The organism is Algoriphagus locisalis (genome assembly GCF_900116615.1).
GTDB classification, from domain to species: Bacteria; Bacteroidota; Bacteroidia; order Cytophagales; family Cyclobacteriaceae; genus Algoriphagus; species Algoriphagus locisalis.
In genome coordinates, this window is sequence record NZ_FPBF01000006.1 from 1 (window position 1) to 230,686 (window position 230,686).

Sequence of the window (230,686 nt, forward strand, 5' to 3'; positions counted from 1 at the left end):
GATACCTTGCGCACAGTATCGGCGGTGCCGTACTTAGTCTCAATGTCTGGCTACACCTTTATCCTGTTTTTTTGATTCAATTTAAAGATATGAGTATCAAGCCATTAGATTTTGACGTCATTGCGAACGACGGAGGAGTGAAGCAATCTCTTATCATTAAACAGATTGCTTCGTCGCTCGTGCCTCACTTCTCGCAATGACGCTTTAAGCGCCACTACTCAATCCCATCCAACTCACTCAATTCCAACCAAGTCAATTCCAATTCTTCCAGTTCTGAATCGATTTCTCCGATGCGGTTGGATTCCTTGATCAGTTCTTCATGATCAGCTATTCCTGCAGCTATTTTCTCCGTGATTTCAGCCTTTTCCTTTTCCAATTTGGCAATGGAAGCATTCACTTCCTTAAACTCATTCTTCTGCTTAAAGGTGGCCTTAACTTTTTCTGGAGCTTTCTCCTCTTGATACTTGCTACTTGCTACTGGAGTCTTTTCCTCTTGACTCTTGGATCTAGGCTCTTGATTCTTTTCTTTAAGTTCTTGGCTCTTTTCAGACTCTCGGAACTCGGAATAATTCCCAGGGAAATCAGAAATCTCGCCTTCTCCTTCGAAAACAAACAAATGCTCTACCAAGCGATCCATGAAATATCTATCGTGAGAAACGATGATCAAACAGCCTGGGAAAGTATCCAAAAACTCCTCCAGCGTATTCAAGGTCATCAAATCCAGATCATTCGTAGGCTCATCGAGAATCAGAAAATTAGGATTCTTGATCAACACCATGAGTAGCTGCAATCTTCTTCGCTCACCACCGCTTAGCTTAGCGATTGGCGTGTGTTGCTGCTTGGGAGGAAAACCAAACTGTGTCAAAAACTGAGAAACTGTGATCTCGGATCCGCCAGCGATAGTCACCACTTCGGCCACTTCTTTCACGATATCTATCAGACGCTTTTCCTCATCAAAACTACTTTCTTCCTGCCTGTAATACCCAAAAGCAGTGGTCTGTCCAATGGAAACTTTTCCAGAGTCTGGAGCTAGTTGCCCAGTGATCATATTTAAGAAAGTGGTCTTGCCAGCACCATTTGGGCCTACAATACCTACTCTATCTTTCTTTTTGAAGGTATAGGAGAAGTCATTGACGACGGTTTTGTCACCGAATGCTTTGTTTATTTTTTCGATCTCAATGATCTTATTACCCAATCGCTGAGTAGTCACAGTCAATTGGATATCTCGCTCCTCACGCTTCTGAGATGCTTTTTCTTTCGTTTCTTCGAAAGCATCCACACGGTATTTTGCTTTGGTGCTTCTGGCTTTTGGCTGGCGACGAATCCAATCCAGTTCCTTTTTATAAAGGCTTTTGGCTTTTTCGAGTTCTATATCCTCGATCTCCATCCGCTCTTCTTTTTTGTCTAAGAAGTAGCCATAGTTTCCTAAGTAGCGATGTACTTTACCCTGATCAAGTTCAAGGATTTCATTGGTTACTTTTTCCAGGAAATATCTATCGTGAGTTACCATGAAAAGGGCCAAATTAGCTTTCGCCAAGTAGTCTTCCAGCCATTCGATGGTTTCCAGATCCAAGTGGTTGGTAGGTTCATCGAGCAGCAGCAGGTCAGGTTTCTCCAAGATTGCTTTTGCCAAAGCAACTCGCTTACGTTGCCCACCGGAAAGTGTCCCAACAGGAAGATCTGTATCGTGAAGACCTAGTTTACCAAGCACTTCTTTCACCTGATATTCAAAATCCCAAGCTTGGAAAGCATCCATTTTCTCAAAAAGCACAGACATTTTATCCGAATTATCAATGCCTCGCTCGGCATCCAACATGGCTTTGTGATAGTCTTCGATTACCTTGAGGACTTCCGAATTACTTTGGTCAAAGATGGTCTGGTAAATACTCATTGTACCCTCAAAAACAGGGTTTTGATGCACATAAGCCACTTTTACCTGCTGGTTGGTACCAACCTGACCTGTATCAGGAATCTCCAAGCCCATGATAATTTTCATCAGCGTGGACTTCCCAGCTCCATTGATACCGACAAGGGCGATTTTTTGACCTTGTGAAATGCCAAAAGAGATATTGGAAAAAAGCTTGCGCTCACCGAACGCTTTACTGAGGTTTTCGACCGAAAGGTAATTCATGCCGCAAAAGTAAGGAAAAGGCGGGGGAGAATTGTTTAATCTCGTGCAAGTTAATAGAGGGCTTTGCTTAATTAAGTTAAAAGTAAGTGTTTACCGCAAATTCAGCTTGCTCAATAAATAGCTTTTTCATGGGAGTAATATTTGTTTGCTCGTAGAAAACCAGAATAGCTTTCTTATAGTCAAGCGGATCTACCGTCCGGAAAGAAAGAGGGCAATAATTTTCTGCGATCAAAATTCCGTTTGAAAGGATTCGGGAAGTTCTCTTATTTCCATCCCCAAAAGGCTGAATGTATGAGATTAGGACTAATGTTAGAAAAGCTTTTTCATAAATCGACTTCTTGGAGTTCACTAGAATACAAGTTTTTTCAAGCGCCTCTTTTATTTCAAATTCATTGTCTAGCGGATTATAGTTTGTCCCTGTGATGCCAACTCTGCGTTTTCGGATATTTCTATTAATGCCCAATTCCTTCACTAACAGGCTATGCAATTCTTCAATCAGCTTTAATGAAAGATTAACGCCATAATCTGGCTGCTCTACCAGAAAATCAATCGCCTCTTTATGATTAAGTAGCATTACCGCTTCATCTTTGGTTTTCCCCGATGCAGTCTTCTTTTCTTTCAGAAGCTGTTCTGTCTCTAAAAGTGAATAGGTATTTCCTTCTATTTGAGACGATTTCCAACTTAGATCAATTGCCAGTCTCTCCATCTCTTTTTGAAACTGATCTGATGTTAATTCCTTTGTTTTGATTTGGAATTTCATTTGAAGATTGGATAGGTGATCCTGCTCTTCAACAGTGAAAAGTGAAGTATTGGTTAAGTTCTCAAAAATATCAAAGTCAAATCTCCCTTTTATTGTTCTGTCATCCTGCTCTACCAAGAAGTATGTATCCAATTCTATTGGAAAAAGAATCTCCAACTTTGGAGTGGATGTATAAGTGGTGGCTTTACCCTTTCTAAGGGATATAATCCAATCTTCCTTGACCAAGTCAGAAATAATTCTCTTAATAGTCGCGTCACTTAGGTCTAATCCTGATTTAGCACCGATTTCAGATCTTGAAACCAGTTTATTGTTCTGAATGAACTCTAAAACGACTAGATGATTCTTGTTCATGACATTTGATTCAGCTCAAAATATACGAAAATACGGCTCAAAACTAGTGTAATATGAGCCGTATTTAGTAGTTTCTTAGAAGTTTTTGAGCCGTATTTTAAATTAATGTAGGAATCATCCAAGCATTTTCGTTTTAAGGAAATACCCACTTGATTCTTGATTCTAAAATCTTGGATCTATAATCTTGGCTCTCCTATCTTGATACTTACATCTAGCTACTTGCTACTCTGAAAAGTCTTACCTTTGCACCATGGAAGAAATTCAGAAAAAAGACATCCGTAAGCTATCCCTAACGCAATTGGAAGAATTCTTTTTGGCGCAGGGAGAAAAGAAATTCCGTGCCAAGCAGGTCTATGAGTGGCTGTGGAATAAGTCTTTGAAGAACTTCGATGAAATGAGCAATATTTCACTGAGTACTAGAGAAATGCTCAAAAAGCATTTTGAGATCAATCATATTCTCGTGGATCTCATGCAGCATTCTTCTGATGGCACGATCAAGAATGCGGTGAAGCTTTATGACAATAAGATCGTAGAATCTGTTTTGATTCCTACGACTAAGCGGATTACGGCCTGTGTCTCTTCTCAGGTGGGCTGTAGCTTGGATTGCAATTTTTGTGCAACTGCTCGTTTGAAACGCATGCGAAATCTGAATCCAGATGAGATTTACGATCAGGTGGTGGCGATCAAAGATGAGGCAGAAACCTACTTTCAGCGTCCGCTCACGAATATTGTTTTTATGGGAATGGGCGAACCTTTGCTGAACTATGCCAATGTGCTGGAAGCCATAGATAAAATCACCTCTCCCGAAGGACTGGGCATGGCTCCAAGAAGAATCACTGTTTCCACAGTCGGAGTTACCAAAATGATCCGCAAGCTGGCCGATGATGAAGTTCGCTTCAATCTGGCAGTTTCCCTTCACTCTGCAATCAATGAAACCCGCTCCCGTTTGATGCCTATCAATGATAGCAATCCCGTTGAGGAATTGGGTGAATCATTGAAGTATTGGTATGAAAAAACCAAGCGTAAAGTCACCTATGAATATGTGATTTGGGAAGGAATCAATGACGATGAGCGACACGCCCGAGCTCTTGCAAAGTTCTGTAAAATCATCCCTTCCAAAGTCAATCTGATCCAATACAATCCTATAGACGAAGGCGAATTCCGTCAGGCAAAACAAGAGTCTGTGGATATGTACGTGAGGATTCTGGAGTCTCAGGGGATCATTGCCAAAGTCAGAAAATCCCGTGGTCAGGATATCGATGCAGCCTGTGGACAATTGGCGAATAAGAATGAAGTGGGAGAGCTTAATACTATTTAACACTTTTTTTCTTGTTAATTAAATAGCTTTTAGTTTTTTTAAGGCTTTCTTTTGACTGCAGCTAACTATCACTTTATGAAAATTCATTTAATACTCCTGACACTGATCTTGAGTGTAACCTTTTTGAGACCAGCTAGCGCTCAAGACGAAATAATCCCCCAAATCCAGACTTTTTTTGACACCTATCAGAAGGAGTTTCCTGTAGAAAAAGCCTATTTACACCTGGACAAGAGCACCTATACCTTAGGAGAAGACCTTTGGTTTAGCGCATACCTTACGGCTGGAAGTGCACAGGTTCCTTCGCCTCTCAGCTCTACCTTATATGTGGATCTTTTTGATGGAGATGGGTTGCTTTTAGAGCAAAAAATCGTGCGATTGGAGAAAGGTAGAGGAAGTGGAGATTTTGTATTGCCTGCATTTGGCAAAGCTGGAATCTATCAGATAAAAGCCTATACGGCTTGGATGCGCAATTTTGGTGAAGAATACTTTTCTACTTCCATAGTGAACGTCATTGACGGTGCAGGAGGATCATTTTTACCCAAAATCACTTTTTCAAAAATTAGTGCTTCACAAGGAAAAGTCACATACAGTTCTAACCTGACAGCAGTAGATAGCAAAGGAAATCCTTTAAGTGGGAAAACTATAGATGTGAAAGCCCTAGCAGAAGGTGAAGAGGTATATTCCCAAGAGGTGACTTTGAACGCTGATGGAGAAGTTAATTTCACGTTCAGCATACCTGAAAAAGCAAATTTATCCCAGTACCTAGAATTCACCTATTTCGAAAGTGAAAATTACGCTGTAACTCAAAAGCTGCGCTTACCCTATAGCCTGACTTTAGCAGACATTCAATTTTTACCTGAGGGAGGTCACGCAGTAGTTGATAAGAAATCAAACTTTGCCTTTCGGGCGCTCTACCCAGATGGCCTTCCGGCAGCAATCAGCGGTAGTATCCTTGGAAGTGAGGTGGCCTTTGAAAGTAATTTTGCAGGTCTGGGCAAATTTGAATTGATCCCCGAGGGAAAGAGTCATCAAGCAAAAATCATAGAAAAAACTACTGGTCAAGAAGTCACAGTAAACCTTCCTGAGATAGATGAATCCGGCTTGGTCATGCAGGTAGTTAATAATCCAGCTGCAGGCTACCTGACAGTATTCGTTCAGGGAGATTATAATCCTAACGCACTCCTACTCGTGTCACAGACTCGCGGTATTATCAACTATATGATAAAGGGTGTTTTATCAAATGGAACCTGGGGGGTAAGAATTCCAAAAGAAAACCTGATCTCCGGCATCAATGAAATCACGGTGCTCAGTGCCGATGGCACTCCCCTGCTTCAGCGGTTGATTTACTTCCAGCAGGACGATCTAATCGATTTTGAATTGTCAAAGTCTGGGAATATCTCCAAGCGAGAAAAAATAAACCTTAGTCTCGTTGCTTCTGTATCAGGAGCTCCTACGAGTGGAAAGTATTCTGTTTCGGTTTTAGATGCAGATCAGGTGGACCCAACTCAGGACACAGGAGGTAATATTCTATCCTCTCTTTTATTGACTTCCGACCTGCGGGGAGGTATTTATCAGGCAGGCAAGTATTTTTCAGATAGTAGTCAACAAAATCAGGAGGACTTGGATTTAGTGATGCTTACGCATGGCTGGCGACGGTTTAGCTGGCAAGATGTGATGAGTTCTACCTTTCCAAAAATCGACTATTTTATAGAACAAGGATTAAATGTGGAAGGCCAGGTCACAGATTCGGGCGACACGAAAAAAGGGCTAGCTGGAGGTAAAATCACGGCATTAGTAGGTGAAGGGATAGAAATGGTCACTTCGGAATTTGGCCCAAATGGAAGGTTCCTTTTCAAAGATTTAAATTACCTAGACTCCGCCTCTTTGACCATCACAGCTGAGGACAACCGTCTGAAAAATTTTGTAGATGTAGAGCTGGATCTACCAGAGCCTGTATTTTCCAACATTCCAGGAAAATACTCAGCAAGCCCACTTTGGTCGGCAGATCTGGCAGCCACCTATGAGGCTAGATTTAGGATGAATCAACTGATCAACGGTCAGGATAAACTGATGGACCTGGAAGGAGTGACAGTAGAATCGACGACTATAAAGGAAGAAGAAGAGCAGGTGAGAAAAGTATATGGTGCAGGAGATGTCACACTTGAACCCGATAAAATTCCCGGTTCAGTAGGATTCAACAATATCTTCGAACTGATTCAGGGCAGAGTATCAGGAGTTCAGGTTTCTTTGGCTGGTCCCAATGTTAGTATCACCATTAGGGGGGTAGGTACACTGGGTGGAGCAAGCACAGAGCCATTGTTCTTATTGGACAATGTGCCTACTCAAGCGTCCACGTTGTTCAATGTCAACCCAAGAGATGTGGAAAGTATTGATGTCTTTAAGGATCCTGCCAGTACTTCTATATTTGGAGTTCAGGGAGGAAATGGAGTCATCGCTATTTATACCAAAACAGGAGCCGCTCGGGAGATAAGTGTAGGCGGTACTTTAGTCAGTCGCGTTGGCGGATATGCTGTTCCACGGGAGTTTTACCTTCCTAAGTATGACACCAAAACTGTGGAAAATGCCATGGCAGATGAAAGAGCCACTGTATATTGGAACCCGCTCGTGACGCTAGATGATAATGGTGAAACAAATCTGGAGTTTTTCAATACAGATTTGGCCAAAAGGCTGGTCATAGTAGTAGAAGGAATGGATGAGTCAGGGAGATTGGGTAGATTAGTCAGAGTTTTGGAGTAAGCACTTGTTTTATCTTCGAATCTCAGCTAATTTCTAACCCATATTTTAACCTGAATTGTAATGAAAAAGGCTTTACTGACTTTTTGCACAGTTTTGATGCTTTCTTTTGTGGCTTTTGGGCAAACTCAAGAGCAAGGAAATGCGCGCTTCCATGGCTATGGCACGTATGGTTTGCGCTATCAAAACTTTGGCGCCGGAGCGGGAATAGAATATTTCTTTGTGGACAAATTCGCCCTCATGCCAAGTTTTACCTTCGTTTTTCCTCCAGTTGGGAAAGAAAGTAACTTCAGTGCTGATTTGCGGTATTATGTGTCTGAGGGGCCTTCGCAGCTTTACTTTATGGCAGGATACAGTCAAACCTGGCAGGATACTCAGCCGAATGGCGCAGGGACACGCAGGAATTCCAAAGGTGCAAATATGGGAGTCGGAGCTTATATCCGGTTGACAGAAGGAATAGGCTTGAGCACCGAGTTCCGCTTCCAAAGCCCGTACCCTAGAGAAGTTGGATTCAGAGTTGGCTTTGCGATTCCATTGTAAGGGATAGTATCAAGACGTAAGATTTTAGACACCAGATTGGAGAGCCAAGATAAAAGAGCAAGTTGCAGCCATCTAACGTCTTAAGTCTAACTACTCACCACTCACTACTTTTTCGAAAACTCAAACAGCTTTCGCTTCTCTTCTTTATTCAGAGCTTCGTAGCCACGATCAGCAATTTTGTCCAAGATTTTATCGATTTCCTCTTGAGTAGCTTCGTCTGAGCTAACTTGTGTAGGTGTGGATTTTGTCGCCTTTTTAAAAGAAGAAAATCCTCCACCGCTGGAGGTTTTGGCTTTGCTGCGATAGGAGACTTTCACCTTGCTTTTTCTTCCGGAAAAAAGGTTTTCAAAGAATATCCCCACTTTCTGTACCGGAACACCCCAATCTATTCCTCTACGAAGCTGCACAATGTATAAGTAGCCAAGAAGTGCCCCACCCATGTGAGCAATATTTCCTCCTGCATTAGGCCCGATTGTTTGTGCAAATGAATAAATTACGTAAAATGCTGCTATGTAAACAATCTTTATTGGGCCAAGAAGAATTAAATGAAATGTCGTATTTGGACTAAGCGTTGCTGCTCCAACTACAATTGCTAAAACGCCAGCACTTGCCCCTAACATCAATGACCCATCTACAGAACTACTGAAATACGGAGAAAGATTATAAATTAATAAATAGAAAATCGCTCCAGATAGTCCACCTAAAATGTACAAATTTGTCAGTTTTCTGCTACCTAAAAATTCGTGGATTAATTGTCCAAACCAAAAGAGAAACAATAAATTCCCTAGAATATGCCAAAAATCGACATGCAAAAACATATAAGTGAATATAGTCCAAGGTTGGGTCGCTAGCCTAGAAATAGAAGCAGGCATCATCATATAATCTAATAGCGATTCATATGATGGTTTCATTCCTCCGATAGTCATAAACACCCGGAAAACCAGCACTACAAAAAACACAAGTATATTGATCGCAATCAGCTTGAAAAGGCTGTTGTCGCTGTGCTTAAACGCATTCCGAAGATTATCCCAAAAGTTACCGTACATAATTAATAAAAGCTGTTTCTGTCTTTTTTCCAGAAGTAAACCAAGACTCCGCCAATCACCAATCCGCTGAGGTGGGCAAAGTGCGCTACGTTGTCAAGCGGATTATTCACCAATACGTTATAAATGGTGTAAAGGCTGTAGAAAAGCACCATATATTTTGCTTTGATCGGAATCGGCGGGAAGAGTAAAAATAGCTGTGTATTGGGGAAAAGCATCGCAAAAGCAATCAAAACCCCGAATAAAGCACCTGAGGCGCCAACCATAGGAATATTTGCCTGAGCCTCTACAATAGCATCCAACGTCTGATTAGCCTGACTGATTTTGTTTGGGTCGTCGGGATTACGGCTGTAGTCATCGATAAAATCAAATACAGATCTTTTGAAAAACCCTCTGTTTTCCAATACAAGTTTGTTGAAGGAATCCGGATCAGGATTGTTTTGGAACATCGTCACTTTTTCCTCCAAATTATTCATCCTATAGGCAGAATATCCTGAGTAAAGAACCCCTGAACCTACACCACAGACCATCCACAAAATCAACAACTTCTTTGGCCCCAAAAACTGCTCTAGCAAGGGTCCGAAAATCAGCAATCCGAACATATTACCGAACAAATGCCAAAAATCCGCATGCATAAACATGTATGTCAGAAACTGAAATGGCTGGAAATATGGACTATGAATATAATATAGCGCAAACCAATCATTTAGCTGAGGAAAGATAAACCGTGACACGATAAGCAGCACCACGTTGATAAGAAGTAGGTTTTTAACTACCGGTGTAATATTTCTAAACATGCTATTTGCCGAAGAAGGAATGAATACTGCTTAAATCTAATTTCACGAAGGTTTTGTTCCCTCCCAAACCATAATTTGGGTTTTGACAGGCAAAAAGCTGCCCAACTAGGGTTTCCATTTCCTGTGAATTCAGTTTTTGTCCTTTTTTCAAAGACGATTTTCGCGCCAAAGAACGCGCAAGATTTTCTCTAGTATCGAGCGAAAGCTCACTTTTGAAATGCTTGTATTGCTCCAGAAGCCCTTCGAAAAGCTCCTTTTCATTTTTGACAGGTAAATCAGCCGGCACACCTTGAATCAGCACGGTGTCTTTTCCAAACTCAGAAACCATAAAGCCCAAACTATGTAATTCAGGCATGATGTCCATCACCAGCGCATAATCAGATGGCCCTAGGTTGATGGTAGGCGGAAAAAGGCATTGCTGCGACGTGCCCTGAGCAAGTTTCAGCTGGCGCAAATAGCGCTCGTACAAAATCCGCTCGTGAGCAGTCTGCTGATCGATAATCAAAAATCCTGATGACATCTGTGCGACTACATAGCTCAGTTCTACTTGGAAAGTCGTACCGGTTGATTCTGTCTCAGTAGGCCTAGGGATAAATTCTGTCGCTTCATCTGGCTTGGCCTTACTTTCAAAAGTTAAAACCTCTGTCTCCTCTGATGGTGTTGATCTATCGATAGCTCTAGTTTCTTGTTGAGATCCTTCAAACAGTCTTTCCCAGCCAGAAGTACTAGCCTGCTTGAATTCTGGCGTATTGAATGACTTATAGCTGTATTCCCGATCCACCTGCACTTTTTTCTCAGGATCCTTGTCCCATTTTTCATTGAAATTCACATCCAAACTGAAGTCTAGAGAAGGAACCACATGATGTGCTCCCAAAGCCTGCTTTACAGCGGATCGAATCACCGCATAGATCGTTCGCTCGTCATCAAATTTGATTTCCGTCTTAGTCGGATGGACGTTGATATCGATATGTGAGGGATCTATTTCCAGAAAAAGCACATAGAAGGGATGTTGATCCGGCTGCAACAAACCTTCGAAAGCGGAGCTAACCGCATGATTCAGGTAACTACTTTTGATAAAGCGGTTGTTCACAAAGAAAAACTGCTCACCACGGGTTTTCTTGGCATTTTCTGGTTTGCCTATGTAGCCTTTCACATTTACATGGGGAGTCAGCTCCTCACAGGGAACGAGTTGACCTTGGTAGTTTTTGCCAAAAAGACCAACAATCCTGTGACTAAGTTTGCCCGGGGTAAGACTGTAAACTTCCAGATCCTGCTGAAAAAGTGAGAAGCCAATCTCATTGTAAGAAAGGGCCACGCGCTGAAATTCATCCACAATGTGGCGCATTTCTACAGGATTTGATTTTAAAAAATTCCTACGTGCTGGTACATTATAAAACAGGTTTTTCATGGACACTGAGGTTCCCACATTGCCTGCAAAGGGCTCCTGCTTTTTCACTTCAGAGCCTTCGATCTGTATGAGAGTTCCGAGTTCTGATTCGGCTTGCCGGGTTTTCAATTCCACCTGAGCTACGGCTGCTATGGAGGCTAAAGCTTCTCCTCGAAAGCCAAAAGTACGGATAGAAAAAAGATCGTTAGAACTCCTAATTTTGGATGTGGCATGACGCTCAAAGCTCATACGGGCATCTGTAGCGGACATTCCTTTGCCGTTGTCAATGACTTGAATGAGCTGTTTTCCGGATTCTTTTACAACCACCTGCACTTGAGTGGCTCCAGCATCTACCGCATTTTCCAGAAGTTCTTTGAGTGCAGACGCCGGTCTTTGAACTACTTCTCCAGCAGCGATTTGATTGGCTATCGCATCGGGAAGGAGTTGGATGATATCACTCATATTTTTTCTTGGGTTTTAGCCTGAAGAAAAAATAGATGGCAGCAACTAGAGCCACAGCATAGGCCATGTATTCAAATATTACAGGCCCCAGATAAACGTAGCCGAAAATAGAACCCAATAGTAAAAGAAAAATGAAAGTCCGTATCATCGCTGTAGAAGCAAACATATTCACTCCGTCTCTTTCTTTTATTCCCTTATGCTGTGCAAAGGAGCCACGGATTCCTGCTCCATACGAACCGATTTCACGTGAAGTCACATCATTCTGATCCAAAAGTCCCTGCGCTTCTAACTCTTTCTTTATTTGAGAGGTTCTTTGCTCGATTTCCTCACGCACCGGATCATAATACCTAGGTTTGATATCAAATCTCATTGGAGCGGCAGTTCGAAATACAGAAGGGAATTTCATACAATTACAATTTATTTTTCTACGGTCATATGCCCGCTTGGTTTATGCCCATCAGACGGAAAACCTTACAAAGCTTATATTCTTCCAAATTTGTGAAGACTTCCAAAAGCTCCATTTCAAGACTAATTAAATATAAATTCATCTCTCACGTTAAGTAAAAGCACCAAGAGGGAATAAGTTCCAGCTCAATCAACCAGACATCAAATTTATGCCCTTTTTAACCCTTATTACGATCCGATGTTGCCTTATCTTTAGTAACTTCAATAATCAAGTGAATTCATCCAGCTTCGGGTGCTGACTTGGAAAACGGTAAGCGAATTAAAAACTCAAATTCGCTTTGAGAATTGATCTTCCGTACAAATTTATTTTAAAAGTTAAGGATTAAAAATTTACCCTGGAATGAGCAGTAAGCTGTGGAGAGTTTTAGCAATTGGTTTTATTGGACTTACTTTTTCCTCTGGAAAACTCGACGAATCCCTTTTAGTAGAGGATCCATTAATTTCACCTGACCCTATTTCTCAACTTAATTGGGTAGATTCTGTATTTAATAGCCTGACCTTTGAAGAGCGTTTGGGACAGCTTTTTATGGTGGCTGCCTATTCAAATAAAGACCAGGCTCACGTAAATGAAATAAGTGAACTCATAAAATCTGAGAATCTAGGCGGACTCATATTTTTTCAAGGAGGCCCAGATAGACAAGCCCGTCTTACAAATTACTACCAGGCACAATCCAAAACACCACTTTTCATTGCCATGGATGCCGAATGGGGCATAAGCATGCGGCTGGATTCTGTGCCTGATTTTCCGAAGGCAATGACTTTGGGAGCGGTTCAGAATGAAGAGTTGATATATGACATGGGTAAGGAAATGGCGCGGCAGTTCAAGGAGTTGGGCATGCACATCAATTTTGCTCCGGTGGTGGACGTGAATTCCAACCCGGATAATCCCGTAATCGGATATCGTGCGTTTGGTGGAGAAAAAGAAGTGGTGGCTCAACACGCTTTAGCTTACATGAAAGGCCTTCAGGAAAATGGCGTGATAGCCAATGCTAAGCATTTCCCAGGGCATGGAGATACGGAGGCGGATAGTCATTATTCTTTGCCGGTAATCAAGAACCCAGAGCATCAGATTTGGGATGTGGACTTATATCCTTATCAGAAGCTATTCAAAGAAAACCTAATGTCCGTGATGGTAGCGCACTTGAACGTACCAAGCCTAGATGATACAGGAAATATGGCCACTAGCTTATCCAAAAAAGTCGTTACAGACCTGCTTCAAAATCGGATGAATTTTCAGGGTTTGATTTTCACCGATGCCCTCAATATGAAAGGTGTGGCGGTAGCAAATACTCCTGGAGAAGTAGATTTGAAAGCATTGTTGGCAGGAAATGATGTATTGCTTTATTCTCAGGATGTACCGAAAGCTAAAATACTAATCAAGGAAGCGGTAGCTGATGGGAAAATTTCGGAAAAAGAAATAGATAGAAGAGTAAAGAAAATATTAAAAGCTAAGTATTGGGCGGGATTAAATAACTACAAACCCATCAAAACCTATGAGTTAGTCGAGCGATTGGATACACCAGAAACCGAAGCCATCATCGAAAAACTTTATGCAGATGCATTTACGGTTGCTACCAATAAAGACAACCTCATTCCATTCAAAAATTTGGATTTACATTCCTTCGCAAGCCTGAGCATTGGGGATAAGGGAGAGGAATTTCAAAAATACCTAAGCAAATACACCAAGTTTGAGCATTTCAGTATTGAAAAGGCTGCTAACGAGACTACGCACAACAATACCATAAAGAAACTAGAAGATTATGATGTAGTAGTTGTTGGTTTGATGGGAATAAGTAATAGTCCGAGACGTAACTTTGGTGTAGCTCCAGCAGATGTACAGCTGATCAAGGATTTATCAAAAAGACAAAAGGTAGTGACCGTTCTTTTCGGAAATGCTTATGCATCCAAGCAATTGCAGGGCCTTGGAAATGTAGTTTTTGCCTATGAAAACAATAAGGTAACTCAGGAATTAGCTCCCCAGATTTTATTCGGTGGCAGAGCTGCCAAGGGAATTTTACCTGTGTCGGTAAACGAGCAATTTTCTCATGGAGTAGGAGGGTATTTAGCACCAAGTAGTCGGCTTTCTTATGGTACGCCGGAAAGTGTAGGCATGGATAGCAATATTTTGGATAAAATCGATGCTGTCGCGGAAAAAGCAATTCGAATCCAAGCTACACCAGGCGCGAACATACTGGTAGTAAAGGATGGAAAAGTGGTCTTTGAGCGATCCTACGGGAAGTTAGAATACAAATCAAGTCCAGCCGTAAATTCTGAAACCTTGTATGATTTGGCATCGATTACCAAAGTTTTGGCGACCACGCAGGCGGTAATGTTTCTCGAAAGCCGAGGAGAACTGGACATGAAAAACTCCTTGGAGGATTACCTGCCAGAACTGAAAGGCACGAATAAAGGCAAAATGATACTAAGCGATGTGATGGCACATGAAGCAGGCTTGGTAGCATTTATCCCCTATTATGCCCGCACAGTAGAAGCTGGGCAATGGAGAGGTGATTATTACAAGCCCGCTGCAGCTCCTGGATTTAATCGTCCCGTTTCCAATGATATGTATGGCATGGATGCCCTGCGTGACAGCATCTGGCATTGGACTATAGACTCTAAGATTACTCCTATCCCCCGTGGAGCAAGCAAGCATAAATATGTGTATTCTGACCTTACGATGTATTTGATGCAGGCCGTAGTAGAAAGGGTCTTAAATCAACCTTTGGAGTCCTTCTTGGATCAAAATTTCTATGCGCCTTTAGGTTTGAACACCATGACATTCAATCCGGCGATGAAGATGTCAATTGATAATATAGCTCCTACGGAAAATGATATTACTTGGAGAAAAAGGCAAGTCAAAGGTTATGTACACGATCAAGGAGCAGCGATGTATGGCGGAGTAGCAGGGCATGCTGGTCTTTTTGGAACTGCAAATGACCTAGCTGTGATGATGCAAATGATGCTGAACGGAGGGAACTATGGTGGAGTGAATCTAATCCGACCAGAGACTGTGAAAAAATTCACGAAAAATCAATCCAGCCAGAGCCGCCGAGGCTGGGGCTGGGATAAGCCAAATACTGAAATTGGAAGCGGAGGTTCGGCAGGAGATCTAGCACCGAAATCGACATTTGGCCACACAGGGTTTACCGGAACCTGCGTTTGGGCTGATCCAGAAAACGACTTAATTTATGTGTTTCTTTCTAATAGGGTTTACCCGGATGCTACGAACACCAAATTGCTAAGAGAAGGAATCAGAACTGATATTCACGATATCATCTATGAGGCAATGGGTAAAAAGAAGTAGCGTAGATTAAAAAGGCAATTTCCCCAAGTCAACATTTCCCCCGGAAAGAATAACTCCGACTTTCTTTCCTCTGAATCTATCCTGATTTGCTAGTAATGCTGCCAGAGGAACTGCGCAGGAAGGCTCGATCACGATTTTCATCCGCTCATAGATCAAGCGCATTGCTGCTATGATTTGAGGATCGGTGGCAAGCAGAATGTCAGAAACGTAGGCTTTGATCAATTCGAAATTCAATACTCCCAAGGAAGTCAATAATCCATCAGCAATGGTATTTGGGCCTGACTGGAGAATGATTTTTCCTGCATGAAAAGACTGAAATGCATCATCTGCACCCGTCGGCTCAGCGGCGATAACTTCTAGATTTGAATTTAGATAATGTGCTGTCAAAGCCGTGCCCCCAAGCAATCCGCCACCGCCCACCGGAGCCATGATGATATCCAAATTGTCTTGATCTTCAATGAGCTCCAAGGCACAGGTTGCCTGCCCTTCGATCACATCCATAAAGTCGTATGGAGGGATAAAGGTGGCGCCGGTTTTTTCAACTACACTTTCCAAAGTTGTTTCTCTTGCCTTGAGGTTTGGCTCGCATTCTATGATTTTTCCACCATAGCCTTTCACTGCTTTCTTTTTGATCTCCGGCGCATTGGAAGGCATGACGATGTAGGCAGGAATACCCGCCACACTTGCCGCTCTGGCCAATGCTGCAGCGTGATTTCCACTGCTATGCGTAGCCACGCCTTTTGCCTTGTCGGCTTCGGAGAGTTTCATGACTGCATTTGCAGCTCCTCGGGCTTTAAAAGCCCCAACTTTCTGGAAGTTTTCGCATTTGAAAAAAATCTCACACCCTGCAATTTCATTGATCGCCGAAGAAGTTAAAATAGGTGTGCGATGAATAAAGGGCTGAATACGTTCGTGAGCAGTTTGAATATCTTCAAGGGTGGGAAAAGCTGTGTTCATGTGCTGAAATTAATGAGAAAAAGAGAAAAGAGATTTAGAGTTTGGAGAAATAGTTAATCCAGATTGAGATGATTATCTATCTTCACAGCATGAATTGGAATGCGCTGGACTTTTTCCCAGTCATGGGAGAAAAGCTGACTTTAGAAAATGCGGTTAAATTGGATTTTAGTCCGTCGAATCCAGATTTGGATAGCTTGGACTTATCAAATACTCCTGCATTTGATGACTATGTAACTCAGCAAATCAAGAACTCATCAAGTATCTACGGAATAGGTGGTTATCTGGAACACCGAGCTATTTATCGTAGAAGTACTGTTTTCGCTACTTCGGAAACTGATTTCCGAAATATCCATCTTGGTGTAGATATATGGACAGATGCCGGAGTAGCAATCTATTCGCCTTTGGAAGGAAAAATCCACAGTTTGCAGAATAATGCAGGCTTCGGAAACTACGGAGCTACCATCATTTTGGAGCATGACATTTTTGGGAAAAAGCTTTATTCGCTTTATGGGCATCTTTTTCTATCGGATCTCGATGGAAAAGAAATTGGACAAAAAATAAATGCAGGGGAAATCATCGCTCATGTAGGCTCTTTTCCAGAAAATGGTGACTGGCCTCCACACCTTCATTTTCAGCTGATGTGGGATTTGATGGGAAACGTGGGTGATTTTCCTGGGGTTTGTTCCAAACGTGATGTTGAGAAATACCAATTGATTTGTCCAGATCCAAATTTGATTATGCGAAGCGAAGTTCTCTAAGAATTCGCCTGAGTAATCAATCGCAATCCTTCCAAAGTCAGATTTCTATCGATATCCTCAAAAACTTCCGCAAGTGGTGTCAAGACCGAAGAAAGTCCACCCGTAGCAATAACCTGAAACTTTTGCTGAGTTTCATTTTCTATTGCATCCAGCATTCCTTTTACCAAACCCGTGTATCCATATAAAATTCCAGCTTGGATGGCATGAATAGTGTCTTGGCCGAGGGCAGATTCCGGCATTTTCAATTCCACCTCCGGGAGTTTGGATGTATTTTGAAAAAGGGAATTTAGGGCAGTTTTTAAGCCTGGAACGATATTTACACCTATAATTTCTCCTTCTGCATCCACCACCGTAAAGGTGAGGGCTGTTCCAAAATCCACTACAATTAACGCTTGTTGGTACTTGGAGTGAGCTGCCATCGCATTACACATCAGATCTGTCCCGATTTCATTGGGACGAAGGGTTTTGATTGGAAGCTTTTGAAAACTAGCAGGTGAAATAAGGTATGGAAGCGTGCCGAAGAAATTCTCGCAGAATTGAAGAATTTGATCATTTACCTCTGGAACTACAGAGCTAAAACCGATCTGCTTAATAGCTGAAGGACTGATCCCATGCTCCAAAAAGTATAAAGGTGCTTTTTTGTGAAGTTGAGCAGCGAATTTGGCAGCATGTGTCTCTATCCGAAAGTGATTTTTCCAGGTAGCATTCACTTCATCATACAACGCAAAAACCACATTTGAATTCCCCGCATCTATCGCTAAAAACATTGTTTCTCGGATTTGATTAAATTAGCCTTTCCCAAAATTAATCGGAAAATTAAACTTTAAACATGTATAGGCTAAGAGAAGGAAAAATCGAGGATTTGCCTCGTGTATTGGAATTGATAAATGAGCTGGCGCTTTACGAAAAAGCTCCCGAACAAGTGACGAATACCGTTGCGATGATGGAAGCCGATGGGTTTGGAGAAAATCCAGTTTTCGGAATGTTTGTTTGCGAAAAGGAAGAATCGGCTGATATCGTAGGCATTGCGATTTACTACTATCGCTATAGTACCTGGAAGGGTAAAAGAATTTATCTGGAAGACTTGGTAGTCACTCAATCTGAGCGTGGAAACGGTGCAGGAAAATTACTTTTTGATCGCATCATGAAAAAAGGACTGGAAGAAAACTGCACAGGAATGATGTGGCAAGTGCTAGATTGGAATGAACCTGCAATCAATTTCTATAGAAAATATGGAGCTACGCTGGAAGCTGGCTGGTTGAATGCCCACTTGCAGGATTATGAAATCAAACAAATTCTTGATTAGAAAATATTGCAAATGCAATAAATAGATATTGCATTTGCAATTTAAGTTTGTAACTTAGTGTGGGTTAATTGAATAGCTATGACACACACTTGGAAAATATCGTTTGGAGAGGCTGGAGCTGAGTCCATTCGTACAGGCAATGATTCCTATTATTTTTTTCAGGAGACTGTTTCGATGGTAAGTGAGCCAGCCGCAGTTTATGATCTTGCGGTTTCTTTTCACGATACTGGTGAGATATTTGACTTTCTGGATTTCACACAGCAAGACGTCTCGGAGATGTTAGAGGTGGATCCTAGTACCTTATCTCGCTGGCGCAAAGAAGACCGAAAGCTCACCAAGATGCTCACCAAGAGCATTTTAGATATGGATCAGGTGATCGCTAAGGGCATTCAGATATTTGGGTCGGAGGAGTTACTCTCCCAATGGCTGCATGCCGAGAATATCTCGTTAGGAGCTCAAAAGCCTTCCGTCCTTATGAAAAACCCTTATGGGATTGCCCGTGTGGATGGGGCGATGGAGGCAATGTCTTGGGGTGCTATTTTGTAGGAGGTGAGATATTTTCGATTAATTGAAAATCTAGCCGGGAGAAACGCATTAGGGTATGGACTTGGTGCAGGTAGGTGGAATGAATACGGCACTCCTTTGATCTACGGGTGCAGTGTTTCCTCTCTGAATTTCCTCGAGCTTCTTAGCATCAAAGGTGCAGTAACGACTCAAAGTAAGTGGAAGTTGGTAATGCTGGAGATTCAACCTCCCATACCCGAATTAGATGCTACACTTTTACCTGCTGATTGGAGAAACAGACCTCATCCTCGCTCAACTCAGGAGTTTGGAACAGCTTGGGCAAAAAGGATGATTTCCCCGCTTCTAAGAATCCCATCCTGCAGAATTCCTCTTAGCAGCTATCCAAGCGAGCATAATGTGTTGATCAATCCTCTGCATGCAGATTTTCACAGCGCTGTAAAAGTAGTTGAAGAATGGGATGTGAGTTTTGAAGTGAATGGTTGAAATTGAAAGATTACAAAATTGAAAGATTGAAAAATATGATTTTCCGCAATGATGCCAGTTACTTTAAATCCTTCGCTAACCTGGTTGGAAGACCGATGACCGAAGACCGAAGTGGCCTCAATTCTAAAGTTTAACAATTCTATATTACTCTAGCCTACCGATTGGCAGAAAAGCGGGTATTCTATTGAAAAATTAAAAACCATTAAAAAGAACAAGGCCGAGAAATTCTCGGCCTTGTCCTTTTTATGTATGCTTCTTAACCCATGTTAAGTTTACCCTTTCAAGCTATAGTTAGGAGCTTCTCTGGTCACAGACACATCATGTGGATGTGATTCTTTTACTCCGGCAGCAGTGATTTTGACGAATTTTCCGTTTTTCTGCAAGTCCTCAATAGTCTGAGTACCACAGTATCCCATTCCCGCTTGTAGTCCACCTACCAATTGGTAAAGAACTTCTGAAACTAAGCCTTTGAAAGGAACTCTACCTACGATTCCTTCTGGAACCAGCTTTTTAATATTGTCTTCAGCATCTTGGAAGTAACGGTCTTTGGAACCCGACTCCATTGCTTCAAGTGAACCCATCCCTCTATAAGACTTAAATTTTCTGCCCTGGAAAATGATCATTTCTCCCGGAGCTTCCTCTGTTCCTGCTAGCAAAGAGCCAATCATAATGGAACTTCCGCCAGCTGCGATAGCTTTTACCAAATCTCCTGAATAACGAATACCCCCATCAGCGATCACTGGTACTCCGCGACCTTTCAATGCTTCCGAGCATTCAAACACAGCAGATAATTGAGGAACACCTACACCAGCAATGATTCGAGTAGTACAGATAGAACCTGGACCAACGCCTACTTTGACTGCATCTGCACCCGCGTCTGCCAATGCAATAGCTGCCTCTGGAGTTGCAATATTTCCTACGATTACTTCCAGTCCAGGGAAAGCATCTTTGATTTTTCTACACGTTTCGATTACTCCTTTAGAGTGGCCATGAGCAGTATCGATAGAAACCACATCAACTCCTGCATTTTTCAATGCCTCTACTCTCTCCACAATATCTGCAGTCACACCCACTGCTGCTCCCACACGTAGTCTTCCAAACTCATCTTTACAAGCATTTGGCTTATCTTTTCTTTTCAGAATATCCTTGTAGGTAATCAAGCCAGTTAGCTTGTACTCGTCATCTACTATGGGAAGTTTCTCGATTTTGTATTCCTGAAGAATCTCTTCAGCCTGCTCTAGTGATACACCAGACTTCGCAGTGATGAGATTGTCAATCGTCATTATTTCCACAATTGGACGATTCTGATCTTTGATAAAACGAAGATCCCGATTGGTAATGATCCCTTTCAAAACCTTATTTTCATCCACGACTGGAATTCCTCCAATATGATATTCACGCATGATCGTCTCCGCATCACGTACCTTGGAGTCGATATGAAGTGTAATTGGATCCAGGATCATACCTGCTTGAGAACGCTTTACTTTGCGTACCTGCGCAGCTTGCTGCTCGATAGACATGTTCTTGTGAACAAATCCAAGTCCACCTTCTAGCGCTATGGCAATAGCCAATTCCGCCTCAGTTACCGTGTCCATAGCAGCGGAAACCAAAGGAATGTTTAACCTGATTTTCTTGGTGAGTTGGGTGGAGGTATTCGTGTCGCGTGGAAGGACTTCTGAATAACCTGGAACAAGAAGCACATCGTCGTAGGTGAGTGCTTCGTAAAGGAACTTGTCGGAGTTTCTATTCATGGCAAATACTGGTGTGGAGGTAACCCTATTTGCCCGTCAAAGTTACACACAAAATTCAATGCCAAACTAATCCCCTCCAAAATAAATTTGGAAAAGCGTTCTATTTCTTGTTAAAACCAAATTTGAGGGCTGAGAGAAAATAACTTGAAATTGAATTTTGTGCTTCTGTTGAGTTCTTTTTTCAAGAAGAGTAAGTCTACTTCTTCTGAAGTCTCGCAATATAGAATCCATCAAATCCACTCTCCTGAGCGAGAACTTTCTGATCTTCGATTAAAGAAAAGTCCTTTCCTGCTTCACTTTCTAAGAATTTGGCGATTTGATCCTGATTTTCAGAGGGTAGAATACTACAGGTAGCATAGACCATTTGTCCACCTGGTTTCACCATGGAAGGATAACTTTGAAGAATCTCCTGCTGCGTTTGACGTACCTTTTCGATGGATTCTTCACTCAGTTTCCACTTGGTATCAGGATTTCTTCGAAGTACGCCAAGTCCCGAGCAAGGAACGTCTAATAGTAATCTATCAGCGGTCTCTTTCATTCTTTTGATTGTCTTAGAGCCTTCGATCACTTTACGCTCTATGATAGAAACTCCATCTCTACGCGCTCTAAGCTTAGTTTGCTGAAGTTTCCATTCTTCCACATCCATGGAAAGAACTTTTCCTTTGTTTTGCATCAACGCCGCGATATGAAGGGATTTTCCACCTGCACCCGCACACGCATCGATTACCCGCATGCCAGGTTCTACAGCTAAGGCCGCGGCTACTAACTGAGAAGATGCATCCTGCACTTCAAACATTCCTTCTTTGAAAGCTGCATTTCTGAAGACATTGGTACGTTCATCGAGAATCAAAGCATCTGGATATCCCTTAATAATATGCGTATGAATATTATCCTCTGCCAGTCTGTTTTTCAGGCGTTCGCGGGTAGTTTTTAGCGTATTTACACGCAACACAACTTGTGCTTCCTGATTCAAGCTGTGGATTTCCGCTTCCCATTTATCTCCCAATTCTTTCTTTCCCAGATCAAAAAGCCAATCAGGAACTGACTCCAACTTGGCCGGATCATCCAATTTCTCGTACTTTTCTTTAAGCTTGTCAGGATTGATTTTTGCAAATTCCTCCCACGGTGGAAGTGTATGACCCTGCATCAACCAATAGGTTCCAAAAAGATCATATGGCTCCTTGCTTGGGCTCAAATAATTAATCAAACGCCACCAGCGTACCATTTCATAGGTAGTCTCAGCAATGAAAGATCGGTCACGCGCACCCCATTTCGGGTTGGATTTCAGTGTCCTTTCGATGACTTTATCTGCGTATTGACCTTCTTCAAAAATGGCTGCAAGTGCGGTATGAACTCCGCGGATGGTATTGTTATGTAGCTTCATGGGAAATAAATTCTGCACAAAGGTAGTTTTTCTTTCTGAGTCTGTCAGAATGAGATTTTTAAATGGCTTGAAAACTGTGTTTTGAGAATGTGATCTTAGATTCTAAAATAGAATTTTTGGTTTTGATACCTTTACATTTTAAATTTTCCAAAACCCATCATCACATGTCCATCTATCAAGAGCTTATTTATTCTTGGGCTGCAAGGCTACCTATCTACGAAAAGCAGGAGGCCGAATCACTCGTAAGCTGGTTGTTGGAACACCATGTTGGATGGAGAAGAACTCAGATTCTAGATGAAGCGAATGAATCGACCTTTCCAGCTAAGCTCTTTGAGGACTTTGCACGGTTGAAAACCGGCGAGCCTATTCAGTATATAATGGGAAAAGGGCCTTTTTATGGAAGAGACTTTTTGGTCAGTCCAGCTACCTTGATTCCAAGAAATGAAACCGAGGAGCTGGTTCATATGATTATTAAAGAAAATCCAAATGCTGGATTAAAGGTATTGGATATTGGCACTGGCACGGGTTGCATTCCTATATCCCTGGCATTGGAGATGAAAGCTCCTGAAGTTTTTGCTGTTGACATCTCTCAAGAAGCATTGAAAATTGCTATTCAAAACGCGGAAGCTCTGGGAGCAAAAGTGACTTTCTCCTCCTGTGATATTCTAACACAGACCCCAGTCGTATCGGAACTGGATATTTTGGTAAGTAACCCTCCCTACATTCCGGAGCGGGAGAAATCTGATATGCATCGCAATGTGCTGGATTTTGAGCCTGGATTGGCTCTGTTTGTGAGCAATGATGATCCGCTGATTTTTTACAGGACTATCGCTGAAAAAGGAAAATATCTACTCAAGCCAGGAGGAAAATTGTATTTTGAAATCAATGAAAAGTACGGTAATGAAGTAGGAAAAATGATGCAAAGCCTTGGGTATTCAGATGTTCAGGTTTTGAAGGATTTAAATGGGAAGGATAGGATTGCAACTGCGAGACGTTAGATTTGAGTTTCAAGACACTAGACTTAAGTAGCAAGTAGTTAGATTGTAGTTATGATAAATAAAATTCAAAATACTGAAAGGCATCAGTACCATTGTGCTTCAATTTTGAAAAAAACTGTGCTCATCCTTTTCATTTTGAGTCTTACAACTTTTGGATGGGCTTGTACCTGCAATACAATTGCTAAAAAAGTTGCTAAAAAAATCACAAAGAATGCTGACTATGTATTATTGGGAACAGCTGTTGAAAATGTTCATCATAGTGATTCTATAGAAGCTGTTTGGGATAGCGAAAAAGTTGGAATAAATGTAAAATTCAAGGTAGAGAAGGTTTACAAGGGTAGCTTACAAACTGAATTCGTTTATATTAATCAGTTTGAAACAGACAATTGCACCCAATCCTTCAGGTTTGGAGAAAAGTATATCATAGTTGGTACGCTAATAGAAAAATTTGAAAATCTTCGCCCTTTTAGTGAAGCGATTTATAAAAAAGACGAAATTTTTGAAACTGTTGTTTCTCCACCCCCGCCACCAATAGGAGGATTATCAATACGTAAAATGAAATGTTACAATATTGAAATGGAACTTGTAGACTATTGGAATAAAATTGCGGAAAATGAAATCGTAGTATATACAAACCAATGTTCCTCATTCCATGCAGAAAGTACTTACGGAAAATACTTTAGCAAATGATCAAGGTAATCCATAATGATGCATTGTATCAAATCTATCTATCTAGGATAGATGAGCTTTTTGATGCTGAGAAAGGTTCTCCGGAAGGAGATGAGTTAGAATTGCTTTTGACTTTGGTTAGGCTATATGAACAAGAAAATTTTTCATTTCCTTCTTTAGATCCAATCGAAGCAATAAAAAATAGGATGTCAGACCTGAATCTAAAGAACAAAGATTTGGAGCCTATAATGGGTGATGCAGGGAATATTTCAAAGATTTTAAATGGAAAAAGAAGTCTGACCGTCGATATGATTCGCGGATTAAGTGAAAAGCTTGGTTTGCCACTTGAAGTTTTAGTTGGTAAATTACCCAAAGAATTAGCATAGCCTTATGAGCCAGAAAAAATGCCCCAATTGCGGAGAATGGTCAACTTGGACAAATAACTACGAGGATCGCTGCGAGCATTGTGGGGAGCTTCTATCTCCTGTAGAACTGGAGCGAAAGGCAAAATTCACGCAGGAAAAAGACCGCCAAGAAAAAGACTGGATGTTTTACATCAATCCGGAGGATTCGGGGATTAAAAAGTTCTTTAAGAAATCCGGCAACCTCTTTTACACCGTGTTCATGGCCATCATGACCTTTATCATGTGGCTTATAGCAGCATTACCGGGGTGATAGATCTATTCAAAAACCCAATTTTCATTTTTGCTTCTATCGCATTCTGGGTAAATCAATACCTGGAGAAATCTCTGGGAATTTTTATTCCTTTCTATCATGCTTATGGAGATGACTTGATGGCTATGCCTGTAGTTTTTGGTCTTTGCCTGCAAGTGATGCGATGGATGCATCCAGCGGGAAGTCAATTGATTGTTAGCAGAAAACAGATCATTATCGGGCTGGCATATTTTTCCGTTGTTTTTGAAATAGCCTTGCCGCTGAACTCACGGACTTATACTGCTGACCCGCTTGATGTGCTTTGCTATGGATTGGGAACCTTAGTTTTTCTAAAGTTTATGAATAAACCTGCTCCCCAATCCAAAAAATCCCAGGTGCTTTAATTGTTGTTATGCCTTCTGGAACTTCCAGCATGGTTGCGTAAGTAATAGGCAAAATCAATTCTCCATTTTCATTTTGAACCTGCACCGGTATGCCTTCCTTACCATGAATATGGATGCTACTTTCTGCAAACCACTTTTTGAATTCACCTGATTTGACAGGATAATATTTCCACTCTCCATCCAAAATGGTGAGATTTAAAAGTTCAAGTTTTTCCTGTAGCTCAAGTGCTTTCAGATGCGAAATACCTACCAAATGAACTGCTTTGTGTTGGGTAGAAACCAGATAATCCAACCCAGCTTGTAAATAATTTTCATCTATTGAAGTGATGAATTTCACTGGAAATTGCTCTTCCAGCAAGTTTTGATTTGCTGCTTGAAATGCTTCTGAAGCTAAAATCACATCAATTTTAATTCCCCAGCTTAACACTTGATCCAGTACATTTTCACTCACAAGTACCGTTGGGACCCATTCCAGCAAAGGGGAAACCTGATCAAATCTAATCTGATCCACTTCCAAAATTAGCACTGCAGGCTCCTGTTTATCTTTGACGAAATGATGTGAGGACATTATAACTTCATTTTTCTATAGAATTCTAGCGCATTTCTATAGGCCAAGCCCTCCAGATCTTCCGGGCTCAATTTATCTTCCAGGCTTTTGAGAAGAGATGGGTATTTGCCGGCGTTCTCCACCAATGGAAAATAAAATGGAAATCGATCCGGATCATTAAAATCCTTGGTATAAAAATAATCTGCTCCGAAGCAGATAGATTTTTCACCACCGATCTGAAAACCATGGAAAAGATGATCAAATAAGCGCTCCGGCACTTCTGGATCCAGAAAAGCTCTAAGGAAATTCACTCCTATAATGCCTCCACGATGTATGATTTCTTTGGCAAATTCATCGGTAATATTCCTTGGATGATTCCAGATTTCCCGGAAGTTTGAGTGACTGGCAATTACTGGAATACCCAGTCGGTTTGTATCAATATGATTTAAAATCCCTTCTGCAAGCAAATCTGAGGTGTGCGAAAGATCAATTGGAATGCTTTTGCCCGCCATGTAATCCAACAGCTTTTTCCCGTCATCTTTCAGCCCTATTCCTTCAGTGTAATTTCCGCCTCCAAAGCGATTTTCTGTATGATGTGTGAGACTGATATAAGCAAGGGATTTCACCTTTTCCAGAATAAAATCAAACTGGCTGTATATCTCATCCCAACTCGCATCTTCATTACCAAAACCTGCTGCATTTTCGACTGAAGCTTTTATCCCAACACAGTTTTGCTTGTCCCAGTTTTGAAGAAAACCTGCGTCTGCATATGTTAAATCACTGTCGTACTTCTCCAACAATTCGGAGAAAATCAGCGCTTGGCGCTTGGCTAAATTCATGCTTTCTGGCTTTACATCAGTGTAAATAGCCAAAATCTGCATCCGCACATTTCCATCCTGCAACCAAGGAACAGCGCAAGCAATTTGATCTTTTGCGTATGGGTTCGCTCCTGGAATTCTTGCCAAATAAGACAACAAATCACAGTGTGTATCGATTATAGGGAAGCTCATCATTTTTTGGGGTTAGGGCAAAGTAAACCAAAAAAGCGTATGTTTTTTAATACTTTTAGGGAGGATTACAGAAGAAGTGATCCTGGAACGGATTTCAATTTTATCAGAAAAATAAGCGATATGGCCTTAGCTCAACCTTTCAACTTCAAAAAATGGATAGACGACAACAGACACCTACTTAAGCCGCCTATTGGTAATCAGCAAGTTTACAAAGGCAATGATGATTTCATCGTGATGGTAGTTGGCGGGCCAAATTCCCGGAAAGACTATCACTCCAATGAAGGCGAGGAGTTTTTCTATCAGATGGAAGGCGATATAGTTTTAAAGGTCATTGAAGACGGAAAGCCAAAAGATATTCATATCCGTGAAGGGGAAATATTCCTGCTTCCAGCAAAAGTGCCACATTCTCCCCGTCGCCCTGCCAATACTGTTGGTTTGGTGATCGAGCGATATAGAAGAGCTGGAGAGGTAGATGGATTTATCTGGCATTGTGAAAATTGTGGAGAAAAGCTTTACGAGGAGTTTTTCGAAGTAACCGACATTGTCAGCCAGCTGCCTCCGGTGCAGGATAGATTCTGGGGCAATCTTGAGAATCACACCTGCAAAAATTGTGGAACAGTGATGGAGAAATGAAAAAATGACCGATGTTGGATGACCGATGCTGCGTAATGGATGCTTTTGTCTTTAAAGTGTAGACAATGAGTCTTACTTAATAACTGAGATTATACGGTTTTCACCAGTTATCAAATTCATCAGCATAATATTTGAATTTCACCATTTAAGCCACATATTATTCTACGACGAGCTCCGAAGGAGCAAAACTATTCATAACCCTGTACGAAGTGCAGGGTCATAGAATCGATCTCATTCCGAGCCCTGAAAGGGCGAAACTAAAAAGTAGCACCCCTACGGGGCTTCTTAACCAAGTTTTTCCTTTTCCCCCGGCTATGCCGAGTGTCATGAATCGTATCAATCCTTCGGATCTTAATCGCCATATCCTATTTGATTACTTTCATGGTTTCGCGAACGTATAAAGAATTTATATACCCAAATATTTCAAAAATGAACTACCAATATTCAGCCGAATTTGCTCGGGAGATGGACGAGAAGGATGCTCTTTCACACTTTCGGGATCGCTTTCTTTTCCCGAAAGTAAATGGAAAAGATGCAATATATCTCTGTGGAAATTCGCTGGGTTTACAGCCCAAATCAGCCAAAGATTACATCGCAAAGGAATTGACTAATTGGGCGGAAATGGGCGTGGATGGGCATTTTCATGGAGAAGATGCCTGGTTTTTTGCAAAGCAAAAATCAAAGCCTGCCCTAGCAGAAATAGTCGGAGCTCATGAACATGAAGTGGTGGCGATGAATAATCTCTCCGTGAATCTTCATCTCCTGATGGTGTCATTTTATCAGCCGACTAAGGAGCGATATAAAATCATTGTTGAAGCGGGTGCATTTCCCTCAGACCAATACATGCTGGAGACTCAGGTGAAGTTTCATGGACTGGACCCTGAAGAAGCGATCATCGAACTAAAGCCCAGAGATGGTGAGCACACACTTCGCACAGAAGATATTTTAGCAGAAATAAGAAAGCAGGGCGATTCGCTGGCGATGGTGAATATGGCAGGATTGCAATATTATACCGGGCAGGTTTTTGACATGAAAGCCATCACGACTGTAGCCCATGAAGTTGGGGCTTATGCCGGATTTGACTTAGCACATGCTGCTGGAAATGCTCCTCTCAGTCTTCATGATTGGGATGTGGATTTTGCGACTTGGTGCAGCTATAAATACCTGAATTCTGGCCCAGGGAATGTGTCTGGGGTATTCATCCATGAGCGATTTGCAGAGCGACCTGACCTGAACAGATTTGCTGGCTGGTGGGGACATGATCAGGATCTGCGTTTTAAGATGGAGAAGGGTTTTATCCCTATGCATGGCGCAGATGGCTGGCAGCTTTCCAATTCGGATATTATTGGTTTAGCCGTTCATCAGGCATCACTGGATATTTTTCAGGAAGCAGGATTTGCAAACTTGAGAAGAAAATCTGAACAGCTGACAGCATATTTAACCTATTTAATCGAAGAAATCAGCGGAAATTCAGGGGTTTTGGAAATTATTACTCCTAAAAATCCTGCGGAAAGAGGCTGTCAGTTATCTTTGCTCATTCATCGCGGAGGCAAGGCTGTATTCGATGAATGGTATAAATACGGAGTAGTAGGCGACTGGCGAAACCCAAATGTGATCCGTCTGGCACCTACACCGCTCTATAACAGCTTCCTAGACGTGTTCCGATTTGCACAGATTTTGGAACAATCTCTGAAGAAATTCGCTTAAAGGAAGCGTGGATAAAATAATCCAAATGGAAAAGAATCAAGTTACCGTGTTAGGAGCCGGATTAATCGGATCCCTTATGGCTATATACCTGAAGCGTCAGGGCTTAGAAGTAGAAGTGTTTGACAAAAGGCCTGACAAGCGCAAATCCACTTTCGAGGAAGGTAAGCGATCGATCAACATGGCACTGAGCCACCGCGGATGGAAGGCGCTTGAAGAAGTTGGGTTGAAAGATAAAGTGATGCCTTTGGCCATTCCTATGTATGGCCGCAAGGTTCACGATGAGCATGGCGGGACTACTTTTATTTCCTACGGAAAAGAGAACCAAGCAATTTATTCCCTTTCTCGAGGAAAATTCAACCAGCTTTTGGTAGAAGAAGGTGAGAAGCTTGGGGCTAACTATAACTTCGAGCACAAATGTCTGGAAGTAAATTTCAGTGAGCAGGAAATTACTTTTCAAACTCCATCCGGAGAGCAAAAGGTTAAGGCGCCTGTACTATTTGGATCAGATGGAGCTTATTCTTCGCTAAGATTAGCAATGCAAAAGCAAATCCGCTTCAACTATAAACAGGAATATATCACTCACGAATACAAGGAATTAACCATCCCGGCAACCGCTGATGGGGAATTTGCCATGGATCCAAATGCCTTGCATATCTGGCCAAGAGGCAAGTTTATGCTGATAGCCCTTCCAAATCCTGATAAGACATTTACCTGCACCTTGTTTTTGCCACACAGCGGATCAAAGGTTTGCTTTGACAAAATCAATGATGAGCATGATGTGGAGATCCTATTCTCCAATTATTTTGACGATGCGTATCAGTTGATGCCAGATCTGATGACGGAGTACTTTGCAAACCCAACTTCGGCGCTGATCAATGTGGAATGCTTCCCATGGGTTCAAGGAACGAGTTTGCTGATGGGAGATGCCAGCCATGCCATGGTCCCGTTTTATGGTCAAGGGATGAATTGCGGCTTTGAAGATTGCTCCATTTTGAATGGTTTGATCGATAAGTACGGGACAAACTCTTGGGATTTGGTCTTCGAAAAATTCCAGAAAAAGCGCAAAGTAGATACGGATGCGATCTGCCAGTTGGCGATGGAGAATTTCGAGGAAATGAGAGATTCTGTTTCCGATCCGAAGTTTGTGCTCCGCAAGAAAATTGAAGCGAAGCTCTACGAATTGTATCCAAATGACTGGATACCCTTGTATTCCATGGTGACTTTCTCAGATATGCGATATTCTGAGGCCTATGCTCAAGGAAAGCTGCAGGAATCAATAATGGATAAAGTCATGGCTGATCCGCTGATTACAGAAAACTGGAATAAACTCGACTACGAGGATATCATTTATAAAATGGAAACAGCTAAAGCGGTCTAACTTTTTTTAACCGCGGACCCAGCTGAGTCCCGATAGCCATCGGGATCGCAGAAAAGGCATAGAGAAAAAACAGGTTCAGGTCGGTAGATTTGGACCTGTTTTTTTGAAACTACAATGAACAAAGTCCACGCAAATAAGCTGATAAATATAATGGAGGGGCAATAATCTAACTCATTTCAAATTGTACAGCTTCTGGAGAATTAGGACAACCAAAGCAAAAAATCTTTACCTACTTGAGCTTTGTAATCAACTCACGCAACTCTTCCATTGAAATCGAACTTTTCTCAGATTTGGAATAAAGGGCTATTAAAAAACCCTCCTCGCGAATAATTTTCACCAATGAAATTACTCTCGCTCCCCCTGACTTTCCTTTTCCTGTAGAACCAATTGAAAGTCGGATTTTATATAGATTATTTCCAAGAGAAGTACCCTGAGTTGGATCTGTTTCAAGAGACTCTATCAGATGCTGCAGGTCGGATTTAATTGAAGGATATTTCTTAAAAAGTCGTTTTGTATCCTTTTGAAAAGTGTTAGTGACTAATACTTTATAGCTCATCTAAAAACGCTTTAGCATTTTTAAGGGTTGAGGTACCTGCTTCGTAATCCTTCACTTCTTGTAAACCTGATGCTATGTTTTTAAGGATCTCTTCTTTATCTGGTTCGTCCATATTTTCCTCAGACTTGATTTGAATAAAATCCAGACTTTTGATAAAGTTCAAAAAAGCAGAAGCCTTATTATCTTTTATTTCTAATGTGATTTTCATAGTTACAAATTGATTTTCAGCTGCACATCTGCTTCAAGAGCTATGGTACGTAAAGGCTTACCAAGTTAAGTTAGAATAATTTCTACTACGAAAATACTCCAGATAAGGGTTCAACTACAGTTCACTGCACCAAAGTCCTAAACTGCCTCAGGAATCGCACATCATTCTCAGTGAATAATCTTAAATCCTTGATCTGATATTTCAGCATGGCTATTCGCTCTATGCCCATACCGAAGGCAAAGCCAGTATATTTTTTAGAATCAATACCACAGTTTTCCAAGACATTAGGATCTACCATTCCGGATCCTCCGATCTCCACCCAGCCACTGCCTTTGCAGACATTACAGCCTTTACCTCCACAGATCAGACAGGTGATGTCGATCTCTGCACTTGGCTCAGTAAATGGGAAATAAGATGGTCTGAACCGGACCTTGGTTTCTTTACCAAACATCTCTTTGGCGAAGTGATATAAGGTATTTTTCAGATCAGCGAAGCCAACATTCTCATCCACATACAATCCTTCCACTTGATGGAAAATACAGTGTGCACGGGCTGAAATGGCTTCATTTCTATAAACTCTTCCTGGAGAAAGCGTACGAATCGGTGGTTTCTGATTTTCCATCACACGCACCTGCACTGATGAAGTGTGCGTTCTCAGTGCGATATCAGGATTTTTCTCGATAAAGAAAGTGTCCTGCATCTCACGGGCTGGGTGATTTTCAGGGAAATTCAAGGCAGTGAAATTATGCCAATCATCTTCAATCTCCGGACCTTCGGAAAGGTTGAAACCAATGCGCTCGAAAATATCAATGATACGCTGCCGGGTAGCAGTCAGAGGGTGAATTCCTCCCAGACTTTGATTGGAAGGAGGTAAAGTCAAATCGATATCAGCTGATTTTGACTTCTTATTCGCTTGATTGACTTTTTCAATCAACTCTTGGAATTTCTCCTCAGCAAGTTGCTTCACACCATTGACCAACTGACCGTAAGCCTTTTTCTCCTCATTTGGGATTTTTGCCATATCAGCAAAAAGTGCTCCTACCACAGATTTTTTGGAGATATACTTCATTCTGTAGGATTCCAGCTCTTCTGGATTGTTTGCGTCAGCGGCTGAAATAGCAGCTTTGATTGATTCGATTTTCTCCTGATACATTGGACTCTATTTATTCGAGGAACAAAGCTACCATTTTTGGGGTCTTTTGGAAAGTTTGTAGAGTGACTTTAGGTTTTGAAAAGCTAGAAGAACAGAAAATAGAGTTATATCTATTGATCAAAGGGACTGAAGTTAAATGAACGGATGAGGTTCTCATGATCTCGTAAATCAAATAACGTAACTCGTAAATTTTTTAAATTATGTAAATCCAGAGACTGATGATCTCCCGTATCTCCTCCCAAATAAGAAACCAAAAAAATCATCAAACTAACAAGATCATGAAAATTCAAAATTTCTTCAAAATGGCTTTTGCAGCCTTTATTTTTCTTTCTGCAAACCTAGCTTTTGCACAAATGGAAAAAACAAAAATGGTGGGTGGAGCAGAAATGTATCCTTCTAAAAATATCGTGGAAAACGCAGTGAATTCCAACGACCACACCACGTTGGTAGCAGCAGTAAAAGCAGCCGGTTTGGTAGAGACTCTTCAGGGAGCTGGACCATTCACCGTATTTGCACCTGATAATATGGCTTTCGAAAAACTACCTAAAGGAACGGTAGAGACACTTTTGAAGCCAGAAAACAAAGGGCAATTGCAAGCGGTTCTTACTTACCACGTAGTAGCGGGTAAAATGGGATCCAAAGAAATCGCTGCTGCGATCAAAAAAGGAGATGGTAAAGCTGTACTCACTACCGTTCAAGGCGGAAAACTGACTGCTTGGATGAAAGGTAAAGACCTATATATCACTGACGAAAACGGCGGTGAATCAAAAGTGACTATTGCAGATGTATGGCAATCCAATGGGGTGATCCATTCTGTAGATACAGTGGTTCTTCCTAAGATGTAATTGTTGCTTGTTACCCAATTGCTAAGCCGGCTCGTGATAGAGTCGGCTTTTTTTGTTTATAAAAGCACTGCTGGAATTTTAAAAACCGCTATCCCGGGATCTTCATCTGTGGTGAGTCCGTAGATTTTGCCAAGGGATTCGTCTACAGCAATTCCCCGAATTGATTTGTCAAGTTCAATTTTTGCTACCATTTCACCTTCATGAGTAAGGACATATACTGTTTCAGAATCTTTGCCTGTTAATTGTATTTCCTGTTGACTTTGGCCGCTATAAAGGGCATAAATAAGATTTTCACCAACTGCAACATCTTTATATCCATATTTTTGATCCATTGGAATTACCAACGTTGTATTTGTCCCAGATCCTGAAATAGTTGCAGGCGGAAGTTCCAATCGAGGTCCATCTATATTAATAAATGATTTGGTTTCATAATTAAAGATCTCTATCCTATCACGATACAAACTGGCTGTTACAAAAACTTTTTTCGAAGAATTGGATTTCAGCTTTCCTTTATTGTAAGTACTTAAAAGAAAATTGTCCATTTCTGGTCGCTCTGGGATTTGCTTCCATTCTCCGTAGCCTGCAATACGTTTTCCATCAAAATCAAACTCGGTCAGTTTATTTGGGCTATCTGCCATCAAGCCTATAAATGTGCCATTATTGGTCAGATATACTGTATAAGCTAAGATCATATTTTCAGGTTGTCGGAATTCTCGAATGGCTAATCTTGATGTGTCGTATAGATTAAATTGAGACATTTTTTTACTCATTACCGCATTAATCCAAAAAGTAGAGTCAGATAGTCCTGGGTCAAAAATATCGGAATCTGAGATTTGACCTGGCCCTTCCCCAATGATTCCTTTGGAGGAATAAAGTGAAAGTGGGTTTTTTCTGATAATATGAATTAAGGGTTTCTCCGAAGAAATCCTATAGCTCTCCTGAATAATTAAAAATTCGCCTTTTTGGTCAATCTTTCTTGGGTTAAGTACTTCAGGGAAATAAACTTTTTCTCCTTTAAGATGAAATATTGGTTTACCGTTACTTTCAAAATCGAAAATAGTAGAAGGTTCTTTGTTGCTACAACCTGAAAAGCTAAGAATGAGGCTAAAAATTAGATATAAATGGGTTCTTTTCATCCGAATAAGTTAAAAAGCAATTGGAAAATAGGATTGAAATGTGGTTTGCTTTTTTTATGAATTAACCAAGATCCGCGTTTAAAATAGAGGCTATCTCTTAACCTGAAATAGCCCACTATAGGAATCAATCTACTGATGCATCCTTAGTGCATGAAGTAGCCGTTCTGGTTTCATCTTCAGGCCAGGGATCTCCCAATCTATCCACACAACCTTCTCCAGAAGGGCAACAAATGTGGTTTCCTGGTAATTCTCCAGCTCCTTGAGCATTAGATTCTGCACTGTTGAACATAAAGGCAATCCCCAAACAGAAAAGCCCTCCGACAAGTAATTTTTTAATCTTTCCCATGATTACGAATATTTAGTGGTTAATAATTAAAGTAAGTTGGTCGAAATCTAAAGTAATCTCTACTTAAATTATAAGAGTCGGGGAGAGGGGGGGGATAAACGGTAAAAATATAGTTTGAGTGATTTTCGAAGAAGAATTCTTTTTTTGAGGCTAATGAAATACTATTCATCCTACCTAAATCCTTTATCAATAGGCATTTTCCTGAATGATACCTATTTGTCCAAAAGGCCATCTGGAATTTTAAAAACCGCTATCCCGGGATCTTCATCTGTGGTGAGTCCGTAGATTTCATTGGTCTGTTCGTTAATGCCTAATTCTATTATTGATCTGTCCAAAATAAACCTCCACATAGGATTCCCTTTCAGATCAAATACCCGGATTTCTTTAGCGGTTAGGCCAGAATCAGTATAGTCTAAATAAGAATAACCTGAATAGAGCGCAAAAATATAGTGTTCTGATACAGCAATTCCGCTATATTTTGAAGGCACATCAGGTTCAATACTAAGCATTCTACCGAATTTACTCTCCTGATACTCAAATTCAGGTAGCTTAAGATCAGGCCCAATGATTGAGAAGAAGTTTTTCGTTTTATAGTTGAATACTTCTAGTAGGTCCCTAAAAATACTGGCTCTGACATATATTCCATTTTGAATATTCCCGTTAAATCGTCCATTGTTTAGAAGACTAACCTGAAGCTTCGTTAAATCTGGTCTTTCTTCAAGTAGTTCAATTTCTCCATAAGAAGCAATTAGGTTGCCCTCAGAGTCAAACTCAAGTATTTTATTTTCATTCTCCCTTGCTACCCCCAAGTAATTTCCATTTGGAATTAAAACTAGTCTCATGGGTCCATAATTTATATCTGTGATTTTCCGATCAGTGCTGGCCAAAAGAGTAGAGTCATTAAATGAAAAAGTTGAGATCTTTCTGTTGTTGTAGTCATATACCCAAAAACTATCTGGGTCTTGCGTAGGTATAACATCGGGAATAAAGGTCTCTAAGGGACCTTTTCCATACCTTCCTTTGGGTTTGTCATAAGTCCAATCACGGGTATTTATGATATGAATTCGAGGTTGTTCATCAGGAACATTGTGATATTCGCTTATCAGTATCTTATCACCTTGAAGGACCATACTTGAAGCATTGATTACTTCTTCGAAAAAGTGCTTTTCAGAACTAAGCTGTATCTCTTCAAAATCATCAATCTCTATTGATATTGTAGATTTATTCTCTGATTCTGATGTACAAGATAGAAGGAAGGAAAGTAAAGAAAGTAGGTATAGGTACCTCATAGTAAATACAAAATAGTTTTTTTACTAATATGTAGTTAATTTACTAAAACTTAGTAGTTAAACAGAATAAAAAACCGACTGAATTTCTCCAGCCGGTTTGAGGATCATTAGATAACGTAAATCCTAAATCAAAATTCGTAATTAAACTCTTACCAAGTTCTTCCACCTCTAGGAGGGCCTCCTCTCCAAGGCATCTGCCCACCGTCATTTTCCGGCTGCTTGAAATTACCGAGGATATAGGTGAATGTCAGTAAGCCATAGCGGGTCAGCACATTGGTGTAAACATCGGACACGGACACATCTGAGATAGTACGGGAGATGCTGTTGTTCTGGTTAAGCAAATCGAAGATGACCACTTTCAGCTCAGCCTTGTTGTTTTTGGCAAATCTGTAGCCTGCTTCCATATTCCACAGCCAAACAGACTGATCAAATCCTTCCGAAAGTCCTCGGTACAGGCTATTGTTGATCGTATTTCCCATGAATAACTTTCCCCCGTTAGGTGAGTAATACAAGCGAAGATTTGATTCTTGGACGTAGTAATTGTTTTCCAAACTTTCCTGCAAGCTTGAGTTTACAATGGTATAGGTACCCGTAGTACTGATCGTGAAATCAAAATCCTTGCTGATGTTAGAAGTAAAAGTTATTCCTTGACCCAAGTTGATATTGTCGTTGATGTTTTTCTCACCGTTGATTAGGCCTGGAGATCTGTTGAATCCAATACGTGTATTCAAATTCATATTGGTTTTGATTCCTTTGATTGGAGTTCCATAGCTCATAAAAACCGTACTATTCATAGCTCCATCCAAATTGACCGGCATAGAGATTTGCCCCCCAGGTCGCAGTAGAATCTCGTTATTAATGAGGGTATCCTGTGACACGATGTAGGTACTGTTTCCAATATTGTTTTTAGTAGCGGAAAGATTCATAAAAATGAAGAAACTTGTGTTTTTCTCCATATTGAACTTGCCGATATTGGCAAAGATGCTGTTCTGAAAGCTCTGGGCCAGATTAGGATTACCTACGCTAAGGTTCAGTGGGTTTTGGTTGTTCACCACATTCTGAAGCTGGCTGACAGAGGGCTCATCAGTGCCGGTTCTATACCTGATACGGAAGTTCATGCCCGTTTCTCTATTTCTGTAACTGACACTTGCACTAGGAAGTAGGTTATTGAAGTCACGGACGAAAACACCTTCTGTAGGGAAAAATGCTTCATTGTCCAGTTTGGCATATTGATAATCCAAGTTTGCGCTCAAATTCCATCCTGCACTATTGTAAGCATAGCCAGTGCGTAGTCTTTGCGTGATGAATTTGTTGTTAAACTCATTACTCAAGGCGGTATCCAATACCGGTATATTTTCAGCATTCAAGACTCGGGTTTTCTGGTCTGAATCAGTTTTATTATTGCCGATTTGATAGCCTAAAGTAGCTATGGACTTTTCGCCCAATGGCTCAGTCAAGGTAGCATTCACTCTATAATTGAAACCCTTAGAGAGCAGATAGGTCTCTTGCAGCGTAGTATCTAATTGATCTCTGCCGTAGTCAATACTTGCCGCAGAAAGCTCCGAGTCTTGATCTCTGTTGCTCCAAGAGGTATTGAGGTCAGTAGAGAATGTTCTTCCTTTTTTATCAAACTTATAGCGGTATGTGATGTTGTTGCCAATATTGTACGAATTGTTTGACGCATTTGTGATCGAACGAAGAGAAGAAAGTGAATCAGTATCGTTTGCCAAAGTCAAGGCATCTCTATCACTGAATGTATTGCTGCTCTGGAAGGAGATATTTGGAGTAATAATCAAGGAGTTTTTCTCATTGAGATCTGCCTCGATTCTCGCATTTGCCCTGTGATTGAAGTTCTCTACAGAATTAATCAGGTTTTCCTGATAGTTCTGAGTAGTCGTCTCATTGATTACAGTCTGGCGATTGGTGATTTGCCTTAAGGTATTCTGGGTATTGTTGAAGAAATAGCTTCCGGAAAAATTAACTTTAGTACCCCACTTATCGCTATAGTTTAGGCCCATCGCATTGGTGGTGATGGTACCGATGTCATTTCCTCCATAGAAGTTATTTCCTCCTCCGCCAAAGCCACCACGACCTCGACCTCCTCCTCCTGAATTGGCATTTACCCCTGCTAGATCATCACTGGAGAAGTTCTGCTGGTTGATGTTGTTAAATAATCCCAAGATTGAAACTCTTCTATCGCCGTTGAAAAGATTCAAACTTCCGCCCGCATTGTATCGCTCGTCCGTACCATATCCAGCATATCCTCTACCAAACTGTCCATTTTTCCGGTCTTCTCTCAGAATGATATTGATTGTCTTAGTATAAGTACCGTCGTCAAAACCAGTCAAGCGGCTTTGATCAGATCTTTGATCCAATACCTCTACTCGATCAATTGCATCTGCAGGAAGATTTCTCAAGGCAATGTTTGGATCAGAACCGAAAAATTCACGACCATCAACCAAGATTTTCTGTACGCTTTCCCCTTGAGCTTGTACCTGGCCGTTTTGGATCGTGACACCTGGCAGCTTACCGATCAGGTCCTCTGCCATTCCGTTTTCTTTGGTCTTAAATGCGCTGGCATTGAAGGAAGTCGTGTCCCCGCGCATTTCACCCAATGGGTTTTGCCCTTCTATCACTACCTCACCTAGGACCTGGGCATCTTCCACAAGGGTCAAAACCCCTAAATCTACCGGTTCTCTTCCTGTATGCACCTTAGATATGGTTTCATATCCAATAAACTTGATCTCGATTTTCACAGAAGGGATTCTAGGCCTTGCGATTTCAAACTGACCCTTTGCATCAGTTACCGTACCCGCCAAAAGTGAATCGGCAACGGTTTTAATCAGGACATTTGCTCCTGCCATCGGAGTTTTAGTGGCACCATCCATGACGGTACCCGTAAATTTTCTTTCCGGACGATCTTCGCCCGTAGGGCGTTGTCCGTAGGCTGAATAGCTCATTAAAAGACTAAAAATCAGAACTATAACCGGGTAGTGTTTTTTCATAATTATGCGAATTTCTAACTCTTTGACCGATAAGCAATATCAAAGGTTTATTCGCCCACTTGATAAAAATAAGAATGGGTTATCAAGCGGATAAATGGTATAAAAACCGTTTAAAAATCAGAAGAACTAAATTTTTCCCATCAAGTCAGCATAAGAGATTCCAAAGTGGCTATTATCATAAATGGCTTCTCCATTTTTTATCAGCAACACTTGCGGGGACTCATGAGGCACACCAAACTCCCTTGCCACCAAATCAGATAAATCACGTCGGGCAATCAAATCCAAGAAATACGGAGTCAACTTCTCGTTGTCTATATCCGTCCATTTGCGAGTTAGGCGATCCAAAGACATACTACTGATCGAGCATCTGGTACTATGCTTGAAAATCAATACGGGTTTTTCTGCGCTTAACGCCTTGATTTCTTGTATTTGACCAGCTTCAGTGAGTTTATTCCAATTCATTTTCTCGATTTTATATTTTTGGGGCAATAGTTGTAGAAGAAAGACTACCCATCGAAAACCAAACTTCATTTATGAAAATACAGTTCCTTAGGCGATTTACAAACTTACCACTGGCTGTAGTTTTTATTTGCCTTATTTCTTTTGGCTGCAAAAGTATAAATCCCGCTGCCAACCCGCCTTCATCACCTCCACCACCTGCTACTGCTGGAGTCAATGTCCCTCTGAAGATTCCTAAAGAAACATTAAATAGGCTGCTAAATGGGCAGATTCCTACCGTATTGCTTCAGGAGAAAGGGTTGGATATGGGAAGTGGAGTTACTGGTGATTTGAAATTACAACGAAAAGGAACGATTACTTGGACGGCTCTGGATAGCCAGCGAATTCAATTAACCGTGCCTATAAATATCTTGGGTGAAGTAGGTTTAAAGCCCAAAGGATTGGGAAGTTTATTTCAATCCAAATTGCCATTAGACGAGGACTTTTCCCCTGTTTTCGTAATTGATCCAGTGATTAATTCCAATTGGGGAATTGGTGCCGAAAGTTTCGAGCTGGTAGATTTGGGTGGAAATTTAGGCGTAGATGTATTGGGAATGCAGGTTGACCTGAGTGGTTTGTTGAGCAAAGAGCTAAGAAAATGGGGAAATGAAAATCTAACTGGCGGTAAAGAAATAGCCAGTTTAAAGACGCTAGTAGATCTTGCCTGGGCTCAGGTCGGAAAGCCTATCTCCATTGATTGGGTAGGTGGAAACACCGCATTTTCCATTCAGCCTGAGCAGATAAAACTCACGGAGTATTTTGACGAGGATCAGAACTATAACCTCTTGCTAGGTATGAATGGCAAGGTAAATTCCCACCCTGCTGATGCTGCTCCTTTAAGTGCTTTTCCATTACCGGGAATTAGCCCAAATGAAAATTCCAATAATGAGCTTGACCTCTTGTTTCCTTTGGCTGTGAGCTATACCCGACTTGACGAACTATTAAAGCAAAATTTGGAAGGGAAGGCATTTCGCGTGGATAAAAAAACAACCCTGATTCCTTCCGATATCAAAACCAGAGCATTTGGAGATTTATTGGGGATCCATATGGATTTTGATGCCGAGCAAACCAACGGAAAAACACTGAGTGGGACGCTGTTTATCGTGGGTAAACCAGAATATGATGCAGCTTCCCAAAGCCTGATTTTTGAAGATGTCAATTTCAAAATGGAAAGTGGAAGCTTTGGAGCACAGACGGGAGTAGGGCTGAAAAAGCGAAAAATTATTCGAAGTATTGAGCGCAAAGCCGTTTTTCCAATTGGAGAAATGCTTACGGAAAGCTTGGGAAATATCACCGACCGTCTTGGTCTAACAACGCCCATTATGGATTTGAAAGTCGCTGATCTTAGTGTTACACCTTCAGGCTTTTACCCTATGGGAAAAGAACTGGTCATACATATGAAAGCTAGCGGCAAAATCGATGTGAATTGGAAATGAAAAAAGCCGTCTCTAGGACGGCTTTGGGGTATTAGTTTTCAAAAATGCCTACTTTATCTTTTTCATCACATTTAGTGCCTCAGATTTGATTCCATCATCCAAGAATGATTTTGAAATTTTATCAATTTTGGTTTTGAATGTTTTTTCCATCTTCATCGCAGTAGCGGATCTCAGCGCAAATTTAACCACGGAAGGGTCATTGTCATCCAGAGATTTGCTCAGGATGGCTTCTGCTGCTTTGGCTCCTCGCTTTTGCGCTCCGAATGCCGCTGCGATTCTGACTGGTGCACTGCCTTTTTCAGCAGCCATCTGCAGGATATCATTTCCTGCCTCATCATCTATGTATCCCACCAGATAAGCGGCTTTGATCGAAAGATTTTCGTCATTGCCCTCCACCAATTCTGCAAGAAAAGGGAGTGCTGCTTTTCCAAATTTTTTGGCTCCTGCGGGATAGTCCAACTCATCTTGTCTGAGAAAAGCAAGGAGTTCTTGCGCATCAAAATCCTGCGCTGCTGATTTACTTGTTGACTTTGCCATTTTCGTTCAGTTTAAAGTGGAGTTGTAAGATTAGAATTACGCATAGTGGAGGATTCACCGGAGGTGAGATTTGGCGGCGGATTAGTGATATTAAATGTCCCGTTGCCGGTCATCAGCCTGTTGTTGTCATTCACATGATGAATGCCCAGCACATGTCCAAATTCATGTCCCAATGTCCATCGGCTAGCTGACCGGACTACCACACAGCCAGGTCTGCCAGATGGATGCGCAGCGCAACCATTGTAGCCCGGCACCGTGCTTCTCACATAATACACCACTACATCATTGGGACCTACAAAATTCCGCTGATTGAAAAGCTGAGTCTGCTCCATAGAAACCGAACCCATAGTACATCCTCCCACATCCACATCTCTTAGAGTAGGAAGGTTTAGATTTTCTGTAGAAGCACAATCCACCCGCACTCCAGCCATGGCATATACTTCCTGCATGGCAGCAAATTGCTCATTGATGGTAAAAGAAACGGGAGTCTCCAATATTTTCACATGTACACGCACCCGCTCTTTCAACTCCCTCACACCGGCAGTCGGCGACCAGTAGAGGCTTCCATGTTGGAAATGAGAAATACGCGCAGCCCCACCGAAAACCACCAGTTCATCAGAAGTAGGATATCCCAAAAAACTTCTTTCCCAGCCTTTGGAAGCCCAATGAGATCGAATCGCACCATGTACTTCATGTGCACCGGTGCTTGGTGTCCAATAGATACTTCCTCCTTGGAAGTGGTTATATCTACCCACTCCATCAGGACATGTACTCTCATTGGTTAGTGGATAGCGAAGAAAACTTCGCTCCCAGCCCAGACTGGAGTACTTGCTTCTAATGGCCCCATGTATTTCCCAAGCTCCAGAAGAAGAACTCCAATAGATGCTTCCGCCTTGGAAATGATTAAATCGACCTATACCATCAGGACAGGCCGTTTCATCTGTGGTGGGATACCCCAGCAAACTTCGCTCCCAGCCCATGGATTGCCATCTCGCTCTGATAAGACCATGAACCTCATGTGCTCCATGGGATGGATGGTAATAAATGGATCCGTTTACATAATGCTGGTACTTACCTACCCCGTCAGGGCAGGTTCTGATGGAAGTGGTGTTGGTACCAAGCCAACCACTAGCACCTCCCAGCGCCCAATATTTTTGGGTGATGGGATGGACTTGAAAAACCTGCAGCTGTTTTAGCAGCTCTACATTTAGCGCTTTCGCTTGAACTAATTGTGGATCATTTGTGAGTTTTGCCATTGAATTAAAAGTTTTAAAGTGAGTATAAAAATATTATTCAAACTTACTTTTAACATACTGTAAATAAGTTAGTTACAGCTATTTTCTTTTGCAAAAAATGCCAAACCAAGCAAATTAATTAGTAGGCAATACTTTAGTAAAAGTAGTTGGCAAGCCAACCTTTTTCCTATTCGCAGCATTAACAAAAAAGCCAAGACCCTAAACCAATTTCTTGATTCTTGGATCTTGGCTCTTAGATCTTGACTCGTGTAGTTTACTTTTTCCCTTCAATAATCTTTGTCACCACATCTGGATCAAGCAGGGTACTTGTATCACCCATGTTATCAAGTGATCCTTCCGCTACTTTGCGCAGAATCCTACGCATAATCTTACCTGAGCGTGTTTTTGGTAGCCCTGGAACCAACTGAATTTTATCCGGCTTAGCAATTGGGCCAATGATTTTGGAAACCATTTCTTTGATCTCATTGATCAAATTATCCTCCGTACGATTAGTCAAATCGGCTATCACATACGCATAGATTCCCTGTCCTTTCACCTCGTGTGGATATCCAACCACCGCTGATTCAATCACCTTCGGGTGCTCATTGATTGCATTTTCTACTTCAGCAGTACCCATCCTGTGACCTGATACATTGATCACATCATCTACTCGACCTAGGATTCTGTAGTATCCGTCATGGTCACGCTTCACGCCATCACCTGTAAAGTACATTCCTTTATAGGTAGAGAAATAAGTTTGCTTGCAACGCTCATGATCTCCGTAAGTGGTTCTGATCATAGAGGGCCAAGGAAATTTAATGCAAAGATTTCCTTCCACAGAATTGCCAGTCAACTCATTTCCTTCAGGATCTACAATACAAAGTTGAACACCTGGAAGTGGAAGCGTAGCATAAGCAGGTTTGGTAGGAGTGATCCCTGCAATCGGCGAAACCATAATTCCACCCGTTTCTGTTTGCCACCAGGTATCTACAATCGGACATTTATTTTTGCCAATATGCGTGTGATACCAATGCCAAGCTTCCTCATTGATCGGTTCTCCTACAGAGCCCAAGACTTTCAGCGAGCTTAAATCATACTTTTGGATCGGCTCTGTGCCATAGGCCTGAAGAGCTCGAATCGCAGTCGGTGCGGTATAGAAAACATTTACCTTGTGTTTCTCTACAACAGCCCAGAATCGACCTGCATCAGGGAAAGTAGGAACTCCTTCAAACATTAGCGTAGTAGCACCTGCCAAAAGTGGCCCGTAAACTATGTAGGAATGGCCTGTGATCCATCCCACATCTGCAGTACACCAATAAACATCACCCTCAGAATACTGGAAAACATTGTCAAAAGAATACTGAGAATAAACCATGTATCCTCCTGTAGTGTGAACAACACCTTTTGGTTTTCCGGTAGATCCCGAAGTGTAAAGAATGAAAAGCATATCCTCGCTGTCCATTTCTTCAGCAACACATTGTTCTGATTCTTCAGCTATGACGTCATGCCACCAGAAGTCGCGACCTTCTTTCATGGTCACTTCCTGCTTGGTACGCTCATAGACAATCACAGTTTCCACTGAGCTTTTCTCCAAAGCTTCATCCACCACAGCTTTCACAGCGATTTTCTTGCTTCCACGGAAGTTCCCATCCGAAGTCAAAATCGCTTTTGCCTCACAATCAATAACTCGATCTGCCAAAGCCGAACTTGAAAAACCTGCAAAAACAACGGAGTGGATTGCTCCTATTCTCGCACAAGCCAGCATGGCAATAGCAGCCTCTGGTACCATCGGCATGTAGATAATTACCTTATCCCCTTTGCCTAATCCCTTGCTTTTAAGCGCATTTGCGAAGCGATTTACTTCGTAGAAGAGCTCTTTGTAAGTAAGGGTCCTACCTGCTTCATTTGGATCATTAGCTTCCCAGATGATTGCGGGACGATCTCCGATAGTAAACAGATGGCGTTCAAATATATTTTCTGTAATGTTAAGTTTTGCGTTTAAAAACCACTTCACATCCGGTTCGTCAAAGTTCCATTTCAATACCTTTGACCAGCGCTTCCTCCAGTGAAATGAATCCGCAATTCTGGCCCAAAACTCTTCTGGCTGGGTTACACTTTTTTGGTATTCGTAGAGGTACCCGCTGAGGGTATGAATTCTGTCACTCATGATAATCTTGGTTTATTGTTTTCAATTTTGGGTAAAATATCCCCTAATTTAATGATCCTGCGCCTTTCCAGCACCACGTGGGATTCTAATTTCCTCCACCATATCCTGAACTTCCTTAGGTGGTGGTGGAGTAAGATGGGAAACCACACCACATACTAAGAAATTAAGAATCATTCCTATAGATCCAATGCCTTCGGGTGAAACTCCAAACCACCAATTTTCCGCAGTATTCAGTTCTGGGCTGATGAATTTGAAGTAAACGATGTAGCCAATGGTAAATACAAGTCCAGTGATCATTCCTGCGATAGCACCTTCTTTATTAATTCTGGTGGAGAAAATTCCCATAATAATGACCGGGAAGAAAGATGCTGCAGCCAAGCCAAAGGCGAAGGCTACCACCTGAGCAACAAACCCGGGAGGGTTTACTCCGAAATATCCTGCAAGCAAAACTGCTCCAGCCGCCGCAAAGCGAGCAATCCTTAATTCCTTTTTATCAGAAATATCCGGTCTGAACGTCTTGAATAAATCTCTTGAAACCGAAGTAGAAATCACCAAAAGCAATCCAGCGGCAGTTGAAAGTGCGGCTGCCATCGCTCCAGCAGCTACTAAGCCCACCACCCAATTTGGGAGCCTGGCAATCTCTGGACTTGCCAGCACCATGATATCGCGATCAATCGTCAGTTCATTTGCAGCTGCATCAGCTACATACTGCACTTTCCCATCGCCATTTTTATCATCTACTTTGATCAAGTCTGTTTTCTGCCAGGTTGAAATCCACTCAGGAAGCTCAGAAATATTTTTTTCAGAAGTAGTCTCAATGGCATTATAGATCCCAAAAGCCGCTATTGCAGGGGCTGTGGTGTATAGAATCGCAATAAATACTAAAGCATAGCCAGCAGACAGTCTTGCGTCTTTGACTCTAGGAACAGTGAAAAAGCGAACAATAACATGGGGCAAGCCAGCTGTTCCCACCATCAATGCCAGGGTGATCATAAACATATCAGTGATGCTCTTTCTTCCCGAAGTATAGGCTGCAAAGCCAAGTTCGGTGAGCACGCCATCCAATTTATCCAGAAGAGGCGTTCCATCAGCAACAGAACCGCCTAGTCCCAGCTGAGGGATTGGATTACCAGTCAATTGCATGGAAATGAAAATCGCAGGTACCATGTAGGCGAAGATCAACACGCAATACTGAGCTACTTGGGTGTAAGTGATTCCTTTCATTCCGCCCAGAACTGCATAGAAAAAGACTATGCACATCCCGATGACTACTCCCCATTCTATCGGCACTTCCAAGTATCTGGAAAATACAATTCCAACTCCCCTCATCTGCCCAGCGACGTAAGTAAAGGAGATAAATAGGGCACAGATTACAGCTACTACTTTGGCCGTTTTGGAATAATACCGATCTCCCACGAAATCAGGAACGGTAAACTTGCCGAATTTCCGAAGGTATGGGGCAAGCAAAAGCGCAAGCAACACATAGCCTCCTGTCCATCCCATTAAATACACAGAGCCATCGTATCCAGCAAAGGAAATGATACCGGCCATAGAGATAAAGGAAGCGGCAGACATCCAGTCCGCTGCAGTAGCCATCCCATTGGCCAAGGGAGAAACTCCTCCACCAGCGACATAGAATTCTTGGGTAGATCCGGCACGCGACCAGATCGCAATGCCGATATATAATGCAAAAGATAATCCTACGAGAATGTAGGTCCAGGTTAAAATTTCCATAGTTTTTTTAGCTTAAAAAGTTATTCTTCGTCCACATCAAATTCCCTATCCAATCGGTTCATTCGAACCACATAGACAAAAATCAGAATCACAAAAGCGAAAATTGACCCCTGCTGAGCAAACCAGAACCCAAGTTTGTATCCGCCAAGTCGGAATTGATTAAGCTCATCTACGAAAAGTATTCCGCAGCCAAATGAAACGACAAACCAAACTGCCAAAAGTAAGAATAGGGTTTGGAGGTTTTTCCTCCAATAGGCTTTCATTTTTTCATTTTTTGCTGACATAGGTTAGGGTTTAGGCTAAGAAAATAAAACTTGCCTTGAAGCTAGCGAATGCATCCATAGGAATGCAAGCTGTTTTCCATGAAATATTTGAAATTTTACCGCATTTCTCTCAGTTCTCCTGAGATTGTTTGGGTATTAGCTTCCTTTTAGTCTAAAAAAAGTGGCGACACAAAGTCCCTATTTCATAAAAAACTCAGAAAGAATCGCCAGCCCAGCGGCTAGGAAGCTTACGAGTAATTTGTTCAACTGAAATTTGTGATGAGGACTACTTTCGAAAAAGATAGTAGTAGAAATATGCAAAAATCCACCAGCCACCAAGCCGTAAAGAATACCGATTCCCTGCTTTTCCAGCAAACCAGCCTCGAATAAAAAGGAACTAGACATCATTCCAAGAGGAGAAGCCAATGCAAAAAGAGTCAACAAAATCAATGTAGTCTTCTTACTCAACGTACTTGATAGCACCGCTGCCAATGCAAAAGCTGCAGGCCCTTTATGCAGAATTATTCCCAGAAGGACAGTTTTACTATTATGCACATGACCAAGTACATGTTCGCCCTGATCCATCAATTCGCCGTGTGAAAGCAAGGTTCCTTCAAGAAATGCATGTATAAATAACCCAAGCATAACAGTAATCATGGCTTTGCTTCCCTGATGCTCATGTGCATGAATGTGCCCATGCTCGATCCCACTGGACCAAAACTCCAAGAGTTGCTGCAGCAGAAAACCAATCAGAATGTATAATCCCATTCGCTTACTGTCAAATCCGCTGTCAAACAGTTCCGGCAAAATATGTAGAATGGTGATTGAAAACAGATAGGAACCAGCAAATACCAGCACCAAACGAAAGTATTTCTCTCTAAAACTAGGCGCAAAAAAAACCAATGATCCAGCGATCATTGCAGTGAGAAAAAGAAGCAAAAATTTGAATTCCATCGGCCTGAGTTACTTTTCTGTTTTCTGGGGAAAAGGAGAAAGTGATAACTCAGGCAAAGGTAATAAAATTCAATAATGTTGCATTTAAAATTAATTTTCCTGTGGGAAGGATAAGAAAGGCTTCAAACTTTCACTGGCAAAAGTTTTGAAACCACCGTTTCCGTCATCATAGATCAAAAATACTTCGATTTCGCTAAGTGCTGAATCCAAGGCAATGGCTCTTTCTTTTCCCATTACCATCATAGCCGTGGCATAGGCATCTGCAGTCATGCAATTATCAGCCAAAACAGTGGCCGATAGTAACGTGTGATTCACAGGATATCCTGTCGCAGGATTGATGGTGTGGGATATTTTCACAGAATCACGTACGTAGTAATTACGATAGTTACCGGATGTAGCCATTCCTCGGTCCTGCAAGGCTATTATACTGATCAGGTCAGAAGCATTAGCCGATTCCTCTGGACGGTTTACACCTACTTTCCAAAGCTCACCTTTTTCATTCACTCCCATTGCAACGAGCTCTCCGCCGATTTCTACCAAGTAATCAGAAATTCCTTTTTGGGTTAGAAATTCAGCTACCACATCAGAGCCATAGCCTTTCGCGATAGCAGAAAAATCAAGGTAAATTCCAGGTACTTTTTTGCGAAGCTGCTTCTGGTCAAAGTCAATTTTTGAAAAGCCTACAGTAGCTAGGAGGTTTTTAATATCCACGCTGTCCTTGAGCTCTGGTCCGCCAGGTCCAAAACCCCAAATGTTCACAAGTGGTCCCACAGTCGGATCAAACGCTCCATTTGTGTTTTCAAAGACAGTTTTGGAAGCTTCAAGGATGGGTAGTAAATAAGGCAAATCGAAATCCAGAGTATCGCCTAAATTGAACTGGCTCAATTCAGAATCCGGGATGTAAGTAGAAAGGCTTTGGTTGAAAACAACCAGAAGCGAATCTATGGAAGGTTGCAAGTCACGGTTTTCTTCATCTAGATAAGTGACATTGTATGTCGTCCCCATCGTTTTACCTGAAAGCGTGATTTTACCAGCAACAGGAACACTCATTTCCGTTAATTCTGCTTCCGTCTTATCACGATTTCTCCAAGAATACACCAAAAGGATAGCAGTGAGCAGTACGATAGAATAAATTATATTTTTTCGGGCGTTTTGGCGCATGTTATAGGGAGATTTGCAGGCAAATTTAAAGCTTATTTTTCAGTTTCGAAGGAAAGGAGCGGTTTCAAAAATGCAGGATAAGGCATTCGTATTTTTCTATATTTGTGTGCGTACGGATAAACTATGAGAGAAGACTATTTAAGTGGTGATGACGAAAGTCTTAGCCCAAAAGACAAGGATTTTGAGAAAGCTTTACGGCCACTGAGCTTTGAGGATTTCACAGGCCAGTTCAAAATCGTGGAGAATCTTCGCGTGTTTGTGCTGGCGGCAAAAAACAGAAATGAGCCATTGGACCATGTACTTCTCCATGGGCCTCCAGGTTTGGGTAAAACTACCTTAAGCCACATTATCGCTAATGAATTGAATGCCGGAATAAAAATCACCTCTGGACCGGTACTTGACAAACCCTCTGATCTGGCAGGTTTACTGACCAATCTGGAAGAGGGTGATGTACTTTTTATAGATGAAATTCATAGGCTAAATCCAATTGTGGAGGAATATCTTTACTCTGCGATGGAGGATTTTCGGATCGATATTATGCTGGATTCAGGGCCAAATGCACGATCTGTCCAGATTTCCCTAAGTCCATTTACACTGATTGGCGCGACTACTCGCTCAGGATTACTTACTTCTCCTCTCCGTGCGAGATTTGGGATCAACTCCCGATTGGAATATTACGATGCAAAATTATTGACAGATATCGTGACCCGATCTGCTGGCATTTTGCAAACACCGATTGATGAAATCGCGGCTTACGAAATCGCTAGAAGAAGCCGAGGAACACCAAGAATAGCGAATATGCTTCTTCGTAGAACCCGTGACTTTGCTCAAGTAAAAGGAAATGGTACCATCACGTTGGAAATCTCCAAAATCGCGCTGGATGCACTAGACGTCGATGTAAATGGACTGGATGAAATGGATAATAGAATCCTACTTACTATCATCGAGAAGTTCAAAGGTGGACCTGTTGGTCTGAGTACCATTGCCACAGCTTGTAGCGAAGAGGCAGAAACTATTGAGGAAGTTTACGAACCTTTTTTGATCCAGGAAGGCTATCTGAAAAGAACCTCCCGTGGTCGTATGGCAACGGAGCTTGCCTACAAACATTTGAAGATAAAGCCTGCTCAGGGAATAGGTGGGTTGTTTGAGGGGATGTAATCGGAAAGAATTTTCCTGAAAAGCATTATATTTGTAACTTATAAGTTACCTTACCTATGAAAGTTAGAGAGGTCATAGCTTTTAAAAACTACTTTGAAGATTTCTTAATCTCTCAGCCTCAAAAGGTACAAGACAAAATTTTCAAAATAATTGAAGCTATTGAGACATTAGAACGTATTCCTCAAAACTACCTCAAACATCTTATCGGAACTAATGGATTGTATGAAGCTAGAATTCAATTAGGGAGCAACATTTGGCGAGTTTTCTGCTTCTTTGACCAGGGAAAATTGGTAATTCTTTTAAATGGGTTTCAGAAAAAAACTCAAAAGACACCTAAACGTGAAATCGAGAAGGCTTTAAAACTAATGTCTGAGTATTACGAGCAAAAATCAATGCATGATGGAAACTAAAAGCTGGAAAAATATTAAAGATGACGTTTACGGGATAAAGGGCACAGACCGACGTGATCAATTGGACAGAGATTTCGAAAGTTTCCAAATTGGCTTACTTCTCCGAAAAGCCCGAGAAGAAAGGAAATTGACTCAATCAGAACTGGCTGAACTCGTAGATAGGAAACGAGAATATATTTCAAGAATTGAAAATAATGGGAGCAATTTAACTCTGAAGACTTTATTTGATATTGTGGAAAAAGGCCTTGGTGGCAAAGTCAAAATTTCTATTGAACTTTAACTAAAAACTCTCACTCACCCTTCAATAATCCTATTCTTAACCGCCTTTTGCACAGCTTCCAATTTGCTATGCACCTGTAGTTTACCGTAGATATTTTCCGTGTGCTTTCGAACTGTTTTCGGAGAAATGAACAAATTCTCACCAATCTGATTGTAATTCAAGCCTTTTGATGTTTGTTCCAAGATCTCGATTTCTCTGGCCGTCAATTTAATTTCTTCCACCGGTTGGGAGAAATCAGGTGGATTACGAAGCAATTTCAAGGCTTTCATGGCAACGGATGGCGTCATCGCAGCGCCACCCTCCAGCGTGTCTATGATTCCCTGGTGAAGGGTTTTAGGATCTACCTCCTTTAGAAAATAGCCATTTGCCCCAGCTTGAATTGCCTTGAAAATGTGTTCATCATCATCAAACACCGTGAGCATAATAATCTTGATCTGAGGATATTTCTGTGATACCTGAGCCACTGCCTCAATCCCGTTCATTTTCGGCATCTCTATGTCCATCAATATCAGATGCACATTAGAATCCTTTTCCAATTTTTCCAGTAGCTCCAGTCCATTTACTGCAGAAAACTTTACTTCAATCTCATCAAAGAAAGAAAGCTTATCCAAAATAGCCTTGAGTAAAAAACTATTGTCTTCGGCTATAGCAATTTTTATAGACATTGATTGTTAATTTTAAAAGCACCTAAAAGATACAAACTTGTGTGCCTTCACCAAGGGCGGAATCTATTTTCAACTCCCTACCGATCCGTTCAGCACGGTTTTTCATATTTCCCAGTCCATTACCAAAACCAGTCTGATCTATACCTTTTCCATTGTCCTCTATACAGACCCGAATATGGTCTCCATTTCTAGAAAAGACAACTTTAATCAGATCCGCATTTGAATGCTTGATTGCATTATTAAGTGCTTCCTGAACTACCCTGTAGTAGTTTACCCCTTCCATGGAATTGAGCAGCAGGTCATTTTCCAGCTCATCTTCTATTTCCAGTTGAAAGTCAATCTGAGGACAGGCTACTTTGGCTTTAGAAATCAAGCCTGCCAGGCGAGACTGTAGATCTCCCAAGCTGATGTTATCCTTGTTCATCGCCCAGATGGTGTCACGAAGCTCATTTACAGTCTCTACCGTGAATGCTGAAATCTGGTCTATTTTCCCTGCCATTTTCTCCTTGCTCAGGTCGAAGAATTTCAGGTTGTCCAAAGAAGAAACTATGAAGGTCAGTTGTGCTCCAATATTATCATGAAGGTCAGAGGAAATCCTGTTTCGCTGTTCATGAAGCTGCTTTTGAGTCTCTTGTTCAGCATAGATTTGCTGCAACTTAGCCTCTTGCTCCAGATGCTTGTTTTTGGTTTTTTGTCTGTAATAAATGAAAAAGGCGACTCCCAAAATAATGAGCAGAAAGACCACCAAAAGCAAAATCTGGTTGTTCCGGTTTTTGACCAAGAGCTCATTTTCCACCAATGCAGCACGGGATTCTGCCAGCTCCCGCTCTTTAGTTTGGACCTGATACTTTGCCTCCAATTCACCTAGCATTTTCACCCGCTCTTCTTTGAAAATAGAGTCCTTCAAGGTGGAGTATTGCTCCAGGTAATCCATGGCGCGGGTGAGGTTCCCTTTAGCCTTATTAAAGCGGTATTGTTCTTCCAGGTAATCCCGCATTTTCTCGGTGGATTGGCTTTCTTCTACATATTTGTAGGCAGAATCCATCATGATTTCCGCATTTGAAAAGTCGCGTTGTTTATAAGCAATAGTTGCCAAGTTGGTGTAATTAGCAGCCAAACTGTATTGATCTTGATCCTTCTTGTTTAGGCTTACCGCAATCTGAATCCACTCCGCCGCTTCTTTGTACTTCTCCTGCTTTAGCAGTGTATTCCCTATATTATTGAAGGTGAACGTAATTCTGGAACTGTCAAGTTTGTCGATATTATCGAAGATCTTATAATGATAAAAAAGGGCTGAATCGGGTTTGTCCCAATCGTCAAAATTGATTGCTATCGCATTCAGCGCAAAGGCTATAAAAGTGGGATTCGCCTGACTGAAGTGGGTGAGTAATTCGTGTGCTTTCTTGCCGTATTCAACACCTTTGGCATAATCTTCCATGTCGTGATAAACCACAGAAATATCCAAAAGTGCGTAGCCCATGTAGTTGCTATCAAGGCCAACAGTAGCATTTTCTAAGCCTTTTAGAGAGTAAAACAGAGCCTGGTCCCAGTTACCGGAATTAGCTTCCAAACGATTCAACCGAATGTAACAAAGGCTGATTAAGTCATTGCTTTCCATTGGATCGAGTAAGTATGCGCTTTTCAAAAAAGTCTCATGTGCCAAAGCATTGTCAAATTCACGGTTGTATTTCTCCGCTACAAAAAAGTAGTAAATACCGCTATCATTTGCAGTAAGTAGATTTTCCTTCTCAAGCTCCAAAATTATATCAACCGAGTCTGGATTGATGTAGGTTCTTCCTAGTCTTTTCCTCAAATCCTGAGAAAAAGAAAGGGTATTTAACAGCGAGAAAATTAGACTTAGGGTGAGAAGCCTTTGCATTTATGGGTCATTTCAGACAGTAAAATACAAAAAAATGCCGTTGGTCTTCAATCGAGCAACGGCATTTAACAAAATAATTTATTCTCTATCCGTAGATTTCTTCAAAAATCTGAGCTAAACGAACACTTGCAGCAATTAATCTTTCTTCTACCAAAGGCATATTTACATACCCATATTCGTAGGAAATCTTCTTGTTTTCAGGAAGATTATAGACTGCCGGTCTTGCAGCTACTGCCTCAGCGAGCCAATCCTGCATAGATCCAGCACGATATCCAGCGATCAAATCCTTGTTTAATCGACGGTAAAGTTCATCACCGATTTCGGTGTAGCTCATCGATTTGCCGTCTATCATTCCACTATCCCATACAGAATGAAGATTGGTAGCTCTTCCAAAATACTCAACCTTCACATCATTGCCGCCTCTATCTTCTCCTGTACCCACGTGCAAAGGCTGATGAATATCTTCCACCATGTGGATTAGCATTTTCAACAGTTCCGCCTCTTTCTCAGGAGCTAAATTTCCTTCCTTCAATTCACCTTTGATACGGTTGATTTCAGCATATACATTACCACCCTTTTCCTGAAGTGAATCATCATATTCACCGTTTTTGCTTGTCATATAATGCCAGGAATTGGCATAGTCAAACGCGTCATCAGACTTGATCTCATCCATCCAAGTCCCGCTTCTGCCAATAGACATGGGGTAAAGAACTTTCTCCACTTTCTTGCGAACAGATTTTTTCAACTGCTTTTCGGCCATGTATCCGATCAAATAATGGCCTAGCTGGCCCCAAGCAAAGCTTTGCGTAGCAACTAGAAAAACAAAAACTGAAGTTGTAAGGATTTTTTTCATTGGATATTGTCTAAGAAAGCGGAAAGTTACGGTAATAAAGCAATGCGAAAGTTATGCTAAGATTATGCTTTCTCAAGCTCAGACACAGCTAGGAAAGCCATCAATCCTGCGCCTATTTCCAGTGCATCTTCGTCGATATCAAAAGTAGGCGTGTGGACACCTGAGGTAATTCCTTTGGACTCATTTCTAGTTCCCAATCTATAGAAACAACCTTCTACTTCCTGTGAATAGAAAGCAAAATCTTCTGCAGCCATCCAAATATCCAAATCAAGTACATTTTCTTCACCGAGATAAGCGATTGCTGCCTGATGAGAACGATAGGTCAATTCAGGATCATTATTCAAAAATGGATATCCTTTTTTGATTTCAAAGTCAACTTCTCCACCCATCCCTTCTACTATGCCATGCGCAATTGATAGCATTTTCTCATGTGCTTTTGCTCGCCATTCCTCGTCGAGTGTACGGAAAGTACCTTGAATCTTCACTTCATTAGGAATAACATTCGTAGCGCCCAAAGCCTCCACTCTACCAAAAGAAAGTACGGAAGGAATCTTTGGACTAGCTGCTCTACTCACCACTTGCTGCAAGGCAACAATCATGTGAGAAGCTATCAATACTGGATCGATCAAAGTCTCAGGCATTGCGGCATGTCCACCTTTACCTTTGACTGTCACATAGATTTCATCTGCACTGGCCATGTAGATTCCAGGTCGGAAACCAACTTTGCCTACTTCGATAAAAGGCATCACATGCTGGCCAATAATTCCATTTGGACGTGGATTCTCAAGTACTTTATCAGCGATCATCAAGGAAGCCCCACCTGGAGCCACTTCTTCTCCGGGTTGAAAAATCAATTTGATTGTACCTTCGAAATCGTCTTTTACTTCGTTGAGGATTTTGGCAGCTCCAAGTAAAGAAGCGGTGTGCGCATCATGTCCACAGGCATGCATGACACCCGGGTTTTGAGATTTGTAGGAAACTTCATTGGCCTCTATGATGGGCAAAGCATCCATATCTGCTCGAAGAGCAACTACCCGCTTACTTGGGTTTTTACCTTCGATCAAAGCTACCCATCCCGTATTTGCTTTAGATTCTATGGTGCTGATACCTATTTTCTGGAGTTTCTCTTTTACAAATTTTGCCGTGTTAAATTCCTGGTAAGAGAGCTCTGGATTGGCATGAAGATGACGACGATTTGCAATTACTTCTTCTTTGTAGGCCTTAGCCAGAGATTTAATTTTGTCCTTCAGCATCTTCTTGATTGAGTTCATTTAGCGTTTTGAATTCTTCCCGCTGGAAACGGTCCTGAATTATCCTCGCTGTGGGGAATTCTGTTTTTACTTCTGCGAAGCTTTTCTGAGCTTCTATCTTATGTGTGAATTTTCCAACTTTCACCAAATATCTCGGTTGCTCATATTGCATTTGCGGAGTCAGGTCAGGAAAGTTCAAAGCTAAATCATCACGGGTTTTGAAGGCTTTATCTCGATCAATTCCAGAATAGACCAAAACAGAATATCCACTAAAGTACGGCTCCGATTTATTCTTACTGATTAGGCTTTCCTGCACTTGGTCCAACTGTTCGTCAATTGCCTCGGCAGATTCTGAAGATTCCAAAGAAGACTTGGCAGTCATCTGTGCACGATAATCTGGATAAACAGGAAGGGATGAATTCAGGTCTTCCTGATAGTTTGCATAGTTAGATGCTGAATCAGATGTTTTGCTTGAAGTCTTACAAGCAGCCAAAATCAAAACCAGTCCTACAATCCAGAATTTCTTCATGTTTTCTTAATTATCGATGATTACGCATTTGCCATCCTGCACATCCTGTTCCACACTTTTATACTTCACGTCAGATTTTGTAGTTCCGTTCGTGTATTGGACAGAAACTTTATCATTTCTTCCATAGACTTTCTCAGATTTTCTCGGAGCCACAACCTGTGGAGCTGTTCTTCCGGCATTGGAAGCCGCGACTGCTGCACGGTTTGCACCAGGGTTTAATGTGCTTCCAGCGTCTTCCTTGGATGCTCTTACTTCAGCTTCTGCTGTTCTTTGAGGCGCAGCAGCATGTACCTGATTAGGATCTTGCTTTGGCAAATCTGCTCTAGTCAAGAAAGTAGTCATGTCTTCATTCAGCTTGCCAATAAATCGTTTGAACATCTCAAATGCCTCAAACTTATAAATCAATAGTGGATCTTTTTGCTCATAAACGGCATTTTGTACCGACTGCTTCAGATCATCCATATCTCGAAGGTGCTCCTTCCAGTTTTGATCAATGATGGCAAGAGATACATTTTTCTCTATTGCTCTCACCAATTCTCTCCCTTCAGAGTTAACCGTTGCTTCAAGATTTGCAACTACACCTATTTGCTTTATTCCATCGGAAATAGGAACCATGATGTCTTTCACAGTAGCTCCTCTTTCCTCCTGAACTCGCTTGAAAATTGGAAGAGCAGTACTCATCATTGTTTCGCTTTTCTTCTGATAAGCCTCAAATGATGCTGTATAAAGCTCTTGAGTAAGTTGTCCTGCGTCCTTGGTCTTTAGGTCATTTTCAGTGACAGTATAATCTATACCTAAGGTAGTGAACACATTCATTCTAAAATCCTCCGGATTTGCAGTCGATTTGCCCATATCCACTAAGCCTTCACAGACATCGTAGAGTACGTTTAGTATATCTAGCTCAAGTCTTTCTCCCTTCAGTGCGTTTCTTCTTCTCTTATAAACCACTTCACGCTGTGAATTCATCACATCATCGTACTCAAGAAGTCTCTTTCTGGTACCAAAGTTATTTTCTTCCACCTTACGTTGCGCACGCTCGATAGATTTAGAAATCATGCTGTGCTGGATCACTTCTCCCTCTTCAAGGCCCATTCTATCCATCAACTTCGCGATACGATCTGAACCGAACAGACGCATCAAGCTATCCTCAAGCGACACAAAGAACTGGGAAGAACCCACATCTCCCTGACGTCCAGATCTACCTCGAAGCTGTCTATCGACACGACGAGACTCGTGACGCTCAGTACCGATAATTGCCAAGCCACCAGCTTTTTTAGCTTCCGGAGATAGCTTAATATCTGTACCACGACCAGCCATGTTGGTTGCAATAGTTACTGTGCCAGCTTGACCTGCAATGGCTACCACGTCTGCTTCTCTAGCGTGTTGCTTTGCATTCAATACTTGGTGAGGAATTTTCTTCAGCGTCAGCATTCTACTAAGTACTTCTGAAATCTCAACTGAAGTGGTACCCACCAAAACTGGTCTTCCTGCTGCTACTAGTTCATTGATTTCGTCTCCAACTGCGTTGAATTTCTCACGGACGGTTTTGTAAACTTTATCCTCACGGTCAGCTCTGATAATCGGCTTGTTAGTTGGAATTACTACCACGTCCAGTTTGTAGATTTCCCAGAATTCCCCAGCTTCCGTTTCGGCTGTACCAGTCATACCAGCAAGCTTGTGATACATTCTGAAATAGTTCTGAAGGGTAATTGTAGCGTAAGTCTGCGTAGCATCTTCCACCTTCACATTTTCCTTCGCCTCAATCGCCTGGTGCAATCCATCTGAATATCGACGACCTTCCATCACACGGCCAGTCTGCTCATCTACAATCTTCACTTTGCCATCCACCAAAATATATTCAGTGTCCTTCTCAAACATACAATATGCTTTGAGCAACTGATTCACCGTGTGAATACGCTGGGCTTTTACGCTGTAATCTTTGATTGCTTCCTCTTTGCGAACAAGCTTTTCAGTGTCCGAAAGGCCCTCTTCTTTCTCCAAATCAGCAATAACGATTCCGATATCCGGAAGAATAAAAAACTCAACGTTTTCATTTTTGGTAGTCATCGTCTCGATCCCACGATCAGTCAAATCGACTACGTTTGTTTTTTCATCTATAGTAAACAAAAGCGGCTCATCTGCCTCTGGCATCTGACGCTTGTTGTCTTGTAGGTAGTAATTTTCAGTTTTTTGAAGAATAACGCGTATCCCTGGCTCCGAAAGATACTTGATCAATGGCTTATACTTAGGCATGCCTCGATACGCACGAAATAACGCTAATCCACCTTCTTTATCGTTGCCATCAGCCAGCATTTTCTTGGCAGAGGTTAAGAAACCCTGAACCAGTTTACGCTGCTCGTCCACAAGGGTAGCCACTCTTGGCTTCATGTCATCAAACTCATGCACATCTCCCTTTGGAACAGGTCCAGAGATTATCAATGGCGTTCTGGCATCATCAATCAACACGGAATCGACCTCATCAATCATAGCAAAGTGGTGCTTGCCCTGAACCAAGTCACCCGCATCACGAGCCATGTTGTCTCTCAAGTAATCGAAGCCAAATTCGTTGTTCGTTCCGTAAACGATATCCGATCTATAGGCTTTCTTACGACCAGCTGAGTTAGGAGTATATTTATCAATACAATCCACTGTCAATCCGTGGAATTCAAAAAGTGGCGCATTCCATTCGGAGTCACGCTTAGCAAGGTAATCATTCACCGTCACGATGTGGACACCTCGACCGGCAAGTGCATTTAGGTAAGCCGGTAGCGTAGAAACCAGTGTTTTACCTTCACCAGTTGCCATCTCGGCAATTTTACCCTTGTGTAGCACCATACCACCGATGAGCTGTACATCGTAGTGAACCATGTCCCAGACGACTTCAGTACCAGCAGCCATCCATCTATTGTGCCAGATGGCCTCATCTCCTTGGATCTCCACATTCTGCTTGGATGCAGATAGCTCACGATCACGGTCAGAAGCTTTCACCACTAGCTTTCCGTTTTCTTTGAAGCGTCTGGCTGTTTCTTTCACTACGGCGAAAGCCTTAGGCAAAACGTTGTTTAGAACAACTTCAAGCGCTTCGTTTCGGTCTTTTTCGATCTGATCTATTTGATTGAAAAGCTGATCTTTTTCGTGAATTGCCTTTACTGGTAGCTCATCGACTTTAGATCTGATGCTAACTATCTTATCGTCGAACTCTTTAAGATGGGCGTTGATCTCAGCCTTAATTTCCTCAGTTTTGGCCCTCAGCTCATCATCTGAGAGGCTCTTAAATCCAGAAAAAACATCATTGATCTGCTTTACGATCGGGAGTAATTCTTTGATATCTCTATCGGACTTGGTTCCAAATACTTTTGCAAGTCCTTTTGCTATAATATCTAACATGCTAGCTTATTGTAAATCTCTATTAGGGCCTCAAAATTAAGCCCTTTTTGTTATAATTGATAATAAAACCAGTTCATCGGAGAAGAACTCCATTGGCTGGCTACACATTTATTGTTCCGGCAAAAACCTGTTGTGCAGGGCCTATTAACCACACTTCGTTGAATGCTCCGTTTTCTGAAGCTCTAAATTTCACAGAAAGTTGACCACCTAGGGTTTTTATTTTGATCGTTGCGACTGACTGATCTTTACCAAAGGCAATCGCAGCAGCTGTAACTCCCGTTCCGCAGGAAAGTGTCTCATCTTCCACACCTCTTTCATAGGTACGGACAAAGATTTCGTCTTCGCTTATTTTCTCTACGAAATTCACATTAGTGCCATTTGGTGCATATGCTTGGTCATAGCGCACTTTTTTCCCTTCTGCAAAAATGGGATAATTCTGAACATCTTCCACAAAGCGAATGTGATGTGGCGAGCCGGTATTGACAAAGGAATCATTCCCTTTTTCTTCTATTCCTGCTACATCACCCATCAGCAGTTGAACCAATCCATCCTTAAGAATTGCCTCATGCGGGCCGTCAATTGCCAGGAAGCTGGTCTTTTCCTCCAAAATTCCCAGAAAAGCTGAGAATGCTACGGCACAGCGAGCGCCATTTCCACACATGCTCTGACTTCCGTCGGCATTGAAATAGATCATTTCAAAGTCATAGTCTGCATGATTTCGGATCAAAATCAACCCGTCAGATCCTACACCAAACTTTCTGTCGCATAGCTTAGAAACCAGTTTCAGATCGGAATCATCAAACTTCTGTGCACGATCATCGATCATGACGAAGTCATTGCCAGTTCCTTGATATTTGTAAAATGATATTTCCATGGAAAATAGTTGTGTTCTATGGGACAAAAACCCATCCAAGCCAAAGTGTAAGCACAAACTTAAACATCTTGTCACAAAAACAGACTTATTGTCTGATTCTCAATTTCAAAATAGACAGAAATTGGTTCGCCTTTCTAGCTCGCTCCAATTCAGCAGGTTAGAAATCATGGAAGAAAAGACCGGAAATCCGGGTCTTTTTTAGTTATTTCAGGCTTTCAATTATTACAAAATTATGCAAGATCCTAAGTCACTTACCTCCGTAGCTTTATTTCACGAAACTTTCAAACACCCAGTTTTGCCATCTCCAACTATCCCTGAGAAAGTAAGATGCGATCTACGTGTTTCGCTTCTGGCGGAAGAGCTGAAAGAATTGGAAGAGGCTATCGCAAATAATGATTTGGTCGAAGTGGCTGATGCGCTTTGTGATTTACAATACGTACTTTCTGGAGCGATCCTGGAGTTTGGATTGGGAGAAAAATTCAAAACTCTTTTCGACGAAGTCCAGCGCTCCAACATGAGCAAAGCCTGCAAAACTGAAGATGAAGCCAAAGCAACTGTGGCACATTACAATGCAAAAGGCACCGAATGTTTCTATGAAAAAGAAGGCGATTTGTACTTGGTCTTTAGAGAAGGCGATAGAAAAACTTTGAAATCCGTAGCTTATTCTCCGGCAGATTTAGCAGGAATCATCAACTCATAAAGAATCCGGGGTAGAGGTCAAAAAACCTTTCCCCTGATAATTTTTCAACTCCAAAATTCGGGCCGGCATATTAAAGTCGGCCTTTTCTAATGCAGTCAATACTGCTAAAATCGCAGAACTTTTCACTACAGCATCTGAGATTGTTCTCTCAAAAGTATTCACCCAGAAAGTCACCTGAATATTCAAGGTACTTTCTGCCAGTTCTACTACCCACACTTCTGGAGCTTTATTCTCTCCTAAAACTCCCGAAACTCGAATAATTGTGGTTTTTATCAAATCAACTGCTTTTTCATAATCCGAACCATAATCCAATCCAACAATAAAGTCATAGCGTAAGTAACCATCTATGGTGTAGTTGATCAATGGATTTTTCAAAATCATCCCATTGGGAATAAACACGTCTTTGCCATCACCTGTTTTGACCTGAGTATCGCGTAGGTTTAGTGCGATAACCTGACCACTCATACCTGAAATATCTACAATATCACCCACCCGAAAAGGCCTTTTGAAAGCCAGAATTATTCCTGCGAGGAAATTTTCTCCGATATCTTTCAGCGCAAAACCAATGATGAATGCTGAAATCCCAGCACCTGCCAACATTCCTGAGATCACAGCAGTCAAGCCTATAATCCGAAAGACCACTAGCAAACCGATCAAAATCACAATTGACCCAAAGATTCCAGCAAGGAAATTCGCCAACAGATCATCGTCCATTCGCTTGATTAGCCTTCTACTTAGAAGTGTTCTTGATTTTCTGGCTAGAAATAGAAATATCAGAAAAGTAGCCAAGGCTATACCCGCTAATATCAGCCAATGCTTAACGGTAGCCCAGTCTGTGGACAAAAATTCTAATTCATTCATAGCTCTCAAAATACGAAAAATGGCTGGTGTAGCTTAAATTATTGGAATTCATTTCTTCCTGAATTAAGAAGTATTGAAATTCTTAAACATGAATATACGGAATGATGCCAGTAGCCATATTTTCCTTGGTTTATTGGCTAGAAGACCGATGACGGATGACCGAAGTAGCCTCAATGCTAATGTTGACCAAATCCTATTATGCTTTTGTCTCTTTACTGGCAGAAAAGCGGATAAACATATTCTTAAATGATTAAAAACACAAAAAGCCCCACATTTCTGTGAGGCTTATGTACCAGGAGCGGGAATCGAACCCGCACGGCCTTACGGCCACAAGATTTTAAGTCTTGCGTGTCTACCTATTCCACCATCCCGGCTTAATCTATATTCGAAATATAGATTTTGTCCTTCCTGCATTCGATTGGTAGTAACCAACCATGAATGCCGTGAAACAAGAAAGCCCTTGAATCAAGGGCTTTTTGAGCGGGAGACGAGATTCGAACTCGCGACCCCGACCTTGGCAAGGTCGTGCTCTACCAGCTGAGCTACTCTCGCGTTTTGGTAACTGGATCGTGTTCCAGTTGAATTGTGGATGCAAAGGTACGAGTCAGAAATAAATTCGCAAGCATTCATCCGTTATTTTTTTTACTCAACTACCATTTACCTCAGCTTATCGTTGATTGTCAGACCAGTATCAAAAGGTAGAATTTGATAAAATTTTCACCATTTCACCGAGATTTCGTGCATTTAGTTTCTTCAGGATATTCTTTCGGTGTGTCCCCACAGTATTAACCGAAATATTTAAATGCATTGCAATATCCTTAGACTCTTTTCCTTCTAGAATTAAGCTTACTATTTGTTTTTCTTTTTTTGTAAGAGAAACAATTCTGCTATTCGGAGAATTTTTGCTGACAAAAACTCTGGTGCCATCATCTTTTTGGTAAGAATAATTCCAATCATAACCCGAAGTTTTAGGCTGTATGTGCAATTGAAGAATGATATGAAGGTCCATAGCAAAATTTCCTGCCGAATCTATCAGGTAAGGTCGGACTTTCCCGAGCATCCAACTGACTTTGTTGGTAGTCCGATGAACCCATCGGGTAGTGTATGAAAATTCAAACGTGTGCTTTTCCTTCAAGGTGAGCTGATGGAATTTCTCAAAAACAATTTTTTGGAAGCGAAAAAGCTCCTTCCTGTCTTCCGGATGAATCATGGCAAAGGAAGTTTCCATGCCTTTGTCATGGAACATGGAGGCCGGGTATCCGGTCAATTCCTCCACTTTCCCCGTAAAAAAAGCCAAACTTAAATTTCTATAATCAAAGCAAGCTATAGTCAGCCCTTCCTGCATCCCAATGCTTTCGCTCATTCGTTCCAGCTCATCCATCTTCCTTTTTTCATCCGGATGGTCTTGAAATTCCTGCTCCTTCCACTCCTGAAAAAACTGAGTGTATTTATTCTGTTTACGTAGTTCTTTCAGTAATATCTTATCCATAAAAAAATCTATTTAGCCTAAAATTAATTTAACTCACGCAAAAGAAAAGTTTATGTTTCAATTTTCTTTTTGATCTCATGCAATTTCAAAAGTGCCTCTATTGGCGAAATAGCATTGATATCAATCCCTTCTATCAAGTCTTTTGCAGCTTGGAATTTAGGATCCAATTCGAACATACTGAGCTGATAGTTGTTCTTTGGAATGGATTTAATATTTTCTTTTTGCTCTGCTACCGCCTTATCTTTTTCCAAATGAGACATGATCTCGGCAGCTCTCAAAACAATTGGATTTGGCATTCCTGCCATTTGAGCCACATGAATACCAAAGCTGTGCTCACTTCCTCCTGCTTTTAGCTTTCTCATGAAAATCACCTTATTTCCAACCTCTTTCACAGAAACATTAAAATTCTTGATTTTTGGGAAATCTGAGGCCAACTGATTCAGTTCATGATAGTGCGTTGCAAAAAGAGTTTTTGCCCGGAAAGTAGGGTGATTATGCAAATACTCGACAATAGACCAAGCGATAGAAATCCCATCGTAAGTGGAAGTTCCCCGCCCAATCTCATCCATCAAGACCAAGCTTCTATCTGACAGATTATTTAGGATACTTGCCGTCTCGGTCATTTCCACCATAAAGGTTGATTCCCCTTTGGAAAGGTTATCAGAAGCACCAACTCTAGTGAAGACCTTATCAATTATACCTATTCTAGCAAAGGATGCAGGCACAAAGCTTCCCATTTGAGCCATCAGCACAGTCAAAGCCGTTTGACGGAGCAGCGCGGACTTACCAGCCATATTGGGTCCAGTAATAATCATAATCTGCTGGGAATCATGATCCAGATAAATATCATTTGGAACATAATCTTCACCGGGAGGCAACTGCTTTTCTATCACCGGATGGCGACCGTCTTTGATTTCCAGCGTTTCTGTGTCCGATATTTTCGGTCTCGCATAGCCGTTGGAAAGAGCAACCTGAGCAAAAGAGAGCAACACATCCAACGTGCCGAGAACTCTGGCATTCTGCTGGATTTGAGTTACAAACTGAGCCGTTTCCTGCACAAGCGCCAGAAAAAATCGTTGCTCAATAGCAATCATTTTATCCTCAGCATTCAAGATTTTGTCCTCGTAGTCTTTCAGTTCAGGAGTAATATATCGCTCCGCATTTACCAAGGTTTGCTTACGGATCCACTCTACAGGAACTTTGTCTTTATGTGAATTACTCACTTCAAGATAGTATCCAAATACTTTATTAAATGCGATTTTGAGTGAAGTAATACCTGTTTTCTGAACTTCACGCTGCTGGATCTGCACCAAGAAATCCTTCCCGGTATTCGCTAAACCACGATATTCATCCAATTCTGTATCTACTCCATCATTGATAATCCCTCCCTGATGGGTCAGCATTGGCGCATCTTCTTTCAGCTCTTTGTTGATTTTTTCTCTAAGAAACTCACAAGGGTGTAACTGATCAGAAAGTCGCTGCAGTGTAGGATTCTTCTGGTTTTTAAGAAGTTCTTTGATCGGCAGTATGCTGACTAAGGCGCGTTTGATTTGATTTATCTCGCGGGGATTTGCACGACCTACTACGACTTTGGAGATCAATCGCTCCAAATCACCAATATGCTTCAATGGATCCACCATTTCGGATATCAGTGATTCATTTTGGTAGAAGAAATCCACCACATTCAATCGCTCGTCAATGGCTGATTTCTCCTTCAATGGAAGAACCATCCACTTTTTCATCATCCTGGATCCCATCGGCGTTACCGTCTGATCCAGGATATTGATCAAAGGAACTCCACCCTCGTGCTGCGGAAAAACTAGCTCTAGGTTTCGGATAGTGAACTTATCCAGCCACACATATTTCTCCTCAGCAATTCTGGAAATGGACGAAATATGCTGAATTTCTTTGTGCTCCGTTTCTTCCAAATAATACAAAATAGCACCCGCAGCGATAATTCCGGATTCGATTTCCTCGATTCCAAAACCTTTCAGATTGGCAGTACCAAAATGCGTTTTGAGCTTTTCGTAGGTGAAGTCATATTGGTAAACCCAATCTTCGCAGTGAAACGTGATAAAATCATTTTTCAACATATCTGCAGCTGGTTTTTTAGCTGCTTTGGAGAAAATGATTTCTGCTGGTGCAAAGCTCTGAATCAGCTTTTCCAAATAGGAAGAAGTCCCTTCTGCACACATAAATTCCCCTGTGGAAAGGTCTAGAAACGCGATTCCATGCTTATCCTTTCCAAAAGAAATAGACGCCAAATAGTTGTTTTTCTTGGTATCAAGGACTTGGTCGTTGAAAGAAAGGCCAGGTGTGACGAGTTCAGTTACCCCACGTTTTACGATGCCTTTGACAGACTTTGGATCTTCCAACTGATCGCAGATTGCCACACGATTTCCCGCACGTACCAATTTTGGCAAATAGGTATCCAAAGAATGATGTGGAAAACCCGCCAGCTCAATATGAGAAGCAGAACCATTAGCCCGCTTAGTGAGCACGATATCCAAGATTTTGCTTGCACGAACTGCATCCTCCCCAAAGGTCTCGTAAAAATCCCCCACCCTGAAAAGCAACAAGGCACCTGGATGCTTGGCTTTTATGGCATTGTACTGCTTCATTAAGGGCGTTTCTTTTCCGTCTTTTGACTTACTCATGGGGGTATGCTTACTTTTATACTAATTTTGGGAGAGATATTCGTGGGAATATGCCCGAAAATAAGCCATTCATAAAGCAGAACAAAAGAGGATGAAAAAATTAAGCATGGAAGAGCTCGAAAGAGTGTCAGTAGAGGAGTTTAAAAAAATGGATAAATCTCCAATCGTGCTGGTGTTGGACAATGTTCGAAGTCTTAATAACGTAGGTTCTGCTTTCCGTACTGGTGATGCTTTTGGAGTGGAGAAAATCTACCTCTGCGGAATTACGGGCACTCCTCCTCATCGGGATATTCAGAAAACAGCCTTGGGAGCAACCGAGTCTGTAGAATGGGAATATTGTCTGAATACCATGATAGCCATGGATAAATTGAAAGCTGAAGACTACCAGATTTGTGCTTTGGAACAAGTGGAGCGATCTGTGTTGCTGAATAAATTCACTCCTGAAAAAGGTGAAAAATATGCCCTCGTGTTTGGAAATGAGGTTTTTGGAGTAGAAGAAGAAGTGCTCAATGCCTGTGATGCAGTGTTGGAAATACCACAATTGGGCACCAAGCACTCCTTGAATATTTCTGTGTCGCTGGGAATAGCGGTTTGGGATCTGATGGTTAAAATGAATCAGTTTTAATTTTTGGCAAATCGGTATCGAATACCAAAGGAACCTCTGAATACCTGATCATCACCAAAGCCAAAAATTGGAGCTCCTTCCATATGAAAACCAAAGTCCTTTTGCTCAAAAGGATAAATATTTAATCCAACTGGAATTACTATTCCATCAATAAAACCTACTCTTAACCCTGCACCTCCATAAAATTCAAATCGGTCGGTTTTTTTAAAAATATAGTTTGCAGCAAGTTCTGCTGTCAGATTCTCCAAATTAGTATCAGTTCCTACGCGGAACTCTGGGATAAATCTCTCTCCAAACTGATAATTCACACCTATAAAAGGCAAATTGCTCTGATGAAAACTAATGGTGGTTTGTGAAAAAGAAGTCATAGAAAATAGACCGAAAAGAGCAATTAAAATAAGTTTTTTCATTTGTTTGAAATTAAGTTATGCAAAAGATTAAAACCCAAGTTCACTTAGCTTAATATGAGTTTTAATCATGTTAGAACTAGCTTTAGCCACGAGCTTACCTGAGTCTTTAGTGATTACGGCATCCCAATGATTTAGGTTTGCACCGGAGCGAACTAATTTTGCAGAAACTTCCAATTTCTCCCCAATCTGGGCTGAGGATAAGAAATCAACATTCAAATTGATGCTTGTCATCAAAAATTCAGACCCCGTAGCAAAGTTCGCCATTCCGATCACATCATCCATCATCAGTGAAGCTACACCACCGTGAAGTATTTTAGCAGGGTTGCACATTGCTGGAGAGACTGTATAAGATACTTTGATAAAGCCTTTTTCAATTTCCAGAAGAGTTCCACCAAGCCAGTTTCCAGCCATAGAAGGCATTTTATCAAGTTTTTTCCCTATCAACTCCTTGAATTGGGCTAACTGCTGGTTCTGGTTTTCCATAGAATTATTCTCGTTCATTTATCAATCTAAAATAGTCCTCCAAAGTCGTTTTTAAGGCTTCTTTTTCTTTCGGTTCAGCCCATATGCTTATCCAAGTCGAATCAGTTTTGATCTCAAAGTTAGCATCTTTGGCTATCCAAGGTTCCAGTTTTCTTACATAGGAGAGAAGCTCCATGTTGTTACCATTTTCTAATAGAAATTCCTGCTGATTTTCACCTAATGTAGCCCGGATTTCAAGTGGCCAGTCCAACCTAACCGGCTCCAGGTAGAGGTAAGCCTCATCTTTTGGGTTATTAAGGATAAGCACCAAATTCAAAGTGGGCTCATTTTCTTCAGCGGCCCTACTGCTATGTCGAAAAAGAATCATACCCGCGTCCGATCGCGACTCTCTATCGTATTTAATAGCTTTGACATTCAAAAAATACAAACGACTGGAAGAGGTCATTCGAAATGTGAGGTCCTCTCCAGAATTATTTGCACGCTTTGTATTGAAGAAAGAAAGCAGCAAAACCAAGCCTATGGAGATCAACCCAAAGATTTTCAGAATCTTGACCAGTTCTGGAGATAAAATTTCGTTGGTTTTTTGCCTTTGCGGCATTGGTATTTCGCTTTTAAACCTATTTTCTAAAATTTCGACTCCTTAAATTGTTTCCTGTATATCCATGATGAATACTGGGTTCAATGCACATACGAACCTGCATTGATATCGATGCTAGCGCCAGTAGCATGATCTGCCAATCCAGAGCAGAGTAAGGTAACCATTGGCGCAATATCCTCAGGTTTGGTTAGCTCTGGCAATGCAATGTCATTGAGTGCGAATTCTTCTCCATATTCAGAGAGGATTTCATCTGCCATATCTGTACGAGTGAAGCCTGGTGCGATCAAAAAGGCTTTAATTCCCTGCTTACCATAATGTCTGGCGATTGATCTTGTCAAACTTACAATAGCGCCTTTTGAGGCCGCATAAGCTATATAATCGGTGGTATCTCCTCTAAAAGCAGCTCGGGAGGAAATATTCACAATTCGACCATTTTGCTGTTTCAATGCATGCTCAACAAACTCCTGGCACAGAATTCCTAGTGCTGTAGTATTCACTTGAAGGGTTTCTTGCCAGATTTTCACCCATTCATTTGTAGGAAGATGATCCTGAGCTGACTTTGCTATCCCTGCATTGTTTACCAATCCAGAAATAGGCCCATACTTTTCAACCAGTTTGGGAATAAAGCCGATAACTTGATTTACGTCTGAAAGATCGCAAGACTCAATAAAAGCTGGATTTGTCAATTCATTTTTGAGCTTTTCAGCTTCCCCAGAATTACTGTTAAAATGAATGATCACTTCAGCTCCGGAGTCTGATAATTGCTTTGCGATAGCTCGTCCAATACCACGGGAAGCCCCAGTTACGAGAATTCGTTGATTTTTTAAGGAAATGTTCATGAATTGAAAATACTGGCTAAAATCAATAATTCCGAAGTAGGAGTTATAGGAAGTTGATAATAATTACAACTTTTCACGAATCATCAAATTCTGAATATGTGCCAAGTGATGCTGGGAATGCCACTGATACATCAAAGTCACTTCAGAGAGTGACACAGAGGCTTGTGACTGTGGGTGGAAATACTTCTTTTCGAAATCTAATGGTTTCATATTTTCAAGAATCACAGCCCACTTATAGTGTATCCCCTTAATCAAGCTGAGAGATGTCTCAGCTGGCAATGAATAATCAGACATTTTTGCCCACGCCGCCTCATCATAAGGCTTAATGGTAGGATTGTCCTCTGTCAAAGCCAATTTAAAGCGTGTCAAAGCATTCATATGAGAATCAGCCACATGATGGACAACTTGCTTTACAGTCCAGCCTCCAGGCCGGTATGGAGTGTTTAACTGAATATCAGATAAGTCTTTCACAGTTTCTTCCAAATACTCCGGAAATGAACGCAAATAGGCTGTTGCCTCTTTAAGATTTTGTTCAGAAATCGTATCTGGCGTTAAAAATTTGCCAATCGGGTACTTCAATAATTCTATATCAATCATATTTTTATCCTCCAGCTGCGATAGTAACCAAATCTACATTTTTTGCTCCGTTCGCCAAAAGCACATTTGCACAGGCGCATAGTGTAGCTCCTGTAGTCATTACATCATCCACCAGAAGAACGGATTTGTTAGCAACTAAAGCATAGGGAGCAATTTGAAATACATCATCCATGTTATCCATCCGCTGCAATCGAGACTTTTGAGTTTGTGTTTCTGTAAACTTCACTCTAGTCAATCCATTTATCAACTTCACAGAGAGCTCCTCAGTAAGCCCAAGTCCAAACTCCTCACTTTGATTGTACCCTCTACGACTTTGTTTCAGCGGGTGCAAAGGAACAGGGATTATTACATCCCATTGATTTGAAAACCCATTTTCACAAAGAATTTTACCATACAAACTGCCTAATTCTCTCGCCAGCTGAGGCTTATTTCTATATTTTAACTGATGTAAAAGCTTCTGACTATTTCCTCCTTTTGTAAACTTCAAATAGGCCATCACCATTCCAACATTGCTCAAACCCATTACTTTATCACACAAATCATTGTCAGCAGCGCGCAAATGGTAACTAGTTACCGGTAATGTGCCCTTGCAAACACTGCAAAGGTTATTTTCATGATCAAAGAGTGAACTTCCACAAAGCAGACAATTGCGTGGAAATACTAAATCCAAAAAATCTTTTACGAAAAATAAACGCATTGTGAAAAAGGCTTGTTCCTATCTGCCAAGGGCAAATAGTGGTATATTTGCTACTTAATTCTTTCCTAAACAGTTAAGTTAATGAATCTCATAGAAGAATTCAACGAATACCGCAGCCAGATGAACGAGAAGATTTTGGCAGAAGACAACAAAGTAATCAAGCGTATATTTAATCTTGATACTAATGCTTACGCAGAAGGGTCAGTAGATATAAAGTCAAAAGAAATGATTGGGCTAGCTTGTTCTATGGTATTGAGATGTGATGACTGTGTCAAATACCACTTGGGAAAGTGCCATGAAGTTGGCATAACAAAAGAACAAATATTTGAAGTATTCTCCATCGCTACTTTGATAGGAGGGACGATTGTAATTCCTCATCTTAGAAGAGCAGCAGAATATTGGGAAACACTTGAAAATCAATAACTTACAATGTTCAAGCGCGATCTAGCATTAGAAAAACGTTGGTCCAAATTATTAGAAGGCCTCAAAGAAACCATAGGAAAAAAACCTGCGGACTTAAATGGCGTACTCTTTCTTATTGGTGTTCAAGAACTTGGACAAGGCAATAGGATATTCAGCAAAGAGCAGAAGCAAGACCTGATGCACATTGCTGTTTGTAAAGTGTTGAGCTATGATGGTTTTTATGAACTTGACTATGTAGATCAAGATGGATGGCCTCATTGGAAATTAATTAAGGAGCTTCCTCATTTTGATTTATTAGATCAGGAGAAGCTTTTAAAGATTCAGGTGTTAGAATATTTTGAAAAAGAGTACGAAATAGTAATTGAATAGATCGTGAAAATAGTATCATATAACGTGAATGGCATTCGTGCCGCAATGAATAAAGGTTTTATAGATTGGTTAAAACTAGTAAACCCAGATGTAATTGGTTTACAGGAAGTTAAGGCTAATTTAGACCAAATAGATGCGAGTATTTTTCACGATTTAGGATATGAAATTTATTGGTATCCAGCTTTCAAAAAGGGATATAGCGGAGTGGCAGTTTTGACCAAAATAAAGCCAAAATCTGTTAAGATGGGAATGGATATTTCTAAGTATGACGAGGAAGGAAGGTTACTTCAAGTTGATTTTGATGACTTCTCATTTCTTACTGCATACTTTCCATCAGGAACAACTGGGGATATCAGACAAACATTCAAATATGAGTTTCTTGACGACATATATGGATACATGCAGGATTTAAGAAAGACAAATCCAAATTTGATTTTAAGTGGAGATTATAATATTTGTCATAAGGCTATAGACATACATAATCCTAAATCTAATAAGAACACCTCCGGCTTCTTACCAGAAGAGAGAGCTTGGATGGATAAATTCACAAAATCAGGGTTTGTAGATAGCTTCAGAAAATTCAATGATCAACCACACAATTACACTTGGTGGAGCTACAGAGCAAACTCGAGAGCAAAGAATCTTGGATGGAGAATTGATTACCACATGGCAACAGAACCAATGGAGGATCGTCTAAAGAGCGCTTCCATATTAGCTGATGCTACCCATTCAGATCATTGTCCAATACTAATCGAAGTAGAATAATAGATATTAATCATTGAATACAATTATGATGAAAAGCATAAAAATTTCTATTCCTTCTCTTATAGAGAATATAAAAATAATTGAAAGTTTCATCGACAACGCGCGAGAAAACTTTGAGATCAATGATGATATCTATGGCAATATTATGATATCTGTAACTGAATGTATCAGCAATGCAATTATTCATGGAAATCAAGGTGATAAAAACAAGCTTGTCCATTTAGAATTAGCATTGGATGAGGAGCAACTTTTATTTACCATTCAAGACGAAGGAGAAGGCTTTGACTATAATGAGTTAAAGGATCCTACAGCTCCAGAAAACATAGAAAAAACAGGTGGAAGAGGTATTTTCCTTATAAAGCATCTTTCTGATGATGTAAAATTTGAGGAAAATGGCACAAAGACAGTTTTATCATTTTATATGAATTAAACTATGGCTATTAATTTCTTTGAAGAAGAAGTGTCATTTTCGCTTAAAGAGAAGAGAAAAAGAAAAACTTGGCTAAAAAATATTGCAGAAGCAGAAAACCATAAAATTTCAGAGCTCAATTATATTTTCTGCTCAGACGAGTATCTACTAAATATCAATGTAGAATATTTAGATCACGATACTTATACAGACATTATCACTTTTGATAATTCGGAAGAAGAAAACATTATTGAAGGAGATATATTCATAAGTATAGATCGTGTAAAAGAAAACTCCAAAACTCTTAAAATTGAAGAAGAAAAAGAACTAAGCAGAGTAATAAGTCATGGTCTTTTCCACTTACTGGGATACAAGGACAAGTCTAAAGAGGAGGCAAATCTGATGAGAAAAAAAGAAGAATTTGCCATTGATTTATTCGAGAAGATTTAAACGTTCCACGTGAAACAGTTTTTCCCGTGGTGGAAAAAACAACAGGCGTTTCACGTGAAACAGTAAACAAATAGAATACAATGTTTCCAATATATGATGTCATAGTAGTAGGGGCAGGGCACGCTGGATGCGAGGCAGCACATGCTGCTGCGCAAATGGGTTCCAAGGTTCTACTATGCACGATGAATATGAATACAATTGCGCAAATGTCGTGTAATCCAGCTATGGGCGGTGTGGCAAAAGGGCAAATTGTACGAGAAATAGACGCATTAGGCGGAATGTCGGGTATTATATCAGACAAATCTATGATTCAGTTTAGAATGCTAAACAGATCAAAAGGACCGGCTATGTGGTCTCCACGATCTCAGAATGATCGTATGAAGTTCGCGGAAGAATGGAGGCTAGCGCTAGAACAAACACCAAATGTGGATTTCTGGCAAGAAATGATCACTGGGCTCATTGTTAAAAACGGAGAACTAAAAGGCGTTAGAACTAGCATAGGATTAGAAATACAAGCAAAAAGTGTCGTGTTAACCAATGGGACATTCCTAAATGGGTTGATTCATATTGGGGAGAAACAGTTTGGTGGTGGAAGAACTGGAGAAGCAGCGGCTAGGGGAATTACTGAACAATTGGTAGAATTAGGCTTCGAATCAGGAAGAATGAAGACAGGAACACCTCCTAGAGTAGATGGCAGAAGTCTAGACTATTCTAAAATGGAAGTTCAACATGGTGACGAAAATCCGGAAAAGTTCAGTTATTCTGATTCTACAACCACTTTAAAAGAACAGAGAACTTGCTGGATTACATATACCAATAAAGATGTTCATTCTAGCTTAGAAGAAGGGTTCGATAGATCTCCAATGTTCAATGGAAGGATTCAAGGTTTAGGCCCTAGGTATTGCCCATCGATAGAAGACAAGATCAATCGATTTGCTGAGAGAGACAGACATCAAATTTTCGTAGAACCAGAAGGATGGAATACTGTAGAAATGTACATCAATGGCTTTTCTACATCACTTCCAGAGGATGTACAATTTAAAGCACTAAGAAAAATCGCTGGATTTGAGAACGCAAAAATGTTCCGACCAGGATATGCAATAGAATACGATTTCTTTCCACCAACTCAATTAAAACTCACCCTTGAGACACAATTGATAGAAAACCTGTATTTTGCTGGACAAATAAATGGCACCACAGGATACGAAGAAGCAGCATCACAAGGATTAGTAGCAGGAATTAATGCAAGTCTAAAGGTAAAAGAGAAAGACCCTTTCTTACTAAGAAGGTCTGATGCATATATCGGTGTACTTATAGATGATTTGATCAATAAGGGTACAGAAGAACCATATAGAATGTTTACGTCTAGAGCTGAGTTCAGACTATTACTGCGACAAGATAACGCCGATCTACGATTGACACAGAAAGGACATGATATAGGATTGGCATCTGATGAGCGTCTAGCCAAAATGAATCAGAAGAAGGAAGAAACTGCCAAACTGATCAATGATCTAAAACAAAAGAAATTCACACCAGAAAGCATCAATTCAGGATTAGCAGCATCTGGTACAGCTGAGATAAGTGAAAAAATTTCCGCTGAGAAACTTTTGAAAAGACCACAAATCGGCCTTCAAAATCTAAAGACTTTCAATCTAGAAATTGAAGCATATCTTTCTAAGTACCGAACTGAAGTGTTGGAACAAGCAGAGATCCAAATCAAATATGATAGCTATATCGAGAAGGAACAACAAATGGTAGATAAGTTAAGCGGAATGGAGAACTTTAAAATCCCTTTGAAATTTGACTACACCGGCATACCTGCACTATCCTCCGAAGGAAAACAAAAACTGAATAAAATAAGACCTGAAACCATGGGGCAAGCATCAAGAATATCCGGTGTGACACCTGCAGACTTATCTATAATTACCGTTTATCTTGGAAGATAGAATGCTAGAAAGACTTACTAAATGTCCACTTTGTAAGAGTGGACATTTTCTTAATTCTGAAGAAATCAAAGATTATGCTGTAAGCCAAGAGTCTTTCATCATTTGTAATTGTAAGAAATGTGGACTGAAGTTTACAAACCCCAGACCCACACCAGAAGCAATCGCCCCTTACTACGATTTCCCAGAATATTTCTCCCACGAGGATAAAGCAAAAAATATAACCCAATTTGTATATCAAAAAGTCAGAAACTACGCTGTTGCTCAAAAATTAAAACATCTAAATAGTCTCAAGCCTTCAAAAGGTAAATATCTAGATTATGGATGTGGAACTGGGGAACTACTGACAAAGGCTAAAGAAAACGGATGGAAGGTAAAAGGCATAGAGCCTAATGAAAAAGCAAGAGAACTTGCTAATTCAAAACTTGAGGGAAGAGTACATGAAACCATAGATGAAATACAGAAAGAAGGATCATTTGATATAATTACGCTATACCATGTACTAGAGCATGTTCATTTACTCAGAAAAACAGTAAAAAAACTCTTAAAACTCTTAAAATCAGATGGTTATATCCTAATTGCAGTGCCAAACCCAGAAAGTCATGATGCAATTAAATACAAGCAGCATTGGGCAGGATGGGACGTTCCTCGACACTTATATCATTTTAACCATAAAGCAATAGAGGCCTTCACAGACCTTTTTGACCTACAGCTCGTTTCAGAAATACCAATGCCTTTCGATAGTTACTATGTTTCTCTTTTATCAGAAGGATATAGAAATCCAAAGCAATCAATCCTAAGTAGATATTGGAAGGCAATTGTCTCAGGCAAAAACTCAAATAAGGCAGCAAGTAAGACTGTAGGAAATTATTCAAGTAACTTATTCGTTTTCAAAAAGAAGTGAAACTAAATAACCTGATCATCCTTTTATTTGTAAGCTTGCTGGCATTTTCCTGTGCAAAACAAAGCACACCAATGGGAGGCCCTCAAGATGAAGATCCTCCTGTAGTATTGGAAATGACTCCCAAAGATCAAAGCCTCAATACGAAGCCAGAAGAGATTACACTAGTTTTTGACGAATACATCAAATTAGATAATGCTAACAAAAACATCCTTATCACTCCAAGAATAAACAAGGATGAGGTAATTTTCACAGCACTCAAAAACACACTTGTAATTGAATTGAACCAAGAATTGGAAGATAGTACTACCTATGTTTTCAACTTCCAAAAATCTATCACAGACCTCTCAGAAGGAAATCCAGCTGAAAACCTGAAACTCGTTTTTTCTACAGGCGAAAGCATAGATAGCCTGAATGTATCAGGGTCTGTAAACACATATTTCCCTGGCAGAAATGACAAATTGGAAGATGCAATAGTTGGCTTATATCCACTCGTTGACACCACTAATGTATTTATTGCACCTCCTTATTACCTAAGTCAAGTTGATAGTTCAGGCAATTTTAATATTTCTAACATCAAGGCAGGCAAATACCTTGCTTATGCCTGGCAAGATGACAACAATAGCCTTAAAGCAGAGTACAAATCTGAAGCATTTGATTTTATCAGGGATACTATCACTATTGACCAAAACATAGACGGAATACAGTTTAATCTATCCAAAGGCGATCAAAACCCAATCAGACTACTCAGATCATCTACCCTCGGGTCGAACTATACAATAGTTTTGAATAAAACACCTATTGAAGTGACCTTAGAAAATGAGGAAATGGGCAAGGAAATATTTTATACATTAGGTGACAAAAGGATAAATCTTTTCTCTAAACAAGTGTTCTCAGACAGCTTGGCATTCAACGTAAGTTTGAAGGACTCAGTAGGCTATCAAATTGACTCGCTCATCTGGACAAAATTTGAAGAATCAGACAGAAACCCGGAGAAATTAACCACTACTGCAAACTCTGGTAAGAGTTTTTACCGAAATCTTCCTATAGAATTGACCTTTAATAAACCTATTAGGGACATCAACTACGATTCATTATACTTATCCTACGATACAGCTTCCATGATTGCGATTTCGCCTGATATGCTGAGATTTAAGGATTCACTGAGAAGGGATATCTTGGAAATAAACCTTTTGGTACCAGATTCCATACCTTTTGAAACATTTTCCTTAAAAGCTGCTGATTCCACTTTCCTGGATATTGAGGGGCAGTATAATGAAGTCGCCTTATCGGCAAATTATAAGAAGCTGAAAACAGAAACACTTGCAGATGCTATATCAGGAAAAATAGAAGGTTCAGAAGGGCCATTTATTATTCAACTGCTAGACAGTAAAGGAGAACTCAAAAGGGAATCTTATTTGGATCAAGGCAATCAGTTTTCATTTACATTAATAGAATCAGGAAACTATCAGATCCGTATCATAGAGGATTCAAATGGAAACCGTCGCTGGGATCCAGCTAATTTCGAAGAAAGAAGATATGCAGAACGAACCTTTGATTTTATCGATCCAGAAACTGGCACTAAGAATATTACTATAAGAGGAGGCTGGAAAGTTGAGGATATCGTGATCACTGCTCAACCAAAAACAGGTTTAAGAACCAACCCAAATTAAAGTGGATAAGTATCAAATCACTTGTGGATAAGAGTGGGTAAGTGAAGGATAACTGAGCAGTTATACACTCAATAGTAAAGCACTTTTCTCTTGAGTCGCATTTTTGGGGAAAAGCCAACACTTATCCACTATAACAAATCATACTATCCACAGTGATTTTCCTAACAGTTAATTACACGACACAATCCACATAAAATAGGTAAAATCTTTACTTCCATCATTTACAAAGACTTGCATGTGGATAATAGGTAGATAAGTAGTGGGAAAGTCAATAGTTACTAGATCATAATCGTGGAGAAGAATAAATCATCCTCTTTTCCACAAATCCACACTCCTAATAACCTTAGTAAAGAATTTTTTTAAAAATCTATTTTACAACTACTATAAAAAGAGAGCGTGGATAACTCTTTGTAATGGCCTCACATTTTGGTAATATTATAACATACCCAAAATGAACTACTATGAAGCCATCAAGACTTTTTGATTTGATTCCTTATCAAATTGCGACCTACGATAAAGAGATTGCACTCTCTAAAAAGGAAAATGGGGAATGGAAACATTTTTCATCCAGAAATCTCAAGGAGATAGTAGATAATCTTAGTCTGGCTTTTTTAAAGGTTGGATTGAAAAAAGGCGAAAAAGTTGCGATAATCTCCGAAAACTGCTCAGAATGGAATTTCATTGATTTTGCGCTGCAGCAAATTGGAGCGATTTCAGTTCCTGTATATCCTACGATTACTTCATCAGATTTTGAATACATCTTTGATCATGCAGAGGTCAAAATGATTTTTGTAGGAGATCAAGTCATTTTCGATAAAGCGAAAGAAGTCTGCGGTGACCGTAAAATCTATAGTTTCGCACAGCTAGATGGTGCTATTTTCTGGGAGGATTTTTTAGCCATTGGAGTCAATGAAAGCATTGCAGATTTGGAGCTTTTAAAAGAGCAGGTTCAACCAGATGACCTGTTTACCATAATATATACATCTGGGACTACAGGCAGGCCAAAAGGCGTTATGCTATCACATACCAATGTACTTTCCAATGTAATCTCTATCGCCGCCATTATGACGCCTCAAAAGGGTTCTTCCAGGGTGTTGAGCTTTCTTCCATTATGTCACATCTATGAGCGTACAGGGTCATTTTGTTTTATGTATCTGGGTTTTTCGATCTATTATGCCGAAAGCATGGAAACGATCGGTGAAAACATGAAGGAAATCAAGCCTCATGCTTTCAATACCGTTCCACGTCTTTTGGAGAAAGTCTATGATAAAATAGTTGCTAAAGGTTATGAGCTCTCAGGAATCAAAAAAAGCCTGTTTTTCTGGGCATTGAATCTGGGATTGGATTATGATCCAGGAAATAAATTGGGTGCTTGGTATGATTTTCAATTGAAAATAGCCAATAAATTAATTTTCAGTAAATGGAGAGAAGCGCTAGGCGGAGAAGTGCTGCAGATCAACTCAGGGGCGTCTGCTTTGCAGCCAAGATTGGCGAGAGTCTTTTGGGCTGCTGGGATCAAAGTCTGCGAAGGGTATGGGCTGACTGAAACTTCGCCGGTTGTCTCAGCTTCGGTATGTACAGCTGAAGAGATGAGAATCGGATGGGTGGGTAAGCTAGTGAAAGATGTACAAGTCAAAATCGCTGAAGATGGCGAAATACTGGTTCATGGGCCAAATGTGATGCTAGGATACTACAAACAACCTGAAATGACGGCAGAGGTACTTCAAAACGGCTGGTTCCACACAGGAGACATTGGGGAGCTCGACGGGGAATTCCTGAAAATCACGGATCGCAAGAAAGAAATGTTCAAAACTTCAGGGGGTAAATACATTGCGCCCCAGCTTATGGAGAATAAATTCAAAGAATCTACCCTGATAGATCAATTGATGGTAGTTGGGGAAAATAAGAATTACCCAAGCGCACTCATAGTTCCAAGCTTTGATGGGTTAAAAGAGTATTGCAAGCATAAAGGAATTCCTTACACAACTGATGCTGATATGATCGAAAAGGCAGAGATCATAGAAAAATATGATCGTGAAGTTGAGCAGCTAAACAAGTATTTCGGGAAATGGGAGCAAATCAAGCGATTTAAGCTGTTGCATGATCCTTGGGGAATAGAATCTGGGGAACTAACACCTACCATGAAGCTCAAGCGAAAAGTGATCATGCAGAAATACGGTAAAGAAATAGAACAGATTTACCAGGAATGAAGAACTTGACCTGATAGCTTTACTATTTTTTAACATTAGTACATCATTTTACTAAATGAGACTTTTTTTCTTATTTATTCTGTTTTACCCTTCTAAATCTAGAATTACCTATTAAAGTATTGCTCAATACGAGTTATTAGGAAAATAATTTGTGATGCATGCATAACTTTTTTCAAATATAGTATGCATGCATACATTATTTTTTGTAGATTAGATTTCCTCAATAATTGAAGAATTCTGTAGAGATGAAGAGAGAAGAAACAGTCGATTATCATATAAAAAGTGCCTGGCATGCGATATCCAGAATGTATAATCAGGAAGCTGCAGAAGAGGGATTTACCACGGCGATAGGATTTGTGCTGATCAACATCAATTCGAAAGATGGAACACCGGCTACTAAAATCGCCCCAAAACTTGGTCTGGAGACAAGAAGTCTAACCAGAATGTTAAAGACAATGGAGGAAAAGGGGTTGATTTTCAAAAAGCCAGACCTAGTAGATAAGCGGTCCGTGAGAATATACCTTACAGAGGAAGGAAAAAGAAAGAAGGAAATCTCCGTGAACACAATTCGGGAATTTAACGAACAAGTGAGAGAAGTCGTAAGTGAAGATGAGCTGCATGCTTTTTTCAACGTATTTGAGAAAATCCAATTGGTGATTGATCAGGTACAGACTACCAAAGGAGTAGATATCAACAAACCAATATTTGAACTTTAAACCAAATAACGACCACAAGGTAGAAACTACCAAAAGCCCAAAAATATGAACAGAACCATTAAGAAAGTTGCCATTTTAGGTTCGGGTGTTATGGGATCCAGAATTGCCTGTCACTTCGCCAACATTGGTGTGCAGGTGCTTTTACTGGACATAGTACCGTTTGAACTTACCGAGCAAGAACAGAAAAAAGGACTGACCAAAGAAGATCCTATCGTCAGAAATAGAATAGTGACTTCTGCTTTGCAGAGTACTTTGAAATCAAATCCATCGGCAATCTATGATAAGGCCTTTGCGTCTAGGATCACTACTGGAAATTTTGATGATGATCTCCCAAAAATTAAAGATTACGATTGGGTAATGGAGGTAATCGTTGAGAGACTGGACATCAAGCAGTCACTTTTTGAGAAAGTAGAAAAGCACAGAAAACCAGGAACACTGATTACCTCCAATACTTCTGGAATTCCCATGCATATGATGTGCGAGGGAAGATCAGAAGATTTTCAGGAGAATTTCGCTGGGACACACTTTTTCAATCCACCAAGATATTTACGCCTTTTAGAAATCATTCCAGGACCAAAATCCAAGCAGGAAAACATTGATTTCCTAATGGAGTATGGAGATAAATACCTCGGTAAAGAAACAGTTCTATGTAAGGATACACCCGCATTTATTGCCAACAGAATAGGCGTTTACGCAATTATTTCTGCCATGCATACCATAGAGAAAATGGGCTTAGGGGTATCTGAAGTGGATAAATTGACTGGGACCATTATTGGTCGGGCAAAATCTGCCACCTTCAGAACCATGGATGTGGTTGGTTTGGATACCACAGTAAACGTGGCAAACAACCTTTACAAAGCCTTACCTAATGATGAGTCTCGCGAGAAATTCAAGCTTCCCAAAATCATGGAAGTGCTCTACGAGAAAAAGTGGTTAGGAGATAAGACTGGGTCTGGATATTTCAACATGATCCGACACGAAGATGGATCGAAAGAATTGAAAGAAATTGACTTCGAAACATTCGAATATAAAGAGCTAGAAAAGCCAAAATTCAAAGCTTTGGAAGCTTCCAAGGAATTTGAGGACCTGAAAAAGCGAATCAAACATTTGGTGAATTTTGATGATAAAGCGGGTGAATTCTACCGTGCAACTTTCTATGATCTCTTCAGATATTGCTCATTCAGAATTCCAGAAATCGCAGACGAACTGTTTAGAATAGATCAGGCTGTTTGTGCTGGATTTGGCTGGGAACTTGGACCTTTCGAAAACTGGGATTTACTCGGTGTGAAGGAAACAGTTGAGAAAATGGAAGCTGCTGGAGAAAAGCCAGCTGCTTGGGTTTATGAAATGCTGGAAGCTGGGAATGAGTCTTTTTACACCGTTGAAAATGGCAAGAAGCACTACTATGATATTCCTAGCAAATCCTACAAGGAAGTACCAGGAATGGATGACTTCATCATTTTGGATACCCTTAAATCTGCGGGAAAAGTCATTTGGAATAACGCTGGAGCTTCGGTGTATGATTTAGGAGATGATGTGATTGGTCTTGAATTCCATACGAAAATGAATTCCATGGGACAGGAAGTGATCGAAGGGATCAATACAGCAATTGGAATGGCTGAGAAGTCGTATCGAGGTCTCGTAGTAGGAAATGAAGGAGCGAATTTCTCCGCAGGAGCAAATCTAGCTATGCTATTTATGTTTGCTGGAGATCAGGATTTCGATGAGATAAATTTGATGATCGCTCAGTTCCAAAACACGATGATGCGTGCCAGATACTCATCAGTTCCAGTGATCTCAGCTCCGCATAATATGGCTTTGGGTGGTGGATGTGAGTTTTCTCTTCATTCCGATCACATCCAGGCACATGCAGAATTGTACATGGGTTTGGTGGAAGTTGGAGTGGGATTAATTCCTGCCGGGGGCGGTACCAAGGAAATGACATTGAGATTTTCCAATGCTGTGAAATCCGGAGATGTAGAATTGAACCGTCTGCAAGATGCCTTTATGAATATCGCTATGGCGAAAGTCTCTACATCTGCTGAAGAGGCTAGAAACTTGGGATACCTTAGAAAAGAGGATGGAATTACACTGAATAGAAAGCGTCAGTTGGCAGAAGCTAAATCTAAGGTTCTTTCCTTGAATGAAGCGGGCTATACTCAACCGATTGAGCAAACTGATATACGTGTACTAGGAAAAGAGTCATTAGCACTATTTGAAGCGGGAATTACTGGAATGAGGTATGGTGCATATATCTCTGAGCATGATGCTCTGATTGCCAAAAAACTAGCCTACGTAATGTCTGGAGGGGATTTGTCCTCGCCAACTGAAGTTTCTGAGCGATACTTATTGGACTTGGAGCGTGAAGCATTCTTGAGCTTGACTGGGGAGAAGAAAACGCTGGAGAGAATACATAGCATATTGTTCAAGGGAAAACCGCTTAGAAATTGATGTCTAAAGTACTAAGTACAATGTACCAAGTAACTCAATACTCAATAAAATCGAAATAACATGGAAGCATATATAGTAAATGGATATAGATCGGCGGTAGGGAAATCCAAAAAAGGAGGATTCAGATTTTACCGTCCAGATGATTTGGCTTCAGATGTAATCAAGCATCTGGTAGCTAATACGCCAGGTCTGGAAGCCAAAATGGTGGATGACCTGATCGTAGGAAATGCTGTTCCGGAGGCGGAACAGGGAATGCAAATGGGAAGAATGATTTCTCTTCTTGCATTAGGCATAGAAAACCCTGGTTTTATCGTCAACCGATATTGCGGATCAGGAATCGAAGCTATTGCATTGGCAGTGGGAAAAGTGAAAGCCGGAATGGCTGATTGTATCATCGCTGGTGGTACAGAGTCAATGTCTATGGTTCCAATGATGGGATATAAAACTGTTCTGAATTACAAAATCGCTACCGAGCACCCTTCCTATTACATCAGTATGGGATTGACTGCTGAGGAATTGGCAAAAGAATATAGTATTACTCGTGAAGAATCAGATGCTTTTTCCGTCAAGTCTCATGAAAAAGCGATAGCAGCAATTGCCGCCGGCAAATTCAAAGATGAGATAGTTCCTGTAGAAGTGGAAGAAACGTATCTGGATGAAAAAGGCAAAAAGAAAACCCGGAAATATGTCGTGGATACAGATGAGGGGCCTCGTCCAGGAACCACGATGGAAGTTCTTTCTGGCTTGAAACCAGCTTTCAAAAATGGAGGCCAAGTGACTGCAGGAAATTCCTCACAGACTTCTGATGGAGCTGCTTTCGTAGTAGTGATGTCCGAGCGAATGGTGAAGGAATTGAATATTGAGCCAATTGCGAGAATGATGTCTTATAGTGCAGCGGGAGTTGAGCCTAGAATTATGGGAATTGGTCCAAAAGAAGCTGTTCCGAAAGCATTGAAGCAAGCGGGATTGAGCTTGAATGATATCGATTTGATCGAGCTGAACGAAGCATTTGCGGCTCAGGGGTTATCAGTAATCAAAGCACTCGATCTCAATCCAGATATCGTGAACGTAAATGGTGGTGCCGTTGCACTTGGTCACCCACTTGGCTGCACCGGTGCGAAATTATCCATTCAGATTTTCAACGAACTCAGACGCCAGAACAAGAAATATGGCCTTGTCACTGCATGTGTAGGTGGTGGCCAGGGTGTTGCTGGGGTTTACGAATTGCTTAAATAGGAATTCCGACATACTTCATCATTCAAAATTCAGTATTCGATATTCTGAATTCTTGAAATTTTCAATATCGAATGATGAACGTCGAATTAAGAATAATGAAGATAAAATAGAGATAAAGAATATAACGATGACCACCCAAACAAAATCAACCCAAGGAGGAGAATTCCTCATCAAGGAAACAGATGCGCAAGACATCTTTATCCCAGCAGAATTTACTGAAGAACAACGAATGATGGCTCAGGCCTGTCAGGATTTTATCGATACAGAGATCACGCCTCATGTGCAGGAGATCGATAGCATGAAAGATCCAGATCTTGTTCCTACCATTTTCAAAAAAGCCGGAGATCTTGGGCTTTTGGGGATTACTGTCCCTGAAGAATATGGGGGAATGGGAATGAGTTTCAATACTTCCATGCTGATTGCAGATATCATTGGCGCTGCAGGCTCATTTTCTACCACCTATGGTGCTCACACTGGAATCGGTACGCTGCCGATTTTGTATTACGGTACAGAAGATCAGAAGAAAAAATACCTTCCAAAACTAGCTACTGGAGAATGGGCGGCTTGTTATTGCCTTACTGAGCCAGATGCAGGTTCGGATGCCAATAGTGGTAAAACTAAAGCGACACTTTCTGAAGATGGTAAAACCTACCTTCTTAACGGCCAGAAAATGTGGATCTCAAATGCCGGTTTCGCAGAATTGTTCATCGTTTTCGCAAAAATCGAAGACGATAAAAACTTGACTTGTTTTATCGTAGAGAAGTCTTTTGGTGGAATCACGATGAATGAGGAGGAGAAAAAGTTAGGAATCAAAGGATCATCTACCCGACAGGTTTTCTTTAACGATTGCCCGGTTCCGGTTGAGAATATGCTTTCTGATCGTCAGAATGGATTCAAAATCGCTGTGAATATCCTTAACATCGGTAGAGTAAAACTCGGTGCCGGTGTCCTTGGTGGAGTTCGCACAGTGACTACAAACGCAGTAAAATATTCTACAGAACGAAAGCAATTTGGAGTAAGCATCAACTCCTTTGGGGCCATCAAGTCTAAACTTGCTGAAATGGCCACGAAGTCCTATGTATCAGAAGCACTTTGCTATAGAGCTGGTCAGGATATTGAAAATAAAATCAATGCATTGGAAGCTGATGGAATGGATCCTTCTGAAGCAAAATTGAAAGGTGTCGAGGCTTTTGCAATTGAGTGCGCTATCGCAAAAGTGCAATGTTCTGAAGTTCTGGATTACGTAGTCGATCAAGGCGTTCAGATCTATGGAGGTATGGGCTATTCAGCAGATGCACCAATGGAAAGAGCGTATCGTGATGCTAGAATATCCAGAATCTATGAAGGTACTAACGAAATCAACCGTATGCTGATGGTAGGAATGCTTTTGAAGCGTGCGATGAAAGGTGAAATCAATATTTTCGATCCTGCGATGGCCGTATCCAAAGAACTTACTTCTGTTCCTTCCTTTGAGACCATAGATACTTCTGAGCTTTTTGCGGCAGAAAAAGATGTGCTGAAAAAACTGAAGAAAGTATTCCTAATGGTTGGCGGAAAAGCTGCAATGACGCTTCAGGACAAAATCGAAGATGAGCAGGAAATCATGATGAATCTTGCTGATGTGATGATCGAAATCTATGCAAGTGAGTCTGCGATTCTTCGTACGGAAAAGCTTGTGTCTATGAAGGGAGAGGCTGCCTGCAAGCATCAAATTGCGATGGCTCAGATTTACCTTTCTGAAGCTGTAGACAAAATAAATACTGCTGCGAAAGAAGCTATTGGTAGTTTCACCAAAGGTGATGAGCAGAAAGTAATGCTTATGGGCTTGAAAAGATTTACCAAATCAGAGCTTTATAATACGAAGGAATTGAGAAGACAAATCGCTGATTATATGATTGATCAGGGGAAGTATCCGTTTTAAGATTGTGATAACTTGAATACCAAAGCCTCCGAAATGAAAGAGTTCGGAGGCTTTTTTTGTCTTAACCGCAGAGTTCACAAAGGGGAACACGGAGGTCGCAATTTATGTATTTGCTTCCTTTTAGATTTATGCGTAGGGGCTAATTTGTTTAACTTGTAAGCTTTTAGTGAATCAAATTTTTAACCCTGACGAAATAAAATATGCAATCTATAGACCCTTTTAAAATTATCGGAATTGCCACAAGAACATCAAATACCTCAGCAAAAGCCGCGGAAGATTTGGGAGCGCTTTGGGGTAAATTTTTTGAAGAGCAGATCGGAGGAAAAATCTCAGGAAAAGTAAGTGAGGACATCTTCGCAATCTACACGGACTATGAGTCTGACTACACTGGAGAATATACTTGTCTGATTGGATACCAAGTGGGTAGTTTAGAAAATGCAGCCGAAGGCCTAGTTGCCAGAGAATTTGATGGCGGCAAACATATCAAGTTTGTAGCTGCTGGAAAAATGCCCGAAGCGGTAGTTGAAACCTGGCAGAAAATCTGGGCAAAGGATTCAGAATTGGAGAGAAAATATACAGCTGATTTTGAAGTTTACGGAGCAAAATCGCAGCAAGGAGATAATTCTGAGGTTGATATTTTTATTGCAGTCAAGTAAGGATTCTTGGCAGTTTGATCGGTAAAAAATAGTTGTTATCTCAGATTGAGAGTTGCAGAATTCCCACTACCTTAACGGCAATCAGTTACATCATTTCTCAAATGAACTATGGCTAAGCAACCTGAAGGTAAACCTAAGAACGACAAGACTGCGGCTACCAAAACGTTAAAAGAAAAGCGTGCTGCAAAAGCCGCTAAAAAGGAAAGTAAAAAAAGAGATTAATCAACAAGCAGGAGCCAAAAACTCCTGTTTTTTTTATGGCCTTTGAAAAGGCAATAAATTTTTCTTGGCAGCATATTTCGTCTATATTTGAAACTAATGCACGGGGTGCCTTCCTATTGGTGAGGCTGAGATAATACCCGAATTACCTGATTTGGATCATGCCAACGTAGGGATGCTTAAGCTAGAAAACGCCTTTGTTTTCTCTTGGTTGTCTGACCGCAGGAAATGCAGTTAACATTTTTGCAACCTAAAATTCCCTATGGAACTAGAGAAAACTAATTTCGAATTACTTCCTGATGCACAGAAAAACTGGCAGAATCGTCCTGAATGGTTTTTCAATCGAGCACACACAGACACCTACGAGCTTTGGTACGAAGGGCGATACAAACGCGCCGAAGTCTGGCAAAAGAAAGTCATGGAGCAGTTGGTATCCAAAGACAAGCGTGTAAAAACGCTTTTGGAATTTGGCTGTGGGACTACCCGTTTTACGCGCTGGTGGAAAGAAATTGGGATAAAAGCCACGGGAGGGGATATTTCTCCACTGATGCTCTCCCAAGCTATTCATTTGTTTGACGGTGATTTGGTCATGGCTGATTCCCATCACATGCCTTTCAAGGATCATACCTTCGACTCACTGGCATTCATTACTACGTTTGAATACTACAAAGATCCGGTGAAAGTAATCCGTGAATCTGCCCGTGTTGCCAAGTACGGGATAGCGATGGGAATGATGAATCGGAATTCTCCGAAAGTTCTTAGACGTAGAGTTCAGCAGGTTTTTGGTAAAAATCCCTTCTATGTTACTGCCACTTTCTATACTCCAAAGATGCTGATTGCAATCATAGAGGAAGCACTTCAAGGTCGGGATTATACGATAGAATGGTCTTGTACAGGCTTGCCAAAGTGGTTTCCCGTTCAGCAGTGGAGTGTTCCGTATGGGGACTTTTTCGGCTTATATGTCAAACTCAATGATGTAGAATGATGTCAGATCAACTAGGGAAAATCAATTTTCAAGGGTATCAGGATTTGCTTGCCGGAAGGTTTGGAGCTTCGCGAAAGGAAGTGAAGCAAGGAGCAGCCTTTGGTGTGGATGTAGCCATTACGACCCTACCTGGAGGTCTGGCCATGGCGACTACGAGTGACCCATTATCATTGATTCCTTCGCTAGGTTTGCAGGAATCTGCCTGGCTGAGTGTGCACCTGATGGCAAATGATATGGCAACGACTGGTTTTGCTCCTCAATATGGACAGTTCGTCTTGAATTTGCCTGATACACTTTCGAAGGATGATTTCAGTACCTATTGGAGTTTTATCGATCAGTATTGCAAGGAAATCGGTGTCGCAATCACAGGTGGGCATACTGGTTTTGTACAAGGGCAAAATTCGACCTTTGCTGGAGGCGGTACTTTAATCACTGTTGCAAAAGAATCAGAAGTGCTTTGCTCCACTGGTGCGCAGGAAGGAGATGTGATTTTGGTGACAAAATCCTGTGCATTGACAGCTACAGCTATATTGGGGATGAGTTTCCCGGAAACTATCAAGCAAAAGCTAGGGGTAGAAATTTACCTTTCAGCTTGCGAACAATTTTACCAAACGTCCTCCCTTCAAGATGCACTTTGCGCCTCGGGAACGGATGAAAAATTCAGAGAAGTACACGCTATGCATGATGTGACGGAAGGTGGAGTTTTGGGCGCTATCTATGAAATGTTGGTTGCTTCAGATAAGGGAGGAATAATTGAGTATGACCAGATTCCTGTCGGCGATACTGCGTGTTCCATAGCAGGATTGTTTGGCCTAGAACCGAGGTATTGTGTAGGTGCAGGATCGATGGCTATTGCCTGTGACCCTACTCATTCAGATAAAGTTATTCAAAGACTTGCTCACAAAAATATTCTTTGCACCGCTGTGGGGAGAGTTTCCGAAAAGCATTCTGGTATTATGATTAGTAAAGCTGAAAGTACCTCTCCCCTAGTTTATCAAGAAACCGACCCCTATTGGGCCGCATATTTTAACGCGATTAAATCGGGATGGAAATGAGTCAATTTACTAGAATTAATCCTGGGGTTTATCTAGTGGTCGATCCTTCTATCAATGAAAACCAGTTGATGGAATCACTAGAAAAAGCGATAGCTGCTAAGCCCTGTGCGGTACAGATTTGGGATAATTTCAAATCACCGGATCAGGTAGCAGCACGTATTTGTAAAATAAAAGCAATCTGTAGAGGTACCAGAATACCTATTTTGATGAATAATCATCCTGAATGGGTGGAGCTGTTTGATTTGGATGGTGTGCATTTCGATGTCTTGCCTTCCGATCATTTATTATCACTTCCTAAGCTAAGACAGCAAGGAAAACTTATTGGAGTGACGATCAATAATGACTTTGATCAGATCCAACAGGCTCTTTTCGCCAAAGTGGATTACCTCTCTTTTTGCTCCATGTTTCCATCATCCACCGCAAATAGCTGTGATTTGGTGGAGTTTGAGACAGTCCAAAAAACAAGAGAAATCACCTCCATACCCATTTTCCTGGCAGGAGGAATTTCCCCAGAAAAAGTACCAAAGCTAAGCGACTTGGATTTTGACGGCATAGCTGTGGTATCAGGGGTCATGAGTGCTGCAGATCCCGGGAAAGCCATTTCTAACTACCAAAAATTACTTACCGATTTAAAAAAATGAAAATTGAAACTATAGAAAAGCTTTGCTGTCCATTTGATAAGCAAGACTTAACGCTGAAAATAATATTAAAAGATGCACATGAAAACATCTTGGAAGGATGGCTTAATTGTCCTAGTTGTGAGAGAATTTATCCCATCATCAAGGGTATTCCAATCATGAATCCTGATGAATATAGAGAAGCGCACTTAGAGCAGCCAGTATTGGATAGATGGCAAAATCATTTGGAGGGAGGAAAAATTGAAAATTTCCGATTACGATTGATTGAGGATTAAAATTTCATATAGTAAGATTGGGCGAAGTCAAAGCATTTATTTGGCTGTTCGACTTCGCTCCAACTATCAAATCTTAATCCTTTTTCACCGTTGTAGTATCAGTTTTAGCAGGAGGCGTGCTTTTCGGAAAGAATCCTTTCAACAACTTCTTCGCTTCATCAACAGCTTTGTCTTTGGCTACATCGACTTGTTTCTCAAGTTCCTTTTTGGCACTATCCTGAGCAACTTCCGATTTTGCTTTTAGTGCAATTTTCAAGCTGTCCTGTGCAGCATTGAACTGTTCTGTGGCCTGATTCTGGAGATTTTGAGCTTCACCACTCACTCTGGCTTTAAGCGCATTTGCCAGCAATGTTTCTATACTGTTCCCACCAGCAAGAGAGATTTTTGGGGAATTGTACGTTCCTGAAAGGTTCAGTGCCAATGGAATGGTGGTATTCTCATCAGTAGCTGTTCCAGTGATAGTAGAGAGAAGCGCATTCGCCTGAGACCCGAATTTCCCAGCAGGAATCTGCATGTTTACCAAGTAATTTATCGAGCCATCAAAACCAGCTGTTCCCTGAACGTTTGCCTGGTAATCCCAAAGTTTCACATCAAAAGGCTTCACATCCATTACCCCATTTTCGATAGTAATTGGAATGGAAATATTCTTGAGTTGTAGTGTATTGACATCTTTTAGCTTGGTGAGACTGGTTATTCCTTCTAGGATTTTACTGTCTTTTAGCGCTGTTTCAGCCACTTTAAGCAAGCCTTTTCCATCAAGACTGGACAATAATGGCATCATGTCTTGTCCCAGTTTACCTGAGAAATTAAGATCGGAATTGAATCTACCCGTCAAGTTTTGAGCAATCGGAGCGAAAGCTTTTATGGTATTAAATGATTTAAATGCTTCAGCTATGCTGAGCTCTGAAATATTCAGGCTAAAATTGAAAGCCGGGGCAGTGAGATCTCTAGGGTCATACTTGCCGGCCAAGGCAATTGTGCCCCCCATTGTCTTCATAGATGCATCAGAAAAGCTCAACACACCAGCTTTCAAAGCCATATTTCCTTTCACATCCTTGAGATTCAGATTATCGTAGAGCACTTCACTTGCCACCACAGACATATTGAAATCTATGTTTTTTGGAAGCTCAATGACTGAAAGTTCTGCACTCGTAGTATCCGCAGAGGCCTCTTCACTCATCCATTCATTGACATTGAATCGGCTACTGTTCATAGCAAGCTGACCATTCAATGTTCCATTTTCTCCCAAGAAGTAATTCATGTAATTGGAGAGATAACCTGTTGCCTGAAGTGGGCTTTCACCGATCTTCGAATCGAATTCTGTCAAATTAATACGCTCTGGAGTGAATACAGCTGTTGCTTTAGCGATCTCAATACCCTGTGGCACATCAGCAGAAGAATACTTGAAATTGCTGATATCCATCGTGCCGCGAGTTTCCAGCTGATTGTATTTTTCAGCTTCCACTGCTGCATAAGAGCCCTTCGTATTAATATCTGCCTGAATTCTGCCTTCCATAGACATATCATCCATTGGGAAAATAGCCAAAATCTTCTTTAAATCTACCCCGCCCTTGATTTCGCCATCCCAAATCAGTTTGTCGAAATCCCGGATTTTCATATTTCCATTGATGGCTTCACCTTCCAGCTCAAATCCAAAGCGGCTCAAATCAACGAGAAAATCTGTCATGCTTCCACTTGGGTTTTGGATTAAGGCATTCACATTTAATTTCTCTAGTGGAGCTGGATAATCTGCACTTTTCACATAGCCATTAGCCAAAAGTAACTTAGCATCAATCGCAGGAATAATGCCCGCCGCTGAGTCGTATCTACCCTTTGCAGTAGCAACTACATCAAGATTTCCCTTCATCGCAAGTCCTTCAATCGGAAAAATAGAAGTAAGTTCTTCTAAATCCAGTTTGCCTTTCAGCGCAGCATCTATGGTATAACTTACCAAATCTGATAAATACAATTTGCCGGAAATCGGATTGCTGCCAAAGTCTAAGTTGAAGGTGGGAATGGAAACGGAAGTATTATCGATGTTGTCCGTTTCATTCTTGACTTGGAGGTCAAGATTCACGTTTTTCACCGGCCTCGGCAAATCTGGGTATTGGAACATGCCGTCGGCAACTTTCAAGGAAATATCAAAGGATGGGAACTTCTCCTCATTGTAAATTCCTTTGATTTTTCCATTGAAATCCATGGTACCGGAGGTTTTCAAACTGGAAAAACTCTCAGAATAAATCCCTGGGATCAGGGATAATACACTCTTGAACTCATTGTCAATGCCATCAATAGAAAGGTCCATTTCAATATCATCTCCAGGCATTGCGATGAATCCACTCAGACCAAAAAGGAAATCATTCAACTGAAAATCGCCCTCTCCTAGGGTGAATTTCATGTTCTCCATATCTATATTCAGCAGAGTTTCCCCCTTAAAAGTTTTGTTAGTGAGATAGCTGATATCTTCATAGGTAAGATCCGCAATAAGTGCTTCCATAGTAATCGGCAGATCATAAACGTTTTCTGTGAAATCGCCTGATCCTTCGGCATTGATTCCTCCCAAAGCTATAAAATAATCCAGTTGTCTATCGTCATAGACCAGATTGAGATTACTGATCTGAATCTGGTCCACTCCGATTTTGAAATTGCTTTCTGTGGTTTCCACTGCGACTTCTTCTGAAGGAAAAGTGATGTCATAATTAGCTGTACCATCTTCCAGCACTTTGATATACAGATTCCCTCCATTCAAATGCACTCCAGTGAGCGTTGGATAATCATCGAAAAGGACAGATTTAAGATTGAAATCAATCGCAAGCTCACGAAGTGAAACTAGGGTATCATTTTCAAAGGGAGCATTTCCTACGATATCAAAATCCTGGATACGGGCAGAAACATTCGAAAACCGTCTGAAAAGACTCAAGCTTACATTGTCGATGTCATAAATAACTTTGGCATTCACAGATTGGGCAATTTCTTGATCAATTCGGGCAGCGATTTTGTCCTTGAATAGAAATGGAACAGCTACTGCAGCTGCGATCAAAAATATAACTACACCTAAAATGATGATCAGGGTCTTTTTCATATATGGTTTTATTTAGCGTATGGGTGATTTCGCTAATTCATTGAAGATTTCTAGCAGGCTTTATATACGCATATATTAGCCTTTGGAGCTTATTATTCACAAGATTTAAGCCGTGTATTTTTATTACTCAAATACTTTGAGGTATGTATTTTGGTCTATCTTAAAAGGACACTTACTTTTAAATAAGTTTTCAAAAACAAGAAGTTATGGAAAACAACCTTCAAGTCCCTGAAAATTACCAAACGGTAATGCCCTATTTGATTCTTCAAGATGCAGGTTCCTTCATCACATTTGCTGAACGAGTCTTTGAGGCGAAAATAGCTCTGAAAGAAATGCGTGATGAATCTAAGATCATGCATGCAGAGATCAAAATTGGTGACAGCACTGTGATGATAGCAGAATCTACCGCTGATTATGAGCCTCAGACTGCTGGATTGTTCGTTTATGTTAAAGATGCCGACGCAGCGTTTGAACAGGCATTAGAATTAGGAAGCGAAATGATTTTGGAGGTTTCGGACAAACCTTATGGACGCAGCGGTGGAATCAAGGATCCGTTTGGGAATACATGGTGGATTACTTCTGTAATTTAAGAACCAGGAAAAGAGATACCCTTTACTCTTCGGTAGAGATTCAATGCATATTTATCTGTCATTCCAGAAATAAAATCAACTAAGGATCGAAGCAATGGATATGGATTGACTTCTGCGCCCCAGCCTTTGAGCGGGAAATCCTCTGGCAATAGCCTTAAGATACTCTTATCCTGACCAGAGAACTTTTCCGGGTCATAAAACTGATGGTAAAGTGCTTTTGAAAATACTTCCAGCAACCCTTCCAAAACTTGGAATCCGGCAGCCTCTTTCTCCAAAACAACCTGAGAGCGATATATTTTTTGAATCGATACCTCAGTGATTTTCTGAAGTGATTTAGCCGAAGGAATGATATCAGTTAACGCTTTGTCAAAATTACCCTTGCACATTCCTTCCTCATATTTGGCGAATACTTCTACACATTCGCTGATTAGCTCCCCAATCGCCAAAGCGCGTAGAGCGCCTAAGTTTTGCGCTTCGGTCCTTGGCTCTTTTAGTTTTTTTGGATCAAACTTATCCTTCAATATTGGAGCAAGTAGTTTTACAGTTTCATCAAAACTCACCAGACCAAGTGTGCACCCATCTTCCAGATCGATAATGCTATAGCAAATGTCGTCAGCAGCTTCTACCAAAAAAGCTAATGGGTGCCGATACCAGCATTCAGGGCTGGATTTCTCCATTCCGAGCACTGCTCCCATTTGTTCGAAATCACTTAGCTGATTGATAAAAAATCCATATTTCTTCTGACTTCTCCGGGCAATATCCCGCTGAGCAATCATACTTGGACGCGGATATTTGGTGAAAGCTGCCAAAGTTGCATAAGTCAATTTCAATCCAAATTGCTTGGAAACAAGCATTCGGAAACCCTGAGCATTTCCTTCGAAATTATGCAAATCCGCCAATTGCTCTGTGCGAACGTGTGATTCCCAGCATTTTCCGGCAGGATGGAATTTGAAGAAATCAGAAATAGCTTCTTCTCCCGCATGCCCAAAAGGTGGGTTTCCAATATCATGTGTCAATGCTGCGGCAGCCACAATTGCCCCGATTTCAAATGGAGTTATCCCCGTTTTATTCAATTGAGGATACTTTTCCAGGAGCATTTCACCAGCAGCTTTGCCCAGCGACCTACCTACGCTAGACACTTCTAAACTGTGCGTCAGCCTAGTATGTACGAATGCTTGCTCGGGAAGAGGAAAAACCTGGGTTTTGTCTTGAAGATTTCGGAAGGGAGACGAAAAAATTATTCGATCGTAATCAACTTCAAACTCGCTTCGAACCACTTGTGTGGGTATGAATCCCGGTTTGTCCCCAAATCTGCCTCGGGACAAAAGGCGCTCCCATTTCATCATGCCCAAAAATAAGAAGCTATTCACATAATAAGAGAGTATTTATGATTTTTGGCAACATTAAAGGTGCCTTTTTCGAATCCTATGTAGATTTACCTGATTTCTGAATTTGAAAAGATTTGGCCTAAATTTACGATGTGAAAAAACTGCACTTTTATCTTATTTTGTTTGTCTCTATACTAATCTTCACCTCCTGTGAAGACCCTGATTCCAGTCCTAAATCTCTTGTAAATCTGATTTTGGTGGATAGTCCGGCCAAATGGGATTCAGTGTTCGTTGAGATCAATGGAGTTGACTTAGAGGTTTTGGTAGATGGGAGAGAGACTCAGAGTCAGACTTTTTTTCTGGAGTACAAGTCAGGCAACAAGCGTGTGAAAATTAGTGACTTGGTTGCTGGAAATGCCTTGCTTTTAGGCAGAGATGAACTCCCTCTGGGTCAAATAATTGGCGTCTCAATCCTTCTCGGTGACGACCACTCGATGTTTTTTAACGAAAGAGAATACGTACTGGAGCTTTCCGAAGGATCTGACAACACCATTCCGCTCGCAACTTCTTTGGATCTGGAGCAAGGAATCTCCTACGATCTTATTTTGGATATGGATTTGGAAAAATCCATCATAGAGGCATCAGAATCCCCTCTTACCTATGAGCTAGATCCTTTTTTCAGCATACAAAGGGGTGCTGGCACAGTGGAAGTCAGAGGTTCAGTTGATCCTGCGAGTTTGTTTCCGGCTATTTACCTGAGCGATGGCTCTGACTCAATTTCTACCCATACTGATGCTTCTGGCAATTATATTTTTCGAGTTCAGCCTGGAAACTACAGGTTATACTTTGATGCCAAAGACGAACTCTATCTAAATCAAAGTTTGGAGATAGAAGTTTTAGCGGACAGAGATACTGTGCTGAGCGATGTACTATTCGTGAGAAGACCCTAATGGATTCACACACGCTATACATGCAAAGAGCTTTGGAACTGGCTGAGTTTGGCCGGGGAAAGGTCAGCCCAAACCCAATGGTGGGTTGTGTGATCGTGCATCAGGATAAGATTATTGGGGAAGGCTACCACCAGCAGTATGGAAAGGCTCATGCGGAAGTCAATGCAGTCTATGCTGTGCGAAATCAGGAATTGTTGAGTGAATCTACGGTTTACGTAACTTTAGAGCCTTGCGCGCACTTCGGGAAAACACCTCCTTGCGCCAAGCTGCTGGTAGAGAAAAAGGTGAAAAGAGTAATCATCGCGGCTTTCGATTCGAATCCCTTAGTCGGTGGAAAAGGTATTCAGATTTTAAAAGACGCTGGAATTGAAGTCGAAACTGGTCTTTTGGAAAAAAAAGCTAGAATTCAGAACAAGCGATTTTTCACCCAAATCGAAATGAAACGCCCTTACGTTATTTTGAAATGGGCACAAACCGCAGATGGATTTGTGGCAAGAGAAGATTTCTCTTCGAAATGGATCACGAATGCTTCCAGCCGTCAACTCGTGCATAAGTGGAGGGCTGAAGAAGATGCTATCATGGTTGGGAAAAACACAGCCAAATACGATGATCCTGCCTTGAATGTGAGAGATTGGGTTGGGAAAAACCCACTTAGATTGGTAATAGACAGTAAGCTGGAGCTTTCAAATTCACTGAAATTATTTGATGAAGCTGTACCGACGATTTGCTTCAATACCCTAAAATCAGAAGTTCGGGGTACTTTAGAATATGTCAAATTGAATTCTGGTTTTCAGATAAAAGACATTCTTGAGCAGCTATACCAGCGGAATATCCAATCTGTACTTGTAGAGGGTGGCAGTTATTTATTGAATAAGTTCTTGGCATCCGAACTTTGGGACGAAGCCCGCGTGTTTACAAGCCGTAACAAATTTGGTAGCGGAATAGCAGCACCTTTTCCTCCTACCCCAGTATCCGAGAGTATCGAAATCTTGGAAGATACCTTAAGAATTTATCATCATGTCTGAAAGTTTATATATACCTGAATCGGCCACTAAAGTCGAAAAGTACGAAGCGATTTTGCCACAAATCGAAGCATTGATCACTGGTGAGCCAGATCTTTATGCGAACCTTGCAAATATTTCTGCAGCACTAAAAGAAGCCTTTGACTTCTTTTGGGTTGGGTTTTACCTAGTCAAGGAAAATCAGTTAGTATTGGGACCATTTCAAGGCCCGATTGCCTGTACAAGAATTTCTCTTGGTAAAGGTGTTTGTGGTACAGCCTGGCAAGAAGGCAAAACTATTCTCGTACCCGATGTAGATACTTTTCCAGGCCATATCGCCTGTAGCTCGGCTTCTAAGTCTGAAATAGTTGTTCCGGTTTTCAAAGGAGGACTAGTCGCGATGGTTTTAGATGTGGATTCCGATCAGTTGGATGATTTTGATGAAGTGGATCAGGAATATCTAGAGAAGTTGATGGGAGTGCTGGGGAGCCAGTTATGATAAACCTTCTTTACTTTTGTTTTAAGAGTTGTAAAAAATAACCTTCAAGTAGATCCTTATGGAAGCTTTCATGTACATATTGATTTGTGGAAATGGATCGTATTATACTGGAAGTACCAAAAACCTTGATTTAAGAATGCAAGAGCATCAGCTTGGCCAAGGTTCTAATTTTACTAGAAAACACCTTCCTGTCAAGCTAGTTTACTTTGAAGAGTTCGATAGAATTGATGAAGCATTTGAAAGAGAAAAGCAGATTCAAAAATGGTCTCGTGCAAAAAAAGAAGCTTTAATAAATCGAGACTTTCAAAAATTGAAGGAATTAAGTAAAGGTAGTTCGATTGGTTCGACAAGCTCACCAACCGAATGACTACTGATAATGTAGAGGGAGGGGGAAAAGCGTGGCGCAGCCACGCTTTTCCCCCTCCCTCTTCTCTCAATCAACTTGACGGTGGCCGAGCGAAGTCGAGGCCCACGGCAAATTTTTAAACTCTTTTTTAAGAAACTGAATACAAAATTTGAGGTAAATTTTCCGCGCAGTGGCAATAGGCTTTCTATATGAAGAGCGAAATTAAGCCTACTTATCTGCTAACAACCCTCACACAAAACTCTCTTACGATTTTCAAACTTTCTTCTTTTCGCTCTATCATACCCACGTGCCCGGTATTTTCAAGTTCGAAATAGTCTGTTACTGCTTCTTTGTGCTTGCGACTCGCATCTATTTTCACAGCTCCGTCTAGCATGCCGGCGATCATCAACTTTGAGCCAGAGAAGTTTTTTAATACTTCGAATCGATCTTTTCGATCCCGCATCGCTTTGGTATAAGTGATTAACCCATCCAAGGTGCAACGCTTTGCTTGTTCTATTGCCAAGTTTATTTCTGAGTCAAGCTCTTCTCTTCTTTCCTCAGGGAAAAGTGGCGGAACAAATGAAGTGACAAACTTATCCACACCGTGTTTTTTCAAAAAGATTACGGTACGATCTCGCATCTCCTTTTTTTCTTCGTCATCTGCAAATGCAGTGGAATGGAAAAGCCCTACAGCCTGGAGCTTATCGCCCATTAATTCCAATAAAGCCAGCGTCACATAACCACCCAGAGAATGACCTATGACGATTGGATCGTGAATCGAGTTTTCCTCCATCCACTCTTCCAGCTGCACTGCGACTTCCTCTAAGCTATTTTGGGATAGTGACAAAGGGGAATTTCCGCAACCTGGAAGGTCAGGACATATTACTCTGAATTGATTGGATAAAGCATCTGCAAAGTCTGCCCACATTTCTCCGATTTCGCAGAAACCATGAATCAGGACAATAGGTTGCCCTTCGCCTTTTTCAAAAAAACTAATTGAAGACATGTTAAGAAAGAGTTTTGGAAACCTCTGTGAGGCTTCTGACTGCGGCAGCTATTCCCTCGGGATCGAATCCGCATTCTTTATGCAATTCATGTTGCTCGCCGTGCTCAATGATATCATCTGGAATGCCTAGACGCTTCACTTGTGCTTGATATCCATGATCCATCATCCACTCAATCACAGCAGATCCAAAACCGCCCATCAAGCAGCCATCTTCTACTGTGATGACTTTTTTGAATTTGCCAAAAATCTCATGAAGTAACTCTCCATCAAGGGGCTTCACAAATCGCATGTCGTATTGAGCAGGGTTTAATCCTTCTTTTTCAAGCTTTTTGCATGCTTCTGCAGCATAATTACCGATGTGCCCGATAGTCAAAATGGCGATCTCTTCCCCTTCTTTGACAATTCTTCCTTGCCCTACAGGGATTTCCTCAAATGGAGTTTTCCACTCCGGCATCACACCTTTGCCTCTTGGATATCTGATAGAATAGGGTCCATTGTGAAGTGTTGCAGAATACATCATATTCCGAAGCTCTTCCTCATTCATAGGCGCTGAAACCACCAAATTTGGAATGCAGCGGAAATATGCAATATCATAAGCGCCATGGTGAGTAGGTCCGTCAGCACCGGCAAAGCCAGCTCTGTCCAAACAAAGAACCACTGGAAGATTTTGCAAACACACATCGTGGACCACTTGGTCATATGCACGTTGCATAAAAGTTGAGTAGATATTACAGAAAGGAACGAGTCCCTGGGTCGCCAATCCTGCCGAGAAAGTTACTGCATGTTGCTCAGCAATTCCCACGTCAAATGCGCGATTTGGCATTGCTTTCATCATGATATTCATGGAAGAACCAGATGGCATTGCAGGAGTAACACCCATGATTCTATCATCTTGCTCAGCCAATTCCACCAATGTATGTCCAAAAACATCCTGATATTTAGGTGCCTGTGGAGTACTTGGAGTCGTTTTATAAATCTCTCCAGTTACTTTATCAAATGCCCCTGGCGCATGCCAAGTCGTTTGATTGCCTTTTTCTGCAGGTCCATATCCCTTGCCTTTCATCGTTACACAATGAAGGATTTTTGGTCCGGGAATATCTTTAAGATCCTTCAGCACTTCTGCCAAATGATTGACGTCATGCCCATCTACCGGACCGAAGTAGCGAAGATTCAATGATTCGAAAAGGTTGCTTTGGTTCAATAAGGCAGATTTGATTCCACCTTCTACTTTTGATATTACGTCTTGTGCACTAGTTCCAAACTTGCTCAGTTTGCCTAAGATCTTCCATACTTCATCCTTTGCTTTGTTGTAAGTTTTGGAAGTCGTAATGTCAGTCAGATAATCCTTAAGCGCACCGACATTGGGGTCGATGGCCATGCAGTTATCATTCAGAACAATAATCAAATTGGTATCGCTAACTCCAGCATGATTCATAGCTTCGAAAGCCATTCCACCTGTCATAGAACCATCACCGATTACGGCCACGTGCTGTTTTTTTGTTAGCCCTTTGTATTGGGAAGCTACCGCCATGCCCAAGGCTGCGGAGATTGAAGTACTTGAGTGGCCTACGCCAAATGTATCGTATTCGCTTTCTTTTCTTTTTGGAAAACCTGAAAGACCACCATATAGGCGGTTTGTATGAAAACGTTCTCTTCTTTCTGTAAGGATTTTGTGCCCATATGCCTGATGACCTACATCCCAAACAAGTTGATCTTCAGGAGTATTCAGTACATAATGAAGGGCTACGGTAAGCTCGACTACGCCAAGACTAGCGCTGAAATGACCACCATAGACAGATACATTATCAATAATAAATTGTCTAAGTTCATCACATATTTGAACCAGTTTATCTTTCGGAAACTTTTTAAGGTCTTCGGGACTATTTATTTGAGCTAATAATTCTCCTGGTTCAATCAGCATTTTTCAGCGGTAATGTGTTCAAATTAGAATAACAACAATTGTGCTTTATTGTTTTTCCATTCAATAAATATTGACATGAGGCAATTGCCTCTTTCTCCTGCCGTTTCCAATTAATTTAGCTTAATTGAATATCTTTGACAACAAGGAAGCAAAATTAACCAATAATTTAGATATCCTTTGAGTTTCGAAATCAAATTACCACTCTTCGAAGGTCCTTTTGACCTAATGCTCTTCTTCATCGAGCGTGATGAACTGGATATCTATGACATTCCTATTTTCAAGATTACCAATGACTTCTTGGATTATGTGCACCAAATGGAGCAAATGGAAATGGAAGTTGCCAGTGATTTTATCCTCTTTGCGGCTACTTTGATGAAGATCAAGTCCCGAATGCTGCTGCCACGGCCGGAAATAAATGAGGATGGAGAAGAAGTTGACCCAAGGGAGGAATTGATCCGTAATCTTCTGGAATACAAAAAGTACAAATCGGTCATTGAAGAACTTTCCACTATGGAAGGTGAGGAAATGTCTAAACAAAAACGGGGAAATATTGCCGCAGAGCTTAAGACACTCAGCAAAGTAGATGATGTAGATGCAGAAATGCAGGATATGGATTTGTATAAAATGCTGAAAGTATTTCAACGGGTCATGGCCAAAATGGCATCCCGGGTAGATGAAACAAAACACACCGTGATTCAGTACCCTTATACTATTGCCCAGCAAAAGGAATTTGTCTTGGAGAAAATCAGTTTTAAGAAAAAAGTACCATTTGATGAGTTCATCAGCTACAAACCCGATAAGATTTTTGTGATTTACACCTTCCTTGCGATTTTAGAATTACTTCAACTTTCCCTAGTTACCATCATCATAGGAGATGGTTTCAATAATTTTTGGGTGGAAAGGACTGAGCCAATGGCTGTTTCTTAATTTATGAAGCTAGATAACAAAAAGATCTTTCAAACACTCAATCCTAATAAAATTTGGGTGCCGGTTATCATTGGTTTAGCCATTGTTTTCGGCATGTTTTATTTTGACCCCTCAGTAAATAAAGATTCTTTAAGTGGGATTTTTGATGCATCCATCCCGTGGATTGTTGTAGCGGTTTTGGTCATTTTGTTTCGGGATGCAGGGTACGTGTATAGAATCCGTGAAATCACCGACAGGCATTTGACCTGGAAACGCGCCATCTATGTGATCATTCTCTGGGAATTTGCCTCAGCAGTGACGCCTTCGGTTGTTGGGGGGACAGCCGTAGCGATTTTCATATTGAACAAAGAAGGAATCAAACTGGGAAGAGCAATCGCCTTTGTCATGGTTACGGCAATCCTGGACAATCTTTTCTTCGTGATTGGCGCTCCTATTATTCTCTTTTTTGCAAAAGGGAATATTTTCCCTTCGAGTAAAGTGCTGGAAATGCAACTTGAGAATAGTATGGAGGCCATTTTTTGGATTTCTTACTCTCTTTATGCCTTATACAGTTTGGTGATGGCAGCGGCTTTATTCTACCGACCAAGAGTTTTCAAGTGGGTTTTGATAAAGATTTTCTCTATCAAATGGCTGCGAAAATGGAAGCACGATGCTCAAGAATATGGTGATCAGATCATAGTTGCGTCCAAGGAACTCTCTGGAAAAAAATGGAATTACTGGGTGCCAATAGTCGTAGCGACGATATTCATTTGGAGCTCAAGATATCTGATGCTGAATGCACTTATTTCCGCCTTTGTACCACTGGCTGCTTTTGAACATGTGATTATTTTTGCACGGCAAGTGATCATGTGGATCGTCATGATGATCTCTCCGACCCCTGGGAGCAGTGGGACAGCTGAGTTTTTCTTTGGCCAGTTCTTTACCGAATTTCTGAATAGTTACACTTTCGTCACCAGCATTTTGTGGCGGCTTTTGTCCTACTATCCGTATTTGATTTTAGGAGCAATTTTTCTTCCTAGATGGATAAAGCAGGTGTTTTTCAAGAAAAAGAAGAATAAAATAAATCCGGGGCAAGATGTTTCAGGAAGTTAGTCAAGACCAAATCCAAGCTGTCACAGGAGGAATGTTGCTCAACAGAAATGAGGAGCTGTTGATCTCTCAAACTGCTATTGATTCCAGACAGATTCTTCATCCTGAAAAGACACTTTTTGTAGCACTTAGAGGGGCAAAAGCTGATGGGGCTGATTTTATTCCACAGTTAATTGATTTGGGAGTAAAGACATTTTTGGTTCATCAAGATTTTGAGGAGAAAGCCTTTCCTGATCTTTGCTTTATTAAGGTATCTGACACCAGAAGAGCCTTACAATTATTGGCCAAATTCCAGCGATCTCTTTTTACAAACCCTGTGGTAAGCATCACTGGAAGCAATGGAAAAACGATTGTAAAGGAATGGCTGGGGCAGATTTTGGGACAAAAGTATGCCGTCGCCAAAAGCCCGAAGAGTTACAATTCACAGGTTGGAGTACCACTTTCGATTTTTGGAATAGAGTCATATCACCAAGTCGCTATTTTGGAAGCAGGAATTTCCAAGGCGGGAGAGATGGCAGCATTGGAAGAAATGATCAAACCAGATTTGGGGATTTTCACTAATCTTGGATCAGCACACCAGGAAGGATTTGAGAGCTTGGAATCTAAGATTCAGGAGAAGCTTTCACTTTTTTCTGATTCAAATTTCCTCATTTACTGCTCCGATCAAAAGCAGGTTTCTGAGCAAATTGAAGCTGTTTTTCCTACTAAAAAACGTATCGCCTGGTCAGATCGTGCAGGAGCAGATTTTACCAGATCAGTGAAAGTCAAAGCAAAAGGAGCTCGGTTGATCTTGATGAAATCAGACCTGAGTACACACACATTTCAAGTCCCATTTTCTGATTTGGCTTCCTTAGAAAACATTACCCATGTGATTATCGCAGCGATGACTTTGGGACAAACGTCGGAATCTATTCAAGAGGGAATTTCTCACCTGAAATCGGTGGATATGCGACTAACGCTGAAGCCTGGAATCAATGATTCTCTTCTGATAGATGATACCTACAATAATGATTTGGCAGGGTTAAAGGTCGCCCTGGACTTTATGCAGCAGCAGCGTCCAAAGCGGCGTAAAATCCTGGTATTGTCTGATTTGCTGCAGCAAGGTTCTCCGGAGAAAATTTATCTGGAAGTAACCGACCTGATCAGGAAATATCAGTTTGATCAGATCTATGGCGTAGGCAAGGAGATTTTCTATTTGGATAGAGAATTTCCCGAATCATTCACTGGCTTCAAATCCACAGAAGAGCTTTTGGCCAAGCTTGACCCAGATAGCTTTGCAAATGACATGATATTGATCACCGGAGCTAGAGTATTTGGCTTTGAGGAGGTGGTAAACAGACTTCAGCAGAGAATTCACGGTACCACGCTTGAGATCAATCTGAATGCCCTTACCCATAATTATAATTTCTACAAAAAGCTCATTTCTCCCAAAACCAAAGTAATGGTGATGGTAAAGGCTTTTGCCTATGGTGGAGGCGCTGTGGAGATCGCCAATCAAATCCAAACCATGGGTGCGGATTACTTGGGAGTTGCTTTTTCAGATGAAGGAGTTGCTTTGCGAAAGCAAGGAATCAAGCTTCCGATTATGGTTTTGAATGCAATGCAGGAATCCTTTGGGTTGTGCAGTGAGTTTGATTTGGAGCCGGTTGTTTTCAGTCCGGATTTTTTCGAGAGTCTTGCTTCCTGGTGTACTATTCATCAAAAAACGATTCGAATTCATCTTGATATGGACACTGGTATGCATCGATTGGGGTTTGAGAATAAACATTTGGGAGAATTGAAAAGGTTGATTAAGACAAATCCTCAGTTGCAAATTGCTTCCATTTATACGCATTTGGTCGGAGCCGATGAGGAGATTCATCAGGAATTCTCTTTCTCACAACTGAGGACTTTCGAAGAAATGAAAAACGAGATTTTGGAAGTCCTTCCTTACAAACCGCTTATCCACGCGCTCAATTCTGCGGGTATCGTGGCTTTTCCTGACTTTCAATTCGATATGGTAAGGTTGGGAATTGGCTTGTACGGGGTAGAGGTGACAGGTAAACATAGCTTGGCTTTGAGGGCAATAAGCACGTTGAAAACCACCATTTCCCAAATCAAGGAACTTGATCCTGGCGAGACGATTGGCTATTCCAGGAAAGGGGTTTTGAACTCTGGAGGAAAAATAGCTACCCTAGCCATAGGTTATGCGGACGGCTACGATCGAAGGTTTAGCAATGGGAAAGGCTATGTATTGATTAATGGGCATAAAGCTCCAATCATTGGAAATGTATGCATGGATATGTGCATGGTGGACGTTTCAGGGATGGATGTAAAGGCAGGAGATGAAGCGATTATTTATGGGGAGCAAATCTCTTTAAAAGAACTGGCGGATCAGATTGGAACCATCCCTTATGAGTTGCTGACTAATATCAGCACTCGTGTGAAACGGGTTTATTACCTAGACTAGTGTTGGAAAAGGCGTATAAATTTTTCTAAATTCCCTTATGCAAATCACCAAAAAACGCCTAGCTCATATAGTATTTGAATCAGACGATTGGGCATCGAAGACCTTTGACATCGTACTCCTGTTTATGATTTTCGGGAGTATTTTCGTTGCAATCCTTGATTCCGTTGGAAGTCTTAGAGCTCAGTATGGCGAGGTTTTTCTTATTTTGGAATGGGTTTTTACCGGGCTTTTTACAATAGAATACCTACTTCGAATATGGCTTTCCCGACGTCCCAAGAATTATATATTCAGTTTTTTTGGGATGGTGGATTTGCTTGCTATCCTCCCTACTTACCTTAGTTTTTTTGTGATGAATTCGCAGCTACTCTCTGTGGTCAGAGCACTGAGGCTTCTCAGGGTGATCAGAATATTGAAGCTAGGCAGGTATGTGGCAGAGGCTGAGTACCTCACTAAGTCGCTTAAGGCAAGCTCGCACAAGATTATGATTTTCGTGGGTTTTGTGCTTACCATCGTGTTGATCACAGGTACATTGATGTTTATCGTAGAAGGGCCGGATAGTGGCTTTACCAGCATCCCGGTAGGGATGTATTGGGCTATAGTGACGCTTACTACGGTTGGATTTGGAGACATTACGCCGATTACCCCAGTAGGCCAGCTTCTTTCTTCACTGATCATGCTAATGGGTTATGCCATCATTGCGGTGCCGACAGGCATTGTTTCTTCGGAGATGGCTTCGCAAAAGCGGAGACTAGAGAAAAGTAACCAAATTGTTTGTCCAGCATGTAAGCATACCGGATTGGAAAAAGCAGATGAGTATTGTCGGTTTTGCGGGGAAAAGCTCGGCTAATCTCCGAGCTTTAGGAATTCCTGTATGTTTTTGATTTTGCCGAAAAGCAGTAAAATATCATCAGATTCAAATGTATAATCCGGGGTGACCACACCGATCACATTTTTATGCGGAGTATTTATTCCCAACAGGTTTTTCTTCTGCTCGATTTTTATAATTGTTAGAATATTCAGATAAAACTCCTTTCTAATGTCAGCATCTGCTACGGATAAGTCCACGTATCTGGCAGGTACTTTCACCTCTACGATATTGTATTCGTCAGAGATCTCAAGTGAGTCCAGCACCCCTTTCATTTCCAATCGCTTAGACAGTCGATCTGCCGTTTCTTCTTCTGGATGGATGATTTCATCTACTCCAATTGCCTGAATTACCGTCTCATGTAAGTCGTTAATTGCGCGGGCGATGATACGCTTTGATTTAAGCTGCTTAAAAATGGCAGTGCTCATAATAGATGCTCCGATATCCTCGCCAATGGCGATAATAACTACATCTGTTTCTTTCAGCGGCAGATTCTTTACAGCCGCCTGGTCAGTAGCGTCCATGACTATAGAATGGGTGATGCTATCCTTAATCATTTCTATTCTGCTTTCGCTAGAATCCACACCAATCACCTCGTGACCTAGATTTGTCAGACGTTTTGCGAGATAGCCGCCAAAATTGCCGATGCCTACGATTATATATTTCATATGATTATAATTGATTTTTAAAGGCCATATGGAATCTCGCAGCGTTTATAACCATGCTAGTGTGTGTCGTTATCGACATGCTCGATTTCATATTAAACTAGATTTTTTATCAATTGGTATTTTACAATCAAACAACTATCCCGGATTGACCTAGGTGATGTAAACTGTTTCCTCAGGGTATTTGTATCGTTGCTCTCCTATTCTACGGACTATTGCGATTAGAATGGTTAATGTACCTACTCTACCGATTAGCATGATTGCCATCAGCACTAATTTGCTTCCTAAACTCAATTGTGATGTGATTCCCAATGTAAGTCCGACTGTGGAAAAGGCACTAAACACCTCAAAAGCGACATCAATCAGGGGAAGCTCTGGGTCAAAAATCATCAGGAGAAACACGCCTAAACCCATGACCAGGACTGAAAGGGAAATCACTGCAAATGCTTTTTTCAGAGTCTCATTGGATACCTGTCGCCTAAATACTTCTACTCGGGTTTTTCCTGAAGCTATGCTAAATGTGTTAAGCATCGCCACTGCGAAGGTGCTGGTTTTTAGTCCTCCTCCTGTAGATCCGGGCGATGCTCCTATCCACATCAGAAAAAGATAAACCAAAGCGGTAGGAACAGCTAATTCCCGCATATCGACGGTGTTGAAACCTGCTGTTCTTGGTGTCACTGCTCCAAAAATTGTGGTAACGAATTTACCATAGGGGCTAAGTCCTTTCAAGGTATGATCCTGCTCTGAGATTGCATAGACGACCATTCCTATGACCAAGAGAATGCCGGTCGTATAGACGACCAGTCTCGTGTTGACACTGGAAACTCGTGGTGTATGACGGTATTTTTCTATCCCGAGCATGTTTTTCATAAAACCTACTATCAGATGTTTGACATAGGAATAGTAGTTCAACACCACGGGGAATCCGATTCCTCCCAAAATTATAGCTAAGGAAATGGCCAAATGCATATTATAAGCTTCTCGGAAACCGGTCTCATATAATCCATTGCTTAGTGTAGAGAAACCGGCGTTACAAAAAGCTGAAATAGCATGGAAAAGCGAAAAGAACAGCTGATCTCCCCGGCCTGAAAACTGTGCTGAATCAGTAAAATGATAAATGAGGAAAGCACAAATGCCTTCCACCAAAACTGTAAAAGAGATGATCTTAAATAAGGTAGTATAAATCTCGTTTACATTGTTCTCATTGATGTAATCCCGGATGAAAAGTCTGTTTTCTATAGAGTAACTCCCCTTGAAAAAGAAACCAAAGAAACTGGTGAAAACCATGATGCCAAGCCCACCAATTTGGAACAAAATCATAATCACTACCTGGCCAAAGTAGGTAAAGTCCTTTGCCGTGTCCAAAACAATCAAGCCCGTCACGCAGACTGCTGAGGTAGAGGTAAACAAGGCGTCTATGAAAGAAATATCTCGCGTAGTTGCTTCAGGAAGGCTGAGCAGACCGGCTCCAACGAGAATGAGTAAGATAAACGATAAAATAAAAACAAGAGAGGGACTAAGTTTCAGCTCATTCACTGTCAGGCTGAATTTGCTCAGCTCTATGAAAAAGAGAATAATGACTAAAGCGTTGATTATATGGTAATGCGCAGAGAAATCAAGAATTAGTGCTGTGGTCTCATTTCCAAAGATATTCCAGCGAACTAGTGCTGTAAGCGTAAGAAGTATGGATAGCAGGATTTCAAGAATGACTCGTGCTAGGTAAATGGATTTTTCTACAAGCAATACCTTCACCAAGTAACCAATGCCGATCAGCATCAAACAAAAGTTGAAAAAGAAGGAAGTTGCCACTTGATCCTTTGGATCTATTGAATATCCCAAATGGAATAGTATTATCCCAAAAGCGAAGAAGCTGCTAAGCTGAACTACTTTTTCCTGAACCTTTACCACCTTTTTTAAAAAGATGATATTCCGATCTGGATTGGAAAAGATTTTCAGTTTGCGAATCATGATTTGGAAAGAGGCTTGAAAGAAAACTCAATCATTCTTTTGAAGACGTTCTTCGTGAAAAGTTAAAAATCCATTCAGCAGGATACAAATGGAATTTGCCATCTAAGTTTTGTGAGGAATAGATACTCGATTTGCCACTGAAAAGGTAGGCGATCAAGCAGGCAATTCCCAAAAATATCCCCGATTCGTATCCAAATAACTCCATTCCCATCACGGTACATGCCATGGGAGTATTAGTAGCTCCGGAGAAGACCCCGACAAAACCCATTCCCGCCATTAATGCTAATGGAAGCGGAACCCAAGTTGCCAGCGCATTGCCCAATGTTGCCCCTGTGAAGAACAATGGTGTCACTTCTCCACCCTTAAATCCTGCTCCAAGCGTGAAACTGGTTAACCCGGTCTTTGCTAGCCAGTCATACCAAGGAAGCGGAGTCTCAAAAGCTTCCACTATCCTAGGAACGCCTAGCCCGATGTAGGTCGTACTGTCCGAAATATATACAAATGCAGCAATCAACAGTCCGCCTATGACCGGACGAAGGGGCGGATAGGAGATGTATTTAGAAAATTGATGAGAAAAAAAGTGGGTGCTTTGGGCAAATAACCTCCCTGAAAACCCGAAAGCAATTCCTGCAGGAATAATCCAGAGTAAGTTTACCAAAGTATGTGGAGGCACTAAATCTATAAAATAATGGGTATGGCCTACGGCAAAGAGTGATCCACAAACCCAATTTGCTACAAATGCAGTCCAGAAGGCTGGAAAGATCGATTTCCAACGGATTTGCCTGTGAAGCATCCACTCCAAAGCAAAGATTGCCCCGGCCAATGGTGTTCCGAATACAGAAGCAAATCCTCCGGCCACACCGGCGATTAGAATGATTCTACGATCTTCATCATTGAGGTGAAAATACTTGGTGAGCTGATCAGCAAGCGAGCCTCCCATTTGCACTGCAGTACCTTCCCGGCCTGCAGACCCACCGAATAAATGTGTCAAAACAGTCCCTAGAAGCACCAAAGGAGTCATCCTGAGTGGAATAGGCTTTTCTGTTTTGTAGAGTTCATCCAGCAAAAGATTGTTTCCTTTCACAGAATTTTCCCCGAACCTGTAATAACTCCAACCTATGACAAAGCCGGCTATAGGCAGCAGTGCAATGATCCAAAGGTGAGATTCACGGTAATCCGTAGCCCAGTTTAAAGCAATTAAAAAAACAGCAGATGCAGACCCGGAAAGCAAGCCTACCAACAGGCCCAAAACGATCCAGAGTAATATATACCGAAAAATAGAAGTGCTGTTCAAACTAGTTTTTTCAAATAGTTGGTCCAAATTAGGAATAGAAATTGAATTTAATGAGGCTAGTATAAGCTTAAATCATTTAGAGCTACCTAACTTATTGGTAAGTTTCGGGTTATCTAAATACAAAACACACAATTATGCAAAATATTCTTATTTCCGGAGGTTCTGGTCTTATTGGCCACAAAATCACCCAGCTGCTGGAACTGAAAGGGTATTCAGTTGCATGGCTTAGTAGATCAAAACAAAAACAAAAATCTTTTCTCTGGGATGTAGAAATGCAAACCATAGATCCAGAAGCGATGGACTGGGCAGATGCAGTTATCCATTTAGCTGGGGCAGGAGTGGCAGAGCAGCGATGGACTGAAGAACGCAAAAAGGTCATCTTGGATTCTCGTGTTCACAGCACTCGATTACTTTATGATGCCATTGAGAAAGCAACTGAAAAGCCCAGTGCTTTTATTTCCGCATCAGCCGTCGGCTATTATGGATTTAATACAGGAACGTCCTTAATGGATGAGACAAATCAAGCCGGTTCTGACTTTTTAGCTCAGGTAGTAGTAGCCTGGGAAAATGAAGTGAAGAAAATGGAAGAATTGCATCTGCGTACGGTCATGCTGAGAATAGGAATTGTGCTGGATGCGAAAGGAGGAGCTCTAGGCGAAATGATGAAGCCTCCTATTGCTGCGCCCTTGGGAAACGGAGATCAGTGGATGAGTTGGATTGCGATTGAAGACTTGTCAAGAATGTTTGTTTTTGCATTAGAAAAGACCACACTTCAGGGAATATTCAATGCAGTAGGGCCGAATCCAGCGACCAATCAGCAATTGACTCAGGCAGCAGCAAAGGCAAAAGGGAAGCCTTATGTAGGAATAGGCGTTCCAGGATTTGTGCTAAAGATAGTCCTTGGCGAAATGGCTGCAATGGTTCTTGGTGGTAATCGGGTTTCATCCCAAAAAATCCAGAAAGCAGGATTTGATTTTGAATGTCCAGCGTTGGTGCCTGCGCTAAAGCATATTTACAACCAGAGTTAATCTTATTTTATCTTTAACTCAGCGGTTTCTCTGTCTTCCCTTTTAGCAATTCCAGTATTTGCTCTTTAATAACGATATGTAGCCCTAGACTATCTTTTGAAACCCCATCTACTAGTTTGTATGTGTACATAGCTTCGTCATTTACCACCCTCACGTCAAAGCATTTGAAGAAAATATTTTTTTGTTTTTCTAATTCTTGTGCAATCTCCATGATGTGGGAAGATATGATATACACACTTCCGGGCTGTTGAGCGATAGCAGAAATAATCATAGAAGAAGCGGCAGAAGCATCTTTTACATTGGTGCCACGAAACAGCTCATCAAATATCACCACCAGATTTTTATCATTTTTGATCTCGCTCGCTACCTCCTTCACTCTTTTTACTTCACTGTAAAAGTGACTTAGTCCATGATTAATATTATCAGAAAGATTAATCGTGGTGAAAAGCCCATCGAAAATACTCGTTTTCATTTTCGTCGCAGGGACAGGAAATCCAAGATGAGCAAGATAAACGCCGAGTCCGAAAGCTTTGAGAAAGGTTGATTTGCCGGACATGTTTGCCCCGGTGAGAAAACACATATTTGCAGTCGCTGAAATGGAAAAGTCATTGCCTACAGCTTTTTCCAGCTTTGGATGAAATAACCCTTCAATGTCTATTAGAGAATCCTGAGTGTACTCGTATTCAGGGAAAGAGAGATTTAGCTTTCTACTAGTCTGAGCTACAGCATTGTAAGCATCAAATTCATAAAAGCGTTCGAGCAACCAGAGGAGTGGTTCCTTTCCCTTTTTTCTCAAAATAGAGTCAAACTCTGAAAAGTGGAGATAAAGCGGCTTTTGGCCATAGTTATCCATAAAGTCCCGCAAATTGCTACTGTTTAATTGCTCTTGAATCTGATAAGCAAGATCTGATAGGTACCAAGTATCGCTTAGATCTTGAATTTTATTCGCTAGTTGTAGCGCAGATTTCAAAAAGTCAAAAACATGCTGAATCCCAGTTTCTTGGATGTAATAGTTGTTTGAGGTGCGGTACTTGTTTTTGAGATAGATAGACAAAGAACTGTAATAGGAAGAAGGAGATACTGCTATGCCAGACTCCAGGTAAACAGCGATAAAATCAAGTTGCTTTCTGTCAAGATTTAATAGGAATTCATTTGACTGAAAGAATTTAATTGATTCCTGTCTGTTTTGAAGAATGGTTTTACTCTTCGTAGGACTTCCAAACAACTTTTCTAAGTATGCTTTGCCCCCTTTAGATGCTGGCTTTTCAAATAACGCCAGAAGGCTTTCCTCATCGTAATTGATGGATAGACCCAAATCTTTAGAGGTTTGTTTATCGATAATAAAGTGCTCATCTACAGTCTCTTCCTGCGTTTCGGATTTTTCAGGAGGCAGGTAATTATATTCGACAAGCTGCTTTCTATCTTGGATAGGCTTTAGTGCACCTCCAGTCAGCAGGAACGTTTTGTCGCTCACATCCATCAGATTCACATAGTCGTGATCCGTGATGATGATGCCTTTTTCTTGCTTATGTAAATCAATGAGGCCCTTTATGTCAGCTCTATAAAGTGGTTCTACTTGGGAAAAGGGCTCGTCCAGTAAGGCAAAGGCTGTTGGAAGATTAAGTATTAGAAGTACTTGAAGGTATCGTTTCTCACCACCAGAAAGTGCAGATATTTTTTTATTGAGAAGGGGCGCTATTCGAGCATTAGTAGCTACTGAATTTCTTTTGCTTTCGTCAGAAATATAGATTCGAATAACAGAGGAAACAGTTAAGCCATTTGGCAAGAAATTTCCTTGGGGTAGATAGGCTATTTTATCTCCATCCGAAAATGCTTTTTCCAGAAATTCACCATTTATCCTAATGCTTTTATTTTCCGCATCTAAGGACCCAAATATTATTTGAAGCAGCGTTGATTTGCCTGTTCCATTTCTCCCTAAGATACCGATAACCTCCCCTATTGAGCATTTGAGGTAGATATCTTTGAGCAAGTGTTTCTGTCCAAAGGATTTGATCAGACTATCTACTTCTAAGATTTGATGAGCCATAAGCGATTAAAAAATGAGAAAATAGATGAGGGCGATTGCTGCATTCACTCCGAAGGTAAAGCCGACCAGTTTTATCTTGTCAAAGCCTAAATTGTAATAGAAGAAATACTGCTGAGCATACCTTACTTCATAGAGATAAAGTGCGAGTAGGTATCCAACCGTCAATAATGTTAGGAAAAAGTAAACCCCAAAATTACCACCTTGAGAATAAGCTAATGATGCGACTGCAACAGAAAAGGGAATGTTGAAACTGCTGATTTGTCTATAGTACAATAATAGACTGCTCATGAGATGCTACTTTTGGTGTATAAATGACCAAAATCTCTACTTTTCATAGAGAAGAATATTTAATTCCTTAACCTTGGAAAGGTGCTTATCAGCAGTCATTAAAGGAATATTTAGGTAAAACGCAGTTGCTGCGATTATTGCATCAGGAAGCTTGATTCTATATGATTTTCTTAATTTTACCACGTGCTTTTTGATGGAGGAATTAAGGTCAATAATTGTAGTATCATCCAATAAATTTTCCACGATTTTTAATCCTTCAGGCGTTAAGCCATCATATCCCAGTAATTCAAGTTCAGTTATAAATGAAACAAAAACGGTTTTTTTACTCAAAAAATCTGCAACTATCGGGTCTCCTGAAAGTAAATAGAGAATAATGTTGGTGTCGAGAAGTAGATTATTTCCATTCATCTCTCAAAGCCTTTTGGATGACTTGAGGGTCTTCTTTTAAATTTAGCGCTCCGCAATATTTTTGAGCATCAAAGTTTTTTTTGATTTTTACTCTGGATAGTGCTTTTTCTACCATTCTTTTATCAGACCCCTTTTTGATTACCGTAATCATAATTTATGCTTTTCTTGATTGAACGAATAAGATGTCAATTTGATTTCAAATCCTTTTCCCCCTACCGATCAAAAACCAAAGGATGGTGCCAATCAATGGAAGTAATACTACGATGATTACCCAGATCAATTTATCGTTGTCATTGGCAAAATTGCTGGTGACCACGTCGTAAATCGTGAACGCATAAATAGCGAAACCTATAATCCCAAGTCCAAACATATCAAGAGCTGTAAGTCGTTTTGGTACTTTTTCCCATCGCTAAGTAAACGATTGGGCCAATACCCTGCGCAAATAGGAGAATCACAATCCAGATGATTTTCATATTGGGATCTTTGAATTCTGAGCGGAGAATATCCACCAGGCAGTAAATCCAAAATATGGTATAAAGAATACCAAAGAGGAGAAAAAATATGAGTGAGGCACCGCCAATGTTTTGAATGAAAGAAAGAGTCATTTTTGTTAGAAATTGTTTTGTTTAGAAAATGAAGGATTAAATCTACGCCGATCTTTTCTCAGGCTCCTGGCCATGGCGAGATACAAAAATGTGCCGAAACCTGGCGCGAGTAAAATAACTAAAACCCACATGAACTTGCTATGGGCTGCCCTAAATTCAGCTCCTGTAGCATCAAATAGCGCATAAGCCCAAAATCCTAAATAAACCACAGATAGTAGGAACGAAAATTGCCAGATGAGTTGTCCGTCTCCAGGTGCTATTAAATCCATGTGTATTCTTCAATTATTTTAACCATTGAACCAAAATAGCTTTTTTTATGGACTCGAAATAAGAATTTAGCTAAAAGTTAACCCCCAATCTCTATGAAAAAAAATCTGCTCTCGCTGATTTTATCCTTTTTTGCGCTAGCTAGTTATGCTCAAGTTGATCTAAGCTACTACCTGCCCACCGGATATACCTATGATGAATCCATCCCAACTCCGAAGGAGGTTTTGGGATATGAAGTGGGAGAATGGCATGTAAGCCATGATCAATTGGTCATGTATATGAAGGCTGTGGCGGAAGCTTCTGACCGGGTGACTTTCGAGGAAACAGGCAGAACCTATGAGAAAAGACCGCAGGTACTTTTGACAATTACGTCGCCTTCTAACCTTGGTAAAATCGATCAAATCAAAACAGATCGCAAAAAACTTAGAGATGCTGGAGCGTCAGCAGATATAGAGAAGATGCCTGTGGTGATGTTTATGGGCTATTCTGTTCATGGAAATGAACCTAGCGGTGCCAATGCAGCTCTTTTGGCAGCCTATCATTTTGCGGCAGCAAAGGAAATAGCAGGTGATCTTGAAAATATGGTTTTGCTGCTTGATCCGGCTATCAATCCAGATGGATTGAATCGGTTTGCTTCCTGGGTAAATACCCACAAGTCGTATAATATGAATGGTGATCCAAACAATGTGGAATTCAGCGAAGCTTGGCCGCGAGGAAGAACGAACCATTATTGGTTTGATCTGAACAGAGATTGGCTTCCGGTACAGCATCCAGAATCGAGGAATAGGGTTCGTGTTTTCCAAGATTGGCTTCCAAACATTCATTTGGATTTTCACGAGATGGGAACGAACAGCACGTTCTTTTTCCAGCCAGGCGTACCGGCACGAATGCACCCTCTGACTCCTGAGAAGAATTTTGAATTGACGGAAAAAATAGGAAAGTACCATGCGAAAGCCTTGGATCAAATAGGTTCTCTGTATTTCAATCAGGAGAATTACGATGATTACTATTATGGAAAAGGCTCCACCTATCCGGACGTACAAGGTTCTATTGGAATCCTGTTTGAACAAGCCAGCTCAAGAGGTCACCTTCAGGAAAGTGTGAATGGAATGCTCAGCTTTCCTTTTACCATCAGAAATCAATTCACTGCAAACCTGTCATCGTTTCAGGCTGCCAAAGAAATGCGTGAGGAGTTGAATCAATTCATGAAGGATTTCTATCAGGACATTCAAAAAGAGGTAGATGCTGATTCGAATAAGGCATACATTTTTGGAAGCTCGGGAGACGATGCTCGAAGCTATCATTTGGCAGATTTGATCCTACAGCATGATATAAAAGTATTTAGCCTGAATGACGATATTACTGTAAATGGAAAGGATTTCGATAAAGAAAACTCCTACATCGTACCGGCAGATCAGCCGCAATACAGACTGATCAAAGCGATGTTTGAAACCCGCAATACGTTCAAAGACAGCTTGTTCTATGATATTTCTGCCTGGACTTATCCTATGGCTTTCAACTTGGATTACATGGCGTTGAATAGTCAGATTTTGAACTTGGCATCTGTCAATGAAATCACCAAAAACTCTATTGCTTTAACGCCAGGTAACGTAATAGGTGAAGTGGGTGCATACCAGTATGCTATGGAATGGACGGATTACTACGCTCCAAAAGCAGCTTACAAATTGATGGATGCTGATTTCCAGGTGAGAGTAGCCACCGGAGAATTTTCCACTGCAGATGGCAAAAAATTCGGACGAGGTACCTTATTGATTGGTAAAGGAGAAAGCGGATTGGACGATCAGGCTTTTTTTAATAAACTGGCTGAAATAGCTCAGAAATCCACAGTAGATATCTATGGATTGACTACTGGCTATACTGAAGGTATGAATTTAGGTTCGCCAAATATGGCGGTTCTTGACAAACCAGAAATTGCACTATTGGTAGAAGGAGGAGTGGATAGTTACGAAGCTGGGGAAATCTGGCATTTGCTAGATCAGCGCTACGAAATGCCGATTACACTCTTGTCAATGGATAATATCGGGGGAAGCACGCTTGATAGATACAATGTAATTCTAATGCCTGACGGTAGATATAGTAGTCTAGGCAAATCCGGTGCAGCTACGCTAAAAGCCTGGGTTTCCGGTGGAGGGACTTTACTGGCTAAAGGAGGAGCCATCCAGTTTCTGGCACAGAATGAAGTGGGGAATTTTAAGTTTAGAGAGGCGGCTGAACCTGAGGCAGATTTGCAAAAAAGCTATGCAGACTATGAAAACGAAAGAGGTGCAAAAGTGACCGGAGGAGCGATTTTCAATGCTACCTTAGATCTCACGCATCCCATTGGGTATGGTTACCTAGACGCTGATATTCACACGTTCAGAAATGATAACTTGTTTCTGGAACCTTCCGAAAATCCCTACGCTAACCCACTGATTTACACAGATCAGCCATTAGCGTCTGGTTACCTTCATCCTTCCAATCTTCCAGGAATTCAAAATGGATCTGTGATTCAGGTTTCTGGAGTAGGACGGGGAAGAATCGTCGCCTTTGCAGATAATATGAATTTCAGAGCATTCTGGTTCGGAACAAACAAGCTTTATATGAACGCCATCTTCTTTGGTCAGGTCATACAAAGCGGAACAACACGATAACAGGTTAAAACTAAAGTCCCGGTTTGTTAATCGGGATTTTTTTGTTCTCTAACATTCAGTACTATTTTGCGTAAGCAAGCCAGACCTATTCCACTAAAAGCATATGAATCACACTACCAAATTATTTATTGCACTTGCATTTTTCGCGATTGGAAACATCGCTTTGGCTCAGGAAATGAGTTTTGAAGAGTACAATCCGCCCTCTACCTTGAAAGTTCCGGAGCATCCAGTTCAGCGGGCAAAATTCCCATTTGTAGATATTCACAGTCATCAGGGAGGGATTAATGAGGAGAAAATCGATCAGCTTATTTCTGAAATGGATGAAATCAATATGGGCGTATTGGTTAATCTGAGTGGAAGAGGGTTCGGAAGAGGAAATAGCAATACCCAGCAGGAGTATATTCAATCCATGATCAAAGAATTTAATACCCACGCGCCTGGCAGATTTATGGTTTTTACCAATTTGAATTTTGCTGGTTTTGGGGATGAAAATTGGACTAGACTTGCTGTGAAAGAACTGGAAGAAGATGTAGCTGCCGGAGCGAGTGGCCTGAAAATCTATAAAAGTCTTGGCTTAAATGTCAATGATGTCAATGGAAATCGCGTACCAGTAAACCATCCTGATCTGGATGCTGTCTGGGCGAAAGCCGGTGAACTGGGAATTCCTGTAATCATCCACTCTGCTGATCCCGCGCAGTTTTGGCAAGAAATGGACGCGAATAACGAGCGTTGGTTAGAACTTAAGACTCACCCAAATCGCCAGCGGGGAGCAGATAATCCTGCTCCTTTTGAGCAGATCATTGCTGAGCAGCACGATGTTTTTGCGAAGCATCCTGAAACGACTTTTATCAATGCCCACATGGGTTGGATGGCTAATGATCTGGACGCAGCAAGCGCGCATTTGGAGAAATACCCGAACGTGAATTTCGGAATTGGTGCTGTGATCGCTGAGTTTGGAAGACAACCCAGACGTGCAAAGGAGTTTTTTGAAAAGTATCAGGACCGAGTGCTATTTGGTAAGGATGCTTATAATAAAGAGGAATATTATACCTATTTCAGAGTGCTGGAAACGGAAGATGAATATTTTCCTTACTACAAAAAGTACCATGCTTTTTGGGCGATGTATGGGCTTGGACTTTCTGATGAAGTGTTGAAAAAGCTGTATTACAAAAATGCGCTGAGAATTGTGCCTGGGATGGATAAGAGTGTTTTTCCAGATTGATGTATTTACCTTTTTAACCACTGAGCGCGCGAAGTTTGACGCAAAGGTCTCAAAGATTTTACTACATAGTTCATTATAAGGTCCTTTCTATCCATCTATAAAAAAAACTTTACACCCCTTCTCTCATAGGTAAAGAAAATGAAGAAATCTTTACATCTGGGGTTTCTTAAGTAAAGAAACTATAGCTTTTCTTTACATATACCAAGATCGAGTTTATTGTGAGAGACTTTGGGGGTTTCCAGAATCACTGCTGCCAATTACCTCAATAAATTCGCTGAGGATGGTGTACTACGTAAAGGGAAATCAGGCACGGAAAATTTTTATGTAAATGAGAGGCTTTTTGCACTGCTGACCGTAAGACCTTAGCTAGAGAGCTAATCATTCATCATCAACCGAAAAGTCTATGAAGCATTTTCACTACAAAAATAAAAATGATGGAACCAAAGGTCCCCGAATTCTTGGTCAGATATTCCTTGCTTCTGGGCTAATTGTAATCCTTCTATCCTTTATAAATGATTTGGAAACAGAACCTACTAAAATTGCACTAGTTGCTGGAGGTGCGCTAGTGATTGGAGCAATTTTGAGTTCGCTTAATTCAGGAACTCTTTTTGATTTTCAAAACAGAAGATTCAAGGTATATCAGAAGATCCTCTGGTTTGAATCTGGCGAATGGGAAGAGCTACCGGAGATTGACCAAGTGGATTTGGTACATCACAGTTTTCGCACTTCTTATATCCCAAATGGGATTACGCCTACCTTAAATGGTCAGGTCACTATTTATAAAGTAGTCATGGTAGCCAACGAAACCAAGTTCTTAGCGCTGGATTTCTCACGGGAAAAGGATGCGGTGAAAGCCTTGGAGAAGATAAAAACAGGGATGAGTATAGGATAAAAATGAAGGCTGAAGAAACTATTCTGTATAGTGGCTAAATGCGGATATCAAAGTTACTGTTATGGTTTGCCCATTAACTGAATAGATGAGCCGATGTTCTAAATTTAATCTTCTTGACCATAGACCAGAATAGTTGTTCTTTAAAAGTTCGGGTTTTCCAGTTCCAGTATATGGATGTTCTTCCAGCTCGTTTAGTAAAACTTCCAGTTTTGCTAATAACTTCTTGTTTCCAGACTTCTTGATTTTCTCAATGTCTTTAAGCGCTTTTTGTGTAAAATAGATTTCAAAGGTCATGAATGGAGTAACTTTTTCCGCTCTTTTCGATCCAGTTTTACAACCCTTCCCTCTTTTACATCAATCATTCCAGCCTCAATTTCAGCTAGATTTTTTGGTTTCTCAAAATACGGGTCTTTGCTTGGTGAAGGATTCAACACGCTTTCGGCTACATCCTTTTCATGGAAATCAACCTTGAATGCCTTTGCAAGATTTTTGAATGCCCCTAGAATTTCTTCATTATCTGTTTGTATCTCAATTGCTTTCATAGCTTAAATATACGGATTATCGGTAGTATTGATTTCCTGATGAGAACGCTAGTTACGCTTGATTTTATACGAAAAGGAGGGTGAAGATTTGAAATAAGGGTCTCAATAATTGTTTTAAAGGATAATTAATTGTCCTAGGACATCGCAATTTCTAGAATAAAAAGCACTGATTTCCTCGAAACAAGTTCGGAAAATCAGTGCTTACTGAAAGTATAAACTCTTTAAAACTTCAAATTCAATCCCAACATAAAATTCGTACCTGCCATTGGGTAATAGTAATTCTCCGTCACCAATTCCTTCTGGCTTTCTCCCGGCACAAAATAGCTGAAGGTATATCCATTCGGCTCATATAGCTCATTGAAGATGTTATTCACCATCAAGTTCAGCTCTAAGCTTTTGAAGAATCTAGGCTGCACCTGATAGCTCACTCGGAAATCGTTCGTGAAGAAAGAATCCAGAGATCTGCTATCATTTGCAGAATTGTCCAAGTATTGCTTTCCAACGTACTTGGACATCCAGTTCAAAGAAAGATTATCGATGGGTTTATATTCAACGATTGCAGATGCAATGGTATTCGGAGAAAAAGCAATGTCCGTGTTTTCATAAGTAAATGCCTCTTGTTGGAATTCCTCCGTGCTGTAATCGTCCACATACTCGGTAAACTCTTTGATTTTGTTCTGGCTGAGCGTCAGATTTCCGCCCACAGTGAACGCCTTCGAAACCTGATAATTCCCGGATAGCTCAATTCCTGCGCGGTAAGAATTGGCGACATTTTCGCGGATATAGGCTCCCACATCGTTGATTTGGCCAGTTAATATCAACTGATCTTTGTATCCCATGTAGTAGAAATTTGCATTGTAGTTAAACCTTCCTTTTTGAGCCCTTACTCCTGCTTCGATATTATTCAGACGCTCGGGTCTTGGGATTTCGGTGATCGGGTTGTCTGTAAAATCGGATCTTTTAGGCTCTCTATTGGCCACTGCGACGCTGGCATACCATACCTGTCCATTGCTTTGCTCGTAACTCAGACCAAATTTCGGGTTGAAGAAGGTATAGGTTTCATTCCCATCCACGATTCTTTGGTCGTCATTGACTCCAAAGAAAGTGTAATTAATCCCCCGCACCTGCAAATCACCGAAGAGATTCAAGCCGGGGCTGATTTCGTGGGTAGCTTTCAGGTAAATGTTGCGGTCATCTTTTACGGCATTGTTATCGTAATACCGATCTCGGATGTTTGTCTCTCCTGCAATTCTCGCCCAGATGATTTCACCGAAGTGGTCGCCATCGTATCGATTGACTCCACCACCAAGGATCACATCCCACTTTCCGTCATCTGAGATGTAATTGACCGAAGCAATTCCTCCAAAGAAGTCATTGTCCAGCCATCTTCTGCGAATAATGTCTGTACTGGAGAATGTTTCTCCACCGATTGCTACATCAGGAAGCCCATAACTTGCAAAATCATCGTCTTCCCTGTACTGCTCGTAATATCCGCGTCCATAAGTATAGTGAAGTGCGGCATTGGTTTTCCAGTTGCTTCCGATTTTGCCCGTATAAATCAACTGATAATGATCCTGTTGGTAATTGTCAGTTTCATTGTCATAGGTGTAATAGTTGAAGGTTCTGTCATCTTCCAGTTTAGATTCTGGAAGTCCATACCAGGCTTGGTAGGTTTGCTCCTGACCGGAAAAGATATTCAGTTTTACCACATGATTTTCACCATAGTATCCTCCCGACACAAAGAAGGATTTCAAATCAGAAAAAGCCCGATCCACATAGCCATCTGAGGTAATTTTGGAAAGTCTTGCATCCACCGCAAAGCGGTTGTTGAGCAAGCCGGTTCCGGCTTTGATGGTATGTTTCCAAGAGTTAAATGAGCCCGCAGAATTGGATACCTCGGCATAGGGCTCATCTTTTCGGGTATCCGTTTGGATATTCAGACTGGCGCCAAAGGTAGCTGCACCGTTGGTGGAGGTTCCCACTCCTCGCTGTATCTGAATATTATCCACCGAAGAGGCAAAATCCGGCATATTGACGTAGAAAACGCCGTGAGACTCCGCATCATTCATCGGAATTCCATTCACAGTGACGTTAATTCGGCTTTGGTCTGATCCCCGAATACTCATGCTGGTATAGCCGATTCCAGCCCCGGCATCTGAATTCGTCACCACGGATGGAGTGAAATTTAGCAGAATTGGGATATCCTGTCCTAGGTTTCTTTCAGCAAGTTCTGCCTTATCAATGGTTTGAAAGGTAGTTGGAGTAGTCGCTGATGCTCTGGTCGCAGAGACAATAAACTCTTCAGAAAGGAGATCAGTTGGATTTAGCTGCAGTCGTAATTCGCCCGCTAAAGGCACAATGAGGCTCTTTTGAAGTGTTTCAAATCCTACATAGGATACCCGAAGTTGGATCTCTCCATCTTTTAATTTGGTGATGGTAAAATTTCCATTTTCATCTGAGACGGCTCCACGGCCCTGTTTTTCTGTCCAGACAGATGCTCCAATTAATGGTTCGCCGGTATTGGCGTCCAGGACTTTTCCGCTGATGCTGTTTTGAGCCCAGGCAGAAATTGCAAACAGGCATAATGCCAAGTTTAACAGTACTTTTTTCATGTGTATTGTTCCCTTTCGGGAGATTGAGTGAAACATGAGAAAGCTCTAGGGAAGCTTACCGTATTTGTTTACCCTGTAGCAATAACAAAATCGAAAATCCAGAAGGGTACCGCTTCTTAGGTTTGATTTTATTGGTTACTACGCTTGTTCATTTCCCTTCGCCGGCATTACCCGGATCAGGTCGTATGGGTATGATCTCAGCCCGTTTTGTTAAGGCACCCCCTATGATCTAGAAGCAAAGGTAATGGGGAAAAATTGCTACGCAAACCTGCTGATTAGAAAATTAATTTGTAAAAACTCGAAGAGTCTGATTCTTTCAGGGCTTTCAAAACTGATCTTTTATTCATCTCTCAAATCTTTTTCCTAAATTTCAAGTCTAACCCTATTAACCTATGAAAATCTATAAACTGCCTTCGGGCACACTTTTGAATCATGAGAATCAAGCATTTTTGGGACCTGAATTAGACTGGGATGCCTTGCTTGCTCAAGAAAACCTAAAAGATCACATTTTATCTGAATCCAAATCCTGGAAGAAAATATCCTCTGAAGAGGCGGATTCTTTACTGGAAAAGGGGATTTTGGCCCCTATGGGAAATCAGGAAATCTGGGCTGCAGGCGTAACGTATTTCCGTAGCCGTACTGCGAGAATGGAAGAATCCCAAGATGCAGGTGGAGCAGATTTTTATGATAAAGTTTACAATGCGGATCGACCAGAGCTATTTTTCAAAGCTACTGCTAGCAGAGTTTCAGCTCCGGGATCTGCCGTCAATATTCGTAAAGATTCTACTTGGGATGTGCCGGAACCAGAATTGACTTTGGTGGTTTCCCCGTCAGGAAAAATTCAGGGATATACCTGCGGAAATGATATGAGTAGCAGGAGTATTGAGGGAGAAAACCCGCTCTATTTACCTCAGGCGAAAGTTTATGCAGGATGCGCAGCGATTGGTCCATGTCTTTTAATAACAGATAAAGCTATTGAGGAGACTGCAACTATCCGGTTGGAGATTTTTAGAGATGATGTACTGGCTTTTGTAGGAGAAACGCCATTGACGCAGCTGAAGCGTAAGCCGAAAGAATTGGCAGGCTGGCTTTTCCGTGGGAATACCTTTCCGATTGGTTGCTTCCTAATGACGGGAACAGGGATCGTACCAGATGATTTCACTTTGGAAGTTGGAGACAAAGTTAGAATTGGCATTGATGAGGTTGGAGTGCTTGAAAACTTTATTGAAAAGATCTGATTTGTAGCGATTTGTGAATTCGCTTCGTCTTTGATTTTATACCAACTGTAAATAAATCATTTCCTTATGAGACGATATATATTCATCTTAGTGATCACAGTTATTGCTTTCGCATGCCAAGGAAGTCAAGATCCTACCGATGAATTTCCTCAAACTTGGAAGATAGCGGGGTGGCAAATTATGGGGGATGCAGGAGACTCTGGTTTTCAGTCTGTAACTGATTCCAGTTACACCTATTTATTCAAAAAGGATGGTAGCTTTCTCAAAACTGTAGGCAATGAGTCAACGATAGGGTCTTTTGAAAAGGAAGAATTGATTTATGAAGTAGGAGGTAAAAAGACTAATTATAAATTGTTTTTTCCTGAAAATAAATTGGTAAACAGCTGTTCAACCAATCTTGAGTACATGACCATTAATGAAAATGGAATGTTGGTTGGCGGTAGCGCGCCTTGTGATGGCCCTGCAATTTATCTTACCCTTGTGGAATGATCAACTAACTCTCCTCTATGGCCTACGATGAGTATTTAGCTGAGCGATTGGCAACTAGTTTTAAGAGACGAGGTGTTGCATTTACTTCCAAAAAAATGATGGGAGGAATGCTCTTCATGGTGGATGACAAAATGTGCATTGGTTTGAATCAGGATAAGCATTCCAAAGAAGATAGGCTGATGGTGAGGGTTGGGGAATCTGCCGAAGAACAATGTATGCTGCGCCAAGGTTGCCGAGCGATGGAGTTTACAGGTAAGCCGATGAAAGGATTTGTGTATGTGGATCCAGATGGCTTTGATATGGATGAAGACTGGGAATTTTGGGTGGAAAAAGCATTGGAATATAATCCTCTAGCGAAAAGAAGTAAAAAAAGGCCTTAATCTACAGCAGTTATAAAAGTCCCTTAAATTCTAATTTTAATCTAAACCGTTCTATTTCCTATGAAAAGGTATTTGCTAGCCCTCTTGATTTCATGTGTTCTTTTCTCATGTGAGGATTCAGAGAATCCTAATATTTTAGAAATGCCTCAAGAATGGTCTTTAATAGGGTATAAAAGTTCTTGGGTTGCAGACCCGCCTTTAATCCCAATTACTGATTCTATTTACAATTATAGATTGGAGAAAAATGGGTCATTTATCAAAAACCTAGGAATTTACCGATTGACTGGGACTTATGAAATTGACGAAAGTACTGATGATCGGACTTATATATCTCTGATTTATGATGAAGCATCCATAACGCTCAATGAAGAATCTGGACGAAACTTAATTCACTATTGTGGTCAGAATTATGAGCCTTTTGTAGTTGTGGATTCCAAAACTATCTCGGGTAGTTGGGGTGCCTGTGATGGACCAAATTTTATTTTTCAAAGAAAGTAGAGGTAAATCTGTTTATCTGAATTATATCTTTACGAAATGACTCAGTTTTTCCAGCACAAACTTCGTTTACCAGCCTATCCATCAGGCTATCATTTGATCACTGATAAAATAGAAGATGCGATTCCTGAAATCGCCCAGATTAAAACGGGTTTTTTGCAGGTTTTTATCCAACATACTTCGGCCGCATTGACTATCAATGAAAATGCTGATCCTACAGTAAGAAAGGACTTCCAAACGTTCGTAAATGAATTAATTCCAGAGTCTTATCCACGATTTATCCACACTTACGAAGGCCCGGATGATATGCCTGCGCACATTAAAGCCAGTTTTTTCGACACAAGTTTACAAATCCCCATTTCTGGTGGAAAACTCAACATGGGAATTTGGCAGGGAATTTATCTGTGCGAATTCCGAAGAAACGGTGGGAATAGAAGTCTGATTCTCACGGCTTTTGGAGAGGGAAGATAAGGTTAACTTTTGCCAAAGGTATTTTCCATCTTTCGGAGCATTCTGCCTTTTCCGTAGCCCTTCCAAATCTCCTCAATGGTACCATCAGGTGCAACTAGCATGTATGTTGGCCACACGTCTATCTGATACAGTTTTGTTACATAGCCTGTTTCATCCCAAAGGTCCGTCCAAACGATTATCTCTTTATATTTCTTGGAGGAGTTTAGCCAGGTATTTTTTGATCGGTCATTCCAAATACTGATGACTTGCAAATCTTCACCGAATCGCTCGTGAATCTCTTTTATTTCGGGAAGTGCTTCTATGCAGGGTTTACATCCAGAAAAAGAAAACTCCAAGAGTCTATATTTTCCATCGTAATCAGAAAGCGATACTTCCTCTTCCTCTCGACTCTCAAGTCTGAAATCAAGGCTCATAGTGCCTGTACTAAGTTTCCCAGTTTCTGGCAATTCTGCTGCTGCCAAAAGACGCTTAAATGAATTCAATTCCTTTAATTCCTCTGGCATATTTTCGGCAGCAGCGATTATTTCTTCTTGATCAAAAAGTTTGGCGTTATAAATTAACGAGTTGACGCCAACTTCTTTGTCGAGGTTTTCAAGGATCAATTTTTTTCTATCCGTACCTTCTGCGGCCTGAATCTGCTTAGATATTGTCGTGTACTCGTGCTCACGATCTATCTCAAATGTGGACAAATCTTCGATCGATCCTGAAATTGTATACTCGCCCTCACCTACCCAAAAAGACTTATTGTCGAGAAGTTTGCCGCTACCTTTAAAATGAAAAAACTCGAGCAGTAGCGGTTTTCGATACTCAGCTTTCAATTCTCCTTCTATCCCTTCAGAATTTTGATATCCTTTTTCATTAAAATTTATAGCTACAAAATCTTGCCCTTTTAACTTCCCACCAATTTTGAATTTAAGCACTGTTTCTTGAGCCGGAAGGTCTTGGGCCCATAAAGTAACCAGAGCCGTCAGAAAGTAAATTTTATACATGACTTAATTTTATGTTTCTCACGAAATATATTAAAAATAAGATTACTCTTTTTGTCGCCTCTACCTTTACATGATCGCCAGTCATCAAATTACGTCGAAAACCATCTTTGGTGTCCCTTGCCTAGCACTTTTACTTTCGTGTATTTCTCTGGAAGCTCAATGGCAATACCTGCTTTCATTTGAGTGACTTCAATGATGCGCAGAGAATATTACTAAAGAAAATATAGTTTTTATTTTCTAATAACCAGTATTAAAGTGAGGATTTCATTAGCCTTTTTGCCAGTGCAATCTAAAAAGCCACACGTACTCCTTTACATACCTATTGAGATCGACTTCTTAAAAAGAGGGCAAAAATCTGGTTCTCACACCATTTTCAAAAATAGACTCGCTTAGAATACAACCAGATTCGTGATAAATAAGCACGGTTCCATGAATAACCCCGTCTTTGAAAGGTGTTCTTTTGGAGATCCAGCCTTCAGGGTGCGGTGGCTTGAAATCTTCCAAATTACAATCCATAGGTAGTCCCAACCCATCGCAAACCTCAAACTTGTTTGCATAGGTGATCCAATCCCCTTGCTTTTTACCATTTTCAAACCACCCAGATTCTGTTTTTTGATTGCGATTAAAAAATTCCCACTTTCCTTCTGGCTTCCCACCTATGATTCGCCCTTTGGCGATAAGTTGATGAAATTGATTCCACCATGAACGCTCGAATTTTCCATTCTGAAACTCGTGGATCATACGTTTTTCACGAGATGATGCCTTATTCCATTTAGATGACTCGTCCCACACACTTGACCCTATACACACCGAGGTGATGAACATATCTATCGAAGGATTGTATTTATTCAGAACCAGGTACTCAGTGTTTCTCATGAAAACAGGATCACAGGTGTTTCCATACCCAATTATTATATCCACAGTGTCATTTTCATACACTCCTTTCAACACCTCCACTATTTTGAAGGTCGATACATATTGATAGCCCAACTCTGGAAATTTTATGGTTTGCTGATCAATAACTACCCCTCTGAAAAGGAGATCAGCATCTACCACTTGCTTGATTGTCAAATCTTCTGAACTGCTACAAATACACTCTGTATTACCTGAATAGGCATAGTTGCTCCACAAAAAAGACAGAATTGCCCAGCATAAATTTTTCATAAACTTGCCTCAATCTTCACATGATCGCCAGTCATCAAAATCCTTCGGAAACCATCTTTTGTATCTGTATTGACTTCCTTGCCGAGCACTTTAACTTGGGTGTACTTTTCTGGAAGCTCAATGGACAGACCGGCTTTCTTTTGAGTTTGGGTAATTTCTACAGTCATCTGATTCTCGTCAGTGGTGATTTCAATAGTTAACATATTGTCATCCACCCAAAGATTCTCGATGGAAGCCTCATTCCATTCTTTGGGTAAATTAGGCCGAATAAAAGTTACACGATTTTCAATATCAGCCTCAATTCCCAAGAGTTCCAAAAGAAGTGATTGAACGCTCTGATTGTCTATTTTGATCAGGTCATTTTGGCTTTGGAATATTTCCTGGTCAAGCTTACCTACATCATAATTTTTGAACTCACTTACCATGTGATATTCCCAACCAGCTCCAATTTCTTTTCCATGGACGCTGTCTTTTCCCACCTCGAACAATCCAAATTTATACTTACTCCATTCGTAGGCTACTAGGATTTCTTGTTCAGGAATGGTGATTTTCGAAGTGGACCGAAGAGAATCGATCAGCGCAAAGCTTTTATCCCAATCCGAATAAATGGAGGAGCGAAGATCTGCTAAAGTCTCAATTGCCGTGAATTCTCCCTGATCCGAACCAGCGATGAAAACCGGTATTACTTTTTCTTCATTTGAGGATAATTCCAGTGAAATCTCGAATCCTGAGCTCGCACCAAGTTCTGGAACTTCAGATGCACAAGCAGTATTACTAGGACTTAGAATAAACTCAGTGCTTGTTCCCCAGACAGCATACCAGTCATTAGCCTCATCTTTAGCAGTGAAAATACCCGTTAACTGATCAAAGCTAATTTGATCTTGGGAATTAGTGCCAAAAGTGCTGTCCATCAAGATACTTGACTTTAAATCCGTACTTGGCTGAAACTGGAACAGGATACTTTTTGCCGAGTTATCCACATTTTTTAGGGAATATAGCAGCGTAATTCCTTCTTTATCTTTGCTTATAAATTGAAGCTGGCTTACTTCTAGACCTTGATTTTCGAGTTGAAAATGCTGCTTGCCAGCGAAAGGGTATTTAGTAAAAGAATCTGGATTGTCTAGGCAGATAGTTTCAGTTTCCGTTTTGATAGCTGCAATAAAGCCAGTGAAAAGATGTATTGTTTCCAGCGTAAGTTCCTGCTGCTTTCCGCTGAGTAAAATATTCTCATTTCCCAGAGAAAAGCTAGAAGCATCATTGACTGAGAGGGAAGGCAGTTTCTCCAGACTATCAAAAAGCAAAGCTTCCTCCGATTTTGGGCTTAGGCAGGAGGCAGTAAATAGGGCAAGAGCCGAAAGTGCTAATCGAGGAAATTTCATGTCAAATAAGTTAACTATAAAATGAAAATGTGGCTACATTTTATGAGGTTTCTATGAATTTTTCAAATCGCTGGGTTCTAGCTCGATGACTTCTCTGAAGTAGGATAGGGTAAAAATTACCGATGACGTTTAGTGTTTGAAGAAAAATGGCAGTCCAATATTCTTTTAACATCAGACTCCAAATGAACAGGACGCTTACGATGATGAAGGGGATTAAATGCCCAAATTCTGAGCGCTTCGATTCTGTGATAAATGCTTTGATTCCACTTTTGGTACCATTGAAATAGGAAGTTTGCATGGCTTTTTTTCTCCAAAAAGTGAACAGTAGGAATCGTTGGAATATCGGTACCCCAATATTTTTTGAGAAAGAAAGCAATTCCTTTGGCTGACTGATTCGGTAATACTTTTCTGGTAAAAGCCGGTAAGTAGGCCAGGCAAAACCAGCCAAAGCAAAGGCACCTAGGATAAAAAGATTGGCTAAAAATGCTAGAATGAACTGTATGCTCAGCGATTGGGAAGGCAACGTTGACCAGGTGAGCATCAGCTCATAAAAACGAAACATCAAAAAGGCACTTGCTAGCGTTAGAAGTATCTTTTTCCCCATTTCCGATTTGATATACAGCCCATCTACTAAGTTTTAATTGATTTGCTCTTTTAAGTCAAGTACCTAAGATCGATGTTTTTTAGCTTTCAATCTATACACCCATAGGTAGGTAAAAAAGCTCACAAACACCTGAAGAATGAAAAAATATAGCCAAGTAGAAGGCTCTCTCAGTGGTTCAAAATTGATTGTGTTGTTATAGTAAAGTTTGGAAATAAGAAGGGCAATGACTGTTGAAGGCAATACTACTGCAAGCCAAAAATTGAAAAATGATCGGTAGATAAATGGGGTAGTTTTAATGGCAGATGAAGGACCTATTTTTCCGTTTTTTTTCATTTCAACCTTAGTTAACTGATCAGACTCCATCCTTAAATCGCTGGGCTTTTGGCTTATAGTCTCTAAAATACATCCAAATCCCAAAAATCACCTGGAAGATCAACATTTTGACATAGGTAGAAGGCAGCTTGAAGAACTCCCAGCTGATGGATCCATTGAAAAGTTGGGTGAGGATAATCGTGAGAATACTTGTTGGCAAGATATAGACTAACCAAAAATTGAACAACGAACGGTATATAAAGGGGGCTTTCTTCATGTTTTAAAGATTGGTTTGGCTTTTATCGGGCTAGGTCGTGGATTATTTCATTTAGGTACATCAGATCTCCCAATTCGTGAAAAGCAGAAATCACGATTCTATTTACACTGGGACTTTCGGCTGTAGGATATGGAAAAGAAGAAGTAATAATTCCTGCCTTCTCAAACTCCTTGGCCCAACTTTCATCCTTATACAAGAAAGCCGGGAAATGCTTGCTTCCGTGAATTTGCGAAATCTTTGCTGTCTCCTGCGCAAAAATTCCACAGGCATCTGACAGCCATTTTTTCTTTTCCATGTACAAATAGTCCATATCCAAGAAGGTCTTCAGGTGCGCTGGTGACCCTGGCGATGCTCCACCAAAAAGTGGAGTTGCTTTGATTTTATCGATTTGTGATTCACTTCCTAAAATTATCCCGGCAGGCATTCCTAGCCCTTTGCCCAGAGATCCAGAAACCAATAAGTTGATGGCAGGATTTCTAAGTTGCTCGTAAGTACCGTAGATACTATTTCCGAATGTGCCAAATGCATGACTATCATCTATCAAAAGGCTCACTTCATGCTTTTTTGCCAGCTCTTTTACCCAATCGTAGTTATGGATTTCGCAGGCAAAAGGATCTACCGCATTGCCTATAATCAGAATTCTTCTCGATGAAAGCGCTTCAGATTGCTCTAAGCAATGATTTTTCCATTGTGTAAAATTTAATTGATTAGAATGAAAATAATCATCCGGAACTACAGCTGAATGTGCATCCGGAGCAATCCAGATATCATCGGCATCTTTGGATGCTGATTTCCATGCAGCAATTCCAGCCAAATATCCAGAACTGAGGACTGCAGCAGCTCCTGCGCCTGCTTCCATCGCAAAAGACTCTTCAAACTCATCAAATATAGATAAGCGGATATTATTCACTCTGCTTTGGCCGTGATTGGCACCATACAGGAATAGATTATCTGCTAAAATATCTAGGAAATCAGGGTCTTGGGCTATTCCCAGGTACGAAGTGCCAGAAAAGTAAAAGTATTCTTTTCCTTCTATTTCGATCATCCGATCGATCCCAGAATCTAGGTAGTGATTTTTCAAAGCAATCTTATTTAGCGAAAATCTGACTTTCGTCCTGAAATGATTTGAATTCCAAGGCATTTCCGCAGGGATCCAGAAAGAACATAGTCGCCTGCTCTCCTACTTCACCTTTGAAACGGATATAAGGTTCAATCACAAACTCGATACCTTCTGCTTTTAGTTTATCCGCCAATTCATGCCATTCGTCCCAAGGCAATATTGCCCCGAAATGCCTTACTGGAACGTACTTTCCATCCACCGTATTGGTATGCGCCTGAGCCAGTTCCTCGGGCTTGATATGAGCGGATAGCTGGTGACCAAAGAAGTTGAAATCTATCCACTTATCCGTGCTCCTACCGATCTCACAGCCAAGAAGATCTCCGTAGAATGCTCGGGTTTCTGCAATATCCCGGATCGGGAAAGCAAGATGAAAGGGTTTAAATTGGCTCATAATGCGTACTTTCGTTGAGGGTTTTCCGGCTTCAATTTAGTTGTTTAATCTCTAATTAATATGAAGAAAAGTAAATCGGTATCATTGGTTTTGAGCAGCGGTGGAGCGCGGGGATTAGCGCACGTGGGTGTGATAGAGGAGCTGGAAAAGCGTGGCTACGAAATAGCTGAAATCGCCGGCTGCTCCGCCGGAGCGCTTGTCGGCGGGATGTATGCTGCCGGTAAAATGCCAGAGTTTAAAGATTGGATTTGCCATTTGGATAGGCTTGATGTGTTTTCCTTGATGGATTTTACCTTTTCCAGTCGAGGCTTTATCAAAGGTGAAAAAGTCTATAATGCGTTGAAGAAAGTAATCAAAGACTGCCAAATAGAAGATCTCAATATTCCCTTTTCTTGCAATGCGGTAGATTATGTCTCTGGCAAAGAGGTGATTTTTCGAGCCGGTAGCTTGTATGCGGCCATTCGTGCTTCTGGAAGTATTCCTACCGTTTTTCAACCGGCTAGGATCAATCGTCATGAATTGATAGACGGAGGGGTGTTGAATCCTGTTCCACTTTCACTTTTGCAGCAGGCAGATCACAATAGGATAGTGGTGGTAGGCCTGAATGCCGGAGACTCCGAATTGGTCATCCACCCAAAAAAAGATGCTACTGGAAAGAGCTTCATTTCCTTGCCTGCTTGGGTGTCTGATTACCGCTTAAAAATGCGTCAGTATTTTCCAGAGCAGGTAAAAGAAGAAAAACCTGCCTCTCTCAGTTCCATTAGCTTGATGACCCGATCATTTGACTTGCTACAGGATAGATTTTCTGCCTTGCTGATTGAAAAACATGAAGTAGATGTTTCGATTCAAATAGCCAGAAATCAAGCGGGGACGTTGGAGTTTCATCGGGCGGAGGAATTGATAGAAGTCGGTAGGAAAAAAGCAGTTCAGGCCTTAGACAAATGGGAAAATGAACATCTCTGAGCTAAATAGACTTCTAGGCAATATTGATATTTACCTGCTGGATCAGATTCTGAAAGGTAGGTTTTCCACAGATATGAAAATCCTGGACGCAGGCTGTGGGGAAGGAAGAAATGCTGTCTATTTCATCAAACAGGGCTATCAGCTTTTTGGAATTGATCAAAACGATACCGCAGTTCAGTACTGTAGATTCATAGCAAAAAGCCTTGACAAAGAATATGATACGCATAGATTTCAGGTTGCCGGATTGGAAGAAATACCCTTTCATCAGGCTGCTTTCGATGCAGTTATTTGCTCTGCAGTGCTACATTTTGCACAGAATGAAGCTAATTTCTGGCAAATGATGGATGAAATGCTCAGGGTGTTGAAGCCAGGAGGGATTTTGTGGTTTAGAATGACGACTGCTTTTGGTGGGATGATGGAAAAAAGCCAAGAACTTGGAGGAGGAAAATACTTACTTCCCGATGGATCAGAGCGATTTTTATTTACTCAAATTCAGCTGGATCACTTGAAGGATTTAGGATTAGATTTTCTGGAAAGCCCCAAGACGGTTTTGGTGCTAGGCCAGCGAGAAATGGGGGTTTTTGTGATGAGGAAACGGACACACTGATAACTGACACCATGGATTTACAATACGGACTAGAATTGATCGGCACCTTTGTTTTTGCGATTTCCGGCGCTTTGGCGATCAGAGAGCGGGAGCATGACATGTTTGGTGCTGGATTTACCGGATTTATTACTGCGATCGGTGGAGGTACGCTTCGGGATATTTTACTGGATAGCTATCCGTTGGTGTGGATAGGAGATGTAAGGTTTCTTTATGCTATTCTAGTCGGTATTTTAGCAGCGTTTATTTTTCCAAGATTCTTGAGCAAGCTTCGAAAGACCTTCTTCCTTTTTGATACACTTGGAATAGCTTTTTTCACGGTGCTCGGTGTAGAAAAAGCGTTGAGTCTCGGCATGAGACCGGAGATCGCCGCTATTATGGGGATGTTTTCTGCCGTGATGGGCGGAGTGATTAGGGATACCTTGACCAATGAAATTCCGATTCTTTTTCGAAAGGAAGTATATGCTTCTGCCTGTCTGGCGGGAGCTATTGTTTATTTGATTCTGAATTATTTTGAAGTGCCTAGAGATATCAACTTATTGATTTCCATCTCGGTGATCATCGCGATCCGGATGCTTTCTGTCAAGTATAAATTGAGTTTACCTAGATTGGACTAGCAGGGTTCGGAGTAAATGATTATAGCGTTATATTGAGCGTATGTTTTGCCGAACACTGTCTTTTTTATCAAATTAACTTGTATGCGTCTCACACAAAATCACGTGGATTGGAAGTCCATCTTGGATCCTTTTTCTATTCTCTATATACTTGCTGGCGTACTTTGCGCTGCTGCGGCACTAGAAATGTTCCTGCTTCCTAATCAATTTTTAGATGGAGGAGTTACAGGGATGGCTATTATAGTCAACCTGCATTATGGGATAAACATCAATGTTTTGCTAGTTACATTCAACATACCCTTTCTTTGGCTAGGTTGGAAGAAAATCGGGAAGACCTTTGCTGTACAGTCCACTTTTTCGATTTCACTCTTGGTGCTAGTCCTGGAGTTTATTTCATTTACTCCTGTCACTAGTGATTTGGTGCTTAGCGCCGTCTTTGGCGGTATTCTGATGGGTGTGGGTATAGGTTTGATTTTAAGAGGAGGAGGTTTGATCGATGGTTTTGAGGTGATTACAGAGTTTGTTCATAAGAATTCTGCCTTGTCTGCCAGTGAGATTACGATATTTTTCAATTCTATTATTTTCCTTTTTGCCGCATTGTTTTTTGGTATTGAGCCGGCGATGTATTCCATTATCACCTATTTCACGGCGATCAAGATGACCGATTATATTGTAGAAGGATTGGAAGAATATACTGCCTTGACCATAATATCCAAAAATGACAAGGACGTAAAAAATCTGATTGTGAATCAATTTGGGAAGGCTATTTCAGTGTATAAGGGAGAGCGAGGTTATTTGCCCGAGACTTTTCATATCAAGCATCCCTGTGACATCATCATGACGGTAGTGACCCGGCTAGAGGTTCACCGCATCAAATTGGCTGTGCAGGAAATTGACCCTACGGCTTTTTTCTATCTCCAGACGATCAAGGAAGTGAAAGGTGGGCAGATCAAGCATGTAGGGAAAAAGCACGGGTAATCTTACAGACCTTGGTAGTTTAGTTTTTTCAGGTTTATTTGAAAAGAAAACCAGCTGCTCACCAAAATTTTGGAATAAGTGCTGGAACTTCTTCGCGATAGTTTTTATAGTCTTCCCCGAATTTTTCCACAAGGTTTTTTTCCTCAAAGTATATCCCAAATGGGAGATATACGAGCAAACAAACGAGGTGAATAAGAGCGCTGATCGTCCCTGCAAATAGGAAATAACCCATGAAAATCAACACCAAGCCGGAGTAAAGCGGATGTCGGACTTTGGCATAAAGCCCGGTCGTAACTAACTGTTCTTCTTCATTTACTGCTGATGAAAATCCAAGAAACCGCTTCAAGGAATAGTTCCTACTGGACTTGGTAGCTATGATGGTCCCAAACCCGGCAAGCATATACCCCAAATAATCGGTGAGACCGCTTTTAAGAAATAGGCTAGTTTTTGGAACTAACAGTGCCAGAATGATAATTCCTAGAAATAGTAGCGTAGAAAGTGTGGTATAGATTAAACGATACCATTTAAACCCACCTCCCCATTTTACCTCCAGAATTCTTTTTAACTTGGATGATGCCAGCAGCGTGTGAAGCGTGTAGAAAATGATCCAGCTCAGCGCTAGGAGTACATATTTCATTGAGGAATATTAAATTTTGGAGCAACTATAATCATATGAAATCGAGCATGACCCAAAGTGACAGACAGAGGTATGATTATAATGCTTGCGAAGATTCCATCCCGTATCCTTCGTCACGGGACAGGTCGTGACCATTAAAAATCAAATTATAAACACATGAAAATCGGAATAATCCGCGAAGGAAAAAACCCTCCAGACAAACGAGTTCCATTTACGCCAGAGCAGCTGAAAGGTATTCAGGAAGATTATAAGGGTAAGCTTACCATTCAAGTTCAATCTAGTCCCTTTCGAGGCTTTTCGGATCAGGAATTTCTAGATGCAGGAATTGAGGTAGTGGATGATATTTCTGACTGCGATGTAATTTTTGGAGTGAAGGAAATTCCGGTGGATAGTTTGATTGAAGGCAAAATCTATCTGTTCTTTTCACATACGATCAAAAAACAGGAAAACAATAGAAAACTTCTCCAAGTTGTTTTGGACAAAAAAATCCGGCTTATTGACTATGAAGTTTTGAAAAATGAGGAGGGAAACCGTGTAGTGGCTTTCGGGAGATGGGCTGGAATAGTCGGGGCTTATAATGCTTTCTGGACTTATGGTAAGAAGACGGATTTGTTTGACATGAAGCGAGCAAATGAGTGCTCAGGTCTCTATGAACTTCACGATGAGCTAGCAAAGGTGCAGCTGCCTCCTGTGAAAATTATCCTGACAGGATCGGGCCGCGTGGGAAATGGGGCAAAGGAAATCCTAAATTCATTAAAAATTCGGGAGGTTTCTGTGCACGACTTCTTACATCTTTATTTTGATGAGCCGGTTTATGTACAATTGACCTCCGCAGATTACAATCGAAGAAAATCCGATGGAGGCTTTAACAAGCAAGAGTTTTATTCATTTCCTGAGCGGTATGAAAGCCATTTCCAGAAGTTTGCTGAAGCTGGAGAGATGCTTATTTCGGGAGCCTATTGGAATCCAGATGCACCACGATTGTTTGAGTTGAAGGATATAGCCGAGGAGGATTTTCAGCTTTCGGTGATTGCGGATGTGAGTTGTGACGTAGGTGGCGCTATTCCCACTACGATTACTTCCTCCACGATCAACGATCCAGTGTATGATGTAGATCGGCAAACGGGTGAAAAAATTCCTGCTTTTGGAAGCCAGACAAGTATATCGGTGATGGCAATTGATAATTTGCCCTGCGAACTTCCTCGGGAATCCAGTCAGGAATTTGGAATCCAGTTGTCAGAATGGGTGATTCCAGCACTTTTGGAAGAAAATTCAGGCATACTTGAACGTGCTACCATCGCTAGGGATGGAGACTTGACCATCGAGTTTATTTACCTCACAGACTTTGTAAATCACGATGAATAACCTGAATCGCTTTTTGGAATCCACTCTTTTGAAACCCACTATGACTGCCACAGAGGTAGATTTATTGGTCAGAGAAGCAATTGAAGAGCGGTTTGTCGGTGTATGCGTCCCTCCTTTTTGGCTTAAGAAAGTAAGAAGAGATTTGGGCGAAGCGGATGTGCAGTTGGTGACGGTAATAGGCTTTCCCTTTGGATTTACAGACACGGCTACCAAAGTATCTGAAACTCGGGAAGCAATCCGGCAAGGTGCGGATGAGCTGGATTTGGTTTGGTCGCAGACGGCATACCATTCTGGTATGAACTGGCCAAAAATTGAAATTGCTCAGATTGCAAAGATTTGTCATGAGGAAGAAAGAATCCTCAAGGTCATCATCGAGACAGCCAATTTGGATGAAAGCCAAATCATTGAAGCTTGTTTGATTTGTCAGGACGCTGGGGCTGATTTTGTGAAAACTTCTACAGGCTATGGCTCTGCTGGCGCAAAAGTGGAACATATCAAACTCATGCGGGAAAATCTATCCTCTAATGTGGGCATCAAAGCTAGTGGAGGGATCAAAACGGTTGATTTTGCGCTGGAATTAATTAAAGCTGGAGCAGATAGAATTGGTACGAGCTCCGCAAAAGGTCTAATAGATGCCTGGAGAAATACCTAATCGTTGCTGAAGTAGATCAGGAGAAAAGGAATGATGAAAAATGTCAACAGAATATAAGCAAAACCTAAGAATTTACTTTTCACGGATTTACTGCCCATATACAAAGCCAATTGAATAGGAATATTTCTCACCACCGGAAATGGAAGAAAAATCAAGGCACCGATCAGGTTAAAGAGAAAATGTACGATGGCTAATGCTATGGCCGCTTCCGTTTTGTAGATAGCTGCGATGGCGGCAGTGATCGTTGTTCCTATATTCGCTCCAATGATGAATGGGAAGGACTTTTTTACTGACACTTTCTTATTGGCTACGAGAGGAACCACCAGTGAAGTAGTCACCGTACTAGACTGCACAGCTGCGGTGAAGAACGTTCCGTATAAAAAGGCCATGAATGGATTCTTGAAAATCAGTTTATTGATATCCTGAAAACTGTTGAGCACGAAGGCTTTATAAACGGATGTGGACAGAACTTTAATGGCTGCAAAAACCAGAAAAATCGAAAGGATCATTGTCAAGAATGGGATATCAATAGTGCTCGTGATCCATTCAGTGATTGGCCTGGTAAATACTTTATTATAAACTATAGGTCCGGTGTATGATTCATCCGTCACAAACAAATGAGCTATTTGGATGGAAATCTTAGATAAAAATCCCAGATAAATCTCAAGTGGCAATAAGATTACAACAGTGAAAATGTTGAAAATATCATGAAGCATACCTGCCGATAGTGCCCGCTTGTACTGTTTTCTGTTCATGATATAAGAAAGAGAAACCAGCGTGGAGGTTAGGGTGGTTCCTATATTGGCACCCATGACCATAGGCACAGCCTGCTCCAAGGATAAGTTTCCTGAAGCAACTACAGCTACTACACTGGCCGTGACAGTCGAGCTGCTCTGGATAAGGGCCGTCATAAGGAGCCCAATAAAAAGACTGACAAAAGGATTTCTGGTAGCGAGAAGTATGTTTTCGGCCACCTCATTGTTCAAATGACTCATCGCCACCGTGAGCAAATCAATGGCAAAGATGAATAGCATAAGTGCCAAAAGCATCATCAGATAGCTTTTAGTCTTATTAACTTTGTCTTTTTCCTGCTCTATACCTTCCATTTATCAGGGTCAGAATTTACACGGTAATTTTAATTTTATCCTAGGACTAGCTGCAAACGCATGGGAAGGCGATTTTTCCAAGTTTCCAAATTTTTGATAAAATATTGGGCAAAAGTTGAAATTTTTTTGCGAAAAACAAGGCAAAACTATCTTTTAGAAGAGGAAATGTAGTTACTTAACAATTTGATAACATGGATAGAAGGATATCTTCTTTAATTTTGCGCGACTGACCAAAAGCCAAATCATGGCCAAGAAAAAAATAGACCAAAACATTAATCAGGATAAGCTTTCAAAAGGAGCTTACTCTTTGTTCGATTTTACCAAAAAGGAGAAATCCTTCTTGATCGTCATTTGTGTATTAATTTCAACTGCTGCAATAATCACCCCTTATACTTATGCGGCTATGTGGTTTGGATTTGCATTAGCTGCTTATTCTGCCATCGCGAATGATAGTATTCAGACCATCGGTACGTTTATAGCTTCCAACCATCATAAAAAATGGTACTGGCTTTGGCTATTTATGGGGCTCATATTTGTAGGTACAGTTACCTATAGCTGGTTTACTTACAATGGTGATGTGAGTTATCAGCGATTGAGTGTGCCGGGACTGGATCAGGCACCTACAAGCTTTGTGTTTCTGCAACTTGCAGCGCCGATTGTTTTGCTTATTATGACCAGGCTGAGAATGCCAGTTTCCACCACTTTCCTTTTGCTGAATGTCTTTACCTATAAAGCGGGCACTATTGTAAGTGTGATGTTTAAGAGTTTTGTAGGCTATCTTTTAGCTTTTTCTATTGCTATCGCTGTATGGTTTGTGCTAGAACGATTTGTCAAAAACTACCTCAAAGGAAAGCCTGCGCCTTATTGGATCTACTTGCAGTGGATTACCTCAGGTACACTTTGGGCAGTGTGGATTATGCAGGATGCGGCAAATATTGCGGTGTTCCTGCCAAGGCAATTGGATGTAGTAGAATTCGCTGTTTATACAGGGTTTGTGTTCATTGGCTTGGGATTCCTTTTCTACATGAAGGGAGACAAAATCCAGGGGATTGTCAATGAGAAAACCAACGTGACTGACGTCCGAGCTGCGACGATAGTGGATTTTGTGTATGCGATCATTTTGTTTTACTTCAAGCTGCACAGTAATGTTCCAATGAGTACCACTTGGGTCTTCATTGGTTTGCTAGGCGGACGAGAACTTGCAATCGCCCTTGGAAAACATGCCAAAGCGGAGAAGAGAAATGCCTGGTTATTCAGAGCATTTAGGCTCGCTAGAAAGGACGTTTCCAAAGCATTTATAGGATTGGTGGTCTCTCTTATTCTTGCTTTCATCATCAATGATGGTGTAAGAAATGAGATCCTTGACTTTTTCTAAACTGATTTGGAAATAGAACTTTACAGCCACGAATACTTCATGAATGAAGCCCTGAAGCAAGCAAAAATTGCTTTTGAAGAAGGGGAAATTCCTGTAGGGGCTGTGATTGTATCTAAAAACCGCGTAATCGCAAAAGCCTACAATCAGACTGAAAAACTTAATGATGTGACAGCGCATGCAGAAATGCTCGCCATCACCTCAGCTGCCAATTACATGGGGGCAAAGTATCTGAATGAGTGTAGGCTTTATGTCACCCTAGAGCCCTGTGTCATGTGTGGAGGAGCCTTGTTTTGGTCACAGGTGGGTGAAATCCACTATGGCGCATCCGATCCGAAGCGTGGGTATCTGCAAAGCAATCCGAGTATTTTGCACCCCAAAACAAAAGTTTTCTCTGGCAGCCTAGCCTTAGAATCAGAACAGCTATTGTTAGAATTTTTCAAAAAACTGAGAAAATAAAAGGAATTTGAGTTCATAAGAACCTTTTTCAATCTGTCGTGGTTGCTAAGGCAGATTATTTGTAAGATTTTTAATCAATCTTTTAACCTAAAAATATAAACAAAATGGCTTTCGAACTTCCAGCTTTACCTTATGCCACTACGGCTTTGGAACCACACATTGATGCTAAAACTATGGAGATACACCATGGTAAGCACCACAATGGATACGTAACTAATCTTAACAACGCGATTGCAGGAACTGAGCTTGAAAGTAAGTCTCTAGAGGAATTACTTCAGGTAGCAGGATCTAACACAGCAGTAAGAAATAACGGTGGTGGACATTACAACCACAGCCTTTTCTGGAAAATCATGTCTCCAACTGGTGGCGGAGCTCCAACTGGCGATTTGGCCAATGCAATCAATGCTAAGTTTAGCAATTTTGATTCTTTCAAAGAAGTATTCAACAAAGCAGCTGCGACAAGATTCGGTTCAGGATGGGCTTGGTTGATCCTAACTGCAGCAGGTACACTTGAGGTAGTTTCTACGGCTAACCAAGACAATCCACTAATGGATGTGGCTGAAATCAAAGGAACTCCAATCATCGGACTTGATGTGTGGGAGCATGCCTACTACCTAAATTATCAAAACCTACGTCCTAGCTACATTGCAGCTTTCTGGAATGTGATCAACTGGGATCAGGCAAATGCGAACTACGCAGAAGCTTTGAAAAAATAAGCTTATAATGCTAAAAACTGGATCCTCGGGCAGACTGTCCGAGGATTTTTTTATGTCCAAAGGTGAAATAATACTGTACGGTTTCGATACAGTTCGTTTTTGTAATTTTTAAACTATGTGCCTTTAAAGGAAATTTAGGCTCATTTAAACCCTTGGCATTTATTTTTCAATAGGTGGCGAATAAAGACACAAAAAGTACTATTGAAATGAAGACTACCAACTTGCTTTTTTTAACACTTTTCACCTACCTACTAGGGATAAGTAACCTTGCCGCTGCGGATAAAGACGTGAGCGTGATTACCGGTACGGTCACTGATCAAAACGAACAGGCAGTTCCTTATGCTAACGTGGCTTTAATAGATGCAACTAGTGGCAATCTAGTTGATGGTGCTGTATCCGATGAGAATGGACAATTTCTAATTGAATCTACCAAGACCGTCAAAGTGAAATTGGTAGTTTCCTCTATAGGATTTACTGCTTTCGAATCAGAAGTTTTTCAACTAGAGCCAGGGCTTAAGAAAGACTTTGGACAGGTAACAGTCCAAGATGAAATGACAGGCTTGGATGAGGTTACCGTAAGGTCTTCCCGTCCTGAAATTATCATCGAGCCAGACAAAACTACCATCAATGTGGAAGGAACAGTGATGGCTGAAGGATCAAATGCCTTGGACGTAATCGGAAGGTCTCCGGGAATCTATGTGGATCAGGATGGAATCATCAATCTCAATGGCCGAACCGGCGCTACTGTCATGATCAATGACCGATTGACCTACATGAGTGCGACTGATCTTGCAAACTTCCTTCGCTCCATGCCGGCGGACAATATTAAAAGTATAGAGGTAATCAATAACCCATCAGCTCGATTTGATGCGGAGGGCTCTGCTGGAGTGATCAATATTAAGCTGAAAAAGAATACGGTTGATGGGATGTTTGGGAATATTCAAGCGGGTGCGTTGTACAATGGGCAATGGCTACCTAATACGGGTGTAGCTCTGAATGTGAAAAAAGGAAAGTGGAGTACCAATGCCAATCTGAATTACAATCACTATGGTAATTTCAATGATTTGGAAATCAACCGAAATTTCAGCTTACCAGAAGGGATTTCTAATTTTAGTCAGGATTCTAGGATTACTACGAGAAACAAAAACCTTTTCTTCAATGGTGCTGCCAATTATGAGATAAACGAAAACCAGAATATTTCACTGAATGTACAGGCCTCAGATTCTCATGACAGTGATGACAACAGTTCATTGACAGATATAATCACTCCTGGCGTTTCAGATATCAGTTATTTGGATTCTCAGAATGATTCCAAAGGAACAGGAAATCGGATTTTTGCCAACCTTCACTACGACGCAAAACTGGATACTTTGGGTACGAAGATCAGCTCCGATATTGACTTTACCAGAATGAATTCTGACAGCGAATCTTTGTTGACAAATAGGCAATGGACTGGTGACGATATTGCTCAGGCTATGAATAGTAAGATTCTGACTCTGAACGATATGTACTATAATATCTTCACCGCCAAAGTGGATTTTGTAAAGCCAGTGGGAAAAGGGAATACGATTGAGACAGGTGTGAAAGGAAGCTGGGTGAAATCCGACAATAACCTGAACTTGAGCAAATCTGAGGAAGAAGGACCATTTGAGCCAGATCCTAGCAGCAACAGTTTTATCTATAATGAAAATGTACTTGCTGCATACCTTTCTTATAAAGGAAAATTCTCTGAAAAACTTGGCTACCAAGTAGGTTTGAGAGGGGAGCATTCGGATATCACCGGAAACTCCGTGACGCTAAATCAGGTGAACAACCAGAAGTATTTCAATCTTTTCCCAAGTGCATTCTTACAACATAAGATCAGTGATAACTACCAGATCGTCTATAATGTCAACCGTAGAATTACACGTCCGAATTACCGATTGCTGAATCCATTTGTGTACTACATCGATCCGCTAACCACTGAAACAGGTAACCCGAATCTGAAGCCTCAATATTCTAATAATTTCGAAATGAATCACGTGGTGAAAGGCGCTTACCAATTCACCTTGGGCTATAGTGAAACTGAAGATGCCTTTATGCAGGTATTTGTGCAGAATGAAGAAGATCGTACCACTACTACCTACACAGATAATTTTGACAAAACAAGGAATGCGAATTTCAGAGCGATCATCCCGGTGGATATCAAGGAATGGTGGGCAACCTCGAATATGGTGCAGGTGAATTACAACCAGTATAAATCCCAGATTGGTGATGATTACCTGAACAACTCCAACACCTCTTTTATGATACGCTCTCAGCATAACCTGACTTTGCCTTTAGGCTTCAAAGTGGAGGTGATGGGAATTTACCTAGGTCCACAGATTTGGGGACAAGGTGAAATCGCAGGATTTGGCTGGGTGGATGCAGGTGTGACCAAGTCGATTATGAAAGACAAGATCACACTTTCTGTAAATGGTACCGACCTTTTCCGTACGCAGGTGATCAAAGCAGACATTGATTTTGCAGCAATCGATACCAATTTCAGACAGTATCGTAGCAATCAGGGGGTAAGGTTTACCCTGAAATACAACTTCTCCAAAGGAGAAAGCTTCCGCGTGAAAAGCAGCTCTGGAAGTGCTGAGGAGAGAAATAGATTAGATTAAGGTTTATATTTCAGAAAAGAGCCGGTTCGTCTGAACCGGCTTTTTTTAGGTTTTCTGAATTAGAAACTTGTCGTCTATCGCTTTGGAAAAGTAATAGAAGCTAAGTTGTTTTTACAGTTTGCAAACTCCCATCAGGTTCATTCTATCTCCACCTTGTAGAGCGTATAAAAATCCTCTTCGACCTCAGCATTCGCTTTCCCCAAAAACCAAAGTGTTCCATCGCGAGCAACGAACAAATCGCTTAGTTTGCCCGGTATTTCGGCATCACTCAGCAATTTTCCTTCAAAATCAAGAATCTGATAGCGTATTTTATATTTTTCTTTCATGCGGGAATAAAATTCTTCCCATTCTGATTGAGACATGTTTTCGTGAGAGCGGATAGCATCTTCTTCGCTGTACCCTGTTTCATACATGATTACGAGCTTGTCTCCTACTTTTACCAATTTATGTATGATTCCATATGATGGGTCATAGCTTATTGCTCTCGGGTCTGCTTTTTTCGGATCCTCCCCTTGATTCAATCTATAGTTTGTCAGCTGAAGAGGGATTCTTTTTAGTTTGGTGTAAGGAGGTTCAATCTCGTAAATGTTCAAAAATGGATCTATCCCAGAGATGACGTACAGCTGATCATTTACCACATCAAATGATGTAGAAAGCGTTGTCGGTTCATGGGACATATTGTTTTGGAAAATACTGGCAGAATCTAGAGATAGGAACTGCTCAAATGCTCCAGTCTTAGGGTCTGCCCAGACCAGCTGTAGATAAGTGTCGTAAAATTCCGGCTGGGTCTTGTTAAATTCTCCGCGGGCAATTGATCCACTAAGAAGAATTTTATCATTGACAAATTGAATCTCACGCTTAGCATCTGCTCTGCCGCTGAAGGATTTCACTTCATCTTTTGGGATTTTATGGCTTGTAAGTAGGTTGCCATCTAGATCATATTCGTAGATACCAAACATGGAAACTATCTGGATATTTTGCGAAGCGTTGAATCTACCTGCCGCCATTGGGAAAAAGCCAAATCCATCTGGCGCATCTCTGTCTTTACTGAATTCACCCAGGATTTTCCCCTCAAAATCTGTACTGACAAACTTCATGTTTTGAGGATCAAAAAACAGAATCATTTTGAATTCCGGATTGACATCCATCAGGTTGAGTTTGCCGATATAATTTACTCGAATAGAGTCAGCGATCTCCAACGTCAGAGTTGTCTTCTCTCCACTAGAGGATGAAGAAGTCGGAGATTCGCAGGCAAAAAAAGAAAAAACGAGAAGGATGAGAAGAGTGTGCGTTAGTTTCATTGAGTTGGGAATTAATCTCAACTAATATATTTGCTCATTATCTAAATACCTATCGTATTGCCGATTTTGTAAAGCCTTTTAATTGAAATAGAGATTTTCAACCTCTAATAAGGCACAATAACTTATTGGAAATGATACAAGAAGATCAACACTCCGGTGAATGCAGGCTTCTTTTGGTCTTTGATTTCGAGTTTTACTTCTACCTCGGCTTTTACAGTGCCCCTTAGATTGGCAACATTTTTTAAGGTGGCAGCCAGGCGAACCTCACTATTTACCAACACAGGATTAGCAAATCGCAACGATTCTATTCCGTAGTTGATCATCATTTTCAGATTTCTCACATCTACAATTTGTTCCCAAAGATGCGGAACAATACTTAGCGTGAGGTATCCATGCGCGATTGTATTTCCAAATGCTCCTTCGGTCTTAGCTCGCTCAGGATCGGTGTGAATCCACTGATGGTCATGAGTAGCTTTTGCAAAAATATTAATCTGTTCTTGTGTGATTTGGAAATACTCAGATGTGCCTAGACTTTGACCATTGTACTTCTCAAATTCTTCAAAACTACCTATGATTACTGGCGGCATTCGTTGTTTGGTTTTTTTGGAAAAAGCCAAATTAGGGAAGTTTTGGCGGAAATTACAAGTATGTTCTTAAGCCTAGAAGTGAATTTTGGAGTTTCTGATTGGTATAGATTACCCTAAAATTATATTTTAATAGGACTTTAGTTTTGCCGCTAAAAAAGTATATTTTGCACAAATTTAATTTCGTTTTAAGTATGTTACTGTTTGGTTTAGTTTCTTATTTGTTCTTTGGTTTTCAGGCTCCGGTTGATACAGTTCCTGTTAAAGAGGTCCCTATTATTTATTCCTTGCTTTCCGAAGATCAGCGAATTGAAATTTCTGATTCTTATGAGGTTAGACATATAATAGAACGGAGATTTACCATCTTTTCCCCTGAAGGTTTGGGACATGCTTTTACTTCAGTTTTCTATGATAAGCTAAATGAAATTGAAAATGTAGAGATAGAAATTACGGATCCTGCAAGTGGAAAAACCATAGAGAAGGTAAAGACAAAAGATATGACTGATGCTGCCATTTATTCTACCAGTAGCATCTTTGATGACAATCGGCACAAATATTTTGAAGTAAAAAGCAGCAAATTTCCAGTACAGGTCACAGTTAAAATTGAGACCAAATCTTCCTCTAATTTCCAGCTAAGCGATTGGGTTCCGGTTCATCGATATAACCAAAAAGTATTGAAGTCTTCGCTTACCGTTGTTTACCCGGAACATATTGGCTTGCGGTATAAAGCCGTGAATTTGCTTGGTGAACGAACGGAAAAGACAGTGGACAATAAGGTGGAAATGACTTGGGTGGAAAAAGATCTTCCGGTCCAAAAGCCTGATCTGAAAAAGGAAGATGATCACAAGTTATTATTAGCTCCCATTGGGTTTGCTATGGGAGAATATGTCGGGAAAATGGAAGATTGGTCTGGGCTTGCTGCTTGGCAGTATAAGCTCAATGAGGAGCGCAAAGCACTTCCTGCTGACTTTGAGGCTAAGCTGAAGAATATGGTGGCAAATGCTTCAGGTGAGTATGAAAAGATTCAGATTCTCTATGAATATCTTCAGAAAAACTACCGATATGTGAGTATCCAGTTAGGAATTGGCGGATGGCAGACCATGCCAGCTGAAGATGTGGTGAAATACGCTTACGGAGATTGTAAAGGATTGACAAATCTAATGCAGGCAATGTTGAAGGCTGTTGGGATTTCTTCAAATTATACTTTGGTCCAAGCTGGAAATAATGCGGAAGATATTGAGGTTGATCTTCCATCCAATCAATTTAACCATGTGATCCTACAGGTTTCGATGAAAGATGGTCAGAGTCCAGTTTGGTTGGAATGTACTTCGAATTCGCTCCCAGCAGGTTTCCTTGGTGACTTCACTAAAAATAGGCATGTATTGGTAATCGATGGACAGGGAGGTTATTTGACTAAAACTCCTTCCTATAATTCACTCAATTGGAATAGTATTCACAGTAAAAATGAAGTGAAAATAGACAACAACGGAGATGCTTTGATCGCCACTGAGCTTAAAGTTGATGGCAATTTTGCTGAGACCATGCTTATGGTAAAGCAAAACCTCGACACTAGGCAGCAGCGCGATTATTTCAATAGAAATTCGCCCGTCTCAGGCTTGATTATCCAGCACTATGAGCTGAACGTTGATTCTAGAGATTCTCTTCTGTTGGCAGAAGTTAGCTATGATGGCTTTATTCAAAAGTTTGTCCAGAATACAGCTAAGAGAATGATCTTGAAATCATTTCTTGGAAAAGTGACCGATGAGATGCTTGTCAATAACTCTCTGAGTCAGGTGGATGAATATGAAATTGAGCTTCCAGAAGCAATGGAAGCTGAAAATCTGCCAGAAGCTTTATCCCTAGAGGAAGAAGGGGTAAAGGTAACTCTGCTTGCTTCTTTAGAAGGAAAAAACCTAACTGTGAAAAGGGAAATGAATCTTTCTATCAGTGAAGAAATGAGCGATGAATCTAAAACAGATCTAATTAAGCGAATAAATGCCCTAGGCCCAACTAACTTCTACTTTATTAAAAATACAGGTGCCCTCAGAAATGAATAGAACTTTGCTAATCTTGATTATGATCCTTATTTCAAGGATCACCTTTTCTCAAACGCCTAAACTGGGAGAGTTTAGTGACAGTGAGATTTCTATGACCGAGGTAGCATATGAGCCTGATGCATCAGCGGTAATATTGGTATCTCACGGGAATTCTAAATTTTTACCTGGATTACTGGAAACCACCCATTTTGTCCGTTTAAAAGTGCTTTCTGAAGCTGGAAAAGAAAATGCAGATATCCGGATCAGGTATTACGTAGGAGACCAAAGGATGGAAAACATATCCGGAGTGAAAGCCCAAACTACAAATTTCGAAAACGGGAAAGCCGAGACCGTTAAAGTGTCTAAGGATGGTATTTTTGAAGTGGACCTTGACGATGGATACAAGGAGATGAGAATATCCTTTCCAAACGTACAAATAGGTTCTATCATCGAATATCAATATAAGAAAGTAGATAAAAATCTGACATTTATTGATGGTTGGACATTCCAAAATAAGCTGCCTACCCTCTTCAGTCGGTATGGAATAAAAATGGATCCTAACCTAGAATACAGGACTATGGGGCAAGGTCAAAATTTCTCTACAAGTGTAGAAAAAACAAGCGAATATGATAATTACACCTGGACGTTGAGGGATTTGCGCTCTCTCAAAGAGGAACCATTTATGAAGAATTACCGGGACTATATTGACCGAATAGAATTTCAATTGGCACAATATAGAACTTCTGGTGATAATGGTGTAGAGTGGAAGAACGTGCTTAATTCCTGGGAGGTGTTGGGCGATGAGGTTATTTCCTACTATACCGATAAGGGATTTTACAAAAATAATCCTATTGCAAAAGAATTCCTTGACGTTGACCTAAAGGGGGCAACACAGCTAGAAACTGCTCAGAAAGCATACTATTACCTTAGGAATAACTTTAGAGTAGAAGGAGAAGACTGGATTTATCCTGAGCAAAATCTCAATCAATTACTAAAATCCAAGGTAGGCACTCCGGTTGAAGCTATGCTGGCACTGATGGGCGTACTCAAGTCAGAAGGAATACCGTGTGAACCGGTTTTAATTGGCAGTAAAGGATATGGTCGGAGCGATTTGGTACCGTTTCCATTCCTAAATCAGTTTGATGAAATTTTGCTATTGGCTGTGCTGGATGGCAAGCCTCAATTTCTTGATTTATCGCAGACAGATGCGCCATTTGGATACGTAGATTTGAATAAGCATGTTAGTGGAGGACTGTATCTGCAAAAAAAACAGAGTAAGATTGTTCCCATAGAGATTCAGCATAATTCCAATTCTATCTATTTTAGTCAGGTTACTATCAATGAAGAGGGGCAGCTAATCATGTCCAATTCTCACCGAAATTATCGATACAGAGGCTTAAGTTTGGCAAAAGAAATAGCTGGAATAGAAAAAAGAAGTGAATCATTAGCTAAGCTATTCGATGAGGAAGATGGTGTTGTTTTTGAGAATTTTCAAGTGAATAATTTGCTGGAAGAAAGGGACATTCTGACAATGAATTTCGAGACAAAGTTTGCTGATTCCGGTGATCAAGATATGATTTTGTTTAGTCCACTTAAATTTTCATCCTTCTCAGAAAATCCTCTTACACAAGAATATAGAATGTTTCCTGTGGATTTTGGTTATGCATTCTCCGAGACTTATAATACCGTAGTGACTGTTCCTGATGGATATGAAATTGACGATTATCCCTTGGAGGCTGGCTATACTATTAATGGGGAATATGTTGTTTTTGTATATTCTTCATCGATGATTAGCAATAGCCTTAATATCAGTGCTAAGTTCGTGGTGAAGACTCCACTAATTCCTGCTACTGAATATGAAAACCTGAAGTATTTCATGGAAAGTGTGGCTTCGAAACTTTCTGAGCCGGTGATCCTGAAAAAGAAGTTGGCTCCCTAGTCCAACGAATAGGAAGTATTTGTTCATTTATTGATAATTTCGAAGACAAATACCCAAGTTTATGACGGCATACTTACACGGATTTATACCTGAAGAGCAGCAGCGGCTGATGGATCAGGCTGGGGTGCTTGGGTCACTTATTTATCCCCGCATTGATTTCTCTGGATGCAAAAAGCTTCTTGAAGTAGGGTCTGGCGTAGGTGCGCAAACCGAGGTGTTACTGCGGTTGTTTCCTGATCTGGAGATCACCTGTGTAGATTATTCTCAAAGTCAGATTGAACGAGCTAAGCAGAATTTGGCCTTTGCAGGAGATCGGGTGAGTTTTGCCTGCCAGGATGCAACCAAGCTGGACCTGGATGAAAAGTTTGATTCAGTGTTTATTTGTTGGGCTTTGGAGCATATTCCGGATGCGTACAAAGTTTTGCAAACCATAAAACCTTACTTACTTCCTAAGGCGAAACTTTGGTTTACCGAGGTGTTCAATTCGAGTTTTTACTTTAATCCTCCCCTGCCAGCATTGACCAAGTTTTATGCTGCATACAATGAATTCCAGCGATCTCTTGGTGGGAATCCGGACATTGGAGCTAATCTAGGAAATTTGCTTTTTCAAGCTGGCTACGAGGAGATTGAGTTGTTTCATGAAGGATTTCATCTGGATCAGCGACAGCCAGAAGATCTTCTCAAGATCACTCGCTATTGGCAAGAGTTGATGAAAAGTGCTGCTTCTGGGATGATTGAAGCTGATTTGATTACCAAAGCTGATACTTCAGCGATGGAGAATGACTTGGATCGTATAGCAAAGGATGAAAATGCAGTTTTTTTCTATCATTTTGTACAGGTAAGTGCTAGCGTTTAAACCGATATTATGAACATTATAAAGTGGCTATGGCGATTGGTTTGGAAAACTGCCATGTGGTTTTTGATTATATCCGTTGGTTTGACTGTGCTTTATCGCTTTGTTCCCGTGCCGATTACGCCTTTGATGGTTATCCGAGTGTTTGAGCAGGCGTTTGATTCTGAAAAGGAAGTTCGACTACGAAAAGACTGGGTATCCTTCAGCCAAATATCCAAAAATGCACCTCAGGCGGTTTTTGCTTCAGAGGATCAGAAATTCCTAGATCATAATGGGTTTGATATGGATGCGATGAAAAAGGCCTGGGAAAACAATAAGAAAGGGAAAAGGATAAAGGGAGCGAGTACTATTACGCAGCAAACCGTAAAGAACGTGTTTTTGTGGCCATCCAGAAGTTATTTAAGGAAAGGGCTTGAGGCATATTTCACAGTTTTGGTTGAGTTGATTTGGCCGAAAGAGCGCATCATGGAGGTTTACTTGAATGTGATAGAAATGGGAGAAGGTATCTACGGAATTGAAGCGGCTTCTCAGGAGTTTTTTCAAAAGCCTGCGGCAAAACTTTCTCGAAATCAAGCGGCGCTAATTGCAGCAGTATTGCCAAACCCGCGCAGGTGGTCACCCGCCAGACCCACTTCATATATTCTGGGTAGGCAAGCTTGGATTCTGCGCCAGATGAATAATCTTACTCCAATTGGTATGGGAATATAAGTTTTGGATTTACATGATTAAAATTGGACTTTTTTTAAGGAAACTTGAGTAATGGCCAGATTGAACTACTCTTGGAGCGGTTTATTTTTCATTTATTGAGGCCATATTTTCCCAGACAAAATTTTCTTTTAATAAGAGCCATCTGAAGGCATTTTTATGAGAAAGAATAGCGTTTCTTCTTTGTTAAATTTCGTGCTTAAAATCCGTCTAATTGAGCTCTATTTGCGGTTTAAAAAATGCAAGTCTTTTTTATCCACATTTTCGATAATTTATCCACACTTATCAACAGGAGCTGTCTAAATCACTGTAATACAGGGAATTAAACGCTGTTTTCTAAAGGTGTTTTTGTGGATAAAGAAGGCTAAGTTGAAAAAAACAGTAAAAATCAGTGGGCAAATAAGTGGATAATTTAAGCTTCCAAATTTTATTCTTTTTTCTGTTAATCTTGCTTTTGTTTGATCAGACGTTTTCGGTAGGCATTGAAGATTCTTGATTTGGAAACAAAGCCCAGATATTTGCCATCTTCGATTACAGGCAGATTCCAAGCCCCCGATAACTCGAATTTTTCCATGGCTTTTTGCATATTCTCAGTAGCCAATAGGATTTCTGGAGGACTGTGCATAAGTTCCTTGATCATCAAGTTCTCCTGCTTTTCACGATCAAACATAATGTCTCTAATATCATCCAAGGTGACTATTCCTCGGAGGGCTTTGTGCTCGTCCACCACGGGGAAAATATTACGCTTGGATATTTTCACCAGGCTGATAAGGTCCTTCAATTTAGCTTCAGGATGTATCGGCAACAAGTCCCGCTCGATTACATGAGTGATTGTGATGAGTTCCAAGAGTTCCTGGTCTTTTGACTCGGGTAGATATCTTCCTTTTTCCTTCAGCTGCATCATGTAGATACTGTCTTTCTGATAGGCGGTCTTAGTCACATAGGATATTGCTGATACGAACATCAAAGGCACGAACAGTTCATATCCACCTGTGATTTCTGCAATTAAGAAAATTGCGGAAAGAGGAGCGTGCTGTGCTCCAGCCATTACACCACACATAGCCACTAAAGTAAAGTGCGCAAGTGGCAACGGAATCGTAAAATCAAATAGATTGCTTGAGTAAGCGAATAGGAAACCTAAGATTCCTCCTACATAAAGTGATGGTGCAAATATGCCCCCGCTTCCTCCCGCACCAAGAGTCACAGCTGAAGCAATTGGCTTCACTAAGATGATAAAGGCTAAGAAAATGATAATTATGTAAGGATTCTCAATTATTGAGAAAAAAGGGCTTTTTTCTAGTAATTGGCTAGAATTACCATCGATCAACGTATTAAGTGTGTCATAGCCTTCGCCATAGATAGGAGGCAGGAAAAATACCATGATTCCCAAAATCGCTCCCCCATAGAGTATCCTTAAAGCTTGGCTATCAAAACTTGCCATGAGAGATTCGGTTTTTCTTACGGCTTGACTGAAATAAAGAGAAACCAAGCCACAGGAAATTCCCAACAGTAAATAATAAGGCATATGAGAGGCCTCAAAGTTTTCCGTCAATTTGAAATTGAAAACAGAGTCTTTGCCTATCAACACCATGGAAGTCAAAGAACCTGTTACCGATGCTATCAGCAGGGGGATAAAGCTAGCAGTGCTGATTTCCATCATAATTACTTCTATGGCGAAAATCACCCCGCCTATCGGTGCTCCGAATATAGCAGATACCGCAGCAGCAGCGCCACAACCGATTAACAAGGTCCTTTTTTTTGCATTCAGATGAACGAGGGAACCTACGTTAGACCCAATCGCTGATCCAGTAACCAGCATAGGAGCTTCCAATCCTACAGAGCCTCCAAATCCAACTGTGATCGCTGAAGTAAAGACACGGCTGTAAGTCTTCACTCTTGCTATGATACTCTGCTTCTTTGAAATCGTGAAAAGTATATCTGGGATTCCATGCCCCCCTCCATCTTTGAAAATATATTTTCCTAGAAGATATGCTGCTGATATACCAATCAGAGGATAAATGATATACAGAAAATTGGCGTATTCCTTATAAAATCCTTCTGTCAGAAAATGCTGAATGGAATGTACACCTTGTTTTAGAATTACAGCGGCTAGTCCAGAGAGTATCCCTATTATCCCGCTTAGAATTAGGATAAAGGTTTGGTTGCTCATGTGTCGGAGCCTCCATATCAAAAGCCTGGTAATGAAATCTGTTTTAGCCAAAATCTCGCGGTAGTAGCGTGCTTAAAAGTCTAAGGTAAGTAAGATGTAAACCAATGAAAAGAAGAAGTTTTACTCTTTGGGCAATTCCTTGTCCAATGCAATCGTACATTTCAAGATAAGGTTGACCGCATTGATATAAAACTGCTCATCAATATTTTCAAAAGAATCACTGGGCTTATGGTAGTCCTGATGATCTTCTACCCCAAAATAAATGTGCGGAACTTGCGCATCAAAAAAAGCTCCTTGATCGGATGACTTGGTCCAGTTATCTCTGCCAGTGTTTGGTTCATCGTGCCCAAACATAAGTGTTGGATTGCTTCCGCTTGATGCGCCTTCCAGGATCGTTTTGAAGGTTGGGTAGTAGTATGTTCCCGAAGCATAAAGTTCTCCTTTCTCATTTCTGGAAATCATATCCATATTGATGTTCAGCACTATTTGCTCTAGTTCAAAAGGGAAATCTTTGACTAAGGCTTTTGCACCCTGTAACCCCATCTCTTCTCCATCCAATGCAGCAAAAATTATGGAGTGTTGCGGTCTGTTTTTCTTAAAATACCTAGCCAGCTCTATCAGTGCAGCAGTCCCGGAGGCATTGTCATCTGCTCCGTTGTAAATGCTGTCTCCGGATGCATCGGGTCTGCCTACGCCCACATGATCGTAGTGAGCGGTGATCACGATCAGTTTTCTGGATTCGCTTCCGGCTATGAATCCCACTACATTCGTAGCGTCTTCATAGGTTTTGTTGTCTCTTCTGCTTTCAAAACTGAATTTCTGTTGGTAATCAGGATATTGGGTCTTCAGTCCAATACTTTTGAATTGATCAAGAATAAATGCACGGGCTTTGGCATTTTCCTCACTTCCGGTTTTTCGGCCTTTGAGCGCATCAGATGACAAATACTTGATGTTTTCAATGAGGCTTTTCGTTGCTATACTTTGCCCATTTGCCTGAAAAATTAGTAGAAATAAGAAACAACTTATTGCGTTTTTGATTGTGAGTTGCATCAAGGAAAGTATTTTGCGTTATGTATATTGGTAAAATTAATAAGCTTAGTGGATCACACCTCTGAATTCATGAAATATTATATCTTTCTTATTTTTATTCTTTTAGTAAATCTCCAATTAGTTTCGGCTCAAGGTAGTTTACCTCAATCATTTTTTGATGGGAAATCCGTGGTTTTTGTCTCTACAGATCCTGGAGCCAGACCTGTGATGACCTGGCAGGAAGTGGCGGATAGTGTGCATAATTCCTTGGTCAAGGCTGGCGGTGACCCTATTGCCTATTTCGAACTGGAAAAGGTAGCGCTTTCAGATGCTGTGCAGGCAGATTATGCAAAGAGTTTTCAGCAGCGTTTAGTGAAAAATGTAATTCTCGTCACCAGACAGAAAAATCAAATGAGTATTCATGTCGGACCTTTTTCCGGAGATGGGAATATTATTCCTACAAAAGAATTATTTGGTGTCTCGGCGGCTGATATTGGCGCAGCCACTAGTCAATTTGGCTTAATCGGAGAAAACCAACCTTCCCAAAATATCCTTGTCTTAGAAGTTCCTGAATTTCTGAGTATTATAAGTTCTGAAACAGCTTCTAGTGAGAAATTTTTGCCTTCAAATCCTCTAAATCTGGATGTGTTTAAATTGGGAATTACTATCGAGGGATCTTCTGCCGAAACAGGCTTGCTCAGCTATTTCAGATACGATATGTATGGAAAGTCACAAGCTACGATTTTGGCGGAGCAGGCGGCACAGAAAACAGGTATAGAGCAGGTGCTCAAGCAAGAATACCCTTATCAAGTAGAATGGTTGACTGAAGCGAAATCCGAACAGGAATTAATTCGAGATAGAGTACAATTTCTTTTAGTGAAAGTAGAGGGAAGAGAAGCAGATATGATGAAAAGTATGGGACTCGAACCTAAAACTGATGAATCTGCATCCAGGATAGTGGTAAAATATTACATCAAGCTACTCGTCCGGGATGAACTTTACATTGGTCCCGAATGGGACGCTGATCCTGACTGGAGAGTGGCGCTGACTAACTTCCTTCGAAATCTAAAAAAATAGACCTCTCGAGTGAGAGGCCTATAGCTACTTAATGGAAAGGGTGATTTAAGCAACTTTTACTACGAGTGATTTATTTTAGCAGTTGGAATATTCCGCCACTATTGGATAAATCAAAGGTTTAAATTTCAATAATTCAATAATAGTCAAATTTTTTACGATTAAAATATACTTAGGAAAAAAAATCCTAAAAATCATTGTCTCTAATACAACTCTTTATTCAAGAAAGGAATCAAAGCCAGTATAATTGCCTGATTATAATAGGTTTGCCTGGAAATAACACCATGGGTAAGAATTCCGACAGAACCTCCGCTGTGTTTTGAATTTTCTTGACTAAAAAACTTGTCATCGGCTTCACCAAGCTCCATTCCAGAGTGAATTAGCTTGGCGATGGCATCAGGAAGGTAGAATGTCCCAGTTTTTGCTTTGCCATGCACTCCATCCTTATCCTCAATGAAAATCCATGCAAAGGCATACATTCCGCGCTCATCTTCTCCGATTCCTCCTTCTATGCCGACCCAATAGTCCGCTTCAGGAAAAATAGATTTCGCATTTATCACCCGATTTCTTGCGCCAAGGTAGGTTTCTTCATCACCTTTTGGTTGATCAGAAACTTGCGATGCAGCACTGATACCATTTACTACAAAACCTTTGGTAAAAGCTTCAGTAAAAGCAGTTTCTGTACAGGCTATTTTAACAGGATTCTTACTTCCGACTATTATTAGTGGCCTGTCTGTGGGCCGGAAATTTTCTCTTTTTGGGAAATTCATAGAAATAAAAAAACCTAGGCAGATGCCTAGGCCATGTTTGTGAAAATTTGGTTTACGTCATCATCATCTTCCATTTTTTCGATCATCTTATTGATGATTTCCTCCTGCTCCTCATCGAGCTCAGTAAGGGTGGAAGGAAAGCGTTGGAAATCTGCGCTGATCACTTCTATATTCCGTTCTTCTAATGCTTTTTGCATGGTGCCAAAGTCTTCAAATTCCGTGTAAACGAAGATCTCTCCTTCATTTTCATCGATATCCACCAATCCAAAATCTATTAATTCGAACTCTAGTTCTTCCAGATCAAATTCTGCTTTTGCAAAGCGAAATACAGCTTTCCTATCGAACATAAAGACTACAGAACCAGAGGTGCCTAAGGATCCGCCAGCTTTGGAGAAATAGCTTCTTACATTCGCGACGGTCCGGTTGATGTTATCTGTGGAGGTTTCTACCACGACTGCAATTCCGAAAGGACCGTAGCCTTCGTACACTACTTCCTCGTAATCTTTCTCATCCTTGTTTGAAGCCCTTTTGATCGCTGCTTCTATTCTGTCTTTGGGCATTTGCGCGCCCTTGGCATTTTGGATGATGGTGCGAAGCCGGGGATTGGATGCGGGATCGGGACCTCCTGACTTCACCGCCATTACGATTTCCTTTCCTAGCCGCGTAAATACTTTGGACATTTTGTCCCAACGCTTGAATTTTCTTTCTTTTCTGAATTCAAATGCTCTTCCCATGGTTGTAAACTATTAGGGTGGTAAAATTAGCAATTCTTTTCGTTTGGGCTGAAAAATGAAGAGTTCCAGACAAAGTTTTGGTAATTTCCCCAAAGAAATCTACCCAAAATAGCTACTAAACCGTAAGCTTTTAAAACACTTTTACCATGTCGGATTTTCTCTCACGTCCCATCCCCAATATTCCAGATTCTGATTTTCCCAAAGTAGTCATCGTAGGTGCCGGCTTTGCAGGTCTTAAACTTGCCATGAAATTGAGGAAGAAACGGTTTCAGGTTATTTTGCTGGATAAACATAACTATCATCAATTTCAGCCGCTATTCTACCAGGTAGCCACCGCGGGTTTGGAGCCGAGTGCTATTTCATTTCCACTTCGTAAGATCTTTCACGGCTCAAAGAATGTCACGTTTCGAATGGCTCAAGTAGATTATTTTGACCCGAAGATCAAGCGACTCTATACCGACGCAGGCTATATAGATTATAGCTATCTAGTGCTGGCGATGGGTGCTGACACCAATTACTTTGGAAATATAAACATAGAAGAGACATCTTCTCCGATGAAAACTGTCTCTGAAGCACTTTATATTCGAAATAAAATAATTTCCAACTACGAGCGGGCCATCAATATCGAGAAGTCGGATGACCGCAAATCGCTTATGAATGTGGTGATCGTGGGCGGTGGTCCTACTGGTGTGGAACTGGCCGGAGCTATGGCTGACCTACGAAACAATGTGTTTCCAAAGGATTACCCTGAGCTCAATTTTCACAACATGAATGTAGTGCTCATAGAGGCAGGGCCTGAACTCCTTGGCTCCATGTCCAAAACCTCGAAAGAACACGCCTTAAAGTACCTGCAGGGGTTAGGGGTAGAGGTCATGCTGAACACCATGGTCAAAGATTATAATGGAAATCAAGTTTTCTTAAAAGATAAGGAATCGATCCAAACCCAGACCTTGCTTTGGGCGGCGGGTATCAAACCGAATAGAATAGGTGGATTAGAAGAGGATAACTATGCGCCAAATGGCAGGATATTCGTTGACGACTTCTCGGAAATCAAGGGTTGTCCAAGTGTTTTTGCACTGGGCGATATTAGTTTGATGACCCAAGAAGGTTACCCAAAAGGTCATCCGCAAGTAGCACAAGTCGCAATACAGCAGGCTCTCAATCTTTCTCACAATCTTCACCAAATAGAAGAAGGCAAGGAGAAGAAGGGTTTTAAATACAAGGACTTAGGATCCATGGCGACTGTGGGCAGAAAACTTGCTGTGGTTGATTTGCCATTCATTAAGTTTCAGGGAATACTGGCTTGGATTACTTGGTTGTTCGTTCACCTGATGGCAATTCTAGGAGTAAAAAACAAAGTGTTCATATTCCTTGATTGGTCGTGGAATTACCTAAGCTTTGATCCAAGTCTCAGACTGCTGATCAGGCCAAAGGCTGTAAGACCAAGCGAACAGAAGGCCTTAACCGAAGAGCGATAGTATTTTAGATTTGTTAACAAAAACTCTTTTGCGGGAGATTAAACGAAAGCAAGTAGGCTAGGTCTAATTCATGTAACTAAACAACAGCAACCATGAACAAATTGATTTTAGCTACAGGCATGATGGTCATGATCAGCCTGAGCACACTGGCACAAAAAAGAGGCGGAGAAAGACCAAGTGCAGAAGAAAGAGCTAAACGAACTACAGAACGGATGGCTGAAACCCTTTCATTGACAGAGGAGCAGAAAAAGCAGGTTTTGGATATCAATCTGGAATATGCCAAAAAGAATGAAGCAGAAATGGCAGAGAGAAAAGCCGAAATGGAAGCGCGAAGGGCAGAAATGGAAGCTAGAAGAGCTGAACTGAAAGAGCAAGATGCTAAGATTCAGGCGGTACTGACTGAAGAACAAAGGTCAAAATGGACTGAGATCAAAGCGGATAGAATGAATGATCGGAGACGAGGCCGACCAAATGCCCAAATCGAAGGAGATCCGAGAAGAGGTCGAAGAGGAGGAAATTGAATCTCTAAGCTTGTTAAAGAATGAAAGCCATCCTGAATGATTCTGGATGGCTTTCTGTTTTATTAGTGATAGGTTTCTTTTACTCTATTACTTCCTCTTCTACTTGAAAGAAAGACTCGTCTTTCTGCGGAAGATTTGATTCCCCCATTAGGTACTCATCTACTTTCACTGCGGCTTCTCTACCTTCAGAAATTGCCCAAACAACCAAAGATTGGCCTCTGCGCATATCTCCGGCAAGGAACACTTTGGAATTGGTGCTCTGATAATTTTTCGACTTAGGAAGGGTGTTCTCCATTGATTCAGCACCAAAAGCCTCAAGCAATCCATTCTGGGCAGGACCCGTGTAGCCAATTGCTAGAAATGCCAAATCACATGGAACAGTACGTTCAGTGCCAGCGATTTCTTCAAAGACCATACGTCCATCCTTGTGAACCCATTCCAAATCAACGAGTTTCAAGCCAGTCACCTGACCTTCCTCATTCACAATAAACTCTTTGGTGAGAATAGAGAAAACACGCTCAGCACCTTCTTCATGCGAACTAGAAGTACGCAAGGTCATTGGCCATTCTGGCCATGGGTTCAGTGTGTTTCTCTGCTGTGGAGGTTTAGGTAGGAGTTCAAGTTGAGTAATTGAAGCGGCTCCATGTCTATTTGAGGTACCAATGCAATCACTTCCTGTGTCTCCACCACCGATTACAATGACATGTTTTCCTTTGGCAGAAATTGGATTTTCTTTGATTTCACCTGAAACAACCTTGTTTTGCTGACCTAAGAATTCCATGGCAAAATGAACTCCCTTAGCCTCAGAACCTTTAATATTCAGTCCTCTCGGTTGCCCTGCTCCGGTGGAAAGTACTACGGCATCAAAATTTTTAAGGATATTTTCTGCCTTGATATTAAAACCAATTTCGGTTTCACAAGAGAAGATCACTCCTTCTTGTTTCATGAATTCGATGCGGCGGTCGATCACCCATTTTTCAAGCTTAAAATCTGGGATACCAAATCGAAGTAATCCTCCTGGCTTGGAGTCTTTTTCGAACACCGTCACCTCGTGACCAGCTTGGTTCAGCTGATCGGCCGCTGCAAGACCTGCCGGTCCAGAGCCAACTACCGCTACGGATTTGCCAGTTCTTTTCTTCGGAGGATTTGCTTTGATCAAGCCCAGTTCATAGGCTTTCTCAGCGATATTTTTTTCAATCAATTCGATCGCAACAGGGTCTTTATTAATACCTAAAACACAGCTTGCCTCGCATGGTGCTGGACAGATTCTTCCCGTGAATTCCGGGAAATTGTTTGTGCTTCGCAATATTTTAATCGCCTGCTCCCATTCGTTGTTGTAAACCGCATCGTTGAAATCCGGTATCACATTCCCAAGCGGGCAGCCACTATGGCAAAACGGCACACCGCAATCCATGCATCGTGCAGCCTGATTATTTAACTTCTCGCCACCAAATGGCTCATATATTTCCTTATAGTCACCTATTCTAGCTTTCGCGTCACGGGTAACCGGAGTTTCTCTTTTGAATTGAATAAATCCTTCTTTCGCTCCCATTTTACGCCAATGATTTTGATTGTTCTAATGCTCTTTTCTCTAATACTGCCTTGTAATCTCTAGGAATCACCTTGATGAATTTCTCTTTGTGACTATCCCAATCTTCAAGGAATTTAGTTGCTAGACCAGATTTGGTCAGCTTCACATGTCTTTTGAGGAAAGTCTTGATCGTGTTGAAATCCTCATTTTCCAGGTTGTCAATATCCACTAATTCTGGATTGATTTCTGTAATATATTCTTTCAGAATGTAGGCAATACCACCGCTCATTCCGGCAGCAAAGTTTCTTCCGATTTCACCAAGATTTACTACCAATCCTCCGGTCATATATTCACATCCGTGATCTCCGATTCCTTCCACTACAGTCTGAACTCCAGAATTTCGTACACAGAATCGTTCTCCACCTTTTCCGTTGATATATGCTTCACCAGAAGTAGCGCCATAAAATGCTACGTTACCGATGATGATGTTTTCTTCCGGAACGAACTTAGCGTTTCTGCTAGGGTAGATTATTAGTTTTCCTCCTGATAGACCTTTTCCAAAGTAATCATTTGCTTCCCCCTCTAGTTCAAAGTTTACTCCTTTGGTAAGGAATCCGCCGAAGGTTTGGCCTGCTGAACCAGTGAATTTGAAGTTAATGGTGTCTTCAGGGAGTCCTGGACTGCCGTATATTTTAGAGATCTCATTGGAAAGCATTGCTCCCACTGATCTGTCCGTATTTTTAATCTGAAAACTTCCAGAAGAGGCCATTGCTTGCTCTAACGAAGGAAGAGCAGCTTTAATCAATTGACGATCCAATACTCTCTTAAGCTCGAAATCCTGATCAATTTGCTTATGGATCCCAACGTGATCAGGAACTTCCACTTTGTGGAAAATAGGACTCAAGTCCACTTTATCCCATTTCCAGTGATTCAAGTGACCAGTTGATTGAAGGACGTTGCTTTGTCCTACCATCTCATCAATAGTTCGGAATCCAAGCGATGCCATGATTTCTCTCAAATCCTGGACAAGGAACTGGAAGTAATTTACCACATGATCAGGATCACCGGTAAATAATTTTCTCAGTTCAGGGTTTTGAGTTGCAATACCCACTGGACAGGTGTTCAGATGACATTTTCTCATCATGATACATCCTTCTACTACCAAGGCTGCAGTGGAAATTCCCCACTCTTCAGCGCCTAATAGCGTTGCAATCGCGAGATCACGACCGGTTCTAAGCTGTCCATCGGTTTGAAGAGTTACCCGGCTACGAAGGTTATTTTTCACCAAGGTCTGATGCGCCTCAGATAGTCCAAGCTCCCATGGCAATCCTGCGTGACGGATAGAGCTCAATGGAGATGCTCCGGTACCACCATCTGCTCCTGAGATAAGGATAACATCCGACATGGCTTTTGCCACCCCAGCTGCTACGGTTCCTACTCCAGCCTGTGATACAAGCTTGGTATTGATTCTAGCTTTTCTATTCGCATTTTTCAAATCGTAGATCAGCTGAGCCAAATCCTCGATTGAATAAATATCGTGATGAGGTGGAGGAGAAATCAAGCCTACTCCAGGAGTAGAATGCCTTACTCTTCCTATCCAATCATCAACTTTATGACCCGGAAGCTGTCCACCTTCACCAGGCTTGGCTCCTTGCGCCATTTTGATTTGAAGTTCTGCAGCGTTTGTCAGATAGTTACTCGTGACACCGAATCTACCTGAAGCTACTTGCTTGATCGCTGAGCGTTCCCAATCCCCATTTTCTTTTTTCTCAAAACGAATCTCATCTTCTCCTCCTTCTCCAGAGTTGCTTTTTGCGCCCATTCTGTTCATGGCTATTGCCAAAGTAGAGTGCGCTTCGTGAGAGATCGAACCAAATGACATCGCACCTGTTGCAAACCTTCGCATGATGGAAGATGCAGGCTCTACTTCGTCAATAGGAACTGTTATTCGCTTTTTGAATTCAAATAAGCCTCTCAAAGTCAAAGCATCCTTGCTTTGCTCGTTGATTTTAGCGGCAAATTTCTTATAAAGGCTATAATCGTTTAATCGAGTTGACTTCTGTAGTAGGTGGATAGTTTCAGGGTTGAACAGGTGTTTTTCACCTCTTCTTTTCCATTGATACACGCCACCTTGTTCTAGAATCGGGCTTTCTGTCTCGTAAGCCGCTCTATGGCGAATCAGCACTTCCTCAGCTAATTCGTCAAAGGAAATACCAGAGATTCTGGAGATCGTACCTTTGAAGCATCTATCGATTACTTCAGGACCTAAACCAATTGCTTCGAAAATCTGAGCACTTTGGTAAGACTGAAGCGTACTGATACCCATTTTAGAAAGGACCTTAAGTAGGCCTTTTCCGATTGCAGCTTGATAATTTGAGAATAGTTTCTTTTGGCTTTTGGCGTTTGGTAATTCACCTTTTTCAAACATTTCCAGTAACGACTCCAATGCCATGTATGGGTTGATCGCAGAAGCTCCATATCCAATTGCTGTTGCAAAGTGGTGAGTCTCCCGGATGTCACCAGATTCCAGTACCAAGCCAGCACTTGTTCTGATTTTCTTTTTCACCAAGTGATGATGAACTGCCCCTATGGCAAGTAAAGAAGGGATCGGTGCGTATTCCTCATTGCTGTTGCGGTCAGAAATAATGATTACATTTTTCCCTTCGCTGATAGCCTTCTCAGCATCGTCACAAATTTTGTCCAGTGCTTCCAAAAGTCGTCCAGGCTTATGATCTGCTACAAAAAGACTCGTAAGTGTGGCACATCTATAACCCTGACCTTCCATGTTTTTGACTTTCTCCAAGTCCTCGTTAAGGAGAACTGGTTGAGAAATATGGATCTGGCGTGTATGTTTTGGACTTTCTTCCAAAATATTCTGTCCCACACCCAGGCGGGTGAAAAGAGACATGACCAATCGCTCACGGATCGGGTCAATCGGCGGATTACTTACTTGAGCAAATAGCTGTTTGAAGTAATTGGCAATATGTTGACTTTCTTTGGATAGAACAGCTAGCGGGGTATCGGCTCCCATAGAACCAATAGCTTCATAGGCAGTATCTCCCATAGGACTTAATACTACTTTCAGTTCTTCAGAAGTATAGCCAAAGATTGTTTGCTGCTTCTTAATATTCTCAATAGAATAAGGGTGTTCCAGTTTTTTTGGATCATCTTCCAAGCGAAGTTTGATTCGCTGATCGGCTACCCACTGCTCATAAGGTTGCTTACGGCAAATTTCACCTTTCACTTCCTCGTCAAAGACCACCCGGCCTTTTTCCAAATCTGCCCAAATCATTCTTCCTGGACTAATACGGCCTTTTTCTAATATTGTAGCTTCACGAATAGGCAATGCGCCAGCTTCGGAAGATAGGATAAGCCGTTGATCTTTTGTGATGAAATACCTAAGTGGACGAAGTCCGTTTCTATCCAATGTCGCTCCTACAGATTTTCCATCTGTAAATAGCAAAGCTGCAGGTCCATCCCATGGCTCAACTAGTGAAGCGTGGAATTTATAGAATGATTTTCTATCACGATCCATCACCTCATTATCCTGCCAAGCTTCCGGCACGAGCATCATCATCGCATGTGGAAGAGATCTACCGCTCAAAGTCAGTAGTTCTACCATCGCGTCAAGATTCGCCGAATCCGACTTTTGCTTATCAGTAATAGGCATCAACCTGGAAAGCTCCTCATCGGTGAAATACTTCGATTTCATGAGGTTTTCCTTTGACTTCATCTTATTTAGATTCCCCTTGATGGTATTGATTTCACCATTGTGAGAAAGAAAACGGAATGGTTGTGCTAGTCTCCAGTTTGGAAACGTATTTGTAGAAAATCGGGAGTGGACTATTGCAAATGCAGAGCCAATACGCGGATTCTGCAAATCCTTATAGAAAGCCAATACCTGGTCAGTTCTTAGCTGACCTTTATAGATAAGTGTTTGGCTACTTAAGCTGGCGAAATAGAATGATTGATTTACTCCAGGAATCTTGGTGTTGATTTCCGAAGTAGAATAGTTTCTTAATACATATAGCTTACGCTCTAGCTCAATACCAGTGAGTCCTTTCTTATGCTTTACAAAGAGTTGCTCAATATTTGGCATCACTTCCAGCGCCCCAGAGCCTGGAACTGTCTCATCTACTGGAACAGACCGATAACCGATCAACTCAAAGTCCAACTCTTCAATCAGCTGATTGAGAAGTTCTTTTGATTTGTGGAATAGCTGTTTATTCTTTGGAAAGAAAGTCATTCCCACACCGTAATATCCAGCTTCTGGAAGTTCTATCTCTGTACGCGCAGTGATATCCTTTAGGAACTGATGTGGTACCTGTATTAATATGCCCGCTCCATCGCCAGATTTAGGATCTGCTCCACGTCCGCCACGGTGCTCCATATTGCTCAGCATATATAAGGCATCGCTAATCGTCTCATGTGAGGGAACTGCGCTCAGATCGACAACCGCACCTATACCGCAGGAGTCATGCTCAAACTCCGATCGATACAAACCTTCTTGCATTTTTATAGAATTTATTAGGTTCAAAATTTCCAAAAATTACAGAAAAAAATTGTCCTATTAAAATTACGGCAACAAAACGGCTGCTTTAGTGCCTTATTTTTTATGGAATTTGACTTTTTTAAAATTTTGGCAATTAACTTTTTGGTGTGAAAAACTGACAAGGGCAGAAAAAATTATAGCAGTATTTGAAGAAATAGGGTAGATTTCTATTCAAATCCGAAAAAAAATGTGAGAATTCTAGAATTCGGGGATGTTGATAAAATCTATTAAAAAAATTAAAATTATTTTCCGCGAAATTTTCTATTGACTCTTCATAACAGAGATCAAAAGATAAAGGAAAGAATATTGTTCTGTAAAATCTATGAAACTAAGAATATTATAAAGCCTTGTTTTTCAGTCAGTATGAGGGCCAAGCGAATCTTTGTCTAAAGAATTGATGTGGACTTTCACCTTTTTGATTTTCTTGGAATCTACTGCCAAGATTGTAAACTCGAAATCCTCAAACTTTATCTTCGTCCCATTCTTTGGCAACTTGGAATTGAGTTCCAAAAGTAAGCCTCCAAGGGATTCACTTTCGCCTTTTACTTCTTCAAAAATCTGCCCGTCTAATTCCAGCTTTTTGCAGAAATCATTTAATGAAACTTTACCTTCAAAAATGAAAGTGGCAGGGTCTATCTCCTGAAAGAAGATATCGTCGTGATCGTCAAATTCATCGTTGATTTCCCCGATGATTTCTTCGATCAAATCCTCTAATGTGACCAGTCCCGAAGTTCCACCATACTCATCCACCACGATGGCCATGTGTACCCGCTTTAATTGAAAATCCTTCAATAAGGTATCTACTTTCTTGTTTTCCGGCACAAAGAAGCTTTTGCGAATCAATTCATTCCAAGCAAAATCCTCGTCTCTTTCTATGTACGGAAGCAGGTCTTTGATGTAGAGTATCCCTTGAATATTATCGATCGTTTCTTCATAAACCGGGATTCTGGAATAGCCGCTTTTGTTAATTTTATCCATCAACTCATGGAAGTCAATCTCCATATCGACCGCTGTTATGTCCATGCGGCTCTGCATCACCTGCTTTACGGTAAGTGTACCAAAATTTACGATGCCCCTCAAGATCTCCCGCTCTTCATTAGGTGCATCTTCAGTGGTCAGGTCTAAGGCTTGATTAAGCTCATTTACAGAAAGGGAATAGCCTTTTTTCTCTATTCGCTTTTCGAGCAAGTTGCTAAAAGCCATCAAAAACCTAGAGAAAGGTCTGAGGATCGTAGAGAAAAAGCTAATGCTCGGGGCCATGATGAGACTGAACTCCACCTTGGCTTTATTGGCATATACTTTAGGCACTATTTCACCGAAAAAAACAATTGCGAAGGTGACACCAATGGTCTGTACCAGAATTATGATTATGCCAGTTGCGTTTTGCCCAAAAATCGACCAAGCCACAAACGTAGTCAATGTCACAATACCAATATTGATCAGGTTGTTGAGAATCAAGATGGTGCTGAGCAGGTTTTTTGGCGTTTCTACCAGGTTGAGTACCTTTTTGCCTCTGGGAGTATTTTCCTCTTCAATATTCCCTAAGTCTTCATTGGACAGGGAAAAAAAAGCTACCTCTGAACCAGAAACTAAGGCAGAGCCGATTAATAAGAGTATAAAAAGCAATCCATTTAGAATCAGATAACTTACCGATGGTAAACTAATCTGAGCGAGTAAATGGTAACTCGGGTAGGGATCGTCCATGTATTAAACCGCAAAGGTTAATGCAAAATTAAAAAATTCCCCTGAAAATAGCTTCCAGGGGAATAGATTATTAAAATGGCAGATCATCATCTTCTGTATCTGAAACCATTTCCTGTGCTTTTGGTGCCGCAGAAGGCGCTGCTGATGCAGGTTTTTGCTGTGTTGATTGCTGAGGTGCTCCCTGAGCTCCAGCACTTGATGCACCATCTGGTTTACTACCTAGCATAGTGAAACTTAGTACTCTAATCCTTGTTCTGTAGCGATTTTGACCTTGATCATCCTGCCAGCTATCTGTTTTAATTTTTCCTTCTACATAAATCTGGCTTCCTTTTTTAAGGTATTGCTCAGCGATTTTAGCCTGTGCACCCCACATTTCAAGGTCATGCCATTCGGTTTGCTCTACGCGCTCGCCGTTTCTATTTTTATAAGCTTCAGTCGTTGCAAGCCGAAGATTTGCAACTGTGTTGTCGCCTTCCAAATACTTTACTTCTGGGTCGGCCCCGAGATTGCCTACTAGAATTACTTTATTTACTCCTGCCATAATAAGTTTAATTTAAGATTGAAAAAGTCTAACAGCTTGAAGGTACTCAAATCCCTTGATCGTTCAAAAAGTTTACGATCAACTTTGGTTTGGCTAGGTATTCGATTTTATCCTCCGCTACCAGCATAAACCCTTCGTTTTCGCACCAGGCTTCAAGTTCAACCAAATTTTCTTTTTCTATCTCCACTTCTGAGAAAACAGCATTTAGTCGTTGGTGGGACAATATGTGTCGGTATTTTTTGGGAAAAGGATGGATTTGTTCTTTGGAAGATGATGGAATTTCGATTGTGCGCTTTTTAATATCATTAGTTGACTCTTCCTGCGGGAAATCAAAAAGCCCTTCCCAGATGTCACCTGAAGTCCTTTTTTTCCACACCCATTTCTCCCCACACTTAATTACATAATAGTGGAAATGACGTTCTTTAATCTTCACTTTATTGATCTTCAGGGGTAGATCCGCCACCATATTATATAGGAGTGCAAAACAGGAGGATTTAAGAGGGCAGGTTTCACATCCTGGACTTTTGGGAGTGCATAGTCTAGCGCCAAAATCCATCATAGCTTGGTTGAATTCTCCGGGTTGATCTTTTGGGATAACCTGGTTTGCAAGTGCTTCAAACTCCTTCTTGGCTTTTGAACTTGCGATGTCTGTCTCTATTCCGAAGTAGCGAGAGAGTACACGGAATACATTTCCATCCACCACGGCTTTCACTTCTCCATATGCAAAGCTGGCAATTGCAGCTGCAGTGTAGCTACCGACACCTTTCAGCTTCAGGAGTTCGTCATAGGTTTTTGGAAAAACACCGTCCATATCAAACCAGATACTTTTTGCGCAAGCATGGAGATTTCTCGCCCTGCTGTAATATCCTAATCCCTGCCAGAGTCTCAGCACTTCTTCTTCCGGTGCCAAAGCCAGATCTTTTACAGTGGGATAAGTCTCCACAAATGCGTAATAATACGGTAACCCCTGAGCGACCCGTGTCTGCTGAAGAATGATCTCAGAGAGCCAAATTTTGTATGGATCATGCGTACCTCTCCATGGTAATTCTCTTGGATTTTCTTGATACCAAGTTAGTATTTGATGCGAAAAAGCCTGATATTCAGTGGTTTTGTGGGGCATAGTCAATTAGTGTCTAACATACAAATCAAGCTAATTTTTATGAATTTGTTTTTTAATTGCAATGGTTCTCGTACATTTGCAGTCCCAAAAACACTTGGTTAATAGGTTGTTAAGCTTATTTCGTAATTTCTAAATTAATATTACAGTGACTAAAGCAGAAGTAATCACTAAGATTTCGGACAAAACAGGAATCCAAAAGGATGATGTGACACAAGCCATTGAGGCGTTCTTCAAAGTAGTGAAGGATTCAATGTCCGAAGGAGACAACATCTACGTGAGAGGATTTGGTAGCTTCATCAATAAGAAGAGAGCTAAAAAAATCGCACGAAACATCTCCAAAAACACAGCAATCGTAATCGACGAGCATTACATTCCGGCTTTCAAGCCGTCTAAAGTATTCGTAGAGAAGATTAAGAACAGCAAAAAAATCAAGGAACTAGCACCCCAAGACTAAATCTAGGGAGCTTTTGACATGAAAAGATCTCAGATCATACTTATCGCAATAGGAGTCATCACAGTCGGAGGACTGTATGCACTTCCTAGCGTGGTAGTGGACAACGAAAGCAAGGCAGATGGAGTTTCACAAGAAAATTCATCCACTTCTACCACATCCACTGATCCCGTAGCGATGCATGAAACTGAGCTAAGTCCTGACCAGAAACTTCAGATAAATACGCTGAAACTTCAGATCGCAGAGAATTCTTCGAAAGAAGGCGTAAAATCTTCCACGGAAGAGATTGCTGCGATTTACCAGGAACTTGGGAAGTACGATAGTGCAGGATATTATCTTAGTTTGGCGGCTGATCAGCAGTCGGACCTGGAACTAGCCGAAAAAGCAGGAAATGCCTTTTATGAGGCGTTCAGCTTTGCGCTGGATCCAGAGAAAGTAACCTACACTGCCGAACAGACCCGAAAGTATTTAAACCAGGTGCTGGATAATGATCCCACCCGCTTGGATTTGAAAACCAAGGTAGCGATGACTTATGTGTCCTCGTCCAACCCAATGCAAGGAATCACGATGCTCAGAGAAATCCTCGAGCAGGATCCGCAAAATGAGGACGGGCTGTTCAACATGGGCGTGCTATCTATGCAATCAGGCCAGTATAAGCGTGCCATTGAAAGATTCGAAGAATTAGTCCAATATCACCCGGACAACCTTCAGGGGCAGTTTTATCTGGCAGTGAGCTATTTCGAAGCCAAGCAAAACAACAAAGCGAAAGCCCAGTTTGAGAAAGTAAAAACGATGACTCAGGATGAAATGATCCTAGGTAGCATCGAAACCTATCTCGACAAGCTATAAATTATTTGTATCACTACTAAATCCAAAGACTATGCCTTGCGGAAAGAAAAGAAAAAGACATAAGATCGCTACGCACAAGCGTAAGAAGAGACTAAGAAAAAACAGACATAAGAAGAAGTAATACACTTCTTCTTATTGACATTTGAGTAAAACGTTCATTTACATAGTATAATAAGACGAGATTTTGAGTACGGAATTGTTAATCGATTCTGCTCAAAACGGAAGTCGAATTGCCCTCCTTCAAGACAAGAGCCTGGTTGAGTTGCATTCCGAAGGGATGGACAACTCTTTTAAAGTTGGGGATATTTATCTCGGTACGGTCCGCAAAATCGTCAATGGGCTCAATGCAGCCTTCATCGACGTAGGTTATGAGAAAGACGCCTTTCTTCATTACCAGGACCTCGGGGCAAATTTCAACAGCCTGACGAAGTTCACCAAAATGGTGCGCAACAACAACTACGGCAATTACAATTTGAAGGGTTTTGAGAACGAACCTGAAATAGACAAGATTGGGAAAATATCCAATCCGCTGTCCAAAAATCAACAGATTTTAGTTCAGGTCGTCAAAGAACCCATCTCTACGAAGGGGCCTCGACTATCCTGTGAGCTCTCTCTACCAGGTCGCTACCTCGTGCTAGTACCTTTTTCAGATTCGGTAAACGTCTCTAAGAAGATCCGAAGCAATGAGGAAAGAAGACGTCTCCTGAGACTCATCAATTCTATCAAGCCAGCCAATTTCGGAGTAATCATCCGTACAGTGGCAGAAGGTCAGTCCGTTAGTGACTTAGATAAGGACCTTCGAAATCTTCTCACTAGCTGGGAAGAAGGCATGGGCAAATTGCTGAAAGCCAAGAGTCGCGACAAGATTATTGGAGAGATGAGCATGGCTTCCTCACTAGTGAGAGACCTGCTCAACGAATCATTCGACGCAATCACCGTAGAAGAAGAATCTACTTACGATCAGATCAGATCCTACATCAGGAATATAGCTCCTGAAAAAGAAAAAATTGTAAAGCTTTACAATGGTAAAGCCAAGCTATTTGAAAATTTTGGAATAGAAAAGCAGATCAAAAGCCTGTTTGGACAGACGGTCAGCCTTCCGCAAGGAGGGTATGTGATCATCGAGCATACAGAAGCCCTGCACGTCATCGACGTGAACAGTGGTAACAAGTCCAACCAGGAAAGTGACCAGGAATCGACGGCATTGAAAACCAATCTGGTCGCTGCTAAAGAAATTGGCAGACAGCTCCGCCTCCGGGATATGGGAGGAATAATCGTGGTCGATTTTATCGACATGAAGAAGGCCGAGAATAAAAAGGCCATCTACGAAGCGATGAAGGACGAGCTTAAGTTTGACAGGTCTAAGCATACTGTTTTGCCGCTGAGCAAATTTGGGCTCATGCAGATCACCAGACAGCGAGTAAGGCCTGAGGTCAATATTGTGACCAAAGAGACTTGCCCGGCTTGCAATGGCACCGGCAAAATACAAGCGTCTATCTTGATAGCTGATAAGCTGGAAAAAGACGTGGATCATATTGCTACTATCCAGAATGTGAGTAAAATACAAATTGGGCTGCATCCCTACCTGCACGCATACTTTACGACTGGCATTATTAGCCGAAGAGTGAAGTGGTTTTTCAAGTATAATAAGTGGATAAAACTGATCAAAGATTCTTCCCTACCCGTGACGGAATACAGATTCTTAGATGAATCTGGAGAGGAAATCGAACTACAAGTAAAAAGCGAGACTGAATAGTCTCGCTTTTTTTATGAGAATTTTTGAAAGGGTTTTAACCGCGGAGGCCGCAAAGGTTTCGCAGAGGACGCAATTCCTAGATTTGGTTCAAGTCTGTTGACTTGGACCTACACAAATGCAGTCTTCAGACTGCCGTTTAACGTTGTAGCGTTATTCTAAAGAATTGATCTTTGAGAAATCTAGAATTATATATGCTGTCTCGTCATCAGTTGTTTCAGAATAAAGACTCAAAGCATATCCTCTAGGAGTATTGAACCCATACTGCCCCATTTCTTCTCGGTCAAATTCTAGTTCCGCCTCGCGATTCAACACCTCATCAAAAACCAGCAAACGATTCCTCTCCTGTTCCATATTTTCCTGTGTAGGACCTTTTACTCTTACCCATCGTAGTATCTTTTTTGCATGTGTATCATGATCAAGGCCATTGTACTTGCTACTGGAATGGTCAGGTTGAAAGACAATATATTCTCCGCTAGGAACTGTAGTTCCTCTTTTAAACTCTAGTGATTCAGTTGTTCCTGCCCATTTCCAGGTTTGCTTACCATTTTTCACCACAGCGATGGAGTCAGATATAGCAAATCCAATCAGATGTTCACCGCTAGTAGGAAGATAAACATGGCTGAACAGGCCCAATTGGTCATCATTAAGATATTCGGTAATGGCTTTTGGATAGGAGAAATTGAAATGTGAAAAAGCATCGGATTCTGTGTTGAAAACCATCCCCCATTTATCGTAGCCTTCAAGCCCTTCCACAAAAACATAGGGTATATCCACAAATGAGAGCTCAGCACCAGATTTTCGAACTCTGTTAAATCCTGCCGACGAATAGTTAGCATACATCCTCTCTTCGCTGACTTTTGGGAAATCCCATCTACTAATTACATTTCCTTCAAAATCACACTGAATCAATTCTTTTTGTTGAGATAGGATATACAAACTATTCTTGTCTATATATGAGCCTGTTAAAAAAGAGCCTATTCCATCCGGGCCCTCGATTTCATAGTTTTGCTTTTTCAATTGCTTTCCTTCCGGGTAGCTGAAAACTAATAAATTATGGTTTAAGAAAGTGACTAGAACTTCACCAGAATCAGTTTTGTAATAACTGAAGTTATCACTCAAATTTTTGGTAAGCGTATCCTTTTCCAAATACAGGGTATCTACAATCAATTCCTTTAAATCGAGTATTTCAACCTCTTTTTCAGATTTTGGTGAACAGGAAATCCCCAATGAATTTATAATTATATAACTAAGAAAAGTCAACTTTCTCATGGACAGGTAAATTAGATTTTTTAAATTAAAGAATTCGGAGCAAAAAATTACCGTTTTATAAACTCAAACTGTGCCCAGTGGTCTAGCTTGATGAGCTCAGCCTGATTGTCGATAAAGCCATATTCCAGTAGGAGTTTTTCTATACGAATGCTATGCAGACCTTCCTCCAAGTTTGAAATATCTATGTTCGTTTGATAAATTTTTTGCTTGGTGTTACTTAATCTGTGTTTGGACCAAGAATCTACTTTTACCAGTTTTTCATCAATATAGATTCTATGGAGATCTGCTGTCTCTTGAAGAGGCTTCCATTGCAGAGAATCAAGGTGTTGGGCAAAATCTGTATTGAGTTCACTGATAATCTTGCCATCCCCTTCATATCTTGCAATTCCTAATCGCAGATATTCGTCGTTTATTTCCTCAGAAGGAATGAATGCCCTAGGAAATCTATTGTTTGCCTCGTGGTTATTTTCAAAGTGCAGGGATTTTGCCGGCCATTCTATCTCTTTCTCAATTAGGTTACGGTCATTTCTAAACATAGTAAAATCCTCTATGTCTGAGAAAATGCTGGGTAGGGAAAGGACGAATATTGAGATTCCATAGAATACTGCAGTCCATTTTCCCAGGTTACTTTGGTAAATAGCAGAGACGGAACTCAGCAAACTCTCGGAATACCAAGTTTTGAATTTTGTCCTCTTTTTGCCTAAAATCAATATCCCTATAAATACCAGGCTGATCACAAATACCAAGGAAATGATGAACAGGTTGAGATTCAGCCAAGAATAAAGACCGATCAGTATCCCCAAATAAACAGTGAGGCCTAAAAACACCAAAACCAAAGACACGGGATACGCAAAGGTCATGCTGCAGATTTTTTCCAATTTCAAAACCATTTCAGCGGGATTTTGATATCGATAATCTTGAGCCATTTTGAAAAGGTTCTTATTGATGACTCCTTGGGGGTAGGCATAGCTCAAACCCAATAAACCAGCCCATACAAAGCGCAGACATAAATGGACTACAAAGAATATTTTGAAAACGGAGACAACGGTAGTTAGATACAATAGCACTAAAGTGCTAGGTAAGTATCCCATGCCAACTTCCTGAATAAGGTAAATTGAGAATTCATAAATCTTTGCCGGGAATACGAACAAAAATGCTAACGTAATACCGGAAATTATCACTTCCGGCTCCCAACTGTTACGCTGCAGATTTTCGAGCCAGGTCAGCTCTTCTTGTTTTCTATTATAATCTGTGCCGTTATTCATCACCCAAAAAATACATCAGAAAATCGATTTATCTAAATTTACTGGTCTAACCAAGATTTGAAATCAGTTACTTTTTCCCGGCTTACCAAAATATCTTTATCACCACAATTTTTCAAAGTCACCTTCAACCGACTATTCGAGTAGGAGAAAACTTCATCTATTGCATCCAGACTACTTAGGTATTTTCTGTTCAATCGGAAGAAACTTGCCGGATTGACTAGGGATTCGGTCTGTTCCAAAGTACCCTCAAGTACAAATTTTTTTCCTTCGAATGTCTGGAGAAAAGTAATGCGTTCCTCGCTTGAGAAATATGAAATTTCACTGACCGATATACTCTGAATTTTCTCCCCATATCGAACCAAAAATCTCGATTTGTATGCTGATTTAGTCGGGTTCAGCAGGCTTTTCAATACATCCAATTCAATAGTAGATCGAATCTGACTGTTTTTAAACTTATCCACAGCTCTGGCTAGATCTACTGGATCGATTGGTTTCAAAAGGTAATCTACAGCATTCACCTGAAAAGCTTTAATCGCATATTGATCAAATGCTGTGGTGAAAATTATTGGTGTGGATAACCTGATTTTTTCAAAAATTTCAAAACTTAGTCCATCCGCCAGCTGAATGTCACAGAAGATTAAATCTGGCGCTGAATTTTGTTGAAACCAAGTAATAGAAGTGGAAATGCTGTCAAGATTTCCTATTAGTTCAGCCTCAGGAAAATGCTTCTTAATCTGCATTTTAAGCAAATTAGCAGCTGGTTTTTCATCTTCAATAATTAAAATCCTCATGTGGAAAACTCTAGAATAGGTAGCTTAACTAAAAACTCATCTTCTGTTTGAATGACTTCAATGTTTTTGTCAGAAAGTAGTTGATATCTCATTTTTATATTGTTCAAACCTACTCCTGTCGAAGGCTCCGATTGACTGGATTTGGGTTGATAGGTATTGCTCACCCACAAATCATTTTCCTTCCGGTAGATGTGGATAAATAAGGGTTCACTTTGGCTTACTATGTTGTGTTTGATCGCATTTTCTAGGAGGAGCTGCAGGGAAAGTGGGGGTATTTCCCCATTTTGATTGCCGATTTCCAAAGAATACACCAAGCTATCCTCAAATCTAATTTTTTGTAACTCTAGGTAATTTTCTGCAAAGCTCACTTCCATTTTCAATGAAATTAATTCCTCCTTTTGGGCCTCTAACACGTAGCGATAAATACGGGATAACTTCTGAATGAATTCTGCTGATTTATCGGCATTTTCAAAGACAAGACTGGAAAGAACATTCAGGGAATTGAAAAGAAAGTGAGGATTTAACTGATCCTTCAATGACTGGTACTGACTAGCTAATTTTTCATTGCGCAGAATCTCTGCCTCTATAGCAGACTTTCTCCATTCCAAGAGCCAAGATCGAGTGGTAAACAGAGCCATAAAACCCAGCGCAATCCACATGGGCATAAGTGCGTATTCAAAAAGAGTGGTAAAAGGAATGTTATCCAGTGTGAAGTTTCCTTGCAACCAAGAGTAGAGAAAGACCAGGCTATAAGAAACCAGAAATGCATAGCTCATGTAGGTCACACTAGTCAAAAGGAGTCTTTTAGCTGGATGATGAATCCATGAGATTCGTTGGTCATAGAAATTCTCCACAGCATTGCCGCCGTAGCTCATGGCGATCGTGATGGATAATGAAAATAGAAAATCTGGAATCATACTTTTGATTCCCTGCCAACTCAAAAAGCATTTTGGGCAGAAATACAGCATCAGGACAGTTACAATTCCTAAGTTGATGATAAGAAAGCTTGGAATAGTACTCCAGATTCCTCCTTTCTTTCCGCAAGGCCCTATGGGTTTGGCTTTTGACATAATGGGAAATTAATTAAAAAGAGTCAATTCCTCCCTCCCTAAATGAGTGAAAGGAATTAACTTCTTTTTCTTTGGTTTAATTGCATTTTGAGGCTACTTCATCCGCTTGAGATTTACCCCAAGTAGGGAGGATGTAGTCCTTTGTCACCTTTTCCGTTTCTTTTTTAAATAAGTCCAAACCCATTCTAGCCATTCCGCAAGCTTTCTCTGGCCCCGTTCCGAAAAACTGCGCCATTCCAAGCTCCATCTGTGCCATAAGCGTCACTGCTCTTGGGTTTTCTCGATCCAGGTTGATTGCTTTTCCGAATAGCTGCATCGCTTGTGGGCTCATTGACTGACCTCTGCTGCCTGGGTCGAGAGAAATTTTTCCCATCAATATGTAACCGTGGAGCGCAGTGATTTCAGAATTTTCTGGTGCGATTTTTTCTGCCTTTTTTACCAGTTCTAAAGCCTCATCCAGTGTTTTGTCTTTTTCTATATCGAATCGAAAAACTGCTTCTGTTTTCAATAAAGCTGCATAATAGTAGGGTAACCACTCTGTCTCTGTGGCCTCCGCAATTCTCAGAAAACCGTTTGTTACAGCTTGAGATTCTTCAAAGGTTGCGATTGTGTTTTTTGCTTCCAGTTGTTTTTGCATGGCGGCGATGAAGGCTGGATCAGATGCTTGCGCAAAGGCGATCCAAAGCAGGACAAAGGCCAATGTTAAAATTGATTTTTTCATGATTTCTGATGGTTATAGGTTGTTTAAATTATTTGCTGTCTTGTCTTTAGAGAGGGTCAGGAAGATTCCCAAAAACAGGAATCTCGGTGCCACTTGGCCTTGGGGAATGGATGCGAAAACCCCTTCTGTATTGGTTTTAGGACTGAATGTATAGCCAAATACATTGTCTCTTCCCAGCACATTGGTACAAGCCAAGTGAATAATCAGATTTGGCTTTGGTAGATAGCTCCAGGAAAGGCTGAGATTCTGGAAACTTTTGGTTTTGGCATTCATTTCAGTGTTATCCAAGTTCGGGTCTGTGTAACTGTAGCCGTCGTTGTAGCTGAAGGAAGCACCGATTTGTGAATTCAAGGGGACTATAAAGTGCTTGACTACTACGGAGAGATTATGCTTTGGAGCAAAACTCGGCTGGACTTCGGTTTTGTATTGGTTGAAAGATCTCTTGCTATCTACAAAGCTGTATGTGATCCAGTAATCTGTGTTTTTGAAGGTCTCACGGTCACGAAAGAAGAAATCAATTCCTTTAGCGTAGCCTGATCCATCATTCTTTAATCCTTCCGGACTGTCTGGTAATCCTTCAAAAGTGACTAGCTGGTCGTATGACTTGTAGAATGTCTCTGCTCTGAAGGTAAATCCCTCCTTTGAAAAGAGGTAGTTTAAAATGAGATGATTAGACTCTGAGTTTTCTAGATCGGTATTCAAAACGCGGAAGTTTTCCACAGGCAATTGATGAAAGCTACCCGCAGCAAATGATAACTGACCTTTATCGCTGAGTTGATAGGCTACAGAGAATCTAGGATCTAGCCATTTTTCTTCCGAAACTGTGCTAGTGCCAGCTCGTAGTCCACCGCGAAATACAAGATCCTTATTCAGATAGTAATCCCATTCCGTAAACAAATACGTCTCATGATCGTCAAAATCCCTTTCCCAGCCTTCTTTCACCAGTTTTTCAGCGTAGGGATGGATAAAGTGTTCTGCGCCGAATTTCGCTGACAAGCGATCTGAAAAGTCCTTAGTCGCAGTGCCTTTGAAATGAGCCAGTTCACTTTTTCGCTCGATGATTAGGCTATCATAGGCAAGATTGTCGAAGTTTTTAGAATAGGATATTCCTGCAAAAACTATCCAGTCATTCTTCAAAGCCGTTCTCCAATTTGCCTGAGCATAGGTATAGTCATTTTTAAGATCTACCAGAACCTTGTTTTCAGTACCTGGAAGTGGCTGCCAAAGACTCATTCCACCCGACTCAGTTCTTGCCATTACCTTTAGCAGTCCATTTTCACCAACTTTTTTTTGCGCAGCAAGCTCCATATCCCATCCGTGTGGAGCGGAATCAAAATCAATCTCTTGTTTGATAAGACCTTGGTAAGGGCCGAGGTTAAAATAGTTGGCGGAAGCGGTGATGCTTTGTTTTTCATTGGCAAGCGTATGCGAATAACCTCCTCCAATACTCATCACGCTTAAATCTCCTTGGCTTCTGACGGATAGATCTTTTGTGTTCAAGGCTAAAGCAGAGGAAAGTGCCTGACCATATTCCGCCGAATAGCCTCCAGTGCTGAAGAATGTGCCTTTGAACAAATTGGGATTAAAGCGAGTACGGGTTGGAACATTCCCTGTTGTAGTGCCATAGGCATTTCCGACGCGCATTCCATCAATGTATATTCCTACCTCGCTGGCATCTCCACCGCGAACGAAAAGACGCCCGTCGTTTCCTACGGTGCTAGTGCCTGGAAGCGTCTGAAAAGCTCCCATTATATCACCCATTGCACTTGGGGTGGTTACGATATCGAGTGGTTTGAGTATGACAGATTTGCTTGCGTCAGAAGCTTCCATGGCTCCGGCAGAAATAGTCACAGCATTCATATCAGTGATTTCTTCGATCAGGCGAATTGGCTGTATTTTCAGAGCATTTTGATCCAGAGAAATAGTGAGCTCTTGAGTTTTGAAGCCCAAAAACTTAAAAATTAAAACCTGTTCACCTGTTAGAGAGGTTTCAAATTGGTAAGTACCATCCTGCTCACTAGTCGCTCCATCAAAACTCCCTTTGAGCTGGACATTGGCTCCGGGAAGTGGCAATCCCTTTTCGTCCAGTACCTTTCCCTGGATTCTTGCTTGCGCAAAAGCTTGGGTTTGTATAAGAGTAAAAGTGATAAAAAGTAGCAGTCGTAGATTCATTTCGATTAAGATTTGAATCAAAAGTGCATGAGTTGCCGCACTGAAAAAATTATAGCTTACTGAAGTGTAGAATTTAGGGACTGAAGTGTAAAAAAGTAAAACTGGATATATCCTGTCAACCAGAATAATGTCATTATAGCTTTGAACAAAAACTCAAAAAGCCTGGAATTACCAGGCTTTTATGAGTATTCTCTATTGATTTACAACTGCTAGAAAGACAGATTTACCATTCCCTTCCCACTGGGATTACTTTCCAATTCTGATCGAAATAGGGTGTTTGCTTATAGAACCAAGAATAAATTGCTCTGGGAGATTTAGCAAAATCTGGATTCGCAGTCTTTTCGGCTTCAAATCGTTTTTTCAAATTTGCGTCTTCTGAAAGCATTTTTGCAATCAAAGGCTCCATGATGTAGGTTTCCATATATTCTGTTTGGGAAAAAATCGAATTGAAATATCCCCATTGGAAAAAGCTATCTACTGATTCAGGCTCTAGTAAAATCACAGCAAGCTCACCAAGCGGCTGATCGGTAGGAACTCGTACGGATCCAGGATTGAAAGTCTGCGTTCTGTACATTTTATCCAGCTCAAATCTCTGAACCCGCATTAATCCTTCATAGGGCTGGTTTCCCATAGAAAAGCTGGTAACTGTGGATAATTCGACTTTCACCTCTCTAGCTTCCTTAATAGTTTCAAATTGAATTCCATGTTGTTTTAACTTATTGATAACCTCTGTCCACTCCACGGGTATCCAATAAGCTTTTGGGACAGAAACCGAAAGCTCCGGTACATCCATGAAAATGCTTGGGACTGACTGGTTCACTGGTTTTCCTTCCCACTTCACATACTCTGCTCCTGTTATTTCGGATTTTATTTTCGAAGAAGCAATACCTAGAAACTCCATCGAATCAGCCGGGGTTTCCCGGAATTTGAATTTGACTGGAATAGACTCTTTTGGTTGATTTGAATCGGCAGCCACTGCTTGTTGCAGCGCTTCAAAATGACTTCCCAGAGATTTTATCGCTTGCTCTAAAAACACATAAGTGCCTAAGACCCGTTGTTCGAAAGGCTTTAGCGAGTGATTTTCAATTAAAATAGAGGCCATGTGCCGGATATCTCCATAAGTATGGGAGAAACGCGGACTAAAAGAAAAGGCTACATTTCCTTCAGTGAAATCGTTCCCATTTGCAGCAAATAAAAGCGGGCCTGGGATGTGTCCATTTTCTTTAAGTGCCTGATCAACTTCAGGTTGAAAGTCCGTGGACAACCAGGAAGAAATCTCAGGTGAATAACCCCCAGTTGCTACGTAGCCGTATGTAATGTCATATTGATAGTCTGCACCGTCAGTGACATGGATGTCTATGTATAAATCAGGATCATAACTGTTGATAACTTCTATGACTGCTTGAATTCCTGCAGTCTCCAATTTTGTATAGTCTCTGTTGAGATTTAGGTTTAGCGCATTTGTTCTCCAGCCCATTTCCTTTGGACCTCGCTGATTTACTCTTCCATATTCGCTTCTTCTTTCGTGACCATCAACATTGAGAATTGGGATAAAAAGTAGGTTTGCGTTATCTAATAAGCGTATTTTATTCCCTTGGCTTATATCTCTGAGTAGCATCATCCCAGCATCTTTGCCATCTATCTCACCGGCATGAATGCCAGCCTGGAAAAAAATCAAGGGTTTTTTAGATGTGGATAACTTGGCCGAATTGAAGTCTTTATCTTTTGAAGCAATTACAAGTTTAATTGGTCTTCCTTGTTCACTAATACCTGCTGTTACTATTTCAAGAAACTCAGAACTTGCCACCAAATTCTCAATCCAGTCCATTGTTTCTACATATGTCGGGGATTCCAATCCATCAGAAAGCTCAAATGGCGTAATCCATTTATTGGACTTCTCTACCAGTAATTCTTTACTTTTTCCATCCCAAGGAAGAAGAGGAGGCATGATGTCCTGAGCAAAGGTCTCAGTGGCGGAGCTTAGGAGAAGAGTAAAAAGGAATAAGGATAAAACGGATTTCATAGCTTGTGGATTGATTGCCCTAAATATCGCAAGTCCTTTCTGAGTTAAAAGGGATTTTTTGTTAAACTGTGAATTGATCATTCCAAGACAAATTATATCCATACTATGCCTTTGCTGCTGGTGGAAATCGGCTAAATCTTTTCTGAAAATCTAAACAATTTCGATCGTGAGAGATTTAATCAACATGGGGAAAATAAAAACTGTTAAGTAATGCCGTTGATGAGTTGGGATATCAGCAATCCAGCTTTTGGACTTAGGACCAAAAAATTGGAGGAGCTGGAAGCACTTTTGCACATGTCCGAATTAAATAACTGGGAGGTTGATCTTAAAGAGGAGTTGTCGGTGACATACGAAGCACTCGTGCTGACTGACAGTGATCAGACGATTCTTTGGGTAAATCATGGCTTCCAGGCTATGACTGGCTACACGCCGCAATTTGCCTTGGGTAAAAAACCTAGATTCCTCCAGGGCATTAAAACATGCAAGAAAGCAAAATCAAGGATTGGGAGAAACTTGGCTTTGGGAAAGCGGATTTCCGAAACGCTTACAAATTACCGAAAGAATGGGGAGGAATACATCTGCCAAATTTCCATCATTCCCCTGATCAATTCAACTCAGGACATTTCTCACTTCTTGGCTTTGGAGACAGAAATACGATGAGCTATTGGTGATTTAAGCTATTTTCCCACTTGCAATAATTTCTGTATTGTAGGTTCTTGGGAAGAATCCTCCAGCATGATCATCAGATTATCACCTTCCATCAGTTCTGTGTGACCATTTGGAGTGATAAACTTATTGTCCCGCTTCACTACCACTACTAGCGAACTTGGAGGAAAACCAATTTCCAGAATCTTCTTTCCATTAGCCACGCTGTCTTTTTCTAGGCGAATTTCCATTACGGCATTTCTGAAATCATCGGATAACTCCAGATCTAAAAGCGTTTTTCTCTTCAGTTCAGCTGGAAGTGCCAGTCCCAACAGTTTGGCTGCCAAAGGAAGTGTAGGCGCTTGAATGGCTACAGAAGTCAATACGATGAAGAAAACAATGTGAAATAGGGTCCAAGACATCTCTATTCCAGCAATTAAAGGAAGCGTGGCAAATACAATTGGAACCGCTCCCCGCAATCCAACCCAAGAGATAAATGTTTTCTCTTTGAGGCTGAATTTGAAAAAGGAAAGTGCTAAAAAAACGCCCAATGGTCTGGCGATGAAGATCAAAAACATTGCAGCACCTAATGCGATTCCGACAACCGGGAAAAGTTGTTTTGGAAATACTAATAGACCAAGGGTGATAAACATCACAACTTGCATCAGCCAGGCCACTCCATCAAAAAACTTCATCAGGCTTTTCTTATGTGCCATATTTGCATTGCCCACGGTAATCGCAGCGATGTAAACTGCCAGAAATCCGTTGCCTTTACAGAGATCCACGACGGTGTAGGTGATCAGCACCATGGCCAGCAGCATCACAGGATAAAGCCCTTCAAAGTCCAGTTTGACTTTATTGATAAGTAATACAATCGCTCTCCCAAAAAGCCATCCGAGCAATCCACCAACAGCCATTTGGATAAGAAATAGCGGGATAATTTCCCATACAGAATTCGTATCCAAGGTGATAAAACCGAGAATAGAAATAGTTAGGAAATAGGCCATAGGATCATTACTTCCACTCTCCAACTCAAGAAGTGGTCTCAGATTACCTTTTAACCCTAGGCTTTTTGCCCGCAACACAGAAAAAACCGCCGCCGCATCCGTGGAGGATACTATCGCTCCCAGAAGCATACTTTCTAGAAGTGTCAAATCTGTAATCCAATAAACAAACCCGCCTAAAGACATACTTGTCAATAATACTCCAATGGTGGAAAGGGACACACCGGCCCATAAAACTGGTTTGATGCTGGGCCACTTAGTATCCATACCACCCGAAAAAAGAATATATGTCAATGCGATAATACCAAGTAGCTGAGTGATTGCAGGATTGTCAAATTTGATCCCACCGATGCCATCCGAACCCGCCAGCATACCGACACCCAAGAAGATCAATAGTAGAGGAATGCCTGTTTTACCCGAAGTTCGGCTGGCCAAAACTCCGGCTAGAAGCAAAAGGGAGCTGACTAAAATAATATTTTGAGCAGTGAAGATCATGAAAAAGAAACTGGTGAATAGTATGTAAAGCTAGGCACGGAATGCCGATTCTAAAAGTTATGTCAATTCAATTAATAAAGCTGAGAATTATTAATTCAAGTGAATTTAAATGTAAAAAAACCGGCCACTATGCAGCTACCTGCCTTGACACAATAATAGGTTTTACCAGGATTTTTTGTAAAGAGTGTTTGAGATGGATCTATTAATATTAATAGAGGAATCCGAATATCCAAAGGGGGATACTATTTCCAGCAGGAAATTCAAGGTCATCCTTCACTATCCATGTATTTTCTGTCTTGATCTGTTTGCGGGATTTATTTTTGCCTCCTATTTCAAACTGATATTTATCATCTACTAAGAAATCAACGGAAGTGGAGAGATTTATTCGATGATTTACTTTTACTAAGCTATTGAAAAATGTCTCTCTAACAGTACCCTTTTCCGGGGTTTTTTCGCTGATTGCAAAGAGAAAATTAGTGTTATTCAAGAGGATTTTTTCAGGTTTTTGAAGCATTGATATACTGATTCCCGCAGGATATTGTAAGTCGATCAAACGTGCCTCTGATAAATAGAGTAAGTAATTGCTCAAAGAGTTTCTATGAATTTGTGTCTTTTCAGATAGCGCGGTAATGTTAGGTTTAAAGGGAACTTGCTGCGCAATAATATAGAGTAGTTGAAGGATTTTTTTCCCATTTCTTATGTCAAAACCTTTAATTTCCGCCATATCGTATTCAACAATAGTTCTAACTAGTTGTCGAAGTTTTTTATAATACATTTCTTCATTTGTACCTGAAAAAGGAAAGTATCCATTTCGGATGTAGTCTTTCAGGTATTGAAGAGGTTTGAAATCTTCGGGGAATAGCTCCTGCAGGCTTACCCGATCAGAGGTCAATTGGTCTAATACGACTGTCGGGAATTGCATGCCATGTTGAAAAGCTAGATATTCTCTGTAAGACAACCCGTGTAGTTCATTGATCACTGCTCTTCTACTCAAATCTCCCTCTACCCTGGTAATATCGATAATTGATGAACCAGTAAAAATGAGTTGCAGGTTAGGATATCGATCGTATAGATTCTTAATTTCTCTTGACCAATTTCCATATTTATGTACTTCATCTACTACTAAAATATTCCCTCCTGATTGATAGAAATCTTTAGCTGCATCCACTAGATTGTTTGAAAGGAAGTACAATTCATCGAGTGAAAAATAGGCGACTTTTTTTCCTAGACTTTGATTCTCCTTCAAATATTGAAGCACCAGAGTAGTTTTTCCTGTGCCTCTAGCTCCTTTGATGCCGATTAATCGCTCATTCCAATCAATTTGGTCAAACAGGTATCGTTTGAAAGTAGTATCAGTACTTCTAATCAATTGGTCTGATATTTCAAGTAATTCGTCCATATTGCACAATCATTTGTGCAAAAATAATCAAAAATGCACATATGATTGTGCAAAAATAGGCGGTAGGCCAGTGTTTTTTCTTAGAAATTATGATTTCGATTCCAACAAAATCTGCACAATAGAATTAGCTAAACAGCTTAATTGAATTGAAAAATATGTTTATCCGCATGAATACATGTACTAGAATTAAGTTTGTTTCTAGCGTGAAAAATCCCCCTAGCCCCCTTTAAGAAAGTGGGAATTGCCAAATTTGAACCTCTAAGATTAATTCAAAGCACCTACGTGCAAGTAAACGGATACTACTATTGAAAAATAAAAACCGGCCACTCCCCAGCAGCCGGTTTTGAGACATTTTTCTTGATACTTACGTCTTAATACTTACGTCTCTCTTATTGTCCTACCATAAAGATCGCATTGCTCAACACGAGTTTTCCAGATTCCCAGAAACCTCTGAATATCGGATCATCCACAAAGTAAACGATCTCGCCTCTACCGGCATTTTCTACACCAATCGCTAGTGATTCTCCCATTGATGATTTGATTTTGAAACCTATATAACCCGTACGGTAAGCGTCATTATTTTCGATTATCCCTGCATTTGCACCATTATTCAGAAATGCGAATTTGCTTGAATTATTTTTTAGCGTGTAGTATTTTCCTCCTGTGCCATAGCCCAAAGGGTGTGTTTCATCCATGGTCACTTGATAAATTGCGCCGGCTGCTCCTCCAGAAATCGCCACTCGCTCTCCTTCTTGGTAAGGTGCAAGTCGCTCTGCTTTAGCTAAGGAATCCAATTTCTCTTTGGCAGCTTTTTTCTCATCCTCACTATCGAAAGACTTCAGATCAAAGCCCTCTTTGTCTGCGAATAAACTCAAAGCTCCGTCGATGGCAATCAATTTGCCTCCAGCGCGAACCCACTCCATCAGGTTTTCCTCAGCAGATTTACTCAACCCACCACCGCGCATGGATGGCATGATAAGCACAGTGTAATTACTAAGGTCATAGCGACCCATGTTATCTAGTTCCAGATTTACTAGAGGATAGTTCAGGTCTTTTTCGAAGAAGTGCCAGATAGCACCGTAATTCAGGGAATTTGTTCCTTCACCACCTACTAGCGCTACTTTTGGTGCTTGAATCACCCGGATATTAGGCGAGCCAAAGTCCTTTCCTTTGTCCACATAGCCGCTCATGGTCGTAGCCAATGTCACTCCGAATTTATTCGCGATCTCAACTACCTTTTGATCAAAATTCGGTACATACTCATTCCCCCCTTTGGTGATCATCAAAGAACCTGCAGGAAAGCTTTTTCCTTCTACCTCAAAAGGGAATTCATTGTATTTCACTCGAATATCTGCCTTGAGTAAAGCGGACAGGAATGCAGCATCTCGTGTACCTTCCCACGCGGCGATATAGGCCACAGGAGTTTTTCCGGTCACATTTGCTGAGAAAGAAGGCTTTTCATATGCACTAGCTGCATTCACTCGCGTCTCTAATGCATAAGCTTCCAAGCCGTAAGCGTAAGGCATAGACCAGCTTGTAATGTCGTAAGTGATACTGTCATGAAGGGCAGGATTTGGCTCAAACAAAAGTTGGGTCAAAACGGCTTTAGGCTGATAAGCATTGATGATTATATCTTCTTCTGTGGTGGAGAAAGATTCGCTTTTCCCCGTACCGTATGAAAATCCTTTCAAGCCGGATTTGGCTCCCGCTTTTCCATATTTAATTCCATTTTTATCCAATAGCTCCAGCAATTTGGCTACCTGAGCAGGATTGCTTTCTCCCTTGATTACAAAGCTTTTGTACTGCCCTCTTGGAGAGGAAGAGTTTTCATCGAAGAATTTTTCGAATTCGGAAAGTAATTTTTCTGCGTTGTTGCTGGTCACTTCTGCTGCCGACATCGCTGCGGTGTAATGCCCTTCGATTCTATAGCTCAAAGTCACCGTGTCTCCTACTGCGTCAAAGCCACCAATTCCAGCTTGACCGCCACCACCTTGCTCGATAGTCATGCCGATAGCTCCGTTGAACATAGGGTAGGAATCACCATATGATGGATAAAGCAGATCAAAGCGCTCTTTGGTGAAGTAAAACCTTCCAGCTTCATCGAAGTACTTGGCTGTATTTCTACCAAAAGTATCCTGAAACTCATGCTGCCAAGCGGTCAACTGCTCATGAAGTGGCTCTGCTGCTGGTGCCATGTAAAAAGGATTGTTGATGCCTTGCTCGTGAAAGTCCAAGTGCAGCTGAGGCATCCACTCGTTGTAAAGCTTCATTCTAGCCTGAGATTCCACTTGTACTTGCCATGCCCAGTCTCTGTTCAAATCAAATAAATAGTGATTTGCACGTCCGCCTGGCCAAGGTTCATTGTGCTCCACAGATTGCAAGTCTGGCTGAAGCGTAGTATTCATTTTCTGATTATACCAGTTGGCATAGCGGTCTCTAGCGTCAGGATTGATGCAAGGATCGATGATGACTACCTGGTTTTTGAGCCACTCTTGAGAGGTAGCATTTTCAGGATTTGCCAAAGTATAAAACGACGAAATCGCTGCTTCCATGCCTACAGACTCATTTCCATGCACATTGAAAGACATCCAGTTGATCGGCACAGCAGTAGAAGGATCGCCATCAAGCATTCCAGTTCTCTTTAGGTTATCTGTGCGGATTTGCTCCAGATTGGCCATGTTTTCAGCGCTAGTCAGAATGGCCACAATCAAGGGCCGTTTCTCGTTGGTTTCTCCGTATTGGACTAGTTTGACATTCGGATTATTAGCTGCCATATGCTCGAAGTAATCCACCATGCGGTGATGTGGAGTGAAGCGATCACCGGGTTTGTAACCCAAAAACTGCTCTGGAGTCTGGATTTGAGCCCAGGAGCATATGGTGATCGAAAAAACGAATAATGATAAGAGTAAGAGTTTTTTCATAAGGTGGTGGTGTAAAATAGTAGGCTGAATTTAAAAGGAATTGTGATTTTCCTTGACACCGATTAAAAAAAAGCGTGGGTAGACTTTAGGATATTCTCTTTTACTATCCAGACTATCCCTAAGTTCTTATGTGACAAAAGTCGCTGCGATAGAGAATATTCCTACTGAACTTGCACTCATAAAATTTGTCACAATAAACTAATAATAGATATGGGTTTTTTCTCAGCAATATTCGGAACTACAGACAATACCAAATTATCGGAAGCAATTCAGGAAGGTGCATTTCTGGTAGATGTGAGATCAGCAGGTGAATTTGCGTCTGGAAGCGTGAAGGGCGCTGTCAATATCCCTTTGGATAGCGTAGCTAGCCAGTTAGGTAAATTTAAGGGAAAGAAAAACATTGTGGTATTCTGCCGATCAGGAAATAGAAGCAGTCAAGCAAAAAGTATTTTGGAGCAAAATGGGGTTCAAAATGTCATCAATGGAGGTACTTATCAGAATGTCAGTCAATGTGTTTAAAGAGGATTTTGGCGGAGAAATTCACTCAATCTATATGTGGGATTGGTGTATGGATAAAATGGATTAGTTGAAAAGTTGCTATCACCCTATAGTAGCAAATGCCTGGTAAATTTTACCGGGCATTTTTTATTTCAACATACTTACCTGTGTTAGTTTACCATGAAATCCGTAAATCCTACTTTCGATTTTCATGGTAAAATATTTTGAAATCTAGCTTAAATTAGTCACATTTACCATGAAACACGTAAATCAAACTTTCGATTTTCATGGTAAAAGACAGGCAGATTTTCTCGCTGATTCAGGAATACCTTTCCATTTTCCCTGCTGTAGGTCTATTGGGACCACGGCAAGTAGGGAAAACTACGCTTGTCAAAAACCTGAAACTAGTTAAAGAAAGTATTTACATAGATCTGGAAAAAGCCTCTGATCGGGCTAAATTGGTGGATGCGGAGCTTTTTCTGAAAGCACACGTGGACAAGACAGTGATTCTTGATGAGATTCAATTGATGCCGGAATTGTTTGCCCAACTGCGAAGTCTGATCGATGAGCAGCGCGAGCCGGGCCGGTTTATTTTATTAGGTTCGGCTTCTCCCGATTTGATTCGTAAAAGTGCAGATTCTCTCGCTGGAAGGATTGGTTATCTAGAATTGACACCGTTTTTCTGGGGAGAGATCGATGAAAGTGAACTGGAGAAGCTCTGGATTCGAGGAGGTTTTCCTTTGTCTTTTTTGGCGAAAACAGATCGGGAAAGCCAGATTTGGAGGCAGAATTTTATCAAAACCTATTTGGAAAGAGATTTGGCGCAGATAGGACTGAGTACAGATCCTAGACTGGTGGAGCGATTTTGGATCATGCTGGCATATGCGCAGGGTGGAATCTGGAATGGAGAAAGTTTTGCCCGAGCCCTGGGCATCACGCGCCCAACGGTGAATCGATACCTGGAATTTCTGGAAGGCTCCTTTATGGTTCGTGCGCTGCAGCCTTTCCACCGGAACATTAAAAAGCGTTTGGTCAAATCTCCCAAGGTTTTTATCCGGGATACCGGTTTGCTGCATTCGCTGACTGGGGTGGATTCGATGGAAGCATTACGGAATTTAGTGCAGATCGGAGCTTCCTGGGAAGGATTTGTGATCGAGCAGATTACGGCAACTTTTGGGGAAGAATACGAGTACTATTTCTACCGAACGCATCAGGGTGCGGAGTGCGACCTGCTTTTGGTGAAAAATGGCGCGGTGAAAACTGCGATAGAAATCAAAAACACACTTTCACCGAAACTTACCAAAGGTCTTCAGATCTCCATGGAAGATACCGGAGCGGAAGAAGGTATTGTGATCTGTAGAATAGAAGGAGAATATCCGCTTTCTGAGAAGGTTAGAGCAATGGGGTTGGGGGATTTTTTGTCGGAATGATTTAAGGGAATTGAATCGCAAAATCCCAACAGCTAAGTGAACAATTTTATTTTTTCGTAGCTTTAGGGAGGTACATTAAAATGTGCAGATATGGAAATCACGATAAAAATAGATAAGCGAAGTAAGCAGGCAAAAGTTTTCTATGAATACCTTAAAACACTTCCTTTTGTAGAGATAGAAGAATCTCGTTTCAATCCAGATACTGAAAAGGCGATAAAAGAGGCTAAGAAGGGCAAGAAAACCAAAACTTCTCTTGAGGATTTCAGAAAAGAGCTATACTCGTAATGTATGAGCTAGAACAGACGGGAAAGTTTAAAAAGGACGTTAAACTCGCCAAAAAGCGTGGTTTGGATATGAGGCTTCTCGATGAAGTAGTTACCCATTTGGTTGAAAGCGGTACACTTCCACCAAAAAACAGCCCCCACAAATTAACGGGAAATTATAAAGGATTTTGGGAATGCCATATCCAGCCCGACTGGCTGTTAGTTTGGAAACAGGACGACAGCATTTTACTCATTACTTTAATACGAACAGGGACGCATAGCGACTTATTTTAAGCTTGGCTTTGTGGTTCTAAACTCACCAAAGGACTACAGATTTCCATGGAAGATACCGGAGTGGAGGAAGGGCAGGTGGTCTGTAGAATTGAAGGAGAATATCCGCTTTAGCTGTAGGCAGTGGGCTTGGGGGAGTTATTAAATAACTAAATTTAGATTTAAATGTCCGAAAATCAACCAAAAGGAATAAGTGACGAAGAAAAGTGGTTAGATTTTTTTTCGTCATCAATTTCTAATCTCGCCGATTTCGGAGAGGAACTATATAGGGTATTTTTTAAACTAGAAGAATTCAAACTAAGCAATATTCTTCCAGCAGTGAATTATTTTAAAAATTTTGTTGAAATCGTTGACTCAATCTCTTTAAACATTAAGAATGGAATAACCACTGCGCCGACAAGAGTCTTAATTCGTTCTGCGGCAGAGTATTATTTCTCTTTGATGTATTTGTTTTCAGAAAGAGACTATCTTGAAATTAGATCTTTGTCGATTTCATATTGCTCAATTATTGAAGAAATGAAGGGTTTCAAACCATTTTTTCCCGAAAACTTAAAAGAAACAGAAAGAAAATTAAAATTAGAGTTTGGCCAAAATCCAGGTTTTAATTTTAAGAAAATAGATTATAGTGAAAAGAAGCGTTACTTTGAAAACCTGCTAGGGCATAAAGATTTTATTGAATTAAGGGAAGAATATCTGAGAACTAGTAATAGTAGTCATTTCAAAAATAAAAGGTTCATACCTTGGTATTCACTATGGAATGGGCCAAGAAATGTTAGGGATTTAGCTGAAAATACAGGAGAGTTAAATATATATAAGTCTATTTATGATGAGTTTAGTCATTATACTCATGGCTCGAAATCATTTCAAAAAGACTTCATTCATTTAGGTGAAGATGGATCACTGCATATGTATGCTAAAAGGACTCCTTACAATTTAAAATTTGTTTCTTCTCCCAGCTTTATTTTGTGTGGAAAGTTTTACAATAGATTTATTGAATCTTTTTGCGGAGGAGATGAGAAATTATCAGAAAGGCTTCAGCAAATATTAATAGATTTTAAAGAGGGAGAACCTACGGTTGAGCCAATCAATATTGAAAAAAATTTGGTGCTGAGGTTTCCCTTAAAATAGAAATCCAATCAAAGTCTATGACTATTTTCAGTGAATATTTACCAAAAATCCCTTTCTCTTAAAGTGAGGACCGCGTATAGGAAACTTCCGTTTTATTATAAATCTCCACCCCCGCTCTATCAATATGCTCCAATAAGTCAGGTTCTTTGATGGTGTGATAGTTCAGCACATCAAATTTATAAGGCATATTGGTTTCCTCGTTTAGGAAATAACTGATTTGGCTAACCGTGTCGAAATCAATTCCTTCACCTTTCATGGCAATATCCACATCACTGCCATTTTTATAATTCCCCTTGGCCCTACTGCCAAAAATGTAGGCCTTTTCCACTTGAGCATGATTACTCAGCACGCTTAAAATCGCTTCCAAATCAGAATCCAAGAGTCCGAACTTATTCTTCATCTAGCTTTTGTTTGAAACTAAGCTGCAAAGCTTTCAAAATGGGAAAGTATTTATGGTCTATTAACTGCTCCATATCAGAAGCTTTTTGCTCGTCGTATGTATGAGCCGTCAGATTTCTGTCTTGCAACAAATCCATCCAATCGTGGCCGTTTTCTAGAATATTCATTTCAAATGCTTTCTTCAGCGCACTTCTTGGGGATTTAATATCCACAAATCCTTGCTCTTCCAAGTAATCTTTTACCATGTTCCAGGCCAGCTCAAAACTCATTTCATGTGATTTGATTGTTTTGCAGCGGCCACATGGAATCTCGCAACCCAGTCAGCCACCAAAATAATTATTGTTTCAAATTTGCTCGATTTCAAAAAATTGTATGATCCCTGCTTTCTGAACGATATCAGGATTGGGGATTTGCAGGGCATTTTCCAAATGATTCATCGCTTTGCTGAAATTAGAAAAGCGTTGCTTCCAGCGGATATCATCGTTTGTCATGGTAGAAGTCATGTGAGTTAGAGGCTAAAATAAGGCTTTATTCTTGGATATAATTACCTTCTTATTTGCCAGTATTACGACCCAAGCAACTGTGAATTTCGGAATGTCCAAGTTTTGGCACCGCATTTCTGCTGGCTGGTAAGTAAGTTCCGATTTCTAATTTCAGACCATTAATTCTCAGGTGAGTTTTGCCTACCTAAATATCAACCTACCGCTTCTCTGCCTGAAAGCTATCGACAATAGCTTTAAAGATGGGTTCTACTTTCTCGAACTGAGCTGCTGGGACAGAGCCGGTGATTTTGAAGGTTTGGTTTAGCTTTTGGTACATGTAGAAAATGCCCGTTTTATCAGCATTTGGACCATACGAGAATTTAACCCACCTAGCTGGGGTTTCATCGATCTTCGTGGTTCCATTTTCCTGCACTTTAAAATTTGAAAATTCTTCAGGTAAAATATACTGAATTTCAAAAAGGTAATCCTGCTCAAAAGACTGCTTTGAACCAATTGATTCAAAATTTCCTGTCCCTTGCGCTCCCTCCAGGTATGTCAGAACTATATTGGCATTTGCTATATTTTTAGCTGTAATCTTATAATCATACCCGTCGTCCTCTACCATCCAGCCTTCTGGCAAAATATAGCTGAACTTAATTTCGGGGTCTGTGACCACAACTCTTTTTTGGGCAGAGGAAAGTAGTGGGAATACTGAGAGAGCGAATAGGAGTAGTATGCGATAGATCATGAATTATTAGGATATATAAAACATATGAACTAATATATCCATTAAGCGGCGCGTTATAAAATGCTTGGCGTTGATTTAAGGATAATTAAGAAATTAGAAGTAATACCCAGAAGCACTTTGATCCATCAAAAACTACACAAAAGCCTCTCGAAGATACTTCGCCGTATAATTTTCCTCTTCCTTCATCATATCCTCCGGAGTGCCTTCAAAAGTCAAATAACCGCCTTTATTTCCGCCTTCAGGTCCCAGATCAATTACCCAATCAGCCGATTTGATCACTTCAGTATTGTGCTCGATAATGATGACCGAGTGCCCTTGGTCAATCAGTGCATTGATGGAATGGAGGAGTTTTTTGATATCATGGAAGTGAAGGCCAGTGGTCGGTTCATCGAAGATAAATAGGATATGATCACTGGATTTAGATCCTCCTTTTCCTAGGAAAGACGCCAGCTTTACCCGTTGAGCCTCACCTCCTGAAAGGGTATTGGAGCTTTGTCCCATGCCGATATAGCCAAGCCCAACTTCCTGCAAAGGCTGAAGTTTATTGATGATCTGGGTTTTTCCTTTGAAGAACTCCAACGCTTCGTCGATAGTCATTCCCAGTACGTCGGAGATATCTTTCTCCTTGTACTTTACATCCAGTATTTCATTCTTGAATCGCTTGCCTTTGCAGGATTCGCAAGTCAAATGAATATCTGCCATAAACTGCATTTCTACAGTTGTGATTCCTTCACCTGCGCAGTTTTCACAGCGACCTCCATCTACATTGAAGGAGAAAAATGCTGGTTTGTAGCCTCGCTGCTTGGAAACAGGTTGTTCTGAAAAGAGCATTCTGATCGCATCGTAAGCTTTTACGTAGGTTACTGGATTCGAGCGGGAAGACTTTCCAATAGGATTTTGATCCACAAACTCTACTTGTGAAATGGATTTGTAATCTCCTTCTATCTTGTCATATTTTCCGCTTTCATCTATGACGGTTCCCAGCATTTTGCCTAAGGCAGGATAGAGCACTTTCTTGATCAAGGTTGATTTTCCAGAACCGGAAACCCCTGTCACGCAGGTAAGTGTATTGAGAGGAAATTTGACCGAAATATTTTTCAGGTTGTTTTCCCGAGCTCCTTTTACGCTAATGGAATCCTTCCACTTACGGTTTCCGTCTTTTTTGAAGATTTGCTCCTCACCACGAAGATACTTCGCTGTGTGAGTTTGGGCAGAAGTCATCAACTCCTCGATGGTACCTTGGAATAGTAATTCTCCGCCATTAACACCCGCATCTGGCCCAATGTCTATAATCTGATCGGCTGCTTTCATCACTTTTTCCTCATGCTCCACCACAATTACGGTATTGCCCATATCTCGGAGTGATTTCAACACGCCCACTAATCGATCTGTATCTCGAGGGTGAAGCCCGATGCTTGGCTCATCCAAAATGTACATAGATCCCACCAGCGCAGATCCCAGGGAAGTAGCCAGTTTGATTCGCTGAAATTCCCCGCCAGAGAGCGTAGAAGTCAAGCGATTCAAGGTCAAATAACCCAAGCCAACCTGATCCATGTATTCCAACCGGCTTTGGATTTCCTTCAGCAAGCGGTTTGCAATTTTTGCTTGGTGTGGAGGAAGTTCAAGCGTATTGAAAAAAGGTAATGCCTCATCAATAGGCATCAGAACTATATCCTGAATGGATTTTCCTTCAATCTTTACATAAGAAGCATCCTTTCGCAAGCGCGTTCCCTTACAATCTGGGCAAGTAGTACGACCACGGAAACGGGATAGCATCACACGGTATTGAATCTTGTGCGTTTTGGTTTCCAGGTCTTTAAAGAATGCATCTAGTCCTTTGAAGTATTTGTTTCCAGTCCACAGCAAGGCTTTTTCCTTTTCATTCAGGTCCTCATATGCCCGGTGAATAGGGAAATCAAACTCAATTCCCTTTTTCAAAAGTGGCTCAACCCAAGCTCTGGATGACTCTCCCCGCCAAGGAGCAATTGCACCTTCGTAAACCGAAAGATCTTTTTCAGGAATGACCAAGTCAGGATCGATCCCCAACACATTTCCAAAACCTTCACAAGTTCGGCAAGCCCCAAAAGGGTTATTAAATGAGAAAAAGTTGACTGAAGGAATTTCGAATTGCATTCCATCGAGCTCGAAGCGATCCGAAAAGCTTTTAGTTTCTTTACCTGGAACAGTGATTTTACAATCTCCATGACCTTCGAAAAGCGCTGTTTGTACAGAATCGGCAATTCGGAATTGATTGTCCTCATCTTCTTTTTGAACCGATACTCGGTCGATCAGGATCTCATACTTCCCTTTTTGAATCTTTTTTTCCTGAAGCAAATCTTCCACAAAATAGGCTTCATCATCTATCAAAATTCGTGTATAACCTTTTTGCAAAAGCAATTCCAGCTCTTGGTTGATCTTACGTCCTCGTTCAATTTGAAGCGGACAGGAAATCATGACTTTGGATCCCTCTTCAAATGACTGAATGTAATCTACGATGTCAGTGACCGTGTGATGCTTTACCTCTTTGCCAGAAATTGGCGAGATAGTCTTCCCAATTCTTGAGAAAAGAAGTTTCAGATAATCATAGATCTCTGTCGTAGTTCCTACTGTCGATCTAGGGTTTTTGGTGTTGACTTTTTGCTGTATGGCGATGGCCGGAGCTACACCCTTGATGTATTCCACATCAGGTTTTTCCATTCTGCCGAGGAATTGACGGGCATAGGAGCTCAGGCTTTCCACGTACATGCGTTGGCCTTCGGCAAAAAGTGTATCGAAAGCCAAGGAAGACTTACCAGAGCCCGAAAGCCCTGTTACTACCACAAATTTATTTCTTGGAATCGCGACGCTCAGGCTTTTCAGGTTATTCACCCGGGCGTTTTTGATGATGATGAATTCTTTGGGATCGAGTGCGTCGATGTCTGTTTTAGCGGATAAAGTGCTCAAAGTCATAGCTGGCAAAGTTACGAAAGGAACAGAGGAACTCCTTACAAAGTTTTGTTTGTAAGGCAAATTGTCAATTCACTTGTTCCAAATACTGAGGAGATCCTCCAAGTTAACGGTAAGAACTATCCCTTGAAGTCATTTAAGAACAGATTGCTTCGGGGTGATCAACTTCGTGTGACAGGATCGACTTCTCGGGAATACCCCTCGCAATGACGACAAATCTTACAATTAAAATCCTTTTCTTCGCATCATGGATTTCCAATTTTTACTTGATGGATTCAGGGAAGGTTTAGCTGCAATGACTTGGCTGGAGGCTTTTGCGGTGTTTTTTGGAATTGCATCGGTCTTTTATTCCATGCGGGAAAACATTTGGGTGTATCCTACTGGGATTATCTCTACGCTGATTTATGTGTGGATTTGCTTTCAATACAAGCTTTATGCGGATATGGGCATCAATGCCTATTATTTTAGCATGTCAATATTCGGCTGGTATGTTTGGACACATCCGAAGGAGGGAAAAGAACAATTACCAGTTACATGGCTTAAGGCAAGTGGTTGGGCTATTTCATTAGGAATATTTGCGGTGTCTTATATTATCCTCGTATATGTGTTGGTCAATTTCACCGATAGCGATGTGCCTTATTGGGATTCCTTCACAACCGCTTCGGCGTTTGTAGGGATGTGGTTGATGGCAAAAAAGAAAGTGGAAAACTGGATATTCTGGATTCTGACTGACTTCGTGGCAGTTCCTCTTTATTTCTACAAGGGCTTAATCCTGACATCATTTCAATACCTTTTCTTCACAGTTTTAGCAATTATGGGTTTAATTGCCTGGATCAAATCTGCAAAAGAGAAATAAGCTTGAATTGGCTGATCGCAACTGAAAAAAAGAATTGTGCTTAGTTTTACTTCTGAAATTATTGTGAAAAAATCCCCCTAGTCCCCTTTGAAAAAAGGGGAAATTGCCGAATTTGAACTTCAACCTTTCCCTTATATAACTTAATATCCAACTAGCACACTCCGCGAAAAACTTTGTGACCTCCGCGGTTAAAAACCAATTCTTAAAAAATGCCTAATCCAAAACGAATCTTAATTCTTGGCCCAGAATCTACCGGAAAAAGTACGCTGGCAGAAGATCTTGCCAATCACTTTGGGGAACCATGGGTGCCGGAATATGCACGGGAATACTTGGAAGATCTTGGGAGGGAATACAGGTACGAGGATATGCTGGCAATTGGAAAAGGGCAGGTTGCACTGGAAGATGAGATAGCTAAAAAAGCTGAAAAGTATCTTTTTTGTGATACAGATCTGCGAGTTATCCACATTTGGTCAGAGCATAGATTTGGGAAAACTCACCCTTGGGTTTTGGATCAAATTGCTGAAAGAAAGTACGATTTGATTTTGTTGACTGATACAGATTTGCCTTGGACTCCTGATCCACAACGTGAATATCCAGAGCTTGAGATGCGAAATTATTTTTTGGACTTGTATAAAAAATTAGCAGGCGAAAGTGGTTTTCCACATTATATAATCTCTGGTTCGCGGGAAAAAAGACTCGAAGATTCAATATCTCACATTAAAAACACTATTTTTGGGCAAAAGACCTAGAAATGAAAAATTTACTTTTGCTTGTTATTTGCGGTATTTGCATCGCATGTGATACTAAGGAGCCTGAGGTTCAAAGCCCCAATGTTATATTAATTTTGGCAGATGATCTAGGCTATGGCGAGGTGGGATATCAAGGTCAAAAGAAAATCAAAACTCCAAATATTGACGCCTTGTCGGAGACAGGAATGATTTTCACCCATCATTACTCAGGCGCTCCAGTCTGTGCTCCGGCGAGATCCGTTTTACTTACTGGATTGCATATGGGACATTCCTATATCCGTGGAAATGATGCTATGAAGGAGCGCGGAGATGTTTGGGATTATGCAAAAGCATCTGTAGATCCGAACTTAGAAGGGCAGCGGAATTTGCCTGCAGATACGGAGACCATGAGCAAAATGCTGCAAAAAGCTGGTTACAAAACAGGCATTGTAGGTAAGTGGGGATTAGGCGGACCTTTGACGGAGGGAATTCCAAACAATTTGGGCTTTGATTATTTCTACGGATACAATTGCCAGCGTCAAGCTCACAACCTTTACCCAACTCACCTTTGGGAGAACAAAGAAAAGGTACTATTGAATAATGAATTAGTCGTGCCAGCAACCAAATTGGACCCAGGAGCAGATCCTAATGATCCAGCGAGCTACGCCAAATACGAGCAAAATGATTATGCCCCGGATTTGATGCATGATAAGGCTATGAATTTCATCCAAGAAAATAAGGATGAGCCTTTTTTCCTTTATTATGCTTCTCCACTTCCTCACGTTCCATTGCAGATTCCTGGTCCTGACAGAGAGGGATATATCGCTGAACTGGGTGCTGAGGAGCCATACAGAGGGAACAATGGCTATTTTCCTAATCAATATCCAAATGCGACCTATGCGGCGATGATCACCAAACTAGATCAGCAAATCGGCGAGATCCGAGCCAAGGTTAAGGAACTTGGTTTGGAGGAAAATACCATGATTATCGTGACTAGTGACAATGGACCGACTTATGTGGGTGGAGTAGATTACGATTACTTCGAAAGCTCAGCGCCATTTACCAATGGATATGGAAGAACAAAAGGGTTTGTGTATGAAGGTGGTATTCGAGTACCCATGTTAGTGAGTTGGCCGGGAAAGATTGAAAAGAGTACCTCGGATCACATTTCTGTTTTTTATGATATTTTCCCGACACTTGCTGAATTGGTAGGAATACCTATCCCAGAAGAATTGGATGGTAAAAGCTTCTTGCCGGAGTTGATGGGCAAAGAGCAAGAAAAGCATGAGTATCTCTACTGGGAGTTTCCTGAAACAGGAGGTCAACAGGCCGTGCGAATGGGGAATTGGAAAGCCGTAAGACAGAATATCGTGAAGGAAAACAACCTGGAAATTGAGCTATATGACCTTTCAAAGGACATTCTGGAGCAGAACAACATCGCTTCCGAGAATCCTGATTTGATTAAGAAATTTGAGGAAATCATGGCCAAGGAACATGAAACTCCAGAAGTAGAGACGTTTAGAATGGCAGCTTTAGGCGATTAATTGTATTGCAAACAATTTAATTTTTTACCATTTACCCAATGAGAGCGTAGCCGCTTCTACTAGGCGCATCATATCTGGATGCGCATTGTTGTTTAGGATAATAATCGTTTTGTTCTCTTCTAAATACCGAACGATGATGGTGCTATAGCCCGGATTTGATCCTGTATGCATCACCATTTTTCCGAAAGGACTTTGTGGTTTTATTTCCCAACCAAAGCCATAATAGCTGCGAGTTCCGTCATTCAGTTTGAAGGCGGTGTAAGCTTCCTCCATGGTTTCCTTAGAAACAAGCTTATCAGTGTAGAGTGCCTGATCCCATTTGTAAAGATCTTCCGCATTACTGGAAACTCTTCCAGGGCCTTTGCGATTGCCTAGCCAAATGGTGTAATCTGAAGAATGGAAAGTATTTGCATTGACATAGTTACCGTTTTCATCCTTGAGATGTCCTGCAGCAAAATCTTTAACGGATGCTTTTTCCTCCAAAGAACGGATAGCTGTGTTTTTCATTCCCAGAGGCCGAAATATCCATTCCCGCATGAGATCTACGAAATCTTCTCCAGTTACTTTTTCTACAACACTAGCCAATAATACATAACCCGTATTACTGTATTCATATTTATCACCTGGATCGAAAGATTTGACTGGAGCATATTCTCGAAGATATTCTAGAATGTCTGGATTCCCGGCTACCTTATTTTTGTCCCAATGCTCATCCATGATGGCTTGGTAGTCGGGTAGGCCGCTTGTATGTGTGAGGAGGTTTCTGATGCTGATTCCAGGGTATGGAGTTTCTATATACTTGGAAAGCTGATCATCGAAACCCAAAAGCCCTTTTTCCTTGCACATCATAATCATCATAGCTGTGAATTGCTTTGATAGGGATGCCAATTCGAAAATATCGTATTCGTGGAGGAGTGCACGATTTTCGTAGGTGCGCATGCCCATCGCTTCTTCGAAAAGTATTTTGTCATCTTCTGCTACGAGGATCACTCCCGAAAAGTCTTCTCTCTCAGCTCTTTCAATTGCTTCTTTCAAGATTTTCTGCTGTGCAAAAAGGGGAATCTGAATGAAACCAAAAAGCAAAAGAAGCGAAAGGTATTTGTTCATGACAAGGGGGATTTATCAGGAATTTACAAAAGGTTTTCTAAATCTATTGATCCCTTCATTGTAAGCAGCCGTTTTCTCTTAATTAGTTTGATATGTTCTTCTAGTGTTTCTCTCACTAGCTGTGATTTTGAGGTAGCTCCTGTGAGCACCATTAATTCATTTAATAATTCTGCTGGCAACTCTAATGTTATTTTCATCTGATGATAATTTGATTTTTAAAGGTCAGATAGCCTGTCCCGAACTCGATTCGGGAGAATCTCGCTCAAGTAATAACCATCCCACTGTGTGAAGATGCTCGATTTCATGGTTTTAATGTACTGATATATAGTTTATTAATATTAAAAAAGCCACGGAAAATGTCCGTGGCTCTAATGAATATTGCAAGAGGTTTTTAATGATTACTCAACTCCACCCTTTCTTGTTGGAGAACGTACAGCAGGCCATTCAGCCGGCTCACCGCCTCTTCCAAGTGGTACTCGTACCTCTCTAGAGACCATATCATCTTCTTCACTAGCCATATAGACCATGATTGCTGCCATGATTACGTTGTTTTGCACATCATCAAATACGATTTTGTCATAGGTATCTAGGTTGGTATGCCAGGTATAATTGCCATATGACCAGCTAAGGGAACTCAAAGAAAACGCCGGAACGCCAGCCGCCACGAAGGAAGCATAGTCAGATCCACCGCCTCCAGGATTGCCCGGGAAAGTAGTTTCCACTTCTCTGGTGATCTCGCGAGGTACTTTTGACATCCATCTACCCAAATACTCATAGCTATGAATAAAACCTTGACCTGATACATTTGCCACTCTTCCAGTACCATTATCCTGATTGAAAAGTGCCTGGATTTTAGGCATCATTTCCGGATGATCTTCTACAAATGCTCTTGAACCGTTCAAACCTTGTTCTTCAGAACCCCAATGACCTACCAAGATTGTTCTTTTAGGATTAGGATATACTTCTTTCAAAACCCGCATTACTTCCATCATCATGATGGTACCTGTTCCGTTGTCTGTAGCACCAGTTCCGCCATCCCATGAATCAAAGTGTGCTGAAAGCATCACGTATTCGTCAGGTTTCTCGGTTCCTTTGATTTCTGCGATCGTATTGAAAGTAGGCACCATTCCGTTTTCCTTGGACTGAGCATTCAAGTGGATCATTGGCTTTTCTCCGTTTTCTGCCAATCTGAAAAGCAGTCCGTAATCTTCCAATGAAAGATCTACAGTAGGTACTTTCTTGGTATAGGCTGAGAAGATTTTATTTGCTCCGAAACCTTGAGACCAATAAGAAGTGATGATACCAAGCGCACCTGCATCTTCAAGCGCTGTAGGCAATTCTCGTCTTCCTTTCCCTGTTTTTTGAAGCCTTTCGTTCCAGGCTCTGTTGGATTCGGTACGGTCTTCTTTCATTTTTTCAAAAGACTCTTCAGTAGCGAATTCCTCCCAGTTGTAATCAGGACGACCAGTTAACTGAGGTGCAGAAATCATCACATATTTCCCTTTTACTGAAGGAAGCCAGGCCTGGAATGCTGCCTCGTCTGCCAACTCTGGAATCACAACAACTTCACCTTTGGCTCCACCTTCCGGCGAAGAAGGGCTCCAAGCCAATTGCTGTCCTGATAGGGACTTTGTCCAAGGAGCCACCATATCGATGTGAGAAATTCCACGTTCCCATCCTCTCCATTCACCCCATTGCTCATTGCGAGCTTCGATGCCCCAGCCTTTGTATTTCTCTACAGCCCAATCATGCGCCTTTTGCATTTGAGGAGAACCTACCAATCTTGGCCCAATTCCATCCATCAGTTCATGGCCGATTTGCTTTAGCTGTGAATTTTCAGTTTCCTCTTTAATGATCTTTTCGATCACCTCATCTTGAGCTTGGACGTTGCTACCTAGAAGTAGCATCAGACCCACCCCTAATAAGTATCTCTTTTTCATATTTGGATTGTTTTTTGGTTAAAATTATGCTTTGCTATGTTCAAATCCGCGCCGTTGGTGGATTTTTGACCGAATCTATTGACTTCTTGCTTTTTTGAAAAACCAATAGCTCTAAGTGAAACAAAGGAGTTCTATTTGACGCTTGTAAAGTAATCATGGAAAAATAGCAACTGATACTGAACTGCATCTCTCCAATAATCCCAGGTATGTCCTCCTGGTCCAGTAATGAAGGTATGAGGAATATTATTGTAAGCCAGTTTTTCGTGGAGTCTCACATTCACTTCGTAGAAGAAATCTTCTGTACCACAGCTAATGATTAGCTTCAACTTATTTGTAATCAGACGATTGCTTTGGTACATCACAGAATATTCTTCCCATCTCTCAGGATTTTCTGCTTTGGTGCCAAGGTATTTTTTCATCTCCCAGTTTTCTGGAAACGGCCCAATATCAACGCCTCCGCTTAAGCTTCCCGCTGCGCCAAAGGTGTCTTGATGCCGAAAAGCCAGGTACAAAGCACCATGCCCGCCCATGCTCAAGCCAGTGATAGCTCGTCCTTCACGACTTTTTACGGTGCTATATTTTTGGTCTATAAATTCTACCAATTCTTTTCCGACATAAGTCTCGTATTTGGAGCTTTCCACTTCTGGGCTGTCCCAATACCAGCTGCCAAAGTTTCCGTCGGGATTTACGATGATCATGTCATATTGATCTGCATAGGACTCTAATTGAGGGGCTTTCGTGATCCAGTCGGAGTAGTTTCCTGAATACCCGTGAAGTAAATAGACGACTGGGTAATCTTTGGATTTATTATAATCCTTTGGGGTGATCACTACGGCTTTAATTTCTTTTTGCATAGATGCGCTATACGTAGCGACTGTGTCCACGCTTGCCAGCGTAGTAAAGGTAATTAGCCAGAAATAAGTGAAAGCTAGAATGGAATAGTATTTACTGTTCATTATGGGGTTTATTTGAAAGGTATCGATAGTAAAAATGGCAAGGAATACTTGGAATTCCTGTTTTATAAGGCAGAAAATAATTGAGGTTAGGTAGCGAACAAGTGGAGGTGAGTTTAATAATGCTGGTGTAAAATTTTGTCAACTTTTCCCGAAAAACATATTCATGGAGGAGATTTGAATTTTTTTAGAGCCTTTTAACCCATCTTCTAAAAATTATACCAGAGGCATTGGGATTTCTTTGAGATGAATTAGATTGAGTGCGTTCTACTAAAATCTAGAAGCCATGCCAAAATTCTATCTTCCGCTTTTTTTCCTCATTTGCAATTTTTCTATTGCTCAATCCAGCAGAGGTTATTTTATGCATCCCGACCTAAATGGCGATCAACTCGTGTTTGTTGCTGAGGGTGATATTTGGAGAGTTCCGGTGGCTGGAGGAAATGCCATCCGATTGACTTCACATCCGGGAGATGAGTCTGATCCGAAGATTTCGCCGGATGGCCAATGGGTAGCATACGCTGCCAGCTACGAAGGCCCTACAGAAGTCTATGTGATGCCAATCGCCGGAGGACTACCCAAGCGATTGACATACGAGCCTGCTTCCTCGATTCCTACGGCATGGAAATCAGCTACAGAAATTGCCTATGTCACCAATCAATATTCTACACTACCAAAACTCAATACGGTAACTGTCGATGTAGAAAGCGGCGAGAAGCAACTTCTTCCTTTAGAAATGGCAGCAGAGGGAAGCTTCTCTGAAGATGGCTCAACTTACTTTTTTGTCAGACCGACTTTTCATAACAATGTCACCAAGCGCTACGAAGGGGGCACAGCTCGCCAGGTTTGGCAGTACACTGATGGGGCTGCTGAAGCAGTAAAATTGACAAAGGACTACAACGGTGAAGACCATCATCCTGTGCCGCATCAGGGAAAAGTATATTTTCTCTCCTCCCGAGATGGGATTGTGAATGTCTGGAGCATGGATGAGAATGGGGGGGCACTTGCTCAGCTATCCAAAGAGCCAAGCTTCGATGTTCGAGAATTTTCTGTTTCTGGAAATCAACTGGTTTACCGCGTAGGAGCAGACCTTAAATTAATGGAATTAGGAAGTGGTACGGCAAAGACTCTTGCGATTAAGCTCATTTCAGATTTCGATCAACTGCGGGAAAAATGGGTGGATAATCCTATGTCCTATCTCAGTGCGATGGCGGTTTCCAATGATGGGGAACGAGTGGTAATGACAACTAGAGGTCGGGTTTTTTCTGTTCCGGTAAAAGAAGGGCGGACTATACGTTTGAGCAGAAAAGATGGAGTTCGCTATCGAGATGCGATTTTTTCTCCAGATGGAAAATCGATTTTAACCTTCTCAGACGAGAGTTCAGAATTTGAAATTCATGAATACAATAGCCTTGGAATGGATCAGGGGAAACAAGTTTCGAAGAATGGGACTACCCTGAAATTTGATATGCTTCCTTCCCCAGATGGTTCTAAAATAGCCTTCAGGGATTTGAATCAGACGATTTGGGTGCTGGACAAAGCCTCTGGATCTCAGATCAAAGTGACAGATTCGGATGAAGATATTTCTTCGAGTATGGCTTGGTCTCCTGATGGAAAATGGCTAGCCTACGCCCAAGCTGCGAGCAATACTTTTTCGCAAATCCATGCCTTTAACATTGATAGCAAGAAGCGCATTGCGATGACTTCAGATCGAGCCAATAGCCTGAGCCCGCAGTGGAGTGCGGATGGAAATTGGTTCTATTTTCTCTCAGATAGAAATTTCCAGTCTGCGATAGGAAGCCCTTGGGGTACTCGTCAGCCGGAGCCTTTCTGGGAAAAGCAGATGAAAATCTATCAAATCGGTTTAAAAGATGGGCTTGTATCTCCTTTCTTTTTCAACAATGAATTACAAAAGGAGGCAGAGAAAGCACCTGAAAAAGTGACGGTAACTATTGAAGAAGATGGAATTCAGGAAAGGCTGCGGGAAGTGCCTGTGCCCGCAGGAAACTATAGCAATTTGATCGTCACTGATAAAGCGCTTTACTTCCATGAAATAGGCCCTGGAATGGGCGTATTTTATGGAGGAGGTGCAGGTGGTTCTGAAAAGGCTCCACTGATGATGGTCCCAATTTCCAACAAGCCAGAGCCAAAAGCATTTATCGATAACGTCAGGAATTATACAGTTTCGCTAAATAAGAAATACATACTTGTTCAAAGTGGCAGCACATATTCTGTAGTAGTATTAGGCACATCTCCAGTCTCTGACTTATCCAAAACCAAATTGGATATCAGCGGAGTAAAATACTCCATAGATCCTGCAGAAGACTGGAAGCAAATCTTTACAGATGCCTGGAGAATGGAGCGAGACTATTTCTATGATACAGGGATGCATGGTATCGATTGGGATGCGATGCATGAGAAATATCTTCCTTTGGTGGACCGGGTGACCACACGTGCGGAGCTTTCTGATGTGATTGGGGAAATGGTGGGCGAACTTTCCGTGTTGCACACTTCAGTTCGTGGAGGTGATCTGAGAGATGGGGAAGACAATATCAGTTTTGGACTACTCGGTGCAAAACTTAGTCGAAATGATAAGTTGAAGGGGTATTCTATTGATCACATCTATTTGTCGGATCCGGACTATCCTGATGAAATGTCTCCACTTTCACACCCGGATTTGAGTATTTCTGAAGGAGATATCATTACTCATATTGATGGAGTGGCCGTAATGGAAGTACCTGATATTTACTATTTATTGAGAGACAAAGCGGGCAAGCAGGTTCGGGTTTCATTGCTTTCTACCGACGGTAAAGCCAAATCAGATCAGATCCTTAAGCCCATGTCGGCTCAGGCAGAATCCAATCTTCGCTATAACGAATGGGAATACACCCGAAGATTAGAGACAGAGGCTAAATCTGATGGAGCCTTAGGTTATGTTCACCTTCGTGCGATGACTTCTGGTGATATTGGACAGTGGTATAGGGACTTTTATCCTCAATTTAAAAAAGATGGCTTGGTCATCGATATGCGCCAAAATAGGGGTGGAAATATCGATTCCTTTATTCTGGAGAAATTGATGCGGGAGGTTTTCTTTTACTGGAAAAGTAGAACCGGCGAACCGTATTGGAATATGCCCTATGCTTTTCGTGGTCATCTAGTTTTACTCGTGGATGAATTTACTGCTTCTGATGGAGAGGCTTTTGCTGAAGGCTTCAGAAGACTAGGAATGGGCAAAGCCATCGGTGCCCGAACTTGGGGTGGAGAAGTTTGGCTTTCTGGTTCAAATACCTTGACAGATAATGGCATCGCCAGAGCACCAATGAATGGAGTGTATGGCGAAGAAGGCGAATGGCTCATCGAAGGAGTCGGCTTTATCCCGGATATCGAAGTGATCAATATGCCTAAGGCGACTTTCGAAGGTAAAGATGCGCAATTGGAAGCAGCGATCGAGCATTTGAAAGAATTGATCAAGGCGGATCCAAGACCTATTCCTCAGGCTCCTGCCTATCCTGATAAGAGTTTTAAAAATGGCAAGAATTAAATAGTTATGGATATTACGCAAAAGACAAAATGAAAAGCCTTCGTTTTCTACATATTGTTTTGCTTACTATTTGTTTTTGCTTTCAGGTAAAGGCGCAACGTTCACCCAATATCATTCTAATTATGGCTGATGACTTGGGTTTCGAAACCTTGGGAGTTAATGGATCCGATGATTATAGTACGCCCAATCTGGACAAGTTGGCCGAGGAAGGAATGAATTTTACCCAGACCTATGCCATGCCACTCTGTACTCCCTCAAGGGTGCAAATCATGACCGGAAAGTACAATTTCAGGAATTATATAGGCTTCGGTTTACTTGATCCGAATGAACAGACATTTGCGGATTACTTGAAGGAAGCTGGATACAAAACCTTTGTTGCAGGCAAATGGCAGCTTTATGGAAATGAAAAGCAGCATGAGCTGGCAGGAGGAAAAATAGGTTCGCTACCTGAAGAAGCTGGGTTCGATGAATACTTTTTGTGGCAAATCAAGGAGCTAGGAAGCAGGTATAAAGATCCACTGATTAGCTCCAATACAGGTACCCAAACCCATGAAGGTAAGTATGGGCCGGATCTGTTTACCGAGCAGGTCAATCTCTTCATGGAGAAAAGTAAAAACGAGCCGTTTTTCATCTATTACCCGATGGCAATCACTCATGATCCTTTTGTGCCAACACCTGCAAATTCAGAGTTTGATGATTTTGACTCTAAATCCAAGATCAATGATCCGATTTACTTCGGAGAAATGGTCAACTACATGGATAAGCTGGTTGGGTTAATTGTAGCTAAAACTGAAGAACTAGGCATCCGTGAGAATACCTTGATTCTCTTCGTCGGTGATAATGGCACAGATAGAAAAGTGACTAGCTATCAAGGCGGGATTTCAATCAAAGGGGATAAGGGAAATACAACCACCGCAGGTACGCATGTCCCTTTCATTGCAAACTGGAAAGGAAAAATTCAGCCAGGAAGTACAAATAGTAATCTGATTGACTTCACGGATTTTCTTCCGACTCTCTTGGAGACAGTTAATTTTCAAAAAGATAAGTCAGTCCAATCTGATGGATTGAGCTTTTATCCACAGCTCTTGGGAGATAATTCTATTACACGCGAATGGATATATTGTTACTATGCTCCGAACTGGGGCAATTTTGAAAATAGTACTTACGTTCAGGACACAGATTGGAAGCTCTATGGAGATGGTAGGATATACTCGCTTTTAGAAGATCCTTTGGAGCAAACTCCACTGAAGAAAGAAGAACTTACTAACCTAACGAAAGCTAAAATTTCCATGTTCGAGTCAGTACTAGCGGAATACGAGGTAATGGAGAAATAGCTTTAATATAGATCAATGGCGGAAGTTCTATTGGACGTTTTTCTAAAACCCTCTTCGAAGTCAAGTTAAAAACTCAAAAATTCAATTGAGCCTGTAGCCTCAACAAACTTCCTGCTTGACGGTTATCCTGCACCTGAAAATCTTCGTATCGGCGATTAGAGAAAGTGTACATCGCTACTAACTCAAAAGACTTCATCGGTTGCCACTCCAATCCCAGTTCCAATTCTTTTACGGTGTAGCTTCTTGCGTCCATTTCATGCTTTTTCCCTCCATCGTAATACTGCAGGCGGGTAAATGGAATGAAATTTCCGGCGATATAGGAGAAGGTCACATAGCCACCATTGAGATTTTGAACTTCTATTTTCTGGGTTTCTTTGTTAAACTCAGGTCCTTTGCCTACCACGTATTCTGCCTGGATTCCGAATGGTCTTGGATAGAGTACAAATGAAGCCGCTACACGCTCATCCAGGTATTCCTTGCTTTCATTGGCATTGATCTCAGGACTTGTTTCCTGCAATACATACGTGCCGCGATATGCCTGAATTCCCGGCTCAATCACTTGATTTCCAACTTTTATAGGTAGAGAGAAGCGGGTGACAACATGGAATTTTCCGTTTCTATCCTTATGATTAGCTGTCTGACCATTGTAAACCCCCAAAGCGAAAACCCCAAAATCACCAGAGTGCTTCATCCCGTCTTTTTTCAGCTCAGTCATCATGTTCCGTTGTTGCTTATTTGCCCAGTAAAAGAACACCCCCACATCACGCTCGTCTTTTAACCCACTATTCAGCGCGTCGTCCCGATCCAAGGGAAGGCGCTGACTGCTGGATTGCATATTCTCATAGCCAAAAGGTACTTTACTCTGTCCTATTCTCAGGCGAAATTCATTTTTAAGATCTAATCCAAGATCGAAATAAGCATCTTTCAATCTTCCCACATGATCTGATTCACCGACGGACTTTGCAAAATCCGGTTGAAAATAGAAAAATACCCGAGGATGGATCTGACCATATATTTTGAAGCGGAGTCTTCTAAGGGAAAGTGAGTTTTCCTCTCCGCCCCAAGCCTCATCACACTGCTCACATTCCAGTGCTGGATTGGTTTGAAACAAGCCATTGTAGCGAACCTGCATGTATCCGCCCAGATGGATTTTGTCAAACCAACCCGGAGAAGTCTTTTCATCGTTTTTTTCCTCCTGAGCTTGCGCAAAGGAAAAGCTAAGAAGAAGCAGGAATGTGGCAAGTGTGAGTTTCTTAAGCATCGTAATAGTTTTTGAAGAACTGGCCAATCGATTTTGTCAGGGAGAAAAGATGAAGTGGAATACAGCTTAGTCATTGATTTTATGGAGTACTTCTCCTGTGGCGGAGAAAATGACTTTCCACTCTTCTGTGAAATTCTCAAGCTCTACTTTGTAGGTGACTTGCGAACCTTCTGTTATTTTCTTTGCACCGTCGATTCTTAGGTCTTTGAAATCAGAATTGATTTTGGAAGTCACTTGGTTTGGCAGATCCCCTTTGGAGATTTCTTCCTCATGCTTAAGCATATTGCCAGCGGCGTCATACCAGATTTCATGATCTGTACCCCAGCCAATTTCAAAATCCACATTGTAGTTGTCACCATCCAATTCCCATTCTATGTCTGATGCTTTTGGGAATTCCTTTCTGAAATTGTTTGCCACTACAGAAGGCACTTCACTTGGATGTATATCCTGGGCAAAAGTGGCTGCGGAAATAAGTGTTAGAGCTGATGCCATTAGTGTGATTTGCTTTTTCATTTTTGTATAGTTTTTAAGTTATACCTCAAAGAAAAAGGGGGAATCTGGAAACAATTGGGAATCTGAAGGCGATGGAAAAAATAGCTGCCGGAAATCCTAAAAAGAGTTTAAAGTGCAATCGCCTAAACGTGGTTTTAGCCTTTTATCCAGAATATGCTCAGTAGATGCGGAATCTCATTGTTTCCAGACAACGAAAATTTTAAATTAGGTTACTCGTTAACTTGCTTTTAGGAATTAATTTTCCAGCATTTACCCAATCTCAGCTGATGAAGAAATTACTCGTTGTCACTATTCTATTCTTGTCTTTTTATTCCTTGGGATATACTCAAACCAAGGATAAAAAGCCCAATATTATCCTGATTTTCATTGATGATATGGGATGGGCTGATTTATCCTCTTTTGGAAATACGGATGCCCAAACGCCGAATATTGATAAGATCGCCAGTGAGGGAATTTCCTTCGAGCAGTTTTATGTCAACTCCCCAATTTGCTCTCCGTCCCGGGTAGCAATCGCCACAGGCACTTATCCACAGCGCTGGAATATTACCTCATACCTGGACAATAGAAAGCAAAATGAGGCAAGAGGGATAGCAAATTGGCTGGATCCTTCAGCTCCTATGCTGGCGAGGAATCTACAGCAAGCTGGCTATGCTACTGGTCATTTTGGGAAGTGGCATATGGGTGGGCAGCGGGACGTCGCTGATGCTCCTCCGATCACAGACTATGGCTTTGATGAGTCCTTGACGAATTTCGAAGGGATGGGTCCCAAACTTCTGCCTATGACCAAAGATGAGACGGGAAAAGTAGGGAAGATCTGGCAAGATGCAGAGAATTTGGGTGAAGGCTATACTTGGATGCAGCGATCTGAGATCACGACGGGATTTGTGGATGGAGCACTGGATTTTATTGCCAAAGCGAGAGAAGAAGACAAACCATTCTATGTAAATATCTGGCCAGATGATGTTCACAGTCCTTATTGGCCACCATTTGAAGAATATGGATTGGCAAAAGAAGAGGGTAAAAGAGCACTGTATCTGGCGGTTTTGGAAGCAATGGATCAGCAAATGGGAAAGTTGTTCAAATACATCCAATCCAATGAAAAACTCAGAGAAAATACCCTGATTCTATTTTGCTCTGACAATGGCCCGGAATTAGGGGCTGGACGGGCAAGGGACTTGAAAGGCTACAAAACACATCTTTATGAGGGAGGAATTCGATCTTCTTTGATCGTATGGGGACCAGGTTTTATAGATAAAAGTGCAACAGGGAGCAGAAACAAGGAGTCAGTATTTTCTGCCATTGATTTTACGCCTTCGCTTTTAACATTTACAGAAAGCCCGAAAACCAACTTGACAGATGGGGAAAATGTCATTGAAACTATTCTGGGAAGGTCTGATGATTCCCGAAAAGCACCTATTTTCTTTAGCCGCCCTCCTGACCGAAAGAACTATTATGGAATCGAAAATCTACCTGACCTTGCTGTGAGGGATGGAAAGTGGAAATTGCTTTGCGACTACGACGGAAGTCGTCCGGAACTCTATAACATACCCGAAGATCCAGGAGAAACAAAAAATCTAGCTGACGCAAATCCCGAAATTACCAGAAGACTAGTCAAAGAAGTCACTTCTTGGTTTGCATCTATGCCTAAGCTTTAATGGAATTCTCTCACGACGATGCTGTGATCTAGGCTTTGAGGTTTATTTCAAAATCTCGTATGTTTCAAATGATTTACCACTGATTTAAAAATCCTTCTTTCTTCACTAAATTTTGGATTGAAACAGGAATAGCATTAACTGTCGCTATGATATGACTTCATTTAGACACATTCCAACTTTACGACCTAATAACCTTCAACCCATATTCACCTTAAAGCAATGCGCTCCATCAAAACTATACTTCACCTCAAATCCATACAATTTACAGATCGCGTGGACAATCGCCAGACCTAGCCCAGTGCTGGAATTGCTGCTGGTTTCTTTTTGAAAACGGTCAAAAATCTTCGAGGAGTCTAACGCTTCATGCTTTCCTGTATTTCTGATTCGAAGGGAGTTTTCTTGGATTTCCACTTGCACTTTTCCTCCCTCCACATTGTGGAAAATCGCATTCCGAAGGAGATTACTCACAAGTATTGAGGCCAGACTCTCATCCATCTGGTAGCTAAGTATAGCAAACTTATCCACAGTAATTTCCACGTTTCTAAATCCTGCAAAATCCTCCAAATCTTCGACAGATTGGTTTACCAATTTTGCAAAATCTACCTCAGCAGCTTCGTTAAACTGCCTGTTTTCTATTTTGGAAAGTAAAAGCAAGGACTTGTTCAGACGGGTCAAGCGCTGAATTGTCTGCAAAATCTGCCCGACATTTTCTGCATTTTCAGCTCCAAGACTTTCCTTTTCCAGCATCAATTCCAATTTGGTGGAAATAATCGCCAAGGGAGTCTGTAACTCATGGGAAGCATTTTCGGTAAATTTCTTTTGGTTGTAAAACGTTTCTCTTGCCCGGATAATCAGCGCATTCACCGCGATTTCCAATTCCCTGAATTCCTTGGTTTCTCCTGTTACCTGAGGCAGGGGCGTTTCCTTGTCTATCCGATAAGATTTCAACTCATTCAGCAAGGAATAAAAAGGTTTCCAAAGGCGCTTGAGCACTACATTGTTGATAAGTACTATGCTTACCACTAGAATCACATACAGCCAGATAATGGAATAAAACAGATCTTCGATCAGATCGTCTTCTTCTACAGTCGAGTTGAAAACAGTAAGCTGATAGTACTTCTCGCCATGCTTAAAAGCCGAGGTAAGCATGCGCACCGGCTCCAAATCATCTTCATTTTGCATGTAAAGCAAGGTATCCGTAAAATAATCACGCATACCTAGTGCTTCTTTTTCCGGGATCTGGTGAATTGTAAAATTGCCCTCTTCAAAATCCTTTTTTTCAAAAATCTGCTCATCATCTGCAGTTCGATTTATGATTAAAAGTTTGTAATTATCCAGGCCGTCATCTATGCTATCGTGGATCTCATCCAGCATGTTGAAATAAAAAATCGCAGACCAGATCGACACAATCAAAAAGATCGAAATTGAGAGATATTTGAGTGACTGGTTGAGTAGTTTCACAGCTCTACAAGTTTATAGCCCACCCCATAGATGGATTGGATTTCAATTTTTGCGTCAGAAGACTGTAACTTTTTACGTAGGTTTTTGATCTGGTAATAGATAAAATCAAAATTGTCTGCCTGATCGATATGGTCGCCCCAGACATGTTCAGCAAGGGCATTTTTGGTGATTAATCGATTCTTGTTGACCAAAAAATAGTTTAGGATGTCAAACTCTTTTCGGTTCAGCGGAAATAGCAATCCGTCCACAGAAAAAGTTCTTTCACTTAAGTCAAGATTGGTGTTTGCTGTGGCAATTTGATTCGAACCACTTAGATTTTTTCTTCGAAAAACTGCCTTGATTCGGGCGTTTAATTCAGCGATGTGAAAAGGCTTTGTCAAGTAATCATCTGCCCCCAAACCTAATCCTGTCAACTTATCGTCCAAGGAATCCTTTGCTGAAATAATGATCACATTACCGGAAATGTTGCTTTTCTTCAGCTCTTCAAGAATTTCCAAACCACTTCCACCTGGAAGCATAATGTCCAGTAGAATGCAGTCGTATTCATAGAGAGAGACTTTCTCCATGGCAGAATCAAAATCTGCTGCATGCTCCACCAGAAACAACTCTTTTTCCAGAGATGCTTTGATAGTAGCTGCCAATTCTGGCTCGTCTTCGATCAGCAAAATTTTCATGGATCCAAAAATACAGTTCAAATCTGGAAAGAATTGGGAATTTTGATATTTACTACTTATCCAAGTTTGAAAATTCAGCAGAGTTTGGACAACTTAGCACAGACAGTGTTTTTTCCTGCTTAAGCTATATAACACCTAATGAAATCAATCCCTCCATTTCCGGCGCTCCTCTTTTTATTGTCAGCTATAATAGTTATTTCCTGTCAGGAAAAAACAGAAAATGTACCTACACTCCAAGAGCAATTGCAGTCTAAACTAGACTCCATTCAAGGAGATGTTGCGGTAGCATTTTTCAATTTGTCTGATCCTTCAGACAGTTTGCTAATCAATGCAGACGAGGAATTTCATGCCGCGAGCACGATGAAAGTACCGGTGATGATAGAGCTTTATAAGCAACAAGAAGCAGGGAATCTTGATCTCAATGATTCTATTTTGCTGAAAAATGAATTCAAAAGTATCGTTGATGGCAGCCCGTATAGTATGGATATTGGTGTTGATAGCGATGATGTTATCTATAGCAAAATAGGCACTACCGTCGCGCTGAAAGACTTGATGTTTCCCATGATCACTGTGAGTAGCAATCTTGCCACTAACGTTCTGATCGAATTGGTAGGGGCAAAAAATGTGACTGCTACTATGAGGGATTTGGGAGCTTCCAAAATCGAAGTATTACGTGGCGTAGAAGATCAAAAAGCCTACGATCTTGGATTAAGTAATTCCACGACCGCGAAAGATCTGATGATCATCATGGCAGCCATTGCCCAGAATAAAGCTGGTACCAAGAAAGATTGTGATGAAATGATTCAAATCATGAAAGACCAGCAATTCAACGAAATCATACCTTTTTATCTACCTGAAGATGTTGCCGTAGCCCACAAAACGGGATCTATAACGGGTGTTCACCATGATGCTGGGATAGTATATCTGCCTGATGGGAGATCCTATGTGTTGGTTTTGCTTTCGAAAAATTTAGAAGATTTTGATAAAGGAACTGAGCAGTTGGCTGGGATTTCTAAGACTGTATATGAATATGTGGTTGGGAAGTGATTTCAAGCCGAAAACCAATCTTGGACTTTATTTGAGTTATTTGGTTACACATATTTTCCCTATTTTTAGTCTGTGGAAAAACTAGCTACACATATTGTAATCGACCAGAACATCCGTTTTGGCAAACCCTGTATTAGAGGGACAAGAATTGCAATTGTCGATATCCTCCAATGGCTGGCTTCTGGTATGAGTAATGCCGAAATACTTGAAGATTACCCGCTCCTGAAGGAAGATCATATTTTGGCTGCGCTTGCATTTGCTGCCAACAGAGAATCTTTTATCAAAATCGTCGCAGCATAGCATGGATTTGCTATTGGATGCAAATTTATCGTGGCGTTTGACGAAAAAACTTGAGGTCCATTTTGGAAAATGTTATCATGTGGATAGTATAAGACTAGCTGTACCAGCCAGAGATATTGACATTTGGAATTACGCGCTAAAAAGGGATTTGATTATCATTACAAATGATGATGATTTCCTAAATCTCGCTACTGTAAAGGGGTTTCCTCCCAAGGTGGTTTTGTTAAAAACTGGAAACCAAAGCAATTCCTATTTAGAGCAATTGCTAATCAAGCATAAAGAAGAAATTGTGAAATTGTCCGAGTCAATGGAATATGGTTTTTTAGAGATTGTTTAATCTATTTATTTACTCGTATTGATTTTTAGAGAAAGCCAATAGTCATCTAGGTAATTGGATGTATTTTAAAATTGTTTCCTTATTGGGAAATTGCTAATTTTGATTTCATTAGTTATGAAGCCGAATTTTGAAATAGAATTGTTGCCAGAAGCAGTTGAGTTTTTAGAAAATCTTGACCAAAAATCAAGAGATAAAATCTTATATAATCTCAAAAAAGCCCAATATGTAAATGACAATGAACTCTTCAAAAAACTCAATGACTTCATCTGGGAGTTTAGGACCAAGTATAATGGGAAAGCGTTTAGGTTGTTTTCATTTTGGGACAAAGCAGAAGGGAAGGACATTTTGATTGTTGCAACCCACGGAATTTTGAAGAAAACACAGAAAACCCCTAATAAAGAGATTAAGAAAGCTGAAGAAATTAGGAAAAGCTATCTAGCTTTTCGTGACTTAAAAGTCAGGGACAAATCAAAAAAGTAAATAATTATGGAAGATAAATTCAAAACAGTTTCGCTTGACTCGATGCTTGACAAGCATATAGGGAAGACAGGTACTGAGGACCGTGATATCTTTGAGAATGAGTTGAGAATAGATCTTTTGGGTCAAGCAATCAAGCAGGCACGACAAGAGCGTAATTTGACCCAGCAGCAATTAGGCGATCTGGTAGGTGTGCAAAAAGCCCAAATCTCTAAAATTGAAAACAGCGTTAAAAATGCGAGATTCGAAACTATCCTTAAAGTGTTTGATGCTTTGGGTGCTAAAGTGAATTTTAATGTGGAAATGAGCCATTAGACCATATAAAACTGTAAAACTAAAAAAGCCATCCCGGTCTCCCGAGATGGCTTTCTGCTTTTACTTCGTACCAAACTTATAGATACAGGTCTGTTCGTATTTTTCGCCAGGCTCCAAAATAGTGGAGGGGAAATTAGGCTGATTCGGAGAATCTGGATAATGCTGGGTTTCCAAGCAGAATGCAGATCTCAGCTCATAGACTTTTCCACCTTTTCCTGAAACTGATCCATCTAGGAAATTTCCGCTGTAGAACTGAATGGCTGGTTCAGTAGTCCAAACTTCCATTTCTATTCCTGTCTGAGGTGAAGAAATCACTGCTGCCTCAGTCAATTCATTTCCGGATTTGTCCAGCACCCAGTTGTGGTCATATCCACCACCGAATTTCAACTGCTGATTTTCCTGATCGATACGGTCACCGATTTTGGTTGCAGTAGTAAAGTCAAAAGGAGTTCCATCCACATTGGCGATCTCGCCTGTTGGTATTAGCACCTCATTTACAGGAGTGAACTTGCTCGCATTCAGCTTTAGTGTATGATCCAGCACATCACCATTTCCAGCACCATTCAAATTAAAGAACGAGTGGTGTGTCAAGTTTACCGGAGTGGCTTTGTCTGTTTCCGCTTCATACGTGACCTTGAATTCATTGTCACCTGTAAGTGTATAGACCATTTTCACTTTCAGTTCTCCAGGGAATCCTTCTTCTCCATCTGGAGAAGTATAGCTGAAAATCAGTCCGTTTTCTCCGGATTTCTCTACATCCCAAATTACAAAGTCCATTCCACCTGGCCCACCATGAAGTGTCTGTCCATTGTTATTCTGAGGCAAAGTATATTCCTCTCCATTCAGCGTGAATTTCCCATCAGCAATTCGATTGCCATAACGGCCGATCGCTGCGCCAAAGTATTTCTCACCACTTGTAGTGTACTCGTCCAAGGTCTCAAACCCAAGTACTACATCTACCAGGTTTCCATCTTTATCCGGAACCCAAAGGTTGGTAACTCGTGCACCGAAATTGGTGACTTTCATTTTCATGCCATTGGCATTTTTGATCTCGTATGTTTCCACTTTTTTGTTTTGAAAGGTTGTACCAAAAACCTGCTCTTGGGCTGGTTCTTCGGCTTTAGTTTCTTCTTTTGGTTTGCTTTCGCAGCTGTAAAGTACTATTCCCAATGCTGCTGCGCCAAGGATTTTATTGAAATGATAATTCATGGGCTTACTTTTTATATAAAGGTGAATGTATGCTTTTCATCTTTGACACATCGAATTTGATGATTTTTCTATCGTAAGTCATCAGTCCATTGGTTTCCACTTCCACATCGCTGGTCTGTGTGTAAACAGCCGCTGAAAGTCCCGCTTCCACCAATTCGCCTAAACGTATCATCAATCCAGCATAGCGATTATAAAGCTCTTCCTGATTTTTGAAACTCTGATAACCCCAGTTGTCTTTTTGTTGCCAAACGTGCCCATCTACAGGAAGACCCAACCCGCCAAATTCTCCAAGTACCAAGATATTATCTTTTCCATAAATTTTTGGATCAGGCATTTTTGCATCTGGATAGTTATGCAAATCGATGATGTCACCGGCGATTTTGGTTTCTTCCATTTCAAAGTTTCCACCACTTGCACTATTTACCAATCTTGTAGGATCGTGTTTCTTGGTCCAATCGGTTATTTCCTTGGTTTTAAACTGACCCCAAGCTTCATTGAAAGGCACCCAAACAACGATAGAAGGAAAATTATAGAAATCATCCATGATTTCTTTCCATTCTTCGCGGAAAATTGCTTCTGATTCAGGAGTTCTGTCGCGATCTGACTGCTCACCCAACACAGCAAGTTTCATTTCCCAGCCATTTCCCATGTCTCCACTAGGCATATCCTGCCATACCAGCATACCCATTTTATCACAGGCATGATACCACGTTGCAGGCTCTACTTTCACGTGCTTTCTGATCATGTTGAAACCCATATCCTGAGTCTTTTGTATGTCAAAAACCATGGCTTCATGGCTTGGAGCCGTGTACAAACCGTCAGGGAACCAGCCTTGATCAAGCGGCCCATACTGGAACAAGAACTCGCCATTCAGCATCATGCGCTGAATTCCATTTTCATCTGGAGCCATGCTGATTTCTCTCAATGCCGCATAACTTCCGACTGCATCCAGCACCTTTTTTCCATCCAGTAATTCTACTTGTAGATCATAAAGAACTGGATTTCCCGGAGCCCAAAGCTCAGCATCTTTTATAGTCAACTTTGCAGTTTCTGCAGGAGCTACTGTTTTCTCTGCTAGCATAACGCCATCTTTCCAAGCAGACACTTTTACCTGCTGTCCAGCGGATGCACCTGCAATTTCTGGTGTCACCAGTATCTGCTTGCTTTGAATATCTGATGCATTTCTCAATCCGGAAATATATGCTGCTGGTACAGTTTCTAACCAAACCGTTTGCCAGATTCCGGTTACCGGAGTGTACCAAATGCCGTGAGGGTTTTTGATCTGCTTGCCTCTTGGCTGAGGCCCGTCATCACTTGGATCCCATACCCGAACTTGCAGGTTTTGGGTTTTTCCTGATTTCAGATGTTGGGTGATGTCGAATTGAAAAGGATCATATCCGCCTTTGTGTTTACCTACGCTTTGACCATTTACAAAAACTTCAGTTTCCCAGTCAGATGCTCCGAAATGCAATAAAACTTTGTCTTTGCTCGATTTCTTTGGAGTGGAAAAAGTAGTATTGTACCAAAGCTCATTGTCTTTTCCCACTGTTTTTCCTACACCCGAAAGCGCGGATTCTACTGCGAAGGGAACTAGTATTTCTCCATCAAAGCTTGTTGGAACAGCCTGCCCTTTTGGTTTGATCGCATAGTCCCAAAGTCCGTTTAGATTCACCCAGTTTTCCCGGGTCATCTGAGGACGGGGATATTCCTGGTGAACATTTTCAGGAGTGACCTGAGTAGCCCACTCAGTCATGATTTTCCCTTCCACAGGTTTATAGGAGGAGGATTGGGCTGTCGCAAAGTGCTGCGCAAAAAGGAGACATGCGCCAATAAAGAGGGTTTTCTTCATAGGTTTAAGAGGTTTTTGTTTCAATACAAGAGCTTAAAATATATTAGACATGTTTTTTTATCTCAAAATTTAGTTTTGTAATTTCTCCCATCAGGAGCAGTTGTTTCCTAAATGGAAATAACTGAATTCTCGTGAAGTTCACCTTCTTTCAGAACTTGTAAAAATTCCTTACAAGTTGCCGATCCTACTTCTAATAAATCCTCACTTCCTTAAAATGAGCATAGGAATCTGTAGCTCCTTTAGCTACCAAACCCAACCGGAAACCCATTCCCCAAGGCACTAAATGCTTTACATCTTGAGTATCTCCAACTTGAATTGTTTCACCGTCCACAATCGCTGAGGTAGTCATATTATAACCATCTTTCATGCTCAAAATCAACTTTACTTGCTTATTGGATGGAATTGTAACAGTGGCAATTTCTCTGGTTTTTTGGTTGATAGTCTCCCAAAGTATTAGCTGATCTCCTTTTACAGAAATACCCATTCCAGCAGGAGGAGCACCAAAACCGTTATTTGCTCCACCGATTACCGCCAATCCTGCAGCAGCTTTTCCATCGGGAATTACTGTCGCTTCGTATTGATAATCCAGTGATTTAGTACCCTGGACTAAAAGTGTCCCTAAGGTTTCATTTTCTTCAGAAGCCTGAAGTTTCAGTCCTTTTTTACCTGTTTCGTACTGAATATCCTGCGTCACACGCCATTGCCAAATTGGATCTAATCGTTTTTTAAAATTATCCGAGAATTCTAACGATGCTTTGCTTCGTTCGTAGCCAGCATTATTGGCTAAAATTGGCCAGTTATCAGCCGTCCATTCTATTTTTTCCAATACTCCCTGACGGCCTACATACACAGATCCTTCCTTATTATAGGCATGGTAAAGCATCCACAGGTCACCATCTTTCTCCACCACAGTTCCATGACCGGCACATTTCCAGTTGTCATTGTCTTTCAACACAGGGTTCATCTCGTATTTTTCCCAAGGACCTAACAATGACTTGCTTCGAGCCACTCCAGTGACATAATCACAGGAAATCTCGCAACATCCACGTGCAGAATACGTCGCATAGAAATAGCCGTTTTTCTGAAAAATTGCTACTCCTTCTACGAGTCCACCTTCCCAAGCCTGATCATTTCGGAAAAGCTCATGTTTCTCGCCGATCAATTCGGTTCGCTCTTCATTTACTTCCTGCGCCCAAATAGGGGTTTTTTGACCTTTGCTATTCCCATCTTCTTTCCACAAGACGTAGATTTTACCGTTTTCATCCCTAGCTTCAAAGGCATCTATGGAACCATATTCCTGAGCCACCAGAGGTCCGTGATCGGTAAACATACCGGATGGTGAATCTGCGCTGGCTACCGCCACACTCAGTCGATTGCTCTCCTTATCTCTTGCGGTGTAGTAGGCGTAGATTTTTCCTTGCTCTTCATCGTAAGAAAGCTCTGGTGCCCAAAAGTTGTTCTTGGCCCAGTCAGGAGCTCCATCTGGAAACACATAGTTCACCAGTTCCCAGTTCACGAGATCATCGGATTTGAAAATGGGAAAAAGTGGTGCCCACTCATTGGAAGTGGCCGAAGCATAATAATATTTTCCGATTTTGATTACTGTGGGATCTGGACGGTCTCCTGCCAAAACAGGATTGTCAAATGCTCGGTTTTGGGAAAAAGTTGTCTGCGATACTCCCAAAATCAGGAAAAAAGCAGTCGCTGTTAAAAGAAGTTTACTCATTACTTTTTGGGCTGTTTTCTAAGTGAGGAAATGTGGGGATCCGTAATCTGGCGGCTCCCATGGGAATCAAAGTCACTTCTACCTCTGGCTGATCTGAAGTTTTTGGAAGGTCTTTCAACTCTCCTACCAAGCCATGCTCATCCAATTGCCATTCTGGAATCTGACGCGTTTTTGCTATGATCTTTACCGGTAGTACTTCTTTAAATGAAAAAAGGAGATCTGACTACCTTCAGGTTTCACCGCGCCGACAGGCAACTTAAGCAATGCACTGGGAGCCAAAGGCGCCCGGTTGCTGATGTAAAATTGATTGGTGTTTTCTGTAGGAATCCGGTCAAGGAGTTTGACCGGATTATTGGATTCATTTTTTGGATTACAAGAAATCAGTTCTGCACAGAGAAGTAGTGCAAGGGTTGATTTAAAGTGGTTTCTTGACATTTTTAGCAGGTTTTGGGACAATGAAAGTTCCCGAAAGTGCGACACCTTGCTTCAAACTAGGTTTGATCTTAGTAGTGTTTCTAGTGTAGGTCTTTTTCATAATAGGTTTGGGTTTTGTTATTGATTTTTACTTTGTGTTTAACTTCTAAAGTTAAGAAAGCAAGGTTAGAATGAAAAGATTAAATGTATTCTATATTGCTGACTTCCAAAATCATTCTACCCAAACTGGTTGTGTAAAAGCCCCGTTTGCCGCCACATCCCAAACTTCCAGTCTAATCCATTTTTTATTTATTAAATCTATAGTGAAATCGAAATCTTGAACTCCAAATGACTCTGTACTGCTTAGATCAAATCTTTCCCGTGATACATTCTCTCCATCACCTGATATAATTTCTATGTAGTTCAAAGGAAAAGTCCAGTCAACAGACACTTTTACTTTAGCTTTTCCACTACCCTCCATCTGTAAAGTCTCGCCACTTTCTTTGCCATTTACTGAGAAAGAAGGCAAAAGAATTTCTCCCGTTCCGGAGAAAAATTTACCCGTTTGCATGGCATACAATACAGGTTGCCAGCCTTCTTCAAATTTTGGGAGCTTGTCCATCTGCAGGTAATTGATGTTCATCGGGCCATAGATTTCATAGTCAGGCTCCAGTTTGAATAAATCAGCTTCAGCGATCACATATTTCCTTTCTCCCCAATTGGCCATATCATCCATCAAACCCAGCACTCTTCTTCCCATATTTGGAATAGACAAATCAGCAGGAATTACTTTCCAGGCTGCACCATTGAAGCGGTCAGATTTGAAAAATGCTTCTTCTTTATATTTATCCGGAAACCCTGTTGATCCTTTTGTGCGTGCATGGGCAATCCAAGCAAGGCCTTTTTCCTCTTCAAGTAGCTGAAGCATTTCCTCCTTATTTCCCACTCTGTACACTTTGCCATACTCCTCGGTTTGTTCTACGAAAGGCTGTCCGTCTTCACGTGACATAATCCAATAGACAGGCTTTGGAAACATATTCATCCAATGTCCCCCATAATGTACATTCGGTTCCTCACCAGGAATCATCAGAAAATCCCCCGTGGATAAGCGGGCACTTTCCTCAAACATCAACTTCAATTCCGGTAGGCGTCTTGGTCCCAGATCCCTTGGATTTCCAGCCAAATGGTATTCTCCCAAATGCATGATATTTACGCCCATGCTGCGCAAAGCCTTTACATGTCCGGGAATCTCCGGAACCGGCTTATGCGTCAGAATATCGTCCATGTGCTCAGTATGGAAATGGCTCGCCATCGTGCGATAACCATCCAGTGGTTTATATTGATCAGCATGTGTGTATGCTTTTACATCTTCTAATATCTGCCCGTCTTTAGTATCAGATAGCAGTACAAAGAAATTCAAGCGCTGCTCAGTTTTAGGCGGGGCATTGAACCAAGGCACGTGTCGATTGTCTCCCATCAGATCCTGCCGTATTCCTATCCCATAGCCGTCCACCATTTCCCGATAATCCGCACCATGCCATACATATTTAAGATTGTAAGCATTGTCCAAGGGATAAAAATACTGGTGTGGGGGAGGAAATACTGCCAAACTTCCTTCCTGTCCTTCACCGATAATTGTTCTGTATTTCACAGCTAGGTTCTCAGCCGGAGAATCTGCTTCGGTGTCTAAGGATGACTGAAAATACCCATCTGTATCCGACCAAAAAATCTCATTCCATGCTTTTGATTCACTTACCAAACCCGCATCGTAGATGATTGCTTTGGCATCTTCCTCCGTCCTCATCACCGCAGCCATGTTCAGTAGTGGGCTTCCATGGTAAAGTGTGACTTCAAGCCAGCCTTCGAAATTTCCGGCTTTCATGGAATTTACTCGGATGATGGTTCGCTTTCCATGGCTCTTGACTGTAATCGTTTCTTTTTCCAAACTCACTTTAAAAGCTTTGTATGGATTGTATGCCGTTCGGTCAAAAAAGATATTCCAGCCACTTTCCTTACTTAGATCCCGCTGCCCGACTGTGAGCAAAAACAGGGGATTTACATTTTGTGCAATTTCTTTTAATCCCTCAGCATCCTCTAGCTGTATAGCGCTTAAAAGGGGAGTTCCTTCATGCATATCAAGTTGCAACCTCCCTTTTTCATGAGAGCCAGCTGGCCATGAAACAATGACCATTCCGTTCTGTTCCTCTACAGATGCTCCGTTCTCAGATGAAAAACCAGTCAGATTCACTTTACTTTGAGCAAATACAAAAATTGTATTAATAAACAGAAGTGATAGAAGTAGGGGAAATTGATAGGTCTTCATAGTGGGAAAATTTTCAAAAAACAGGGGATTCCTGTGTATTGGTACTAGGCTCGCGGCCTGCTACACTTGGCCAGCCATTTGCCCATGTTATTTTATCCAGAAGCAGAACTCGGCGGTTAGTACCGTTATTCAGTTTTGGCTTTTGCTTAGCCATGCCATGGTAGAGAAGCCAGTCTTGACCTTCTTTATCGGTTATGATTTCAGCATTGTGTCCGGGTCCAGCATAGCCGTTGTTGCTGGCATTCGCCCCAACTACCAAAGAGCCGGAGTTTTCATCCAGCAAATTTTTTCCATTTTGATCCAAATATGGACCTGCTAGATTTTCTGATCGTCCCACCAGCACTCTATACGTGCTATTTGCTCCTTCACAGCAAGTTCCCGCTGATCCGAAGAGGTAATAGTATCCGTCTTTTTCGAAGACATAGGCCGCCTCCAGATGGTTACCCGCAACTTGGATTTTTTGTCCTTGAGGCTTTTTGCCATCGGCAGTTAGTTCCGTAAGAAACAATCCGTGGAAACTTCCCCACATCAGGTATTTCTTCCCATTTTCCTCGATATAAAATGGATCAATAGAGTTCGCCACGCCAATTTCCTTGGAATCAAATACTTTTCCCTGATCCACAAATGGCCCTTCTGGCTGATCAGCTATAGCCAATCCTACTCCGGGATTAGGGTCTCCCCAAGTGGAAAAGGAATAATACATGTAAAATTGATCTCCTACTTGCGTGACATCAGGAGCCCAGATTCCTCCTCTTTCTTTCCAGTCAGGCTTTTTGTTCATGGAGTTGCCTACTAGTTCCCAGTTTACCAGATCTTTTGATTTGATCACAGGAACCAAATGATAGCCTCCCTCTTCACCCCAATTATCCTCGGTGCCATAGGCGTAAAATTCACTGCCGACTTTTACCACTGTTGGATCTGCCAAGACAGGTTCGAAAACAGGGTTGGTGTACGTTATGGTGTCACTGGTTTGGACTGGATCAGGAATAGCTTGCTCAGATGACTCGGTACAAGAGCCAAAAGTGAGCAGAAGACAAATCGGTAAATACATGTGTTTCTTTTTTTTAAACATAATTAAAAAAAGCCGGGTCGCCCAGTACCCATCTCACTGGCTGGACTTCCCGGCTTATCCATAAGAGGCTTATAGATTTACTTTAACTATTTCTGAGAAGATCATATCTTCTACGCCTTCTATTCTTACCCCCACTCTGGCATATGCATAATCCTGCGTAGGAACCCGCTCAGGTACATCTGTCTGAAGTGAGATGCCATTCATAGATTCCAGATCACCACCACCTCTGTTGGTAGTGGCAATGCTGGTTCGTACATCCACAAATGAGGTCTTGCTCACGTAAAGGGAAACTTCCTGAATATTTCTCGCCCCTTCTCCGGTGATGATCTGATCCAAATCAAAACTTGCAGAGACCTGATCCGATCCTCCGTCAATACTCACATTTCGGATCATATAGTAAGGCATTACTTCTATATCCATTGTTTGGCTTCCGGTAAGATTGACAGGAATAGTATCATTACCGGTTTGATCGTTTGTGATCTTCTGAAAAGGTCCTTGGTTATTCGGAATGATCATTTTGTAGTCTCCTTTGAAAAGCAAGGAGGAATAAGATCCATCCTGATCTACCGCCACTCCGATATTACCCAGACGCTGCCATCCGGATTCCCAAAGCTCGATGTACACGTCATTATAGCTGACACCGATCGGTTCTCCTTGGTAAACTATCCTACCTTCCAGTTGGAAACTAGGCTCATCGTAATTGTCATAGCTGCAGGATGCTAGGGAAGCTGCTATTCCCATCATTCCCAGTATATTTTTGAAATTTGATTTCATTAGTTCTTGAGTTTAGAGGGATACTTATTGATTTGGATTTCGGACAATCTTCGGGTTGTTGTTTCGCACATTGTCACCAATAAATGAATAATAGTTACCCAATCGGAAACGGTGCGCATTAAATACCGGTGCTGGTAAAAACTCCTCAAACATCCACTTGCCGTTGTTCGGAGAACCTGGCTCGTAATATTTGAAAGGCTTCAGTCCAAATACCCGCGTGCTTACTGCCAGTGCATTCCCCGGATTATTGGTCAAGTCTGTAGTCACTCCATTCCAGATGCGGTGTGCCAATCTCCAGCGCTTTTTGTCCCAAAGGATATGGTTTTCAAAAGCCAACTCTACTTTGCGCTCATGTACGATTCTATCAAAATCAATTTCACCTGGAGTCAGATCGGTAGGGAACCCTGCTCTTCTTCTGACTTGGTTCATGTATTCTGCTGCTTTTGTCAAATCGCCTAGCTCAAATGCCGCTTCAGCAGCATTCAAAAGAATCTCAGCATAACGGAATCTTACCAGCCATACCGATGAACCAGTTCCTCTTTGACCTGATCCTACTGAAGTATCCACGTATTTTCTAAGGTAAAAACCATTCTGTGCTGACCATTCCAACTGATCAATCGGACCGTCGAATCCTACCACTTGTACCGTTGAATTGCTTCCAGGGAGCTGTGCCTGTCCACCCAGTTGTCCCGAGGTGATCACAGAACCATCAGCCAGTTTATACCCTGCCCAAATATCTACTTCCTGTCCTCTGAATGTAGATCCAGGTACAATCACTGTCCCCAATAATCGTGGGTCCCTTCCTTTGAAAATATCCATGGGATCATCGTAGTAAATCGGATCTCCATTCTCATCCTTGGTAGGCAATTCTGCAAAGGTATTGTCGAGCAATTCATAGGATTGAACCAAGTTGAGAGAAGGATTCATTTTGCCTCCAGAGGTATTTTCCTCTCTCAGGGAGCGGGGGATATTCTCAATAGTGAACCCATGAGTTCTTCCCTGAACCAAGAAGTCCTTGGCGAGAATCACCTCATTGTTTGAGCTCTTATTCAGGAAAATATTAGTGTAGTTCTCTGACTTATTCGGATCCTGGTCATACAGTTCATAGGTGCCCAAGCCCATCACTTCTTCTGATGCATTCAATGCGGTGGTGTAATATGCATCTGCCATACTTGCAGGAATCCCTACTTCTCCACCTGGCAATGAAACCTCAGGAGTCAGTTGGCCATAATTGGCAATAGATCCTGCATAAAGAGCCGCTCTGGAAACCAAAGCAAGTGCTGCTCCTTTGGTAGCTCTGGATTTGGTGCCGCCATCTGGAAGATCATTTTTGATGGATTCCATCTCTTCGATTACAAAGTCATAGATTTCATGCTCTTTTGCCCGAGGATACTGCAAGTAGGTAGGATCGCCACTATAGTCATATTCGAGTGACTCCAGAATCAACGGCACACCACCCATTCGCTTCACGTGCTCAAAGTAAACCATGGCTCTGATGAATTTAGCTTCCGCCAAAAACCTTGATTTTGCCTCATCGGAAAGTTCAGTTGCGGCCTCACATTTTTCGATGAAAAGGTTTAGGTCACGGATGTATCCATAATCCCACATACCCCAGTCACCATAGCCATATTCCTGGTTTTGATGTCTCCAGTAGTCTCCTGCATTGCTTGCAAAGGTCTCATCGAAATTGGCATATTCCCACCAGTTCTCCAGACCTTGATAGTCAGGAAGTCGGTTATACAAATCAGCCAAGACTGAAAACACCAGGTCTTCATTTTCCCATACTTGATCTTCTCCTAGAATATCCGTGGGCTCTCTATCCAAAAACTGCTCATTGTCACATCCGGCAACTGCCAGTAAAATGAACAGGCATATATATCTTAAATTTTTCATTGTTCGTTCTTTCGGGTTTTTTAGAATGATACGTTGAATCCTACATTCACCACTTTGTTCTGTGGATACTGCAAGCCATTTTCATCTGCTACTTCTGGATCTATTCCGAACTGGTGCACATTATCCAAAGCAAACAGGTTATAGCTGCTTACAAATACACGGGCTCTGGACATATTCCATCTGTTCAGTACTTTCTCAGGAAGCGTATAGCCTACTTCAAGTGTTCTCATTCTTAGGTATTTCACGTTAGTCAGCCACCACGTAGAGTTTCTGTTGTAGTTACTATGTCCACCGGTGTTGAATCGAAGGGGAGGATTCTTGCCTGGAATCCATTCGCTGTTGATATCCAGGATATCCTCTCTGTGGTATCGGTCATCATACATGGAAGCCAATAGGTTTCCACCATTTTGGTAAGGCCATCTCATCTCCCAGTTTTGGTTGTAAGAGTACATTCCACCACCGGAGAAGTCGGCAGTCAGGTCAAAACCTTTGTATTGCAAGTTGAAATTGAATCCAAAGTTTACACTAGGCTGCCCACCGGACTGATAGCCGATCGGACGCTCATCATAGCCATCGATTTTGCCATCATTATTGACATCCTTATAGATTAGGTCCCCAGGTAGTAAGGTTTTGTTTCCTTGCCCATCGACGTTCACAGGATGGCTATTAATTGCTTCGAAGGATTCAAATTGTCCTAAAATCTCATAGCCCCAGAAGATGCCATTATATCTATCTTCACGGGAATTTCTGTACTGATCCCAAGATGAGCTGAAGGTAGGGTTATAAGACTGAAGGAATTTACTACGGGCATAAGAGGCATTGGCACCGATACGGAACACCAAATCCCCTGCTTTTCCATTCCAATTCACTGCGATCTCCGCTCCAGAGTTAGAATCTGAATTCAAGTTTTCATCAGTCAGTCCGTAGCCTAGTTCCAATGGTAGAAACAAATCATTTCTGGTTCCGCGAAGACCGGTTCTTTTTCTATGGAAATAATCTACCGCGCCGGTGATTTTGCCAGAGCCAAAAGAGAAGTCTAGTCCTATATCTGCGATAGTAGCCACATACCAGGAAAGGTTATCTATAGGCTGGCCGGTGTTGGCAGAACCTTGGATGTTTTCTCCATCTACAATTACAGTAGATGCTCCATATCTGTATCCCGTCAGGTAATCAAAAGGCCCAATGCCTATATTATCATCTCCTAACTGTCCATATGAAGCTCTGATTTTCAATTCATCCAAATCTAGATTGGAGGAGAAATCGCTCATAAATCCCTCTTCAGAGATTCTCCAGCCTGCAGATACAGATGGGAAAAAACCCCAACGATTATCAGGGGAAAATTTCCAGGATGCATCCGCTCTACCAGCTACCTCCAGGAGGTATTTGCCTGCATAATCGTAATTGAGACGTCCTACATAGCCGATTCTGGCTTCTTCCTGACGTTCGTCATTATACGTATCGGTATCAGCAAACTCGATTATATCCAAGTAATTATTGGTAGGTACCGAGTGAAGGAAGTTGTAAAGCCTGGTTCGCTCGATTCTCTCGTTCAATGCAAAAGCCGCGAAATTGTGCTTCTCACCAAAGGTCTTGTTGTATGTCAAAGACAATTGCCATACATTTTCCATAATCTTGGTCTGACCACGGTCACGATACGGATTGTCATTTCCTCCTGAGCGGAAGTATTCGTCCGTTTCTGGATTATATCCAAACACATCGTAAGTATATTCAAATGTGTTAAACATTTGATCTGCCAAATAATACGAATACAATCCTTTAGCTACCAAATCAGGAACGATCTCATACTCAGCGGTGAAGTTGGTCTGCAGTACCTGCCATTTGTTTTCATAGAACCCTGTACGATCGTAGTTGAGTAGCGCCCAGTTGGTTTCAATGTTGTTGATATTGGCAGGATAGTCAGGGTTGTCATTGGCGTAAGGACGCTCTGTTGGCCTGTTTCTAAAAAGTGCAAATCTTGGCTGCCAGTAGTCATCACCGCCCGGTACACCAGGATTGTTTCTGTTTTCTATCCTGCCGTTGATCTGCATGCCCACTCGGAGCTTGTCAGTAATATCTGTGTTGATATTGGACTGTATGTTTGTTCTGTTGAATTCAAATTCGTCAGAAAAAACCGCCTTCTGATCGAATCTTGTGACCGATAAGTAATAATTAGTACGTTCAGATCCACCGGATACAGATGCGTTGAAATTACTTTGGGGGGCATTTCCTTGAATGATAAAATCTTTCCAGTCGAATGACTTGTAGCCATATTCGGTTCCCTGATTCCATTTTTCCAATTCTTCCGCAGTGATGTTGGTACTTCCAAACTGATTGATGTCGGCATCTGCTTGGCCTAGCATCCATTCATAAGCATTTACTCCATCTGGGAATCTGGACCAGTTTTGCCAGCCGTAGTATCCATTAATATTAATGGTTGGCGTTTCTCCGCGCTTGCCTTGTTTGGTCTTCACCACGACTACACCATTTGCAGCACGTGAGCCGTAAACTGCCGCAGAGGCATCCTTTAATATGGTGATACTTTCTATATCTCCGGGAGCCAGGTTGTTAAACTGTCCTTCATCTTTCTGGATTCCGTCAATTACAAACAGTGGAGTTCCCATATTTCTGATCTGAAGCCAAGCTCCAGCTCCGGGACGTCCATCCGGTTGACGGAAGGAAAGTCCAGCCATTTTGCCTGCCAGAGCACCTGAGACAGTTGCTGATGGCACCTTGTCTATATCGCGGCTGGTTACATTCGCGATTGCACCGGTGATGGTTTCTTTTTGCTGCTCTCCGTAGCCCACTACGATTACCTCATCCAGGCTACCAAGATCACTTGCCATCTGGATTTCCAGTTCAGTCTGAGTTCCTACGAGAATTTCCTGGGTTTTAAATCCAATAAATGAGGCTCTTAAGGTAGCATTGGCACTGGCGAGCGTAAGTGCAAATTTCCCGTCCAGATCTGTGACAGTACCGTTAGTAGTACCTTTTTCAAGGATACTGACCCCAGGTAGCGGTTCTCCGGAGGACTCTTCCAGGATGGTTCCCCGGACAGTCGTGCCTTGCTGCGCCACTAGCGGTATTACCGCCAGAATGGTCATTAGGAGCAGAAGACTGAATTTCATGAGAAGAAGTCTTTTCATATGATAAACTTGTTTTCAATGACCTTTTGGAATCTTGCATACTTGATACTTCATCGTCATGCTTGATTTCATGAATAGTCATTTTGGGTTAAAAATTATTTAAATAAATGGGTCTTCGTTTTGGCAATATGCTCCCCTGAAGCCTTGAAAAAGGCACTATTAAGCAAATTGAATAGGGGGGAATTATTGCTTTAGTCTTTAGGACTAGGAAGTAAGCCAGGTTAGCTGACTAGGTGGGAGTTGGTGTTTTTAGCATAGGGTTTATTGAGGGTTTTATGTAAAGAAATTAGTCAAGGGATAGAGCTTTTTATATAAATCAATAGGCTCATTTTCCGATACTATAAAAGTAACTTACCTCTAAGCAGGCCTCTATCACTAATGCTTCAAAAAATAGAAGATTTACCGCTTGTGCTATGTATAAATCTTGCAGATAATCTAAATTAAGGAATATAATTTTGTTTAACTCACTTAAATTGTTTGTATTCAGTTAATAGTGTTATTATTTCGGAATTATATAGTTTAATCTTCGGAATTTGTTTTAGTAAACAGAAAACCTTCCGAAATCGATTGCGAGCCGAAAAATATAGTAAGTCCATTTTGTTACTTTTCAGTCAGCAAATGATAAAAAATCTCCAATTATTGCGTCGAGAATGTAATTATTGAATTCAAAATGAGCTAGCTAGCTGGATTTTGATAATTTCAGCATCATAACCCAAAATCCCTATGACCTGGCCAAAAAGTATAATTGCAGGTTTGTTAAGCCTCCTTATTCACCTTTCTTTTTTATGTTCTTCACTAGCTCAGGATAAGCGCTACTATTTTCAGAATTACGATATAAATTCAGGCCTTTCGCATAACTCTGTTTTTTCGATTTTTCAGGATCAACTGGGGTTTATGTGGTTTGGTACCAAGTATGGCCTCAACCGATTTGACGGGCAGCGCTGGAAAGTGTACAATTCTGATTCTAAGGGCAAAAAAGAAGATAAACTAGGGAGTGATTACGTGCATGTGATTATTGAGGATAGTGATGGAATACTATGGCTCGGCACAGATGAGGGGATTTATCTCTTTGACAAATCATTGGACAA

212 protein-coding genes, 2 tRNA genes and 2 riboswitches (1 of these 216 cut by a window edge) are annotated in these 230,686 nt (G+C 41.2%); of the genes, 99 read left to right on the forward strand and 115 right to left on the reverse strand.

Annotated features, from left to right (window positions below):
• A partial coding sequence (locus BM386_RS23820; protein WP_211482919.1) for a hypothetical protein occupies positions 1-200 on the forward strand: 200 nt, incomplete at its 5' end.
• A 14-nt stretch (positions 201-214) separates the two neighbouring features.
• On the opposite strand, the gene BM386_RS16010 is transcribed toward BM386_RS23820, so the two are convergent.
• Together BM386_RS16010 and BM386_RS16015 are read right to left on the reverse strand one after the other, a co-directional pair.
• The gene (locus BM386_RS16010) at positions 215-2,131 is read right to left on the reverse strand and encodes an ABC-F family ATP-binding cassette domain-containing protein (protein ID WP_091696160.1); all 1,917 of its coding nucleotides are present in this window, start codon (positions 2,129-2,131) and stop codon (positions 215-217) included.
• A gap of 76 nt (positions 2,132-2,207) precedes the next feature.
• Positions 2,208-3,242 carry a Fic family protein gene (locus tag BM386_RS16015; RefSeq protein WP_091696161.1) on the reverse strand — a complete coding sequence of 345 codons (1,035 nt, stop codon included), beginning with the start codon at positions 3,240-3,242 and terminating at the stop codon, positions 2,208-2,210.
• Positions 3,243-3,492: 250 nt separating this feature from the next.
• On the opposite strand from BM386_RS16015, the gene rlmN reads away from it, so the two are divergent.
• The 3 genes from rlmN to BM386_RS16030 all read left to right on the forward strand — a co-directional run bounded on the left by rlmN (position 3,493) and on the right by BM386_RS16030 (position 7,854).
• Positions 3,493-4,560 carry a dual-specificity RNA methyltransferase RlmN gene (gene rlmN / locus BM386_RS16020; RefSeq protein ID WP_091696163.1) on the forward strand — a complete coding sequence of 356 codons (1,068 nt, stop codon included), beginning with the start codon at positions 3,493-3,495 and terminating at the stop codon, positions 4,558-4,560.
• A gap of 75 nt (positions 4,561-4,635) precedes the next feature.
• The gene (locus BM386_RS16025; RefSeq protein ID WP_091696165.1) at positions 4,636-7,317 is read left to right on the forward strand and encodes a TonB-dependent receptor plug domain-containing protein; all 2,682 of its coding nucleotides are present in this window, start codon (positions 4,636-4,638) and stop codon (positions 7,315-7,317) included.
• A gap of 60 nt (positions 7,318-7,377) precedes the next feature.
• A complete protein-coding gene (locus BM386_RS16030; RefSeq protein WP_091696166.1) occupies positions 7,378-7,854 on the forward strand; it encodes a porin family protein in 477 nt (158 codons plus the stop codon).
• 104 nt (positions 7,855-7,958) lie between these two features.
• Here the strand turns inward: BM386_RS16030 and BM386_RS16035 are convergent, their stop codons facing one another.
• Genes BM386_RS16035 through BM386_RS16050 form a run of 4 tightly spaced genes read right to left on the reverse strand, consistent with a single transcriptional unit; the run spans position 7,959 to position 11,949 of the window.
• Complete coding sequence (locus tag BM386_RS16035; protein WP_091696168.1) at positions 7,959-8,900, reverse strand: rhomboid family protein; 942 nt, start codon at positions 8,898-8,900, stop codon at positions 7,959-7,961.
• Positions 8,901-8,902: 2 nt separating this feature from the next.
• Positions 8,903-9,694, reverse strand: a complete 792-nt coding sequence (locus BM386_RS16040) for a rhomboid family intramembrane serine protease (protein ID WP_091696169.1) — start codon at positions 9,692-9,694, stop codon at positions 8,903-8,905.
• A 1-nt stretch (position 9,695) separates the two neighbouring features.
• Positions 9,696-11,543 carry a DNA mismatch repair endonuclease MutL gene (gene mutL, locus BM386_RS16045; RefSeq protein WP_091696171.1) on the reverse strand — a complete coding sequence of 616 codons (1,848 nt, stop codon included), beginning with the start codon at positions 11,541-11,543 and terminating at the stop codon, positions 9,696-9,698.
• Positions 11,536-11,949 (reverse strand): hypothetical protein, encoded by a 414-nt coding sequence (locus tag BM386_RS16050; protein ID WP_091696173.1) that lies wholly within the window; start codon positions 11,947-11,949, stop codon positions 11,536-11,538. Before BM386_RS16050 ends, mutL begins: the two co-directional genes overlap by 8 nt.
• Positions 11,950-12,348: 399 nt before the next feature.
• Here BM386_RS16050 and BM386_RS16055 point away from each other — a divergent pair, with 399 nt between their 5' ends.
• Positions 12,349-15,312: a serine hydrolase domain-containing protein gene (locus tag BM386_RS16055; protein WP_091696175.1), complete on the forward strand. Its 2,964-nt coding sequence runs from the start codon at positions 12,349-12,351 to the stop codon at positions 15,310-15,312.
• Between the two features lie 6 nt (positions 15,313-15,318).
• Here the strand turns inward: BM386_RS16055 and BM386_RS16060 are convergent, their stop codons facing one another.
• On the reverse strand, positions 15,319-16,269 hold the full coding sequence (locus BM386_RS16060; protein WP_091696176.1) for a pyridoxal-phosphate dependent enzyme: 951 nt from the start codon (positions 16,267-16,269) through the stop codon (positions 15,319-15,321).
• 68 nt (positions 16,270-16,337) lie between these two features.
• Between BM386_RS16060 and BM386_RS16065 the strand changes: the two genes are divergently transcribed.
• On the forward strand, positions 16,338-17,027 hold the full coding sequence (locus BM386_RS16065; RefSeq protein ID WP_244545548.1) for a peptidoglycan DD-metalloendopeptidase family protein: 690 nt from the start codon (positions 16,338-16,340) through the stop codon (positions 17,025-17,027).
• Here BM386_RS16065 and BM386_RS16070 read toward each other — a convergent pair.
• Positions 17,024-17,794 (reverse strand): type III pantothenate kinase, encoded by a 771-nt coding sequence (locus tag BM386_RS16070; protein ID WP_091696178.1) that lies wholly within the window; start codon positions 17,792-17,794, stop codon positions 17,024-17,026. The two genes, BM386_RS16065 and BM386_RS16070, sit on opposite strands and share 4 nt — an antisense overlap.
• Before the next feature lie 62 nt (positions 17,795-17,856).
• Between BM386_RS16070 and BM386_RS16075 the strand changes: the two genes are divergently transcribed.
• The 3 genes from BM386_RS16075 (at position 17,857) to BM386_RS16085 (ending at position 19,341) form a co-directional block, all read left to right on the forward strand.
• The gene (locus BM386_RS16075; RefSeq protein ID WP_091696179.1) at positions 17,857-18,333 is read left to right on the forward strand and encodes a GNAT family N-acetyltransferase; all 477 of its coding nucleotides are present in this window, start codon (positions 17,857-17,859) and stop codon (positions 18,331-18,333) included.
• 78 nt (positions 18,334-18,411) lie between these two features.
• Positions 18,412-18,879 carry an antitoxin Xre/MbcA/ParS toxin-binding domain-containing protein gene (locus BM386_RS16080; RefSeq protein ID WP_091696181.1) on the forward strand — a complete coding sequence of 156 codons (468 nt, stop codon included), beginning with the start codon at positions 18,412-18,414 and terminating at the stop codon, positions 18,877-18,879.
• Between the two features lie 3 nt (positions 18,880-18,882).
• Positions 18,883-19,341: an RES family NAD+ phosphorylase gene (locus BM386_RS16085; RefSeq protein WP_091696183.1), complete on the forward strand. Its 459-nt coding sequence runs from the start codon at positions 18,883-18,885 to the stop codon at positions 19,339-19,341.
• A gap of 272 nt (positions 19,342-19,613) precedes the next feature.
• Here BM386_RS16085 and guaB read toward each other — a convergent pair whose 3' ends face one another.
• Together guaB and BM386_RS16095 are read right to left on the reverse strand one after the other, a co-directional pair.
• Entirely contained in the window at positions 19,614-21,092 is a 1,479-nt protein-coding gene (gene guaB, locus BM386_RS16090) for an IMP dehydrogenase (RefSeq protein ID WP_091696185.1), read from the reverse strand.
• A gap of 196 nt (positions 21,093-21,288) precedes the next feature.
• Positions 21,289-22,476, reverse strand: coding sequence for a methyltransferase domain-containing protein (locus BM386_RS16095; RefSeq protein WP_091696187.1), 1,188 nt, complete (start codon positions 22,474-22,476; stop codon positions 21,289-21,291).
• Between the two features lie 164 nt (positions 22,477-22,640).
• Here BM386_RS16095 and prmC point away from each other — a divergent pair, with 164 nt between their 5' ends.
• Genes prmC through BM386_RS16120 form a run of 5 tightly spaced genes read left to right on the forward strand, consistent with a single transcriptional unit; the run spans position 22,641 to position 25,201 of the window.
• Positions 22,641-23,474, forward strand: a complete 834-nt coding sequence (gene prmC / locus BM386_RS16100) for a peptide chain release factor N(5)-glutamine methyltransferase (RefSeq protein WP_091696188.1) — start codon at positions 22,641-22,643, stop codon at positions 23,472-23,474.
• A gap of 51 nt (positions 23,475-23,525) precedes the next feature.
• Positions 23,526-24,164 (forward strand): hypothetical protein, encoded by a 639-nt coding sequence (locus tag BM386_RS16105; RefSeq protein ID WP_091696190.1) that lies wholly within the window; start codon positions 23,526-23,528, stop codon positions 24,162-24,164.
• Positions 24,165-24,187: 23 nt separating this feature from the next.
• Positions 24,188-24,529 (forward strand): helix-turn-helix domain-containing protein, encoded by a 342-nt coding sequence (locus BM386_RS16110; RefSeq protein ID WP_244545549.1) that lies wholly within the window; start codon positions 24,188-24,190, stop codon positions 24,527-24,529.
• Positions 24,530-24,533: 4 nt separating this feature from the next.
• A complete protein-coding gene (locus BM386_RS16115) occupies positions 24,534-24,818 on the forward strand; it encodes a class I tRNA ligase family protein (protein WP_091696194.1) in 285 nt (94 codons plus the stop codon).
• Positions 24,791-25,201 (forward strand): magnesium citrate secondary transporter, encoded by a 411-nt coding sequence (locus BM386_RS16120; RefSeq protein WP_244545550.1) that lies wholly within the window; start codon positions 24,791-24,793, stop codon positions 25,199-25,201. Before BM386_RS16115 ends, BM386_RS16120 begins: the two co-directional genes overlap by 28 nt.
• On the opposite strand, the gene BM386_RS16125 is transcribed toward BM386_RS16120, so the two are convergent.
• Together BM386_RS16125 and BM386_RS16130 are read right to left on the reverse strand one after the other, a co-directional pair.
• Positions 25,155-25,769 carry a thiamine pyrophosphokinase gene (locus tag BM386_RS16125; RefSeq protein WP_091696198.1) on the reverse strand — a complete coding sequence of 205 codons (615 nt, stop codon included), beginning with the start codon at positions 25,767-25,769 and terminating at the stop codon, positions 25,155-25,157. The genes BM386_RS16120 and BM386_RS16125 overlap by 47 nt on opposite strands.
• Positions 25,769-26,758 carry a dipeptidase gene (locus BM386_RS16130; protein WP_091696737.1) on the reverse strand — a complete coding sequence of 330 codons (990 nt, stop codon included), beginning with the start codon at positions 26,756-26,758 and terminating at the stop codon, positions 25,769-25,771. The genes BM386_RS16125 and BM386_RS16130 overlap by 1 nt, the downstream gene beginning before the upstream one ends.
• 120 nt (positions 26,759-26,878) lie before the next feature.
• On the opposite strand from BM386_RS16130, the gene BM386_RS16135 reads away from it, so the two are divergent.
• The 3 genes from BM386_RS16135 to BM386_RS16145 all read left to right on the forward strand — a co-directional run bounded on the left by BM386_RS16135 (position 26,879) and on the right by BM386_RS16145 (position 30,476).
• Positions 26,879-27,391: a 3-hydroxyanthranilate 3,4-dioxygenase gene (locus tag BM386_RS16135; RefSeq protein ID WP_091696738.1), complete on the forward strand. Its 513-nt coding sequence runs from the start codon at positions 26,879-26,881 to the stop codon at positions 27,389-27,391.
• A 429-nt stretch (positions 27,392-27,820) separates the two neighbouring features.
• Positions 27,821-29,098, forward strand: a complete 1,278-nt coding sequence (gene kynU, locus BM386_RS16140; protein ID WP_211482920.1) for a kynureninase — start codon at positions 27,821-27,823, stop codon at positions 29,096-29,098.
• 25 nt (positions 29,099-29,123) lie between these two features.
• Positions 29,124-30,476: an FAD-dependent oxidoreductase gene (locus BM386_RS16145; protein ID WP_091696741.1), complete on the forward strand. Its 1,353-nt coding sequence runs from the start codon at positions 29,124-29,126 to the stop codon at positions 30,474-30,476.
• 229 nt (positions 30,477-30,705) lie between these two features.
• On the opposite strand, the gene BM386_RS16150 is transcribed toward BM386_RS16145, so the two are convergent.
• The 3 genes from BM386_RS16150 to pheS all read right to left on the reverse strand — a co-directional run bounded on the left by BM386_RS16150 (position 30,706) and on the right by pheS (position 32,393).
• Positions 30,706-31,032, reverse strand: a complete 327-nt coding sequence (locus tag BM386_RS16150) for a type II toxin-antitoxin system RelE family toxin (protein ID WP_091696201.1) — start codon at positions 31,030-31,032, stop codon at positions 30,706-30,708.
• Positions 31,022-31,240 carry a hypothetical protein gene (locus tag BM386_RS16155; RefSeq protein WP_091696203.1) on the reverse strand — a complete coding sequence of 73 codons (219 nt, stop codon included), beginning with the start codon at positions 31,238-31,240 and terminating at the stop codon, positions 31,022-31,024. The genes BM386_RS16150 and BM386_RS16155 overlap by 11 nt, the downstream gene beginning before the upstream one ends.
• 121 nt (positions 31,241-31,361) lie before the next feature.
• Positions 31,362-32,393, reverse strand: coding sequence for a phenylalanine--tRNA ligase subunit alpha (gene pheS, locus BM386_RS16160; protein WP_091696205.1), 1,032 nt, complete (start codon positions 32,391-32,393; stop codon positions 31,362-31,364).
• 278 nt (positions 32,394-32,671) lie between these two features.
• On the opposite strand from pheS, the gene BM386_RS16165 reads away from it, so the two are divergent.
• Positions 32,672-33,238 (forward strand): fasciclin domain-containing protein, encoded by a 567-nt coding sequence (locus tag BM386_RS16165; protein ID WP_091696742.1) that lies wholly within the window; start codon positions 32,672-32,674, stop codon positions 33,236-33,238.
• A 56-nt stretch (positions 33,239-33,294) separates the two neighbouring features.
• On the opposite strand, the gene BM386_RS16170 is transcribed toward BM386_RS16165, so the two are convergent.
• The 5 genes from BM386_RS16170 to ytxJ all read right to left on the reverse strand — a co-directional run bounded on the left by BM386_RS16170 (position 33,295) and on the right by ytxJ (position 39,476).
• Positions 33,295-34,374, reverse strand: a complete 1,080-nt coding sequence (locus BM386_RS16170) for a BF3164 family lipoprotein (RefSeq protein WP_091696207.1) — start codon at positions 34,372-34,374, stop codon at positions 33,295-33,297.
• Between the two features lie 124 nt (positions 34,375-34,498).
• Positions 34,499-34,720 carry a hypothetical protein gene (locus BM386_RS16175; RefSeq protein WP_091696209.1) on the reverse strand — a complete coding sequence of 74 codons (222 nt, stop codon included), beginning with the start codon at positions 34,718-34,720 and terminating at the stop codon, positions 34,499-34,501.
• A 212-nt stretch (positions 34,721-34,932) separates the two neighbouring features.
• Positions 34,933-36,009, reverse strand: a complete 1,077-nt coding sequence (locus BM386_RS16180) for a BF3164 family lipoprotein (protein ID WP_091696210.1) — start codon at positions 36,007-36,009, stop codon at positions 34,933-34,935.
• Positions 36,010-36,158: 149 nt separating this feature from the next.
• Entirely contained in the window at positions 36,159-39,014 is a 2,856-nt protein-coding gene (locus BM386_RS16185; RefSeq protein WP_091696212.1) for a TonB-dependent receptor, read from the reverse strand.
• A 126-nt stretch (positions 39,015-39,140) separates the two neighbouring features.
• Positions 39,141-39,476 carry a bacillithiol system redox-active protein YtxJ gene (gene ytxJ / locus BM386_RS16190; protein ID WP_091696743.1) on the reverse strand — a complete coding sequence of 112 codons (336 nt, stop codon included), beginning with the start codon at positions 39,474-39,476 and terminating at the stop codon, positions 39,141-39,143.
• A gap of 71 nt (positions 39,477-39,547) precedes the next feature.
• Between ytxJ and BM386_RS16195 the strand changes: the two genes are divergently transcribed.
• A complete protein-coding gene (locus tag BM386_RS16195) occupies positions 39,548-40,948 on the forward strand; it encodes a DUF4403 family protein (RefSeq protein ID WP_091696214.1) in 1,401 nt (466 codons plus the stop codon).
• A gap of 48 nt (positions 40,949-40,996) precedes the next feature.
• Here the strand turns inward: BM386_RS16195 and BM386_RS16200 are convergent, their stop codons facing one another.
• The 7 genes from BM386_RS16200 to BM386_RS16230 all read right to left on the reverse strand — a co-directional run bounded on the left by BM386_RS16200 (position 40,997) and on the right by BM386_RS16230 (position 48,999).
• Entirely contained in the window at positions 40,997-41,485 is a 489-nt protein-coding gene (locus tag BM386_RS16200; protein WP_091696215.1) for a HEAT repeat domain-containing protein, read from the reverse strand.
• 11 nt (positions 41,486-41,496) lie between these two features.
• Positions 41,497-42,741 (reverse strand): LGFP repeat-containing protein, encoded by a 1,245-nt coding sequence (locus BM386_RS16205; protein ID WP_091696217.1) that lies wholly within the window; start codon positions 42,739-42,741, stop codon positions 41,497-41,499.
• 253 nt (positions 42,742-42,994) lie between these two features.
• The gene (gene acs, locus BM386_RS16210; RefSeq protein WP_091696218.1) at positions 42,995-44,887 is read right to left on the reverse strand and encodes an acetate--CoA ligase; all 1,893 of its coding nucleotides are present in this window, start codon (positions 44,885-44,887) and stop codon (positions 42,995-42,997) included.
• Positions 44,888-44,935: 48 nt separating this feature from the next.
• Positions 44,936-46,621, reverse strand: coding sequence for a sodium:solute symporter family protein (locus BM386_RS16215; protein WP_091696220.1), 1,686 nt, complete (start codon positions 46,619-46,621; stop codon positions 44,936-44,938).
• 20 nt (positions 46,622-46,641) lie between these two features.
• Positions 46,642-46,905, reverse strand: coding sequence for a DUF4212 domain-containing protein (locus tag BM386_RS16220; RefSeq protein WP_091696222.1), 264 nt, complete (start codon positions 46,903-46,905; stop codon positions 46,642-46,644).
• A gap of 177 nt (positions 46,906-47,082) precedes the next feature.
• Positions 47,083-47,838, reverse strand: coding sequence for a ZIP family metal transporter (locus tag BM386_RS16225; protein ID WP_091696224.1), 756 nt, complete (start codon positions 47,836-47,838; stop codon positions 47,083-47,085).
• A gap of 90 nt (positions 47,839-47,928) precedes the next feature.
• Complete coding sequence (locus BM386_RS16230) at positions 47,929-48,999, reverse strand: FAD:protein FMN transferase (RefSeq protein WP_091696225.1); 1,071 nt, start codon at positions 48,997-48,999, stop codon at positions 47,929-47,931.
• A gap of 123 nt (positions 49,000-49,122) precedes the next feature.
• On the opposite strand from BM386_RS16230, the gene ruvB reads away from it, so the two are divergent.
• The 3 genes from ruvB to BM386_RS16245 are packed head-to-tail and all read left to right on the forward strand — an operon-like array spanning position 49,123 to position 50,847.
• Positions 49,123-50,157, forward strand: a complete 1,035-nt coding sequence (ruvB, locus tag BM386_RS16235) for a Holliday junction branch migration DNA helicase RuvB (protein ID WP_091696227.1) — start codon at positions 49,123-49,125, stop codon at positions 50,155-50,157.
• A gap of 56 nt (positions 50,158-50,213) precedes the next feature.
• Positions 50,214-50,567: a type II toxin-antitoxin system RelE/ParE family toxin gene (locus BM386_RS16240; protein ID WP_091696229.1), complete on the forward strand. Its 354-nt coding sequence runs from the start codon at positions 50,214-50,216 to the stop codon at positions 50,565-50,567.
• Positions 50,557-50,847: a helix-turn-helix domain-containing protein gene (locus BM386_RS16245; RefSeq protein ID WP_091696231.1), complete on the forward strand. Its 291-nt coding sequence runs from the start codon at positions 50,557-50,559 to the stop codon at positions 50,845-50,847. The genes BM386_RS16240 and BM386_RS16245 overlap by 11 nt, the downstream gene beginning before the upstream one ends.
• A gap of 14 nt (positions 50,848-50,861) precedes the next feature.
• Here BM386_RS16245 and BM386_RS16250 read toward each other — a convergent pair whose 3' ends face one another.
• The 7 genes from BM386_RS16250 to dapF form a co-directional block, all read right to left on the reverse strand.
• Positions 50,862-51,512: a response regulator transcription factor gene (locus BM386_RS16250; protein ID WP_091696232.1), complete on the reverse strand. Its 651-nt coding sequence runs from the start codon at positions 51,510-51,512 to the stop codon at positions 50,862-50,864.
• Positions 51,513-51,534: 22 nt separating this feature from the next.
• Positions 51,535-53,391 carry a tetratricopeptide repeat-containing sensor histidine kinase gene (locus BM386_RS16255; protein WP_091696234.1) on the reverse strand — a complete coding sequence of 619 codons (1,857 nt, stop codon included), beginning with the start codon at positions 53,389-53,391 and terminating at the stop codon, positions 51,535-51,537.
• Positions 53,392-53,476: 85 nt separating this feature from the next.
• Positions 53,477-54,244, reverse strand: coding sequence for a S1/P1 nuclease (locus tag BM386_RS16260; protein WP_091696235.1), 768 nt, complete (start codon positions 54,242-54,244; stop codon positions 53,477-53,479).
• Positions 54,245-54,306: 62 nt separating this feature from the next.
• On the reverse strand, positions 54,307-55,497 hold the full coding sequence (locus tag BM386_RS16265; protein ID WP_091696237.1) for a M20 metallopeptidase family protein: 1,191 nt from the start codon (positions 55,495-55,497) through the stop codon (positions 54,307-54,309).
• Positions 55,478-56,023 (reverse strand): hypothetical protein, encoded by a 546-nt coding sequence (locus BM386_RS16270; protein ID WP_091696239.1) that lies wholly within the window; start codon positions 56,021-56,023, stop codon positions 55,478-55,480. Before BM386_RS16270 ends, BM386_RS16265 begins: the two co-directional genes overlap by 20 nt.
• A gap of 6 nt (positions 56,024-56,029) precedes the next feature.
• The gene (secA, locus tag BM386_RS16275; RefSeq protein ID WP_091696240.1) at positions 56,030-59,410 is read right to left on the reverse strand and encodes a preprotein translocase subunit SecA; all 3,381 of its coding nucleotides are present in this window, start codon (positions 59,408-59,410) and stop codon (positions 56,030-56,032) included.
• A gap of 100 nt (positions 59,411-59,510) precedes the next feature.
• Complete coding sequence (dapF, locus tag BM386_RS16280) at positions 59,511-60,284, reverse strand: diaminopimelate epimerase (protein WP_091696242.1); 774 nt, start codon at positions 60,282-60,284, stop codon at positions 59,511-59,513.
• Positions 60,285-60,516: 232 nt separating this feature from the next.
• On the opposite strand from dapF, the gene BM386_RS16290 reads away from it, so the two are divergent.
• Positions 60,517-60,984 (forward strand): pyrophosphohydrolase domain-containing protein, encoded by a 468-nt coding sequence (locus BM386_RS16290; RefSeq protein ID WP_091696245.1) that lies wholly within the window; start codon positions 60,517-60,519, stop codon positions 60,982-60,984.
• On the opposite strand, the gene BM386_RS16295 is transcribed toward BM386_RS16290, so the two are convergent.
• The 5 genes from BM386_RS16295 to mutS form a co-directional block, all read right to left on the reverse strand.
• Positions 60,979-61,845 carry a mechanosensitive ion channel family protein gene (locus BM386_RS16295; protein WP_091696247.1) on the reverse strand — a complete coding sequence of 289 codons (867 nt, stop codon included), beginning with the start codon at positions 61,843-61,845 and terminating at the stop codon, positions 60,979-60,981. The genes BM386_RS16290 and BM386_RS16295 overlap by 6 nt on opposite strands.
• A 290-nt stretch (positions 61,846-62,135) precedes the next feature.
• Positions 62,136-62,219: transfer RNA gene (locus BM386_RS16300), tRNA-Leu, on the reverse strand.
• A gap of 105 nt (positions 62,220-62,324) precedes the next feature.
• Positions 62,325-62,397, reverse strand: a tRNA-Gly gene (locus tag BM386_RS16305).
• A 139-nt stretch (positions 62,398-62,536) separates the two neighbouring features.
• Entirely contained in the window at positions 62,537-63,334 is a 798-nt protein-coding gene (locus BM386_RS16310) for a LuxR C-terminal-related transcriptional regulator (RefSeq protein ID WP_091696249.1), read from the reverse strand.
• A gap of 50 nt (positions 63,335-63,384) precedes the next feature.
• Positions 63,385-65,991: a DNA mismatch repair protein MutS gene (gene mutS / locus BM386_RS16315; protein WP_091696251.1), complete on the reverse strand. Its 2,607-nt coding sequence runs from the start codon at positions 65,989-65,991 to the stop codon at positions 63,385-63,387.
• Positions 65,992-66,082: 91 nt separating this feature from the next.
• Between mutS and BM386_RS16320 the strand changes: the two genes are divergently transcribed.
• Positions 66,083-66,616 (forward strand): RNA methyltransferase, encoded by a 534-nt coding sequence (locus BM386_RS16320; RefSeq protein WP_091696252.1) that lies wholly within the window; start codon positions 66,083-66,085, stop codon positions 66,614-66,616.
• Here BM386_RS16320 and BM386_RS16325 read toward each other — a convergent pair.
• The 6 genes from BM386_RS16325 to BM386_RS16350 all read right to left on the reverse strand — a co-directional run bounded on the left by BM386_RS16325 (position 66,613) and on the right by BM386_RS16350 (position 70,240).
• Positions 66,613-67,026, reverse strand: a complete 414-nt coding sequence (locus BM386_RS16325) for a hypothetical protein (protein WP_091696254.1) — start codon at positions 67,024-67,026, stop codon at positions 66,613-66,615. The genes BM386_RS16320 and BM386_RS16325 overlap by 4 nt on opposite strands.
• A 27-nt stretch (positions 67,027-67,053) precedes the next feature.
• The gene (locus tag BM386_RS16330) at positions 67,054-67,527 is read right to left on the reverse strand and encodes a PaaI family thioesterase (protein WP_091696255.1); all 474 of its coding nucleotides are present in this window, start codon (positions 67,525-67,527) and stop codon (positions 67,054-67,056) included.
• The gene (locus tag BM386_RS16335) at positions 67,514-68,107 is read right to left on the reverse strand and encodes a hypothetical protein (RefSeq protein ID WP_091696257.1); all 594 of its coding nucleotides are present in this window, start codon (positions 68,105-68,107) and stop codon (positions 67,514-67,516) included. The genes BM386_RS16330 and BM386_RS16335 overlap by 14 nt, the downstream gene beginning before the upstream one ends.
• Positions 68,108-68,187: 80 nt before the next feature.
• Positions 68,188-68,946: an SDR family NAD(P)-dependent oxidoreductase gene (locus tag BM386_RS16340; RefSeq protein WP_091696258.1), complete on the reverse strand. Its 759-nt coding sequence runs from the start codon at positions 68,944-68,946 to the stop codon at positions 68,188-68,190.
• A 63-nt stretch (positions 68,947-69,009) separates the two neighbouring features.
• The gene (locus BM386_RS16345) at positions 69,010-69,543 is read right to left on the reverse strand and encodes a YfiT family bacillithiol transferase (protein WP_091696260.1); all 534 of its coding nucleotides are present in this window, start codon (positions 69,541-69,543) and stop codon (positions 69,010-69,012) included.
• Between the two features lie 4 nt (positions 69,544-69,547).
• A complete protein-coding gene (locus tag BM386_RS16350; RefSeq protein ID WP_091696262.1) occupies positions 69,548-70,240 on the reverse strand; it encodes a ComF family protein in 693 nt (230 codons plus the stop codon).
• Positions 70,241-70,321: 81 nt separating this feature from the next.
• Here BM386_RS16350 and BM386_RS16355 point away from each other — a divergent pair, with 81 nt between their 5' ends.
• The 18 genes from BM386_RS16355 to BM386_RS16440 all read left to right on the forward strand — a co-directional run bounded on the left by BM386_RS16355 (position 70,322) and on the right by BM386_RS16440 (position 89,535).
• Positions 70,322-70,663 carry a carboxymuconolactone decarboxylase family protein gene (locus tag BM386_RS16355; protein WP_091696263.1) on the forward strand — a complete coding sequence of 114 codons (342 nt, stop codon included), beginning with the start codon at positions 70,322-70,324 and terminating at the stop codon, positions 70,661-70,663.
• A gap of 6 nt (positions 70,664-70,669) precedes the next feature.
• The gene (locus BM386_RS16360) at positions 70,670-71,032 is read left to right on the forward strand and encodes a hypothetical protein (protein WP_091696264.1); all 363 of its coding nucleotides are present in this window, start codon (positions 70,670-70,672) and stop codon (positions 71,030-71,032) included.
• A 3-nt stretch (positions 71,033-71,035) separates the two neighbouring features.
• Complete coding sequence (locus BM386_RS16365; protein ID WP_091696266.1) at positions 71,036-71,797, forward strand: exodeoxyribonuclease III; 762 nt, start codon at positions 71,036-71,038, stop codon at positions 71,795-71,797.
• 28 nt (positions 71,798-71,825) lie between these two features.
• Entirely contained in the window at positions 71,826-72,227 is a 402-nt protein-coding gene (locus BM386_RS16370) for an ATP-binding protein (protein ID WP_091696268.1), read from the forward strand.
• 3 nt (positions 72,228-72,230) lie between these two features.
• Positions 72,231-72,656 carry an rRNA maturation RNase YbeY gene (gene ybeY, locus BM386_RS16375; protein WP_091696269.1) on the forward strand — a complete coding sequence of 142 codons (426 nt, stop codon included), beginning with the start codon at positions 72,231-72,233 and terminating at the stop codon, positions 72,654-72,656.
• 80 nt (positions 72,657-72,736) lie between these two features.
• Entirely contained in the window at positions 72,737-74,602 is a 1,866-nt protein-coding gene (mnmG, locus tag BM386_RS16380; protein ID WP_091696271.1) for a tRNA uridine-5-carboxymethylaminomethyl(34) synthesis enzyme MnmG, read from the forward strand.
• Positions 74,592-75,503, forward strand: coding sequence for a class I SAM-dependent methyltransferase (locus BM386_RS16385; protein WP_244545551.1), 912 nt, complete (start codon positions 74,592-74,594; stop codon positions 75,501-75,503). The genes mnmG and BM386_RS16385 overlap by 11 nt, the downstream gene beginning before the upstream one ends.
• The gene (locus tag BM386_RS16390) at positions 75,500-77,173 is read left to right on the forward strand and encodes an Ig-like domain-containing domain (protein WP_091696274.1); all 1,674 of its coding nucleotides are present in this window, start codon (positions 75,500-75,502) and stop codon (positions 77,171-77,173) included. The genes BM386_RS16385 and BM386_RS16390 overlap by 4 nt, the downstream gene beginning before the upstream one ends.
• 461 nt (positions 77,174-77,634) lie before the next feature.
• Positions 77,635-79,383 carry an AMP-dependent synthetase/ligase gene (locus BM386_RS16395; protein WP_091696275.1) on the forward strand — a complete coding sequence of 583 codons (1,749 nt, stop codon included), beginning with the start codon at positions 77,635-77,637 and terminating at the stop codon, positions 79,381-79,383.
• Positions 79,384-79,628: 245 nt separating this feature from the next.
• On the forward strand, positions 79,629-80,099 hold the full coding sequence (locus BM386_RS16400; RefSeq protein ID WP_091696277.1) for a MarR family winged helix-turn-helix transcriptional regulator: 471 nt from the start codon (positions 79,629-79,631) through the stop codon (positions 80,097-80,099).
• A gap of 45 nt (positions 80,100-80,144) precedes the next feature.
• Positions 80,145-82,550 (forward strand): 3-hydroxyacyl-CoA dehydrogenase/enoyl-CoA hydratase family protein, encoded by a 2,406-nt coding sequence (locus BM386_RS16405; RefSeq protein ID WP_091696278.1) that lies wholly within the window; start codon positions 80,145-80,147, stop codon positions 82,548-82,550.
• Between the two features lie 60 nt (positions 82,551-82,610).
• Positions 82,611-83,786, forward strand: a complete 1,176-nt coding sequence (locus BM386_RS16410; RefSeq protein ID WP_091696280.1) for a thiolase family protein — start codon at positions 82,611-82,613, stop codon at positions 83,784-83,786.
• Positions 83,787-83,913: 127 nt separating this feature from the next.
• Positions 83,914-85,707 carry an acyl-CoA dehydrogenase family protein gene (locus tag BM386_RS16415; RefSeq protein WP_091696282.1) on the forward strand — a complete coding sequence of 598 codons (1,794 nt, stop codon included), beginning with the start codon at positions 83,914-83,916 and terminating at the stop codon, positions 85,705-85,707.
• 200 nt (positions 85,708-85,907) lie between these two features.
• On the forward strand, positions 85,908-86,363 hold the full coding sequence (locus tag BM386_RS16420) for a GyrI-like domain-containing protein (RefSeq protein WP_091696284.1): 456 nt from the start codon (positions 85,908-85,910) through the stop codon (positions 86,361-86,363).
• A 313-nt stretch (positions 86,364-86,676) separates the two neighbouring features.
• A riboswitch (TPP riboswitch) is annotated at positions 86,677-86,775 on the forward strand.
• Between the two features lie 69 nt (positions 86,776-86,844).
• Complete coding sequence (locus tag BM386_RS16425) at positions 86,845-87,567, forward strand: class I SAM-dependent methyltransferase (RefSeq protein ID WP_091696285.1); 723 nt, start codon at positions 86,845-86,847, stop codon at positions 87,565-87,567.
• Positions 87,567-88,622 carry an AIR synthase-related protein gene (locus BM386_RS16430; protein WP_091696287.1) on the forward strand — a complete coding sequence of 352 codons (1,056 nt, stop codon included), beginning with the start codon at positions 87,567-87,569 and terminating at the stop codon, positions 88,620-88,622. Before BM386_RS16425 ends, BM386_RS16430 begins: the two co-directional genes overlap by 1 nt.
• Complete coding sequence (locus tag BM386_RS16435) at positions 88,619-89,263, forward strand: thiamine phosphate synthase (protein ID WP_091696745.1); 645 nt, start codon at positions 88,619-88,621, stop codon at positions 89,261-89,263. The genes BM386_RS16430 and BM386_RS16435 overlap by 4 nt, the downstream gene beginning before the upstream one ends.
• Positions 89,260-89,535: a Trm112 family protein gene (locus tag BM386_RS16440; protein WP_091696289.1), complete on the forward strand. Its 276-nt coding sequence runs from the start codon at positions 89,260-89,262 to the stop codon at positions 89,533-89,535. Before BM386_RS16435 ends, BM386_RS16440 begins: the two co-directional genes overlap by 4 nt.
• A 73-nt stretch (positions 89,536-89,608) precedes the next feature.
• On the opposite strand, the gene BM386_RS16445 is transcribed toward BM386_RS16440, so the two are convergent.
• On the reverse strand, positions 89,609-92,617 hold the full coding sequence (locus BM386_RS16445) for an AsmA-like C-terminal region-containing protein (protein WP_091696290.1): 3,009 nt from the start codon (positions 92,615-92,617) through the stop codon (positions 89,609-89,611).
• 206 nt (positions 92,618-92,823) lie between these two features.
• Here BM386_RS16445 and BM386_RS16450 point away from each other — a divergent pair, with 206 nt between their 5' ends.
• Positions 92,824-93,207, forward strand: coding sequence for a VOC family protein (locus tag BM386_RS16450; RefSeq protein ID WP_091696292.1), 384 nt, complete (start codon positions 92,824-92,826; stop codon positions 93,205-93,207).
• Here BM386_RS16450 and dgt read toward each other — a convergent pair.
• Positions 93,204-94,550, reverse strand: a complete 1,347-nt coding sequence (gene dgt / locus BM386_RS16455; protein ID WP_091696746.1) for a dGTP triphosphohydrolase — start codon at positions 94,548-94,550, stop codon at positions 93,204-93,206. The genes BM386_RS16450 and dgt overlap by 4 nt on opposite strands.
• Before the next feature lie 137 nt (positions 94,551-94,687).
• On the opposite strand from dgt, the gene BM386_RS16460 reads away from it, so the two are divergent.
• The 4 genes from BM386_RS16460 to BM386_RS16475 are packed head-to-tail and all read left to right on the forward strand — an operon-like array spanning position 94,688 to position 97,352.
• Complete coding sequence (locus BM386_RS16460; RefSeq protein ID WP_170857111.1) at positions 94,688-95,485, forward strand: DUF4382 domain-containing protein; 798 nt, start codon at positions 94,688-94,690, stop codon at positions 95,483-95,485.
• The gene (gene ribD, locus BM386_RS16465) at positions 95,485-96,510 is read left to right on the forward strand and encodes a bifunctional diaminohydroxyphosphoribosylaminopyrimidine deaminase/5-amino-6-(5-phosphoribosylamino)uracil reductase RibD (protein WP_091696295.1); all 1,026 of its coding nucleotides are present in this window, start codon (positions 95,485-95,487) and stop codon (positions 96,508-96,510) included. Before BM386_RS16460 ends, ribD begins: the two co-directional genes overlap by 1 nt.
• Complete coding sequence (locus BM386_RS16470; protein WP_091696296.1) at positions 96,503-96,985, forward strand: GAF domain-containing protein; 483 nt, start codon at positions 96,503-96,505, stop codon at positions 96,983-96,985. Before ribD ends, BM386_RS16470 begins: the two co-directional genes overlap by 8 nt.
• A 58-nt stretch (positions 96,986-97,043) precedes the next feature.
• Entirely contained in the window at positions 97,044-97,352 is a 309-nt protein-coding gene (locus tag BM386_RS16475) for a GIY-YIG nuclease family protein (protein WP_091696298.1), read from the forward strand.
• A 211-nt stretch (positions 97,353-97,563) separates the two neighbouring features.
• On the opposite strand, the gene BM386_RS16480 is transcribed toward BM386_RS16475, so the two are convergent.
• Entirely contained in the window at positions 97,564-98,337 is a 774-nt protein-coding gene (locus tag BM386_RS16480) for an alpha/beta fold hydrolase (RefSeq protein ID WP_091696299.1), read from the reverse strand.
• 1 nt (position 98,338) lies between these two features.
• On the reverse strand, positions 98,339-100,258 hold the full coding sequence (gene dxs / locus BM386_RS16485) for a 1-deoxy-D-xylulose-5-phosphate synthase (RefSeq protein ID WP_091696301.1): 1,920 nt from the start codon (positions 100,256-100,258) through the stop codon (positions 98,339-98,341).
• Positions 100,259-100,435: 177 nt separating this feature from the next.
• Between dxs and BM386_RS16490 the strand changes: the two genes are divergently transcribed.
• From BM386_RS16490 to BM386_RS16505, 4 genes are read left to right on the forward strand one after another with little or no spacing between them, the layout of a single operon-like run.
• Positions 100,436-101,185 carry a segregation and condensation protein A gene (locus tag BM386_RS16490; protein WP_091696303.1) on the forward strand — a complete coding sequence of 250 codons (750 nt, stop codon included), beginning with the start codon at positions 100,436-100,438 and terminating at the stop codon, positions 101,183-101,185.
• 3 nt (positions 101,186-101,188) lie between these two features.
• Positions 101,189-102,277 carry a lysylphosphatidylglycerol synthase transmembrane domain-containing protein gene (locus BM386_RS16495; protein WP_091696304.1) on the forward strand — a complete coding sequence of 363 codons (1,089 nt, stop codon included), beginning with the start codon at positions 101,189-101,191 and terminating at the stop codon, positions 102,275-102,277.
• Positions 102,261-104,723: a bifunctional UDP-N-acetylmuramoyl-tripeptide:D-alanyl-D-alanine ligase/alanine racemase gene (locus BM386_RS16500; RefSeq protein ID WP_091696306.1), complete on the forward strand. Its 2,463-nt coding sequence runs from the start codon at positions 102,261-102,263 to the stop codon at positions 104,721-104,723. Before BM386_RS16495 ends, BM386_RS16500 begins: the two co-directional genes overlap by 17 nt.
• 37 nt (positions 104,724-104,760) lie before the next feature.
• On the forward strand, positions 104,761-105,570 hold the full coding sequence (locus tag BM386_RS16505) for an ion transporter (RefSeq protein WP_091696307.1): 810 nt from the start codon (positions 104,761-104,763) through the stop codon (positions 105,568-105,570).
• Here BM386_RS16505 and BM386_RS16510 read toward each other — a convergent pair.
• From BM386_RS16510 to BM386_RS16520, 3 genes are all read right to left on the reverse strand, one after another.
• Positions 105,567-106,256 (reverse strand): potassium channel family protein, encoded by a 690-nt coding sequence (locus BM386_RS16510; RefSeq protein WP_091696309.1) that lies wholly within the window; start codon positions 106,254-106,256, stop codon positions 105,567-105,569. The two genes, BM386_RS16505 and BM386_RS16510, sit on opposite strands and share 4 nt — an antisense overlap.
• A 150-nt stretch (positions 106,257-106,406) precedes the next feature.
• A complete protein-coding gene (locus tag BM386_RS16515) occupies positions 106,407-108,221 on the reverse strand; it encodes a TrkH family potassium uptake protein (RefSeq protein ID WP_091696311.1) in 1,815 nt (604 codons plus the stop codon).
• Between the two features lie 31 nt (positions 108,222-108,252).
• Positions 108,253-109,542: a voltage-gated chloride channel family protein gene (locus tag BM386_RS16520; RefSeq protein WP_425285312.1), complete on the reverse strand. Its 1,290-nt coding sequence runs from the start codon at positions 109,540-109,542 to the stop codon at positions 108,253-108,255.
• Positions 109,543-109,649: 107 nt separating this feature from the next.
• Here BM386_RS16520 and BM386_RS16525 point away from each other — a divergent pair, with 107 nt between their 5' ends.
• On the forward strand, positions 109,650-110,543 hold the full coding sequence (locus BM386_RS16525) for a TIGR01777 family oxidoreductase (protein ID WP_091696314.1): 894 nt from the start codon (positions 109,650-109,652) through the stop codon (positions 110,541-110,543).
• A gap of 13 nt (positions 110,544-110,556) precedes the next feature.
• Here BM386_RS16525 and BM386_RS16530 read toward each other — a convergent pair whose 3' ends face one another.
• The 7 genes from BM386_RS16530 to BM386_RS16555 are packed head-to-tail and all read right to left on the reverse strand — an operon-like array spanning position 110,557 to position 114,160.
• On the reverse strand, positions 110,557-112,590 hold the full coding sequence (locus BM386_RS16530; protein WP_091696316.1) for a MutS-related protein: 2,034 nt from the start codon (positions 112,588-112,590) through the stop codon (positions 110,557-110,559).
• 6 nt (positions 112,591-112,596) lie between these two features.
• Positions 112,597-112,878: a hypothetical protein gene (locus BM386_RS16535; RefSeq protein ID WP_091696317.1), complete on the reverse strand. Its 282-nt coding sequence runs from the start codon at positions 112,876-112,878 to the stop codon at positions 112,597-112,599.
• A gap of 36 nt (positions 112,879-112,914) precedes the next feature.
• Positions 112,915-113,286, reverse strand: coding sequence for a type II toxin-antitoxin system VapC family toxin (locus BM386_RS16540; protein ID WP_091696319.1), 372 nt, complete (start codon positions 113,284-113,286; stop codon positions 112,915-112,917).
• Positions 113,273-113,437 (reverse strand): hypothetical protein, encoded by a 165-nt coding sequence (locus BM386_RS23700; RefSeq protein WP_170857112.1) that lies wholly within the window; start codon positions 113,435-113,437, stop codon positions 113,273-113,275. The genes BM386_RS16540 and BM386_RS23700 overlap by 14 nt, the downstream gene beginning before the upstream one ends.
• A 45-nt stretch (positions 113,438-113,482) precedes the next feature.
• Positions 113,483-113,656, reverse strand: coding sequence for a PLDc N-terminal domain-containing protein (locus BM386_RS16545; protein WP_091696321.1), 174 nt, complete (start codon positions 113,654-113,656; stop codon positions 113,483-113,485).
• Between the two features lies 1 nt (position 113,657).
• Positions 113,658-113,891: a PLDc N-terminal domain-containing protein gene (locus BM386_RS16550; RefSeq protein WP_091696322.1), complete on the reverse strand. Its 234-nt coding sequence runs from the start codon at positions 113,889-113,891 to the stop codon at positions 113,658-113,660.
• Between the two features lie 5 nt (positions 113,892-113,896).
• Entirely contained in the window at positions 113,897-114,160 is a 264-nt protein-coding gene (locus tag BM386_RS16555) for a PLDc N-terminal domain-containing protein (protein WP_091696324.1), read from the reverse strand.
• A gap of 93 nt (positions 114,161-114,253) precedes the next feature.
• On the opposite strand from BM386_RS16555, the gene BM386_RS16560 reads away from it, so the two are divergent.
• From BM386_RS16560 to BM386_RS16570, 4 genes are all read left to right on the forward strand, one after another.
• A complete protein-coding gene (locus BM386_RS16560; RefSeq protein WP_091696326.1) occupies positions 114,254-116,809 on the forward strand; it encodes a M14 family zinc carboxypeptidase in 2,556 nt (851 codons plus the stop codon).
• A gap of 103 nt (positions 116,810-116,912) precedes the next feature.
• On the forward strand, positions 116,913-118,031 hold the full coding sequence (locus BM386_RS16565) for an amidohydrolase family protein (protein WP_091696328.1): 1,119 nt from the start codon (positions 116,913-116,915) through the stop codon (positions 118,029-118,031).
• Positions 118,032-118,259: 228 nt separating this feature from the next.
• Positions 118,260-118,397 carry a hypothetical protein gene (locus BM386_RS24150; RefSeq protein WP_425285313.1) on the forward strand — a complete coding sequence of 46 codons (138 nt, stop codon included), beginning with the start codon at positions 118,260-118,262 and terminating at the stop codon, positions 118,395-118,397.
• Positions 118,398-118,434: 37 nt separating this feature from the next.
• The gene (locus BM386_RS16570; protein ID WP_091696330.1) at positions 118,435-118,923 is read left to right on the forward strand and encodes a hypothetical protein; all 489 of its coding nucleotides are present in this window, start codon (positions 118,435-118,437) and stop codon (positions 118,921-118,923) included.
• A gap of 18 nt (positions 118,924-118,941) precedes the next feature.
• Here BM386_RS16570 and BM386_RS16575 read toward each other — a convergent pair whose 3' ends face one another.
• From BM386_RS16575 to BM386_RS16585, 3 genes are all read right to left on the reverse strand, one after another.
• A complete protein-coding gene (locus BM386_RS16575; RefSeq protein ID WP_091696331.1) occupies positions 118,942-119,217 on the reverse strand; it encodes a Txe/YoeB family addiction module toxin in 276 nt (91 codons plus the stop codon).
• Positions 119,214-119,465 (reverse strand): hypothetical protein, encoded by a 252-nt coding sequence (locus tag BM386_RS16580; RefSeq protein ID WP_091696333.1) that lies wholly within the window; start codon positions 119,463-119,465, stop codon positions 119,214-119,216. The genes BM386_RS16575 and BM386_RS16580 overlap by 4 nt, the downstream gene beginning before the upstream one ends.
• Positions 119,466-119,686: 221 nt before the next feature.
• The gene (locus tag BM386_RS16585; RefSeq protein ID WP_091696335.1) at positions 119,687-122,077 is read right to left on the reverse strand and encodes a TonB-dependent receptor; all 2,391 of its coding nucleotides are present in this window, start codon (positions 122,075-122,077) and stop codon (positions 119,687-119,689) included.
• A 136-nt stretch (positions 122,078-122,213) separates the two neighbouring features.
• A riboswitch (TPP riboswitch) is annotated at positions 122,214-122,310 on the reverse strand.
• A gap of 159 nt (positions 122,311-122,469) precedes the next feature.
• Between BM386_RS16585 and BM386_RS16590 the strand changes: the two genes are divergently transcribed.
• From BM386_RS16590 to BM386_RS16610, 5 genes are all read left to right on the forward strand, one after another.
• Complete coding sequence (locus tag BM386_RS16590; protein WP_091696337.1) at positions 122,470-123,315, forward strand: fumarylacetoacetate hydrolase family protein; 846 nt, start codon at positions 122,470-122,472, stop codon at positions 123,313-123,315.
• Between the two features lie 66 nt (positions 123,316-123,381).
• Entirely contained in the window at positions 123,382-123,804 is a 423-nt protein-coding gene (locus BM386_RS16595) for a hypothetical protein (protein ID WP_091696339.1), read from the forward strand.
• A 17-nt stretch (positions 123,805-123,821) separates the two neighbouring features.
• Positions 123,822-124,184 carry a TfoX/Sxy family protein gene (locus BM386_RS16600; protein WP_091696341.1) on the forward strand — a complete coding sequence of 121 codons (363 nt, stop codon included), beginning with the start codon at positions 123,822-123,824 and terminating at the stop codon, positions 124,182-124,184.
• Positions 124,185-124,244: 60 nt separating this feature from the next.
• Positions 124,245-124,682 carry a hypothetical protein gene (locus tag BM386_RS16605; RefSeq protein ID WP_091696343.1) on the forward strand — a complete coding sequence of 146 codons (438 nt, stop codon included), beginning with the start codon at positions 124,245-124,247 and terminating at the stop codon, positions 124,680-124,682.
• 36 nt (positions 124,683-124,718) lie between these two features.
• Positions 124,719-125,150: a secondary thiamine-phosphate synthase enzyme YjbQ gene (locus BM386_RS16610; protein WP_091696345.1), complete on the forward strand. Its 432-nt coding sequence runs from the start codon at positions 124,719-124,721 to the stop codon at positions 125,148-125,150.
• A 2-nt stretch (positions 125,151-125,152) separates the two neighbouring features.
• Here BM386_RS16610 and BM386_RS16615 read toward each other — a convergent pair whose 3' ends face one another.
• The 8 genes from BM386_RS16615 to BM386_RS16650 all read right to left on the reverse strand — a co-directional run bounded on the left by BM386_RS16615 (position 125,153) and on the right by BM386_RS16650 (position 131,386).
• Entirely contained in the window at positions 125,153-126,139 is a 987-nt protein-coding gene (locus tag BM386_RS16615; protein WP_091696347.1) for a TlpA family protein disulfide reductase, read from the reverse strand.
• A gap of 336 nt (positions 126,140-126,475) precedes the next feature.
• Positions 126,476-127,303 carry a toxin-antitoxin system YwqK family antitoxin gene (locus tag BM386_RS16620; RefSeq protein WP_091696349.1) on the reverse strand — a complete coding sequence of 276 codons (828 nt, stop codon included), beginning with the start codon at positions 127,301-127,303 and terminating at the stop codon, positions 126,476-126,478.
• A complete protein-coding gene (locus tag BM386_RS16625) occupies positions 127,300-128,682 on the reverse strand; it encodes a hypothetical protein (protein WP_091696351.1) in 1,383 nt (460 codons plus the stop codon). The genes BM386_RS16620 and BM386_RS16625 overlap by 4 nt, the downstream gene beginning before the upstream one ends.
• A gap of 40 nt (positions 128,683-128,722) precedes the next feature.
• Positions 128,723-129,286 carry a glycosyl-4,4'-diaponeurosporenoate acyltransferase CrtO family protein gene (locus BM386_RS16630; RefSeq protein WP_091696353.1) on the reverse strand — a complete coding sequence of 188 codons (564 nt, stop codon included), beginning with the start codon at positions 129,284-129,286 and terminating at the stop codon, positions 128,723-128,725.
• 63 nt (positions 129,287-129,349) lie between these two features.
• The gene (locus tag BM386_RS16635) at positions 129,350-129,619 is read right to left on the reverse strand and encodes a hypothetical protein (protein WP_139235934.1); all 270 of its coding nucleotides are present in this window, start codon (positions 129,617-129,619) and stop codon (positions 129,350-129,352) included.
• A 19-nt stretch (positions 129,620-129,638) separates the two neighbouring features.
• A complete protein-coding gene (locus BM386_RS16640) occupies positions 129,639-129,875 on the reverse strand; it encodes a hypothetical protein (protein WP_091696356.1) in 237 nt (78 codons plus the stop codon).
• 22 nt (positions 129,876-129,897) lie between these two features.
• On the reverse strand, positions 129,898-130,956 hold the full coding sequence (locus tag BM386_RS16645; RefSeq protein ID WP_170857113.1) for an aminotransferase class I/II-fold pyridoxal phosphate-dependent enzyme: 1,059 nt from the start codon (positions 130,954-130,956) through the stop codon (positions 129,898-129,900).
• Between the two features lie 7 nt (positions 130,957-130,963).
• Positions 130,964-131,386 carry a VOC family protein gene (locus BM386_RS16650; RefSeq protein WP_091696359.1) on the reverse strand — a complete coding sequence of 141 codons (423 nt, stop codon included), beginning with the start codon at positions 131,384-131,386 and terminating at the stop codon, positions 130,964-130,966.
• Positions 131,387-131,446: 60 nt separating this feature from the next.
• On the opposite strand from BM386_RS16650, the gene BM386_RS16655 reads away from it, so the two are divergent.
• The 4 genes from BM386_RS16655 (at position 131,447) to BM386_RS16670 (ending at position 134,545) form a co-directional block, all read left to right on the forward strand.
• Positions 131,447-132,349 carry a patatin-like phospholipase family protein gene (locus BM386_RS16655; RefSeq protein ID WP_091696361.1) on the forward strand — a complete coding sequence of 301 codons (903 nt, stop codon included), beginning with the start codon at positions 131,447-131,449 and terminating at the stop codon, positions 132,347-132,349.
• Positions 132,336-132,956 (forward strand): class I SAM-dependent methyltransferase, encoded by a 621-nt coding sequence (locus BM386_RS16660; protein ID WP_091696362.1) that lies wholly within the window; start codon positions 132,336-132,338, stop codon positions 132,954-132,956. The genes BM386_RS16655 and BM386_RS16660 overlap by 14 nt, the downstream gene beginning before the upstream one ends.
• A gap of 11 nt (positions 132,957-132,967) precedes the next feature.
• Positions 132,968-133,570, forward strand: coding sequence for a trimeric intracellular cation channel family protein (locus BM386_RS16665; protein ID WP_091696364.1), 603 nt, complete (start codon positions 132,968-132,970; stop codon positions 133,568-133,570).
• An 81-nt stretch (positions 133,571-133,651) separates the two neighbouring features.
• Positions 133,652-134,545: a YitT family protein gene (locus BM386_RS16670; protein WP_091696366.1), complete on the forward strand. Its 894-nt coding sequence runs from the start codon at positions 133,652-133,654 to the stop codon at positions 134,543-134,545.
• Between the two features lie 58 nt (positions 134,546-134,603).
• Here BM386_RS16670 and BM386_RS16675 read toward each other — a convergent pair whose 3' ends face one another.
• On the reverse strand, positions 134,604-135,182 hold the full coding sequence (locus BM386_RS16675; RefSeq protein ID WP_091696368.1) for a methyltransferase family protein: 579 nt from the start codon (positions 135,180-135,182) through the stop codon (positions 134,604-134,606).
• Positions 135,183-135,338: 156 nt separating this feature from the next.
• On the opposite strand from BM386_RS16675, the gene BM386_RS16680 reads away from it, so the two are divergent.
• Complete coding sequence (locus tag BM386_RS16680; RefSeq protein ID WP_091696370.1) at positions 135,339-136,547, forward strand: NAD(P)-dependent oxidoreductase; 1,209 nt, start codon at positions 135,339-135,341, stop codon at positions 136,545-136,547.
• A complete protein-coding gene (deoC, locus tag BM386_RS16685; protein WP_091696372.1) occupies positions 136,540-137,199 on the forward strand; it encodes a deoxyribose-phosphate aldolase in 660 nt (219 codons plus the stop codon). The genes BM386_RS16680 and deoC overlap by 8 nt, the downstream gene beginning before the upstream one ends.
• On the opposite strand, the gene BM386_RS16690 is transcribed toward deoC, so the two are convergent.
• Positions 137,196-138,305 (reverse strand): Na/Pi symporter, encoded by a 1,110-nt coding sequence (locus BM386_RS16690; protein ID WP_091696373.1) that lies wholly within the window; start codon positions 138,303-138,305, stop codon positions 137,196-137,198. The genes deoC and BM386_RS16690 overlap by 4 nt on opposite strands.
• 244 nt (positions 138,306-138,549) lie before the next feature.
• Here BM386_RS16690 and BM386_RS16695 point away from each other — a divergent pair, with 244 nt between their 5' ends.
• From BM386_RS16695 to BM386_RS16710, 4 genes are all read left to right on the forward strand, one after another.
• Positions 138,550-139,680 (forward strand): hypothetical protein, encoded by a 1,131-nt coding sequence (locus BM386_RS16695; protein ID WP_091696375.1) that lies wholly within the window; start codon positions 138,550-138,552, stop codon positions 139,678-139,680.
• Positions 139,681-139,692: 12 nt separating this feature from the next.
• Positions 139,693-140,136, forward strand: a complete 444-nt coding sequence (locus BM386_RS16700) for a nucleoside deaminase (RefSeq protein WP_091696748.1) — start codon at positions 139,693-139,695, stop codon at positions 140,134-140,136.
• 104 nt (positions 140,137-140,240) lie between these two features.
• Positions 140,241-140,852 carry a superoxide dismutase gene (locus tag BM386_RS16705; RefSeq protein ID WP_091696376.1) on the forward strand — a complete coding sequence of 204 codons (612 nt, stop codon included), beginning with the start codon at positions 140,241-140,243 and terminating at the stop codon, positions 140,850-140,852.
• A 206-nt stretch (positions 140,853-141,058) separates the two neighbouring features.
• Positions 141,059-143,497, forward strand: a complete 2,439-nt coding sequence (locus BM386_RS16710; RefSeq protein WP_091696750.1) for a TonB-dependent receptor domain-containing protein — start codon at positions 141,059-141,061, stop codon at positions 143,495-143,497.
• Between the two features lie 137 nt (positions 143,498-143,634).
• Here BM386_RS16710 and BM386_RS16715 read toward each other — a convergent pair whose 3' ends face one another.
• Together BM386_RS16715 and BM386_RS16720 are read right to left on the reverse strand one after the other, a co-directional pair.
• The gene (locus BM386_RS16715; protein WP_091696378.1) at positions 143,635-144,798 is read right to left on the reverse strand and encodes a hypothetical protein; all 1,164 of its coding nucleotides are present in this window, start codon (positions 144,796-144,798) and stop codon (positions 143,635-143,637) included.
• 122 nt (positions 144,799-144,920) lie between these two features.
• The gene (locus BM386_RS16720; RefSeq protein ID WP_091696380.1) at positions 144,921-145,385 is read right to left on the reverse strand and encodes a MaoC family dehydratase; all 465 of its coding nucleotides are present in this window, start codon (positions 145,383-145,385) and stop codon (positions 144,921-144,923) included.
• 191 nt (positions 145,386-145,576) lie between these two features.
• On the opposite strand from BM386_RS16720, the gene BM386_RS16725 reads away from it, so the two are divergent.
• The 4 genes from BM386_RS16725 (at position 145,577) to mtgA (ending at position 150,918) form a co-directional block, all read left to right on the forward strand.
• Positions 145,577-147,439, forward strand: coding sequence for a DUF3857 domain-containing protein (locus BM386_RS16725; RefSeq protein ID WP_091696381.1), 1,863 nt, complete (start codon positions 145,577-145,579; stop codon positions 147,437-147,439).
• A gap of 19 nt (positions 147,440-147,458) precedes the next feature.
• A complete protein-coding gene (locus BM386_RS16730) occupies positions 147,459-149,357 on the forward strand; it encodes a DUF3857 domain-containing protein (RefSeq protein ID WP_170857114.1) in 1,899 nt (632 codons plus the stop codon).
• Positions 149,358-149,418: 61 nt separating this feature from the next.
• Positions 149,419-150,213, forward strand: coding sequence for a class I SAM-dependent methyltransferase (locus BM386_RS16735; RefSeq protein ID WP_091696386.1), 795 nt, complete (start codon positions 149,419-149,421; stop codon positions 150,211-150,213).
• A gap of 9 nt (positions 150,214-150,222) precedes the next feature.
• Complete coding sequence (gene mtgA, locus BM386_RS16740) at positions 150,223-150,918, forward strand: monofunctional biosynthetic peptidoglycan transglycosylase (protein WP_091696388.1); 696 nt, start codon at positions 150,223-150,225, stop codon at positions 150,916-150,918.
• Between the two features lie 439 nt (positions 150,919-151,357).
• Here mtgA and BM386_RS16745 read toward each other — a convergent pair whose 3' ends face one another.
• Together BM386_RS16745 and BM386_RS16750 are read right to left on the reverse strand one after the other, a co-directional pair.
• On the reverse strand, positions 151,358-153,085 hold the full coding sequence (locus BM386_RS16745; protein WP_244545552.1) for a chloride channel protein: 1,728 nt from the start codon (positions 153,083-153,085) through the stop codon (positions 151,358-151,360).
• 120 nt (positions 153,086-153,205) lie between these two features.
• On the reverse strand, positions 153,206-154,135 hold the full coding sequence (locus BM386_RS16750) for a M28 family peptidase (RefSeq protein WP_091696393.1): 930 nt from the start codon (positions 154,133-154,135) through the stop codon (positions 153,206-153,208).
• Positions 154,136-154,204: 69 nt separating this feature from the next.
• Here BM386_RS16750 and BM386_RS16755 point away from each other — a divergent pair, with 69 nt between their 5' ends.
• A complete protein-coding gene (locus BM386_RS16755) occupies positions 154,205-155,191 on the forward strand; it encodes an NTPase (protein ID WP_091696751.1) in 987 nt (328 codons plus the stop codon).
• Positions 155,192-155,391: 200 nt separating this feature from the next.
• Here BM386_RS16755 and yjjX read toward each other — a convergent pair whose 3' ends face one another.
• Positions 155,392-155,958 (reverse strand): inosine/xanthosine triphosphatase, encoded by a 567-nt coding sequence (yjjX, locus tag BM386_RS16760; RefSeq protein WP_091696395.1) that lies wholly within the window; start codon positions 155,956-155,958, stop codon positions 155,392-155,394.
• Between the two features lie 26 nt (positions 155,959-155,984).
• Positions 155,985-156,692 (reverse strand): YebC/PmpR family DNA-binding transcriptional regulator, encoded by a 708-nt coding sequence (locus BM386_RS16765; protein ID WP_091696397.1) that lies wholly within the window; start codon positions 156,690-156,692, stop codon positions 155,985-155,987.
• Positions 156,693-156,838: 146 nt separating this feature from the next.
• Here BM386_RS16765 and BM386_RS16770 point away from each other — a divergent pair, with 146 nt between their 5' ends.
• Both BM386_RS16770 and BM386_RS16775 read left to right on the forward strand, forming a co-directional pair.
• Positions 156,839-158,170 carry an NAD(P)/FAD-dependent oxidoreductase gene (locus BM386_RS16770; RefSeq protein ID WP_091696399.1) on the forward strand — a complete coding sequence of 444 codons (1,332 nt, stop codon included), beginning with the start codon at positions 156,839-156,841 and terminating at the stop codon, positions 158,168-158,170.
• Between the two features lie 92 nt (positions 158,171-158,262).
• The gene (locus BM386_RS16775; RefSeq protein WP_091696401.1) at positions 158,263-158,691 is read left to right on the forward strand and encodes a DUF4890 domain-containing protein; all 429 of its coding nucleotides are present in this window, start codon (positions 158,263-158,265) and stop codon (positions 158,689-158,691) included.
• A 79-nt stretch (positions 158,692-158,770) separates the two neighbouring features.
• Here BM386_RS16775 and BM386_RS16780 read toward each other — a convergent pair whose 3' ends face one another.
• The 5 genes from BM386_RS16780 to mutY form a co-directional block, all read right to left on the reverse strand.
• Positions 158,771-160,243: a glutamate synthase subunit beta gene (locus BM386_RS16780; RefSeq protein WP_091696402.1), complete on the reverse strand. Its 1,473-nt coding sequence runs from the start codon at positions 160,241-160,243 to the stop codon at positions 158,771-158,773.
• A 1-nt stretch (position 160,244) separates the two neighbouring features.
• Entirely contained in the window at positions 160,245-164,735 is a 4,491-nt protein-coding gene (gltB, locus tag BM386_RS16785; RefSeq protein WP_091696404.1) for a glutamate synthase large subunit, read from the reverse strand.
• Between the two features lie 393 nt (positions 164,736-165,128).
• Positions 165,129-166,478 carry a gliding motility-associated protein GldE gene (gldE, locus tag BM386_RS16790; protein ID WP_091696406.1) on the reverse strand — a complete coding sequence of 450 codons (1,350 nt, stop codon included), beginning with the start codon at positions 166,476-166,478 and terminating at the stop codon, positions 165,129-165,131.
• A gap of 70 nt (positions 166,479-166,548) precedes the next feature.
• Positions 166,549-167,019, reverse strand: coding sequence for a single-stranded DNA-binding protein (locus BM386_RS16795; RefSeq protein WP_091696407.1), 471 nt, complete (start codon positions 167,017-167,019; stop codon positions 166,549-166,551).
• Positions 167,020-167,065: 46 nt separating this feature from the next.
• A complete protein-coding gene (mutY, locus tag BM386_RS16800; RefSeq protein WP_091696409.1) occupies positions 167,066-168,139 on the reverse strand; it encodes an A/G-specific adenine glycosylase in 1,074 nt (357 codons plus the stop codon).
• A gap of 145 nt (positions 168,140-168,284) precedes the next feature.
• On the opposite strand from mutY, the gene BM386_RS16805 reads away from it, so the two are divergent.
• The 3 genes from BM386_RS16805 (at position 168,285) to BM386_RS16815 (ending at position 171,195) form a co-directional block, all read left to right on the forward strand.
• Positions 168,285-168,593, forward strand: a complete 309-nt coding sequence (locus BM386_RS16805) for an HU family DNA-binding protein (RefSeq protein WP_091696410.1) — start codon at positions 168,285-168,287, stop codon at positions 168,591-168,593.
• An 18-nt stretch (positions 168,594-168,611) separates the two neighbouring features.
• Positions 168,612-169,439, forward strand: coding sequence for a tetratricopeptide repeat protein (locus BM386_RS16810; RefSeq protein ID WP_091696412.1), 828 nt, complete (start codon positions 168,612-168,614; stop codon positions 169,437-169,439).
• A gap of 184 nt (positions 169,440-169,623) precedes the next feature.
• Positions 169,624-171,195 carry an Rne/Rng family ribonuclease gene (locus BM386_RS16815; protein WP_091696414.1) on the forward strand — a complete coding sequence of 524 codons (1,572 nt, stop codon included), beginning with the start codon at positions 169,624-169,626 and terminating at the stop codon, positions 171,193-171,195.
• A 150-nt stretch (positions 171,196-171,345) separates the two neighbouring features.
• Here the strand turns inward: BM386_RS16815 and BM386_RS16820 are convergent, their stop codons facing one another.
• The 7 genes from BM386_RS16820 to BM386_RS16850 form a co-directional block, all read right to left on the reverse strand.
• Entirely contained in the window at positions 171,346-172,464 is a 1,119-nt protein-coding gene (locus BM386_RS16820; RefSeq protein WP_091696416.1) for a DUF4221 family protein, read from the reverse strand.
• Between the two features lie 47 nt (positions 172,465-172,511).
• The gene (locus BM386_RS16825; protein WP_091696417.1) at positions 172,512-173,729 is read right to left on the reverse strand and encodes a hypothetical protein; all 1,218 of its coding nucleotides are present in this window, start codon (positions 173,727-173,729) and stop codon (positions 172,512-172,514) included.
• Between the two features lie 38 nt (positions 173,730-173,767).
• Positions 173,768-174,520, reverse strand: a complete 753-nt coding sequence (locus BM386_RS16830; RefSeq protein ID WP_091696419.1) for a LytR/AlgR family response regulator transcription factor — start codon at positions 174,518-174,520, stop codon at positions 173,768-173,770.
• Positions 174,517-175,590 (reverse strand): sensor histidine kinase, encoded by a 1,074-nt coding sequence (locus BM386_RS16835; RefSeq protein WP_091696421.1) that lies wholly within the window; start codon positions 175,588-175,590, stop codon positions 174,517-174,519. Before BM386_RS16835 ends, BM386_RS16830 begins: the two co-directional genes overlap by 4 nt.
• Positions 175,591-175,666: 76 nt before the next feature.
• Positions 175,667-176,311 (reverse strand): tetratricopeptide repeat protein, encoded by a 645-nt coding sequence (locus BM386_RS16840; protein WP_091696422.1) that lies wholly within the window; start codon positions 176,309-176,311, stop codon positions 175,667-175,669.
• Positions 176,312-176,323: 12 nt separating this feature from the next.
• Positions 176,324-178,483, reverse strand: a complete 2,160-nt coding sequence (locus BM386_RS16845) for a TonB-dependent receptor (protein ID WP_091696424.1) — start codon at positions 178,481-178,483, stop codon at positions 176,324-176,326.
• Between the two features lie 223 nt (positions 178,484-178,706).
• Positions 178,707-180,506: a M14 family metallopeptidase gene (locus BM386_RS16850; RefSeq protein WP_170857115.1), complete on the reverse strand. Its 1,800-nt coding sequence runs from the start codon at positions 180,504-180,506 to the stop codon at positions 178,707-178,709.
• 219 nt (positions 180,507-180,725) lie between these two features.
• Here BM386_RS16850 and BM386_RS16855 point away from each other — a divergent pair, with 219 nt between their 5' ends.
• The gene (locus BM386_RS16855; protein WP_170857116.1) at positions 180,726-181,166 is read left to right on the forward strand and encodes a PAS domain-containing protein; all 441 of its coding nucleotides are present in this window, start codon (positions 180,726-180,728) and stop codon (positions 181,164-181,166) included.
• 17 nt (positions 181,167-181,183) lie between these two features.
• Here BM386_RS16855 and BM386_RS16860 read toward each other — a convergent pair whose 3' ends face one another.
• The 3 genes from BM386_RS16860 to BM386_RS16870 form a co-directional block, all read right to left on the reverse strand.
• Complete coding sequence (locus BM386_RS16860; RefSeq protein WP_091696428.1) at positions 181,184-182,650, reverse strand: potassium/proton antiporter; 1,467 nt, start codon at positions 182,648-182,650, stop codon at positions 181,184-181,186.
• A 208-nt stretch (positions 182,651-182,858) separates the two neighbouring features.
• Positions 182,859-184,049, reverse strand: coding sequence for an ATP-binding protein (locus BM386_RS16865; protein WP_091696430.1), 1,191 nt, complete (start codon positions 184,047-184,049; stop codon positions 182,859-182,861).
• Between the two features lie 389 nt (positions 184,050-184,438).
• The gene (locus tag BM386_RS16870; protein ID WP_091696432.1) at positions 184,439-186,970 is read right to left on the reverse strand and encodes a M14 family metallopeptidase; all 2,532 of its coding nucleotides are present in this window, start codon (positions 186,968-186,970) and stop codon (positions 184,439-184,441) included.
• A 210-nt stretch (positions 186,971-187,180) separates the two neighbouring features.
• Between BM386_RS16870 and BM386_RS16875 the strand changes: the two genes are divergently transcribed.
• From BM386_RS16875 to BM386_RS16895, 5 genes are all read left to right on the forward strand, one after another.
• Positions 187,181-187,489, forward strand: coding sequence for a rhodanese-like domain-containing protein (locus BM386_RS16875; protein ID WP_091696434.1), 309 nt, complete (start codon positions 187,181-187,183; stop codon positions 187,487-187,489).
• Positions 187,490-187,755: 266 nt separating this feature from the next.
• The gene (locus BM386_RS16880; protein WP_091696435.1) at positions 187,756-188,898 is read left to right on the forward strand and encodes an ATP-binding protein; all 1,143 of its coding nucleotides are present in this window, start codon (positions 187,756-187,758) and stop codon (positions 188,896-188,898) included.
• A 90-nt stretch (positions 188,899-188,988) separates the two neighbouring features.
• The gene (locus BM386_RS16885; RefSeq protein WP_091696437.1) at positions 188,989-189,183 is read left to right on the forward strand and encodes a hypothetical protein; all 195 of its coding nucleotides are present in this window, start codon (positions 188,989-188,991) and stop codon (positions 189,181-189,183) included.
• Positions 189,183-189,455, forward strand: coding sequence for a type II toxin-antitoxin system YafQ family toxin (locus BM386_RS16890; protein WP_091696438.1), 273 nt, complete (start codon positions 189,183-189,185; stop codon positions 189,453-189,455). The genes BM386_RS16885 and BM386_RS16890 overlap by 1 nt, the downstream gene beginning before the upstream one ends.
• Positions 189,456-189,617: 162 nt before the next feature.
• Positions 189,618-190,580 carry a DUF5677 domain-containing protein gene (locus BM386_RS16895; protein ID WP_091696440.1) on the forward strand — a complete coding sequence of 321 codons (963 nt, stop codon included), beginning with the start codon at positions 189,618-189,620 and terminating at the stop codon, positions 190,578-190,580.
• Between the two features lie 58 nt (positions 190,581-190,638).
• Here the strand turns inward: BM386_RS16895 and BM386_RS16900 are convergent, their stop codons facing one another.
• From BM386_RS16900 to uvrA, 5 genes are all read right to left on the reverse strand, one after another.
• Positions 190,639-190,980: a nucleotidyltransferase family protein gene (locus tag BM386_RS16900; RefSeq protein WP_091696442.1), complete on the reverse strand. Its 342-nt coding sequence runs from the start codon at positions 190,978-190,980 to the stop codon at positions 190,639-190,641.
• Positions 190,970-191,299, reverse strand: a complete 330-nt coding sequence (locus tag BM386_RS23825) for an HI0074 family nucleotidyltransferase substrate-binding subunit (RefSeq protein WP_342029149.1) — start codon at positions 191,297-191,299, stop codon at positions 190,970-190,972. Before BM386_RS23825 ends, BM386_RS16900 begins: the two co-directional genes overlap by 11 nt.
• 24 nt (positions 191,300-191,323) lie before the next feature.
• Positions 191,324-191,482, reverse strand: coding sequence for a hypothetical protein (locus BM386_RS23830; RefSeq protein WP_211482922.1), 159 nt, complete (start codon positions 191,480-191,482; stop codon positions 191,324-191,326).
• A gap of 196 nt (positions 191,483-191,678) precedes the next feature.
• Positions 191,679-192,209, reverse strand: coding sequence for a hypothetical protein (locus BM386_RS16910; protein WP_091696443.1), 531 nt, complete (start codon positions 192,207-192,209; stop codon positions 191,679-191,681).
• 132 nt (positions 192,210-192,341) lie between these two features.
• Positions 192,342-195,158: an excinuclease ABC subunit UvrA gene (uvrA, locus tag BM386_RS16915; RefSeq protein ID WP_091696445.1), complete on the reverse strand. Its 2,817-nt coding sequence runs from the start codon at positions 195,156-195,158 to the stop codon at positions 192,342-192,344.
• A 244-nt stretch (positions 195,159-195,402) separates the two neighbouring features.
• On the opposite strand from uvrA, the gene pnuC reads away from it, so the two are divergent.
• The 3 genes from pnuC to BM386_RS16930 all read left to right on the forward strand — a co-directional run bounded on the left by pnuC (position 195,403) and on the right by BM386_RS16930 (position 198,283).
• A complete protein-coding gene (pnuC, locus tag BM386_RS16920; protein ID WP_091696446.1) occupies positions 195,403-196,011 on the forward strand; it encodes a nicotinamide riboside transporter PnuC in 609 nt (202 codons plus the stop codon).
• Between the two features lie 209 nt (positions 196,012-196,220).
• Entirely contained in the window at positions 196,221-196,760 is a 540-nt protein-coding gene (locus BM386_RS16925) for an AAA family ATPase (protein WP_091696448.1), read from the forward strand.
• A gap of 2 nt (positions 196,761-196,762) precedes the next feature.
• Positions 196,763-198,283, forward strand: a complete 1,521-nt coding sequence (locus tag BM386_RS16930) for an arylsulfatase (RefSeq protein ID WP_091696450.1) — start codon at positions 196,763-196,765, stop codon at positions 198,281-198,283.
• 24 nt (positions 198,284-198,307) lie between these two features.
• Here BM386_RS16930 and BM386_RS16935 read toward each other — a convergent pair whose 3' ends face one another.
• The 4 genes from BM386_RS16935 to BM386_RS16945 form a co-directional block, all read right to left on the reverse strand.
• Positions 198,308-199,390, reverse strand: a complete 1,083-nt coding sequence (locus BM386_RS16935; protein ID WP_091696452.1) for a serine hydrolase domain-containing protein — start codon at positions 199,388-199,390, stop codon at positions 198,308-198,310.
• A 23-nt stretch (positions 199,391-199,413) separates the two neighbouring features.
• Entirely contained in the window at positions 199,414-199,587 is a 174-nt protein-coding gene (locus BM386_RS23500; RefSeq protein ID WP_139235935.1) for a type II toxin-antitoxin system VapB family antitoxin, read from the reverse strand.
• Between the two features lie 201 nt (positions 199,588-199,788).
• Positions 199,789-201,330, reverse strand: a complete 1,542-nt coding sequence (locus tag BM386_RS16940) for a M20/M25/M40 family metallo-hydrolase (RefSeq protein ID WP_091696453.1) — start codon at positions 201,328-201,330, stop codon at positions 199,789-199,791.
• A gap of 131 nt (positions 201,331-201,461) precedes the next feature.
• A complete protein-coding gene (locus BM386_RS16945; protein WP_091696455.1) occupies positions 201,462-202,286 on the reverse strand; it encodes an alpha/beta hydrolase in 825 nt (274 codons plus the stop codon).
• A 283-nt stretch (positions 202,287-202,569) separates the two neighbouring features.
• Between BM386_RS16945 and BM386_RS16950 the strand changes: the two genes are divergently transcribed.
• A complete protein-coding gene (locus BM386_RS16950; RefSeq protein WP_091696456.1) occupies positions 202,570-205,821 on the forward strand; it encodes a S41 family peptidase in 3,252 nt (1,083 codons plus the stop codon).
• A gap of 29 nt (positions 205,822-205,850) precedes the next feature.
• Positions 205,851-207,155 (forward strand): sulfatase family protein, encoded by a 1,305-nt coding sequence (locus BM386_RS16955; RefSeq protein WP_091696458.1) that lies wholly within the window; start codon positions 205,851-205,853, stop codon positions 207,153-207,155.
• 73 nt (positions 207,156-207,228) lie between these two features.
• On the opposite strand, the gene BM386_RS16960 is transcribed toward BM386_RS16955, so the two are convergent.
• Complete coding sequence (locus BM386_RS16960; RefSeq protein ID WP_091696459.1) at positions 207,229-208,416, reverse strand: porin; 1,188 nt, start codon at positions 208,414-208,416, stop codon at positions 207,229-207,231.
• Between the two features lie 66 nt (positions 208,417-208,482).
• Positions 208,483-208,929, reverse strand: coding sequence for a PepSY-like domain-containing protein (locus BM386_RS16965; protein ID WP_091696461.1), 447 nt, complete (start codon positions 208,927-208,929; stop codon positions 208,483-208,485).
• A gap of 266 nt (positions 208,930-209,195) precedes the next feature.
• Here BM386_RS16965 and BM386_RS16970 point away from each other — a divergent pair, with 266 nt between their 5' ends.
• Positions 209,196-210,584: a sulfatase family protein gene (locus BM386_RS16970; protein ID WP_091696753.1), complete on the forward strand. Its 1,389-nt coding sequence runs from the start codon at positions 209,196-209,198 to the stop codon at positions 210,582-210,584.
• 195 nt (positions 210,585-210,779) lie between these two features.
• Here BM386_RS16970 and BM386_RS16975 read toward each other — a convergent pair whose 3' ends face one another.
• Entirely contained in the window at positions 210,780-212,045 is a 1,266-nt protein-coding gene (locus tag BM386_RS16975; protein ID WP_091696463.1) for a sensor histidine kinase, read from the reverse strand.
• On the reverse strand, positions 212,042-212,719 hold the full coding sequence (locus tag BM386_RS16980) for a response regulator transcription factor (RefSeq protein WP_091696464.1): 678 nt from the start codon (positions 212,717-212,719) through the stop codon (positions 212,042-212,044). Before BM386_RS16980 ends, BM386_RS16975 begins: the two co-directional genes overlap by 4 nt.
• A 138-nt stretch (positions 212,720-212,857) precedes the next feature.
• On the opposite strand from BM386_RS16980, the gene BM386_RS16985 reads away from it, so the two are divergent.
• The 5 genes from BM386_RS16985 (at position 212,858) to BM386_RS17005 (ending at position 215,195) form a co-directional block, all read left to right on the forward strand.
• The gene (locus tag BM386_RS16985) at positions 212,858-213,766 is read left to right on the forward strand and encodes a serine hydrolase (RefSeq protein WP_091696466.1); all 909 of its coding nucleotides are present in this window, start codon (positions 212,858-212,860) and stop codon (positions 213,764-213,766) included.
• A 72-nt stretch (positions 213,767-213,838) separates the two neighbouring features.
• Positions 213,839-214,066, forward strand: a complete 228-nt coding sequence (locus tag BM386_RS16990) for a DUF433 domain-containing protein (RefSeq protein WP_091696468.1) — start codon at positions 213,839-213,841, stop codon at positions 214,064-214,066.
• A 1-nt stretch (position 214,067) separates the two neighbouring features.
• Positions 214,068-214,403: a DUF5615 family PIN-like protein gene (locus tag BM386_RS16995; protein WP_091696469.1), complete on the forward strand. Its 336-nt coding sequence runs from the start codon at positions 214,068-214,070 to the stop codon at positions 214,401-214,403.
• Positions 214,404-214,517: 114 nt separating this feature from the next.
• Positions 214,518-214,883: a type II toxin-antitoxin system RelE/ParE family toxin gene (locus BM386_RS17000; RefSeq protein WP_091696471.1), complete on the forward strand. Its 366-nt coding sequence runs from the start codon at positions 214,518-214,520 to the stop codon at positions 214,881-214,883.
• 6 nt (positions 214,884-214,889) lie between these two features.
• On the forward strand, positions 214,890-215,195 hold the full coding sequence (locus tag BM386_RS17005) for a helix-turn-helix domain-containing protein (RefSeq protein WP_091696473.1): 306 nt from the start codon (positions 214,890-214,892) through the stop codon (positions 215,193-215,195).
• Between the two features lie 60 nt (positions 215,196-215,255).
• Here the strand turns inward: BM386_RS17005 and BM386_RS17010 are convergent, their stop codons facing one another.
• The 9 genes from BM386_RS17010 to BM386_RS17050 all read right to left on the reverse strand — a co-directional run bounded on the left by BM386_RS17010 (position 215,256) and on the right by BM386_RS17050 (position 229,598).
• Entirely contained in the window at positions 215,256-216,404 is a 1,149-nt protein-coding gene (locus BM386_RS17010) for an aldose epimerase family protein (protein ID WP_091696474.1), read from the reverse strand.
• A gap of 4 nt (positions 216,405-216,408) precedes the next feature.
• Positions 216,409-218,253 (reverse strand): glycoside hydrolase family 2 protein, encoded by a 1,845-nt coding sequence (locus BM386_RS17015; RefSeq protein ID WP_091696476.1) that lies wholly within the window; start codon positions 218,251-218,253, stop codon positions 216,409-216,411.
• A gap of 190 nt (positions 218,254-218,443) precedes the next feature.
• On the reverse strand, positions 218,444-219,979 hold the full coding sequence (locus BM386_RS17020; protein ID WP_091696478.1) for a glycoside hydrolase family 43 protein: 1,536 nt from the start codon (positions 219,977-219,979) through the stop codon (positions 218,444-218,446).
• Between the two features lie 183 nt (positions 219,980-220,162).
• A complete protein-coding gene (locus BM386_RS17025; RefSeq protein ID WP_091696480.1) occupies positions 220,163-220,414 on the reverse strand; it encodes a hypothetical protein in 252 nt (83 codons plus the stop codon).
• A gap of 211 nt (positions 220,415-220,625) precedes the next feature.
• Entirely contained in the window at positions 220,626-222,716 is a 2,091-nt protein-coding gene (locus BM386_RS17030; protein ID WP_091696481.1) for a CehA/McbA family metallohydrolase domain-containing protein, read from the reverse strand.
• 13 nt (positions 222,717-222,729) lie between these two features.
• On the reverse strand, positions 222,730-223,788 hold the full coding sequence (locus tag BM386_RS17035) for a family 43 glycosylhydrolase (protein WP_091696483.1): 1,059 nt from the start codon (positions 223,786-223,788) through the stop codon (positions 222,730-222,732).
• Positions 223,789-223,857: 69 nt separating this feature from the next.
• A complete protein-coding gene (locus BM386_RS17040) occupies positions 223,858-224,562 on the reverse strand; it encodes a DUF3823 domain-containing protein (protein WP_091696485.1) in 705 nt (234 codons plus the stop codon).
• A 24-nt stretch (positions 224,563-224,586) separates the two neighbouring features.
• A complete protein-coding gene (locus BM386_RS17045) occupies positions 224,587-226,455 on the reverse strand; it encodes a RagB/SusD family nutrient uptake outer membrane protein (protein ID WP_091696486.1) in 1,869 nt (622 codons plus the stop codon).
• Positions 226,456-226,475: 20 nt separating this feature from the next.
• A complete protein-coding gene (locus BM386_RS17050; protein ID WP_091696488.1) occupies positions 226,476-229,598 on the reverse strand; it encodes a SusC/RagA family TonB-linked outer membrane protein in 3,123 nt (1,040 codons plus the stop codon).
• A 723-nt stretch (positions 229,599-230,321) separates the two neighbouring features.
• Here BM386_RS17050 and BM386_RS17055 point away from each other — a divergent pair.
• Positions 230,322-230,686: the start of a hybrid sensor histidine kinase/response regulator transcription factor gene (locus tag BM386_RS17055; RefSeq protein ID WP_091696489.1), read on the forward strand. The gene runs 3,706 nt beyond the window's last position; 365 of the gene's 4,071 nt are visible here — the first part of the coding sequence; it begins with the start codon at positions 230,322-230,324; its stop codon lies off the right edge, out of view.

Bases quoted from the DNA above. Each gene is read 5' to 3' on its own strand.
- acs (WP_091696218.1), bottom strand. From the start codon at position 44,887: ATGAGTGACAGAATTCATACCCTCAGCGGGTACCTCTACGAATACCAA.
- BM386_RS16015 (WP_091696161.1), bottom strand. From the start codon at position 3,242: ATGAACAAGAATCATCTAGTCGTTTTAGAGTTCATTCAGAACAATAAA.
- pnuC (WP_091696446.1), top strand. From the start codon at position 195,403: ATGGATTTCCAATTTTTACTTGATGGATTCAGGGAAGGTTTAGCTGCA.
- BM386_RS16730 (WP_170857114.1), top strand. From the start codon at position 147,459: ATGATCCTTATTTCAAGGATCACCTTTTCTCAAACGCCTAAACTGGGA.
- BM386_RS16580 (WP_091696333.1), bottom strand. From the start codon at position 119,465: ATGAAAGCAATTGAGATACAAACAGATAATGAAGAAATTCTAGGGGCA.
- BM386_RS16665 (WP_091696364.1), top strand. From the start codon at position 132,968: ATGGATTTACAATACGGACTAGAATTGATCGGCACCTTTGTTTTTGCG.
- BM386_RS16440 (WP_091696289.1), top strand. From the start codon at position 89,260: ATGAAAATTGAAACTATAGAAAAGCTTTGCTGTCCATTTGATAAGCAA.
- BM386_RS16290 (WP_091696245.1), top strand. From the start codon at position 60,517: ATGCAAGATCCTAAGTCACTTACCTCCGTAGCTTTATTTCACGAAACT.
- BM386_RS16780 (WP_091696402.1), bottom strand. From the start codon at position 160,243: ATGGGAGCGAAAGAAGGATTTATTCAATTCAAAAGAGAAACTCCGGTT.
- BM386_RS16265 (WP_091696237.1), bottom strand. From the start codon at position 55,497: ATGCTGAAGGACAAAATTAAATCTCTGGCTAAGGCCTACAAAGAAGAA.
- BM386_RS16395 (WP_091696275.1), top strand. From the start codon at position 77,635: ATGAAGCCATCAAGACTTTTTGATTTGATTCCTTATCAAATTGCGACC.
- BM386_RS16835 (WP_091696421.1), bottom strand. From the start codon at position 175,590: ATGTCAAAAGCCAAACCCATAGGGCCTTGCGGAAAGAAAGGAGGAATC.
- BM386_RS16510 (WP_091696309.1), bottom strand. From the start codon at position 106,256: ATGAAATATATAATCGTAGGCATCGGCAATTTTGGCGGCTATCTCGCA.
- BM386_RS16570 (WP_091696330.1), top strand. From the start codon at position 118,435: ATGAAGCATTTTCACTACAAAAATAAAAATGATGGAACCAAAGGTCCC.
- BM386_RS16715 (WP_091696378.1), bottom strand. From the start codon at position 144,798: ATGAAACTAACGCACACTCTTCTCATCCTTCTCGTTTTTTCTTTTTTT.
- BM386_RS16995 (WP_091696469.1), top strand. From the start codon at position 214,068: ATGGATTTGCTATTGGATGCAAATTTATCGTGGCGTTTGACGAAAAAA.
- uvrA (WP_091696445.1), bottom strand. From the start codon at position 195,158: ATGACTTTGAGCACTTTATCCGCTAAAACAGACATCGACGCACTCGAT.
- rlmN (WP_091696163.1), top strand. From the start codon at position 3,493: ATGGAAGAAATTCAGAAAAAAGACATCCGTAAGCTATCCCTAACGCAA.
- BM386_RS16705 (WP_091696376.1), top strand. From the start codon at position 140,241: ATGGCTTTCGAACTTCCAGCTTTACCTTATGCCACTACGGCTTTGGAA.
- BM386_RS16575 (WP_091696331.1), bottom strand. From the start codon at position 119,217: ATGACCTTTGAAATCTATTTTACACAAAAAGCGCTTAAAGACATTGAG.
- BM386_RS16555 (WP_091696324.1), bottom strand. From the start codon at position 114,160: ATGGATTTAATAGCACCTGGAGACGGACAACTCATCTGGCAATTTTCG.
- BM386_RS16475 (WP_091696298.1), top strand. From the start codon at position 97,044: ATGGAAGCTTTCATGTACATATTGATTTGTGGAAATGGATCGTATTAT.
- BM386_RS16670 (WP_091696366.1), top strand. From the start codon at position 133,652: ATGCGTCTCACACAAAATCACGTGGATTGGAAGTCCATCTTGGATCCT.
- BM386_RS16250 (WP_091696232.1), bottom strand. From the start codon at position 51,512: ATGTCTATAAAAATTGCTATAGCCGAAGACAATAGTTTTTTACTCAAG.
- BM386_RS16875 (WP_091696434.1), top strand. From the start codon at position 187,181: ATGGGTTTTTTCTCAGCAATATTCGGAACTACAGACAATACCAAATTA.
- mnmG (WP_091696271.1), top strand. From the start codon at position 72,737: ATGTTTCCAATATATGATGTCATAGTAGTAGGGGCAGGGCACGCTGGA.
- BM386_RS17040 (WP_091696485.1), bottom strand. From the start codon at position 224,562: ATGAAATCAAATTTCAAAAATATACTGGGAATGATGGGAATAGCAGCT.
- BM386_RS17030 (WP_091696481.1), bottom strand. From the start codon at position 222,716: ATGAAGACCTATCAATTTCCCCTACTTCTATCACTTCTGTTTATTAAT.
- BM386_RS16560 (WP_091696326.1), top strand. From the start codon at position 114,254: ATGAAAAAAAATCTGCTCTCGCTGATTTTATCCTTTTTTGCGCTAGCT.
- BM386_RS16660 (WP_091696362.1), top strand. From the start codon at position 132,336: ATGAACATCTCTGAGCTAAATAGACTTCTAGGCAATATTGATATTTAC.
- BM386_RS16060 (WP_091696176.1), bottom strand. From the start codon at position 16,269: ATGAACACAGCTTTTCCCACCCTTGAAGATATTCAAACTGCTCACGAA.
- dgt (WP_091696746.1), bottom strand. From the start codon at position 94,550: ATGAAATGGGAGCGCCTTTTGTCCCGAGGCAGATTTGGGGACAAACCG.
- BM386_RS16735 (WP_091696386.1), top strand. From the start codon at position 149,419: ATGACGGCATACTTACACGGATTTATACCTGAAGAGCAGCAGCGGCTG.
- BM386_RS16145 (WP_091696741.1), top strand. From the start codon at position 29,124: ATGGAAAAGAATCAAGTTACCGTGTTAGGAGCCGGATTAATCGGATCC.
- BM386_RS17005 (WP_091696473.1), top strand. From the start codon at position 214,890: ATGGAAGATAAATTCAAAACAGTTTCGCTTGACTCGATGCTTGACAAG.
- BM386_RS16450 (WP_091696292.1), top strand. From the start codon at position 92,824: ATGGAAAACAACCTTCAAGTCCCTGAAAATTACCAAACGGTAATGCCC.
- BM386_RS16010 (WP_091696160.1), bottom strand. From the start codon at position 2,131: ATGAATTACCTTTCGGTCGAAAACCTCAGTAAAGCGTTCGGTGAGCGC.
- BM386_RS16855 (WP_170857116.1), top strand. From the start codon at position 180,726: ATGAGTTGGGATATCAGCAATCCAGCTTTTGGACTTAGGACCAAAAAA.
- BM386_RS16540 (WP_091696319.1), bottom strand. From the start codon at position 113,286: ATGAATGGAAATAATCTACTTCTCGACACCAACATTATTCTCTATTTA.
- BM386_RS16350 (WP_091696262.1), bottom strand. From the start codon at position 70,240: ATGCGTTTATTTTTCGTAAAAGATTTTTTGGATTTAGTATTTCCACGC.
- BM386_RS16625 (WP_091696351.1), bottom strand. From the start codon at position 128,682: ATGAAATTTCCTCGATTAGCACTTTCGGCTCTTGCCCTATTTACTGCC.
- BM386_RS16860 (WP_091696428.1), bottom strand. From the start codon at position 182,650: ATGATCTTCACTGCTCAAAATATTATTTTAGTCAGCTCCCTTTTGCTT.
- BM386_RS16255 (WP_091696234.1), bottom strand. From the start codon at position 53,391: ATGCAAAGGCTTCTCACCCTAAGTCTAATTTTCTCGCTGTTAAATACC.
- BM386_RS16170 (WP_091696207.1), bottom strand. From the start codon at position 34,374: ATGAAAAGAACCCATTTATATCTAATTTTTAGCCTCATTCTTAGCTTT.
- BM386_RS16310 (WP_091696249.1), bottom strand. From the start codon at position 63,334: ATGGATAAGATATTACTGAAAGAACTACGTAAACAGAATAAATACACT.
- BM386_RS16335 (WP_091696257.1), bottom strand. From the start codon at position 68,107: ATGCCGCAAAGGCAAAAAACCAACGAAATTTTATCTCCAGAACTGGTC.
- BM386_RS16220 (WP_091696222.1), bottom strand. From the start codon at position 46,905: ATGTCAGCAAAAAATGAAAAAATGAAAGCCTATTGGAGGAAAAACCTC.
- BM386_RS16480 (WP_091696299.1), bottom strand. From the start codon at position 98,337: ATGTCTTCAATTAGTTTTTTTGAAAAAGGCGAAGGGCAACCTATTGTC.
- BM386_RS16950 (WP_091696456.1), top strand. From the start codon at position 202,570: ATGCCAAAATTCTATCTTCCGCTTTTTTTCCTCATTTGCAATTTTTCT.
- BM386_RS16425 (WP_091696285.1), top strand. From the start codon at position 86,845: ATGGAACTAGAGAAAACTAATTTCGAATTACTTCCTGATGCACAGAAA.
- BM386_RS16330 (WP_091696255.1), bottom strand. From the start codon at position 67,527: ATGAACGAGAATAATTCTATGGAAAACCAGAACCAGCAGTTAGCCCAA.
- BM386_RS16215 (WP_091696220.1), bottom strand. From the start codon at position 46,621: ATGGAAATTTTAACCTGGACCTACATTCTCGTAGGATTATCTTTTGCA.
- BM386_RS16325 (WP_091696254.1), bottom strand. From the start codon at position 67,026: ATGAAAAAACTTATTTTAATTGCTCTTTTCGGTCTATTTTCTATGACT.
- BM386_RS16360 (WP_091696264.1), top strand. From the start codon at position 70,670: ATGTTCAAGCGCGATCTAGCATTAGAAAAACGTTGGTCCAAATTATTA.
- ruvB (WP_091696227.1), top strand. From the start codon at position 49,123: ATGAGAGAAGACTATTTAAGTGGTGATGACGAAAGTCTTAGCCCAAAA.
- BM386_RS16710 (WP_091696750.1), top strand. From the start codon at position 141,059: ATGAAGACTACCAACTTGCTTTTTTTAACACTTTTCACCTACCTACTA.
- gldE (WP_091696406.1), bottom strand. From the start codon at position 166,478: ATGGACGATCCCTACCCGAGTTACCATTTACTCGCTCAGATTAGTTTA.
- BM386_RS16745 (WP_244545552.1), bottom strand. From the start codon at position 153,085: ATGAGCAACCAAACCTTTATCCTAATTCTAAGCGGGATAATAGGGATA.
- BM386_RS16435 (WP_091696745.1), top strand. From the start codon at position 88,619: ATGAGTCAATTTACTAGAATTAATCCTGGGGTTTATCTAGTGGTCGAT.
- BM386_RS16985 (WP_091696466.1), top strand. From the start codon at position 212,858: ATGAAATCAATCCCTCCATTTCCGGCGCTCCTCTTTTTATTGTCAGCT.
- yjjX (WP_091696395.1), bottom strand. From the start codon at position 155,958: ATGAATTTCCCAAAAAGAGAAAATTTCCGGCCCACAGACAGGCCACTA.
- BM386_RS16055 (WP_091696175.1), top strand. From the start codon at position 12,349: ATGAGCAGTAAGCTGTGGAGAGTTTTAGCAATTGGTTTTATTGGACTT.
- dapF (WP_091696242.1), bottom strand. From the start codon at position 60,284: ATGGAAATATCATTTTACAAATATCAAGGAACTGGCAATGACTTCGTC.
- BM386_RS16810 (WP_091696412.1), top strand. From the start codon at position 168,612: ATGAAAAGATCTCAGATCATACTTATCGCAATAGGAGTCATCACAGTC.
- pheS (WP_091696205.1), bottom strand. From the start codon at position 32,393: ATGTATCAGGAGAAAATCGAATCAATCAAAGCTGCTATTTCAGCCGCT.
- BM386_RS23700 (WP_170857112.1), bottom strand. From the start codon at position 113,437: ATGATTACGGTAATCAAAAAGGGGTCTGATAAAAGAATGGTAGAAAAA.
- BM386_RS17000 (WP_091696471.1), top strand. From the start codon at position 214,518: ATGAAGCCGAATTTTGAAATAGAATTGTTGCCAGAAGCAGTTGAGTTT.
- BM386_RS16240 (WP_091696229.1), top strand. From the start codon at position 50,214: ATGAAAGTTAGAGAGGTCATAGCTTTTAAAAACTACTTTGAAGATTTC.
- BM386_RS16775 (WP_091696401.1), top strand. From the start codon at position 158,263: ATGAACAAATTGATTTTAGCTACAGGCATGATGGTCATGATCAGCCTG.
- BM386_RS16270 (WP_091696239.1), bottom strand. From the start codon at position 56,023: ATGAAGAAATTCTGGATTGTAGGACTGGTTTTGATTTTGGCTGCTTGT.
- BM386_RS16970 (WP_091696753.1), top strand. From the start codon at position 209,196: ATGAAGAAATTACTCGTTGTCACTATTCTATTCTTGTCTTTTTATTCC.
- BM386_RS16535 (WP_091696317.1), bottom strand. From the start codon at position 112,878: ATGAGCAGTCTATTATTGTACTATAGACAAATCAGCAGTTTCAACATT.
- BM386_RS16530 (WP_091696316.1), bottom strand. From the start codon at position 112,590: ATGGCTCATCAAATCTTAGAAGTAGATAGTCTGATCAAATCCTTTGGA.
- BM386_RS16935 (WP_091696452.1), bottom strand. From the start codon at position 199,390: ATGAACAAATACCTTTCGCTTCTTTTGCTTTTTGGTTTCATTCAGATT.
- BM386_RS16900 (WP_091696442.1), bottom strand. From the start codon at position 190,980: ATGAAGAATAAGTTCGGACTCTTGGATTCTGATTTGGAAGCGATTTTA.
- BM386_RS16410 (WP_091696280.1), top strand. From the start codon at position 82,611: ATGGAAGCATATATAGTAAATGGATATAGATCGGCGGTAGGGAAATCC.
- BM386_RS16605 (WP_091696343.1), top strand. From the start codon at position 124,245: ATGAAAAGGTATTTGCTAGCCCTCTTGATTTCATGTGTTCTTTTCTCA.
- BM386_RS16755 (WP_091696751.1), top strand. From the start codon at position 154,205: ATGAAATATTATATCTTTCTTATTTTTATTCTTTTAGTAAATCTCCAA.
- BM386_RS16880 (WP_091696435.1), top strand. From the start codon at position 187,756: ATGGTAAAAGACAGGCAGATTTTCTCGCTGATTCAGGAATACCTTTCC.
- gltB (WP_091696404.1), bottom strand. From the start codon at position 164,735: ATGCAAGAAGGTTTGTATCGATCGGAGTTTGAGCATGACTCCTGCGGT.
- BM386_RS16135 (WP_091696738.1), top strand. From the start codon at position 26,879: ATGGCCTTAGCTCAACCTTTCAACTTCAAAAAATGGATAGACGACAAC.
- mutL (WP_091696171.1), bottom strand. From the start codon at position 11,543: ATGAGTGATATCATCCAACTCCTTCCCGATGCGATAGCCAATCAAATC.
- BM386_RS16150 (WP_091696201.1), bottom strand. From the start codon at position 31,032: ATGAGCTATAAAGTATTAGTCACTAACACTTTTCAAAAGGATACAAAA.
- BM386_RS16840 (WP_091696422.1), bottom strand. From the start codon at position 176,311: ATGAAAAAATCAATTTTAACATTGGCCTTTGTCCTGCTTTGGATCGCC.
- BM386_RS17050 (WP_091696488.1), bottom strand. From the start codon at position 229,598: ATGAAAAGACTTCTTCTCATGAAATTCAGTCTTCTGCTCCTAATGACC.
- BM386_RS16105 (WP_091696190.1), top strand. From the start codon at position 23,526: ATGATAAATAAAATTCAAAATACTGAAAGGCATCAGTACCATTGTGCT.
- BM386_RS23830 (WP_211482922.1), bottom strand. From the start codon at position 191,482: ATGACTTCTACCATGACAAACGATGATATCCGCTGGAAGCAACGCTTT.
- BM386_RS16615 (WP_091696347.1), bottom strand. From the start codon at position 126,139: ATGTATAAAATTTACTTTCTGACGGCTCTGGTTACTTTATGGGCCCAA.
- BM386_RS17045 (WP_091696486.1), bottom strand. From the start codon at position 226,455: ATGAAAAATTTAAGATATATATGCCTGTTCATTTTACTGGCAGTTGCC.
- BM386_RS16675 (WP_091696368.1), bottom strand. From the start codon at position 135,182: ATGAAATATGTACTCCTAGCGCTGAGCTGGATCATTTTCTACACGCTT.
- BM386_RS16690 (WP_091696373.1), bottom strand. From the start codon at position 138,305: ATGGAAGGTATAGAGCAGGAAAAAGACAAAGTTAATAAGACTAAAAGC.
- BM386_RS16295 (WP_091696247.1), bottom strand. From the start codon at position 61,845: ATGAATGAATTAGAATTTTTGTCCACAGACTGGGCTACCGTTAAGCAT.
- BM386_RS16230 (WP_091696225.1), bottom strand. From the start codon at position 48,999: ATGCGCCAAAACGCCCGAAAAAATATAATTTATTCTATCGTACTGCTC.
- BM386_RS16500 (WP_091696306.1), top strand. From the start codon at position 102,261: ATGTTTCAGGAAGTTAGTCAAGACCAAATCCAAGCTGTCACAGGAGGA.
- BM386_RS16960 (WP_091696459.1), bottom strand. From the start codon at position 208,416: ATGCTTAAGAAACTCACACTTGCCACATTCCTGCTTCTTCTTAGCTTT.
- BM386_RS16355 (WP_091696263.1), top strand. From the start codon at position 70,322: ATGAATCTCATAGAAGAATTCAACGAATACCGCAGCCAGATGAACGAG.
- BM386_RS16035 (WP_091696168.1), bottom strand. From the start codon at position 8,900: ATGTACGGTAACTTTTGGGATAATCTTCGGAATGCGTTTAAGCACAGC.
- BM386_RS16910 (WP_091696443.1), bottom strand. From the start codon at position 192,209: ATGATCTATCGCATACTACTCCTATTCGCTCTCTCAGTATTCCCACTA.
- BM386_RS16945 (WP_091696455.1), bottom strand. From the start codon at position 202,286: ATGAACAGTAAATACTATTCCATTCTAGCTTTCACTTATTTCTGGCTA.
- BM386_RS16770 (WP_091696399.1), top strand. From the start codon at position 156,839: ATGTCGGATTTTCTCTCACGTCCCATCCCCAATATTCCAGATTCTGAT.
- mtgA (WP_091696388.1), top strand. From the start codon at position 150,223: ATGAACATTATAAAGTGGCTATGGCGATTGGTTTGGAAAACTGCCATG.
- BM386_RS17020 (WP_091696478.1), bottom strand. From the start codon at position 219,979: ATGAGTAAACTTCTTTTAACAGCGACTGCTTTTTTCCTGATTTTGGGA.
- BM386_RS16050 (WP_091696173.1), bottom strand. From the start codon at position 11,949: ATGAAATTCCCTTCTGTATTTCGAACTGCCGCTCCAATGAGATTTGAT.
- BM386_RS16720 (WP_091696380.1), bottom strand. From the start codon at position 145,385: ATGCCGCCAGTAATCATAGGTAGTTTTGAAGAATTTGAGAAGTACAAT.
- BM386_RS16165 (WP_091696742.1), top strand. From the start codon at position 32,672: ATGAAAATTCAAAATTTCTTCAAAATGGCTTTTGCAGCCTTTATTTTT.
- BM386_RS16345 (WP_091696260.1), bottom strand. From the start codon at position 69,543: ATGATTGATATAGAATTATTGAAGTACCCGATTGGCAAATTTTTAACG.
- BM386_RS17025 (WP_091696480.1), bottom strand. From the start codon at position 220,414: ATGTCAAGAAACCACTTTAAATCAACCCTTGCACTACTTCTCTGTGCA.
- BM386_RS16420 (WP_091696284.1), top strand. From the start codon at position 85,908: ATGCAATCTATAGACCCTTTTAAAATTATCGGAATTGCCACAAGAACA.
- BM386_RS16495 (WP_091696304.1), top strand. From the start codon at position 101,189: ATGAAGCTAGATAACAAAAAGATCTTTCAAACACTCAATCCTAATAAA.
- BM386_RS16590 (WP_091696337.1), top strand. From the start codon at position 122,470: ATGAAAATCTATAAACTGCCTTCGGGCACACTTTTGAATCATGAGAAT.
- BM386_RS16040 (WP_091696169.1), bottom strand. From the start codon at position 9,694: ATGTTTAGAAATATTACACCGGTAGTTAAAAACCTACTTCTTATCAAC.
- BM386_RS16600 (WP_091696341.1), top strand. From the start codon at position 123,822: ATGGCCTACGATGAGTATTTAGCTGAGCGATTGGCAACTAGTTTTAAG.
- BM386_RS16765 (WP_091696397.1), bottom strand. From the start codon at position 156,692: ATGGGAAGAGCATTTGAATTCAGAAAAGAAAGAAAATTCAAGCGTTGG.
- BM386_RS16980 (WP_091696464.1), bottom strand. From the start codon at position 212,719: ATGAAAATTTTGCTGATCGAAGACGAGCCAGAATTGGCAGCTACTATC.
- ytxJ (WP_091696743.1), bottom strand. From the start codon at position 39,476: ATGAATTGGAATAAACTCACTGAAGCTGGTCAAATACAAGAAATCAAG.
- BM386_RS16115 (WP_091696194.1), top strand. From the start codon at position 24,534: ATGAGCCAGAAAAAATGCCCCAATTGCGGAGAATGGTCAACTTGGACA.
- BM386_RS16550 (WP_091696322.1), bottom strand. From the start codon at position 113,891: ATGACTCTTTCTTTCATTCAAAACATTGGCGGTGCCTCACTCATATTT.
- BM386_RS17010 (WP_091696474.1), bottom strand. From the start codon at position 216,404: ATGAATTATCATTTCAATAAAATCCTTGGCGCAGCAGCATTGGGAATA.
- BM386_RS16245 (WP_091696231.1), top strand. From the start codon at position 50,557: ATGGAAACTAAAAGCTGGAAAAATATTAAAGATGACGTTTACGGGATA.
- BM386_RS16445 (WP_091696290.1), bottom strand. From the start codon at position 92,617: ATGAAAAAGACCCTGATCATCATTTTAGGTGTAGTTATATTTTTGATC.
- prmC (WP_091696188.1), top strand. From the start codon at position 22,641: ATGTCCATCTATCAAGAGCTTATTTATTCTTGGGCTGCAAGGCTACCT.
- BM386_RS16030 (WP_091696166.1), top strand. From the start codon at position 7,378: ATGAAAAAGGCTTTACTGACTTTTTGCACAGTTTTGATGCTTTCTTTT.
- BM386_RS16095 (WP_091696187.1), bottom strand. From the start codon at position 22,476: ATGAAGCTACATAACAATACCATCCGCGGAGTTCATACCGCACTTGCA.
- BM386_RS16820 (WP_091696416.1), bottom strand. From the start codon at position 172,464: ATGAGAAAGTTGACTTTTCTTAGTTATATAATTATAAATTCATTGGGG.
- BM386_RS16680 (WP_091696370.1), top strand. From the start codon at position 135,339: ATGAAAATCGGAATAATCCGCGAAGGAAAAAACCCTCCAGACAAACGA.
- BM386_RS16845 (WP_091696424.1), bottom strand. From the start codon at position 178,483: ATGAATCTACGACTGCTACTTTTTATCACTTTTACTCTTATACAAACC.
- BM386_RS16640 (WP_091696356.1), bottom strand. From the start codon at position 129,875: ATGAAGAAAGCCCCCTTTATATACCGTTCGTTGTTCAATTTTTGGTTA.
- BM386_RS16525 (WP_091696314.1), top strand. From the start codon at position 109,650: ATGCAAAATATTCTTATTTCCGGAGGTTCTGGTCTTATTGGCCACAAA.
- BM386_RS16865 (WP_091696430.1), bottom strand. From the start codon at position 184,049: ATGGACGAATTACTTGAAATATCAGACCAATTGATTAGAAGTACTGAT.
- BM386_RS16515 (WP_091696311.1), bottom strand. From the start codon at position 108,221: ATGATTCGCAAACTGAAAATCTTTTCCAATCCAGATCGGAATATCATC.
- BM386_RS16635 (WP_139235934.1), bottom strand. From the start codon at position 129,619: ATGAAAAAAAACGGAAAAATAGGTCCTTCATCTGCCATTAAAACTACC.
- BM386_RS16925 (WP_091696448.1), top strand. From the start codon at position 196,221: ATGCCTAATCCAAAACGAATCTTAATTCTTGGCCCAGAATCTACCGGA.
- BM386_RS16930 (WP_091696450.1), top strand. From the start codon at position 196,763: ATGAAAAATTTACTTTTGCTTGTTATTTGCGGTATTTGCATCGCATGT.
- BM386_RS23500 (WP_139235935.1), bottom strand. From the start codon at position 199,587: ATGAAAATAACATTAGAGTTGCCAGCAGAATTATTAAATGAATTAATG.
- BM386_RS16895 (WP_091696440.1), top strand. From the start codon at position 189,618: ATGTCCGAAAATCAACCAAAAGGAATAAGTGACGAAGAAAAGTGGTTA.
- BM386_RS16695 (WP_091696375.1), top strand. From the start codon at position 138,550: ATGGCCAAGAAAAAAATAGACCAAAACATTAATCAGGATAAGCTTTCA.
- BM386_RS16650 (WP_091696359.1), bottom strand. From the start codon at position 131,386: ATGAGCCAATTTAAACCCTTTCATCTTGCTTTCCCGATCCGGGATATT.
- dxs (WP_091696301.1), bottom strand. From the start codon at position 100,258: ATGCTGATTGAACCAGGAGAATTATTAGCTCAAATAAATAGTCCCGAA.
- BM386_RS16620 (WP_091696349.1), bottom strand. From the start codon at position 127,303: ATGAAAAATTTATGCTGGGCAATTCTGTCTTTTTTGTGGAGCAACTAT.
- BM386_RS16080 (WP_091696181.1), top strand. From the start codon at position 18,412: ATGACACACACTTGGAAAATATCGTTTGGAGAGGCTGGAGCTGAGTCC.
- BM386_RS16955 (WP_091696458.1), top strand. From the start codon at position 205,851: ATGAAAAGCCTTCGTTTTCTACATATTGTTTTGCTTACTATTTGTTTT.
- BM386_RS16890 (WP_091696438.1), top strand. From the start codon at position 189,183: ATGTATGAGCTAGAACAGACGGGAAAGTTTAAAAAGGACGTTAAACTC.
- BM386_RS16025 (WP_091696165.1), top strand. From the start codon at position 4,636: ATGAAAATTCATTTAATACTCCTGACACTGATCTTGAGTGTAACCTTT.
- BM386_RS16750 (WP_091696393.1), bottom strand. From the start codon at position 154,135: ATGCAACTCACAATCAAAAACGCAATAAGTTGTTTCTTATTTCTACTA.
- BM386_RS16545 (WP_091696321.1), bottom strand. From the start codon at position 113,656: ATGTTTGGACTTGGGATTATAGGTTTCGCTATTTATGCGTTCACGATT.
- guaB (WP_091696185.1), bottom strand. From the start codon at position 21,092: ATGAATAGAAACTCCGACAAGTTCCTTTACGAAGCACTCACCTACGAC.
- BM386_RS16565 (WP_091696328.1), top strand. From the start codon at position 116,913: ATGAATCACACTACCAAATTATTTATTGCACTTGCATTTTTCGCGATT.
- BM386_RS16415 (WP_091696282.1), top strand. From the start codon at position 83,914: ATGACCACCCAAACAAAATCAACCCAAGGAGGAGAATTCCTCATCAAG.
- BM386_RS16225 (WP_091696224.1), bottom strand. From the start codon at position 47,838: ATGGAATTCAAATTTTTGCTTCTTTTTCTCACTGCAATGATCGCTGGA.
- BM386_RS16405 (WP_091696278.1), top strand. From the start codon at position 80,145: ATGAACAGAACCATTAAGAAAGTTGCCATTTTAGGTTCGGGTGTTATG.
- BM386_RS16200 (WP_091696215.1), bottom strand. From the start codon at position 41,485: ATGGCAAAGTCAACAAGTAAATCAGCAGCGCAGGATTTTGATGCGCAA.
- BM386_RS16370 (WP_091696268.1), top strand. From the start codon at position 71,826: ATGAAAAGCATAAAAATTTCTATTCCTTCTCTTATAGAGAATATAAAA.
- BM386_RS16825 (WP_091696417.1), bottom strand. From the start codon at position 173,729: ATGAATAACGGCACAGATTATAATAGAAAACAAGAAGAGCTGACCTGG.
- BM386_RS16655 (WP_091696361.1), top strand. From the start codon at position 131,447: ATGAAGAAAAGTAAATCGGTATCATTGGTTTTGAGCAGCGGTGGAGCG.
- BM386_RS16065 (WP_244545548.1), top strand. From the start codon at position 16,338: ATGATTATCTATCTTCACAGCATGAATTGGAATGCGCTGGACTTTTTC.
- mutS (WP_091696251.1), bottom strand. From the start codon at position 65,991: ATGAGTAAGTCAAAAGACGGAAAAGAAACGCCCTTAATGAAGCAGTAC.
- BM386_RS16725 (WP_091696381.1), top strand. From the start codon at position 145,577: ATGTTACTGTTTGGTTTAGTTTCTTATTTGTTCTTTGGTTTTCAGGCT.
- BM386_RS16630 (WP_091696353.1), bottom strand. From the start codon at position 129,286: ATGGGGAAAAAGATACTTCTAACGCTAGCAAGTGCCTTTTTGATGTTT.
- BM386_RS17035 (WP_091696483.1), bottom strand. From the start codon at position 223,788: ATGTTTAAAAAAAAGAAACACATGTATTTACCGATTTGTCTTCTGCTC.
- BM386_RS16070 (WP_091696178.1), bottom strand. From the start codon at position 17,794: ATGTTTTTAGCGATAGATGCGGGGAATTCAAATGTGGTTTTTGCGTTG.
- ybeY (WP_091696269.1), top strand. From the start codon at position 72,231: ATGGCTATTAATTTCTTTGAAGAAGAAGTGTCATTTTCGCTTAAAGAG.
- ribD (WP_091696295.1), top strand. From the start codon at position 95,485: ATGGATTCACACACGCTATACATGCAAAGAGCTTTGGAACTGGCTGAG.
- BM386_RS16585 (WP_091696335.1), bottom strand. From the start codon at position 122,077: ATGAAAAAAGTACTGTTAAACTTGGCATTATGCCTGTTTGCAATTTCT.
- BM386_RS16320 (WP_091696252.1), top strand. From the start codon at position 66,083: ATGAAAAAATTAAGCATGGAAGAGCTCGAAAGAGTGTCAGTAGAGGAG.
- BM386_RS16830 (WP_091696419.1), bottom strand. From the start codon at position 174,520: ATGAGGATTTTAATTATTGAAGATGAAAAACCAGCTGCTAATTTGCTT.
- BM386_RS16430 (WP_091696287.1), top strand. From the start codon at position 87,567: ATGTCAGATCAACTAGGGAAAATCAATTTTCAAGGGTATCAGGATTTG.
- BM386_RS16075 (WP_091696179.1), top strand. From the start codon at position 17,857: ATGTATAGGCTAAGAGAAGGAAAAATCGAGGATTTGCCTCGTGTATTG.
- BM386_RS16940 (WP_091696453.1), bottom strand. From the start codon at position 201,330: ATGAAAAAGAGATACTTATTAGGGGTGGGTCTGATGCTACTTCTAGGT.
- BM386_RS16340 (WP_091696258.1), bottom strand. From the start codon at position 68,946: ATGAACATTTCCTTAAAAAATCAACGAATTCTCGTAACTGGGGCTTCC.
- BM386_RS16400 (WP_091696277.1), top strand. From the start codon at position 79,629: ATGAAGAGAGAAGAAACAGTCGATTATCATATAAAAAGTGCCTGGCAT.
- deoC (WP_091696372.1), top strand. From the start codon at position 136,540: ATGAATAACCTGAATCGCTTTTTGGAATCCACTCTTTTGAAACCCACT.
- BM386_RS16180 (WP_091696210.1), bottom strand. From the start codon at position 36,009: ATGAGGTACCTATACCTACTTTCTTTACTTTCCTTCCTTCTATCTTGT.
- BM386_RS16185 (WP_091696212.1), bottom strand. From the start codon at position 39,014: ATGAAAAAACACTACCCGGTTATAGTTCTGATTTTTAGTCTTTTAATG.
- mutY (WP_091696409.1), bottom strand. From the start codon at position 168,139: ATGCCCCACAAAACCACTGAATATCAGGCTTTTTCGCATCAAATACTA.
- BM386_RS17015 (WP_091696476.1), bottom strand. From the start codon at position 218,253: ATGAAGAAAACCCTCTTTATTGGCGCATGTCTCCTTTTTGCGCAGCAC.
- BM386_RS16870 (WP_091696432.1), bottom strand. From the start codon at position 186,970: ATGAAAAAACTCTTACTCTTATCATTATTCGTTTTTTCGATCACCATA.
- BM386_RS16175 (WP_091696209.1), bottom strand. From the start codon at position 34,720: ATGGGAAAGATTAAAAAATTACTTGTCGGAGGGCTTTTCTGTTTGGGG.
- BM386_RS16260 (WP_091696235.1), bottom strand. From the start codon at position 54,244: ATGAAAAAAATCCTTACAACTTCAGTTTTTGTTTTTCTAGTTGCTACG.
- BM386_RS16610 (WP_091696345.1), top strand. From the start codon at position 124,719: ATGACTCAGTTTTTCCAGCACAAACTTCGTTTACCAGCCTATCCATCA.
- kynU (WP_211482920.1), top strand. From the start codon at position 27,821: ATGAACTACCAATATTCAGCCGAATTTGCTCGGGAGATGGACGAGAAG.
- BM386_RS16965 (WP_091696461.1), bottom strand. From the start codon at position 208,929: ATGAAAAAGCAAATCACACTAATGGCATCAGCTCTAACACTTATTTCC.
- BM386_RS16130 (WP_091696737.1), bottom strand. From the start codon at position 26,758: ATGAGCTTCCCTATAATCGATACACACTGTGATTTGTTGTCTTATTTG.
- BM386_RS16470 (WP_091696296.1), top strand. From the start codon at position 96,503: ATGTCTGAAAGTTTATATATACCTGAATCGGCCACTAAAGTCGAAAAG.
- BM386_RS16850 (WP_170857115.1), bottom strand. From the start codon at position 180,506: ATGAAATCCGTTTTATCCTTATTCCTTTTTACTCTTCTCCTAAGCTCC.
- BM386_RS16155 (WP_091696203.1), bottom strand. From the start codon at position 31,240: ATGAAAATCACATTAGAAATAAAAGATAATAAGGCTTCTGCTTTTTTG.
- BM386_RS16205 (WP_091696217.1), bottom strand. From the start codon at position 42,741: ATGGCAAAACTCACAAATGATCCACAATTAGTTCAAGCGAAAGCGCTA.
- secA (WP_091696240.1), bottom strand. From the start codon at position 59,410: ATGTTAGATATTATAGCAAAAGGACTTGCAAAAGTATTTGGAACCAAG.
- BM386_RS16885 (WP_091696437.1), top strand. From the start codon at position 188,989: ATGGAAATCACGATAAAAATAGATAAGCGAAGTAAGCAGGCAAAAGTT.
- BM386_RS16795 (WP_091696407.1), bottom strand. From the start codon at position 167,019: ATGGCAGGAGTAAATAAAGTAATTCTAGTAGGCAATCTCGGGGCCGAC.
- BM386_RS16195 (WP_091696214.1), top strand. From the start codon at position 39,548: ATGAAAATACAGTTCCTTAGGCGATTTACAAACTTACCACTGGCTGTA.
- BM386_RS16505 (WP_091696307.1), top strand. From the start codon at position 104,761: ATGCAAATCACCAAAAAACGCCTAGCTCATATAGTATTTGAATCAGAC.
- BM386_RS16595 (WP_091696339.1), top strand. From the start codon at position 123,382: ATGAGACGATATATATTCATCTTAGTGATCACAGTTATTGCTTTCGCA.
- BM386_RS16125 (WP_091696198.1), bottom strand. From the start codon at position 25,769: ATGTCCTCACATCATTTCGTCAAAGATAAACAGGAGCCTGCAGTGCTA.